Annotated in this window: 184 protein-coding genes, 1 tRNA gene and 1 pseudogene (1 of these 186 only partly in view); 81 read left to right on the top strand and 105 right to left on the bottom strand. The window is 48.3% G+C overall.

Annotation, left to right across the window (positions count from 1 at the left end; all coding sequences use genetic code 11):
* Positions 1–698: 698 nt before the first annotated feature.
* The 8 genes from K0H60_RS09630 to K0H60_RS09595 all read right to left on the bottom strand — a co-directional run bounded on the left by K0H60_RS09630 (position 699) and on the right by K0H60_RS09595 (position 11,179).
* On the bottom strand, positions 699–1,286 hold the full coding sequence (locus K0H60_RS09630) for a cytochrome c3 family protein (RefSeq protein WP_011626281.1): 588 nt from the start codon (positions 1,284–1,286) through the stop codon (positions 699–701).
* An 8-nt stretch (positions 1,287–1,294) separates the two neighbouring features.
* Entirely contained in the window at positions 1,295–1,780 is a 486-nt protein-coding gene (locus tag K0H60_RS09625; RefSeq protein ID WP_011716901.1) for a nitrate reductase cytochrome c-type subunit, read from the bottom strand.
* 10 nt (positions 1,781–1,790) lie between these two features.
* Positions 1,791–4,280: a nitrate reductase catalytic subunit NapA gene (gene napA, locus K0H60_RS09620; RefSeq protein ID WP_220058142.1), complete on the bottom strand. Its 2,490-nt coding sequence runs from the start codon at positions 4,278–4,280 to the stop codon at positions 1,791–1,793.
* 2 nt (positions 4,281–4,282) lie between these two features.
* Positions 4,283–4,540 (bottom strand): chaperone NapD, encoded by a 258-nt coding sequence (locus K0H60_RS09615; protein WP_089067898.1) that lies wholly within the window; start codon positions 4,538–4,540, stop codon positions 4,283–4,285.
* A 44-nt stretch (positions 4,541–4,584) separates the two neighbouring features.
* Complete coding sequence (locus K0H60_RS09610) at positions 4,585–4,743, bottom strand: periplasmic nitrate reductase, NapE protein (RefSeq protein ID WP_011716898.1); 159 nt, start codon at positions 4,741–4,743, stop codon at positions 4,585–4,587.
* Positions 4,744–5,470: 727 nt separating this feature from the next.
* Positions 5,471–9,352, bottom strand: coding sequence for an ATP-dependent RNA helicase HrpA (gene hrpA / locus K0H60_RS09605; RefSeq protein WP_220057995.1), 3,882 nt, complete (start codon positions 9,350–9,352; stop codon positions 5,471–5,473).
* Positions 9,353–9,480: 128 nt separating this feature from the next.
* Entirely contained in the window at positions 9,481–9,897 is a 417-nt protein-coding gene (locus K0H60_RS09600; RefSeq protein ID WP_220057994.1) for a CBS domain-containing protein, read from the bottom strand.
* Positions 9,898–10,147: 250 nt separating this feature from the next.
* Entirely contained in the window at positions 10,148–11,179 is a 1,032-nt protein-coding gene (locus tag K0H60_RS09595; protein WP_220057993.1) for an isoaspartyl peptidase/L-asparaginase family protein, read from the bottom strand.
* Between the two features lie 120 nt (positions 11,180–11,299).
* Between K0H60_RS09595 and K0H60_RS09590 the strand changes: the two genes are divergently transcribed.
* The gene (locus K0H60_RS09590; RefSeq protein ID WP_220057992.1) at positions 11,300–13,156 is read left to right on the top strand and encodes an autotransporter assembly complex protein TamA; all 1,857 of its coding nucleotides are present in this window, start codon (positions 11,300–11,302) and stop codon (positions 13,154–13,156) included.
* Positions 13,153–17,472 carry a translocation/assembly module TamB domain-containing protein gene (locus tag K0H60_RS09585; RefSeq protein ID WP_220057991.1) on the top strand — a complete coding sequence of 1,440 codons (4,320 nt, stop codon included), beginning with the start codon at positions 13,153–13,155 and terminating at the stop codon, positions 17,470–17,472. The genes K0H60_RS09590 and K0H60_RS09585 overlap by 4 nt, the downstream gene beginning before the upstream one ends.
* 101 nt (positions 17,473–17,573) lie before the next feature.
* Here K0H60_RS09585 and rplY read toward each other — a convergent pair whose 3' ends face one another.
* Entirely contained in the window at positions 17,574–17,861 is a 288-nt protein-coding gene (rplY, locus tag K0H60_RS09580) for a 50S ribosomal protein L25 (RefSeq protein ID WP_011622605.1), read from the bottom strand.
* A 312-nt stretch (positions 17,862–18,173) separates the two neighbouring features.
* Between rplY and K0H60_RS09575 the strand changes: the two genes are divergently transcribed.
* Positions 18,174–18,608, top strand: a complete 435-nt coding sequence (locus K0H60_RS09575; protein WP_220057990.1) for a hypothetical protein — start codon at positions 18,174–18,176, stop codon at positions 18,606–18,608.
* On the opposite strand, the gene mepK is transcribed toward K0H60_RS09575, so the two are convergent.
* The 10 genes from mepK to K0H60_RS09525 all read right to left on the bottom strand — a co-directional run bounded on the left by mepK (position 18,559) and on the right by K0H60_RS09525 (position 30,690).
* On the bottom strand, positions 18,559–19,107 hold the full coding sequence (gene mepK / locus K0H60_RS09570; RefSeq protein ID WP_011622603.1) for a peptidoglycan L,D-endopeptidase MepK: 549 nt from the start codon (positions 19,105–19,107) through the stop codon (positions 18,559–18,561). The genes K0H60_RS09575 and mepK overlap by 50 nt on opposite strands.
* A 123-nt stretch (positions 19,108–19,230) precedes the next feature.
* Positions 19,231–20,931 (bottom strand): L,D-transpeptidase family protein, encoded by a 1,701-nt coding sequence (locus K0H60_RS09565; RefSeq protein WP_220058141.1) that lies wholly within the window; start codon positions 20,929–20,931, stop codon positions 19,231–19,233.
* A 200-nt stretch (positions 20,932–21,131) separates the two neighbouring features.
* Positions 21,132–23,315 (bottom strand): glucans biosynthesis glucosyltransferase MdoH, encoded by a 2,184-nt coding sequence (gene mdoH, locus K0H60_RS09560; protein ID WP_220057989.1) that lies wholly within the window; start codon positions 23,313–23,315, stop codon positions 21,132–21,134.
* A 23-nt stretch (positions 23,316–23,338) separates the two neighbouring features.
* The gene (locus tag K0H60_RS09555; protein WP_220055417.1) at positions 23,339–24,976 is read right to left on the bottom strand and encodes a glucan biosynthesis protein G; all 1,638 of its coding nucleotides are present in this window, start codon (positions 24,974–24,976) and stop codon (positions 23,339–23,341) included.
* A 407-nt stretch (positions 24,977–25,383) separates the two neighbouring features.
* On the bottom strand, positions 25,384–26,778 hold the full coding sequence (locus K0H60_RS09550; protein WP_220057988.1) for an ATP-binding protein: 1,395 nt from the start codon (positions 26,776–26,778) through the stop codon (positions 25,384–25,386).
* Between the two features lie 115 nt (positions 26,779–26,893).
* Entirely contained in the window at positions 26,894–27,553 is a 660-nt protein-coding gene (locus K0H60_RS09545) for a response regulator transcription factor (protein ID WP_011716887.1), read from the bottom strand.
* A 10-nt stretch (positions 27,554–27,563) separates the two neighbouring features.
* Positions 27,564–28,466 (bottom strand): FAD:protein FMN transferase, encoded by a 903-nt coding sequence (locus K0H60_RS09540; protein ID WP_220057987.1) that lies wholly within the window; start codon positions 28,464–28,466, stop codon positions 27,564–27,566.
* Between the two features lie 97 nt (positions 28,467–28,563).
* On the bottom strand, positions 28,564–29,904 hold the full coding sequence (locus K0H60_RS09535) for a DUF3570 domain-containing protein (RefSeq protein ID WP_220057986.1): 1,341 nt from the start codon (positions 29,902–29,904) through the stop codon (positions 28,564–28,566).
* Between the two features lie 93 nt (positions 29,905–29,997).
* Complete coding sequence (locus tag K0H60_RS09530) at positions 29,998–30,219, bottom strand: DUF4266 domain-containing protein (RefSeq protein ID WP_220057985.1); 222 nt, start codon at positions 30,217–30,219, stop codon at positions 29,998–30,000.
* 3 nt (positions 30,220–30,222) lie between these two features.
* Positions 30,223–30,690, bottom strand: coding sequence for a TlpA disulfide reductase family protein (locus tag K0H60_RS09525; RefSeq protein WP_220057984.1), 468 nt, complete (start codon positions 30,688–30,690; stop codon positions 30,223–30,225).
* Between the two features lie 349 nt (positions 30,691–31,039).
* On the opposite strand from K0H60_RS09525, the gene hyaA reads away from it, so the two are divergent.
* From hyaA to hypF, 6 genes are all read left to right on the top strand, one after another.
* Complete coding sequence (gene hyaA, locus K0H60_RS09520) at positions 31,040–32,176, top strand: nickel-dependent hydrogenase small subunit (RefSeq protein ID WP_088211232.1); 1,137 nt, start codon at positions 31,040–31,042, stop codon at positions 32,174–32,176.
* Positions 32,177–32,179: 3 nt separating this feature from the next.
* On the top strand, positions 32,180–33,883 hold the full coding sequence (hyaB, locus tag K0H60_RS09515) for a nickel-dependent hydrogenase large subunit (protein WP_220057983.1): 1,704 nt from the start codon (positions 32,180–32,182) through the stop codon (positions 33,881–33,883).
* A gap of 21 nt (positions 33,884–33,904) precedes the next feature.
* A complete protein-coding gene (gene cybH, locus K0H60_RS09510; protein ID WP_088211234.1) occupies positions 33,905–34,579 on the top strand; it encodes a Ni/Fe-hydrogenase, b-type cytochrome subunit in 675 nt (224 codons plus the stop codon).
* Positions 34,580–34,586: 7 nt separating this feature from the next.
* Positions 34,587–35,165 carry a HyaD/HybD family hydrogenase maturation endopeptidase gene (locus K0H60_RS09505; RefSeq protein ID WP_011622590.1) on the top strand — a complete coding sequence of 193 codons (579 nt, stop codon included), beginning with the start codon at positions 34,587–34,589 and terminating at the stop codon, positions 35,163–35,165.
* A complete protein-coding gene (locus tag K0H60_RS09500) occupies positions 35,146–36,990 on the top strand; it encodes a NiFe hydrogenase (RefSeq protein ID WP_220057982.1) in 1,845 nt (614 codons plus the stop codon). The genes K0H60_RS09505 and K0H60_RS09500 overlap by 20 nt, the downstream gene beginning before the upstream one ends.
* Positions 36,991–37,061: 71 nt before the next feature.
* Complete coding sequence (gene hypF, locus K0H60_RS09495; protein ID WP_220057981.1) at positions 37,062–39,608, top strand: carbamoyltransferase HypF; 2,547 nt, start codon at positions 37,062–37,064, stop codon at positions 39,606–39,608.
* Here hypF and K0H60_RS09490 read toward each other — a convergent pair.
* Positions 39,586–40,464: a LysR family transcriptional regulator gene (locus K0H60_RS09490; RefSeq protein ID WP_220057980.1), complete on the bottom strand. Its 879-nt coding sequence runs from the start codon at positions 40,462–40,464 to the stop codon at positions 39,586–39,588. The two genes, hypF and K0H60_RS09490, sit on opposite strands and share 23 nt — an antisense overlap.
* A gap of 161 nt (positions 40,465–40,625) precedes the next feature.
* On the opposite strand from K0H60_RS09490, the gene fdhD reads away from it, so the two are divergent.
* The 7 genes from fdhD to hypA all read left to right on the top strand — a co-directional run bounded on the left by fdhD (position 40,626) and on the right by hypA (position 47,587).
* Positions 40,626–41,486, top strand: coding sequence for a formate dehydrogenase accessory sulfurtransferase FdhD (fdhD, locus tag K0H60_RS09485; RefSeq protein ID WP_220057979.1), 861 nt, complete (start codon positions 40,626–40,628; stop codon positions 41,484–41,486).
* On the top strand, positions 41,470–43,791 hold the full coding sequence (locus K0H60_RS09480) for an FdhF/YdeP family oxidoreductase (RefSeq protein WP_220057978.1): 2,322 nt from the start codon (positions 41,470–41,472) through the stop codon (positions 43,789–43,791). The genes fdhD and K0H60_RS09480 overlap by 17 nt, the downstream gene beginning before the upstream one ends.
* Positions 43,792–44,002: 211 nt before the next feature.
* Positions 44,003–44,776, top strand: a complete 774-nt coding sequence (gene hypB / locus K0H60_RS09475; RefSeq protein WP_220057977.1) for a hydrogenase nickel incorporation protein HypB — start codon at positions 44,003–44,005, stop codon at positions 44,774–44,776.
* Positions 44,776–45,021: a HypC/HybG/HupF family hydrogenase formation chaperone gene (locus K0H60_RS09470; protein WP_011716875.1), complete on the top strand. Its 246-nt coding sequence runs from the start codon at positions 44,776–44,778 to the stop codon at positions 45,019–45,021. The genes hypB and K0H60_RS09470 overlap by 1 nt, the downstream gene beginning before the upstream one ends.
* Positions 45,022–45,079: 58 nt before the next feature.
* Positions 45,080–46,219 carry a hydrogenase formation protein HypD gene (hypD, locus tag K0H60_RS09465; protein ID WP_220057976.1) on the top strand — a complete coding sequence of 380 codons (1,140 nt, stop codon included), beginning with the start codon at positions 45,080–45,082 and terminating at the stop codon, positions 46,217–46,219.
* Positions 46,212–47,231 (top strand): hydrogenase expression/formation protein HypE, encoded by a 1,020-nt coding sequence (gene hypE, locus K0H60_RS09460; protein ID WP_220057975.1) that lies wholly within the window; start codon positions 46,212–46,214, stop codon positions 47,229–47,231. Before hypD ends, hypE begins: the two co-directional genes overlap by 8 nt.
* Entirely contained in the window at positions 47,231–47,587 is a 357-nt protein-coding gene (gene hypA / locus K0H60_RS09455) for a hydrogenase maturation nickel metallochaperone HypA (RefSeq protein ID WP_220057974.1), read from the top strand. Before hypE ends, hypA begins: the two co-directional genes overlap by 1 nt.
* Before the next feature lie 131 nt (positions 47,588–47,718).
* Here hypA and lpxM read toward each other — a convergent pair whose 3' ends face one another.
* From lpxM to pheS, 4 genes are all read right to left on the bottom strand, one after another.
* Positions 47,719–48,657 carry a lauroyl-Kdo(2)-lipid IV(A) myristoyltransferase gene (gene lpxM / locus K0H60_RS09450; RefSeq protein WP_220057973.1) on the bottom strand — a complete coding sequence of 313 codons (939 nt, stop codon included), beginning with the start codon at positions 48,655–48,657 and terminating at the stop codon, positions 47,719–47,721.
* A gap of 96 nt (positions 48,658–48,753) precedes the next feature.
* Complete coding sequence (gene ihfA / locus K0H60_RS09445; RefSeq protein ID WP_011716870.1) at positions 48,754–49,050, bottom strand: integration host factor subunit alpha; 297 nt, start codon at positions 49,048–49,050, stop codon at positions 48,754–48,756.
* A gap of 3 nt (positions 49,051–49,053) precedes the next feature.
* On the bottom strand, positions 49,054–51,441 hold the full coding sequence (gene pheT / locus K0H60_RS09440) for a phenylalanine--tRNA ligase subunit beta (protein ID WP_220057972.1): 2,388 nt from the start codon (positions 51,439–51,441) through the stop codon (positions 49,054–49,056).
* Positions 51,442–51,455: 14 nt separating this feature from the next.
* Positions 51,456–52,439 (bottom strand): phenylalanine--tRNA ligase subunit alpha, encoded by a 984-nt coding sequence (gene pheS, locus K0H60_RS09435; protein WP_041413005.1) that lies wholly within the window; start codon positions 52,437–52,439, stop codon positions 51,456–51,458.
* A 470-nt stretch (positions 52,440–52,909) separates the two neighbouring features.
* On the opposite strand from pheS, the gene K0H60_RS09430 reads away from it, so the two are divergent.
* Together K0H60_RS09430 and K0H60_RS09425 are read left to right on the top strand one after the other, a co-directional pair.
* Positions 52,910–54,427 (top strand): methyl-accepting chemotaxis protein, encoded by a 1,518-nt coding sequence (locus tag K0H60_RS09430; protein WP_220057971.1) that lies wholly within the window; start codon positions 52,910–52,912, stop codon positions 54,425–54,427.
* Positions 54,428–54,916: 489 nt separating this feature from the next.
* Entirely contained in the window at positions 54,917–56,878 is a 1,962-nt protein-coding gene (locus K0H60_RS09425; RefSeq protein WP_220057970.1) for a TonB-dependent receptor domain-containing protein, read from the top strand.
* A gap of 61 nt (positions 56,879–56,939) precedes the next feature.
* On the opposite strand, the gene K0H60_RS09420 is transcribed toward K0H60_RS09425, so the two are convergent.
* Positions 56,940–57,458 carry a rod shape-determining protein gene (locus tag K0H60_RS09420; RefSeq protein WP_220057969.1) on the bottom strand — a complete coding sequence of 173 codons (519 nt, stop codon included), beginning with the start codon at positions 57,456–57,458 and terminating at the stop codon, positions 56,940–56,942.
* Positions 57,459–57,515: 57 nt separating this feature from the next.
* A complete protein-coding gene (gene yoaA, locus K0H60_RS09415; RefSeq protein ID WP_220058140.1) occupies positions 57,516–59,438 on the bottom strand; it encodes a DNA repair helicase YoaA in 1,923 nt (640 codons plus the stop codon).
* 358 nt (positions 59,439–59,796) lie between these two features.
* Here yoaA and K0H60_RS09410 point away from each other — a divergent pair, with 358 nt between their 5' ends.
* The 16 genes from K0H60_RS09410 (at position 59,797) to K0H60_RS09335 (ending at position 76,256) form a co-directional block, all read left to right on the top strand.
* Positions 59,797–60,138, top strand: coding sequence for a hypothetical protein (locus K0H60_RS09410; RefSeq protein WP_220057968.1), 342 nt, complete (start codon positions 59,797–59,799; stop codon positions 60,136–60,138).
* Between the two features lie 88 nt (positions 60,139–60,226).
* On the top strand, positions 60,227–60,679 hold the full coding sequence (locus K0H60_RS09405) for an acyltransferase (protein ID WP_220057967.1): 453 nt from the start codon (positions 60,227–60,229) through the stop codon (positions 60,677–60,679).
* 81 nt (positions 60,680–60,760) lie between these two features.
* Positions 60,761–61,087, top strand: coding sequence for a DUF7716 domain-containing protein (locus K0H60_RS09400; protein ID WP_220057966.1), 327 nt, complete (start codon positions 60,761–60,763; stop codon positions 61,085–61,087).
* A gap of 64 nt (positions 61,088–61,151) precedes the next feature.
* Positions 61,152–61,979 carry a hypothetical protein gene (locus tag K0H60_RS09395; RefSeq protein WP_220057965.1) on the top strand — a complete coding sequence of 276 codons (828 nt, stop codon included), beginning with the start codon at positions 61,152–61,154 and terminating at the stop codon, positions 61,977–61,979.
* A gap of 614 nt (positions 61,980–62,593) precedes the next feature.
* Positions 62,594–63,493 (top strand): ATP phosphoribosyltransferase, encoded by a 900-nt coding sequence (gene hisG, locus K0H60_RS09390; protein ID WP_220055393.1) that lies wholly within the window; start codon positions 62,594–62,596, stop codon positions 63,491–63,493.
* A 3-nt stretch (positions 63,494–63,496) separates the two neighbouring features.
* A complete protein-coding gene (gene hisD / locus K0H60_RS09385) occupies positions 63,497–64,798 on the top strand; it encodes a histidinol dehydrogenase (RefSeq protein ID WP_220057964.1) in 1,302 nt (433 codons plus the stop codon).
* A gap of 66 nt (positions 64,799–64,864) precedes the next feature.
* Positions 64,865–66,070, top strand: coding sequence for a histidinol-phosphate transaminase (hisC, locus tag K0H60_RS09380; protein ID WP_220057963.1), 1,206 nt, complete (start codon positions 64,865–64,867; stop codon positions 66,068–66,070).
* A gap of 82 nt (positions 66,071–66,152) precedes the next feature.
* A complete protein-coding gene (gene hisB / locus K0H60_RS09375; protein ID WP_086903653.1) occupies positions 66,153–67,244 on the top strand; it encodes a bifunctional histidinol-phosphatase/imidazoleglycerol-phosphate dehydratase HisB in 1,092 nt (363 codons plus the stop codon).
* 147 nt (positions 67,245–67,391) lie between these two features.
* On the top strand, positions 67,392–68,057 hold the full coding sequence (hisH, locus tag K0H60_RS09370) for an imidazole glycerol phosphate synthase subunit HisH (protein WP_220057962.1): 666 nt from the start codon (positions 67,392–67,394) through the stop codon (positions 68,055–68,057).
* 103 nt (positions 68,058–68,160) lie between these two features.
* Complete coding sequence (gene hisA / locus K0H60_RS09365) at positions 68,161–68,898, top strand: 1-(5-phosphoribosyl)-5-[(5-phosphoribosylamino)methylideneamino]imidazole-4-carboxamide isomerase (RefSeq protein ID WP_220057961.1); 738 nt, start codon at positions 68,161–68,163, stop codon at positions 68,896–68,898.
* On the top strand, positions 68,880–69,653 hold the full coding sequence (hisF, locus tag K0H60_RS09360) for an imidazole glycerol phosphate synthase subunit HisF (RefSeq protein WP_011622565.1): 774 nt from the start codon (positions 68,880–68,882) through the stop codon (positions 69,651–69,653). Before hisA ends, hisF begins: the two co-directional genes overlap by 19 nt.
* Before the next feature lie 44 nt (positions 69,654–69,697).
* On the top strand, positions 69,698–70,357 hold the full coding sequence (hisIE, locus tag K0H60_RS09355; protein WP_023267317.1) for a bifunctional phosphoribosyl-AMP cyclohydrolase/phosphoribosyl-ATP diphosphatase HisIE: 660 nt from the start codon (positions 69,698–69,700) through the stop codon (positions 70,355–70,357).
* 664 nt (positions 70,358–71,021) lie between these two features.
* Positions 71,022–72,209: an aromatic amino acid transport family protein gene (locus K0H60_RS09350; protein WP_220057960.1), complete on the top strand. Its 1,188-nt coding sequence runs from the start codon at positions 71,022–71,024 to the stop codon at positions 72,207–72,209.
* Positions 72,210–72,466: 257 nt separating this feature from the next.
* Positions 72,467–75,667 carry an intermembrane phospholipid transport YdbH family protein gene (locus tag K0H60_RS09345; protein ID WP_220057959.1) on the top strand — a complete coding sequence of 1,067 codons (3,201 nt, stop codon included), beginning with the start codon at positions 72,467–72,469 and terminating at the stop codon, positions 75,665–75,667.
* A 13-nt stretch (positions 75,668–75,680) separates the two neighbouring features.
* Positions 75,681–75,881, top strand: coding sequence for a YnbE family lipoprotein (locus K0H60_RS09340; protein WP_220057958.1), 201 nt, complete (start codon positions 75,681–75,683; stop codon positions 75,879–75,881).
* 24 nt (positions 75,882–75,905) lie between these two features.
* A complete protein-coding gene (locus K0H60_RS09335) occupies positions 75,906–76,256 on the top strand; it encodes a YdbL family probable chaperone protein (RefSeq protein ID WP_220057957.1) in 351 nt (116 codons plus the stop codon).
* Positions 76,257–76,389: 133 nt separating this feature from the next.
* On the opposite strand, the gene K0H60_RS09330 is transcribed toward K0H60_RS09335, so the two are convergent.
* The 5 genes from K0H60_RS09330 to K0H60_RS09310 all read right to left on the bottom strand — a co-directional run bounded on the left by K0H60_RS09330 (position 76,390) and on the right by K0H60_RS09310 (position 80,969).
* Positions 76,390–76,731, bottom strand: a complete 342-nt coding sequence (locus K0H60_RS09330) for a hypothetical protein (protein ID WP_220057956.1) — start codon at positions 76,729–76,731, stop codon at positions 76,390–76,392.
* Positions 76,732–76,785: 54 nt separating this feature from the next.
* Entirely contained in the window at positions 76,786–77,571 is a 786-nt protein-coding gene (locus K0H60_RS09325; protein ID WP_220057955.1) for a S1 family peptidase, read from the bottom strand.
* Positions 77,572–77,683: 112 nt separating this feature from the next.
* A complete protein-coding gene (locus tag K0H60_RS09320) occupies positions 77,684–78,526 on the bottom strand; it encodes a trypsin-like serine protease (protein WP_220057954.1) in 843 nt (280 codons plus the stop codon).
* A gap of 345 nt (positions 78,527–78,871) precedes the next feature.
* Positions 78,872–79,711 (bottom strand): S-formylglutathione hydrolase, encoded by an 840-nt coding sequence (gene fghA, locus K0H60_RS09315; protein WP_220057953.1) that lies wholly within the window; start codon positions 79,709–79,711, stop codon positions 78,872–78,874.
* A gap of 118 nt (positions 79,712–79,829) precedes the next feature.
* A complete protein-coding gene (locus K0H60_RS09310; protein ID WP_011622557.1) occupies positions 79,830–80,969 on the bottom strand; it encodes an S-(hydroxymethyl)glutathione dehydrogenase/class III alcohol dehydrogenase in 1,140 nt (379 codons plus the stop codon).
* A 197-nt stretch (positions 80,970–81,166) separates the two neighbouring features.
* On the opposite strand from K0H60_RS09310, the gene K0H60_RS09305 reads away from it, so the two are divergent.
* Positions 81,167–82,048, top strand: coding sequence for a LysR substrate-binding domain-containing protein (locus K0H60_RS09305; RefSeq protein ID WP_220057952.1), 882 nt, complete (start codon positions 81,167–81,169; stop codon positions 82,046–82,048).
* An 86-nt stretch (positions 82,049–82,134) separates the two neighbouring features.
* Here the strand turns inward: K0H60_RS09305 and K0H60_RS09300 are convergent, their stop codons facing one another.
* The gene (locus tag K0H60_RS09300; RefSeq protein ID WP_220057951.1) at positions 82,135–83,424 is read right to left on the bottom strand and encodes an NAD(P)/FAD-dependent oxidoreductase; all 1,290 of its coding nucleotides are present in this window, start codon (positions 83,422–83,424) and stop codon (positions 82,135–82,137) included.
* Between the two features lie 281 nt (positions 83,425–83,705).
* Between K0H60_RS09300 and K0H60_RS09295 the strand changes: the two genes are divergently transcribed.
* The 4 genes and pseudogenes from K0H60_RS09295 to K0H60_RS09285 all read left to right on the top strand — a co-directional run bounded on the left by K0H60_RS09295 (position 83,706) and on the right by K0H60_RS09285 (position 86,512).
* Positions 83,706–84,350 (top strand): DUF938 domain-containing protein, encoded by a 645-nt coding sequence (locus tag K0H60_RS09295; protein WP_220057950.1) that lies wholly within the window; start codon positions 83,706–83,708, stop codon positions 84,348–84,350.
* A gap of 138 nt (positions 84,351–84,488) precedes the next feature.
* Positions 84,489–84,875, top strand: a pseudogene (locus K0H60_RS20540) (LexA family protein); the annotation flags it as partial.
* Entirely contained in the window at positions 84,852–85,268 is a 417-nt protein-coding gene (locus K0H60_RS20535; RefSeq protein WP_258405822.1) for a LexA family protein, read from the top strand. The pseudogene K0H60_RS20540 and the gene K0H60_RS20535, both read left to right, overlap by 24 nt.
* On the top strand, positions 85,256–86,512 hold the full coding sequence (locus tag K0H60_RS09285) for a Y-family DNA polymerase (protein ID WP_220057948.1): 1,257 nt from the start codon (positions 85,256–85,258) through the stop codon (positions 86,510–86,512). Before K0H60_RS20535 ends, K0H60_RS09285 begins: the two co-directional genes overlap by 13 nt.
* An 86-nt stretch (positions 86,513–86,598) precedes the next feature.
* Here the strand turns inward: K0H60_RS09285 and K0H60_RS09280 are convergent.
* The 3 genes from K0H60_RS09280 to K0H60_RS09270 form a co-directional block, all read right to left on the bottom strand.
* Positions 86,599–86,686 (bottom strand) — tRNA-Ser (locus tag K0H60_RS09280).
* Positions 86,687–86,889: 203 nt separating this feature from the next.
* Complete coding sequence (locus K0H60_RS09275; protein WP_220057947.1) at positions 86,890–88,884, bottom strand: methyl-accepting chemotaxis protein; 1,995 nt, start codon at positions 88,882–88,884, stop codon at positions 86,890–86,892.
* Between the two features lie 257 nt (positions 88,885–89,141).
* Entirely contained in the window at positions 89,142–89,774 is a 633-nt protein-coding gene (locus K0H60_RS09270; RefSeq protein ID WP_011622460.1) for a YchE family NAAT transporter, read from the bottom strand.
* Positions 89,775–90,091: 317 nt separating this feature from the next.
* Here K0H60_RS09270 and adhE point away from each other — a divergent pair, with 317 nt between their 5' ends.
* Positions 90,092–92,692 carry a bifunctional acetaldehyde-CoA/alcohol dehydrogenase gene (gene adhE, locus K0H60_RS09265; protein ID WP_220057946.1) on the top strand — a complete coding sequence of 867 codons (2,601 nt, stop codon included), beginning with the start codon at positions 90,092–90,094 and terminating at the stop codon, positions 92,690–92,692.
* 535 nt (positions 92,693–93,227) lie between these two features.
* Here adhE and K0H60_RS09260 read toward each other — a convergent pair.
* The 13 genes from K0H60_RS09260 to K0H60_RS09200 form a co-directional block, all read right to left on the bottom strand.
* The gene (locus K0H60_RS09260) at positions 93,228–93,761 is read right to left on the bottom strand and encodes a cell division protein ZapC (RefSeq protein WP_011716798.1); all 534 of its coding nucleotides are present in this window, start codon (positions 93,759–93,761) and stop codon (positions 93,228–93,230) included.
* A gap of 200 nt (positions 93,762–93,961) precedes the next feature.
* Positions 93,962–94,981 (bottom strand): quinone-dependent dihydroorotate dehydrogenase, encoded by a 1,020-nt coding sequence (pyrD, locus tag K0H60_RS09255; protein WP_220057945.1) that lies wholly within the window; start codon positions 94,979–94,981, stop codon positions 93,962–93,964.
* 62 nt (positions 94,982–95,043) lie between these two features.
* Positions 95,044–99,888, bottom strand: coding sequence for an NAD-glutamate dehydrogenase (locus K0H60_RS09250; protein ID WP_220057944.1), 4,845 nt, complete (start codon positions 99,886–99,888; stop codon positions 95,044–95,046).
* A gap of 265 nt (positions 99,889–100,153) precedes the next feature.
* Positions 100,154–102,469 (bottom strand): efflux RND transporter permease subunit, encoded by a 2,316-nt coding sequence (locus K0H60_RS09245; protein ID WP_220057943.1) that lies wholly within the window; start codon positions 102,467–102,469, stop codon positions 100,154–100,156.
* 31 nt (positions 102,470–102,500) lie between these two features.
* The gene (locus tag K0H60_RS09240; protein ID WP_220057942.1) at positions 102,501–103,511 is read right to left on the bottom strand and encodes a YCF48-related protein; all 1,011 of its coding nucleotides are present in this window, start codon (positions 103,509–103,511) and stop codon (positions 102,501–102,503) included.
* A 55-nt stretch (positions 103,512–103,566) separates the two neighbouring features.
* Complete coding sequence (locus tag K0H60_RS09235; RefSeq protein ID WP_220057941.1) at positions 103,567–104,931, bottom strand: DUF1329 domain-containing protein; 1,365 nt, start codon at positions 104,929–104,931, stop codon at positions 103,567–103,569.
* A gap of 12 nt (positions 104,932–104,943) precedes the next feature.
* Entirely contained in the window at positions 104,944–106,986 is a 2,043-nt protein-coding gene (locus tag K0H60_RS09230; protein ID WP_220057940.1) for a DUF1302 domain-containing protein, read from the bottom strand.
* Between the two features lie 335 nt (positions 106,987–107,321).
* Positions 107,322–107,540, bottom strand: coding sequence for a DUF2835 domain-containing protein (locus tag K0H60_RS09225; RefSeq protein WP_011716791.1), 219 nt, complete (start codon positions 107,538–107,540; stop codon positions 107,322–107,324).
* A gap of 515 nt (positions 107,541–108,055) precedes the next feature.
* A complete protein-coding gene (gene pepN, locus K0H60_RS09220) occupies positions 108,056–110,605 on the bottom strand; it encodes an aminopeptidase N (protein WP_220057939.1) in 2,550 nt (849 codons plus the stop codon).
* A gap of 85 nt (positions 110,606–110,690) precedes the next feature.
* Positions 110,691–112,742, bottom strand: a complete 2,052-nt coding sequence (gene prc, locus K0H60_RS09215; protein WP_220057938.1) for a carboxy terminal-processing peptidase — start codon at positions 112,740–112,742, stop codon at positions 110,691–110,693.
* 28 nt (positions 112,743–112,770) lie between these two features.
* Positions 112,771–113,412: an RNA chaperone ProQ gene (gene proQ / locus K0H60_RS09210; RefSeq protein ID WP_086017251.1), complete on the bottom strand. Its 642-nt coding sequence runs from the start codon at positions 113,410–113,412 to the stop codon at positions 112,771–112,773.
* A gap of 278 nt (positions 113,413–113,690) precedes the next feature.
* Complete coding sequence (locus tag K0H60_RS09205; RefSeq protein ID WP_220057937.1) at positions 113,691–114,149, bottom strand: GAF domain-containing protein; 459 nt, start codon at positions 114,147–114,149, stop codon at positions 113,691–113,693.
* Positions 114,150–114,164: 15 nt separating this feature from the next.
* Positions 114,165–114,464, bottom strand: coding sequence for a YebG family protein (locus tag K0H60_RS09200; RefSeq protein ID WP_088211616.1), 300 nt, complete (start codon positions 114,462–114,464; stop codon positions 114,165–114,167).
* Between the two features lie 206 nt (positions 114,465–114,670).
* Between K0H60_RS09200 and K0H60_RS09195 the strand changes: the two genes are divergently transcribed.
* From K0H60_RS09195 to K0H60_RS09185, 3 genes are read left to right on the top strand one after another with little or no spacing between them, the layout of a single operon-like run.
* A complete protein-coding gene (locus tag K0H60_RS09195; protein ID WP_011716786.1) occupies positions 114,671–115,306 on the top strand; it encodes a paraquat-inducible protein A in 636 nt (211 codons plus the stop codon).
* Position 115,307: 1 nt separating this feature from the next.
* The gene (locus tag K0H60_RS09190) at positions 115,308–115,925 is read left to right on the top strand and encodes a paraquat-inducible protein A (protein WP_220057936.1); all 618 of its coding nucleotides are present in this window, start codon (positions 115,308–115,310) and stop codon (positions 115,923–115,925) included.
* Positions 115,912–118,548, top strand: a complete 2,637-nt coding sequence (locus tag K0H60_RS09185) for a PqiB family protein (RefSeq protein WP_220057935.1) — start codon at positions 115,912–115,914, stop codon at positions 118,546–118,548. Before K0H60_RS09190 ends, K0H60_RS09185 begins: the two co-directional genes overlap by 14 nt.
* 150 nt (positions 118,549–118,698) lie before the next feature.
* On the opposite strand, the gene K0H60_RS09180 is transcribed toward K0H60_RS09185, so the two are convergent.
* Positions 118,699–119,925, bottom strand: coding sequence for a nucleoside recognition domain-containing protein (locus tag K0H60_RS09180; RefSeq protein WP_220057934.1), 1,227 nt, complete (start codon positions 119,923–119,925; stop codon positions 118,699–118,701).
* A gap of 146 nt (positions 119,926–120,071) precedes the next feature.
* Here K0H60_RS09180 and rsmF point away from each other — a divergent pair, with 146 nt between their 5' ends.
* Positions 120,072–121,520: a 16S rRNA (cytosine(1407)-C(5))-methyltransferase RsmF gene (gene rsmF, locus K0H60_RS09175; protein WP_220058139.1), complete on the top strand. Its 1,449-nt coding sequence runs from the start codon at positions 120,072–120,074 to the stop codon at positions 121,518–121,520.
* 324 nt (positions 121,521–121,844) lie between these two features.
* Here the strand turns inward: rsmF and K0H60_RS09170 are convergent, their stop codons facing one another.
* The 9 genes from K0H60_RS09170 to apbC form a co-directional block, all read right to left on the bottom strand.
* Positions 121,845–122,633: a TatD family hydrolase gene (locus tag K0H60_RS09170; RefSeq protein WP_220057933.1), complete on the bottom strand. Its 789-nt coding sequence runs from the start codon at positions 122,631–122,633 to the stop codon at positions 121,845–121,847.
* Between the two features lie 364 nt (positions 122,634–122,997).
* A complete protein-coding gene (locus tag K0H60_RS09165) occupies positions 122,998–123,324 on the bottom strand; it encodes a PilZ domain-containing protein (protein WP_011622439.1) in 327 nt (108 codons plus the stop codon).
* A 6-nt stretch (positions 123,325–123,330) separates the two neighbouring features.
* On the bottom strand, positions 123,331–124,287 hold the full coding sequence (gene holB / locus K0H60_RS09160) for a DNA polymerase III subunit delta' (protein ID WP_220057932.1): 957 nt from the start codon (positions 124,285–124,287) through the stop codon (positions 123,331–123,333).
* Complete coding sequence (tmk, locus tag K0H60_RS09155; protein ID WP_220057931.1) at positions 124,281–124,910, bottom strand: dTMP kinase; 630 nt, start codon at positions 124,908–124,910, stop codon at positions 124,281–124,283. The genes holB and tmk overlap by 7 nt, the downstream gene beginning before the upstream one ends.
* A complete protein-coding gene (mltG, locus tag K0H60_RS09150) occupies positions 124,907–125,917 on the bottom strand; it encodes an endolytic transglycosylase MltG (RefSeq protein WP_220057930.1) in 1,011 nt (336 codons plus the stop codon). The genes tmk and mltG overlap by 4 nt, the downstream gene beginning before the upstream one ends.
* The gene (pabC, locus tag K0H60_RS09145; RefSeq protein ID WP_220057929.1) at positions 125,914–126,723 is read right to left on the bottom strand and encodes an aminodeoxychorismate lyase; all 810 of its coding nucleotides are present in this window, start codon (positions 126,721–126,723) and stop codon (positions 125,914–125,916) included. The genes mltG and pabC overlap by 4 nt, the downstream gene beginning before the upstream one ends.
* Before the next feature lie 5 nt (positions 126,724–126,728).
* A complete protein-coding gene (dcd, locus tag K0H60_RS09140) occupies positions 126,729–127,310 on the bottom strand; it encodes a dCTP deaminase (RefSeq protein ID WP_011622434.1) in 582 nt (193 codons plus the stop codon).
* A gap of 29 nt (positions 127,311–127,339) precedes the next feature.
* Complete coding sequence (gene udk, locus K0H60_RS09135) at positions 127,340–127,978, bottom strand: uridine kinase (RefSeq protein ID WP_011072566.1); 639 nt, start codon at positions 127,976–127,978, stop codon at positions 127,340–127,342.
* Positions 127,979–127,989: 11 nt separating this feature from the next.
* Positions 127,990–129,105, bottom strand: coding sequence for an iron-sulfur cluster carrier protein ApbC (gene apbC / locus K0H60_RS09130; RefSeq protein ID WP_037419322.1), 1,116 nt, complete (start codon positions 129,103–129,105; stop codon positions 127,990–127,992).
* Between the two features lie 160 nt (positions 129,106–129,265).
* Between apbC and metG the strand changes: the two genes are divergently transcribed.
* A complete protein-coding gene (gene metG / locus K0H60_RS09125; protein ID WP_220057928.1) occupies positions 129,266–131,296 on the top strand; it encodes a methionine--tRNA ligase in 2,031 nt (676 codons plus the stop codon).
* A 291-nt stretch (positions 131,297–131,587) separates the two neighbouring features.
* Positions 131,588–132,544: an AEC family transporter gene (locus tag K0H60_RS09120; RefSeq protein ID WP_220057927.1), complete on the top strand. Its 957-nt coding sequence runs from the start codon at positions 131,588–131,590 to the stop codon at positions 132,542–132,544.
* A 75-nt stretch (positions 132,545–132,619) separates the two neighbouring features.
* On the opposite strand, the gene K0H60_RS09115 is transcribed toward K0H60_RS09120, so the two are convergent.
* Complete coding sequence (locus K0H60_RS09115) at positions 132,620–133,372, bottom strand: Nif3-like dinuclear metal center hexameric protein (RefSeq protein WP_220057926.1); 753 nt, start codon at positions 133,370–133,372, stop codon at positions 132,620–132,622.
* A gap of 60 nt (positions 133,373–133,432) precedes the next feature.
* Entirely contained in the window at positions 133,433–133,903 is a 471-nt protein-coding gene (locus tag K0H60_RS09110) for an outer membrane lipoprotein (protein WP_220057925.1), read from the bottom strand.
* Positions 133,904–133,957: 54 nt separating this feature from the next.
* Between K0H60_RS09110 and aat the strand changes: the two genes are divergently transcribed.
* From aat to infA, 3 genes are all read left to right on the top strand, one after another.
* Positions 133,958–134,668, top strand: coding sequence for a leucyl/phenylalanyl-tRNA--protein transferase (gene aat, locus K0H60_RS09105; RefSeq protein ID WP_220057924.1), 711 nt, complete (start codon positions 133,958–133,960; stop codon positions 134,666–134,668).
* On the top strand, positions 134,658–135,374 hold the full coding sequence (locus K0H60_RS09100; protein ID WP_220057923.1) for an arginyltransferase: 717 nt from the start codon (positions 134,658–134,660) through the stop codon (positions 135,372–135,374). Before aat ends, K0H60_RS09100 begins: the two co-directional genes overlap by 11 nt.
* 82 nt (positions 135,375–135,456) lie before the next feature.
* A complete protein-coding gene (gene infA, locus K0H60_RS09095; RefSeq protein WP_006081934.1) occupies positions 135,457–135,675 on the top strand; it encodes a translation initiation factor IF-1 in 219 nt (72 codons plus the stop codon).
* Positions 135,676–135,779: 104 nt separating this feature from the next.
* On the opposite strand, the gene clpA is transcribed toward infA, so the two are convergent.
* Positions 135,780–138,047 (bottom strand): ATP-dependent Clp protease ATP-binding subunit ClpA, encoded by a 2,268-nt coding sequence (clpA, locus tag K0H60_RS09090; protein ID WP_220057922.1) that lies wholly within the window; start codon positions 138,045–138,047, stop codon positions 135,780–135,782.
* A gap of 42 nt (positions 138,048–138,089) precedes the next feature.
* A complete protein-coding gene (gene clpS / locus K0H60_RS09085; protein WP_011622425.1) occupies positions 138,090–138,398 on the bottom strand; it encodes an ATP-dependent Clp protease adapter ClpS in 309 nt (102 codons plus the stop codon).
* A 193-nt stretch (positions 138,399–138,591) separates the two neighbouring features.
* Between clpS and cspD the strand changes: the two genes are divergently transcribed.
* Positions 138,592–138,798 (top strand): cold shock domain-containing protein CspD, encoded by a 207-nt coding sequence (gene cspD / locus K0H60_RS09080; RefSeq protein WP_011072576.1) that lies wholly within the window; start codon positions 138,592–138,594, stop codon positions 138,796–138,798.
* Positions 138,799–138,945: 147 nt separating this feature from the next.
* On the opposite strand, the gene K0H60_RS09075 is transcribed toward cspD, so the two are convergent.
* On the bottom strand, positions 138,946–141,171 hold the full coding sequence (locus K0H60_RS09075) for an NADP-dependent isocitrate dehydrogenase (RefSeq protein ID WP_220057921.1): 2,226 nt from the start codon (positions 141,169–141,171) through the stop codon (positions 138,946–138,948).
* 52 nt (positions 141,172–141,223) lie between these two features.
* On the opposite strand from K0H60_RS09075, the gene K0H60_RS20530 reads away from it, so the two are divergent.
* The 7 genes from K0H60_RS20530 (at position 141,224) to K0H60_RS09045 (ending at position 147,522) form a co-directional block, all read left to right on the top strand.
* Entirely contained in the window at positions 141,224–141,346 is a 123-nt protein-coding gene (locus K0H60_RS20530) for a hypothetical protein (protein ID WP_258405807.1), read from the top strand.
* 175 nt (positions 141,347–141,521) lie between these two features.
* On the top strand, positions 141,522–142,334 hold the full coding sequence (locus K0H60_RS09070; protein WP_220057920.1) for an rRNA large subunit pseudouridine synthase E: 813 nt from the start codon (positions 141,522–141,524) through the stop codon (positions 142,332–142,334).
* A gap of 69 nt (positions 142,335–142,403) precedes the next feature.
* Positions 142,404–142,895 (top strand): NUDIX hydrolase, encoded by a 492-nt coding sequence (locus tag K0H60_RS09065; protein ID WP_258405806.1) that lies wholly within the window; start codon positions 142,404–142,406, stop codon positions 142,893–142,895.
* Between the two features lie 221 nt (positions 142,896–143,116).
* Complete coding sequence (gene mnmA, locus K0H60_RS09060; RefSeq protein WP_220057918.1) at positions 143,117–144,235, top strand: tRNA 2-thiouridine(34) synthase MnmA; 1,119 nt, start codon at positions 143,117–143,119, stop codon at positions 144,233–144,235.
* 3 nt (positions 144,236–144,238) lie between these two features.
* Complete coding sequence (gene hflD, locus K0H60_RS09055; RefSeq protein ID WP_011716765.1) at positions 144,239–144,856, top strand: high frequency lysogenization protein HflD; 618 nt, start codon at positions 144,239–144,241, stop codon at positions 144,854–144,856.
* 29 nt (positions 144,857–144,885) lie between these two features.
* Positions 144,886–146,256 carry an adenylosuccinate lyase gene (gene purB, locus K0H60_RS09050; RefSeq protein ID WP_011716764.1) on the top strand — a complete coding sequence of 457 codons (1,371 nt, stop codon included), beginning with the start codon at positions 144,886–144,888 and terminating at the stop codon, positions 146,254–146,256.
* A gap of 126 nt (positions 146,257–146,382) precedes the next feature.
* Positions 146,383–147,522 carry a ribosomal protein uL16 3-hydroxylase gene (locus K0H60_RS09045; RefSeq protein ID WP_220057917.1) on the top strand — a complete coding sequence of 380 codons (1,140 nt, stop codon included), beginning with the start codon at positions 146,383–146,385 and terminating at the stop codon, positions 147,520–147,522.
* A 97-nt stretch (positions 147,523–147,619) separates the two neighbouring features.
* Here the strand turns inward: K0H60_RS09045 and K0H60_RS09040 are convergent, their stop codons facing one another.
* A complete protein-coding gene (locus K0H60_RS09040; RefSeq protein WP_011716762.1) occupies positions 147,620–148,078 on the bottom strand; it encodes a DUF4826 family protein in 459 nt (152 codons plus the stop codon).
* Between the two features lie 279 nt (positions 148,079–148,357).
* Here K0H60_RS09040 and K0H60_RS09035 point away from each other — a divergent pair, with 279 nt between their 5' ends.
* Together K0H60_RS09035 and K0H60_RS09030 are read left to right on the top strand one after the other, a co-directional pair.
* The gene (locus K0H60_RS09035) at positions 148,358–149,392 is read left to right on the top strand and encodes a Glu/Leu/Phe/Val dehydrogenase dimerization domain-containing protein (protein ID WP_011716761.1); all 1,035 of its coding nucleotides are present in this window, start codon (positions 148,358–148,360) and stop codon (positions 149,390–149,392) included.
* Between the two features lie 193 nt (positions 149,393–149,585).
* Positions 149,586–149,933, top strand: a complete 348-nt coding sequence (locus K0H60_RS09030) for a hypothetical protein (protein ID WP_011716760.1) — start codon at positions 149,586–149,588, stop codon at positions 149,931–149,933.
* 77 nt (positions 149,934–150,010) lie between these two features.
* On the opposite strand, the gene K0H60_RS09025 is transcribed toward K0H60_RS09030, so the two are convergent.
* From K0H60_RS09025 to ppsA, 5 genes are all read right to left on the bottom strand, one after another.
* The gene (locus K0H60_RS09025; protein ID WP_220057916.1) at positions 150,011–153,796 is read right to left on the bottom strand and encodes a S8 family serine peptidase; all 3,786 of its coding nucleotides are present in this window, start codon (positions 153,794–153,796) and stop codon (positions 150,011–150,013) included.
* Positions 153,797–154,085: 289 nt separating this feature from the next.
* Positions 154,086–154,517 carry a MarR family winged helix-turn-helix transcriptional regulator gene (locus K0H60_RS09020; protein ID WP_220057915.1) on the bottom strand — a complete coding sequence of 144 codons (432 nt, stop codon included), beginning with the start codon at positions 154,515–154,517 and terminating at the stop codon, positions 154,086–154,088.
* 138 nt (positions 154,518–154,655) lie between these two features.
* On the bottom strand, positions 154,656–155,147 hold the full coding sequence (locus K0H60_RS09015; protein ID WP_220057914.1) for a DUF1285 domain-containing protein: 492 nt from the start codon (positions 155,145–155,147) through the stop codon (positions 154,656–154,658).
* An 87-nt stretch (positions 155,148–155,234) separates the two neighbouring features.
* A complete protein-coding gene (ydiJ, locus tag K0H60_RS09010) occupies positions 155,235–158,276 on the bottom strand; it encodes a D-2-hydroxyglutarate dehydrogenase YdiJ (RefSeq protein ID WP_220057913.1) in 3,042 nt (1,013 codons plus the stop codon).
* Between the two features lie 99 nt (positions 158,277–158,375).
* Entirely contained in the window at positions 158,376–160,745 is a 2,370-nt protein-coding gene (gene ppsA / locus K0H60_RS09005) for a phosphoenolpyruvate synthase (protein WP_011716755.1), read from the bottom strand.
* Between the two features lie 124 nt (positions 160,746–160,869).
* On the opposite strand from ppsA, the gene ppsR reads away from it, so the two are divergent.
* From ppsR to K0H60_RS08985, 4 genes are all read left to right on the top strand, one after another.
* Positions 160,870–161,682, top strand: a complete 813-nt coding sequence (ppsR, locus tag K0H60_RS09000; RefSeq protein WP_011622371.1) for a posphoenolpyruvate synthetase regulatory kinase/phosphorylase PpsR — start codon at positions 160,870–160,872, stop codon at positions 161,680–161,682.
* 462 nt (positions 161,683–162,144) lie between these two features.
* On the top strand, positions 162,145–163,209 hold the full coding sequence (locus K0H60_RS08995; RefSeq protein ID WP_220057912.1) for a 3-deoxy-7-phosphoheptulonate synthase: 1,065 nt from the start codon (positions 162,145–162,147) through the stop codon (positions 163,207–163,209).
* Between the two features lie 151 nt (positions 163,210–163,360).
* Positions 163,361–163,792 carry an acyl-CoA thioesterase gene (locus K0H60_RS08990; protein WP_011622369.1) on the top strand — a complete coding sequence of 144 codons (432 nt, stop codon included), beginning with the start codon at positions 163,361–163,363 and terminating at the stop codon, positions 163,790–163,792.
* Positions 163,793–164,013: 221 nt separating this feature from the next.
* On the top strand, positions 164,014–164,676 hold the full coding sequence (locus K0H60_RS08985) for a response regulator transcription factor (protein ID WP_011716753.1): 663 nt from the start codon (positions 164,014–164,016) through the stop codon (positions 164,674–164,676).
* Positions 164,677–164,756: 80 nt separating this feature from the next.
* On the opposite strand, the gene cysB is transcribed toward K0H60_RS08985, so the two are convergent.
* Positions 164,757–165,731 (bottom strand): HTH-type transcriptional regulator CysB, encoded by a 975-nt coding sequence (gene cysB, locus K0H60_RS08980; protein ID WP_011622367.1) that lies wholly within the window; start codon positions 165,729–165,731, stop codon positions 164,757–164,759.
* A gap of 227 nt (positions 165,732–165,958) precedes the next feature.
* Here cysB and zomB point away from each other — a divergent pair, with 227 nt between their 5' ends.
* Positions 165,959–166,738, top strand: coding sequence for a flagellar motor control protein ZomB (gene zomB / locus K0H60_RS08975; protein ID WP_088211589.1), 780 nt, complete (start codon positions 165,959–165,961; stop codon positions 166,736–166,738).
* A 222-nt stretch (positions 166,739–166,960) separates the two neighbouring features.
* Here zomB and topA read toward each other — a convergent pair whose 3' ends face one another.
* Positions 166,961–169,597: a type I DNA topoisomerase gene (topA, locus tag K0H60_RS08970; RefSeq protein WP_220057911.1), complete on the bottom strand. Its 2,637-nt coding sequence runs from the start codon at positions 169,595–169,597 to the stop codon at positions 166,961–166,963.
* A 331-nt stretch (positions 169,598–169,928) separates the two neighbouring features.
* Here topA and astB point away from each other — a divergent pair, with 331 nt between their 5' ends.
* Positions 169,929–171,263, top strand: coding sequence for an N-succinylarginine dihydrolase (gene astB, locus K0H60_RS08965; RefSeq protein ID WP_220057910.1), 1,335 nt, complete (start codon positions 169,929–169,931; stop codon positions 171,261–171,263).
* Positions 171,264–171,333: 70 nt separating this feature from the next.
* Here astB and K0H60_RS08960 read toward each other — a convergent pair whose 3' ends face one another.
* Positions 171,334–173,865, bottom strand: coding sequence for an Ig-like domain-containing protein (locus tag K0H60_RS08960; protein ID WP_220057909.1), 2,532 nt, complete (start codon positions 173,863–173,865; stop codon positions 171,334–171,336).
* A gap of 220 nt (positions 173,866–174,085) precedes the next feature.
* On the opposite strand from K0H60_RS08960, the gene K0H60_RS08955 reads away from it, so the two are divergent.
* The 4 genes from K0H60_RS08955 (at position 174,086) to K0H60_RS08940 (ending at position 178,085) form a co-directional block, all read left to right on the top strand.
* On the top strand, positions 174,086–175,399 hold the full coding sequence (locus tag K0H60_RS08955) for a dicarboxylate/amino acid:cation symporter (protein WP_220057908.1): 1,314 nt from the start codon (positions 174,086–174,088) through the stop codon (positions 175,397–175,399).
* A gap of 150 nt (positions 175,400–175,549) precedes the next feature.
* Positions 175,550–175,897: a hypothetical protein gene (locus K0H60_RS08950; RefSeq protein ID WP_220057907.1), complete on the top strand. Its 348-nt coding sequence runs from the start codon at positions 175,550–175,552 to the stop codon at positions 175,895–175,897.
* A gap of 173 nt (positions 175,898–176,070) precedes the next feature.
* Positions 176,071–176,745, top strand: a complete 675-nt coding sequence (locus tag K0H60_RS08945; protein ID WP_041412604.1) for a response regulator — start codon at positions 176,071–176,073, stop codon at positions 176,743–176,745.
* Positions 176,736–178,085, top strand: coding sequence for an ATP-binding protein (locus K0H60_RS08940; RefSeq protein WP_220057906.1), 1,350 nt, complete (start codon positions 176,736–176,738; stop codon positions 178,083–178,085). The genes K0H60_RS08945 and K0H60_RS08940 overlap by 10 nt, the downstream gene beginning before the upstream one ends.
* Before the next feature lie 15 nt (positions 178,086–178,100).
* Here the strand turns inward: K0H60_RS08940 and K0H60_RS08935 are convergent, their stop codons facing one another.
* On the bottom strand, positions 178,101–178,796 hold the full coding sequence (locus tag K0H60_RS08935; protein WP_220057905.1) for a 2OG-Fe(II) oxygenase: 696 nt from the start codon (positions 178,794–178,796) through the stop codon (positions 178,101–178,103).
* Between the two features lie 116 nt (positions 178,797–178,912).
* Between K0H60_RS08935 and K0H60_RS08930 the strand changes: the two genes are divergently transcribed.
* Positions 178,913–180,175 (top strand): cyclic di-GMP phosphodiesterase, encoded by a 1,263-nt coding sequence (locus K0H60_RS08930; protein ID WP_220055288.1) that lies wholly within the window; start codon positions 178,913–178,915, stop codon positions 180,173–180,175.
* Positions 180,176–180,255: 80 nt separating this feature from the next.
* Here K0H60_RS08930 and corA read toward each other — a convergent pair whose 3' ends face one another.
* From corA to cobB, 4 genes are all read right to left on the bottom strand, one after another.
* Positions 180,256–181,203, bottom strand: coding sequence for a magnesium/cobalt transporter CorA (gene corA / locus K0H60_RS08925; RefSeq protein ID WP_011716742.1), 948 nt, complete (start codon positions 181,201–181,203; stop codon positions 180,256–180,258).
* Between the two features lie 126 nt (positions 181,204–181,329).
* The gene (locus K0H60_RS08920) at positions 181,330–181,692 is read right to left on the bottom strand and encodes a hypothetical protein (protein WP_220057904.1); all 363 of its coding nucleotides are present in this window, start codon (positions 181,690–181,692) and stop codon (positions 181,330–181,332) included.
* 244 nt (positions 181,693–181,936) lie between these two features.
* A complete protein-coding gene (locus tag K0H60_RS08915; RefSeq protein WP_088211364.1) occupies positions 181,937–182,386 on the bottom strand; it encodes an ATP-binding protein in 450 nt (149 codons plus the stop codon).
* A 33-nt stretch (positions 182,387–182,419) separates the two neighbouring features.
* Positions 182,420–183,163 carry a Sir2 family NAD+-dependent deacetylase gene (gene cobB, locus K0H60_RS08910; protein ID WP_088211365.1) on the bottom strand — a complete coding sequence of 248 codons (744 nt, stop codon included), beginning with the start codon at positions 183,161–183,163 and terminating at the stop codon, positions 182,420–182,422.
* 256 nt (positions 183,164–183,419) lie between these two features.
* On the opposite strand from cobB, the gene fur reads away from it, so the two are divergent.
* Positions 183,420–183,851 (top strand): ferric iron uptake transcriptional regulator, encoded by a 432-nt coding sequence (gene fur, locus K0H60_RS08905; RefSeq protein WP_011716738.1) that lies wholly within the window; start codon positions 183,420–183,422, stop codon positions 183,849–183,851.
* A gap of 92 nt (positions 183,852–183,943) precedes the next feature.
* Here the strand turns inward: fur and K0H60_RS08900 are convergent, their stop codons facing one another.
* The 10 genes from K0H60_RS08900 to sdhC all read right to left on the bottom strand — a co-directional run bounded on the left by K0H60_RS08900 (position 183,944) and on the right by sdhC (position 194,936).
* The gene (locus K0H60_RS08900; RefSeq protein WP_041412603.1) at positions 183,944–184,441 is read right to left on the bottom strand and encodes a GNAT family N-acetyltransferase; all 498 of its coding nucleotides are present in this window, start codon (positions 184,439–184,441) and stop codon (positions 183,944–183,946) included.
* Positions 184,442–184,490: 49 nt separating this feature from the next.
* The gene (gene rnk, locus K0H60_RS08895; RefSeq protein ID WP_086904046.1) at positions 184,491–184,898 is read right to left on the bottom strand and encodes a nucleoside diphosphate kinase regulator; all 408 of its coding nucleotides are present in this window, start codon (positions 184,896–184,898) and stop codon (positions 184,491–184,493) included.
* A 379-nt stretch (positions 184,899–185,277) separates the two neighbouring features.
* Positions 185,278–186,150, bottom strand: a complete 873-nt coding sequence (gene sucD, locus K0H60_RS08890) for a succinate--CoA ligase subunit alpha (protein WP_011622417.1) — start codon at positions 186,148–186,150, stop codon at positions 185,278–185,280.
* Positions 186,150–187,316 (bottom strand): ADP-forming succinate--CoA ligase subunit beta, encoded by a 1,167-nt coding sequence (sucC, locus tag K0H60_RS08885; protein ID WP_011622416.1) that lies wholly within the window; start codon positions 187,314–187,316, stop codon positions 186,150–186,152. The genes sucD and sucC overlap by 1 nt, the downstream gene beginning before the upstream one ends.
* 118 nt (positions 187,317–187,434) lie before the next feature.
* On the bottom strand, positions 187,435–188,631 hold the full coding sequence (gene odhB / locus K0H60_RS08880; protein ID WP_011622415.1) for a 2-oxoglutarate dehydrogenase complex dihydrolipoyllysine-residue succinyltransferase: 1,197 nt from the start codon (positions 188,629–188,631) through the stop codon (positions 187,435–187,437).
* Between the two features lie 48 nt (positions 188,632–188,679).
* Complete coding sequence (sucA, locus tag K0H60_RS08875) at positions 188,680–191,499, bottom strand: 2-oxoglutarate dehydrogenase E1 component (RefSeq protein ID WP_220057903.1); 2,820 nt, start codon at positions 191,497–191,499, stop codon at positions 188,680–188,682.
* Positions 191,500–191,713: 214 nt separating this feature from the next.
* The gene (locus tag K0H60_RS08870; protein WP_011622413.1) at positions 191,714–192,421 is read right to left on the bottom strand and encodes a succinate dehydrogenase iron-sulfur subunit; all 708 of its coding nucleotides are present in this window, start codon (positions 192,419–192,421) and stop codon (positions 191,714–191,716) included.
* A gap of 11 nt (positions 192,422–192,432) precedes the next feature.
* Positions 192,433–194,199 (bottom strand): succinate dehydrogenase flavoprotein subunit, encoded by a 1,767-nt coding sequence (gene sdhA, locus K0H60_RS08865; protein ID WP_011622412.1) that lies wholly within the window; start codon positions 194,197–194,199, stop codon positions 192,433–192,435.
* Positions 194,200–194,547 carry a succinate dehydrogenase, hydrophobic membrane anchor protein gene (gene sdhD, locus K0H60_RS08860; protein WP_011622411.1) on the bottom strand — a complete coding sequence of 116 codons (348 nt, stop codon included), beginning with the start codon at positions 194,545–194,547 and terminating at the stop codon, positions 194,200–194,202.
* Positions 194,541–194,936: a succinate dehydrogenase cytochrome b556 subunit gene (sdhC, locus tag K0H60_RS08855; RefSeq protein ID WP_220057902.1), complete on the bottom strand. Its 396-nt coding sequence runs from the start codon at positions 194,934–194,936 to the stop codon at positions 194,541–194,543. The genes sdhD and sdhC overlap by 7 nt, the downstream gene beginning before the upstream one ends.
* Before the next feature lie 416 nt (positions 194,937–195,352).
* On the opposite strand from sdhC, the gene K0H60_RS08850 reads away from it, so the two are divergent.
* From K0H60_RS08850 to K0H60_RS08835, 4 genes are all read left to right on the top strand, one after another.
* Positions 195,353–196,639 carry a citrate synthase gene (locus K0H60_RS08850; protein ID WP_011716732.1) on the top strand — a complete coding sequence of 429 codons (1,287 nt, stop codon included), beginning with the start codon at positions 195,353–195,355 and terminating at the stop codon, positions 196,637–196,639.
* Between the two features lie 286 nt (positions 196,640–196,925).
* Positions 196,926–197,990 carry an efflux RND transporter periplasmic adaptor subunit gene (locus K0H60_RS08845; RefSeq protein WP_011716731.1) on the top strand — a complete coding sequence of 355 codons (1,065 nt, stop codon included), beginning with the start codon at positions 196,926–196,928 and terminating at the stop codon, positions 197,988–197,990.
* A gap of 12 nt (positions 197,991–198,002) precedes the next feature.
* On the top strand, positions 198,003–201,266 hold the full coding sequence (locus tag K0H60_RS08840; protein ID WP_220057901.1) for an efflux RND transporter permease subunit: 3,264 nt from the start codon (positions 198,003–198,005) through the stop codon (positions 201,264–201,266).
* The gene (locus tag K0H60_RS08835; RefSeq protein WP_220057900.1) at positions 201,263–204,319 is read left to right on the top strand and encodes an efflux RND transporter permease subunit; all 3,057 of its coding nucleotides are present in this window, start codon (positions 201,263–201,265) and stop codon (positions 204,317–204,319) included. The genes K0H60_RS08840 and K0H60_RS08835 overlap by 4 nt, the downstream gene beginning before the upstream one ends.
* Before the next feature lie 185 nt (positions 204,320–204,504).
* Here K0H60_RS08835 and yqfB read toward each other — a convergent pair whose 3' ends face one another.
* Positions 204,505–204,837 carry a N(4)-acetylcytidine aminohydrolase gene (gene yqfB / locus K0H60_RS08830; protein ID WP_220057899.1) on the bottom strand — a complete coding sequence of 111 codons (333 nt, stop codon included), beginning with the start codon at positions 204,835–204,837 and terminating at the stop codon, positions 204,505–204,507.
* Between the two features lie 267 nt (positions 204,838–205,104).
* On the opposite strand from yqfB, the gene K0H60_RS08825 reads away from it, so the two are divergent.
* Positions 205,105–205,323, top strand: a complete 219-nt coding sequence (locus K0H60_RS08825; protein WP_220057898.1) for a DUF2986 domain-containing protein — start codon at positions 205,105–205,107, stop codon at positions 205,321–205,323.
* A 158-nt stretch (positions 205,324–205,481) separates the two neighbouring features.
* On the opposite strand, the gene K0H60_RS08820 is transcribed toward K0H60_RS08825, so the two are convergent.
* Together K0H60_RS08820 and K0H60_RS08815 are read right to left on the bottom strand one after the other, a co-directional pair.
* Positions 205,482–207,044, bottom strand: a complete 1,563-nt coding sequence (locus tag K0H60_RS08820; RefSeq protein ID WP_220057897.1) for an MATE family efflux transporter — start codon at positions 207,042–207,044, stop codon at positions 205,482–205,484.
* 312 nt (positions 207,045–207,356) lie between these two features.
* The gene (locus K0H60_RS08815; RefSeq protein WP_220057896.1) at positions 207,357–208,265 is read right to left on the bottom strand and encodes an AraC family transcriptional regulator; all 909 of its coding nucleotides are present in this window, start codon (positions 208,263–208,265) and stop codon (positions 207,357–207,359) included.
* Positions 208,266–208,475: 210 nt separating this feature from the next.
* Here K0H60_RS08815 and K0H60_RS08810 point away from each other — a divergent pair, with 210 nt between their 5' ends.
* Both K0H60_RS08810 and K0H60_RS08805 read left to right on the top strand, forming a co-directional pair.
* Positions 208,476–209,003: a (R)-mandelonitrile lyase gene (locus K0H60_RS08810; protein WP_220057895.1), complete on the top strand. Its 528-nt coding sequence runs from the start codon at positions 208,476–208,478 to the stop codon at positions 209,001–209,003.
* 96 nt (positions 209,004–209,099) lie between these two features.
* Positions 209,100–209,474, top strand: a complete 375-nt coding sequence (locus K0H60_RS08805; RefSeq protein WP_220057894.1) for a cyclophilin-like fold protein — start codon at positions 209,100–209,102, stop codon at positions 209,472–209,474.
* Positions 209,475–209,562: 88 nt separating this feature from the next.
* Here the strand turns inward: K0H60_RS08805 and K0H60_RS08800 are convergent, their stop codons facing one another.
* The 4 genes from K0H60_RS08800 to K0H60_RS08785 all read right to left on the bottom strand — a co-directional run bounded on the left by K0H60_RS08800 (position 209,563) and on the right by K0H60_RS08785 (position 213,909).
* The gene (locus tag K0H60_RS08800) at positions 209,563–210,000 is read right to left on the bottom strand and encodes a (R)-mandelonitrile lyase (RefSeq protein ID WP_220057893.1); all 438 of its coding nucleotides are present in this window, start codon (positions 209,998–210,000) and stop codon (positions 209,563–209,565) included.
* Between the two features lie 105 nt (positions 210,001–210,105).
* A complete protein-coding gene (locus K0H60_RS08795) occupies positions 210,106–211,152 on the bottom strand; it encodes an NAD(P)-dependent alcohol dehydrogenase (protein WP_220057892.1) in 1,047 nt (348 codons plus the stop codon).
* 94 nt (positions 211,153–211,246) lie between these two features.
* A complete protein-coding gene (locus K0H60_RS08790) occupies positions 211,247–212,317 on the bottom strand; it encodes an alpha/beta hydrolase (protein WP_220057891.1) in 1,071 nt (356 codons plus the stop codon).
* Positions 212,318–212,658: 341 nt separating this feature from the next.
* Entirely contained in the window at positions 212,659–213,909 is a 1,251-nt protein-coding gene (locus tag K0H60_RS08785) for an MFS transporter (protein WP_220058138.1), read from the bottom strand.
* Positions 213,910–214,165: 256 nt separating this feature from the next.
* Here K0H60_RS08785 and K0H60_RS08780 point away from each other — a divergent pair, with 256 nt between their 5' ends.
* Positions 214,166–215,047: a LysR family transcriptional regulator gene (locus K0H60_RS08780; protein WP_220057890.1), complete on the top strand. Its 882-nt coding sequence runs from the start codon at positions 214,166–214,168 to the stop codon at positions 215,045–215,047.
* A gap of 85 nt (positions 215,048–215,132) precedes the next feature.
* Here the strand turns inward: K0H60_RS08780 and K0H60_RS08775 are convergent, their stop codons facing one another.
* From K0H60_RS08775 to K0H60_RS08760, 4 genes are all read right to left on the bottom strand, one after another.
* Positions 215,133–219,035 carry a S8 family serine peptidase gene (locus K0H60_RS08775; RefSeq protein ID WP_220057889.1) on the bottom strand — a complete coding sequence of 1,301 codons (3,903 nt, stop codon included), beginning with the start codon at positions 219,033–219,035 and terminating at the stop codon, positions 215,133–215,135.
* Positions 219,036–219,696: 661 nt separating this feature from the next.
* Positions 219,697–220,101 carry a YbaY family lipoprotein gene (locus K0H60_RS08770; RefSeq protein WP_220057888.1) on the bottom strand — a complete coding sequence of 135 codons (405 nt, stop codon included), beginning with the start codon at positions 220,099–220,101 and terminating at the stop codon, positions 219,697–219,699.
* A 1-nt stretch (position 220,102) separates the two neighbouring features.
* Entirely contained in the window at positions 220,103–220,969 is an 867-nt protein-coding gene (gene tesB / locus K0H60_RS08765; RefSeq protein WP_220057887.1) for an acyl-CoA thioesterase II, read from the bottom strand.
* A 114-nt stretch (positions 220,970–221,083) separates the two neighbouring features.
* Positions 221,084–222,037, bottom strand: a complete 954-nt coding sequence (locus tag K0H60_RS08760; RefSeq protein WP_220057886.1) for an SDR family NAD(P)-dependent oxidoreductase — start codon at positions 222,035–222,037, stop codon at positions 221,084–221,086.
* A gap of 324 nt (positions 222,038–222,361) precedes the next feature.
* Between K0H60_RS08760 and K0H60_RS08755 the strand changes: the two genes are divergently transcribed.
* On the top strand, positions 222,362–223,237 hold the full coding sequence (locus K0H60_RS08755; protein WP_220057885.1) for a 1,4-dihydroxy-2-naphthoate polyprenyltransferase: 876 nt from the start codon (positions 222,362–222,364) through the stop codon (positions 223,235–223,237).
* Positions 223,238–223,390: 153 nt separating this feature from the next.
* On the opposite strand, the gene K0H60_RS08750 is transcribed toward K0H60_RS08755, so the two are convergent.
* Positions 223,391–224,200 carry a DODA-type extradiol aromatic ring-opening family dioxygenase gene (locus K0H60_RS08750; protein ID WP_220057884.1) on the bottom strand — a complete coding sequence of 270 codons (810 nt, stop codon included), beginning with the start codon at positions 224,198–224,200 and terminating at the stop codon, positions 223,391–223,393.
* A 70-nt stretch (positions 224,201–224,270) separates the two neighbouring features.
* The gene (locus tag K0H60_RS08745) at positions 224,271–224,750 is read right to left on the bottom strand and encodes a DoxX family protein (RefSeq protein WP_220057883.1); all 480 of its coding nucleotides are present in this window, start codon (positions 224,748–224,750) and stop codon (positions 224,271–224,273) included.
* 199 nt (positions 224,751–224,949) lie between these two features.
* On the opposite strand from K0H60_RS08745, the gene K0H60_RS08740 reads away from it, so the two are divergent.
* Entirely contained in the window at positions 224,950–225,849 is a 900-nt protein-coding gene (locus K0H60_RS08740; protein ID WP_220057882.1) for a LysR family transcriptional regulator, read from the top strand.
* 69 nt (positions 225,850–225,918) lie between these two features.
* On the opposite strand, the gene K0H60_RS08735 is transcribed toward K0H60_RS08740, so the two are convergent.
* From K0H60_RS08735 to gnd, 5 genes are all read right to left on the bottom strand, one after another.
* Positions 225,919–226,254 carry a hypothetical protein gene (locus tag K0H60_RS08735; protein WP_258405805.1) on the bottom strand — a complete coding sequence of 112 codons (336 nt, stop codon included), beginning with the start codon at positions 226,252–226,254 and terminating at the stop codon, positions 225,919–225,921.
* A 271-nt stretch (positions 226,255–226,525) separates the two neighbouring features.
* The gene (locus K0H60_RS08730) at positions 226,526–227,140 is read right to left on the bottom strand and encodes a hypothetical protein (protein WP_258405804.1); all 615 of its coding nucleotides are present in this window, start codon (positions 227,138–227,140) and stop codon (positions 226,526–226,528) included.
* A gap of 350 nt (positions 227,141–227,490) precedes the next feature.
* A complete protein-coding gene (locus tag K0H60_RS08725; RefSeq protein ID WP_011716708.1) occupies positions 227,491–227,955 on the bottom strand; it encodes a serine protease external chaperone in 465 nt (154 codons plus the stop codon).
* 10 nt (positions 227,956–227,965) lie between these two features.
* Entirely contained in the window at positions 227,966–230,083 is a 2,118-nt protein-coding gene (locus K0H60_RS08720) for a S8 family serine peptidase (protein ID WP_011716707.1), read from the bottom strand.
* A 537-nt stretch (positions 230,084–230,620) separates the two neighbouring features.
* On the bottom strand, positions 230,621–230,686 hold the 3' portion of the coding sequence (gene gnd / locus K0H60_RS08715) for an NADP-dependent phosphogluconate dehydrogenase (protein WP_220057880.1). Its footprint extends 1,461 nt past the window's final position; only the last 66 of its 1,527 coding nucleotides appear in the window; its start codon lies off the right edge, out of view — the gene reads right to left on this strand; its stop codon occupies positions 230,621–230,623.

Here is a 230,686-nt window from a genome sequence, read left to right as displayed (position 1 = left end):
CGCATGCGCGTTTTTCAAACCTATTAACTAAAAGTCAGCCACTATAGTCATTTGATTTTATAGCGTTTTATTTATTGCAAATGGAGTTAATGCACACTGATTTTGTCTAAAAATCATACCGAAACACCTAAATTTAAATATGACTGTATACCCGTACATTGTTAGCCGATTTATGGTAGAACCAAACATAGGTAACTAGATGAGAATTTGTATGGCAACTGGAGTGGGAATTTTCGATTGAGCTAACGAACCGAAATCAGGAATGGGGCAATTTCTTTTTAGCTGAGCTAACAGCTAGAGGGATAGCTAGGATTGGCATTGTTGCAACAGTGACCGTTGGCGGCATAGCAGCTCTTTTACATCTGCCCCATAGGGATATGGGAAATGCCACTATGATGTTGGGAACATCATTGGCCATGTGAACGCGACATTCGTACATCCATATACAGCAGATGCCGTCATCGAGCCTATAGGGATGCTTCTTATGAAATAAATAGGCGGCGAGTCACTGGGGAAACAATGACAATTCATCTTGCACACCTGACGACAAACTTATCTAGTTTTAGGGCTGAAACGAGCCAGAAAAGGCGATAGCGAACAAAATCCCACCTTATGCGGCATACGCTTTATCTACGCCATAAAAAGGCCAAGTGTGGAGAGCACTTGGCCTTTGGCTGGAGATGGAATGTGAGTCGAGTTTAGAAGCCTTCAACCCCTGCCATATCGGGAAGATGATGGGCAATCCCCTTATGGCAATCGATACAGGTTTTCTCACCACTGGCCAAGGATGTCGAGTGCATCTGGGCGGCGCGTGGCGACTGTCTGGTAAAGTCCATGTAGGTAAAGTTATGGCAGTTACGGCACTCAAGCGAGTCGTTTGCCTTTAACCGCTCCCATTCATGTTCGGCCAGCTCGCGACGTTTGTTCTCAAACTTTTCGCGGGTATTGATGGTACCAAACACTTTACCCCACACTTCTTTCGATGCCTGCATCTTACGAGCAATCTTATCGGTCCAGTTGTGCGGTACGTGGCAGTCAGGACAAGTCGCACGCACACCACTGCGGTTCGTGAAATGGATAGTCGACTGTAACTCTTGATAGACGTTATTTTCCATTTCATGGCAACCGATACAGAAGGCTTCTTTGTTGGTGGCTTCAAGCGCGGTGTTAAAGCCCCCCCAGAAGATCACCCCCGCCACAAAGCCACCTAAGGTTAAAAACCCTAAACTGTAGTGCACACTCGGACGATTGAGAACTTGCCAGATCTTTTTGAGTTTATCTAACATGCTGACTCCTAGTGTGTTTTCTGCTCAGTGTTCGCTTTAATCAGATGATCCATATCCACAAAGTCGTTCTCGACCAGTAATTTGGCATCCAGTTGCGGCACATGGCACTGAGTGCAGAAGTAACGTCTTGGCGAAAGCTCGGCTAAGAAGTTGTTATCCCTATCCATATAGTGAGTCACGCTGACCATAGGCGCTTGGGAGTCCCCCGTGCGGTGTCTGGCATGGCATGACATACACTTGTTGACCTTAAGATCGAGCTGATAGCCGTCGATCTTGTGCGGGATAACTGGTGGCTGCATCGGGTAGTTACGCATCTCTTTGATATCTTTGTTCAGCACCGCCTGCATGGCGGGCGGAGTTGGCTCAACGTTGATTGGCGCCTGACGCAAAGTATCGATTCTGTCCTCAGGAATACTCGCCGCAGTCACGCTGGTCATCATCAGGGTGGAGAAGGCAAGCACACTGAATGCTGAGACTAATTTGAATGTTTTCATCCTGTACTCCTTATACCTTGACGATTTTCACGGCGCATTTCTTAAAGTCGGTTTGTTTTGACAGTGGATCTGTCGCATCCAAGGTGACTTTGTTAATGAGCTGACTGGCATCGAACCAAGGTACGAACACGAGTCCCACAGGCGGTTTGTTGCGGCCACGGGTTTCGACACGGGTTTTAATTTCACCGCGGCGAGACACCACGCGCACTTCGTCACCACGGCGTAAGCCGCGTTTTTTCGCATCTTCTGGGTGCATAAAACACACTGCATCGGGGAAGGCACGATAAAGCTCTGGCACGCGTTGAGTCATCGAACCTGAATGCCAATGTTCGAGCACCCGTCCGGTGGATAACCACATATCGTATTCAGTGTCTGGCGATTCTGCGGGCGGCTCGAAGGGCAAGGCGTAAATCACTGCGCGGCCATCGGGTTTACCGTAAAACTCAAAGCCTGAGCCAGGTTTGACGTAAGGATCGCTGCCCTCACGGAAACGCCATTTGGTTTCTTTACCATCGACCACCGGCCAGCGAATACCATGGGCTTCGTGGTAGGCATCGAAAGGTGCTAAATCGTGACCATGGCCACGGCCAAAGGTGGCGTATTCTTCAAACAGGCCTTTTTGGACATAGAAGCCAAAATATTTCGCTTCGTTGTTTAAATACTTAGGATCGGTATCGGCCAGCGGGAACTTATCGACATTGCCGTTTTTGTACAGCACTTCAAATAAGGTTTTGCCCTTAAATTGTGGATTCGCCGCTAAGACTTCCTTCGACCAGACTTCGTCGGTCGTAAAGCGCTTAGAGAACTCCATCAACTGCCACAGATCCGAGTGGGATTCGCCCGGCGCCTGCACCATTTGATGCCAGAATTGAGTACGACGCTCGGCATTACCATAGGCGCCCTCTTTCTCAACCCACATGGCGGTTGGCAAAATTAAGTCCGCAGCCTGGGTCGTGACTGTGGGATAGGCATCGGATACCACAATAAAGTTGGCAGGATTACGATAGCCAGGTAAGCCTTCCTCGTTGATGTTCGGCCCCGCCTGCATATTGTTGTTCACTTGCACCCAATAGCAGTTCAAGTCGCCATCTTTTAAGCGGCGGTTTTGCTCTACGGCGTGATAACCGGGTTTTGGCGGAATAATGCCACTGGGGATCTTCCAAATTTCTTCGGCGTGTTTTCTATGCTCTGGGTTTGTTACCACCATGTCGGCAGGTAAACGGTGGGAGAAGGTTCCCACTTCGCGAGCCGTACCACAGGCAGAAGGCTGACCGGTTAACGAGAACGGGCTGTTACCGGGCGTTGAAATCTTACCTGTCAGTAAGTGAATGTTATAAATCAGGTTGTTACACCATACACCACGGGTATGTTGGTTAAAGCCCATGGTCCAGAAAGAGGTGACTTTCGTCTCGGGATCAGCATAGAGTTTGGCCAATTCGATGAGTTTAGCCTCAGGCACACCCGACATCTTGCTGACCTTCTCCACCGTATATTCGGCGACAAAGGCCTTAAAGGTATCGAAATCAATCGGAGTTGAATCCCCTGCCGTTTTCACGTTCTTGGCTTTCTGCTCCAGCGGATGGGTTGGACGTAAACCGTAGCCGATATCCGTAGTACCTTGGCGGAAGTTCACGTGCTTCTTCACAAAGTCCCAGTTCACTTTATCGTTTTGAATGATGTAGTTGGCGATAAAGTTCAGGATGGCTAAGTCGGTTTGCGGCGTAAATACTATAGGTAAATCTGCCAAGTCGAAGGAGCGATGTTCAAACGTCGATAAAACTGCGACCTTCACATGGGATGCGCTTAAACGGCGATCGGTGACCCGAGTCCATAAAATCGGGTGCATTTCAGCCATGTTGGAACCCCAAAGCACAAAGGCATCGGCCGCTTCCATATCATCGTAACAGCCCATAGGCTCATCGATACCGAAGGTACGCATAAAGCCGACAACGGCAGACGCCATACAGTGGCGCGCATTCGGGTCGATGTTGTTAGAGCCAAAGCCTGCCTTCATCAGCTTAACCGCGGCATAGCCTTCCCAAACGGTCCACTGGCCCGAGCCAAACATCCCAACCGCGGTCGGGCCTTTGGCTTTTAAGGTTTCTTTCCATTTCTGCGCCATGATATCGAAGGCGCTATCCCAACTAATGGGAGTGAATTCACCGTGCTTATCGTACTTGCCATCGGTCATTCTGAGCATTGGCGTGGTTAAACGATCGCTGCCGTACATAATTTTCGACAGGAAGTAACCTTTAATACAGTTAAGGCCGCGGTTTACTTCGCTGTTTGCATCGCCGTGGGTGGCAACCACTTTGCCCTCGCGGGTCGCGACAATCACGGAGCAACCCGTACCACAGAAGCGGCATGGGGCTTTGTTCCACTCTAATTTGGTTTGTTCTGAGCTGGTGATTAAGTTGCTCGCCGATGCCGGCAGCGCTAAGCCCGCTGCGCCCGCTGCTGCAATCACCGCATTGGCTTTGATAAAGTCACGTCTATTCATGTTCATTCTTCACCCTCTTCGAGCTCTTCACTCTGGTGGTAAACCATAGTGGCGGACAAGACGCCAGGAATGGCATTAATCTGTTCGATACCGTCCATCAAGGCACGTTGGGAGTCACCTTCAAGTACGACGACGAGTTTCACTTCGTTATTAACAGAGAGTTCGGCATTTTCAATCGCCATAATGTGTTGCCTAACATCCGCCATTTTGTGTGGCATGACTTGCACCACTAGACTCGTGATATGAAGCTCTTTGCTCATCCGACACTCCGCTTATTCATGCTGTTGTTATTATTCTTTAGGCCTCAACCTGCACCCGGCGGGCCGGTGAAGATTTGGCTAAACCATATGGCAAATCCCAATCCACTCACCAACAACACGGATAAGAGGGGGGCGAGAAATACGGTTAAAAAGATAAAAATTTTCAGTTCTAAGGATTTTTCTGCTGCGCTGTTAGCACTCATGCGTCCTCCAAGAGGTTCGTTCCTGTGATGGATTGCTCTGACCAATGCAGGATTTATAGGTATCTCAATTACATCTTTGATCCACGAAATGATCATAGCGTTAAGGTGTTAACAAACTGTATACCTCCAAATCGGTAAACCCTTTGATGCTTGATCCAGATCATCAATTTGGCGATAGATTTAGTTAGATCATGGTTTTTAAGCGTTTTTTTAGATTGTAAATCGATTGATTGGTTATATTTTTTTATTAACCAATTGCTAAAGCATGGAAAAGAGAGAGGCGCTAAGCAAGGAAACCGCACAAAATTTAAACAAAATATTCCTTAAGGAGTATTGGGAGATGGTAAAGGAAGGAACAAATTACCAATTATCCACGGCAAAATCGGTTTAACATCTGCGTCAAGGCGTTAACTCACTCAAGATACTGCTAAATCCTCTAGCGTATTGGCTAACTGACCCATCAATTTTTAGGTCTTTTAAAAGTCGTTTCGGCTAATTTATTCGCCACCAGCTTTGTCCTTTGGGGTTAGCGACCTGCGATAGCCTGTAGCGATAGCCCATAGTAAAAATCTACGCAGTAAGTACAAGTTTGTCGCGGCTAATGGTAGTTAGGTGAAAGTGGGCAATAAAAAAGCCGAACCCTAAGGTTCGGCTTTTAATGCTAAAGATGACGCGTTGCGCTCAACTCACTGAATCTACAGATTCAATCAGTAATGTATCAACATCATTAACTCAGCAAGATATGGTTTAAAATACGCTTTTCCGAGATGGGATAAGCCGTTCCCAGCGCCTGTGCAAAGCAAGACACGCGGTATTCTTCAATCATCCAACGGGCTTCAATCAGTGCCGCAGGCACGGGTTGCGAGCGTGGCACCTTAGCAAGCTGCGCCGCTAAGGCCTCCTGCACTTTAGTGATACTCTGCATATGCAAACGGTCACGGGTCGGATCCACGGGCAACTTGTCGATACGGGTTTCAATCGCCTTTAAGTAACGCGCCACATCCGCTAGGCGATTCCAACCACAGGCTTCGACGAATCCCTTGAACACTAATTGGTCTAATTGACTTTGAATATCACTCATCGCAAAAGCGATATCTAAGCTAATTTTGCCCTTGGTCCGCTTTTTAATGCCTTGGTAGAGCGTCAAAATTTGCTCCACTTTTAGGGCGATTTGCTCGGCGGTAGGGTTCAGCTCTTGGCGCACCCAATCCTTGGCCTGCTCGAACTGAGCAGCATCGCGCACATCCAGCGCCTTTTCATCGAGCAATTGCTGCACGGCTGCGGTAATGATGTCATCAATCAGAATTTGCACTTGACCAAATGGATTGAAATACATCGCCAGTTTTGCCTTGTTAGGCAGTGCCTGTTGCAGGTGTTTTACCGGCGATGGAATATTGAGTAACAACAAGCGACGTAGACCCTGACGGTGCGCCGCCTGCGCCTCAAATTCATCATCAAATAATTTGATAGCAACTGAGTCTTTATTGTCAATTAGTGCAGGGAAAGCCCGAACTTGATAGTTGCCCTTACGCTGCTCAAATTGTTTCGGTAAGTCGCCAAAGGACCACTCGGTGAGCGCTTCCTTTTCAATCCCCTTATCCGCCACTTGACGAATCGCCTTAGCGACCACGCCCTGTAACTCGGCCTTTAGGGTATCGAGTACCCGCCCCTGAGCCACTAACTTGCCCTTGTCGTCCTCAATCTTAAAGTTCATCTGCAAATGCGCGGGCATCTGCGTGACATCAAAATCTTCAGGATTAACGCGCGTACCACTCATACGCAAAAGCTGTTTGCACATGGCATCGAGTAAACTGGCGCTAAAGGGCTGCATCGCCTGCACGCAGGCGCGGGCATAATCGGGCGCAGGCACAAAGTTACGTCTCAGCCCCTTAGGTAAAGACTTAATCAGGGCGACGCATTTCTCCTCACGCATCCCCGCCACCAGCCAATCGAAATCCGTATCATCGATTTGATTGAGTAGCGCCACTGGAATATGCACAGAAACGCCATCATCACTCGCCGCGGGGTCGAAGTGATAACTCAGTTGCAGGCGGATATTACCCTTATGCCAAGTGTCAGGGAAATCGAGCGCCGAGATATGATCGGCACTGCGCTGCATAAGCAGTGACTTATTAAAATCGAGTAAATCGGGCTGAGTACGGCGCGCTTCCTTCCACCAGCTAAAGAACTTAGGCGCGTTATAGATGCCTTCGGGAATGCGCGGCTCGTAAAAGTCCATTAACACTTGTTCATCGACCAAAATATCGCGGCGACGGGACTTGTGCTCGAGTGCTTCGACATCCTCTAATAGCTTTTGGTTAGCGATAAAGAAGGCTTCTTTGGTCTGTAATTGCCCTTCGGCAAGCGCGCTACGGATAAAGATTTCCCGCGCTTCAACAGGATTTATCGGCCCGTATTGCACGCGGCGGCGATGCACCACGGTCAAACCGTAAAGCACTTGGTTTTCAAAGGCAATCACACTGCCCTGTTTGGCCTCAAAATGCGGCTCTAAGTGATTCTTTTTAATCAGATGCGCCGCTAACGGCTCGAGCCACTCAGGCTCAATTTTGGCGCAGCAGCGGGCAAACAGCTTAGAGGTTTCGGTGAGCTCCGCCGCCATGATCCATTTCGGGCCTTTTTTCGCCAGCGGTGAACCTGGGAACACAAAAAACTTACGATTGCGCGCACCTAAGTACTCGTTGTTATTGTCCTTAAAACCGATATGACTCAGCAGACCCGATAACAACGCACGGTGCAGCGCATCGTAGTTGGCTGGAGTGTCATTTAAGCGCCACTTTAAATCGTGAACCGCTTGTTTTAGCTGAGTATATAAATCCTGCCATTCACGCACACGCAGGTAGGCTAAGTACTCGTCGCGGCATTTTTTACGGAACTGGCTGGCGGATAATTCCTTTTGCTGCTCTTTTAAGTGCTGCCATAGATTCACCCAGCTGACAAAATCAGAATGGGGATCGGCAAAACGGCGATGAGCCTCATCGGACGCCTGCTTTCTATCCATGGGGCGCTCACGGGGGTCTTGAATCGACAGACCCGCCGCAATCACTAGCACTTCCTGCAAACAGCCCTGCTGATGACTCTCCACCACCATACGAGCCAGACGCGGATCCACCGGGATCTGCGATAACTGACGCCCAAGCGGCGTTAACACAATATTGCCCTTCTGCTGCTTAACGGCTTGTAATTCCTCAAGCAGTAAGAAGCCATCGCGAATATGGCGCGGATCGGGCGGCTCAATAAAGGGGAACGCTGCAATATCGCCAAGACCGATGGCGAGCATCTGTAAAATCACCGAGGCTAAGTTTGTGCGCAGGATTTCGGGATCGGTAAATGCGGGACGACTGTTAAAATCCGCCTCATCGTATAAACGAATACAAATACCCGGGCCAACACGGCCGCAGCGGCCTTGACGCTGATTGGCACTGGCCTGTGAAATGGGCTCTATGGGCAAGCGCTGCACCTTAGTGCGATAACTGTAACGGCTGATCCGCGCTGTCCCTGGGTCAATCACATAACGAATACCAGGGACTGTCAGCGAGGTTTCCGCCACGTTCGTGGCAAGCACGATGCGACGCCCAGTATGGTTGCTAAACACCTTGGACTGCTCGCCGTAGGAGAGGCGCGCATATAACGGCAAAATCTCGGTATCGCGGTAATTGCGACGATTTAACTGCTCGGCGGTATCGCGAATTTCCCGCTCGCCGTTCATAAAGATCAGAATATCGCCCAAGCCTTCGGCGACTAACTCATCGACGGCGGCAAAAATCCCTTCGATTTGGTCGAGATCCGCTTCGGTATCTTGCACTAGCGGGCGATAACGGGTTTCCACTGGATACGTCCGGCCAGAGACTTCGATAATAGGTGCATTATTGAAATGCTTACAAAAACGCTCAACATCGATGGTTGCCGAGGTGATGATGATCTTAAGATCGGGGCGTTTTTTCAGAATTTGCTTGAGGTAACCCAAGATAAAGTCGATGTTGAGGCTGCGCTCGTGCGCCTCGTCGATGATGATAGTATCGTATTGCTCTAAATAGCGATCCGAGGTGAGCTCCGCCAGTAAAATCCCGTCGGTCATCAGCTTGATATAGGATTCGCTCTTTAAGGCATCGGCAAAACGCACCTTAAAGCCCACCACTTCGCCGAGCGGACTTTGCAACTCTTCGGCAACACGTGTCGCCACGCTGCGCGCCGCTAAACGCCGTGGCTGGGTATGACCAATAAAGCCGCGGCTACCAAGGCCCAGTTCTAAACAGATTTTTGGGAGCTGAGTGGTTTTACCCGAACCGGTTTCACCCGCGATGATCACCACTTGGTTTTCACTTATGGCTTTAGCGATCTCTTCGCGCATGCCGCTCACGGGCAAATTATCTGGGTATTGGATTTTCGGGCGCGCCTTAAGACGCTGCTCGACCTTTTCGAACGCTGCTTGCGCCTGCTCGGCAAGTTTGGCTAACTCTTGGGTTTTCTTATCAGAATCGGCTTCTTTATTGAGCTTAAATAAACGGCGGCGGATCCGCGAGGCATCACTTTGAAAGCACTGCTTGAGAAAGTCGCTCGATAGCGGATGTTTGTCAGAGTTCAAAACCAAATTCCATTGCTAGCATCGAAAACAGCGATCCTAGCAAGGAACGGGACGTATTGGTACGACTAATTTGGCCTCAAAAGGATGAAAAACAGGCAAATTAATCACCTTTTGAAGGGCTTAGCGCTTAGAGCTTAGGCGGGTGCTAAGTAACATTGCTGCATATACACATTCATGGCACGCAGCACATTCGTGCGGTTAATGGTACCAACGACTTTGCCCTGCTCGACCACGGGATAAATCTTAGGTTTAGAGCCAAGCATTTGCTCTGCTAATTGCAAAATGCTGTCATCGGGACCGACATACAAGACTTCGGTGCGCATACAATCTTTTACCACTGAGGTCATATCACAGTGATAACTGCTTTTAAGCATCACGGCTAAACAATCTTGCTGGGATAAAAATCCCACTAAATCGCCGTTATCATCCACGACAGCGGCACCCATCTTGTTGTTGTCTAACAGTTTTTCAACCGCAGTGGCCAGCGACATATTGGTGCGTAGCAACACGGGCTGACGATCCATATGGTCGCGTATTTTTATTGAATCCATAGCAATCTCCCCAATCTATCCTTTACCAACTCAACACACCTACGCTTTGAGTCTAGTCAAAATCTCGCAACAGGTAAGCGATTAATACCGATTGGAGTTATCTATTTGCCTATCAGAATGGATATTGGGTGAACAATAAGTGCGATTTAGTGGGCCTAAATTGGATCTTAAAACACCCTTTGTGAGGGTAACGCGTTGAGGATATGAGCCTTAGCGCTCGCTTCACGTGCGCTAAGGCAATTGATATGGATTATTGGTCCTGCCAAATCATCACTTGGGCAGGCTCGCCATTACTACGGGTAGCGCGGTACATGCCTTCGGTGTTAAATGGCGTGGCAATATTGCCTCTGTGGTCGACCGCAATCACACCACCAGAGCCGCCAGCGGTGATAAGGCGTTGATTAATCACTTCATCTGCCGCTTGAATAATGGATTTTTGCTGGTATTTCACCTTGGCGCAGATATCGCCCGCCACTTGGTAGCGAATAAAGAACTCACCGTGGCCAGTAGCCGACACGGCGCAAACGCCGTTTTCGGCATAGGTGCCCGCCCCAATCACGGGCGAGTCCCCAATGCGACCAAAACGCTTGGCCGTCATGCCGCCAGTCGAAGTCCCCGCCGCTAAGTTGCCGTTTTTATCTAAGGCGACAGCGCCGACGGTGCCAAATTTATAATCGAGATCTTTCATCTCAATACCTGCAATTTGATCTGATTTTTCAGCCGCCTGCAGTTTTTGTCTGGCATCGAGCAATTGCTGATAACGGGCATCGCTATCGAAATGGCTGTTAGGTTCCAGTTTAAAACCTTGGGTTAAGGCAAACTCCTCGGCGCCTGCGCCCGAGAGCATCACATGCTCAGACTTATTCATCACGGCTAAGGCCAAATCGATGGGATTAGCGATATGGCGCACGCCCGCTACGGCGCCCGCATTCATGGTTTTACCATCCATAATGGAGGCATCTAACTCGTGGCCGCCATCATAGGTGTAAACCGAACCGACACCAGCGTTAAACAGCGGGCTATTTTCTAATACATTGATGGCAGTTTGCACCGCAACTAAGCTATCGCCGCCCTGCTCGAGCACTTTTGAGCCTTTATCGACGGCTTCTTTAAGCTTGTCTTTATAGGCCTGACGCAGCTCTGGCGTGAGGTTGGCCTTAGAAATGGTGCCCGCGCCACCGTGGATCGCAATGGCAAAAGGTTTTTCATTCGCATGGGTATTTTGTGACATAAAAAGTGCACTCGAGAGAATTAAACTAAAGGTGGCTAATTTTATTTTCATTATTTACATCCCCTTAAACAGTAGCGTCCTTTGTAACCATTTCAATGACTAATTTCAATCATCTCCTTGCCTGTTACCTCCATTCTGGCGACAATGAAACCACATCACAGGGATATTAAAGTGCAGCGATTCTTGCAAATAACGTCATTACCTTTTCGTCTTCATTTGCTTGTTGGTCTGAGTTTAGTCACATCAGGGACTATGGCCGCCGATAACTTTTTAACGCTTTCTGTCAACGGGGTCGACGAAGCCCTAAAGCGTAACATTCTCGCCCACTTAGGTGCGATGCCAGACTCCGAAGTGCAGCGGCGCGCCTTCTTATTTAACGTGGAAGACAATGTCTCCACCGCCCTCGAGTCCATGGGTTATTACCATGGTGAAGTGGAAGAACAGTTACTCGAAAAGGACAAAGGCCCGTGGGAACTCAAGCTCACGGTCAAAGCGGGCGAACCGGTAAAGATCCAATGGGTCGACATTAATTTTTCCGGCGGGATGCTCGACGACCGCGCCTTCGATAAGTGGCTGGCGGAGGTCAATATCAAACCTGGGGATACACTCAACCATGGGGTGTATTCCGATGTGAAATCCCAACTGGTGACGCTTGCCTTGGCTAGAGGTTATTTCGATGGCGAATTCACCGAGTCACAGATCAAAATCAACCGCGATTTAAACACGGCGCAAATTAGCCTGCATTTTAACTCCGGCGTGCGTTACCACTTTGGTCAAGTGAGTTTTGAAGGCCATAGTTTAGAGCCGGACATTCTCTCTAAGCTTATTCCTTTTAAGGAAGATGCGGCCTATTCGACCCGCCGTGTCAGTGCACTTAACCGCCAATTGTTGGATACGGGTTATTTTGCCAATATCAAGGTCATCCCACAGATCGATCAGGCCAAGGACAATCAGCTTCCCGTAAAAGTAGAACTCACGGATAAAGCCAGTCATTCTATCGAGTTAGGTCTTGGTGGTGACATAGGTCAAAGCGCGGATAAAACCTTCGATCCCAGGGTACGGGTTACTTGGCGTACGCCACAGATCAATAAATACGGTCATTCCCAAGAAACCAGTTTGGAATGGTCGCCTGACAGGCCCAAGTTTTTAACCACTTATACTATTCCGCTGACTCATCCCTTAGACGATCAACTCAAAATTCGTTTAGGCCTGCTGCGGGACAAATACGGGGTCACCCAGATTTACGAGCCCGAGAACCGTGATTTTCGTAACACGGGCCAATTGGAGTCGACCAAGTATTTGCTCGGGCTACTTAGGCAACAACGCTTAGATAATCAATGGCTCATGAGTTATTCCCTCGATGCGATCCGCGAGGAATATACTCAATCTGATATCGATTACAGCCCCAGTTTTTATCTGGCGGGAATTAACTTTTCTAAAACCACCCGTGGCGATAACTCACTCGATCCTAAGTCCGGCTTTAGGCAAATATACAGCCTAGATTATGCCGATCCTTATCTGGGATCAGAAACCCGCCTTGCTCGTTTACAGGCCAAGTTTAAGTGGATTGATACCTTTTTTGATAACCACAGAATCGTGGCGCGCATGGATCTCGCCGCCAACCTAGCCAATGAAAATGAGCTGGCCTTTATTCCACCGTCACTGCGCTACTTTGCCGGTGGCGACCAAACCATCCGGGGTTATGGCTATCAAGAACTTGGGCCCTATCTCGATTACCTCGATGCAGATGGCAAAGTTAATCGTGAGGTTATCGGTGGTCGCTATCTCATGGTAGGCAGTTTGGAATATCAATATTACGTTACCCCGACTTGGCGTGTTGCCACCTTTGTGGATGCGGGTAACGCCTTTGATAACAATCAGTTTGAGCCTGTGGTCTCTGTGGGTGGCGGTATCCATTGGATCTCCCCCATTGGCCCAATTAAGTTAGATCTAGGGGTTGGTTTGAAAGAGACAGACACCATTGACCGTTCATGGCGCATTCACTTAACCATGGGGACAGAGCTATGAGTCAGCCCCCAATTCATGAACCTAATGCAACGGCTCAACAAGAGAATCAAACGTCTGAGCAATCCTCTTTGGCGCAAAACCCAACATGCGTGCAGCCCAAATCACTTAAGCTGCGCATTTGGCAAATATTTAAACTCTGCACGCGGATTATTGTTTACGTTCCCTTAAGTCTTTTGGTGTTAACGGCATTACTGCTAGGGACTGAAATTGGCTCTCGGGTAAGTGTGGGTTTAGCGGATAAGTTTGTGCCCGATCTGGCGCTCACCTACACCTCAGGCTCCTTAAATAAAGACCTCACTTTAGCCCACGCCAGTTGGTCGATGGATGGGATTAAGGTCGAACTCAAGGATTTACACTTAGCATGGCAACCCACATGTCTGCTGCAAAAACAGCTGTGCGTGAATGCTTTAACGGCGAGCCAAATCGATGTCAATATCGATACCGAGGCCTTAAGCTCAGGTTCCACTGAAGTCGACGTCGCCCCCGAAAATGATGAGCCGAGTGAACTGGTTTTGCCCTTTGGCATCAAACTCGACAGCGCCGAACTGAATAACATCAATATTGCGGTCGATAAGATGCGCTTTTCGGCAAATCATATTCAGACCGCCGCCACTTGGTTTGCCGAAGGACTGACGGTCGAACAGCTTAGCAGTGAAGGCTTAGCCGTGTTAATTCCTACCGACGACAGCCCTGCGCCAGACACACCAGCCACAGCTCCTCAAGGCGCAGGCACTCAAGCTACAGGAACTCAAGTCACTGACACTCAAATCACAGGCACACAAGTTACTAACACTAAGGCAGCCGAGACAACTGCTGCGGCAGCGACTACGCCTCCTCAGCCTGAGACAGAAAAATCAGCAACCGCAGTGGCGACTGCAAGTGCTAAAGCTTCAGCGGACAAGCCCAGTGTCGATAAGGACTCGGAAAAAACTTCCACAAATCCTCAAGCGGATAAACAAACGGATGAAAACGCCGATAAGCAAGCATCTACCGAGCAATGGGCACTTGCCCATTTACCACAGGTTTTTATGCCTTTCCCGGTGGATGTTAAGCACCTCAGTTTAGACAACAGCCGTTTACAGATTGGTCCGCGCGAAGATCTATTTAGCCATATTGAGCTTCAAGGTCAATTTGCCAAGTATCAGTTAACCCTAGAAAAACTGTTGCTTGCCCATAGTTATGGCGAAGTGTCTGTGGTGGGCCAACTCACTCTCGAACAGGACTATCCGCTCGCGCTTGAGGTTCAGGCCAATGTCACTCAGGTTGCCGAGTTGCCAGAACTGACCCATCAACAATTAAGCCTAACCCTTAGCCAAAGCGTCGGACAGCTGGGGATCCATGCCCTTGCCAAAGGGGATGTGGATTTTAGTCTCAATGGACAATTGACCCTCAAAGATCCCACGCTGCCCTACAAGGTCAAACTGGAAAAAGTGCGCGCACAGTGGCCGCTGCAACATGCCGAGTATCTCGTCAGCGACCTCAATCTCGACAGCCAAGGCTCCCTCTCCCAACAAGCAGCGACGCTCAATGGAAATGTCATCACACCTTTCCATAAAGTGTTAGCCATCAGCAGTGAGCTTCATCATCAGGATGCAAAGCTCGATATTAAGCAGTTTAATGCGAAGGGCGAACTAGGTTCGGTCGATGTGACTGGTGAGCTAGATTACGCTAAGGCGATCACTTGGAAAGCCAAGGTATTACTCGATAACCTGAAATTACAGGAAATCACTCTGCCTGAAACTGCACAGACTTCAGGATCAACACCTACAAAGGACGCTAAAGCGCCGAGCACAAATACCGATAAGCCGGCGCCTGCCACAGTAAATGCTCCCGCTCCTGCAACAACAACCGCAGCTGCAACTACAAATGCAAAAGCAACTACAAGTGCAAGTCCAAGTGCAACGAGCAGCTTGCCAAACAGTTTAATCTCGGGCCAATTGCAGACCACCGGGCGCCTGTTAGATAAACTGTGGCAAGTGGCTCTAACGGACACCCAACTGTCAGGCACAATGCAGGGTTATCCGTTTGATATCACAGCCGATGTCAGCATCAACGATAAACTGTATATCAGCGCTAAAGGCGTAAATGCCAAGGTACTGGGATCCACCTTAACCTTAGCGGGCGAAACCAACAAATCCTGGAACCTCGAGGGCAAGCTGCAAGTCCCCGATTTCGGTTTATGGTTGCCCCAAGCCAGTGGCCAATTACAGGCCGATATCAATGTCACAGGGGATGAAAAACATCCACAGGTAGAGTTAACCGCGCAACTGGTCGATCTTGTGCATCAAAATATTAAGCTCAGGGAGTCAACACTCAAGGCTTACTATAAGCCTTTGGATGCCCATGAGTTTGCCCTATCACTCAAGTCCAAGGCGCTACAACTCGGCTCACAGAGTTTAGATACAGTGACTTTAGGCAGTAAGGGCGATATTCAAAACCAAAAACTCACCCTCAGCGCCACAGGGGATCTTGGACTCGAGCTTGGCGTCACTAGCCAATACGATATGAAAAAATCCCAACTGCAGGCGCAGGTGAATAAAATCAACTTGGCAACCCCCGTCGGACGCTGGGAGATTGATAAGGATATTCTTGTCGCCTGGGATCAAAATAAGTCCAAAGGCAATATCAGCCCCTTCTGTCTGGTCAACCCCAACAGTAAGGTTTGCCTCGATAATCAAGTGACGATTGGCAAAACTGGCGAGGCTCAGCTCAGCTATGCAGGTAATTTAGGTAAACTATTAGTGCCTGTATTACCAAACAATATGCAGTGGGACGGCGGTTCTTCACTCTTGGCAAACTTTGCCTGGGCGGCGGGACGTAAACCCACGGCCAATGTCGACTTTAATTTTACGCCCGGTAGCATCAAGCTTAAACGGGCCAAAAACCGTGAAGTCACCATTAATTATCAACAGCTTGATTTTAAAGCTAACTTAGATGCTAAACGACTCCTCTCATCGATTAGCTTTGAATCGGAAGATGTCGCCAGTTGGCAGAGTGAGGTCACGGTCAACGTTACGCCAGACAGAACCTTGTCGGGTTATGCCAATATCAAGCAAATTAACCTGCAACCCTTGGGTGAGTTTTTCCCGCAGCTCAATACCCTCGAAGGCTTGCTGACCAGCAGATTAAACTTTGCCGGCACTTTAGATGCCCCAGAGGTTTCGGGCAATGTGTCCCTAACTCAAGGCGCCCTCGCATTGACGGCCAACCCGACGCTTATTAATAAAATCGATATGTCGATGGACTTGGGTGGCCAACAGGCATCCCTCAAAGGCCGCTGGATGATGGGCAATGGTTTGGGGCGTGTTACGGGTGATATGCGCTGGCCTCAGGGCCAATTCAGTGGCGAGCTTGCGATTAAGGGCGACAAATTAGCCGTGATCCAACCGCCACTTGCGCTGCTTGATGTTTCGCCCGATCTCACCATCGCCTTTAGCAGTCAACAACTCGAAGTCAAAGGGGTTGTCGATGTGCCTTCAGGTAATATCAAAATCGTCCAGCTCGCCGAGGGCGGTGTTGCCCTGTCGGAAGATGTGGTCTTCGATGATTCGATTGCCGCGGCGCAACCGAAAGCCAGTCCCTATGCCATAGTGGCGGATCTAAACATTAATGTCGGTAACGACTTAAAAGTAGATGGCATGGGGCTTAAAGGTAAGCTACAAGGAACCTTAAAACTGCAGCAACAGGCGTTTCGCCCACCACTGCTGTTTGGCGATATTAAAGTCAAACAAGGCAGCTATAAGTTTATGGGACAAACCTTGAAAATCCGTACCGGTGAAGTGCAGTTTGTCGGACCAACATCCGTGCCTAACTTAAATATTGAAGCGATTCGTGAAATTAAGAGTGAAGATCTGGTCGCGGGCGTCCGTGTAACAGGTACGCCTGCCCGCCCGGTGGTGACCCTGTTCTCTAACCCTGCTAAGGAGCAAGCGGAGATCCTGTCTTACATTATCAAAGGCAGCGGCTTTAACAGCAGCAATAACGAGCAGAATAATTCGCTGATGATGGGGGCTGCACTGGGCTTAGGTTCACAAGTCGGCGGCGGTGGCGCCATCAATAACATTGGCAGTACCGCCACAGGGATTATTGAAGAGTTTGGTTTCTCGAACGTACAACTGGACACCAACGATGAGGGCCGCGTGGCGATCAGTGGCTTTATCGGTGATAACCTGATGGTGAAATATGGCGTCGGGGTATTTAACCCAGGGTACGAGATGACGGTCAGATACTACCTGTTATCACAACTCTATCTGGAAACGGTATCGGGCACCTTAGGCCAATCCCTCGATATCTATTACAACTTCAATATCAAGTGATACTCCCCCGCGTAGCCATGTTGCGCGGGGATACTTTTGTACGTTAAAAAACAGCCACAAAAAAAGCGCCCTATAGGCGCTTTTTTGCTTCAATCACGCGATTAAGCGTAAACGAAGTCAACGTGCTCGATCATTGGCTTGAACGCGTGACGTTGCATAGCTTGTGCACGAACACCTACTTCTTTGCCATCTAAAACGATAGTCACAACAGAAGTGTAGAAGTCTTCGTTAGTTTGAATGTTGATGATGTCTTTGTGATCAAAAACAATAGAAACTGGCTCTTTGCCTGCGCCGTAGATAACAGCAGGAACTTTACCTGCATGACGTAGGCGGCGGCTCGAACCTTTCCCTATTTCAGTGCGGGTTTGTGCTTGGATAGTGTAAGACATGTGTTTCTCACTTAAATTTAGAGTAAAAACCGTCACCATTTTCGACCAATGGTGACTCATATAAAGCGCGCGCATACTAACACAGTTACTCGGCAGGTACAAGAACAGCCCCACTCTTAAACCTGAATGATACCGAGCGGCTATCGTTATAAATCACAAAGAGTATTTATTGAATTGGAAAACTTGTTTGTAGCCTGTTACATAGCCGAAGCGGCTTTGATCTGAATCAAAAAACACGCGATCTTGATCACACTTAAGCCCGTCTATGCCTGCTAAGCTCGGGCAAATTTTGTCACTTCAGTCTTGTCAAACATGCGTCACGAGCTGTATTTATTGCAACAAGAAAATCGTCTTTCATGCCAATTAGCCCGTGAACTCGTCTCACTTATCGAAACGGTACCCTATCAGCAGACCACAATCGAATTGAAACTGTTAGAGCTGCTCGCCTGCACTCAACAAAAAAATCGCAGTTTGCTGATGTTGATGCAGCTTTGTGAATCATCCGCCGTTGAAGGCCAACGACTCAGGCAATTTAAGTTTTCACAGTGCCTCAATCAGCATGTGAATGACTGGCAACAACACAGGGAAATGAACAAGCTTGGGCAACTCTTTTTGCCGCTGTTAAAACATTATTTGCAGGATATTCAAGCACTCGAGCTGCAGTTTTATCAGCAGCTCTCAGTACAAAACGATAAGACTACCAGTGGCGGACTGGGCCACAGTCAACATGCACAAAGCCCGACTTAGGATAATAGCCCACCCCTCCCAATTTAAGCGATAACGCCGCATCACGAAGGGTTTTTAGGTTCACGCCCGGGATAGCGATGTCCATTGCCATGCCTTGCATATGATAACTTTTCTTTGCCACCCCACTGCTCTTACCCGCCAACATGGCGTTGGTCTTGGGCGAACGATAGCCTGAAATCACATGGATTTCGTTCTCGGTATTGAGGGTGCTCTTAAGGGTGTAAAGCAGATCGAATAAGCGTTTATCCATGGGCGCCGCCACATTTTGGCGATGGTCCCGCAGCAAATGACTGAAATCATTCAACACTTCGCTCTGATAATGGCCGTCAATCCAATAACTGCCATTGTTATGCTCGCCCGTGTGGCGATTATAGAGGCTGAGATCGCGAACCCCTTTGGTTGACCGACTTGCAAACGCTTTAGAAGGAATTAAAGAACACAATGCCACACCACTGAGGCCTAACAACAACTGCCTACGGGCAGGACAAAGTAACGTCACATCATCACCTTTTGTTCGTTTTTTGGACACTAAAACCGCAAATTATACTGAATCGCCATCCAGATCAAGCCTTGACTGGCTCGCAAGATTTCAGATTTCAAAATCTCTTAAAAGTTCAGGTCGTTATAGAATGTAAAAAATTGCTGCAGGTACCGCTAGGGTAAACTCAGCCTCTAGCTGATAAATATCATTGCGATATTGAATTTGCCCAGCATCATCAAGCCATGCTGTCCAATAAACCGTGTAAACCGGCATGGTATCTGACAACGCAAACCATTGGGATTGAGTGCTATTAGGCGCTAATTTGTCCCAAAGGCGCGTATCTTTAACTAAGTGAGTCTGAAACCAGCGGGCCAGCTCCTCGACCTTTTCAACCCGAATGCAACCCGATGATAAGGCCCTATCGGTCTTTTTAAAGAGACTTGGCTCAGAAGTTCCGTGCAAATACACGCTAAAACTGTTGTCGAAATGAAATTTATACCGACCTAAGGCGTTTTTTGCCCCGGGGCGCTGCACTAAGCGATAGGGAAAATGGCTGGACGCCAACTCTTGCCACTCCTGCGGCGAATGTTCGACTCGCGCGCCGTCATAGTCGTAGACATCAAACCCGCGATCCTGCAGGTAATGACCATCTTGGCGTATATGGGGCAAGATATCGCGCCGGACAATAGTGCGCGGCACTCGCCACTGTGGATTGAGCACCACACTGGAGATATGACTACTTAACAACGGTGTTGGCCGCGATGCTTTGCCTACTATTACTTTAGAATTAAGAGTTACCTTACCCGCTTCGACGAATTGCAGCTCAAATGCCGGGATGTTTATCATCAGATAGCTTGCAGGTAAGGTGCGCGTAAAAATCTGCTGCCTAAGAGTATTTTTGGCCAACAGCTTTGCCCGAGCATAGGGAGATTGATTAAGCCAATACAGGGTTTGCTTACCTATCACCCCATCCGCCTGTAAGCCATGCTGGGTTTGAAAGGCTTTGATTGCGCTAACCAGCGCATCATCATAACGCAGGGGATTGTTAACAGTTGCAACCTGCTTTGACTGTGCGACTGACCCAGCAGGAGTTGTTGCATCTGGCAAAATTCTATCTGACTCAATGTTTGGCTCAATGTCTGACTTAATGACTGGCTCAGATCCTCGTTCAGATACTTGCATCGATACTTTATCGGCTACTGGCTCGGAAACTGTGCTAGGCATAGCCGGCAGAAAACCTAATAGGAAAAGACGCCGCGCAATCGGCGCGATGAGTGGACTCTCTTGTCCTGGACTTAGCTTATCTTCGAGGTTGAGTGTATCCCACGTAGAGGCCTCCGCTAACGCCATTAATTGCTTCAGCTTGAGGACCACTGCGCGAAAATACGCATCCTTTGGCAGCAGTGCTGCCGATGAGCATGGTGTGATGCATTCAGCTTGGGCATCGAGATACTGCCAATAGTTATCCAGTTGTAGCTGCATTTGCTGAAGCTTCACCTGCTCCTCATTATCCAGCGCCCTATGCCGCCACTGGATCAACTGTTGATAATTGGCGCTAAAAACCGGGCTCACATCGGCAAGACTCAAGAGTAAAGTTTGCCCTAGGATTTGATCAACTGCAGTGTCAGATTCGGCTACTTCAATGGAAGTCGCATCAGCTAGCAGCTCAACAACTTGTGGTTTCACACCGGAAAGTGCAGTGACTGGTGGTTCGACAGCATGGGATTGCATGAGCACAAGCGAAAGTCCCATCAGCAATGCGCTAAGTGGCCAGCGCTTAACTGAACTCAAGCTGCGGTTTCGTTTGTTAGGATTTGGCGTTAATCGACTCACAGGCATCATAAACATCCCCTGTAATAGCAGATACTGAGCTGATATACCGCGAATGCTGACATCAACACTCAATTCACCAGTAACCTGTATTCACTATAGCTGAAGCCGTTAACGAAATGCAGGCAGCAAAGGGATAAAACAAAATGCCACTGATAGGCATCAGTGGCATTTCATCGAGTTAGCTAAATAACGCTAAGTTGAAGTTCGCACTAGCAGAAAGAGACCAAGTCTTCCGGCACAAACTGCTCGGGCAGTTTTTGTAAACTTCGCAGCATCAGCGGATTGGCCAACACCAGCGCCATTTCCTGACGGTTAAATAACGCCAAGGCACTCTGTTGGCACTGCGCCTCATGCACTTTTACGTGCACAATGGCTTCAACCGGTTCAATGGGTGTACCCGCCGCACGCAGTGGCTGCTTATCAACCATGGCTAAATGCAGCTCCATTAACGCTGGATCTTTTAACACTTGCGCTAATGTCCAAGGCTGCTCGATATGCGCTTGATAAGCGGCACGCGCTTCTTGAGCACGAATACAGATAGGAGCAGGATTACGCTCCTCCGGCGTGGCCAAAATGCCAATGCGTTTGAAGAACTCACCAATCTTGATTGAACCCGTCCACGCCGAAATCGGCACGGCTAACCACAGACCAATCAAGGCGGGGCTCATCCACGCGAGCAATGTTAAGGAGTCCAAAATCGCCGCATAACCTAACATCACGCCCGCCAACATATGCCAGCGGTGGCGATAGATCAGGGTTAACCAAGGCATGCTGCCATCGTCACGGCGCTGTGGAGACCAACCACTGTCACGTCCCATCAGAATCGACATCACCGCGCCGCAGTGGATAAACATCATAATAGGTGCGATCAGTGCAGAGAGGATCACCTCGAATATCACACTGAAAATCGCCTTGATGCGACCACCGACACTGCGAGCGAAGTTGCCATCTTTTAGCAGCAATAGCACGCCGAAAATCTTAGGTCCAAACAACACGCCCATGGTGATATAGAACAATCTCAATGCCCTGTCCGAGTCCATGATTGGCCATGTCGGGAACAAGGAGAATTGGTCAGTAAAATACTCTGGACGAATAAAGTGTGCCTGCAAGGCGAGCATCAAACCGGTTAAAATCAATAGCAACCAGAATGGCGATGACAGATACGCCATAATGCCCGTCATTAAGTGCAAACGGCTAACCCAGTGCAAGCCTTTGGTCGGCAAGATACGGGAATGCTGTAAGTTACCTTGACACCAACGGCGATCGCGCACGGCTAAATCGACAATCGATGGCGGACACTCTTCATAAGAGCCGGGTAAATCGTAGGCAATCACCACACTCCAGCCCGCACGGCGGATCAGCGCCGCTTCGACAAAGTCATGGCTTAGGATATGGCCACCAAATGGCGGTTTACCCTTAAGGTTTGGCAGACCCGCCGCGCCCATAAAGGCTTCGGTACGAATAATGGCGTTATGGCCCCAGAAGTTACCTTCTTTTTGTACCCACCAACCTAGCCCAGTACCAATCACAGGACCATAAATACGCGCCGCAAACTGCTGCAGACGCGCCATTAAAGTGGTGCCATTGATGAGCGAAGGAATGGTTTGGATAAGTCCGGCGTCAGGATCGGCCTGCATACGTTGTGCTAAGCCAGTGATGGTCGATGACTCCATCAAGCTGTCGGCGTCGAGCACCAGTAAGTGATCGTAACGAGAGCCCCAACGGCGGCAGAAATCCGCCACGTTACCCGCTTTGCGCGCCACGTTCTTACGACGACGGCGGTAATACACGCGAGAATGTTTGTGGGTTTCTTGGCGCAGCACTAAAAACGCCTGTTCTTCTAACAGGGCGATTTCAGGATCTGTGGTATCACTTAAGATGAACCAATCGAACGCATGACCATGACCCGTTTGCGACAAGGCTTCTGCCATCACAGATACCGCAGAAAACACTCGGTCAGGCGACTCGTTATAGGTGGGCATCAAAATCGCGGTGCGGGTATGTAGCTCAGTCTGCTCAAGCTCATTTGGCTTGGGCTTTTTCAGCAACATGAAAAAGCCTGCAATACCACTACAAAACGCTAAGGCAATCCAGCAGAAGTTAATCGCAAACAGTACCAACATCAGATATTCGAGGGGAGTGATCCCGCCGATACTGAACACAGCGCCCATTTCGTAGATTGCAAACGCAGACAGTGCAAGTGCGCCGCCTACGACAAAAAATCGACGGGATACCTTCGAGCGCACGCCGTTAGCCACTGTGCTACGGCGTGGGAAGCCTTCAGGCATTTTGCTTAAGCTTTGGGGTTCCATCGCGCCAGGCCTTTCATTAGGCATGGCGCTACCACCCACGAGCACTTCAGTCTCAAGAACCGAATTCTCGGATACAGTCATATTATGTTGCTCCGTCATGGACCTTAAAGCGTCCAGCGATAGAGCCAGGTTTCAACCTGACGCGGTGTTGAGAACTTGAGTTCGGCACGTAATTCGATAAGTTCCTTATCTTCTGGCTCCAACTCAAACGCGAGGCGATAACCATTGTTAGCCGCGTTACGCGCAATAACCACATTTGAAATCACCCCACCGGAAGACTCAACCTTCGCGAGCGGTAATTCATCGGGCATGGCACCGTTAAGATGATAATCCACGACAAACAAACGTCTTGGGGTCGCTTTTGCGATGTCGGCACGACCACTGGCTGTACGACTCACCACGACAGAATTGGTTTTCGCCGCTGGTTCCTCGCCCCAACTCATACGGTAAGCAAAATGATACTCGCTGCCCGCAGGAATAGGCTGACGCGGCTTCCAGAAGCTCACGATGTTATCATGAATTTCTGATTCTGTTGGAATTTCTGTCAGAACGACCGCACCTTGTCCCCAGTTCCCCACGGGTTCAATCCACAAACTTGGGCGACGCTCGTAGTGGGCTTCGAGATCTTGATAAGAAGCGTAATTGCGTTCACGTTGGATTAAACCAAAGCCCTGTGGTGAGTTGTCGGCAAACGCGCTCACCTGTAATTGACGAGGGTTAGCCAGAGGGCGCCATAGGTGCTCACCACGGCCGTTGAACATTAACAAACCGTCTGAATCGTGGACTTCGGGCCTAAAGTCGTCGGTATCGTGGCGGCCATTAAGTGAATGTAAAAACATGCTAGTGCTAGGCGCAAGTCCCACTTTGCTAAGTTCGACGCGAGGGAATAAGGTCGCTTCGACGTCGATTTGAGTGTTGTCACCAGGACGCACAGAGAAGCGATACGCGCCCGCAACACTTGGGCTATCCAGCAGTGCATGCACCACGATCAGGTTGCTGTCGTAGGAAGGACGTTCAACCCAAAATGCACGGAAAATAGGGAACTCTTCCCCTTCTGGATCGGCGGTTTTTAATGCCAAACCACGGGCAGATAAGCCATAGGAGTTACCTTTACCTAAGGCACGGAAATAACTCGCGCCTTGGAACACCATCAGCTCGTCATACACACCGTTGGTGTTTAACTGGTTATGAATGCGAAAGCCTGAGTAACCAATGTCATCATTTGGCAATGCTTGGCTGATAACTTCACCAGCAGTGAAATACTTAGGCTCGTAGGCTAAGTGAGTCGATTGGTTAGCTTCAACGATGGCAATTTCGATCAAATCTTGGAAATAGAAGCCACGGTGAAACATTTGCATTTGAAATGGTAAACCTTGATCGCGCCAAATGGACGAAATCGGGTTAAAGCGAATGTCGCGGTATTCATCGTAGGTTAACTTGGCGAGGCCTGCTGGCAGCGGATCCTTTAGCGCCACATAGGGCTTAGAAGCCAGCTTACGCGCCAGTTTCATTACAGAATCGCCATCAAAGGTGCCCGTTTTTGTAAATCTCACTTGATTTTTGTTCGCCGGCTGAGCCGTCGCCTTAGGTGGACTCACCACAGGTGTGGCGGGTTTGTTTTCAGCAGGCTTTGTCTCTTCAGCAAATGCCGTGCTCGACAGCGCAAATGCTGCGCTAAGCGCCAGTGAGCAAATGAGTGAAGAAGAAGGTTTAAACGATTGGCAACGCAACAAGCTAACCATAGGATAGGTAACCTAAAAATAAACTAAGAAATCAACGTTTTTTGTCTGCACAGTGAAATTTTTTTACCGCGGTTTGATGGTAAAAAAACACAGGCTGTTACATATCGCGAAAGATATCAGAAGGAGTAAAAAACTCATAAATAAAGATGCAGTTAACTCCTTTTGCACGATACTATTTAGCAATATACTTATACCAATAAAGAATATCAAATTCGAATTAACATACGGATTTGATCTTTAAAAGTAACGTATGTGAGTAAAGTGCTATCTAGTTCGCATTATAGAAACAAAATCAGCCTCTTTTGCAAACTGACTGCTGACAATAATCTTAGGTGATGCCTGCCAATACGCGAGCCTGTTGCAACAAAATTTATTGCATCAGGCGCGTATCAACAAAGCAAACGATACTATTGAGGTAATAATAGGGTAACCACTAAACCGCCATTTTCGCGGGGCGTTATCGTCAATTGCCCTTGGTGCAAATCAATAATGTGGTGGCAGATGGAAAGCCCTAATCCCGCACCTATCCCCTCATTTTCATTGACGCGGTAAAAGCGTTCCGTCGCGCTGGCAATTTGCTCATGGGTCATGCCCTGCCCACGGTCGGCGATGTTGATCTCTACATAAGCGTCAGTTAGTGCTGCACTAATGCAAATTTGCGTTTCAGCAGGACTATATTTACAGGCATTTTCGATGATATTTTTCAGCACGATCAACAGGTAAAAGCGATCGCAGTTGAGCGTTAATGCTGCGTCTACTTCGATATTCCATTCATAGTCGGTGATCAGTGGCATTAACTGGTTCAGCGCATCCTCTACCATTGGCAACAGCGGATAAGACTGCACATTCAATTCGGCAATCGAATCGACCCGTGCAAGCAGCAAGAGCTGCTCCACTGTGTGACTCATATGCTTCACACCCGCATCGATGGCGGCGAGGTGGATGCGCTCCGCATCCCCCTCTCCCACTAAGCCTTCTAAACCCTGTTGATGTAATTTAATCACGGATAAGGGGGTTTTTAACTCATGGGCCGCATCGGCACTAAAGCGGCGTTCCCGTGCAATAAAGTGTGCAATGCTGCTGATATATTGGTTTAGCGCGCGGCGCACGGGCACGAGTTCCTTGGGGAGTGACATAGTGAGCGGCGTAAGATCGTTAGGCGAGCGCGCCATTAACTCGCGCTCGAAGGACTTCAACGGACGGAACAAGATGTAAAACAGCAAGCTGACGATAAGCAAGGTTAATGGCACCACGATCAACGGCACTATCACGGCATTGTGCATAATTTGTGAGACCAACTCTTGGCGCACTTCATCCTGCTGGGCGGTGATAATCCAGACTTTGTGTTTGACCGAAAAAAAGCTAAACACATGCCAGAGTTCCCCTTCGAACACTTTTTTGCTGTAGCCTTGGACAAACTTAGTGATGGGTTTGCGGCCAATATTGTCTGAAAAGACCAGTGCTTGCCCCGCCTCACTCCAGATCTGGAAGGCAAGTTTATGCTCATAGGCGAGTTTTAACGCATCGGCTTTTTCGGCAAATGTGCTCACTTGACTGTCGGGCACATGGAGAACTTGCGGCAACTCTTGCGGCGCTTTGAAATCTTCCTCGTCGTGATAGAACAGTTCAAGCATTTTCGCGCTTTGCAGCATCTGCGCATCGAATAACTCTTCGATTTGATGCTTAGAGTCTCGGGTGCTGAACCAGCTTGAAATGCCCACGGAAACTGAAATCCCCGAGAGCATCAACAAGGTTAATAACAAACGTAATGAGTACACATCCAGCACCTTGAGTCGATTCACCCTGTGGTCCCCGTCGTTTATGGTGAGAGTAGACATGCCTAAAAGGCAGTTACTAAATACCGATAAACGCCGGGTTTGTCACTTAAATCCTTGCACGAGTGTCAATTTTAATGGGTTAATTGACTTCGGTTAGGGTGTAGCCAATGCCGCGTACCGTCTTAATCAAGTCATTGGCTAACTTTTTACGCAAATGGTGGATATGGACCTCAATCGAGTTGCTACCAACCTCATCCCAGCCGTAGGTTAACTGCTCTAGCTGATTACGGGTCAATACACGGCCAGCGGACTGCGCCAGTTCCAGCAATAGCTGAAACTCCCGGCGTGACAGAGGCACATTTTGATCGCGAAAACTCACTTCGCGGGTGTTGAGGTCGATACTTAACGCGCCGATATTCAAACTGTTATTATCTAAGCCATATTGCCGACGGACAATCGCCCGAATGCGCGCGGCTAACTCGCGCACATCGAAGGGTTTACCTAAATAATCATCGGCGCCGATATCGAGGCACTCGAGTTTGGTATCAAAATCCGTGTTAGCCGTGAGCACAATCGTTGGGATTGAAACGCCTTCGGCGCGCCACGCTTTGAGTAGCTCCTTACCATTACCGTCGGGTAAGCCTAAATCGAGCACTATGGCGCTAAAGGTCTCATTCTTAATGCCCACCAATGCTTGCTGATAGCTACTGAGGTGATCGACCTGCATCCCCATTTTTGCAAGGCTCAAGCAGATCCCTTGGGCTAGTAACTCGTTGTCTTCCACTAACATGATACGCATTGATAATGCCCTATCGAAAAATACTAAACTGAACCGATTGCTCGGCTAAAAAGTCTTCGGCCTGCTCACCCTGTAACATGGCCATGGTGGCCAACATGCCCGCAGTGACACAGTTTGGTCCAAGCACTGTCACTGAACGTGGCGCTCCGTTTACTGGATAGCCTGTGCGAGGGTCGACGATATGCCCATAGCGCCTCCCCTCGACCTCAATAAAACGCCGAGTATCACCACTGGTAGCTAAGGCGCCTTGGGTGATGGCAAGCACTTTCGCGGCATGGTCAAGCTGATGTGGATCTTCAATCCCCACCTGCCAAGGCACGGCATTGGCCACTGGACAGGCGATATCTCCGCCAAAATTAACCAATACCGAAATTCCCGCATAGGACTCGGCAAGCTCATAGGCGACCCTATCGACCGCATATTCTTTGGCGATACCGCCAACATCGAGCTGCATGCCTTGGGGCATCAGCAACTCTTGGGAATTAAACTCAATACATGCAAAGCCGACTAAGGCTCGCGCAGCTTCTATATCCGCTTTGACGGGCATCTTGGCGTCCTGCGTAAAACGCCACACTTGCATTAACGGGCAGGCCGAAATATCAAATAGCCCGCCACTTAACTCAAAGCATTGTTTCGCAAAAGCCAACAGTTGCCAGGTTTCTTCATCGATTGACTGACGTTTGCCATCGGCATGATTCAAACGCCATAGATAATTGCCTTCAATAAAACGGCTGTACTTTTGCTCGATTCTTCGCGCCTCACGGGCCGCCATATCGAGCATATCGTAGGCGATGTCTTCATCATGGCTGGCAATCAATAGCTCACAGGGGCTCGCCATGGCCCTAAACTCGCCCAAAAATCCCCAATCACGGCGCACGAGTCGATAAGGCGCATTAGGGGAAACTGCTGGCATCTTCGTATCCTTATTCTGTACTTCGCGTAACGCTCAATATGGGCAACACGTCCCATATTGATGCGCTTTGTTTACGGCTCAGTAGCAGAGTATACCTTTAAAATGAATAACTAAACTGCGCCGTTATCGCCTTTTGGGTTGGGAATAAGTCGTAGTTTTGCAGCTCGCCCGGGATCGTTGTGCCATTGTTTTTCGGATCCTGTTGGTAATATTCCAAGCGATATGTCATCTCATGGCCGCCAGACAGACGGTGGCCAAACTTAACCCCTATCGTATAAGCACTCATATCACCAATGCGGTAATCCGCACTGGCAAACTCGGGTAGCTGGGTATCGGCAAGCAGGAACGGCTGATAGAAATTCACCGCTGACTGTTGGTAATAACGTAAGTGCAATTGTCCGTAGAAACTGCCACTAAAGTAATAGCGATAGTGGGTCTCTAAGGTATGCGAAGTTAAATCCCAATCGTCAGTGCTATAGCGGTAGGAAAAGTCCACAACACCTGAATCGAGTGCGCCTTTGGTCATCACATAGAAACTGTGTTTCAGGCGCGAATCGGGGCGATTCTCGTAGACTATGTCCTCAGTAGTGCCATTGTTGTCCACCACACTCAACACTTTGTAGGGATCGGTTAAATAGCCGCTGACACTGGATAAACCATAGTTCGCCTGCAATAACCAACGCTGGTTCAATATTTGGGTAATACCTAACATCAAATCGACGGTTTGTTTATCGTCACTGCTCGTTTGGCGAGTCGCATCGAATGCCGCGCGATAGGCTTCATCCGTGGTAAAGTTATCCCGAATCGCCATAGAGGATAAGGCCACGGGTCTGCCACCCACGGGATCAACCACATCGAAGCTGTAAGAAGTCCCTAAAAACAGCGTGGTGTTGTCCTTGTTAAAGCCACGCTCAAGCCCTGCATTCACGCCCATCGACATATAGTCGAATTCCTTAGAGCCATAGACGCCGCCGTTGACTTTCCAATCGGAAGCCTGTGACCAGTTAGCACTGCCCTGTACTCGGGTATCGTGGAAGGTATCATCGAGCGGTGTCTCACCCGCCGCCACTTTATACTGGCCATTACCGGAAGGACGGGTAAAGGTTTGGCTGTCGCTTTGGGCAACCGCGCCTGAAGCCGAAGCGCCGGTTAAACTGTCGACCACCAGTTTTAAATCCAACACACTGTCGTCGCCAAAGTTTTTTTGCGCAGTCCCAATGGCTTCGATTGCCTGCACCCTGTCTTGCTCACCGTAATACATAAGCGCGGCATCGACTTTCCAATCATCGGCATTTTTTGCAAGCTCAGTGGCGTGACCATTAGCGACAAACAAGCCACAACTGGCTAAGGCCAAGGCGCTGGCAATGTGCTTGGTCTGCGGTTTAGCTTGGATAACTTGTGGGGCTATTGAGTCTAACTTATTGTTATTATTTGTCATGGCTGACAACACCTTTATGTCACTGAAGCTTATTTAGACTAAAAACCGAATAAAAATGAAAATCTATGGCACAACCTGTTCAAGCAATACTGGCTAGTTACAGCCACAACCGCCGCCCGCAAACGCACGGCCGCCGCTGCTGCCTTCCTTACTAAAATAGATATGATCGTCTAATGCTTGGTCTAACTTTTCACTATCGAGCGCCATATCGGCGCGGGCGAATTGCCCCTTTTCCCACGGCTGCACCCCTAAGCTTGAGCAACCAGTTAACCCCACTATCATCAACGAAACGGCAATCAAGGTGATTTTACGCATACACTACTCCTTCAATAGACTGATGAGCTCTTGCTCATAATCGGCGGCATTGTCTTGGTAAAAGCCCACATGGCTTTTAACTAACACGCCTTGGCGATTGAACATAAAGCTGCTGGGCATCCCCAATAAATCAAAGCTTCGTGCCACATCTCCCTCGGGGTTAAAACGCACATTAAAGGTTGCAGGAACCTGCTTTAAAAATTCATCGGCAAGCGCCTTATCGGTGTCGAGGTTAATCGCGACCACGGCTAAACCTTGGTCGCGATACTTTTGTGCCATCGCATTCATCCAAGGAAATGACTTACGGCATGGCCCGCACCAAGAGGCCCAAAAATCCACATAGACCACTTTGCCCTTAAACTCGGTTAAGGAAACCGCTTGGTTTTGCGGATCGAAAACTTGGTGATCGAGCGACGGAGCTGCATAGGCTCCCACACTGAATAATCCGAGTAACAACAAGAGTTTTTTCATACGTCTTCCACCCATCACAATTGCGTTTGAATCTATTAACTGAATCTTAAGGTTTTCTTAAACTGTAGAAGAATAAATTAAGTCTGCTATTCCACTTATTCCTACGACATCAATTGATTACAAAGTGAACTCTAGCGGCAAAAATGTTAAAAATGCGACATTTTGTCCCATTAGCAAATTCGAAATTAGATCTGCGTCATGTTAATTAAATGTCAAAATCAGTTTCATCACATCTCTTGAAAATTCTTGATATGCATCAAGAATTATCAATCGCCTAGGGCCTAAACTGGCTATGTCAATTATGTAAACCCTTACCAATTTACATTTAAATAACAAAAAAGGTTGACCCATGGACACACATGCAGCCCTCTATGAACAGGGAAAGGCGCGCTTAGATGCGTTGCGCCAACTCGCTCCCCGTCAACAGCTCTCTCTTGTCGAAAAAATGCAACAACATGGCATCACCCGCCGTGATTTCATGAAATGGAGCGCCATGGTGACAGGCATGCTTGCCCTGCCGTTGCCATTTAGTAATTTAGTCGCCGAAGCCGCCGAGCTGGCCGACCGTGTACCCTTAATCTGGTTACATATGGCCGAGTGTACTGGCTGCTCCGAGTCCCTAGTCCGCGCCGATACGCCGAACTTAGATTCGCTGATCTTCGATCATATCTCGTTGGAATATCACGAAACCTTAATGGCCGCCGCGGGTTGGCAAGCAGAGGAAAACCTCGAGCATGCCCTCGAAACCTACAAAGGCCGTTATCTACTGGCCGTTGAAGGTGCGGTTCCAACCGCCAATAACGGCAGCTTCTTAACCGTGGGCTGTAAAGGTCATACGGGCTTAGAAATCATCAAGCATGCCGCCGATGGCGCTGCCGCGATTATTTCTGTCGGTACCTGCGCCTCCTTCGGTGGTGTGCAAGCCGCCTACCCCAATCCCACAGGAGCCAAGGGTGTACACGAAGTAGTGAGCAAGCCGGTGATCAACTTAGGCGGCTGTCCACCGAGTGAGAAAAACATCGTCGGCACCCTGATGTATTTCATCATGTTCGGCAAATTGCCAGCGCTGGATATGTTCAATCGTCCAAAATGGGCCTACGGCGCACGGGTACACGATAACTGTGAACGTCGCGGCCGCTTCGATGCCGGTGAATTCGTTGAAGAGTTTGGCGATCACGGCGCAAAAGAAGGCTACTGCCTCTACAAAGTGGGTTGTAAAGGACCTTATACCTATAACAACTGCCCCACCGAGCGCTTTAACCATCACACCAGCTGGCCAGTGTTAGCGGGCCACGGTTGTATGGGCTGCTCAGAACCTAACTTCTGGGATGATATGGCCGATTTTGAAAAACCCCTTGGTCGTCAACTCCTCCATGGATTGGATGCGACCGCAGACACCGTCGGTGCGGTGATTTTAGGCGCGACTGTCGTCGGCATTGGAGCCCACGCCGTTGCCAGTATTTTTGCCAAGCCGCTGGAGGAATAACCCATGAGCAAGCGCGTTGTTATCGACCCTATCACCCGTATCGAGGGTCACTTACGTATTGAAGTCGAAGTTGATGAGAATAATGTCATCAACAAGGCATGGTCATCCTCTACCCTGTGGCGCGGTATTGAAGTCATCCTCAAGGGCCGCACGCCAATGGACGTGGGTCTTATCGTGCAGCGGATCTGCGGTGTTTGTACCTATTCCCACTATCGCTGTGGTACTGAAGCGGTGGAAAATGCCTTAGGCATTCAAATCCCGTTAAACGCTAAATACCTACGTTCCTTAATGCAAACCTCGCTCTATATGCATGACCATATAGTGCATTTTTATCATCTACACGGTTTAGACTGGGTCGATGTGGTCTCGGCCTTAAGTGCCGATCCCGCTAAAGCTGCTCAGGTCGCCCTGAAATATACCGATAAGCCGATTGCCGCGGGCGAAGGTGAATTAAGAGCGGTGCAAGAGCGGGTGAAAGGCTTTGTCGAAACTGGTAAACTCGGCCCCTTCGCTAACGCTTACTGGGGCAATGGCACCTATAAATTTACCCCAGAGCAAAACCTGATTGCCCTGTCGCACTACCTCAAAGCCCTTGAAGTACAAAGGGTTGCCGCCGAAATGCTGGCGATTTTTGGCGGTAAACAGCCGCATCCACAATCATTGGTTGTCGGCGGTGTCACCTCAGTTCGCGATATGTTAAGCCCTGCGCGTCTGCAGGAGTGGAAACAAAAACACGCGATAGTGACCGACTTTATTTTGCGTGCCTATCAAGCGGATATCGTCATGGCGGCGGAAGCCTTTGGTGGTGAAGCCAGCGTACTTGGCGGCGTGAACGTTAAAAACTTCATGGCGACCAATGACTTTGTGCTTGCCAATGGCGAATATCTGTTCGACCAAGGCGTGATCATGAAGGGCGACTTAGCGGGTGTGAGCGATATTAACCCAGAGCTTATCGCCGAAGACGTCAGCCATGCCTGGTATAGCGCCGATGCGCCGCAGCATCCCTACGATGGCACAACTATCCCCAACTACACCGGCTTTGTTGAGCGCGATACGGTTTATGGCAAACTGCCCACCTTAGATGGCGATGGCAAATACTCTTGGGTAAAATCGCCCCGCTATCAAGGCGAACCGGTCGAAGTAGGTCCATTGTCCTGCCTGCTGGTGAGCTATGCCCGTGGCAACAAAGTAGTCGTCGATGCCGTCAATGCGCTGCTGGCTCGCACGGGTCTGCCGGTTGAAGCCCTGTTCACCACCTTAGGCCGCACCGCTGCACGTATGCTGCAAACGGTTATCGTGGCGCAGGAAGGCCTCAGAACCTTCGATGCCCTGCTCACTAATATTCAATCCGATGAAACCACCTATGTGAAGCCACACATTGATCCGAGTAAGGAATATGTGGGTCACGCCATGATTGAAGCGCCACGCGGCATGTTAAGCCACTGGATCCGCATCAAAAACGGCGTCATTGAGAACTATCAAGCCGTCGTGCCCACCACCTGGAACGCAGGTCCTGTGGACGCGAATGGCAAGATTGGTCCCTATGAAGCCTCACTGATTGGCTTAAAACTGGAAGATCCCACTAAACCCCTTGAGGTGATACGTATTATTCACTCATTCGACCCTTGTATGGCGTGTTCTGTACACGTGATGGATTTCAAAGGTCAAGCATTGAGCGAGTTCCGTGTCAGCCCCAATGGTCAATAACAACGAGGGAGGGAACGCAACATGAACCATTCTGAAACCCGCATTCGGACACTGGTTTTTAGTCCCGCGATACGGATTTTCCACTGGCTACGGGCACTGACCATTTTAGTGCTGGTGATCACCGGATTCTATATTGCTTGGCCGTTTCTTGTAGCGCCCGACAGCACGGATGTATTGGTACAAGGCTGGATCCGCTTTGCCCATTTGATCTGCGGTTTTGTGTTGACCGCAGTCACCTTGGCCCGCTTCTACCTGTATTTTTTCAGTCGAAGCGATATCGAGCGGCGCTCATTCCGTGATGTGATGAGCGTTAAGAGCTGGATCACCCAACTGAAATCCTACATTTGGATGGGACACTTGCATAAAGCCGGTGTTTATGGACCGCTGCAATTTGTGACCTACGTAGCAATCTCCTTCGTGGCACTTGTGATATGTATTACTGGACTCGTGCTGTATGCCAACGTCTACCATGAAGGTTTAGGTGGCATGCTTTGGAGCAGCGCAGCTTGGATCACGGCGCAAATGGGTGGACTGGCTCAGGTGAGAATTTGGCACCACTACCTCACTTGGGCATTCGTTATCTTTGTAGTTATCCACGTCTATATGGCGGTTTGGTCAGGGATACGCTTCAAACATAACTCTGTCGACTCAATTGTCTCTGGTTACGACTACCCGAAACCAGACTCACACCACTAGGAGTCCAATGAAGATATTGCTACTGGGTATTGGCAATGTCCTGTACGCCGATGAAGGCATCGGCGTACATTTTGTCAATTACATCGCTGAGAATTATCAGTTCACACACGAGTCCCACCAGCTGGAGATGCTCGATGGCGGCACCTTGGCCCAGGGACTCATTCCGATTATTTGCCAATACGATTATTTGATCGTTGTCGATACCGTCAATGCCAACGGCGTCGAGGCTGGCGAAGTGTATTTCTTCGATTTTGATAAGGCCCCTCAGGAAATCGACTGGCAAGGCAGCGCCCATGAAGTCGAAATGCTACAAACCCTCAATATGATGGAAATGGTGGGCGACAGACCTAAAACCTTTGTGCTGGGCGTCACTCCAACCGTGTTAGAGCCTATGACACTGGGGCTGACCACTAAGGTTGCCGCCGCCGTCCCTCTGATGGAACAAACCCTGTTAACCCACTTAGCCTCCCTCGGGTTCACCGCGACACGCATTGCCGAGCATAGTATCGATTCGCTGATCCCCAATTCTTACAAACGTGGCGTCACTACTGGTGAAAATATAGAAGATGAAACACATCAGATTTGAGTTTACCTGCTCACGGCAGGTGCCTTTGTATGCGCATTTATGTAATCAATACCTAAATTACGATGCGCTCAATATCAGCATCGGCTGCGACAGCCAAAATGATTTTGGCCCTCAAACCTATTTTATTGAGGCGCAGGGCGAGCAAATACAGCTTGAGCAGCTCGCCGATGCTATCGCCGCCGACTTTTTAATTTCCGTTTGGCTCGTCGATTCAGGCATTAAAGTGATCGATGAGCCACAAGGCCAGCGGACATTATTGGAGGTTGTGCCTACAGAAGCGACGCAAGCGGATAAATCCGTCGCAGCCTTTTGCCAACAGTGTTACCCCCGCTTTGGTGATAATCAGGCGGCGCAATTTGGTCAGCTCGATTTAACTTGCCCCTGCTGCCACGGTGAGATGCGCTTAACCAGCGAGCAAAAGGCGTTAACACTTTCCGATCTTAAGGCCATGGCCGCGCAACTTATCAGCCAAGGAACGCTTGATTTAACCAGCGAAAGCGTGCAATTAAGCTTAGCGCCTTTTACCAATCCAACATCGGCAAGACCGCAGCTACTTATTTGTAATCCCAATACCCTCAACGCGCATTTTTGCCTGAAAGATCATCAAGTCATCGCCCTATCCAGTATCGAAAAACCGCTGATTTGCGCAAGACCCACCCAAGCGCACGAAAAACTGTCAGCGCCGCTATACGATATCTGCTTTGGTTATAGCCGTGTGGTACTGGTACTTGCCGAAGTATTAAGGCAAAAAGGCATCGACTGGGTTTATCTGCAAGGGCAGCACCATAGACCACAACTGGCATGGGTTGAAGGTGCCTGGGCACAGCTTTCTAGCCCAAGCAGTGCACAACTCCAAACGGTAAAACACTTCCATGCGCCAGAGCCCTTACGGGAAGAGATTCGTTTTTCAGGTTTTAAAGCGAAGTGGCAAGCCAATAAGAAAACCCGTTCACACCAAGGTTTACTCAGCGTCCAAGCGCTAACTTCTACAGACAATACAGCCGAATATCAGGGCGATGAGGAAGATCATACTATTGCAGATACGGCGCTGTTTGCGACCTTACTCAATGGCAAGTTCACCACCCACAAGCAGGCCAAAAATGCGGCGGTAATTTACTTAAGCCACGCGCATCCTAGCCAAATCGTCACCTGTGATAATAAGGGCGAAACCTCGCTATTTTTCGCCCTGCCCGAACTGCCCGATAATGGTTATGAGATTTTCCATTGCCTCGACAGCAGTCCACAAAAAGCCGTCGCGCAAAAGTTTAAGAGCCAGTTCCCTGATGATTACTTAAAGCTGCTGAGCCTAAAACTGCATGGCAGACGCGATAATCTTCAGAGTCTCTGGGCGATTGCCGCAGTGTTGATTGGATTAAATCCGCAGGAAGAAACTCAGTCGCCAGCCTATTTGAGCGATGCCCTGCTCGCCGCCGCCATGCGTTACCATGGTGCCAATGCGCCGCGCATCGACTATCCCCTCACCAAGGGCGAAGCGCACCGCAGCCTGAATTGGTGTAAAACCCTCGGCACTTTGCTAAGTTTTCGCGTCGCGGGGCACAGCGATCCGAGTCAGCTGGCTTTTGCAATGCAAGACTCCCTCGCCGACTACCTCGCCAATTGGCTGGAACACATTGATTTAAATATCGGTGTACACAACATTGCCTTAGCGGGCAATGAGTTAGCCAACGAAACCCTCTGCAAGCGTATTAGCTTGCGACTCGGGAAAAATTTCCCGCTATTGCTTAATCGCAGCCTCGATCTAGAGGGCGACAACTTAGCCGTAGGCGCGCTCTATGTGAAGCAGCGGCAGTTAAATAGCCTTTAACAACACCCGCTCACCGCTAGCCTTAAATTCAGATAGCGCTAACGCATGGAGGATAAAATGTTTTATCTTCCATGCAGATGCTGCCAGATAAGCGAAGAAGACCGAGATTGAAAAAAGCCACCTCACCCGCCAATCAAACCGAGCGACTCGAGCGCCGCCAACTGCATATCACGGGCATAGTGCAAGGCGTGGGCTTTCGCCCCTTTGTTTACCGCTGGGCGAGTGAGCTTAAGTTAACCGGCACTGTGCTGAATAATGCCAAGGGCGTGATGATTGAGCTGCAAGGCTCCGCCGCACAGTTGGATTGCTTTGTGCGCGAGTTAACCACCAATCCGCCGCCACTGGCACGTATCGATCAGATTAGCCAAAGTCCGTTAGCGGTAAAGCTTGAAGAAGCCAGCTTCGATATTATCGAAAGTGATAACCAAAGTGATAGCCAAAGTAATGGCTCTGGTGAGCATAACTTAGCCGCGCTGGTTGCCGTATCGGCCGACAAGAGTACCTGTCAGGATTGCCTCGGCGATATGCATAATCCGCAGGACCGCCACTATGGCTATGCCTTTACCAATTGCACCAACTGCGGCCCAAGATACACTATTATCAATGCCTTGCCCTACGATCGCCATCATACGGCCATGGCGGATTTCGCCATGTGTCCCGACTGCGCCAAAGCCTATCAAGATCCGCTAAATCGCAGATACCACGCCCAGCCTGTGAGTTGCCCTAAGTGTGGCCCTCAATTGAGTTTAAAATCGCCTCAGGGCGAGTTACTCGCACCTCACTCCTTGTCTGTTTCGCAAGATAACAGCCTTGCGGTATTGTCGGCTGCGGCCGAAAAGCTTGCCCAAGGGCAAATTCTGGCGATTAAAGGCCTTGGCGGCTTCCATTTAGTCTGTGATGCAAGAAACACTCAGGCAGTCAGTCAATTAAGGCAACGTAAACAACGCAAGGCTAAGCCGTTGGCGGTGATGATGCCGAGCATCGAAATGGCAAAACGCTATGTAACGGGCACACAGGCGGAGTGGCAAACCTTAAGCTCGCAGGAGCGTCCCATTGTACTGATGCAAGCACAGCATAAGCACGATCTAAGCCCTGAGATTGCGCCTAACATCCCCAAACTCGGGATCTTTTTGCCCTACACTCCCCTGCATCATTTGCTACTCGGGCTATTTAATGCTCCCTTAGTTGCGACCAGTGCGAATCTGTCTGGCGAGCCGATTATCACCCATTGCGATGAGCTCATCAGCCATTTAGGTCATGTGGTGGATGCCATCGTCGATCACAATCGGCCCATCCTCAATGGCTGTGATGACAGCGTGGTGCAACTTATCCAACCGCCAAATGGCTGTGTGCCACAGGTGCAAGTGCTGCGTTTAGCGCGGGGATATGCGCCCTTAAGTTTTCCGTTACCCAAGCCACTGAGTCGCACCATACTTGCCGTGGGCGCCCAACAAAAAAATGCCATTGCCTTAGGTTTCGGCTCAAATGTGTTTTTAAGCCCACATATTGGCGATCTTTTTAGTATGAGCGCCGAGCAGTACTTCGAGCGCACTTTGGCGACCTTTGCCCGCCTGTATCATTTCAGCCCCGAGCTGATTGTCCACGATAAGCACCCAGACTACGCGCCATCGCGCTGGGCTGAGGCGCAGCAACAGCAAAGCCTTGATACGCTGCGTGGAGACTCTCGTTCAATCCAAACCTTCAGTGTGCAGCATCACCACGCCCATGTATTAAGCGTAATGGCCATCAATCAATATCAGGATGCAGTGTTAGGTTTTAGTTTCGATGGTACAGGGCTTGGGAACGATGGCAGCCTCTGGGGCGGCGAAGTCTTACTCACCACCCTTAACGGTGCCGAGCGGCTTGCCCATTTCGAGGCCATTCCCTTGCTTGGTGGAGAACTGGCAATTAAGCAGCCTGTACGATTGCTGCTAGCTTTGCTATTTGAACAAATGAGTTTAGCGGCGGTACAAGCCTTAGATTTGCCCATCCTAAAAAGCCTGACGCCACTAACCTTAAGCAATCTGCATCGGATCTGGCAAAACGGCCATGGGATTAACAGCTCCTCGGTGGGGCGCTTATTCGATGCCCTCGCCTGCGCCCTAGGCTTTATCGACACAACCCAATTTGAAGGCCAAGCGGGCATGTTAATTGAAGCGGCGGCAAGACGGGCCGACGCCAAACAACTGCCGACGCTAATGCTCGACTTGTCCTTGGACACGACGAATCAATCCAGTGACAGCTCGGCACACGAACCCCATATCTGGCGCAGCAGCCAACTCTTTAAGCAGATAATCACGCTGATTACCGAAGCGCCGCTCACTAGCGTTCGGCAAGAGCAGATCGCCCGCGCCTTTTTGCATAGTGTGGGGGATGCCATTTGTGGTTATGCCGCGCGCTATCCAGCCCTGCCCGTGGTGCTGTGCGGCGGAGTGTTTCAAAATCAATATTTGCTCGAATATTGCCTCAATAAACTGCACCAACAAGGCAATACCGTGCTGCCCAACAAACATATTCCCGTCAACGATGGGGGGATTGCCCTCGGGCAGCTTTGGTATGGTATTCATCAAGACGTGAGCAATAACCAGTCATGCTTTAAGACTCAAGCTGACGCATAAAGGCTTTCATTGCGGGTGTTATGCTGTGCTTACGGGTCATAAAGACCGTTTGCCCTGAACTGACACCGTCCAAAAGCTGATACGGGATCCCAAAGAGTTGCGCCACCGATTCGGCAATACCGCGGCTAACGATAGCACAGCCTAAACCATGCTTTACCGCGCCGATTAGGTGGAATAATGAGTCGGTTTCCAGCACCAGATTAAAATCGATCCCCGCCTGCGCCATCGCATTATCTATGTATTTTCTAAACTGCATATTTTGACTCAGCAGCACTAAGGGACGCGTGCCAATGTCATATAAAGACAAGCACTTGCTTGCACTGCCATCAACCGAATCACAGGACAACAGCGCCATTTGATTGGCCCGCTGCGGGTAAAACACAAAGCTGCGTCGATTAACCTCGGTGAGCTGTTCATCAAATCCAAGGCCGATATCGGTTTTATGCAGGCTCAGGCTTTCAATCAATTGCCCATTGGTCATCACAGATAACTTGATGCTGATATTGGGATAAGCCTGATTAAACAGCTTAATCAACGGCATGATGTCGATGCTCGATTGCGGCACTATGCCAATCCGTAACGAACCCGTGAGCTGGCCGCGAAACAGACTCAACTCCTGCTTTAACGCCGCCTGTTCCTGCAACATTCTCTCGGCGTATTGCAGCATGATCTGCCCCGCATCCGTGAGCGCCACAAACTGGCTACCCCGTACCACCAGCTCAGTGCCAAGGCTTTTTTCAAGGGAGCAGATCCCCGCAGAGAGCGTCGGTTGCGTCACATGGCAGGCGTTTGCCGCTTTGGCAAAATGCTGTAATTGCGCGAGTTGTTGGAAGTAATGCAGGTGGCGAATATTCATAGTGCTTTCGATATAGTGTTTTAGACAAATCTGAAAAATCAAACCCTATTGGTATCCATAGTTTAATAGAAATCCTCTATCAATCTATAAAATAGTTTGATTGGCCTAGCGCGTAAGTCCTCTCTAGAATGTGACCAACATCCAATTTAAGGTTGAAATGCGTGCTAACTCACCCACTCGATTCGGCGAATGATCCAAGGCTCTGCCCTGAATCTCAATACAGCCCAAACACGGCACAACATGCTAGTGCCCGCTACTCGCATCTGGTTGAAGAGGTCGCTGCCGCCATCAACCTCAATGGCATCAGCTATGCGGTGATGATGATCACGCCCGATCACTTTGAGGACTTTGTGATTGGCTTCTTATTCGCCGAAGGCATTATCAGCCAAGATGAAGATGTGCATGAAATTGATATCACTCCGGTCCAAGACGGCGTAATGCTCGATGTCATCTTAGCTAATCGCTGTTTAATCGCCCTTAAACAACGTAAAAGACGGCTCGTCGGCGCAACTGGCTGCGGGATCTGTGGTGTGGAAGCCCTAGGTCATGCCTTGCCAGATTTACCGCCATTACCCGCCTGCGCTCCCTTGGTGCTTGAGCATGTCGACCGCCTCAAACAACAAATACATAAACATCAACTGAAGGCGCAGCGCAGCGGCGCTATCCATGCCGCTTTTGCCTTGGATGAGGCTGGCAATATCCTTGAGTGCCGTGAAGATATCGGTAGGCACAATGCGTTAGATAAGCTGATTGGCGCGTTGCTGCGGCAAAAGCGCAACGCCAAGGCGCTGCTGATGACCAGTCGATGCAGCAGCGAGTTAATCCAAAAGGCGGTGCGTTATGGTGCCAATCATTTGATTAGTCTCGCATCACCCAGCCAGCTCGCGGTGAAACTTGCGCTGAAATATCAGCTTAACCTTGTCCATATTCCTAAGTTTGATCCGCCAATCCACTACTCCATATTTGATGAAAGCCTTGCATGCCAATGCAATAGCGGAGAATTTTATGCCTGTTCATATTGAAAAACCGACCAAAGCCGGCGGCTTCCCCTCACTGCAATCGACCTTAAAGCATGTGCTGCGCAGCCAAAAGACCCAGCAAAATATCAAAAACCTACTCAGGGTAAACCAAACCGATGGCTTTGACTGCCCGGGTTGTGCCTGGGGCGATAACAAGGCAGGCGCCTTTCAGTTTTGCGAAAATGGCGCCAAGGCCGTAGCGTGGGAGTCGACGGGCAAGATTGTCGATCGCGACTTTTTCGCCCAGTATTCGGTGCGCCAGCTAGCTAAGCAGACCGACTATTGGCTCGAATATCAGGGCCGCTTAGCCGAACCTATACGCTATAACGCCGCAACCGATCACTATGAGCCCATCAGCTGGGATGGGGCCTTTCAGCTGATTGCAGATACGCTTAATGGCCTTAGCGATCCCAATCAAGTGGAGTTTTACACCTCAGGCCGCGCCAGTAACGAGGCCTCCTATCTCTATCAACTGTTTGGCCGACTGTACGGCACCAATAACTTTCCCGATTGTTCGAATATGTGCCACGAGGCCAGCGGCGTAGCACTCAACCAAGCCATTGGTGTCGGTAAAGGTACTGTCGTATTAAGCGATTTCGATGCGGCCGAGGCGATTTTTGTCTTCGGGCAAAACCCCGGCACCAACCATCCACGGATGATGAATGCCCTACGTAAAGCGGCCAAACTGGGTTGTAAAATTGTCACCTTCAATAACTTAAAGGAAGTGGCGCTGGAGCGATTCGCCAGCCCGCAAAGCCCAACGGAGTTATTAACCCCCGCAGCCACAACCATTAGCCATCAATACCTCACGCCACTGCTGGGCGGCGATATGGCGGCCATTCGCGGCATGGCAAAGCATATTCTTGAGTCGAACTCAAAGTGTATCGACCGGGAGTTTATCGCCACCCATACCGCGTTTTTCGCAGATTATGAGCAGAGTGTCCGTCACACCGACTGGCAACAGATTGAAGCCCAATCGGGCTTATCCAAGGCAGATATTATTCAAGCCGCCACAGTATTTAGCCAAAGTAAGACGGTGATCAGTTGCTGGGCCATGGGCATTACTCAGCATAAACATTCAGTCGATACCATCCGCGAAATCATTAACTTGCATCTGCTCTGCGGCCAAATAGGTAAAGCTGGCGCAGGACTTTGCCCGGTGCGCGGTCACAGCAATGTGCAGGGTAACCGCACAATGGGAATTAACGAAAAACCCAAAGCCGAGTTTATTGACCGTTTAGAGCAGTATTTGGGCTGCCAGTTACCCCGCGCCGCGGGTCATAACGTGGTTGAAGCCTTGAAGGCCTTAGATAGTGAGCAAAGCAAAGTGCTAATTTGCCTCGGCGGCAACCTAGCTGCCGCGGCGCCCGACAGCGCCTTTACCTATAACGCCATGGGAAAAACGCAGTTAAATGTGCAAATCAGCACTAAGCTCAATCGCAGTCATTTACAGGTCGGCAAAGATGCGTTGATCTTACCTTGCCTTGGGCGCACTGAACTCGATAAGCAAAAATACGGCATTCAAAAAATCACCGTCGAAGATACCTTTAGCATGGTGCACGCCTCGACCGGGATGAACGATGCGGTATCGCCACTATGCCTGTCGGAAATCGATATTGTGGCGCGCATGGCGCACGCTACCTTGGCGGTGAAACCACCATCAATGAGTACACCTAATACCAAATCAATTGACTGGTTAGCCCTAAGGAATGATTACAACCTGATCCGCGATTTGATTGAGCAAACCATTGCAGGTTTTGAAGATTACAATCAAAAAATTAACGTCCCAGCGGGATTCCATTTAACCAATAATGCAGCGCAGCTCGACTGGCATACTCAAAGCCACAAGGCAGAATTTAGCGCCTGCGCTTTACCCGACTCCATCCTCGCCGACTGTTCGAGTCAGGCCCTGACCAGTACACTGCCAGTGTTGCTGCTGCAGAGTCTGCGCTCACACGATCAATATAACACCACCATCTATGGCATGGATGACAGATACCGCGGCATTAAGGGCAAGCGAAATGTACTATTCATGAACAGTGATGATGCCAAGGCGCAGGGCTTTAGCGACGGCCAGTTAGTCGATATCCAATCGCTCACTAACGATGGTAAATTGCGTAAAGTGTATGACTTTATGGTGATTTATTACGAGATCCCTAAGGGCAATATCGCCGCCTATTACCCCGAGACCAATCCCTTAGTCGCCATCGACAGTGTGGGCGTGGGCTCCTACACCCCAACCTCAAAATCGGTTCCCGTGATCTTAACCCCCGCGAGCAGCAATAAAATCAGCATCGCCCAACTGTAAGTCACTCAAGCGCTTTCATCCCATAGGCCAAAGAAATGTTCTTTGGCCTTTGTTTATCCAAATAAACCTGACGAACATCAAAGAATCCGCAGCCGATTTGTATCACACTTAACATTAGCGTAATCAAATTAACCCTATTCGATAGCATCAGCATATTGTCAGGCAAATGCGCCCAAAGAGGCGCTCGGCCTAGGACAAGGAGAAATATAAGATGTGTAAAGACTGCGGCTGCTCCTTACCCCGCCATTCCCATTCACATGAACACGGCCACGGCCATCTGCATCACCATCAGGAATTGCACACCAATCCTCAGCTTAACGATAAAAAAACCTTGTCGGTGATCCACAAAATTCTCGATAAAAACGATGTCGAAGCGGCCCATAACCGTGCACATTTTGAGGCGCACAATATCACTGCCTTCAATTTAATGAGTAGCCCAGGCAGTGGCAAAACCACCTTGCTTGAGCACTTAAAAGAATACACCGCCCTCAACTACGCCGTAATTGAAGGGGATTTAGAGACCTCCCGCGATGCCGACCGCTTAATCGCCAAAGGCATTCAGGCCCATCAAATTCAAACCGGCAGCGCCTGCCACCTCGACGCATTCATGGTACACGGCGCTTTACATCACTTGCCACTCGAAGGCTTAGATATTTGCTTTGTCGAAAACGTGGGAAACCTCGTCTGTCCCGCCAGTTACGATGTCGGCACCCATAAAAATATCGTGCTGCTCTCGGTTCCAGAAGGCGATGATAAGATTGAGAAATATCCCGTTATGTTCCGCCGCGCCGATCTGGTGCTCATCACAAAATGTGACCTCTTGCCCTACTTCGATTTCAGTGTCGATGAGGCGAAAGCCCAACTTAAAAAGCTCAACCCTGACACACAGATTCTGGAAGTCTCGATTAAGGATGGCGATGCTATGCGTGCCGTCGTTGCATGGCTGAACGACAACCTTCACCACGCTGCGGGAGAGTCACAATAATGTGCCTATCTATTCCTTCCCAAGTGGTGGCCGTGGATAACGAGCGTCAATCGGTCACCGTCGACACCTTAGGTGTCAGGCGCGATGTGAGCAGCCATTTAATGACTGAGCCTTTAGCCATTGGTGACTATGTGCTTATCCATATCGGTTTTGTGATGAATAAAATTGATCGCAACGATGCGCTGCAAAGTCTTGAATTATATAAAGAGATAGTCTCAAAACTTGAAAATGAGACCACGCATTGAGTAATCACCGCAGTAAAAGTGATAACAAATAACAGCCAAAACTGCGCAAGGACTGAAGATGCTTGACCTAAAACAGCTTTATCAAGGCTTTCGCGACCCCGATACCATAGCCTCGTTTGCAGAGGATATAGCTAAATGCGCCCGCACGCTCAAAGAGCCTATCAATATCATGGAGGTCTGTGGCGGCCATACCCACACCATCATGAAATACGGCTTACTGGATTTACTGCCGGAAAATATTGAATTTATCCACGGTCCCGGCTGCCCAGTGTGCGTGATGCCCAAGGAGCGTATTGACCAAGCCGCAGTGCTCGCCCAGCAAGAGAATGTGATTTTAGTGACACTCGGGGATATGATCCGCGTGCCCGGTTCCCAAGGCTCATTAGCCAGTTTCAGAGCCAAGGGCTGTGATATTCGCCCTATTTATGACCCCTTAGATACGCTCAAAATCGCCCGCGACAATCCCGATAAAACCGTGGTGTTTTTCGCCATTGGCTTTGAAACCTCGACCCCTATGACCGCCGTGCTGATACAGTTGGCCGAGCAGGAAAAGCTGGCGAATTTGTTGTTTCATATCAACCACGTCTTAGTGCCACCCGCGATTGATGCCGTCATGCAAGACCCTAAAGCTAGGGTAAACGCCTTCATTGGCCCTGCGCACGTAAGCGTGATCAGTGGTGCCAAAATCTATCGCCCCGCGGTCGAGCAATACGGTACGCCTGTGGTGGTTTCAGGGTTCGAACCCGTTGATGTGATGGAGTCCATCCTGCGCATCGTGCGGCAAAAGGTGGCGGGAACGGCGCTGTTAGATATTCAATACAGCCGCGCCGTGTCCGAGGAAGGCAATCTTGCCGCTCAGGCCAAGGTTAATCAATTTTTCCAGACTCGGCCGCAATTTCGTTGGCGCGGGCTTGGACCCATTCCCAACTCGGCGCTTGAGTTAAGACCCGAATACGCCCATAGGGACGCCGAGAAGTACTTTAAGGACAGATTACCTGTCAAAGAAATTGACGATCATAAGGCTTGCCAATGCGGCGATATTCTTCGCGGGCTCGCCAAACCTAAAGACTGTAAAGTCTTTGGCCGCGGCTGCAATCCCGAAACCCCTCTCGGTAGCTGTATGGTTAGCTCCGAAGGCGCGTGTAATGCGTATTACCGCTATCAAGGCATAGATAGCAAGGAGCCACACCATGGCTGATTTCCAACCCAAAGATAAAGTGATTCAACTCAGCCACGGTGGTGGCGGCAAAGAGATGAATAAACTTATTCGTGAACTGTTTTTTACCGAGTTCGATAACCCCATCCTGCGCAGCGAAGAAGACGCGGCAAAGCTTGATTTGCAAGGTGCGACCGCCTTTACCACAGATTCCTTTACGGTATCACCGCTGTTTTTTGCTGGCGGAGATATTGGCAAGTTGGCGATCGCCGGTACTGTGAATGATCTTGCCATGATGGGCGCCGAGCCACAGTATTTAAGTTGCAGTGTAATCATCGAAGAAGGCTTTTCGCTCAATCAGTTAACCACTATTGTACGCAGCATGGCGAAGGAGCTTAAACAGAGCGGCGCCAGAATCGTCTGTGGCGATACCAAGGTCGTGCCTAAGGGCTGCGCCGATGGCTTGTTTATCAATACCTCCGGCGTTGGACGGATTTTACGTCCGAATATCTCGGCGGCGAATGTCGCGCCGGGGGATGCAATTATTGTTTCCCGCGATGTGGGCTGCCATGGCGCCGCGATTCTGATGGCACGCGAGGGCTTAACTCTTGAATCGGCTTTGCAAAGCGATTGTGCCACCCTTTGGCCCGTGGTTGAGCAGCTTATTGCGGCGAATATTCCCATTCATGCGATGCGTGATGCAACTCGTGGTGGGCTGTCTGCCGTGTTAAACGAGTGGGCGGCCGCCGCCAATGTCGGGATTACCGTCAACGAAGCCAGTATTCCGGTTTGCGATGAAGTCAAAGGCTTATGCGAGCTTTATGGCTTTGAGGCCATGGATTTAGCCAATGAAGGCACCTTTATCTTGGCAGTCCCTAACGATATCGCCCTTGGCGCCTTGGAAATCATGCAGCGCTTTGGTCATTGCGAGCAGGCGGCCATCATCGGCACCGTCAGCGACGAATTGCCGGGAAAAGTGATCTTAAGAACGCCATGGAATACCAAACGTTACTTAGACTTGCCCCAGGGTGAACTGCTGCCAAGGATTTGTTAATGCACGAATATTCCATCGTCAGCGCCTTGATTGAGCAATGCGAGCAACACGCTAGGGCCAATCGAGCCAATAAAATCACCCGCGTCGATATCAAACTCGGTGTGATGAGCGGTGTCGAACCCGCCTTGCTCGAGACCGCCTTTGAGACCTTTAAACTCGATGGGCTCTGCCGTGATGCAGAATTGCGGATGACACTGCAACCCTTATTGATTGCATGTTTGGATTGCCACCAAGAGTCAGAGCTTGCTGAGCGCTCTATCGTCTGCCCTGCCTGTCATAGCTACCATACGCGGGTATTAGATGGTGAAGATATGCTGCTGATGCAACTTGAAATGGAGCAAGAGGACGAGCGCTGAGTTGCTATAGGCCTCTGACTCAAGCATTCACACTTGATAAAAAATGGGCTTTAAGTATTCCACTTAAAGCCCATTTTATTGGTCTGCTAGCAGCGATTCATCACTCTCGATAAGTCGCTATAGATAAATCACTATTGATAAATCGAGGCCTGCCCTTCTGGGCGGGTCTTAAGCAATCTTAAGAACCACATATACTGCTCAGGGTAAGCGAGGATCACTTGCTCAACCGCTTTGTTCAGTGCCAACGCTTCGTTTTCTTTACCGACCATGTCTTCGGCGGCAATGGCGGGCATCACAGTTAAATCAAACTGGCGTGAAGCTTGGTTATAACCAATTTTTACCGGCAGCACTTGGGCATTTCCCGCCTGAGCTAATCGGCCAACCACGGGTAATGTCGCTTTAACTGTGCCTAAAAACGGGGTAAACACACTTTGATCTGGGCCTAAATCCTCATCGGGCAGGTAGAAAAAGCTATTGTTCTGCTTCAATTCGGCCAACAAGGCGCGGATCCCCGCCTCTCGCATATAAACATGGCCACCGCAGCTACTACGTACCCGATTATTAAACCAGTTAAATAGCGCGTTTTTGTGGGCCTTAGCCATGGTCACCATGGGCAAGTCGAGGTTTAACCTCAGTCCCGCATAATCGATGGGCCACACATGGGGCATGATAAATATTACAGGCTGCCCTTCTGCCTGCGCCGCTTGAACATGCTCAAAGCCCATAAGATTCACACGGCGGCGTAAATGCGCCTTAGAGCGTACTAACAGCTCTCCTTGCGATAACAGCACTAAGACGAAGTTCTGCACGTTCTCATCGATTAAAGTTTCAATTTCGGCGGCGGATTTTTCAGGGAAACACGCCTTTAAGTTCGCTCTAGCAATGCCTATCGGCTTTTTCGCAATAGGCGCCACCAGTTTGGCCAAGGTTCTGGCGATAGGATCACGCAGCCAGGCAGGCATGCTCCCAAAAATGACTAATAGGCCGATCGCCAACCAAGTGACCCAATATTTAGGGTGCAATAAGGCCAGTTGAAAACGTCGGTCAAAATGTTTGGGCTGTCTTGACAAAGAAATCACCTCAGACAGTAAAAGACTGAATTCGCATAGGAAGAAAATAGGAAAGCCACTCGCGATGGAGTGGCTTTCCTATCAAACTTTAAGAAATTACTTGCCCGCGTTAGCTGCTTCTACGCGAGTTTTCAGTTTCTGGCCGGGACGGAAGGTCACGACACGGCGAGCGGAAATCGGGATATCCTCGCCTGTTTTTGGGTTCCTTCCCGGTCTTTGATTCTTATCCCTAAGGTCAAAGTTGCCAAAGCCAGATAACTTGACCTGCTCACCACTTTCAAGTGCGCCTCGAATTTCTTCAAAGAACGACTCAACCATCTCTTTAGCGACACGCTTGTTAATGCCTAGTGTTTCAAAAAGATGTTCTGCCATTTCGGCTTTGGTAAGTGCCATACTTTAATCCCTCAACGATGCGTTGAACTCGGTCTTCAGGGCAGAAACAACTGATTCTACTGTCTCAGCGATCTCTTTTTCCTCAAGTGTACGAGTAGTGTCTTGTAATGTAAGTGCTATCGCCAAGCTCTTCTTGCCGGGCTCAACACCTTTACCTAAGTATACATCGAACAAGTTTATGCCAACCAACTGATTTTCGCCAACTTTTCTTATCAATTTCATTACATCGCCTGCAGATACACTTTCATCTACGACTACTGCGATGTCACGACGATTAGCCGGGAACTTAGATACAGCTTGGGCTAGCGGCAAACTGGTATGCAATAAAGCATCCAATTCCAACTCAAAAACGATGGTTTTACCATTGAGTCCAAAAGGCTTCTCCAAACTAGGATGGATAGCACCTATATGACCGATCACTCGATCATTTCTCAATATTTCAGCACATTGCCCTGGATGAAGAGCAGAATGCGTCGCTACTCTAAAGCTAAATTCTGATGCGGAAACTGTCAAGCCGATAATTGCTTCTAAATCGCCTTTAAGGTCGAAAAAATCAACAGTTTTCGATTCCATAGCCCAATGTTCGTCATTTTGGAGGCCAGTTATGACGCAACCGAGCATAGCTTGCTGTCTTACACCTGATTCTGCATTAATATCAGGAACAAAGCGCAGGCCAGTTTCAAAAAGTCTCACACGACCCTGTTGACGACTTTGGTTGTAGCCAACCGCAGTCAATAATCCTGTGAACATCGACAAACGCATGGCCGACATTTCGCTAGAAATTGGGTTCGGCAACACCATGGCTTGCTCGCCTGGGTGAACCAGATTTTGCAGCTTAGGATCGACGAAACTGTAAGTCACGGCTTCTTGGAAACCACGGGCAACTAACAGCGAACGTACGCGCTTGAGGCTTAAATCAGTTTCTTTATGGTCTGACATCCGCAGTGACGCCACAGGCGCAACGTTTGGAATGTTGTTGTAACCGTAGATACGGGCCACTTCTTCGATTAAGTCTTCTTCAATCGCCATATCGAAGCGATAAGTGGCGGTAGTCACCTGCCAGCTACCCTCGCCTGCTACCACGCCGAAACCTAAACGTTCAAGGATTTCAACCACGTCGCTATCGGGAACATGGTGACCTAGAATTTTATCTAACTTGCTGCGACGCAATAGGATTTGCGCAGGCTTTGGTAAGTCAGCGTCAGATTTGGCTTCAACCACAGGGCCCGCTTCACCGCCGCAAATATCCAGCACTAAGCGAGTCGCACGGTCCATAACCTTGTGCTGCATCTCAGGGTCAACACCACGTTCAAAACGGTGTGATGAATCAGTATGCAGACCTAAACGGCGTGATTTACCCATAATCGCTAACGGTGCGAAGAAGGCACATTCCAGCAGAATGTCTTGCGTGGTGTCACTCACACCTGAATATTCGCCACCAAATACGCCAGCAAGCGCTAATGGGCAGGCATCGTCGGCAATCACTAGGGTGTCGCTTGGAATGGTCACTTCGCTGCCATCGAGCAGAGTGATTTTCTCTTCGCCATTCCCCAAACGCACTTGGATGTCGCCAGTCAGCTTGGCAAGGTCGAAGGCGTGCATAGGTTGGCCGAATTCAACTAACACGAAGTTAGTGATATCGACGATAGGATCGATAGAACGAATACCGCTGCGGCGCAGTTTTTCCTGCATCCATAATGGCGTAGCCGCTTTCACGTTCACATTCTTCACCACACGGCCTAAGTAGCGTGGGCACGCTGCGCTTTCCTTCACATTGATAGCCACTTTGGCATCAATGGTTGGCGTAACGGCTTGCCATTGTGGCTCAGTCACAGCCGCACGGTTTAACACGCCCACTTCACGGGCCAGACCCACCATGCCTAAACAGTCGGCACGGTTAGCGGTTAAATCCACTTCAATCACAGCATCATCAAGCTGGAGATACTCACGTAAATCCGTGCCTAATGGCGCATCTAATGGCAGTTCGATAATGCCATCGCTGTCGATATCGATGCCCAGCTCGCTGTATGAACACAGCATGCCTTCTGATGGCATACCACGCAGCTTGGCTTTTTTGATTTTGAAATCGCCTGGCAATACAGCGCCAACCATGGCAACGGCAACGCGCAGGCCTTGGCGGCAGTTAGGTGCGCCACAGACGATATCGATAAGTTCACCACTGCCGACACTGACTTTAGTCACGCGCAGTTTGTCTGCATCTGGGTGCTGGCCACATTCGACCACTTCACCAATCACTACGCCGTTGAACTCGGCAGCCACGGCATCAACGCCATCGACTTCGAGGCCAGCCATAGTGATCTGGTGGGATAATGCTTCACGGCTAACGGCAGGATTGACCCACTCACGAAGCCAAGATTCGCTAAATTTCATGCTATACAGCTCCGTTATTTAAATTGCTTCAGGAAACGCAGGTCGTTTTCGAAAAACGCACGTAGATCGTTTACGCCGTAACGCAGCATAGTTAAACGCTCAACGCCCATACCAAAAGCAAAACCAGAGTATTTTTCTGGATCGATGCCCACGCTGCGTAGCACGTTCGGGTGCACCATACCGCAGCCTAACACTTCTAACCATTTGCCGTTTTTACCCATCACGTCTACTTCGGCTGAAGGTTCAGTGAATGGGAAATAAGAAGGACGGAAACGCACCTGTAAATCTTCCTCGAAGAAGTTACGCAGGAAGTCATGCAACACGCCTTTTAATTCGGCGAAGTTTACGTTTTCATCCACCAGCAAACCTTCCACTTGGTGGAACATTGGCGTGTGAGTTTGGTCGTAGTCGTTACGATACACACGACCCGGTGAAATAATCCGCAATGGCGGCTTTTCAGTTTCCATAGTACGGATCTGCACGCCCGAAGTTTGGGTACGCAGCATCAGCTTAGGATTAAAGTAAAACGTATCGTGGTCGGCACGCGCTGGGTGGTGCTCAGAGATATTCAAGGCGTCGAAGTTATGGAAGTCATCTTCGATTTCAGGCCCTTGTTTTACCGTAAACCCTAATTCCCCAAAAAAGGTTTCGATACGTTCAATGGTGCGCGTTACTGGGTGTAAGCCACCGATGTCGATAGTGCGGCCTGGTAGCGTCACATCAATCTTTTCGGCGATTAACTTGGCTTCCAATTCGGCACTTTTCAGGCCGTCGATGCGCTCAGTTAATTTCTGTTGAATGGCCTGCTTCGCATCATTGACCGCCTGACCAAAAGCGGGTTTTTCTTCAGGACTTAAGCTGCCCATCATTTTCATCATGTCGGTGATCTTACCCTTCTTACCCAGGTAATCGACACGGATATCATCCAGTGCTTTTAGATCACTGGCCTGGTCAATAATGACTAAGGCTTGTTCTACGATCTCAGTTAACTGCTGCATTTTCTCTTCCACTGCATAGTCGCGCTTGATAAACAAGTGCTATGGGCGCCAAACTTTCAGGCTATTTGGGTGCTCAGGTTATCGGGCGTTAATGCCAGACGCTTTGCTAGCTATAACGAAATAAAAGGAGAGAAATTTTACGCGAGCGAGCGGCATATTACTAGGGTTTATTCGGGGTTTTTATCATGCAAATTCATGTGTTACCCCAACAAATGCCGCGAGTTGGAGAGCAACAAATCACGATTGCTGATTTTTACAGCAAACGGTTCCTCATCTGCTACCACTAGCTACATATGTAGCTAAACTGTAAACTTATGTTTGTACCTTGCCAAAATTGCAGCAAATAAACTCAAAAAGACTGCAATTGGACAACAATAATACAAGCAACTGCTTACAAGACAGAAAATCATAAAGTCTATGGCAAACCGACCGATATCCATTTGGTCACAGCCCAATTTATCGAGGCGCTAATGAAAGAAGTAAAATTTCGCTGGATAGATCAATATCTTATCCACATGACCTTAAAAACCAAATTTGCAATTCTCGCCCTAGTTCCCATGTTTATGATTGTGGGATTAGCGGTATTTTTAAATACTCAGTTTAGGGATACCCTGCTCGAAAGCCATTTGAACGGCATTCAGGACTCGTCACAGAAAATCAATCAACTCGCGGCGCAGATCTATAACAAACTGCCCGAACAAGAACAGCAAAATCTCCCCAATCTTTTAAGCCAAGGCTTGCAGAATGTTCGGATTGTCACGGTTTCAGAGGCCGACAGCCGCGCGCAAACCCTTGCACGCAGTGGTGGCGGTATCGATACCAGCAGTTCACCTAATCGGGCGATAAGCTCGGTTAACGCTCAAAACCTCGTCACTATCATTCCCGTCGACGATCGCGCGATTGATGCCTTACTGGCCGATGACAACATCTTAGTTTATGGCGTGATGGCAGTGCTGTTATTCGTGCTCTTCCTGTTTAGCTACTACATCTCCACCTTTGTGGGCGGTGCACTCTATACCACAGTGATGGCGCTCAAACGCGCCGCCTCGGGGGATTTGACTGGCCGATTAAACTTCTTCGAAGTGAAAGATGAATTCAGCATTTTAGCGATTAGTATCGACACCTTGGTCGAGCGTCAACATACCCTAGTGAAGCAAATTGCAGAATCCACCAGCAAAATCCGCGAAGTGGTTTCATCATTTAGAAGCACGGCGCAGCAAGGACAAGCCCTTGCGGTCAATCAACGTCAGCACCTCGATTCCTTAGCCACAGCGATGGAAGAAATGACCGCTGCGGTTAAAGAAGTGGCGCGCAACGCCGAGCAATCCTCCGCCGAAACCCAAGAGGCGAATCAGCAGGTCAATGCGGGCTCTAAGGATATTGAAACCACAGTGAGCGCGATTGATGTGCTATCGGATGAAATTTCTGCCGCCTCGGATGCGGTCAATATCCTCAACGAAAACGCCAGTAAAATCGATGAAGTCGTGTCGACCATTAATGCCATTTCGCAGCAGACTAACCTACTCGCCCTCAATGCTGCGATTGAAGCTGCGCGTGCGGGAGAACAAGGCCGTGGCTTTGCGGTGGTGGCCGATGAGGTGAGAACCCTTGCTGGTCGTACTCAGGCGGCAACGGTTGAAATCAAGTCGATGATCGAGTCATTGCAACTGGGTAGCCGCAACCTGACGCAAGTGATGTCCCGAACCGTGAGCCAAGCGAGTGAAGGAAAGCAACATGTGCTGCAAACGGGTAAGGATCTCGAGTCGATTGCCCACCACAGCAGCCGCGTGTTCGAAATGAGCGTGCTGATCGCAACGTCTGCCGAAGAACAATCGGCCGTGGCTAACGAAATCGCCACCAATCTGATGGAAATTCGCAATCAATCCCACGATGTCGAGCAATCGGCGAACCAATCAGTGTCGGGTTGTGATGAATTACAAGCCACCGCTGGCCAACTCGATCAGTTAATGGTTGGACTTAAGGTCTAATACTGAAAATTGAGTGTCGAGTAATAGTCGAGTAATAGATGAAGGGATAACGCTTATCCCTTCATCTATATGCTCCTATAGGCCTCTTCTGCATTCATAGTCTTCCCTCAGCATTGCTGCTTATTGTCTTATTCAGTGCACCAGCTAACCTGTTAACACTTTAAGCTGCCAAGTTTTAACTGAGCTTCAGCTAGCGAGGTTCATTTCAAACTGTGGCTACTTAGACGCACACTGAACATGGACATAAATCGCTAACACCAACAACCAGCATTTATCAAACATGCTTGTAAAGCAGAACCACAGTTTACAACTACTCATCGCGATTAAAGTTCGCTCAAAGCAAACACTTATTTTCACGAAAAAAAGAACAGTATCCCTTTGTTGTAAATATAAAATTTACACTGACTTTACACTTAACTGTGGGATAGCGACTTGTTGACACATTTAAGAATAATTATCATTCGCCAAAATTTTACAAGGAAGAATGATATGCCTGCACAACCCGATTTTACCCCTCGTCTGACACGATTTTCCCGCAAAGCCCTCCCTTTAGCCATCAGCCTCGGCCTCAGTGCTATATCGGCAACGGCACTCGCCGACAATAGCGCCACAGGCGAGATGGAACGCATGGTGATCACTGCGACGCAAACCAAACACTCAGAGCTATCGGCGCCAGCATCAGTATCAGTGATTAATCGCACTGAGCTTGAAGCCTTAGTGATTGATGACCTCGCCAGTGCAGTGCGTTATTTACAGGGAGTGAATATCAGTGAAGGTACGCCCTATGGTCGCAATGAAATTAGCCTTAGGGGTCTGGATTCTGACTACACCTTAATCTTGATCAATGGCCGCCGCGTCAATTCTCGCGAGGCGCTCACCTCCAACTATGGCAATGACTTCGACCTGTCATCTATCCCCATGTCTGCTATCGAGCGTATCGAGTTAGTTCGCGGCCCCATGTCATCCCTCTATGGCTCCGAAGCCTTAGGTGGCGTCGTCAATGTTATCCTGCGCCAACCGACCGAAACTTGGCAAACCAGTGTCGGCGTGCAATACGACACGCCAACCAGTGGTAAAGGCGGTGATAGCACTAAATACAACTTCTACACTAGCGGCGCACTCGTTAAGGACAAACTGCTGGCGAACTTGATTGTCGATAGCAATAAACGTGATGCCTGGCGTTCAGACTTAAAGCCAACTATCGATGCCCTCGAAGACAGGGATGAGATCAGCGCCTTAGCTAATCTGCAATGGTTAATCGACAAGCAGCAGGATCTACAATTCGATATCAGTTACGCCAACGACGAGCGTGAGTCAGACTGGAATAACTACGGCACGATTCTGACCAACAACCAACAGGCGGAGCGCATTAGCTCAGGATTGACCCATAACGGCCGTTGGGATTGGGGTGATACTCGCCTGCGCTACTATTATGAAAATGTCGAAGTAACCGATGATTCAGCACTGATCGCGCAAATTGGCCATATCACTCAAACCAACCACAATCTCGACGGCCAAACCACAGTGTTACTCGGCGAACATATGCTGACGGGCGGCGCCGAATACCGTTGGACCAAACTTGAGAACAGCCGCAATATTTTAGGCGATGGCACCTTAGACGACAGTCAGTCGGCACTATATCTGCAGGATGAGTTCAGTTTAGGCGAACTGAGTCTCACCCTCGGTGGCCGTGTCGATCACCACGATGTGTATGGCACTGAGTTTAGTCCTCGCCTCTATCTGGTTTATCCGCTCAGCTCCGAATGGGTGATCAAAGGTGGCGGTGGTAAAGCCTTTAAAGCACCGAATATGTCGCAATCCCAAGCCGATTATATTATCCCAGCCTGTCGTGGTGCCTGCTCTGTGGCGGGCAATCCGGATCTGCAACCCGAAACCTCGGTGAACTATGAGCTATCGACCCAATACCAAACCACAGATTTTGGCGGCTCCATCACCTATTTCCATAATGATGTAGAAAACAAAATCATCACCGAGACTTGGGACAGAACCCCGGGCGCCGTACTCACCTATCAAAACGTTAACGAAGCTAAGATCACCGGTTGGGAATTACAGGCATGGTACGACTTAACCGACAGTTTAAGTATCAGTGGTAACTACAGTAAAACCGATGCCAAGGATAAACAAAATGGCGCGCCTTTTACTTTAACGCCTGAAGATAGCTACAACCTGAAACTGCAATGGCAGGCGTTAGAGGGATTATCCACCTTTATTGCTTATCACTACACGGGTGAACAATATCTGAGAACCAATGTTAAATCAGATGGTTATGGTTCACTTGATTTAGGTGTGAATTATCAAATTAACCCTATGTTTAGGGTAAAACTAGGGGTGACTAACTTGACGGATGCCGAGCGCGATCAAATTGCCACCGATTTGGATTACATTCAAAAGAGCCGCAGCGTGTATGCTGGGGTAACGGCAAGCTTCTAATCCTGAGATCATGGCCTGCCGCGGCAGGCCATGCTTCTCCTCGAATATCAGTAAAACAAGTTTAGATTAATTTTTTATAGGCTCTCTGTGTTTCAACGCGGCGCTTGATCTCATCAAACGTATCGAGGTCAGTATTGAGTCTAGGGCCAAGGTAAATTACCACTTCTCTTGCGCCAGCGCCCATGGCAAGTTCACGCAGTACTCTATCCTCAATATCGGTAAGGCCGCCTTCAGTCTTTTCTAACTGGTGTACAATCACCCGAGGCGTTGCCCGAAATCCAGATGTATGAAGTTGCGAAATGCCATATTGGAGCAGCTTTTCGGCGAGTTCAAAGCTTGCGACAAACATCCTAGGATGGGAAAAAGGATTAACTAGCCGAACGCCCTCGCCCTGCAAACCCATCGCCTCGCGACCAATGGCCTTGATCCGCGTCTGAGTCGGCTCATCGACGAGGGCAAGCACAGGCTCATATTCAATACAGGTCTTATCACCAAAAGACTTTATCGTAATCTTAGCTTCCGTTAACTCAATCAATACATCTTTAGAAACTAAGCCTTTTAACCAAGTAAACACGTTCATTCTCCCTATAAAAAAACCTACACAAATGAAGCGTTTTAGCTCCAACTAATTATTGTATTAAGGGATTTTCCTTAAAAATTGCAGGGCTTGGTCTAAATCTCGGGTGCGGGACATCGGCGGCAGGGAATTTAAAAACGCCTGTCCGTAGGCGCGATTCACAATTCGATTATCACAGAGAATGAGTACGCCGCAGTCCTTTTCGTCACGGATCAAACGTCCAACCCCTTGTTTGAGCGCAATAATCGCTTGAGGTAATGACACTTGAGTAAAAGGATCGCCACCCTGACGGCTGATATTGTCGGCGCGGGCACGGTAAAGCGGCTCATCGGGCGAGACAAAGGGCAGCTTATCGATAATTACGCAGCTTAGTAATTTGCCACGAACGTCCACCCCTTCCCAAAAACTGCTCGTCCCCAGTAATACCGCATTCCCCAATTGGCGAAACTTGGTCAGCAGACTCTGCTTACCCGCCTGCCCTTGTACCAACAGCGGATATTGAGTGCGAGTGCGTAATGCAAGCGCGGTTTGCTCGAGCATTTTATGGCTGGTAAACAGAATAAAGGTTCGCCCCTGCGCCGCCTCAATCGCTTTGACACACACATCGACTAACTGCTTAAGTGCTTGCTGCTGATTCGTCACATTCCCCAGTTGTCTCGGCACACAAAATAAAGCCTGACTCGGATAATCGAAGGGACTGTCTAAAATATGCGCCTTGGCATCACTGATCCCAAGCTCCTGCGCAAAATGGTCTAGGCTGCGGTTCACTTGCAAGGTAGCCGAAGTAAAAATCCAGCTAGTATTGGCCACAAATAGCTGCTGGCACTCGCGGGCAATATTGATAGGTGACATACGTAGCATGACAAAACGGCTACCAAACTCAACGCTGTAGGCCGCCTGCGGGTTATCGCAATTAAAAAATTGATTCAGTTTATGGTTTAGCTCAGTCAGCTTTACCGCAATATCATCCAATAATTCACTGCGCCCCACGTGCACAAGTAACAGCTTTTGCAGTGCGGTTAATTCAGCCAATAAATCCCAAGAAGCTAAGGCGATGGATTTATTACCAAGCTGCAGCCGCCAATCCGACTCGCCGCTCGAAAATAATACATTATGCCAATCACTTAACTTGGCCAAACAGCGCTGACAGAATTGAGCAATCTGGCCCGTATCGCTGAGCTCAGTTTGATAAATCTGCAATAACTTTTGCAGATAATCATCGATGGTGCGACTCGACGATTGCTGCCCAAAGTAACTGACGCAGATGTCTGGCAACAAATGCGCCTCATCGAAGATCACAACATCGGGATCGGGCAACAGCTCGGCAAAGCCCGTATCCTTTAACACGCTGTCGGCAAAGAATAGGTGATGATTCACCACAATGATTTTGGCGTCCATGGCTCGGCTGCGGGCCTTGCGGGTAAAACAGGCATCATAAAATTCGCAGCGCTGCCCAAGACAGGTTTCTTTCGTGCTGACCACTAAGGGAAGCGCGGGAGAGTTTTCGGCAACAGAAGTTAAGCCACCGATATCACCATCCTTACTCATACCCGCCCATTGGTTGATTTTCAGTAAATCATCCAATAATCGCGCCTCAATATGGCTGGCCTCCTGCATCTGCCTATCGAGCCGATGCTGGCATAAATAATTATTGCGACCTTTTAATAGTGCGAGCTTGGGCGCAATCCCAAGCATAGAGGTCAACGCGGGTAAATCCTTTAGAAACAATTGCTCCTGCAGGTTTTTACTGCCCGTGCTCACGATCACTTGCTTGCCACTTAAGATGGCAGGAATTAAATATGCGAAGGTTTTACCGACCCCTGTGCCCGCTTCGATCAGTGCATTGCCCTTACTCGCAATCGCTTCACTGATGATTTGCGCCATTTCAACCTGACTATGACGCGCACTAAAGCCTTGAATATGTTTAGCGAGCACCCCATCGCAGTCAAAAGCGCGCAGCACTTCACTCGCCAATCGGCTCATCGGACGTTGAGCGTCGCTCGACTGCTGATTGGATTGCTGAAGTTTGGCTTGCCGCATAGCTGGGCGTCGGGTGTGATTCAAGGGCGAGCGAGGTCCTTTAATAGGGTTAACATATACAGTTCAGAGACGGCTAAATCAGGGTAAATTAGTCAGCAAGCGTTAAAGAGCCTGATTCCGTCGCCGCAGTGTAATTAAGCCCGCCTAATAATACCAATAGTTTCAGTCCTGCGCCGAATTCAACGCGAACATAGTTATATGGGAGAATATTGCGAAATTTGGCGGCCAGTCGACAATACGCTTTAATAGATTGGCGCTCATCAGCCACGGATGAACGTTTATAACGCGACAGGATGATTCGATGAAATACCTTTCAGGCTTTTTACTATTGTTGGCTTTTAGCCACGCTTCATGGGCAGGTTGTGATGAAGTGACCTCGCAATGCCTCGTTATTGATGGGCAGGAAGAGCGTTCTGAATCCTGTGAGATCGCGATTTGCGCCAATATTAGCGAATACATAGTTGATGTCTCGCTAGAAAATGGCGGTACCATTTTTATGAGGCAGGATAATCAATCGCAGCTTATTCGTGTTAATGGCAAGCAAGGAATCTTTATTAGGCCATCCCCCGAGAAAATCGATCAAACCTGTTATGCTATGGCAGATAAAAGCCTAACTTACTGCTTGCCAGATGCAGTGCTGTAATGAATATTGACAACCGTACACTTTAGACGGCAAAACAGACTGCAGACCACTCTCTATGAGTGGTAAGCGTGGAGCATAGAGGTTAACCATGCAAACGACATTATCTTTGTCACAATATGTGAAAAAGCGAAATGGTGTTCCGCTCGGTGCCAATCACTCGATGAGGAATATGCTATCCCGCGCCCTTGGCGCTAAGTCATTCCCCATTTTTTGGCATTATTGGAATCCGATTTGGGGTTATTATTTATCACGCAATATTATGCGTCCTCTCAGTCAGTTTCTGCCCATGTGGCTTGCCGTCTTGCTCACCTTTTTAGTCAGTGGTGCGCTGCATGATCTCGCCGTTGCTCTGGTTAAATGGCAAGCCATGTTCTTTTTTACACCTTGGTTTGGCATCATGGGAGTTATCGTAATTGCCTCAAGTAAATATGGTCTGTCCTACGGTGCATTGCCTTGGATTATGCGGGCCTTGATTAATTTACTGTTTATTTTCTCATCATTTTCGTTAACCGAATTAATGCTGAGTCTGTTGAGGCCTTAAGCCTAATTCTGTCGGTTTAATTAACTCGCCTTAATTAACTCGTGTTGATGATATAATGATGCTCGCACAAAAGGATATATCATGCGATTAACATTAACCTTGGAAACCCTATTATCCCAACTCGGTTCTTTGTCGTGGCACTTGGATGTGTATAAAACCTTAGAGCAACCATTGAACCCCACAATGACAATGTTAATCATTGACGATGAACTTGAAGAGGAGCGCGACCAACAGGATGAGCCTCTCTACCCGCAAATCCAAGGTTATCAATACTTTTTAAGCATTGCGGATTTACAAAGTATCAAGGCTAATTTAGTGCAACAGCTGCCTAATGCCACTTTGCATGACATAATTCATGCCGTCAGTTATTACTATCAAAACGATGCTTATATGAATTTAGAGAGCTAACTGCTTTAATTAATTTTATAAGATAAATTAAACCCAATTATTAAAAGATAATAAAGAATCAGATATGGATAAAAAAGCAAAAAGGATTTTATTCTCCACCTATTGGAAGAATGGTTGGATTGACGCAAAAAATAGAAGTCTCTCCGAGTCCGACTTTAGCTACGCCAAATCAAAAGGATTGATGTTTGATCCTTTAACGATCTCCCACGATGAATGCATCATTGCCATCACAGCGCTAGTAAAAGGCATTTCGCAAACACAAGTAACAAAAGGATTTTTAAGCAGTCTAACCTCTAGGCGATTGGATTGGCGCTCATCCCTTGCATCCTATGCTATCGCCCAAAAAATTCCATCACACCAATATGCGCCTGTCATTTCAGGCACTTCTTATACGGATGGTGAACCAACTGCACACTCCTATACCTGTAGCATTTGCCGAGACAGTCAATATGGCATCCGAGGAAGCGAATCCTATAACGAGATGGATATTAACGTATTCAATTTCGAGCGTATAAAATGGGGCGGCGTGCGCCATGGGGATATTTTGTATACCTATTTTGATTTAAGCCAATTTATTAATGCCGATATTCCAGAGCCGACGTCAGATGATATTGCCTGTTTTAGGGAGATATTAACGATTATCGAAACGTCAGACCCGAGCGATTATCCTAGCGCACTAGAGAAAAGATTAGCGAGTGTAATTAAATCGAGTAAAGCGGAGCGACAAATATTAATCGAGATATTAGCCAGTCTGGGAGTCTTAAAACCTCATTGTTTCGATAGACAACGCAAAGGCAAAAATGACTGGGTATTTGCCGAATATTGGCGTGGTGAAGACAAATATTGCCAACAGACAGTTGATCGACTGTTTGGAGAATATTTAACACGCTAAAAAGGATGTCACGCGCTAATCCAGCATTAGCGCTGTACCTGATACTTAGCCTCAATCGCCAGCCGAATTTGTCTAAACGCAGCGTCGGCTTTGCGCCTATCCCCTAGGAAACCTCAAGTATTCGCCCCTCCTTGCGATAAGCAGATTATCGTCCTGCGACCACCAAGATGAAACATTTTCACAAAACGCATAAATATTCTTATTTAGTTAAAATTAGCTGTTGCAAACGGCACAGAAAGCGGTTAGCTTAAAAAAACGTTCGATGGATAAGTATCCACCAACACCGAATTCAACAGAATACAGAGTATAGAGAGTCATATGAGCCCATTACTGAACGCTATCCACCATCATCACCACCATATGCGGTAGCCTTCGGACGCTCACTGCCGGAGGACTGTATCCTTCTGGCGGACTGATTCAAAGATGATCACTAACCCCTGGAAGGAATTCCGGGGGTTTTTGCTTTTAGGCTTTTTAACTTACAACTTAACTCATGTTTAGTATGTAATTTCAATATGTTAGCTAGACAAACACCGGCAAAACATAGAAACCAGTTAAACCATGCGACAAAAGAATATCATTTTGAATTTGTTAACTTTGAGCGAGACAAGACTATGACTGAATCAAACCGTTTACGCATCGCCATCCAAAAATCTGGCCGTTTATCCACCGACTCTCAGCAATTGCTCAAGAGCTGCGGCGTTAAGTTTTCCATTAATGAACAACGTCTTATCGCACACGCAGACAACATGCCCATCGATTTACTCAGAGTGCGTGACGATGATATTCCAGGACTGGTGATGGATGGCGTGGTCGATTTAGGCATTATTGGTGAGAACGTGCTTGAAGAAGAGCAGATTGAGCGTCAAACCTTAAATAAACCCGCCGAGTTTGTGAAGTTACGCCAACTGGATTTTGGGGCCTGCCGCCTGTCATTAGCCGTACCAAGCGAATTTAGCTATGCCGATGCCTCATCCTTGGAAGGCTTGAGAATTGCCACCTCCTACCCCAACCTACTGCGCCGTTTTATGCAACAAAAAGGCATAAGTTATCGCGACTGTATGTTGAAAGGCTCGGTTGAAGTCGCGCCGCGTGCAGGGCTTGCCGATGGCATTTGTGACTTAGTCTCCACCGGTGCCACCCTTGAGGCCAACGGTTTATACGAGACCGAAGTCATCTACCGCTCCATGGCCTGTGTTATCCAATCGACCCAAACCCAAACGCCGAGCAAACAAGCGCTAATTGACAGAATTTTATCCCGCGTAAACGGCGTGATCCGCGCCCGTGAAAGTAAATATATTTTGCTGCACGCGCCTACAGAAACCTTAGATCAAATTGTCGCCCTGCTGCCCGGCGCCGAAAACCCAACGGTGCTGCCATTAAACGACGATACTAATCGAGTGGCCATCCACGCCGTCAGTACCGAAGATTTATTTTGGGACACCATGGAAGAGCTCACCGCGCTCGGCGCCAGCTCTATCCTCGTAATGCCAATTGAAAAAATGATGGGGTGATCTATGGATATTTTGACTTGGGCAGCCTTATCCGCCGATGCACAAAAAGCCGCGCTCCAACGCTCACCTTTAATTGGTGACAGCGGCTTAGAACAAAGTGTTCGGGCGATTGTCGATGCCGTTGCTAGCCGTGGCGATGCGGCGCTGAAAGAGTTTAATCAAAAGTTTGATGGCTTTAATAGCGCCAATATCGACAGTCTGCGCTTAAGTGAAAGCGAGATTAGCGCCGCCAGCGCACGAGTCTCGGCAGAACTAAAAGCCGCCATTGCCCAAGCGATGGCCAATATTGATGTGTTCCACAGCGCGCAGCAATTTCGCCCCATAGAGATTGAAACCCAAGCGGGTGTTCGCTGCGAGCTTCGTAGCGAACCGATTGAAAAAGTCGGTTTATATATTCCCGGCGGCAGCGCGCCCCTTATTTCGACCGTGATGATGTTGGCCCTGCCCGCTAAAATTGCCGGTTGCGAAAAACGCGTACTGGTGAGTCCACCGCCGATTAACGATGCGATTGTGTATGCAGCAAACGCCTGTGGGATCACCGAAATTTACCAAGTGGGCGGCGCGCAGGCCATTGCCGCATTGGCCTTTGGCACTGAATCAATTCCCAGCGTCGATAAGATTTTTGGTCCTGGTAATCGTTATGTCACCGAGGCCAAACGCTTAGTCTCCCAAGATGGACGCTGTACTGTGTCTATCGATATGCCAGCGGGACCATCCGAGGTGTTGGTGATTGCCGATAGTGATGCCAATGCGCAGTTTATTGCCGCGGATTTACTCTCCCAAGCGGAGCATGGCCCTGATTCTCAGGTCATTTTAGTCACGGATTCTGAGCCATTAGCACAAGCTGTCAATCAAGCGCTCGCGTCTCAACTGGCCGCCCTGCCGCGCCAAGAGATTGCCGCGACCGCACTAAAAGGCAGCCGCACCATTTTGGTAAAAGATATGCAAGAAGCGGCGCTCGTGTCGAATCGCTATGGACCCGAACACTTAATTATTCAAACCCGTTTCCCACGGGACGTGCTAAATCATATTCGCGCCGCAGGCTCAGTGTTTTTAGGCGCCTATACACCTGAATCGGTTGGGGATTATGCCAGTGGGACTAACCATGTATTGCCAACTTACGGTTATAGCCGCGCGGTATCAAGCCTCTCCTTGGCAGACTTTAGCCGCCGCTTTACGGTGCAAGAGCTCAGTGCCAAGGGCCTGCTCGGACTCGGGCAAGCGGTGATGACCCTTGCCAGCAATGAGTTACTCGATGCCCATAAAAATGCGGTCGCGATACGCTTAGCCAGTCTTAAGGACTGATAGAAATAAGTAACGCAATCAACAGTACGCTTAATTAACGCCATAGCAAGACTTAGGATGAATAGGATGAGCCAAGTGCCAACTAGCCAAGCACCAACGAGCCCAGCAAAAACGAGCAATGTGCCTGTGACAAACATTCCGAGCGCCAATTGCGCCAGCAATACTCTCGATAACAATATTCTTGATAACATAAGCATCGAGCCAACAACCCTTGCCGCACGTCTTGCTCGGCCCGAACTGCTCGAGTTAACGCCTTACCAAAGTGCTCGCAGGCTGGGTGGTCGAGGGGACATTTGGATCAACGCTAACGAATCGCCCTTCAATAATGTGGCGGTTGCCGAACTCGATTTATCTAAGTTAAATCGTTACCCCGAGTGCCAACCGCCCGCGTTAATCAATGCCTACAGCCAATATAGCGGTGTAGCAGAGAGCAAGATTGTCGCCAGTCGCGGCGCCGATGAGGCCATCGAACTGCTTATTCGTGCCTTTTGTATCCCAGGCATCGACGCTATTGCGACCTTTGGGCCCACTTACGGCATGTACGCCATTAGCGCGCAAACCTTTAATGTGGGCGTTAAGGCATTAAGCTTAACGGCTGAGTACGGTCTCCCAAGCGACTTTGCGACGGCCGCACGCGGCGCTAAGTTAGTGTTTATCTGTAATCCCAATAACCCAACCGGTACTGTGATTGACAAGGCGCGCATAGAACAAGCCATCCAAGCCCTGCCCGATGCCATTGTTGTTGTCGATGAGGCTTATATCGAGTTTTGCCCAGAATATAGCGTCGCCGATTTACTCGAGTCTTACCCAAACCTTGTGGTGCTGCGCACCCTTTCAAAGGCCTTTGCCTTAGCGGGCGCCCGCTGCGGCTTTTTGCTCGCCAATGAAGGAATTATCGAAATCATCATGCGGGTCATTGCGCCCTATCCAGTGCCACTGCCCGTGAGTGAAGTGGCCGTGCAAGCGCTGTCAGCTGCAGGGATTGCGCGGATGAAAACCCAAGTCAAAGCGCTCAATGCTCAGGGCGAGCGACTCGCGGCGGCGCTGAATTTGTACTGCGAGCAATGGGGCGGCGCCGTGCTAACACCCAATGGTAACTATGTGCTCGCCGAATTTGACGACGTGGCCAAAGTGGCAAAGCTACTTATCGACAACGGCATTGTCGCGCGGGCCTATAAGGACCCAAGGCTGGCTAAAGCCATTCGTTTTAGCTTCAGCTCTCAGGCTGACACCGACCGCTTAGTGTCGCTATTTGAATCGCAAAAGCTGTGAGCATTTAGCGCAAGTCTTGTCGCAGCATTGGCCTAATAAACTGATTTTATAAAGATAACAAACTGAATTGAAAGGTAGCAGCATGAACCCAGTATTTACTCCTAATGTCGCCCAGAAAATACTCTTTATCGACCGCGATGGCACCTTGATTGAAGAGCCCATAACCGACAAACAGGTCGATAGCCTCGCCAAACTGGTATTCGAGCCCCAAGTGATCCCCGCCTTACTGCGCCTGCAAAAAGCCGGGTTTAGATTGGTGATGGTTAGCAATCAAGATGGACTCGGTACCCCTTCCTTTCCGCAGGAAGATTTCGATGCGCCGCACAATATGATGATGCAAATCCTCTCCAGCCAAGGGGTTAAGTTTGAAGATGTACTCATCTGCCCGCACTTTAACGATGAAAATTGCAGCTGCCGTAAACCAAAATTAGGGCTGGTGAAAGACTTTTTGACCCAAGGCACCATCGATTTTACCCAGTCCGCCGTGATTGGTGACAGACACACAGATGTAGAACTGGGCAATGCCATGGGGATAAAAAGCTTTCAATATCAGCGTGGCAGCCTAGGCTGGGACGCCATTGCCGATGCCTTACTCAACAAGGGCCGCACCGCAACTGTGGTACGCACCACCAAGGAAACCGATATTCGCGTGACTGTCGATCTCGACAATGCCAGCAAAGGCGCCATCAACACCGGCATTGGTTTCTTCGACCATATGCTGGATCAAATCGCCACCCACGGGAATTTCAAAATGGAGGTGAATGTCGATGGTGATCTTGAAATAGACGATCACCACAGCGTTGAAGACACTGCATTAGCAATCGGGGATGCACTGCGCCAAGCGCTGGGCGATAAACGCGGTATTGCCCGTTTTGGTTTTAGTTTGCCAATGGATGAGGCCAAGGGCGAATGCTTACTGGATCTCTCCGGCAGGCCTTTTATTAAATTCGCCGCCCAATTTGAACGGGAAAAAGTCGGTGAAATGGCCACCGAAATGGTGCCGCACTTTTTCCGCTCCTTTGCCGATGGCCTACGCTGCACCCTGCATGTGGCCGCCGAAGGAGACAACGATCACCACAAGGTCGAAGCACTATTTAAAGTACTTGGCCGCGCGCTACGTCAGGCTGTCAAAGTTGAAGGCGATGTGTTGCCATCGAGTAAAGGTGTGCTCTAACACCGTGCTAAACCTGAGTTAGGTGCTTAATGACCTGATGCAGATTGATTAGCGAATAATACAAAGCCTGATGATTTTAACGAGGGGCAGTTTAGGAAATGCGGCGACAAGCCACTTCCCCCACTGACCCATCAATAGGAAAACCCAATGTCAGCAAACATAGATGAATTTGATGTTGTCATCATAGACACAGGTTGCGCCAACTTAAGCTCGGTCCGTTTCGCCTTTGAGCGCCTCGGCGCTAAGGTGTTAGTCACCGATGACAAAGCCAGCATTAAAGCCGCTAAACGTGTGGTACTGCCAGGTGTCGGTAGCGCTGGCGCCGCAATGGCATCATTAACTGAAAAAGCCTTAGTCGAATTAATCCAAGGGTTAACTCAACCCGTGCTGGGCGTCTGTTTAGGGATGCAAATGCTTACTCTGCTCTCTAAAGAACGCGGCGGCCAAACGCTGGATTGCCACGCTTTAGACTGTAAGTGCCTAGGCATTATTCCAACCGAGATTGACGAGCTAGACCGTCAAACACTTAAGGCCGAAGGTTTACCTCTGCCGCACATGGGCTGGAACCAACTGACCTTTAGCAATCCGTCTCAGGTTCACCCGCTGTTTGCCGGTGTTCCGGCTGGCAGTTACGTGTATTTTGTGCACAGCTACCGCGCGCCATTAAGCGACTACACCTTGGCACAATGCCGTTATGGTGAGGACTTTAGCGCCGCTATCGGTAAAGACAACTTTATGGGCGTGCAATTTCACCCTGAGAAGAGCGCCGCCGTGGGTGCACAAATCCTAGGTAACTTTTTAAAAATGCAGTAAATGCAATCGCTTATTGTGTTTGGGAAGAACCAGCATTTTTCAGCCATAACATTCAGCAATAAAGCGCGGCAGCAATGCACCAAAAAGAATTTAAGGACAACAGATGATCATTCCAGCAATTGATTTAATTGATGGCCAGGTAGTTAGGCTCTACCAAGGGGATTATGGGCAGCAGACCACCTTCGATTTAAGTCCGCTGGCCCAGTTGCAATCCTACCAAGACCAAGGAGCAAACTGGCTGCATATAGTAGATTTAACTGGCGCCAAAGATCCCGCTAAACGCCAAACGGCTTTGATTGCTAAGCTGACAGCAGGGCTAAGCGCCAATATTCAAGTGGGCGGCGGGATCCGCACTGAAGAGCAAGTCGCCGAGTTATTATCCCTTGGGGTTAAACGCGTGGTGATAGGCTCGCTCGCCGTCAAAGAGCCAGAGCTAGTCAAAGGCTGGTTTAACAAGTTTGGCAGCGAGGCAATTTGCCTAGCACTGGATGTCAATATCAATCAGAACGGCGAGAAAATCGTCGCGGTTTCTGGCTGGCAAAGCGGTGGCGGTAAGAGTCTAGAATCTATCGTCGAAGACTTTAGCCAAGTGGGGCTTAAACATGCACTGGTGACAGACATCAGCCGCGATGGCACCCTCACAGGCGCCAATACCGAACTCTATCGTGAGCTATCCAGCCGCTATCCCGATATTGCTTGGCAAGCCTCGGGCGGCATTGCCACCCTTGAGGATGTTGCCGCCGTCAGAGACAGCGGCGCCGCGGGCATCATTATCGGTAAAGCTTTACTTATCAATCAGTTTAATGTGGCGGAGGCAATCCAATGCTGGCCAAACGAATAGTCCCCTGTTTAGATGTGAAAGATGGCTGCGTGGTCAAGGGCGTACAGTTTCGCAACCATGAAATTGTTGGCGACATAGTGCCACTCGCGGCGCGTTACGCCGCAGAGGGCGCCGACGAACTGGTGTTTTACGATATCACCGCCAGTGCCCATGACCGTGTGGTCGATAAGTCTTGGGTGAGCCGAGTGGCAGAGCAAATCGATATCCCCTTCTGCGTCGCTGGCGGCATTAAAACCATCGGCCAAGCCCGCGAGTTACTGGCCTTTGGCGCGGATAAGATTTCGGTCAACTCACCCGCTCTCAGCGATCCGAGTTTAATCTCGCGCCTGCAGGATGAATTTGGCCGTCAATGCATAGTGATCGGCATAGACTCTTTTTATGATGCGGCGAGCGACAGTTATAAAGTAAAGCAATTTACCGGCGACGAAGCCGCCACCAAAGAAACCGCTTGGTACACCCAAGACTGGGTCGAAGAGGTACAAAAACGCGGCTGCGGCGAAATCGTGCTCAATGTGATGAACCAAGATGGTGTCCGCGGTGGCTATGATATCAAACAGTTAAGCCTAGTACGCCAGTTGTGCGACGTGCCCTTAATCGCCTCGGGCGGCGCTGGCACTATGGCGCATTTTCGCGATGTGTTTATCGAGGCTAAGGTGGATGCTGCGCTGGCGGCCAGCGTATTCCATAAGGCCATTATCAATATCGGCGAGTTAAAACAGTATTTAGCGGCCGAAGGCATCGCCATTCGCCAGTAACTCAACATCAGTAGCGATTGATACAAATAATAAGGTATGCAGATATGACAACTGGAACCACTTCAAGCTGTTGCCAAGGCCCAGCAAGTGCAGAACTGGTCAATAGCCTCGACTGGGAAAAACAACAGGGGCTTATCCCTGCGGTTATCCAAAATCACTTATCGGGCAAGGTGTTAATGCTCGGATTTATGGATAAAGCCGCGCTGCAGCACACGCTAGCGACCGGTGATGTGACGTTTTTTAGCCGCTCTAAGCAACGTTTATGGACCAAGGGCGAAACCTCGGGCCATACCCTAAAATTGGTTGCCATCGATAAAGACTGTGATAACGACAGCTTGCTGGTGCAGGTGTTACCCAATGGCCCAACCTGCCATAAAGGCACCGAAAGCTGCTGGCTCGATGGCAATGCTCACCCCTTTTTAAACAATCTGGCCGAGCTTATCGCCTCGCGTAAGGGACAAAACCCTGAGTCGAGCTACACCGCTTCCCTTTTTGCCCGTGGCACTAAGCGCATCGCCCAAAAAGTAGGTGAAGAAGGATTAGAAACCGCCTTGGCTGCAGCGACCCACGATAAAGAGGAGCTGATTAACGAGGCATCGGATCTGGTGTATCACTTGTTAGTCTTGCTTGAAGATCAATCACTGAGCTTAAGTGATATTAACGCCAACTTGCTTGCCCGCCATCAAAAAGCGCAGCAAAAGTAGTCCGCTTTCAAACCTCGAAGCACCACTCTGCCGCATTCCTTTTGGTCTGCGGCAGAGTACTCTTGATTTTGCATTCAGTTACGGCCTATTCACTTGCCGTAACCAACAAAAGTTCAGCCTCCATAATCCACCTTGCTACTCTTAACCTCTGCTAAAAACGGCACGACGTCACACAAATTGTACACTTGGCCCCTGACAAAAAATCAGCAAAATACTGCTGTAATGGTTGACAAGTACACCTTAACTACCTATCGTAGTCTGCGTCCTCGAACCCGCACGAGGCATTAACGCAACTTATTAACATTTAAGACAAATTTAAAAACAGGCGAATTGCCTTCGTTATGTGATGTGACCAAGCCATTAGATGTGTTCAAGTCACTCGATGTTATTAAGTGCCGAATTAACCCCAAGCAAAGGCGAGTTTTATGCGTATTACCACAGCTTATTATCCCTATCTGTAGCCGCAATGGCATAGATAGGCACACCCGCCTGACCTTCCATTGTGGCCATATCCCCAACGATCCGCAGATTGCGCCACGATCACAATACAGGTACATCACGTACCCTTTAATTCCCAGTATCACGCGCCACTCTGCACAGCTCCTCAATAAAGCACTCAACTGAGACAGTTAAGCCATTAATAAAGACGTTTGAGCGTAAAGTTATGACACAAAATAAATTTTTCGGTAGTTTGCTACTGATTGCAGGCACCACCATCGGCGCGGGCATGCTCGCACTCCCTATCGCCTCGGCAGGACTCGGTTTTGGTGTGTCGAGCCTGATCATGTTGCTCCTCTGGGCGCTGATGGCCTACACCGCCCTGCTTATGGTTGAAATCCATCAATTTGCCCCGAGCGATGCAAGCCTGAACCAATTAGCGCGCACGCTTTTGGGCGCTAAGGGCCAAGTGATTGCCAGTGTTGCCCTCATGTTTTTACTCTACGCCCTGTGCGCCGCCTATATCGCGGGTGGCGGCGAGCAAGTCAATCAAAAGCTCAATGCTTGGTTAGGATTAAATCTGCCGCCACAGGCCGGCGCCATCTTATTTACCCTGTTAGTCGGCACCATAGTCGGCTTAGGCACCCATTGTGTCGATTTGATCAATCGCGTGCTCTTTAGTTTGAAAATCATCGCGTTAATCCTAATGCTGGCCCTATTACTGCCACAGGTCGAAGGCACACATTTACTCGAGTTGCCACTAGAGCAAGGGCTTATCGTGTCGGCCATTCCAGTTATTTTTACCTCCTTTGGTTTTCATGGCTCGATTCCATCCGTGGTGCGCTACTTAGGCGTTGAGGTAAAAAGCCTGCGTAAAATCATGCTGCTCGGCTCGGCGTTACCGCTACTGATTTACCTGCTGTGGCAACTGGGCAGTCAAGGCGTACTCAGTCAAAGCCAACTGATGACGAATCAGAGTCTTTCAGGCTTTATCAATCAGTTAGCCAGTGTACTGCACAGCCAATACTTAAGTTCTGCCATCAGTGTGTTTGCCGATCTGGCGCTGGCAACCTCCTTTTTAGGGGTGAGCCTAGGCCTGTTTGACTTTATAGCGGCGAACTTAAGGCAGCAGGATAATGCCGCGGGTCGCAGTGTTACCGCCGCCATTACCTTCGTGCCACCTCTGGGTTTTGCCCTCTTCTACCCGCAGGGATTTATTACCGCCCTCGGCTATGCGGCGATCGCCCTCGTGATCCTCGCGATTTTTTTACCCGTGGCCATGGTGTGGGTACAAAGACAAACGCGCGATAAGGCCAACCAGCCTCAAGGTTACCGCGTCGCAGGGGGGAAGCTCGGTTTACTGTTAGCTATGCTCTGCGGAGTGGCCGTGATTGGCGCTCAGCTTTTGGGATAAGCTGCGCGGATAAACAATCGCGATAAAGCTATTTTACTTTAAGCCGTATAAGTGCATGTAAAATCAAGATGAATAATGACAGGCACTCAGTCTTGCTTCGCGCAAGATTGCCAAGTTCTTTATTAGTCAGCCAGCGGCTTGAGTGTTAAACTGCCGCTAATCCCGCTTGCCGCTGAGCATCGGCAGCCCCAAATCGCCTCACGCTCCCATGGGGAACTGTAATCAGGCGCTGATGATAAGGATGACAGTAAAACCCAATGGTTAACACGCCGACATCGCCAAATAAGGAGACTGCCGAGCACGCGCATCAGGCGATGCCTCAAGAAGTGACTGCGGCCGCAGCGCCATATTCGGCGGCGCCTCGCCGCGGTTCAACACTCAAAAAGCGCCTAAAACAAAGCCTGATTGCCACCACAGTGGCCGGCCTGTTAGCTGGCGCGGCGCTAACCATTTGGATTGTCAACAGCCAAACCGAAGCCCTGATCCTGCGCGTCGCAAATTATGCATTAAGCGGCATGGACGGTGAGCTTAGCGATATTCGTTTAGGCCCCATGGGTTTAGAACATTGGCAAATTCGCTCTGCGAGTCTACGCGTACATGACTCGCATTTAGTAATAAATGATCTTGATATTCAGCTTGAACTCAACTGGCCCAAGAGCCTTGATGAACTGAAGCAACTTGTCCAAGTTGAGAGTTTGACTCAAAAAATCAAGCGTATTAGCACGGGCGAGATAGACGTTGAACTCGGCGCATCGCTGCTAGAGCGAAGCCCCACCATTGCCGATGAACAAACACCGGCGCTGGCGTTAAATATCAAATCCTTACCCTTAATTGATATAGGTAAAACCACACTCAGATTAGCGCCGCAGGCTGAGCTTCCCGCCTATCAGCTGATGATGGATAAACTCAGCCTGAATCATCAAGGTGAATTAACCACAGCCTTTAGCAGCTCCGAGGGTGAGCCGTTAGCCGAGCTTGCCGCCACGCTTGGCAACGAACAATGGCGCCTCAAGAGCGAACTGAATATCGCACCGCTACTGGAAAACTTGCATCAAATTGGCCTGCGCCAAACCCAAGGGAGCATCCTCAGCCAACTAACTCTGTGGGATCAACAGTGGCAGCAACTTGGGATAGGATTAAGTGGGCAACTGAGTTCTGAGAGTGCAATGACACTCGCCACAGGCGAAATCACAAGCCGCCACCGCATTCAGCAGCCCAACATCAGCTTAATCCATTTTGCCGACTTAACACTCGCGCCCCAGCCGGCTTTGGGGTTTGAGCTTAGCGGATCACTTGCCTCACTCAATCTCACCCTTGAGCCCTTTAGCCTTGCGCTTACGCCGAATGCGGCACAGCACACGCAGCTATTAGCGGCACTTAATCAGTCTCTGCAATTGAGCGATGAAAACTCTCAATCGCTCCTTACCCTACTCTCGGGGCTGAAAAGCAACGAGGCGCCCGTGGGCCTTGCTTTTTCGATGACAGCGCCGCTGCACTATGCGCTGACATCTCAAGCGAACACCCATAAACCAATAGCGCTGCCCGCAATAGAGTTAACCACCCTAGGCAGTAAGCTTGAGACGCGCATTCACTTGCAAGAGACCCAGTTAACGCCCACGCCAGATGCTTGGAATGTCGCGAGCCGCTGGCAACTCGCGCTTAAGCAAACTTCCCCACTGACGCTGCGGGAGCTTTGGCATGCTGCGCCGCAGGATCTCAGTTGGGGCGCGGGAATGTTGCAAACGGCGGGTCATGTCAGTGTTGCTCAGTCGGCTCAAGGGCTCAACTGGCAAGTGAGCACAGCGCCAGTGACGAGTGATTCAAGTGACTCAAGCAACACTCTGCAATTTGCGCTGGAAGATGTGCAGCTACAACAAACAGCGCAAGCCGCCGAGCACCAAACGAAACAGACGCAGTTAAGCCTTAGCAGTATTCAGCTCAACGCCAAGGCCCCCATGGCCGCCAGTGCAACCCCGTTAGCGACTCAGGATACAACTGGCGCGCAATCGACCGAGATTACCTTCAAGCTGCCGCCGCTCTCGCTCGCCCTGTCGCAACTGCGCGTAAGCCAAGCGGTAGAGAATCTTGCGGGCACCGCCCCGAGCGCAATACAGAGCAGTCGCAACGATATTAGCCTCAAGGCGTTTTCCCTTGAGACATCAAAGCCAATGACGCTCGATTACTCCTCGCAGCAATCCATTGAAAATACTATCCAATCGAGTCAGTTGACTAACCAAGTTAACTGGCAAGCGCAGCAACTCTTGATTGAAAAGCAGCTCAACGCCAGAGGCCGCACACGTAAACAAACTGTCCTTAAACTGGATAATTTAACGCTCGCGCAGACGTTAAACTGGCAAAACCAGCGTCTTCACGGCCATGAACAGTGGCAAGTCGGCACGGTTGAGCTGCAAAGCGAGCATCAATTACAGTTCGCCACGTCTCACAACCCCCTGCTGTTAACGGGTCAGTGGGTTGTCGATACCAGCATGACAGAGGCGTTATCTTTGCTGAATCAAACCCAGCCCTTGCCCGCTGAGTTAAATGTGACCGGTCACAACCAATTACAGGCACAATTTAAGCTGACACATGAGCCAGAACAGACCCAATTTGCGATGCAAATTACCCAGTCGATGACAGAGCTGGAAGGTTTTTATCAAGACACGACCTTTGAAGGCGGGAAATTACAGGCCCAATGCGAGTTCACCTGGGGGCAATCCTATAAGTCGCCACAAGCGCCAGGCTATTTCAGCAGTTTAAGCCGACTGAACTGCCCGCAAACCATGATGACTTTTAACTTGTTCGATCCCGGCTTCCCCTTGACCGACATCGAAGTAGAGGCCGATATTGTCCTCGCCAAGGATGCGGAGAAGCTTCCCGACAATTGGCTGCAACAACTCACGGGCTTAAGTGATACCGATGTCTCAATGACTGCTAAGGGCAAAGTATTGAGCGGTCAGTTTTTACTGCCTGATTTTAATTTAAAATTGCAGGACAAATCCCACGCCTATCTATTATTGCAGGGCATGAGCCTTGAGGAAGTGCTGCGTATTCAGCCACAAATTGGTATCTATGCCGATGGTATTTTCGATGGTGTTCTACCCGTAGATTTGGTCGATGGCAAAGTCTCGATCAGCGGTGGCCAGCTGGCGGCCCGTGCGCCCGGCGGCCTCATCGCCATTTCGGGTAATCCTGCGGTCGATCAAATGCGCCAATCGCAGCCTTATCTCGATTTTGTATTTTCGGCACTAGAACATTTAGAATACAGCCAGTTATCCAGTAGTTTCGATATGGATCAAACCGGCGATGCCAACTTATTAGTGGAAGTCAAAGGCCGCAGCCGAGGGATTGAACGTCCTATCCACTTGAATTACTCTCATGAAGAGAACATGCTGCAATTATTCAGGAGTCTTCAGATTGGTAACGATCTGCAGGACAGAATCGAAAAATCCGTGAAGTAACAAGGAAACCTCAGTGAAGATCATTCAATTACAGCAAGTGAGTATAGGTACATTGCTGCTACTGGCGGCATTGCAAGGCTGTGCGCCAACGGTAAAGATTGAGCCGCCTGATAAACCGATTGTGATTAATCTCAATGTGAAAATTGAACACGAGATAAAAATCAAAGTGGATAAGGAGCTAGATCAGCTTCTATCAGATGATAAGTTGTTCTAATCACAAAGAATTGAGGAATATACAATGAAATCAATGCAACTCAAAACCCTGCTACAAAAGCCCACATTACTGCTGTTGCTCGGCCTGAGTTTATTCAGCTTAAATGCCTTTGCCATGTCATTGCAGGAAGCCAAATCCCAAGGTTACTTAGGTGAGCAGCTCAATGGCTATTTGGGTCTAGTGCAAAATAATAGCGAGGCCAAGGCCGTGATGGACGATGTGAACAACAAACGCCGCGCCCATTACGAAACCATCGCTAAAAAGAACAATATTTCCGCCGCCGATGTGGCCAAACTTGCCGGTGAAAAAGCCATCGCCGCCACAGATAAAGGCAACTATGTGCAAAATGCCCAAGGAAAATGGGTTAAAAAATAGAGAGTTAGTACAGACAAAAACGCCTGCAATTGCAGGCGTTTTTGTCTCAAGCATAACTTGCAGATTGACTCTCTCAATGCGATTGCACTTGGAAAGTCCCAAGAGATGAAGTTAAATTTGTGCGCGATTTTTACTACCGAGTGATATACAGCTCTTCAACCACGAATTGCCAGCCTTGTTTCTGCATACACTGGACGAGTAAAACACTGCGAAGCGCATGGCTAGGTAACATTTCAGCAGATGAGCTCAACTGTTCCAAACACAAATTCAGCGCCTGAACTTGCTCAACTTGTCGCTCAGCCGTCATCTGATTGGCTCCTTCATTGCCAATTGGCGCCCATGATTTGAAGTAACCAAGATGGGGCGCTATTACTTCAAGTCCCGTCAACTCTTGGCTTGTTTGTTCATAAGTCCCCCTCGTATGGCAACCAAACAACATGGCGAGTGAGCAACACAAAATCGGCAGTTTACCCATAGTTTCCTAAAGCAGATAAGTTGAGGTTAGGCACACATTGCTCGTGGTTATCAATTAGCTATCAGAGCAGCCAGCGAGCCTAATATTTGATGCTTTAAATAACGTTTGCTCAATCCAATCTCGAAAGTATGAAATACGTGAGTAATGTTCAATCACGCCATACTTGCCCTCTTCCCAATTGGTTGACTCGGCATTTTGCCATGAGCTGACACCGATAAGGCAAACTGAATCGGCCGAGGCGAGATATGCGGGGCCACCCGAATCTCCAGGACCACTTATCCCCTCCAATGGCAAGGCATTTGCGTCGCGGTCAAAGACAAATTGCAGCCATTGATCCTGCACCCCGACCACGGCATTGTGTGCCGCACGTAATTGTTTATCGGCCCCCGCGACACCCTCCAGCCCATTACCATAATCGCCGCGTCCGACGAAGGTGGCGATTTTGCCCGTTTCGGTAGAGGCATGATTCAATTTAGCGAGTGTTGCATCTTCAATGGATGAAGCCAATTGAACCAATGCTATGTCATTGGGAAAATGCCTTTCTTTCCAAAGTGGATGTTTTATCACCTCTTTAATCGAGTAGAAATCCGTTTTAAATTGCACTTTATTGCCAGTCTTTAGCTCATTCGCCACATGCGCCGCCGTCACAATCCATTGCTTATCGATAAGGCTGCCAGTGCCAAGCACAATTTCATCGCCTTTATAAAGTCCTAAAAAGGTGACCGTCGAATTATCGCTTTGCGCCGCCGCTTGATATTTCGCATCTTCCACATCATGCCTAATAATCATGGCATTGGCGGTACTCGCAATTGCCAGTAACAGAACGAACATCCATTTCATATTGAACTCCCTATCGTTGTATGTTGTCTTTCGCCACTATTCAGTTAACCGCGCACTTAGCCGTGACATAAGTTGGTATGAAGTAGAATTAGCCGAGGTTAAATCTATCGCATTAAAGAGATGGTTTTAATCTTATCTCAGTACAGACTTCAGCTAACATTGGCGCCGTCAGGCCTGCAGGCAGTTTATCCAGTTTTGGCAGGGCGAATTGCTGCTGCAGTTTGGCGTCGCCACTGGTGATATCCTCAATCCAAGCGCTAAAGAAAGACACTCTGGAATACACTTCCACCACACCATACTTGCCGATTTCGCCGCCATCCACTCTGGAGCTGATCCCAAGTAAGTAATGTATGCCCTCAAGCGTGAGATAGGCTGGACCACCGCTATCTCCGCCGCCAGAAACCCCTTCCAAGGGTAGCGCGTCATCCTCTGAATCGAATGTAAATGTTAATAATGGCCCTTGGGCAAATTCGACGCTATTTTGCGCTTTGCGCAGCATTCCTGCATTGGCGCCATTATCCACGGTTTGCCCCGTTAAACCATTTCCGGTGCCACCCGCCCCGATAAACCAGATGTTTTTGCTTAATTCATCGGATTGTTTGTAGAGTCGAGCAGGCGTCACGCCTTTTACGGGGTCGACTAATTTGATTAACGCAATGTCGTGGCTAATGCCTGGCTGATACCCCTTATGCACAAATACACTGTCGACCTTATGGTAAGTATTCAGTATCCGAATATCACTCCCGGGGGTGATGCAAAAAGTGGCGTGAGCCGCGGTCACAATCCAATCTGGCTTGATTAAGCTCCCATGGGCGCCATCGATATAAAAAGTGGCTAAGGGTGGAAAATCGCTCGCGTCGGCAAGGTACTTTTGCGCATCCACATCGTGGCGCACCACTATGGCCGAGGCAGATAGGCTAAAACAGAGGAGTAAAATCGTTAGAGTGATACGCATTATGTCCCTATGCCATTTAGATTGGGCGAGCGGATTAACTCAAATAAAATGCCCACACTAAGACGGTAACTACCGAGTGATTAAGGCAATGCTATTGCACCCAGCCATTCCTATTAAACCCGATATTCCTATTGGCGAGAACTTAACAGCTTTTTCTTATTTGAGATATAGCCGCTGCATTCAAATCATTCAGGCGCAATGGAACAACATGACATGTTGAATGACATCGCAATTTGTCCGTAGAAAATAAAAAGCGCGGTGAACTTGAGTTCACCGCGCTTTTTAATATTTAACCCTAGGCTTTAACTCTGAGGTTTAATGCTTGGGGGTTAACGCTAGGCAGCCTTATTTAAAATACAAGCTATGGAATTTAAGGTGCTCTTCGATAAAGCTCGCAATAAAATAATAGCTATGGTCGTACCCCGCCTGCATACGCAAATCTAAGGGGTAACCTTTTGCTTTGGCGATATCACTGAGCGTTTGCGGCATCAGTTGCGCCTCTAAAAAGCTGTCGGCGTCACCTTGGTCGACTAATACGGGCACTTCGTTAATCGCCAGTTTGAGTAACTCACAGGCATCGTATTGGCGCCAGTGCTCGCGATTCTCGCCCAAATACTCGGTAAAAGCTTTAATCCCCCAAGGCGCGTTGCTTGGATTACTGATAGGACTAAAGGCCGAGATTGAACTGTATCTGTGGGGATTGGTTAACCCTATGACTAACGCGCCGTGCCCGCCCATCGAATGGCCAGAAATAGCGCGTTGATCTGTTACGGGGAAATTGGCTTCGATCAACGCTGGCAGTTCATGCACTATATAGTCGTACATTTTATAGTGACGATTCCAAGGCGCTCTGGTCGCGTTCAAATAAAACCCCGCGCCGAGACCTAAGTCATAGGCTTTATCCGGAGCATCGGCGACATCATCACCACGTGGGCTGGTATCGGGGGCAACGATGGCCATCCCCAATTGAGCCGCAATACGCTGCGCGCCCGCCTTCTGCATAAAGTTTTCGTCGGTACAGGTGAGGCCCGATAGCCAATACAACACAGGCACAGGTTTGTTGGCCGCCTCGGGAGGCAGATAAATCGCAAAGCGCATCTCGCAATTCAGCGCCTGAGATTGATGGCGATACTGTTTGTGCCAACCACCAAAACTCTTGTTACAGCTGATATTTTCTATGGTCATTTCAATCCCTTTCCTGTTCACATTTAGCGTTTAGCTTGCCGTTCAAGGCAGCTTAAAACGCATAAGCAGCAGATAAGCCGTTTGCGGTTATCTGCTGCTGTGATATCAAAGAGCGTGATTATTTATCGAAATGGATCACGCTGCGAATGCTCTTGCCTTCATGCATCAAGTCGAAGGCTTCGTTGACTTGCTCAAGTCCCATAGTGTGGGTGATAAAGTCATCGAGCTTAAACTCACCCGCTAGGTATTGTTCAACGATTTTAGGTAATTGCGAGCGTCCTTTCACGCCACCGAAGGCAGAACCGCGCCATACGCGGCCCGTCACCAGTTGGAATGGACGGGTAGAAATCTCCTGCCCTGCGCCCGCAACCCCAATGATCACAGACTCACCCCAGCCCTTGTGGCAACACTCGAGCGCGCTGCGCATCACATTGACATTACCGATACATTCGAAGGAGTAATCCACGCCGCCATCGGTCATTTCGACAATCACCTCTTGAATAGGTTTGTCGAAATGTTTCGGGTTAATACAATCGGTTGCCCCTAATTTACGGGCAAGTTCGAATTTGGATTCATTGATATCGATGGCAATGATCCGACTGGCTTTAGCCATTGTTGCGCCAATAATGGCCGAAAGACCGATACCACCAAGGCCGAAAATCGCCACGGTCGCGCCCTCTTCCACCTTAGCGGTGTTCATTACGGCGCCCATACCTGTCGTCACACCACAACCCAGCAGACAGATCTCTTCTAATGGCGCGGTTTTATTGACTTTAGCCAATGAAATCTCAGGTAATACAGTGTATTCAGAGAAAGTAGAACAACCCATGTAATGGAAAATTGGCTGGCCATCTTTATAGAAACGCGTGGTGCCGTCTGGCATTAAACCTTTGCCTTGGGTCGCACGGATCTTCTGGCACAGGTTTGTTTTACCCGATAAACAGAATTTACATTCGCCGCATTCTGGCGTGTAAAGTGGGATCACATGGTCGCCCACCTGCACGCTGGTCACGCCTTCGCCCACTTGCTCAACAATACCACCGCCTTCATGGCCGAGGATCGCTGGGAACACGCCTTCTGGATCGTCACCGCTTAAGGTAAACGCATCGGTATGGCATACCCCAGTCGCCACGATGCGAACTAACACTTCGCCGGCTTTAGGTAACATCACATCGACTTCTTCAATCTTGAGCGGCTGTCCAGGCCCCCAGGCCACGGCGGCCTTTGACTTGATAAACTGTGGTTTTTCGTTCGACATGCTTGCCTTTCCTTCTCTTAATCAATGGGCTTATCGACTTACGGCTTATCCTAGCCCGACTCGCTTGTAAGCATAGATTGGGGCGGACGGATAAGCTTAAAAAAATAGTGTGCAGTAATGCAGTCACTAGATTGTATTTATTTCCTGAGGATTGATAATCTAGCATTTTGGCAATTCATTTTTACTAAGGAGTAATAATGTACCTTTGGGATGGCATATCAGAATTTGTGGCAGTAGCCGAAGCCGAGAACTTTACCTTGGCGGCGCAGCGCCTCAATGTGTCCACCGCCCACGTGAGTCGGCAGATCGGCGCGCTGGAAAATCGCCTCGGCACTAAGCTGTTTTACCGTACGACTCGCAAGGTATCGCTCACCGAAGAAGGCACGATTTATTATCGCCATTGCCGCCAATTACAGACTGGACTCGAGGAGGCCGAACGGGCCATTACCGATCTAAAAGGCTCGCCCCAAGGACTGGTGAAACTCACCGCGCCCGTGGCCTACGGCGAAAAATTTATCATGCCATTACTCAATGATTTTATGGTGCAGTATCCCAGTGTGGAATTTAATGTCGACCTCACCAACCGAACCTTAGACTTGATTGAAGGCGGCTATGATTTGGCCATTCGCCTTGGCAAACTCGCCGACTCCAGCCTGATGGCTAAACCCTTGAGTAGCCGCACCCATTATGTGGCCGCCTCACCCAGTTACGTTGAAAAATACGGTGAGCCCCATACGCTTTCGGAGTTAAATCAACATAATTGCCTGATCGGGAATCACAATTACTGGCGCTTTATCGAAAATGGCCGCGAGCGCAATATCAAGGTACGCGGCAACCTTATCTGCAACAGCGGTTATGCCCTGCGCGATGCAGCGTTAAAGGGCATAGGGATAGTGCAACTCCCTGATTATTATATTGAGGAGGACATTCATGCAGGTAGACTCATCTCCTTCCTCGACGCCCACCGCGAAGCCAAGGAAGGGATTTGGGCGCTCTATCCACAGAATCGTCACCTGAGCGCCAAAGTGCGGGTATTCGTGGATTATCTGGCGGAAAAACTGGCGACGGTGAATGAATAGCGACTAATCCATTGCAGCGACCCCGAGTCACAAATCACCATTTGAGCACTAATAATGTCGCTAGAGTTTGATGGATTACAAGCTATTTAGCGCCAGTTTTCCCTCAGGGTGTAATACAGCATCCCTAACGCAAGGGCCTGATTACCAAACCATTCATTCAATGGGATCCGGATATGACGCATCGCGGCGAAGAGATCGAACTCGCGCATTTGCCCATCGATCGCCTGCCCCATAATCTCGGCCATAATATGGGATGTCGCGACGCCATGGCCCGAATATCCCTGACAATAGAAGATATTCGGGGCAATTTTGCCCAATTGGGGAATACGGTTAATCACGATCCCCGCCATGCCTGCCCAGGCAAATTCAATGTCGACGCCTTTTAATTGAGGGAAAGTGCGTTCAATCGCCGGACGCAGCTCGGCGGCAACGTTTTTAGGATCGCGGCCGCTGTAATTGGTACCACCGCCAAACATCAACCGGTTATCGGCGGTTAAGCGGTAATAATCCAGCACAAAGCGGCAATCATACACGGCTAAATCCTGCGGATTCAGTTGCTTAGCCAGCTCTGACGGCAATTGAGCCGTCGCGCAATTGCCAAGTGAGGCGGGAAATAACATGCCTCGCAGCTGAGGTCGGCCCAATTTATGATAGGCATTACCGGCGATAAGCACACTGTTTGCCTTCACCCTACCCTTTGGCGTGGCTACAGTTGCCAGCTCTCCTTGCTGAATATCCAGCACCTGTGAATATTCAAAAATTTTAGCGCCCAAGGAGGCCGCAGCTCGCGCTTCACCAAGACATAAATTCACCGAATGCAGATGCATATTACGCCGATTAACCAACCCGCCGTGATACAAGGGCGAAGCTAAGTAGGCGGGCATCTCCTGCGCAGACACTAAGGTCATAAACTCACCCATGCCACGGCGATTGGCTTCATCGAACATTTGCTGTAACTCGCCCAGATGTGCGGGGCGATACGCCGTCTGGATATGGCCAAATTTTAAATCACAATCAATGCCATACTTCGCCACTCTGTTTTTGATAATATCGTGGCCGCGCCAGCGCAGATCCCACACATAATCCTCGGCCTCCTGACCAAGCTGATGCCGCAATTGCTTGGTCATGGCGGCATCGCCGGATAAACTCCCCGTCACTTGGCCACCATTGCGGCCTGTGGCGCCCCAGGCAATTTTATTGGCCTCAAGTAGCGCCACTTGGTAACCCTTTTCGGCCAATTCTACCGCCGTCGCTACACCGGTAAATCCGCCACCGATAATGGCCACATCGACCCGAATATCGCCTTCAAGTTCTGGATAATCAGACTCTTGCTTAATGGTGGCATTGTAATAAGAGGCGCAGCGTTTGGCAGACATAGGGCTCCTTTGAACAGATTTGAGTTATTTTTGTTTTATATTTTTTACATTTGTTCAGAATTTTTGAGTATATCGAAGCCAATATCTGGGTCAACATAAGATTGTAGGACCGGCATGAAACTCAAGCAGTGCACCCATCCAGAATCGTGCTTATCAATAGAATTCGCCGCCGCATTGGCTTAAGCTACAGACCATCATCACCGCGATGGCAGGCTGACACCCCGCTTTTTGTAAGACAAACACTTTGCCTGCCCCTCGCAAGGAAAAATTTAGGACATACCATGTTTCAGGACTCTCAAACGCCGCCAAGCTTGCTGTCCTTTTCTCAAGCCTGTGAAAATAACAAAGCGCCTATACTCGCCGTGCTAAAAACCGCCTTTGCCAACGCCAAACAGGTGCTTGAAATTGGCAGTGGCACCGGACAACACGCGGTCTACTTTGCTGAAAATCTGCCTCAGCTTTTTTGGCAAACCAGCGACCAAACTGATTACCTTGAAGGCATTAGCGCAAGATGCCGCCAACAAGGGCATCAAAAAGGCATCAACAACCTCGGCTTGCCCTTAGCACTCGATGTCACCCAACCTTGGCCCATCGATAACCCCCGTATCGACGCCGTATTCAGCGCCAATACCCTGCATATTATGAGTCAAGCTATGGTTGAAGCGTTTTTTACTGGCTTGGGCCAATATTTGCCACAACTCAAAACCCTCTGTATTTACGGCCCTTTTAACTACCAAGGCCAGTTTACCAGCGACAGCAATCGTCAATTCGATCAGTATTTAAAACAAAGAGATAGTGAGAGTGGGATTCGGGACATTGAATGGATTATTCAGCTCGCCCAAGCGCAAGCCTTCACACTGATTGCTGATACCGCCATGCCCGCCAATAATCGGCTGCTGCATTTTTCAAAACACGCCACTGACTGATACTAAGTAAAACACTAACTTAATTAGGTGGTTAATCTGTGCTGACTGACTAGCAAGCCAATTTAACACTCAGTCCCATTTGCGAATAGAACAATGCTCGCTATAATTACTGTATTTATATACAGTAATTATATTGCTATGCGTGTTTACCCTATTATTCCTTGGCCCGCTCACGCGGGAATTAGCGGCTTTGAAAGCCCAGCAGCAGAATATACTCAGCTTGGATTGTGTCTTGATGATTTACTCGTATTGCACCCCAGTGCAACACGGCTTTGCATCGCTCAAGGCGATTCGATGAAAGGTGTCGGCATATTCGATGGCGATCTGCTGGTCATCGATCGCCATGTTAAACCTCACACAGGGTGTGTGATTTATGGCCAACTCAATGGCGAGTTCATCTGCAAAATCTATGATGAAAAACAGAGAATGCTGCTCTCTTCCCATGAAAACTGCCAAGCCATAGTGATACACGATTACGATGATTTTTGCGTTGAAGGGGTCGTGATCCGAACCTTGAGGCAGCATTTCTATCTCAATGATTTTATTAATATTGCTTCAGACTATTCTGAGCTTAGGACAAACCTGGATGATCTATTGGTATTACACCCTTGCGCAACCTGGTTTGGTGTCGCCCAAGGGAACTCCATGCAAGATGAAGGGATATATGATGGAGATGTATTAATTATTGACCGACAAGTTAACGCATTACAGGGAGCCGTTATCGTTGCCCAGCTCAATGGCGAGTTTATCTGCAAAATTTTTGATAAAAAACGCAGGATGTTACTGTCTGCTAATCCGCAATACCATGCCGTGCCGATACGAGATTGCGACACTTTTAGTGTTGAAGGAATTGTTATTCGCTCGATTAGAATGCATTTTAAATCTTCATTACAGGGCTTATGGTCATGTACGCCTTAGTCGATGCTAACTCGTTTTATTGCTCCGCAGAGCAAGTGTTCCGCCCCGATTGGCGCGGCAAACCGATTATCGTACTAAGCAATAACGATGGCTGTATCGTGGCAGCCAACCGTCAGGCGAGAGAACTCGGCATCCCCAAATTTGCGCCGTATTTTCATGTCAAAGAACAATGCGCCAAACTAGGGGTAATAGTGTGTTCTAGCAACTACGAGCTCTATGCCGATTTGTCGGCAAAAATGATGGAAATCATCGGCCGCTTCGCTCCCGACCAACATATTTACTCCATTGATGAATCATTTTTATCCTTCAAGCACTGCCACACCAGCATCCCCTGCTTAAAAACACACGGCCTTCGCATCCGCCAAACCGTTTGGAAAGAAGCTCGCATACCCGTTTGCGTTGGCATAGGTGCAACACTCACACTGGCTAAAATCGCTAATCATGCCGCTAAAAAATTACCCGGCTATCATGGTGTTTGTCTGATAGATAATGAACCTCAACGAATTGAAATTCTTAAACAACTCTTAGTCAGTGATGTATGGGGAATTGGGCGCCGCCTCAGCAAAAAATTGGTGAGTATGGGCATTCACACCGCTTACGATCTGGCACAAATGCCAACAGGCCTTGCTCGCAAGCAATTCAGCATAGAGATAGAGCGAACCGTCCGAGAGCTTAATGGCACAGCCTGTAAACAATGGGATCACACACGGGCAGATAAACAACAGATATTTTCCACTCGCTCCGTGGGTGAGCGCATCATGGATTTTGAGGCGTTACTACAAGCATTGAGCAAACACGTTGGGATTGCAGCGGCAAAAGCCAGAGCGCAGGGTTCATGCTGCAAATCGATGCTGATTTTTGCCAATAACTCCCCTTACGATGAACAACCCGTTGGTTTTAAATCCCTTATCCATTTCACCACAGCAACCAATTGTACCATTGAGATGACGCAAGCAGCGTCTTTAGCAGCACCAAGATTATTTCGACCAGGAGTTAAGTACTACAAAATAGGAATAGGCCTGATAAATCTCGAACAAAATAGGTATCAACAACTCGATTTGTTCAATTTATCTAAAACTAAACCCACACTAATGAACGCATTTGATGGAATAAATGCCCGTTATGGGCGAGATACCTTATTTTTAGCCGCACAAGGCATAGAACAGAAATGGGCAATGCGCCGCACATTACTCACACCACAATACACCACACTGTGGGGTGGCATACCTAGAGTAAAATGCTAGTCATCAAGGCAAAAATTGCATTTTCCCAAATTCGTCCCAAAGCAAAAACGGGAATCAGTAAGTTACTGATTCCCGTTCTTTAAATTTGGCGGTGAGAGAGGGAGTCGAACCCTCGATACGTTTCCGTATACACACTTTCCAGGCGTGCTCCTTCGGCCACTCGGACATCTCACCAGATTGTTGTGATTCGTTTTACGTGTTAATCAGCCACGATGTTACAACTTCATAAGCTTTACTCGTAAGCTTTCGTCGTTAACGGAGCGGTACTGTACGCAAAAGCCTGTGGGTGGTCAAGTAAAAAAGAGAGGATTTCAGGCGGTTGCGCAATTGCTAAACAAACCGCCTGATAAAGTGGGATTTATGTCCGGCTTTCACCATTAATTGACGTGGAACTTGTTCACTTCCTTAGACATTAAAGCCGCATCGTAGGTCAGTGCTTTGGTCAATTCCCGTAATTCATCCGAAATCCTCTGGGTATTGAGGTAAATTTCACTGATCTTTAATGCATTGCGATTCACATCCTCTGACACGGCGGACTGCTCATGGGTTGCCGTGGCAATTTGCTCGTTCATGCGGTCGATAATATCCACCTGCTCGACGATGCGTTTAAGCTCAATCCCCGCCTGCTCGGCTTCGTGCACGCTGTTATTGGCCTGCATCAGCCCGCGCTCCATCGCTTTAACGGCGATGCTGGCACCAGATTTGAGTCTATCCGTCATGTTCTTAATATCCGAGGTCGAGGTTTGTGAGCGCTGCGCGAGGCTTCGCACCTCATCGGCCACTACAGCAAAGCCTCGTCCCATTTCGCCAGCCCTTGCCGCTTCAATTGCCGCATTAAGCGCGAGTAGATTCGTTTGTTCGGCGATGCCGCTGATCACATCGAGCACCACCACAATACCGTGGATTTCACGGTCGAGTTCATTAATGGCTTTAGAGGCGCCATCAATATCATTGGCTAAAGCCTTAATGGCGGCACTGGTGCGGCCCACTTCGATATTACCCGCTTTCGCTTCATGGTTCGCCGCGGTGGAAGCTTCCGAGGCATTAACGGCGTTACTGGCGATTTCTGCCACGGTTGCGCTCATCTCTGTCATTGCCGAGGCCACTTGCTCAGCCTCACTGTGCCCTGCCATCACATCTTGCTCCATTGCGTGGGTGCACACATCCATTTGCTCTACCGCTTGCTGTAACTTGCTAGCGCTAGCACGCACTTGCAGGATAACACTCTCGAAATCATTCATCATATCGTTGAATGCAATGGCTAATTCCCCAAATTCATCCGAGCTGTTTTGGGTTAAGCGCACACTAAGATCATAATGTTTTCTTGCCTTGGTCACCGTCGAATACACATGATGCACACTGTCGTGTAGATAACGGATCACCGACAAACTCAGCAATAACACTAAGACTAGCACCACAGTTAAGGTCACCAGCACGAAGAACATATGCTCGTTGGCAGTAAAGAGTCGGTCTGTGGTGGTTTTTAACAGATCAGCAGAAACTTGTTGCTCAAAGTCACGCAAACGATCGATACGCGCCGTGGATTTAGCAAACCAATCCTCTGGGTTTTGTTGTTGAATTTTCTGATTATCTTGATCGGTTGCTATTTGTCTTAATACCTCAACCTCTTTAACTTCGTTACCATTCTGCAGCTGGCGAATACCATCCACTAAATTGGGCGTGGCCAGCGCCAAGAAGCGCTCAAGATACGTATTTTGCTCAGAGACTAAGGTAATAAACTTGGCATAAACCTTAGGCTTAAAGCCTGCTTGGCCGAAGGTTGAACTCAGTACAGCACGCTCAATCCCCGCCCTCTCCTTCATCTGTAGATAGGCACTGAATGCTGCAGCCTTAATGGCAATTTCTTGGTTAGCCCCCGCCTTTGCCGTTTCATCGACGATGGCTAATAGCTGTTTGTTTAAGTCGGTGTAATAGGCCACTTCATCGGCCACACTAATGGATAAGCTATCTACCTGCGAGCGTATGCTAGAAAGGCGGCCAAGTTGGGTGTTTATCTCCCGCAACTTAGGCGCAAACACTTCAGGTAACGCATTGTTTGAAATGAAATCCTGGAATTGCCTCAACTGAGTGTCGGTCAACTGTCTTTGACCAGGGATTTTACCTGCAAAGGCTTTACCCGCAGAACCAATAAAGCCAGCGCTCATGCCGCGCTCTTTTTGTAACTCATGCACCAAATTACTGTTGGTGACGGCGAGTTCACTCAATTGCACAATCAGCTTGAGTTCTTGACGATATTCATATTTTTCAATGAGAAACAACGCACCATACAGAAAACACGCAAATAACGGTGGCAATACAACCATAAGTAATTTTTGCTTTAAGCTGAGGTTGCCAATCCATTGCCATTTCATAGCGATATCCTTATTAGATGGGGTTAAAAAGTAAGACAAATAAGGTATAGCATAGGATTAACACGATAACGACCATTTTGCGCTAATTTAGCAACTGCTAAATACCTAAAAAACAGATGCTTGCACTCATTAGCGTGGTAGAAGACCTACTCTAGTCGGAGAATAAGACTTAAGGGAAACCAAAAGAACTAGGTCGATAATTGTGCCAATGCCACAGTTAAAACAAGGGAGGACTTGGTGTCCTCCCATCTTCATTTTTAGCTAAAAAGTTGTGGGAACAGCCCTTTAATACCAGCGGCAATCACCTCAATCCCAATCGACAGCATTAATAGCCCCATCAAACGGGTAATAACGTTAATCCCTGTTTTACCAAGAATTTTGTAGATGATTGATGCCATTCTGAACAGGGCGAAACTCACCAAGCCAAAAATGATCACTGTGATAAACATCGCCACAAAATTGGAGAAGGAATTATGCTCTGCGGCAAACACGATGACCGAGCTAATCGCACCAGGGCCTGCCATTAACGGCAAGGCTAACGGCACCACCGCCACTGACTCCATCGCCGAAGATTCGCGGTCTTCCTCTTGGTTGCGTTTTACTTCACCCAATTTACCCTGCAGCATCGACATCGCAATAATCGCGATCAAGGTGCCGCCAGCGATCCTAAAGGCCGAGAGTGAAATGCTAAACATATTCAAAATATGTTGCCCCGCCACTATGGTCACCAGCAGGATCACCACCACCGCAAAGTTAGCCACTTTACCCGTATGGTTGCGCTCGGCTTCGGTTTGATGACTGGTTAAGCTCACAAACACTGGCAACAAACCAATGGGGTTGATAATGGCAACCAGGCCAAGAAAAAATTTAACGTAAAGTGTTAACTCCAAGTTGCAGTCCTTATTGAGCGTGTCACGCCAATTTCATCAAACTAACCGTAAGGGCAAGTATAGTAGCTTAACCACAGATGACTGAAAAATGAGATTTTTGAGGTTAAATCACAAGTTTGAGTAATAGCTGCTTTAGATACTCGACTCATTTTAGGTCAAAGAGGCTAAAACAGATCATTGTTACTGTATTTTTATTACATAAAAGCGCCAAACTGATTGAATGATCACACTTTCACTTAGGCTTTAGGTGTAATTTTTCACCATAAAGAAGATTTAGCGAATCGCGCATTCCCTAAATCTTTTTAGGAGTCTTAATCATGACAGTAACCAATGCTCAAGAACTGGATCTCATGGTCGAGCGCGTCGCCAAAGCGCAAGCCGAATATGCCAGTTTTAGCCAAGTCCAGGTCGATGCGATTTTCCGCGCCGCCGCACTGGCCGCCGCCGATGCGCGTATATCGCTCGCGAAAATGGCCGCCGCCGAAACCCGAATGGGGGTGATTGAGGACAAAGTGATTAAAAACCACTTTGCCTCCGAGTACATTTATAACAAGTACAAAGATGAAAAGACCTGCGGGATTTTATCTGAGGACCCCACCTTCGGCACTATCACAATCGCCGAGCCCGTGGGTATTATCTGTGGGATTGTCCCCACCACCAATCCCACCTCCACCGCCATCTTCAAAGCGTTGATCAGCCTTAAAACCCGCAATGCGATTATTTTCTCCCCTCACCCAAGGGCGAAAGTCTCGACCACCACAGCGGCCAAACTGGTGCTAGATGCCGCCATTGCCGCCGGTGCGCCCAAGGACATTATCGGTTGGATTGATGAGCCCAGTGTGGCACTTTCCAATCAATTGATGACCCACCCTAAAGTGAACCTTATCCTCGCAACTGGTGGCCCAGGAATGGTGAAAGCCGCCTACTCCTCCGGCAAACCCGCGATTGGCGTGGGCGCGGGTAACACGCCGATTGTGATTGATGAAACCGCCGATATAAAACGTGCGGTCAGCTCGATTTTGATGTCTAAAACCTTCGATAACGGTGTTGTCTGTGCCTCAGAGCAAGCGGTGATTGTAGTCGATAGTATCTACGAACAAGTTAAAGAGCGCTTTGCCACCCACGGTGGTTATCTCTTAAATGCGGCGCAAACTGCTGCAATGCAACAAGTCATCCTTAAAAATGGCGGTTTAAATGCCGATATCGTCGGCCAAAGTGCCGCGACCATAGCGCAAATGGCGGGCATTGATGTCCCACACACCACCAAGGTATTAATTGGTGAGGTCACCGATATCACTGAGGCAGAGGCCTTTGCCCACGAAAAACTCTCTCCTTTACTTGGCATGTACCGCGCCGCCGATTTCAATGACGCCGTCGATAAAGCCGAAGCCTTAGTTGCCTTAGGCGGCATTGGCCACACATCCGGCTTATATACCGACCAAGACACCCAAACCGAGCGGGTGAAAACCTTTGGTTTTAGAATGAAAACCGCGCGAATTCTAATCAACACTCCTGCATCACAAGGCGGAATTGGCGATCTGTACAACTTTAAACTCGCTCCTTCGCTCACCTTAGGTTGCGGCTCTTGGGGCGGAAACTCGATTTCTGAAAACGTCGGTCCAAGCCATTTAATCAATAAGAAAACCGTCGCTAAGAGGGCTGAAAACATGCTGTGGCACAAGCTTCCTTCATCTATTTACTTCCGCCGCGGCAGTTTACCCATCGCCCTTGAAGAATTGAGCGATAAAAAACGCGCCCTCGTAGTGACCGACAGATTCCTGTTTAACCAAGGTTATTGCGACGAAACCTTAAAGATTTTAAAAGCCCAGGGCCTTGAAACCGAAGTCTTTTACGAGGTGGAAGCCGATCCCACACTGGCCACAGTGCGCCAAGGTGCCAAAGTCGCCAATAGCTTTAAACCCGATGTGATTATCGCCTTAGGCGGTGGCTCGCCCATGGATGCAGCCAAGATTATTTGGGTGATGTACGAGCATCCCGATGTCGACTTTGCCGATTTAGCCCTGCGTTTCATGGATATCCGTAAACGTATCTATAAATTCCCTAAAATGGGCGTCAAAGCCACTATGGTGGCGATCCCCACCACATCCGGCACAGGCTCTGAGGTCACACCTTTTGCCGTGGTGACCGATGAACAAACAGGTAAAAAGTACCCCATCGCCGACTATCAACTCACCCCAAACATGGCGATTGTTGACCCGAATCTGGTGATGGATATGCCGAAATCCTTAACCGCTTTCGGCGGAATCGATGCGATCACCCACGCGCTCGAAGCCTATGTCAGCGTAATGGCGAATGAGTACAGTGATGGTCAAGCTCTGCAAGCTCTTGACCTACTGTGCAAATATTTACCCGATGCTTATCAGCTTGGCGCCGCATCCCCTATTGCACGTGAAAAAGTGCACAATGGCGCCACGATTGCTGGTATCGCCTTTGCCAACGCCTTCCTTGGGATCTGTCACTCTATGGCCCATAAACTGGGCGCCGAGTTCCACTTAGCCCATGGACTGGCCAATGCGCTACTCATTAGTAACGTGATCCGCTTTAATGCGACCGACTTACCCACTAAGCAAGCCGCATTCAGCCAATACGACAGACCCAAAGCCCTCTGTCGCTACGCGGCCATTGCCGATTATTTAGCCTTAGGTGGAAGTTCAGATGCGGAAAAAGTCGAGAAATTGCTGGAAAAAATCGAGCAACTCAAGAAGACGCTGGGCATTCCAGCATCTATCCAAGAAGCGGGAGTTAACGAAGCCGACTTCCTCGCCAAACTAGACGAGCTCGCCGAGGATGCCTTCGATGACCAATGTACTGGCGCCAACCCTCGCTACCCCTTGATTAGTGAGCTAAAACAGCTACTGCTCGACAGCTACTATGGCCGCCCCTTCACCGAGCAATAGCACATTAAAATAGTACATAAAAATAGTGCATTAAGTAGTAAGTAAATTGACTGGGCTTTGTTTCCTTAGCGATATAGGCAAACAAAGCCCATTATTCACTAAAGTATCGACAAAGAAATTTGAAGATATATTCAACTGGTCGACTTATCTTAAGGTTTACCAATCTAATGAATCGCCTGTTCCTAAACTTATTGTCTATCCTAGTTTATTAACACCATTTCTAAGATAAATGAAGAGTAATTCGAGAGCGCTCATATCTATATTTACCCACATACCTTGCGTTCAAACATCGGGATGATGAGTATCACTAAAGCCTATAATTTGGATTAATAAGGAGATATAACACTGTCAATATTCTAAATTGACTTTCAGTCAATCATGTAGGTTTAATGGGATAAGTGCGACCTGCTAATCAATAGCATCTCAATAACGTCAGATTCGCGGAAAAAGTGCGGAAATAATAGAGAATAACACCTGATTATGTTGGCAATAGCTCGAAATAAAAATGACGGCCAAGGCTTGGCTAGACCGTCATTTATGCTGCGACAACATGACGCTGTACCCTTAATGGGTGTAAGCGATTATGCATCACCTTAATGGTTTCAAATTGCGTCATGGTTTTCGCGCCGGATAACACACATTCTGGCGATAATAACATCACCAACGCGGATTGAAGGGTGTTTTCTATGACTAAGACTAATGCCCGTTGTTTTTGGCATTTAAGCTCAAAGACTTTGCCTACATCGCTAAATACGCACACATCGCTGCAATCAAAAAACCATGATTTTGGCATTTGCGGTGTCAGCATAAAATGCGCGGCTGTCGCATTTAGGGCGATTTGCACTATGGCGGCATCGGTAAGGGATAAGGTTTTCGGCAACTTGTCGAGCAAGCTCATATAGAATTTGGCGTGCGCAATATTAAATTCCATGCTTGATAAGGCATCAGGAATTAATGATTTTGCTTTATAAGCCGTCAGAAATTCTATCTCGGCACCTAACGAAACGCCTAATACACCATACGAATCGTTATATTTCCAGTGCCAATCCTTTTGTGGCAATAATAACATAACGTTTACCTACTATTTGAACACTCGCACATCATAGTAGATATTTTATTCAATATCAAAATAAAAATAATAAAATACAGATTAGTTAACAATTACTTAGTGGATCCGTTTTGAGATCTTAACTGCGATCTAATGATCGTTTTAGATCGCAGTTATTATTAAAAGATCTTATTTTAGATCCTATCATGATCTAAAGATCATTATTTTAAGCGGTAAGCTTCTACAATTTCTTTAATTAACTTTGGACCCTGGTAAATAAAACCTGAGTAAATCTGCACCATAGTCGCGCCTGCATCAAATTTTGCTAACGCATCTTCAGCACAGTTAATACCACCAACACCAATGATCGGGATCTGGCCATTTAAATAAGTGGCTAATTGTTTGATCACTTTAGTTGAAAGCTCAGTCAATGGCTTACCACTTAACCCACCACTTTCATTGGCATTCGCAAGGCCACTGACACCGTCACGGGTTAACGTTGTGTTAGTCGCAATCGCGCCATCAAACTTGTTTTTAATCAAGGATTTAGCTATATTTTCGATTTCTTCCGTGGTTAAATCGGGCGCAATTTTAAGGGCAATTGGCACATATTTTTTATGTTTCTCGGCCAACTCAAGTTGCTTGGTTTTTAATGCGCTTAATAATTCATCTAATAGATCGCCATATTGCAGCGATCGTAATCCGGGTGTATTCGGTGATGAAATATTCACCGCAATATAGGCCGCATAGGGATAAACTTTATCCATGCAGATCAAATAATCGTCTTTGCCCTGCTCTACTGGAGTGTCTTTATTTTTACCAATATTGACCCCAACCATGATATCGGTTTTCTTTGCGATCAAATTTTTGACCAGATTATCGACACCTTTGTTATTAAAACCCATGCGATTAATGATCGCCTTTGCGGGTTTTAATCTAAATAAACGGGGTAAATCATTACCGGGTTGTGGTCTTGGGGTCACAGTGCCCACTTCCACATGACCAAATCCCATCGCATGAAAGGCATCGATCGATTCGCCATCTTTATCCATACCCGCGGCAAGACCGACAGGGTTTGGAAAAGTCAGTCCCATAAAGCTGACGGGCGCTGGCGCAATATTCTGGGCATAAAACGCATTCAGTGGGCTATTACCTGTCATTTTCAGGCTGCCAATGGCTAAATTATGCGCTCGCTCAGGATCCATCTGAAACATGACTTTCTGTGCGATTTTATAAAACATGTATTTTCCTCGACCTAAAAAAAGCCCCGGCGATCGCCAGGGCTTCTGATTGTTATAAAAGTTTACTTATGGCCTTCGCAATGAAGGATCAGAAGGTTCAGTTCACGCAGGGCGACAGAGAACTTAGCAAACTCATGGCTTTGCGACGTTTTGAAGTCAGCGAGCATATGGAACCATCTTTCTAGTAGGGCTTGATTGGTATCAATCCACTGAGAAATAACGCTCTGGGCGTCACAGGTTGCACTGCATGTTCTTAAGACCACTGACGTCAACGCACGTTGTTGCCAATCCAACTCTTCCCTAAAGGCGGCACGAGCCAGTGCTTGCCAATGGTTCGCCACGGGTTGTGCACTGATCTGCTCTAGGAACCAGTGCAGCTCAACGCGGGCACCGAGTTTGAAATATGTCTCGGCAACGAGCTCAACTGTTTTCTCTTCGGCTTGGGCAATTTGCGCAATATCCAGCGCCGAGAACAGTGTGCTCATGTTAGCCACGACGGTTGCCACTTCATGAGGCACATTCTCTTTGATAAGAGCGTTGATCTCAGCTTGGATACCCGCCGCTTCTTCTTCTACCAAGTAAGAATGAACATTCGCTTTGATTTGTTCAAATACAGGTTTGAAGAATGCTACAGTTTGCTCGATGCTCCAAGTACGGTTGCGGTGACGCAGGAACCAGCGGCATGCACGGCGCATGTTGCGACGTAATTGATGCAGCATTTCGCCCTGAACCACAGCAGGAACAATACCGTTTAAGTCAGTGATCGCTTTAGTTAATTCAGCTAAACCAAACACTTCGCGAGCCATAGTGTAACAAATTGCCGCGTCGGCAACTGAGGCACCAGTCTCATCTTGCATACGTTGAACAAAGTTCAGACCCATGTCGTTGACCAATTCGTTGGCCAGTGACGTGGCAATGATTTCACCGCGCAGTGGGTGCGTCACCATTCTGTGGCTGTACAGTTCCTGAAGTTGTTTCGGGAAGTAAGCAATCAACAGTTGGCTCAGCAACGTGTCTTCGGTGATTTCTTGAGTCAGTAACTGCTCTTTCAGTACCATCTTAGCGTACGCCACCAGAACCGATAGCTCTGGGCGCGTTAATGCGCGGCCATTGGCTAAACGTTCTGCCAGCTCTTCTTCCGACGGTAAGAATTCTAAGGCGCGGTCTAACTTGCCTTCTTTTTCCAGATACTGGATAAAGCGAATTTGCTCTTTTAACTGCTCAGCACCACGGACTTGGGTTACCGAAATCGTACGGGTTTGATCTTTACAATCCTGCAGAACGATTTGGCCAACTTCTTCGGTCATCTCTTCCAGTAAACGGTTACGTTGCTTGAGTGTCAGTTCACCCTCAGCCACTAACGCGTTTAATAGAATTTTGATGTTAACTTCGTTGTCAGAACAGTCCACACCACCCACGTTATCCACGAAGTCAGTGTTGATACGACCGCCGTTAGCCGCGTATTCGATACGACCTAACTGAGTACAACCTAAGTTACCACCCTCGCCCACGATCTTGGCACGCAGTTCGCGGCCATTGACACGCAGTGCATCGTTCGCGCGGTCACCCACTTCTGCATGGGTTTCACGTGCTGACTTAACATAAGTACCGATACCACCGTTCCAAATCAGATCCACTGGCATTTTCAGCAGTTCTTTCATCAGTTCAGTCGGGGTCATCGAGGTCTTTTCCGTTTCCAGCATTTGCTTCATTTCAGCAGACAATGGAATTGACTTAGATGAACGCAGGAAGATACCGCCGCCCTTAGAAATCAGCTTGCTGTTATAGTCTTCCCAGGTTGAACGTGGCAGCGCGAATAAGCGGGCACGTTCTTCATAGCTGGCAGCGGTGTCTGGATTCGGGTCGACAAAGATATGCATGTGGTTGAACGCAGCCACAAGTTTTGTGTGCTTAGACAACAACATACCGTTACCGAATACGTCACCCGCCATGTCACCAATACCTAAACAGGTAAAGTCTGTGGTTTGACAATCGATACCCACTTCGCGGAAGTGACGTTTAACCGATTCCCAACCACCTCTGGCCGTGATACCCATTTTCTTATGGTCGTAACCGTTACTACCGCCCGACGCGAACGCATCGCCTAACCAGAAGTTGTATTCCTGCGAAATGGCGTTAGCGATATCCGAGAAGGTGGCAGTACCTTTGTCTGCCGCGACCACTAAATATGGGTCATCTTCATCGTGACGGACCACATCCACCGGATGAACGATTTCGCCGTTAACGATGTTATCAGTGATATCGAGCAGCGCACGGATAAAGATGCGGTAACATTCTTGACCTTCGGTGAAGAAGGCTTCGCGGCCACCTTCGGTAGGCAGTTGTTTACAAACGAAACCACCTTTCGCGCCCACAGGTACGATTACCGTGTTCTTCACTTGTTGTGCTTTTACTAAGCCAAGCACTTCGGTACGGAAGTCTTCACGACGATCAGACCAACGTAAACCACCACGAGCCACTTTACCGTAGCGTAAATGCACGCCCTCAACCCGTGGCGAATAAACGAAAATTTCGAATTTCGGCAGCGGACGCGGCATTTCAGGAATTAACGAAGGCATGAATTTAAACGAGATATAACTCTTAGATTCGCCTTTGGCATCCAGTTGGTAGAAGTTGGTACGCAGCGTGGCGTTAATCAGATCGAGGTAACGACGGATAATACGGTCATCATCTAGGCTCGATACTTCGTCTAAACGTAGGTTGATCTGCTCCATAAACTTGCCCAGAGTACGGGTCTTCAGTTTTGGATTGAACTTACGGATAAACATTTTCACCAACAAATCAGCGATTTGTGGGTAACGGCCGAAGGTTTCTTCGATATAAGCTTGGCTGAAGGTCGCATCGATTTGACGCATGTACTTAGCGTAAGCACGCAGTACTGACACTTCACGACCAGTTAAACCTGACGCCAGAATGATGCGGTTAAAACCGTCATCTTCTAATTTCTTTTGCCACACTTGAGAGAGTGCAGTTTGGAATCTGTCTTGGCTATCGGCGATATTGTCAGTATTAGTGACTTTAACCGTCATTAAGAAGTCTAAGATCCAGAAGGTAGAACCGTCTGAAGTGGTCACTTCGTATGGGCGCTCGTTGATCACGCGCAGACCAAAGTTTTCCAGCATCGGCAGTACGTCAGAAAGATGGATTGGCTCATCTTTATGGAACAGTTTTAAACGCACTTTGTTGTCGTTCAACGCCGCTTCCTGCGGTTGATAGAACAACATGCCTAACTTGTGTTCGTCATCCAGCGCTTCAAGCTGTTGCATATCTACAACGGCAGAGCTTGGTAATACGTCTTCTTTATAGCTTTGTTCGAAGGCGTTAGCGTAACGCTTCATCAGATGAGTACCGGCTTCTTCACCTAAGGCAGTGTTTAGCGCGGTATTTAACTTATCTTCCCACGAGCGTGCCGCTTCAATTAAATTGTTTTCAATGGCAGCCACATCTACATCCATATTATTGTTATCAACTTTGACAATGTAGTGAGTACGGGCCAGGGTTGACTCGGAGAAATACGTCGTAAACTCTACATCTTCTTTGCTGTTGAAATGCTGAGCCAGAATACGTTGGGTATCTTGGCGAAGTTTAGTGTTGTAACGGTCTTTTGAAACGTACACTAAACAGGATAAGAAACGACCGAAACCATCTTTGCGAACAAAGAGTTTCAGTTTGTCCCTGTCTTGCATCTCGAGCACACCGTGCGCCGTGTGTGCTAAATCATCCACATTGGCTTGGATTAGCTCATCGCGCGGCAGGTTTTCGAGAATGTTCAGCAGGGCTTTATAGTCGTGAGAACGTGGCGTTAAACCTGAACGGTCTAATACGCGCTGAACTTTTTCGTTCAGCAGTGGGATCTCACGTGGGCTGCGGTTATACACGTTTGAGGCGTACAAACCGATGAATCTGTCTTCACCGACCACATTGCCTTTCTTGTCGAAGCGTTTGATACCGATATAGTCCACATAGGCAGGACGGTGCACGCGGCTCTTGGCGCTGCTCTTGGTCAGGATCAGTAAACTGTGGTCTAAGGCTTCTTTACGGGCACTGTCAGAGAAGCTTGATAATAACAAACCTTGCTCTGGCTGAGTTTTATGGTGCTTATTCATTAAGCCTAAACTAGAGGCCATATTCGGCACTAGCTCGACGTCGCCTTCAACGCGTTTTAAATCGTATTGACGGTAACCCAGTAAGGTAAAGTGATGATTATTAAGATAAGTTAAGAAGTTAATTGCTTCTTCTAACTCTTGCTTCTCACCGGGGAATGGACGCTTAGGTAACTCTTTAATGGTCTCACTCAGCTTAGCTGACATCGCGCTCCAGTCGTTGACTGATGCAGCCACATCACCCAGCACAGATTGGATTTCGCGCTCAAGGGCTTTGATATCCACACTGCTGCTTTGACGGTCGATTTCAATCAGGAAAACGGCAACGTGTTCAGTGCTGTCAGGGCTTTGATTCAGGTACGTGACTTTGGTTACATCCTGGGCTGAACGCTCAATCGCCAGCGGAGTGTGTAACATCATGTGAGCCGTAATACCCATACGATTCAATGCCATACCAACTGAATCTACCAAGAATGGCATGTCAGGTTGGATAACTTCAATGATCGAATGAGTTGATTGCCAGCCGTGTTTTGACTGACTTGGATTGAATACTCTGAGGTGAGTCTCCCCTTTCGGGGTTTTGTTTAGTGCATTCCATAAACTGAGAACCGCACCATACAGGTCGCTGTCGTTACGCGCATTGAGATCGTCTTTCGACATGTGGGCATAAAGGCAGTTCGCGAACTGTTCAACTTGCTTGGCTTGTGAATTAGGGACTTTAGCGTGAATTAAACTGACTACATTTTCAAGTAGTACTGAAGGCATTGCATCTTTCAAGGCCATGTTGCTGTTTCCTTAAGCGTCTATGGCAGCGCTTTTTTTCATTATTTGGATGCTTCGGCTTAACGATCTCAGAAAATTAGTGTGATCCAGATCGTCGCGCGAAGTTTATTACTAAATCCTCTGTATTTCGAGGAAAATTTTAGTGGTACATCCTCTGTAAATCCAGCCAGAGCGTAAAGATGCGATAACAGGTGAGCAAAAAATCAAAAAAACAGCGTTTATATTCAAAGACAATGGGGAGTCAAAAACTCCCCATTGTTTGTATCTACTTAGCCTGCCGCCAGAATACCGCTGCCAGTGCTGGCAGGATAATTATGGCGCCCAACATATTTACCACAAACATGAAGGTGAGCAGGATCCCCATGTCCATTTGGAACTTAAGCGCCGAGAAAAACCAAGTACTCACCCCAATCGCCAACGTCAGGCCAGTGAAAATCACCGCACTGCCCCGCTCGACTAACGCTTCATAGTAGGCTTGCTGTACTGGCATCCCATTCGATAACTTAGATGACATGGTCGACAGGATATAAATACCGTAGTCAACACCGATCCCCACACCCAGCGCAATTACGGGTAAGGTACTGACTGCTAAGCCAATATTAAGCTGAGTCATCAGTGCCTGCGCCAGTGTGGAGACCACATAGAGCGGAATAATCACCGCGACTGTCGCTTTTAATGACTTAAAGCTGATAAGACAAAGCACAAATACCGCGCCATACACATAAATCATCATAGGCAATTGGGCTTCCGCCACCGCTTCGTTGGTCGCCGCCATTACTCCGACAGGGCCAGATGCTAGCTTAAATTGCAGTTTATCATTGTCCATTTTGGCCGCGACCGCTTTCACCTTAGCGACAACCGTTTCAATGGTTTCCGCCTTGTGATCCTGCATAAATAGATACACAGGCATCACAGAGCAATCGCCATTTAACAAGCCCGATGTCGTTGGGATCTGGCCAATTGCTTGCACTAAACTCGCAGTGGTGCGCGGTAAGACTTCCCATCTTGGGTTGCCTTCGTTAAAGCCAGCATTCACTTTTTTCGCCACCGAGGCCAAGCTCACTGTCGATTCAATACCAGGGGTATTACGCACTAACCATTCAAACTCATCAATTTGCGTCAGCATATCGTGGTAAGTACAGGCCTCAGGGCTCGCTTCCACAATCACAGTCATAACATCGGTGGTAATAGAGAAGTGATCTGTAATAAAGAAAGTGTCCAAGTTGTAGCGTGAATCTTGGTGTAAAGCTGGCGCCCCGCCCTGCAAATCGCCAATTTTCATCTGATTAGCCTGTTGCAGACCCGCAAAATACAAGGCAATGGTTGCCACAATTACCACTACCGCGTATTTCGGCGTGGCAAATTTGGCAAGGTAGCGCCAAATTGCCTCGGCTCGCACTTCATCCGAAGTCGGCGCGCCCTGTGGTGCAACCTTAAGTTCAGTGAAAGAAATCACTAAAGGCAGAAGGATAAGGTTAGTGAAAATAATCACACCCACCCCGAGTGAGGCCGAAATGGCCAGCTCACGGATAATACCGATATCAATGGATAACAGTGTGATAAAACCGACCGTATCAGAAAGTAGTGCTACCCCGCCCGGCACCAATAAGCTACGAAACGCAGAAGCCGAGGCTGCCTTGGTGGTTTGTCCGTCCATCACGCGACGTCTGACCGCGTTGATCATCTGCACCCCGTGACTCACCCCGATAGCAAAGACGAGGAATGGCACCAGAATTGACATGGGGTCTAGGCCAAAACCGATGACCGTCAGTAAACCCAGCTGCCAGATCACCGCCGTTAAACTACAAACTAATGGCAATAGGGTCAGAATAAGTGACTTTGAAAACAGATAGACCATCACCGCCGTGATCAAAATGGCAATCACGAAGAACAGCAATACGCCTTTGGCGCCATCGGCCACATCACCCGCCATCTTCGCAAAACCGATAATATGGATTTTCACCTTATCGGTTTCATACTTACCGCGAAGTTCCTTCTCTAGCTGAGCGGCAAAAGCGATGGTATCTAAGGGCTTACCCGTTTGTGGATCAAAGTCCATCAACTGGGCCGACACCATAGCGGCACTATAATCATTGGCAATCAAGCGTCCGACAATGCCCGCTTTTTCAATGTTATCGCGCACCGTATTCAAGCCCGCTTCGGTGGTCGTAAAATCGGCGGGGATCACAGGGCCGCCCGCGAAACCATCTTCCACGACCTCGGTAAAACGGGTCGAAGGTGAAAATAAGGATTTCACCTGTGAGCGGTCAACACCGGGAATAAAAAACAGCTGATCGTGAACGTTTTTAAGGGTGTCGAAAAAGTTCGGGTTAAAAATATTGCCGCTGGTGTCTTCAACCGCCACCATAATGCTATTCGCGCCACCAAAATCTTTTTGATGTTTGAGGTAGGTTTGCATATAGCTATGATTAAGCGGAATATTTTTAATGAATGCTGCATCCATTTTTAATTGACTAGCTTGGTATCCCAAAAAAACCGTCAGCAAAATAAAAATGCTCACCACCCAAGCACGGTTGCGGAATAAAAATGACTCAAATCCGTTGACCAGTTTTTCTAACATCTTATCGGCCCTGTTATTGTTGTTTTATCATTTATGGCTTTAGAGTGAGTAGCCCTTGGCTACCCGATAACCACACATTCCCTTGGTTATCTTTGGCAATCGAAACTAAGTTTTCCCCCTGGCGACGCGTGACAATACTCGCACTATCATCCTGATTTAGCTGAATAACAACGCCAGCATTCCCCACAAGGTACAGGCTAGAGTCTGAGCTCACCAAAGCGCCATTGATGGATGACTGCACGGGCATTTCAATCTCGTCCCATTGGCCAAGGCTCAAATCTGCCTTAAATACGTGTCCCCTCAATCCCATCACGTAGACCGCATCCTGCAATTGAATGGCATTGAACATCGAGCCGTCGTAATCAAACCCAGTACGGGTAAAGGTTTGGCCCTTATCGGCCGACACCGCCACAAGCCCAAGCTCTCCGACTAATAGCAAACGACCATCATTAAGAACGATCATCCGGTTAAAATGCGGCAGTAACGAGGCGCGCTCAGTCAAATAAGCGGTTTGGTCGCTATTTTTTAACTCAGCCAAATAGGACACGTCTTCTTCGGCGAGCAACTCTTCGTGGAATTCTTCTGCCCAAGTATTGCCGCCATCATGGGTTCGATAAAACAGTCCGTACGCCCCAATCGCCATGCCGTCCTGCTCATTGAGAAACAGCACATCGAGGAAAGGTTTTTCAATTTCGCTCGACTGCATTTGTAACGACCATGTCTGGCCGCCATCTTGGGTGTGTAAAATAGTGGCATCGTGCCCGACTGCCCAACCGAGTTTTTCATTTAAAAAGAACACTTTTGTCAGCTGCGCCGAGGTCGGTGTCGGCACCTGTTGCCAAGTATCATTGAGCACGAGCACATGGCCACGCTCACCAACGGCGACTAAACGCTGTCCCGCATGGGCAATATCTAACACTAAAGAAGATGCCGCTAAGGGCTGAATTTGCGGGAAAGCCTCAGACACCGTAGAAAATGAAGGGGAAGAAAATAAACAACCAACACTGATTGCAGCGGCGCATTGAAGGATGCGAAACGACATACAAACTTCCTTAAACTAATGAGGGGCGCTTAGCGCCCCTTTATACCGTGGCTGATTAACGGATACCTTCGCGACGCAGCGCGTCTGGGGTGAAGTTTGCTTCACTCAACTTGGCATCGAAGTTATACATCCCACTCTGGTTGTCTAAGCCCATGGCCAAATAACGACGGGACTGTAGGTCGTGGAACACTTCTAAGGTATCCCACTGGGTTGGGACTTCGTAGTAGTTCAAGCCGTGGGCAACCGCCACACGGTAGAGTTCATCACGGTTGTCATACAGATCGGCAATCGAGACTTGCCATGAGTCTTCGTCAAGATACATCACACGGGTTTTGTAGATGTGGCGCATACCGTCTTTTAAGGTCGCCTTCACTTCCCATACGCGGTGTTTTTCCCAACGAACAAACTCAGGATTGATATGACCGGGTTTTAAAATCTGGTCATATTTCAGCTTGTCTGAGTGCAATTTGTAGTCGTTGTATGGAATATAGATTTCCTTCTTGCCCACAAGCTCCCAGTTATAACGCACAGGTGAGCCGTTAAACATGTCGAAATCGTCTGTGGTGCGCAAACCATCGGATACGGTACCCGGAGTATCAAAGGCAACGTTGGGTGCTTTACGAACGCGGCGCTGACCCGTGTTATAGGTCCATGCTTGGCGTGGCAGCGCCTCTTGGTCCATGGTTTCTTTCACTAACAGTGCCGTACCTGCTAAGCGAGCTGGCTGAGTCACCACTTGTTTAAAGTAGAACAGCGTGTTGCTGGCCTTTAACTGGTCAAGGGTGATTTCGGGGCGAGAATATTCAAAACGAATCTCCTCAGCGGTTTCCACTAAGGTGTAGCTGCCATCGGCCGTCGGTGCCGCTTGGCTACGTGAAGTTTCAACATCCACACCACGGAAGCGCAGAATATGGTTCCAAATCGCTTCTAAGCCATTGGCAGGGATTGGGAATGGAATACCAATCGATGCGCCCGAGATACCATTACCCTGTGCAACTAATTCAGCGCGAGTGGCGTTGGCTTTGGTCGCATCATAAACAAATTGTGGCACTGATGCGCTGCGGCGCGTTTTGTACACATTCATCTTGTAAGTATCAGGGTAAAGCTCAAACAGTTTCATTTGACCCGGGGTCAAGAAATCCTTGTATTGGGCTTTGTTCGCATTGGTAATAGTGAATTCAATTTTATCCTCAGGGAAAGGATCGGGGTGATGCATCCCCTTAGAGTATCCAGCAACTGGCTTAGTAATACCGCCATCCCAAGCGGGAATAGAGCCATCGGCATTGCCGGCTTTTTCTGCGCCTAATGGCGTTAATTCGTTACCCAATTTAGCGGCGTCGGCTTCAGATACCTTTGCCATCGCTACAGGTGCTACAAGGGCCATCATCACGGCGCTTGCCAATATCGACAGTTTCTTCATTGTTATAGTCCTTTAGATCGAATACTTGATATTGAAAGAAATATAATCACGATCTGACATCGCGTTGGTTGTTCCTACACCGCCAAAGAAGTTGTTGTAGGATAAGTCTGCGCCCCAACGGTTTTGGTATTCAAAATTCAGACCCAAGGCCACTGACTTACGTCCTTCGGTAAAGAGGAACATAGGATCAGGCGTAATACCGTCGACATCGTGTGAGAAAATCAACCGAGGAGACATGTTCACGCCCGCAAACAAGTTGTTAAAGTCCGCTTTGGCCACCAGACGGTATCCCCACGCGAAATCCGTTGGGAATGGGTTGGTTTCTGGACCATTGTGTAAGGCTTGGATAATGCCAGGCATATCGGGGTTACCGCCAGAACGCGCGGTACCTGGGCCATTGAGACGCAGTTCATCAAAACCTGGCATATCATGGATCCATACCCCGCCGACTTCCGCCAACATCGTCAGGTTATCCAATCCCAAGGTAGGGCCGAATAAATGCGTGAAAGTGACTTGCGCTTGAGTGGTATCGAGGCGAATAAAACCGTCAACGGTTTCGCCAGGTTGTACGCCATCAATCTGTGAAATGCCGTCGAAATCGGGGCGAATACCCGCGTTGGCTAACTGTTGTGGCATACCCGCAAACAGCAGTTCTACGTCATCGATTTGCAGCGGTTCGTCTTGGCGATGAGCGATTTCAGCGCCGACTGAGGTATCACCCAGTGAGGTGTTAAAGCTAAAGCCATAGAGTTTAATGTCTTCAGGATAAACAATTTGCGCCTTAGAGAAGCTCTTTAAGCTGAGCAACAGTTCACGGTTAATATCACTCGCGTTTTGGCCGAGTACCGCAAGGTCAGACAACAATGCGCCAGTGCTAAAGTCGGCGGCGGTACCGCTGATCAGTGGACGACGACTGTGGTAGTTCATAAAGTAGAAACCAAACTCGGTATCGCCTAACTCAGGGGCGTAATAACCTAGCTTGATACCATATTGGCCACCGTTGCTTGGCGCTTGCTCATCTTGAACTAACGTCACTTTAGTGGGATAAGCCAGTGCCATCGCCACCAATTGCTGTGTAGGAATCGTTTGACCACTGGCGATCATGCCAGCGAGTTTCTGATATTCCTGCGTCAAGAAGTCTAAATTGATGTCTGGGTTAGCGTTAAAGCCTAATTGCGCGTTCTGGTTATAACCACCGTAACCGGCGAAATCGTTAGTCGCAAAAATCGAACCAGGGGTTGGGATCCATACAGGTTCCCAGTCATATTGATAGAAACCTTCTACCGATAAGTTTTCGGTGATCCCCAATGAGGCCCACACCATACCCTGAGGACGGAAGGCTTCTTTAAGTTCCGCGCCAGGCGCGTTCAGGATGTTCAAATCGACGGGGTTGATTTCACCAATACCGTGGGCGATCAGCGTACTTTCACCCCAAGAAACCACTTGGTTACCGACACGGATAGAAAGCGGGTTAGCACCATCGTTTAAATCAAAATTCGCATATACGAAGGCATCCAGCAGACGGATGTCCTTACATTGCACTTCGGAAGCTTTGCTGTCGCGGCAAGGATCGTATTCTTTCCCGGTTAATGGGTCATTGTAGTCGTAATTACCATCGTTTAGCTTGCGATCGTAGAAGTACATGCCACGAACGAACAGACCATAGTTCTCATACTTAAGGGATAACTCGTGCAATCCTTTAACGATTTCAGATGTAGTATCACCTTGAGAATAAAGTAAATTACTTAAATCGTTGTTGCTAGAGTAAGAACCAGGTTGTGCCCAAATCTCAGCAGAAGTGTACTTGGTATTGCCAAATGCGGAGTAATTTGACCAATCAAACTGCGGCTGGTTTACCTTACCAATTTGTCCGTCCCAATCGCGCTCCCCGACACGCCAACTGGCACCCGCAGTCCAAGTCGAGTCAAAAGTCCCTTTTATCTCCCCCCAATCGAACGCAACCGCATTAACATTCGACACCATCAATAAACTCAATGCCGACGCCACCCCCAAAGCAAGCGCCGACTTGTTAAAACTTTTTTTAACAATTTTCATTTTAGCTCTCCGTACCCTGCTGGATTCTTTGTTCTTGGAATTACAACCAACATCTTGTTAGCTCACAGGTAACATCATTGTTACAGCAATTAATCCCCATGAGCAAGGCACAGTTAGAGAAAATTTTCTAAAGAATTAAGCACGTAGACACATTTATGTCATCTACTACGGCAATGGGATTTAAATTAGAAAAGCAGCAGATTAAAAAGCGTGGGAAAAAGCAGGTAAAAAACTTTATATTTCATTAACATAATTACAAAGAAAATATCATATTTACGCGATTGTAATTAGTCGACCGTTTAAAGTAATTGCTCTAAATAAAAATCAACAATTTATTAGGCTAACTGCTCCAGCGACACAAATTGCCCTTTATCATCAAGCACCAGTTTGAACTGTCCATGGATACCGTTATCGGTTAAAAAACGCCTAAAATGTCGGCCATTAATCCAGAGGATCCGCCCCTGACGTTCACGCACTTCAACCTTATCGGCAAGGCCTTGGTAGTAAGGCAAAAACTCTCGATAGCTTAGGTTTAGCTTAAAATACAATTCCATATTGATACTCAAAATAATCTGCGCCTGCTGAACCAAGCAGGCTTTATGGCGAAAATGCGTGACATCATTAGACTCGTCAAAAAGTAAATAAACTATAAGGACTTACAGTAACTCACAATCTAACCGCTACAGCGCTGCGTAACAGCAAAATCTTAGACTCCCCAGTATAAAGCGGCTTTCCTTAGGTTTAACTTAACGAGCAAAAGAGTATGACTAAGGTATGCCACTGACTGTGCATCTATCCAAAAGAGCGCAATTTCCACAGGGGTTTAAAAAGGAGTACAGAGTGCTCATTTCAAGGAACAAACACCTAGGACAGACATTTATAAAGCTCTACTTCTAAGGCATTTTTCCTAGAGCTCAACATTGAGAGCCTCTATGTGTTTAGCATCTAAATCAAAGACTCTCAGTTTAAGACGCACGACATCAAGCTACAAAATATCCAGCAGTTTGCAACCTGGCGCGGCAAGCCGCTTGAAAAATAAGGGCAGCAAAGCGCTGCCCTCGCCCAACTCTTATTGCGCTAAGGCTTTAGATACTTTCTCAAATAAGTCCTTTGAAAGCTCTGGTAATGCCAGTAATCGCGTTAAACAAGCCTTGATCTTGGCCTGACGCGCCGCATCAAACTTACTGAATTGAATGAGTGGCGTCACCATACGCGCTGCAACCTGCGGGTTGAGTTTATTTAAGCTGATAAGGCATTCAGTTAAAAATTCGTAACCTTTGCCATCGGCGCGGTGGAACTGATAAATATTCCCGGCCGCGAAACTGCCAATCAGTGAACGCACGCGGTTAGGATTGCTCATGCTAAAGCTCGCGTGCTGCTGTAATTGACGCAAGCTATCAATCACCCCTTCCACATCATGGGTCGCCTGCAGCATAAACCATTTGTCCATCACCAGCGGCGTATCGCGCCAGCGGGCTTCAAACATTGCCATCAAATGTGCGCGGCAAGGTAACGAGCCGACATTCGCCGCACTTAATGCGCCGAGTGAGTCAGTCATATTGGCTGCCTTATCAAACTGCTCAACCACAAAGCTTTCGGCCTCGCTACTGACTCGGCTCAACCAGTTAAGACATTGGTTTTTCAGCGCTCGCGCTTTTGTGCAATCACGGTTTACCAATAAGCGATACAGCGCCGTTAATTCATCTTCACAATAGGCGGCAAGCTCTGTGAGCACAAATTCGCGGGCTAGGGCTAAGGCATCTAAATCGACCGTGTCGGTTTGCTCAATCAAAGCTGAGGCCGATGGTATGGCTAACATTTCCGCCATCAGCGCCTGATCTAACAACTCATCGAGTAAGGCACCTTTGAAACTGTCTTTCACGCGCTCATCTAAGGTCATGGTGTGATGTTGCTGTAAATGCGCCACATTTTGCCAAATCGCTTGGCTCACGAGCGTAACCGACGCCTCCCAACGTGCCACTTCACTCGAGGCAAAGCGCATCAAATGCACCAGTTGATCGATTTCAAAGAGATAATGTAATTTAACCGGTGCAGAGAAATCCTGTAGTAAGGATGCCACGGGTTTATGGCGCATACCTTCAAATGTAAAGACTTGCTCTGCTTGAGTAAAATCAAGCACTTGATTTACCAGCGACTGCCCTTTCTCATCTAACAGCTCTAAGCTAAAGGGAATATGCAAAGGTGAAGCACAGCCCGCTAAGGTTTGCTTGAGGGTTAACTGGTAAGTCCCAGTCTCGGCATCAAAACTGTCACTTGCGGTGACAATTGGCGTGCCTGCTTGGCTATACCAGAGACGGAATTGCGTTAAATCTATACCACTGGCATCTTCCATCGCCGCGACAAAATCATCGCAAGTCACGGCTTGGCCATCGTGGCGTTTGAAGTATAACTTCATCCCCGCTTGGAAATGGACTTCACCCAACAGGGTGTGCATCATGCGAATAACTTCGGCGCCCTTGTTATACACAGTAACAGTATAAAAATTATTCATCTCAATCACAGACTCGGGGCGGATCGGATGCGCCATTGGGCCTGAGTCTTCAGCAAACTGCTGGTTTTTGATGACTTTAATCGCGTGAATTCGGTTCACGGCACGCGAACCTAGATCCGAACTAAATTCCTGATCGCGAAACACGGTTAAGCCTTCCTTGAGGCTTAATTGGAACCAGTCACGGCAAGTCACGCGGTTCCCCGTCCAGTTGTGGAAATACTCATGGCCGACCACAGATTCAATGCCGTGGTAATCCTCGTCGGTTGCGGTCAAGGTATCGGCCAACACATACTTGGTATTAAAGATGTTTAAGCCTTTGTTTTCCATCGCCCCCATATTGAAAAAGTCGACGGCGACTATCATGTAGATATCTAAGTCGTACTCGAGGTCAAAACGGGACTCATCCCAAGCCATGGACTTTTTCAGGGACGCCATAGCATGGTGCGCTTTGTGTAAATTACCTTTATCGACAAACACCTGCAGTACCACTTTGCGATGACTACGGGTGATAAACTCATCCTGCAGCAGATCGAAATCGCCAGCGACTAAGGCAAACAGATAGGCGGGTTTTGGGAAGGGATCTTGCCAGCGCACATAATGGCGCCCCCCATCGAGCTCGCCTTTTTCAATCAAGTTGCCATTACTGAGCAGGAACGGAAACGCCAGCTTATTGGCCTCGATTCGCACTGTGTATTTGGCTAATACATCGGGGCGGTCGAGAAAGTAAGTGATACGTCTAAAGCCCTCGGCTTCGCACTGAGTACAGTAGGCGCCGTCGGACATATAGAGCCCTTCGAGGCTTGAGTTAGCCTCGGGATCGAGTTGGGTGATGATGGTCAACTCAAATTCATTCAGGCTTGTCTCGATGGACAACTGCCCTTCACTTGCGTGATACGTCGCCGCTTGTCCATCAATGGTCACACTCACCAAGGTCAAACTTTCACCATCGAGCACTAAGGGATTGGTGTGGGAAGAAGTGCGTTTAACTTTGCTAACGGCTTTAACCAGAGTGTTTTTACCATCGAGATTAAAATCTAAATCAATGGTTTCGATCGTGAACTGGGGAGCTTGATAATCTTTAAGGTATTTTGCTTGAGCTTGTGTCATGTCGTTCCCTTTAACACTTTGTTCTAAATAAGAAAAACGCGCCATAAGCGCGTTTTAAGATAAGGTAAACAGGCGCGATAACCGCCTATTTAGTGCCAGCGTTAGCCAGCTTTTTTGCATCCGCCATATCTAAGGTGATATAGGCCGTTTCGTCTAAGAAGGCATCCGGTGCTTCAACATCGTCTTTATCTTTAATGTCTTCCATCGATTTAACCGTGGCTAAACCATGGGCAACACGACGCTCGTTGGTTCTATCGAGGACTTTCTTCTCATCGGCTTCACGTGAGGCAATACGCTCACTCTCAACTAAGGAGACAGTTTTCTCTTTATGATGCTTTTTAAAGTCGGCAATATCTTGATTGATATAGTTAAACTCAACATCGTTCTGAATACGGGCAAGGTGTTTTTTCTCTAAACTGGCCACTAATTCTGGAGTGATGTCGTTGAGAGTACCGTATTGCGCCATCGGCACTTTGTCCCAAGGGAGAGCATTCTTCTCTTCCGCTTCACCGTATTCACCCGGCTCTAACGCACTTGGGTAAGCAATGTTAGGGGTTACACCCTTGAGCTGAGTACTGCCACCGTTGATACGGTAGAACTTTTGGATCGTGTACTGTACGTGACCAATCGGCTTCTCGTACATATCGTAGATACGACCTAGGCTCTTATGCTGCTGCACAGTGCCTTTACCAAAGCTTGACTCACCGACAATCAGCGCACGGTCGTAATCTTGCAAGGCAGCGGCAAAAATCTCAGAGGCTGATGCACTGTAACGGTCAACCATAATGGTTAACGGGCCTGCGTAGGTCGTCTTGCCATCGTTATCACGGTGGGCAGACACTCGACCATCGGCATCACGCACTTGCACAACAGGGCCCATATCGATAAAGAGTCCCGTCAGTAACACGGCTTCGGTTAACGCACCGCCGCCATTACCACGTAAGTCGATAACGACGCCTTCAACCTTGGCTTCATTTAACTTCACCAATTCTTTTTCGACGTCCTGGGATAAATTCATATAGAAACCAGGAATTTGAATTACGCCCACTTTGCGGTTGGCGTATTCACCGTCTTTTGGCTCGATGATCTTTGAGGTCGCGGCACGGTCTTCTAAACGAATTTTATCGCGCACTAAGGTCAGATTAAACGGCTTAGCGTTAGAACCGCCCTTCTTAGGTAAAATCTGTAATACAACTTTACTGCCCTTAGGACCTTTAATCAGATCGACGACATCGTCTAATCGCCAGCCGATCACATCAACAATCTCACCGCCTTCTTGGCCGACACCGACAATCTTATCTTCCGGTGACAGCTTTTCACTGCTGGCCGCAGGACCGCCTGCAATCAAACTCTTGATGACAGTGTAATCGTCTTCGAGCTGTAACTGTGCACCAATCCCTTCGAGGCTTAAGTTCATTTCCATTTGGAAACGCTCAGCATTACGGGGCGATAAATAGCTAGTGTGTGGCTCGATGCTGCGAGAAAACGCATTCATCACCGCTTGGAACACATCTTCGCTATTGGTCTGGGTCAGACGCTTGATGGCGTTGTTATAACGCTTTTGCAGAATATCAACGATTTCAGGCCATTTCTTGCCTGTGAGTTTCAGATTCAACGCATCGTATTTAACACGTTGGCGCCACAGCTCGTTGATCTCGGCTTGATCTTTTGGCCAAGCCGCATCTTCTCTGTCGTACTCGTAGGCATCACCTGGCACGGTGAAATCCATCTCTTTATCGAGCAGAGAAAGCGCGTACACAAAGCCTTCGTAGCGACGCTTTTGCACCAAATCAAACATCTTGTAGGCAGGGTCAAGATCGCCCGAACTCAACATATCATCGAATTGATTGGTATAAGGCTTAAAACTGTCAACATCGGCTTGCGTCAGCACATTACGACGGTAATCGAGTTGCTGCAGGTAACGGTCGAAGATCTGCGCCGAAAACGCATCGTCTAAGGCGAATCTGTGATAGTGGGAACGAGTGTATAAATCCGTCACTCGCTTACTCGCCACTTTATGCTGCGCTTCCTGCTTGAGAGTGGGTAACTCGCTGATTTGAATCGTGGGTGGTACAGCCCAAGCCGAGAATCCGACAAAAACAGTGGCAATGGATGTAGCCAAAGTGAGTTTTCGCATCAACAAGTTACTCCGTTTGATTAAATGATTACAGCAGGATATGTTCCGCTTTCACTTTTACCGTTAAGCCGCTATCCAGCTGAACATGAATGTCCTCTTTGTTAATGTCGGTGATCACGCCGGCTACTGGCGTCATACCTAACTTAACATTGACACGTTGCTTCTTGGTTAGATCGGTCAATTGCGCTTGCACTAAGTTAACCGCAGGCTCAGCCTTAGGGGCTGCTTTTGCTGGGCGCTCAGTCTTACGTGCAGGTACAGCCACTTTCTTAGGGGCTTTCTTCGCAGGCGCTTTGCCAGCAGGTGCCGCTTTAGGTGCTTGAGCAGCACGCTTAGCTTTGGCTTTATCTTGGCTTTCTTTCAACATAGCTTGAGCATGATCGATATGCTCTTGCTCTAACTCACCGCATGGTTGACCGTCGAGGTCTACACGCTGTGCACCGGCTTTTACCGATTTCAGGTAGCGCCAGCTGCTGGTGTAGCGTCTTAAGGCAACTCGCAGTTGAGTTTTACTGACTTTAGAATCATCAGCCAACCTTTCAGCCAAATCTTGAAACAATCCGATTTTTAATGGCTTAGTTTCACCTTCAGCAATAAAGCACAAAGGAAATGTTTCATACAAATACGCCAAAATTGCGTTGGTGTCGGTCAACTTATCTGTTGATTCCATCATTACTTCCACAGTTAAAAAGGGACATCGAATCCGAGGTGATAAAAATCAGCTTCTTACGAGTCGTTTATCTTGGTTAAGCCCACATATGAGCCAAAGTACAAATTAGCATTCTCGCCGAGTTAACTAAAGTTAAAAAATATAAGTTAACAATTTTTCACGGCTGAACCTATCAGGCTTATTTCAGCTGTGCTCAAAATAAGCCTTATCAGTGCATGCGCTATTATAAGGCGCACGCCACCGATTGCGACTATGAATTATGCGTTATTGTACGCAAATTAAGCAAATAGGCAGTTTTCGAAGCTTTTTACCAATAATTCCAAGCCCTTTTGGTCTTCTTCATCGAAGCGGTCAAAAATAGGGCTATCGATATCCAGCACGGCCACAACCTTACCATCGGCGCGGACTGGGATAACAATTTCAGAATTACTGGCCGAATCGCAGGCAATGTGACCATCGAATTGATGCACATCGGCGACACGCTGCGTCTGATTGGTTTGCGCGGCGGTACCGCACACGCCCTTACCCATAGGAATACGGGTACAGGCCACTTTACCTTGGAAAGGACCCAACACCAGTTGGTCGCCACGCATCACGTAAAACCCCACCCAGTTCAGTTCGGTCAGATTATCGTTTAGCAAGGCAGAAAAGTTAGCCATAGCAGCCACTAAATCATCCTCGCCCTCGAGTAAGGCCAGCGCTTGACGATTCAGTGACTCATAAAATTGCGGTTTCATAGACTTCCTAAAAAATTATTCGGCAGCGTCGTCCTTCTTAGGCGCTTTTTTCGCTGCATTTTGTTTTGATGGCGTACTATTAACTTGAACTACGCCTTTAAGCAAGTTTGTCAGCTCATCTTTATTGTTAGCAAAATAGAATGCGAGCTGTTCGCTCACGGTTTCATCAATTCCGAGCTGCGCTTTTTGAATAAATGGAATGAGGTTGTCGGCGATGTCGAGCATCTTATCGTAGGCATCAGCCTCCTTTTTCGATATGAATGTCATCTTCTCCACCCCTTCTCTTACCACGACAAACTGTGTAATAACTGCCATGACTGCCCTCGCACTGTTTTTATATACAGTAATCAGGATGACATAAAGTGAACTAGTGATGCAAGTGTTCTGATTATTCTGATATTATGAGACCGCTTTTCGTTGTCGAGATGGGTCAAGCTGTTTGATGTCTCATTGGATAATCTGCTCGTTTACAGATTATTTGCGCAATCTCAATGGCTTTGGGGCTAATTTAATATTTTTATATGCATGAAAATACAGCAGAAAACTCTGTAATCCTCTGTCGTTCCTGCGACTTGGCCATTCGAAAGCGCGCCCTACCTACGGGTGTTAGGGCGTTATGTCCGCGCTGCAGCACTGCACTTTATGACACACCATACTGCTCGGTAAACGGCATGCTGGCGCTGTGCATTACCGCGCTGGTGTTCTATTTCCCCGCCAATTTTTTCCCGGTGCTCGAAATCCACTTTTTGGGCAGTATTCGCACCACTACAGTGTTTCAAGGCGCCTTTGCGGTGTTCGACCAAGGTTATTGGGTCGTTGGGCTAGCCGTGCTCGCCGCCGCCGTGATTGGTCCGGGTTTGTTGATTCTATCGATCCTCAGCCAGATTTTGATCGTCAAATGGGGACTTGGCAGTCCATTTTGGCGTCGCAGCCTCAAACAGTTATTAAAACTGCAAGGACTGTTATCCCAGCTGACTATGCTGGAGATTTATGTGATTAGCTTTCTGGTTTCGTCATTTCAATTGTCTGATTTTTCGGATATTTACTTCGGAATGGGCACCTTTTGTTTCACTATGCTTTTTTTAGTCACTCTGTTCCTGCAGCGGGAATACGATATCGAGCATATGTGGAGTCTACTGATGCAGGGGCGCCGCTAAGATGAAGCAGCAGGGGAAAGATTTAGGCCTGTGTCTGTGCCGAGTGTGCCGGCAGCTCAATAGCAGTGAAAGCACTCATTGCAGCCGCTGTGAAGCCGAGTTACAGGTGCGCGATTACAGCAGCTTACAAAAAAGTTGGGCGCTGCTGATCACCGCCGCCATTTTGTTGGTTCCCGCTAACCTATACCCTATTACTATGCTCACCAATCAGGGGCAAGTGCGCCACGATACGATTTTCTCTGGCATTATCCATTTAGTGCATTCGGATATGTTGCCCATCGCCATTATCGTGTTTATTGCCAGTATTTTAGTGCCTTGGGTGAAGATTATCGGTTTAGCCACTTACCTGTGCGCCATTAGCTTTAATCTGCCGATTTCAAAAAAGAAACTCATGGTGGGATTTCATATTATCGAATGGATTGGCCGCTGGTCGATGCTCGATTTGTTTGTGATTTCCCTAACCGTTGCCCTCGTCAATATGGGGCAACTACTCGATGCAAAGCCTGCACCCGCGGCCACGGCGTTTGCATTGGTGATTTTACTGACGCAACTTGCCGCAAAAGTTTTAGACACTCGTTTACTCTGGGATCGATTGGAACCTCAAGATGACACAAATTGAATCGCCAAAAGTTGTGAAGAAAAAACTCTTTTCGCCGATTTGGCTGCTCCCAATTGTGGCGCTCGCACTCGGCGCATGGCTGGGCATTAAGAGCATCAAAGAATCGGGCATTGAAATTCAGATCCACTTCCCCAGTGCCACGGGGATCGACGTGGGTAAAACCCTAGTAAAATACCAAGGTCTTACCGTCGGTAAGGTGAAAGACATTGGTATCGATGAGGATCTTAAGGGCGTAAACGTCAAAGTTATGATGGACTATCGCGCTAAGCCCTTCTTAAATAAAGAGACCCTTTTCTGGTTAGTCACTCCAAAAGCCAGCATCACAGGTGTTGAAGGCCTAGATGCGCTGTTTTCGGGCAACTATATCGCGATTCAGCCAGGTAAAGGCAATGCCGCCACTTTCTTCGAGGCTGAGCGTCAACCACCACCGATGCAAATCGGTACTGAAGGGGTGATGATTGAACTGACGGCCGATAAACTCGGCTCATTGGACGTAGGCTCGCCGGTGTTCTTTCGTCAGATCCCCGTCGGCAGTGTGGTTAGCTATCGTTTAGACGGCAACGCCAGAGTCATTATCAGCGCCTTTATCCAGGAGCAATATGCGCGTTTAGTGAAGAAAAACTCTCACTTTTGGAACGTATCCGGCGTGAAAGTAGACGCCAGTTTAGCGGGCATTAAAGTCAACACAGAGAGCCTTGCTTCGATTCTGGCGGGCGGCGTGAGTTTCAGCTCCGATGATAAAGCGCCTGCGGCACAAAATGGCGACAGTTTTGCCCTCTATGATTCCGAAACCAGCGCCCTTGGCGGAATTGAAGTCAGCCTGACCATGAACGATGGCAACGCGATTGATAAAGGCACTCGCATTGTGTATCGCGGCATCACCATTGGCACTCTGCAAAGCAAACAACTCACCGCAACAGGCGTGACTGCGGTGGCAAAGTTTGAGCCTGAATACGTCAACCTGTTAACCAGTGACGGGCTGTTTTGGCTTGAAGGCGCGGATATTTCGCTCTCTGGGATCAAAAACCCCGAACGCTTACTCACGGGCAGCGTGATTAACTTTTTACCCGGCACCAATGCCAATACCGCGCTGCCAAGCAGTTTTGCCCTGCAAGAATCGGCGCCCGATCTACTGAAGGCCAAGAAACGTCAGCTCACTATCACCTCGACTGAAAACATGGGTCTCACTGCTGGCGCTGAAGTGCGTTACAAGCAGCTGCCTATCGGTCAGGTGCTGGCGGTGAAATTAACTAAAGATCTGTCGGCCGTTGAATATCAACTCGAGCTGCAACCTGAGTTTGCCAGCTTAGTTCGCAGTGATAGCTATTTTATCCCCGAGTCGGCGCTGAGCATCGATGCCTCCCTCGATGGAGTGTCGGTGAAAACCCGCGATATGGCGACCCTCACCAAAGGGGCTGTAAGTCTTATCCCAGGAACGAGCGACACACCACTTGCGGCCAATACTCGCCTGTCACTCTTTAGCTCGATAGATGAAGCAAAACAGTTTTTTGCTCGGCAGCAACGTCTGTACTTTACCCTCACCAGCGTAGATGGCGCCGATGTCAGCCAAGGCTCACCGATTTACTATAAAAAAATGCAAATCGGTAGCGTGGAATCAGTCAACTGGCAGAGTAAAACCGAAGACTTTGCGATTAAGATCGCTATCGATAAGCAGTTCCAACCCTTAGTGCAAAAACCTAAAGTGTTTTGGCGCAACAGTGCTGTGGATGTCAGTGCCAGTCTTGCGGGTATTGATGTCGCCGTCGCGCCACTACTGGGCGCATTAAAAGGCAGCATCAGCTTAGGTTTGTTGGACAGCTCAACGACTGAACCTAATGCGGCACTTAAACTATACGAAAGCAAACAGCTCGCCTTAGCCCAGGCTCAAGCCATCAAACTCACCTTACCCGCCTCGGCGAAATTGGCCGCCAAAGCCGCCATTCGTTACCAAGGCCATCAGGTGGGTGAGGTGACGCAAGTTAAGCTCAATACCGACTTAACTACCCTCACGGCAACGGCTTATCTCTATGGCGACTATGCCGAGCACTTCAGCCGCAGTGATACTGAATACCATATGGTTGATGCGCAAATCTCCCTAGCGGGGATCAAAGCGCCAGAAACCTTAATTACTGGACCTTATATTGGCGTGTTACCGGGTAAGAGCAACCAAAAAGCCACCCACTTCCAAGCCAAATTGGTTGAGAGCAGCTATGCCAACGTGGCCGAAGATGCGCTTAAGTTTACCTTAGAGAATAGCAACCTTGGCTCGATGAAAGTCGGCACGCCTATCTTCTTCCGTGGTATTAAAGTCGGCCAAATCGATGGTTATAGTCTGTCGTCTCAAGGTAACAGTGTGCTAATGCAAGCGCATATTGAGCCGCAGTACAGTCACTTAGTGAATCAGAGCAGTCAGTTCTGGGACGCTTCAGGCATTAAAGTCGATGTGGGGATTTTCTCTGGTGCGCAAATTGAAGCTGGCTCGCTCGAAACCCTATTGGCGGGCGGCATTAATGTCGCTACCAAGGAAACGACACAAACAGGTAATCGCTTAAGCCAAGGTGCAGTAATTAAGTTGCAACACAAGGCCCAGAGCGAATGGCAGGAATGGGCTCCGGCCCAATAAAATCAAGCCTTATCTGTAGTTTGGCAAACTTGATTGAATTCGATATCACTTAAAAATCAGGCGCATTAGATAAACTCTAATGCGCCTGATTTTTATCCGCTAAAGCAACGGTCTACTTTTGCTGTCAATCAGCTCTTCTCAATTGCATCCTTATCCATAAAACCAATAACAAACTGCAATCGCAGCGCAGATCCCCGCAAAGTCAGCCGTTAAGCCACAGGCGAGTGCATGGCGCCCGTGACGGATCCCAACGGAGCCAAAGTAAACTGCCAGCACATAAAAAGTCGTTTCAGTGCTCCCTTGGAAAATCGCTGCCAAGCGCCCCGCAAAGGAGTCCACACCGTGGTGCGCCATAGTTTCGAGCATCATGGCCCGCGCGCCCGAGCCGCTAAAAGGCTTCATTAATGCGGTTGGCATTGCATCGACAAAGCGAGTATCAAACCCGAAAAGACTCACGCCACTGACAATCAGTTGCAGCAGGTAATCCAACGCGCCCGATGCCCTGAGTAAGCCAATCGCCAGCAGCATGGCTAACAGATACGGAATAAGTTGAATCGATTGGTTAAATCCCGCCTTGGCGCCTTCGATAAACTCATCATAAATCGCCACTTTTCGCACGCCAGCCACCAGCACAAAACTAAAAACTAACAGTAGCAATACCCCGTTGCCCAAGGCGGTCGACACTGTGCCAATCGCGTCTGCCGTTAAGGTCATCAAATAAAAGCCACTGGCAACTAATGCCGACAGCAGTACTGCGCCATATCCGAGCACCACGGCATTGAGCAGTGAAAGCCGCTGCACAACGGCGACGATCAGAAGCCCCGCTAAGGTTGAGGCAGATGTGGCGAGGAGTATCGGTAAAAAAATGTCCGCAGGTGCGGCGGCGCCCTGCTGAGCACGGTACAAAAACACTGTGACAGGGACTAAGGTCACCGAGGAGGTATTGAGCACTAAAAATAGAATTTGTGCATTGGTCGCAACGGTTTTGACCGGATTAAGACTCTGCAAATCCTGCATTGCCTTAAGCCCCAATGGCGTTGCAGCATTATCTAGCCCAAACACGTTGGCCGTTAAGTTCATCGTCATACTGCCAAATGCGGGGTGCCCCTTGGGCACTTCGGGCATTAAGTTGCGCAGCAGCGGCTCAAACACAAAGGCAATCGCCCCGACAACCCCTGCCTTTTCACCAATTCGCATTAATCCCATCCACAGGGACAAAACGCCCACTAAGCCTAAGGCGATTTCAGCGGCGAGTTTAGCGCTGTCAAACAGGGCCTCTACCGCGTTGGCAAGTACGTCGATATGCCCATTAAATAGCTGTACCGCCATCGCCAGCAGTGACGTGAGGAAAAACACTAACCACACCCGATTTAGCACTCAGCCGCTTCCTTATTCTTATTCATGCTTTGTCTTTATGTTGCTTTAATGACAGGTTTTTGATGGCAAAAGCCAAGGGAGAAAATCCCAGCCCAGTAAGGGATTATGATATACTTACCGCAGTTGATACACAGCCTAATCCCGTTATGGTTCAATTAAATCAAAATTTTATCAATACTATTGCCCAAGAACTGCCCTCCCATCTCTCAATGGATGACTTTATCGCGGCCTGTTCGAGGCCGCTACGCCGCTCGATTCGCGTCAACACCTTAAAGATCAGCACTGAAGACTTTAAGCGCTTAATGCAACCCAAGGGATGGATCTTTGAGCCCATTCCATGGTGTGAGGATGGCTTCTGGATAAGCTACGATGAAGAAGAGCAGCTCGGCAACGCCTTAGAGCATATTCAGGGATTGTTCTATATCCAAGAAGCCAGCTCCATGTTGCCCCCCACAGCGCTATTTACCCCAAATGCGAATTGGCAATGTGTATTAGATTTAGCCTCGGCACCTGGCTCTAAGACCACTCAAATCGCGGCATTAATGAATAATCAAGGCTTATTAGTCGCCAATGAATATTCCGCCAGCCGCGTCAAAGTGCTCCATGCCAATGTGCTGCGTATGGGCGCCAGTCACTGTGCCCTGACCCACTTTGATGGACGGGTATTTGGCGAGTATCTGTATGAAAGTTTTGATGCGGTATTGATTGATGCTCCCTGCGGTGGTGAAGGCACGGTCCGTAAAGATGCGGACGCGTTAAAATCTTGGTCCCTCGATGAAGTGATCGAAATTAGCGAAACCCAAAAAGCGTTAATCGAATCCGCCTTTTTGGCGTTAAAGCCGGGCGGCAGTTTGGTGTATTCCACTTGCACCCTTAATCGGCACGAAAACCAAGGCGTGTGCGAATATTTACAGCAAACCTATGGCGATGCGGCGCAATTTGAGTCCTTAAGCCAATTGTTTGATGGTGCCGAAAAAGCCACTACGCCAGAGGGCTTTTTGCACGTTTGGCCGCAAATTTACGACAGTGAAGGCTTTTTTGTCGCTAAGTTGACTAAAACCCGCTCCGTGCCCCGCCTGCTACCTGAGCCTAAATTGCAAAAGAATTTCCCCTTTACGGAGGCGAGTGCCAAACAAGCCAAAGCCATTCAAGCCTATTTTGCCGATGATCTGGGTATCGAACTGCCCGATGATCTCATTATGGTGCGCGACGATGAGTTTTGGCTCTTCCCCCATGAATTTAGAGACTTTATTGGCAAAATGCGCTTTCAGCGGATTGGGGTGAAGCTTGCCGACCACAGTAAGCATGGCTTTAAAGTCCGCCATGAGGCGATTATTGCGCTTGCGGGTAAAGCGCTTAAAGCTGGGGCAAAAAACGGCGCTAAAGTCGTAGAAGTGCACGATGAGCAGGCGAAAGAGTATTTGATGGGACGAGATATTCCCCTTGATACGGCGGGCAAAGCTCAGGGCGAAGTGATTGTCTGTTATGGCGGCGCGCCTTTAGGCATGGCTAAACATTTAGGCAATAAATTAAAAAACAGCCTGCCCAGAGACTTAGTAAAAGATAAAGTCCTATTGCTACCACCACAGGCATAACGGTTATAAATCGGCGATTTTTTAGCGAGAAATAACCTAAAAAACGGGGCGGAGAAAATGTCACTCACACTAAACTCAACTACACTGAGTCTATTGTAAAGCGCACTGCATGGCGCTTTCATCTGTAGCGCACGGCTCTTCAACGAGCCATTCCCCTAGGCCCAAACAGCTGGAATCGTTTTGGGCCTTTTTTTATGGGCTGACGCCTAATGAGTAAAGCTTTTGGGTTTTAGCTTTATGGAACGAGCTTTACTGACTGCCACTTTACCCACAACGCGTAAGTAAAGGCTTAACCTTTGCGGACTCAAGCAAGAGTTACACCTCTTATCGGCCGATTAAACGAGCCGCATCCTTAAACAAGTTAAAGAAGTTCTCACTGGTGTACTCGGCAAGCTCCTCGTAACGCTCTCCGCGCAGCTCTGCCACAAACTCAGCCACATCACGCACATAGGCGGGTTGATTCTCCTGTCCACGGTGTGGAATAGGCGCAAGATAAGGCGAATCGGTTTCCACCAATAAACGCTCTTTCGGCACTTTGCGGATCACGGTTCTTAACTCTCCGGCATTTTTAAAGGTCACAATGCCTGAAACGGAAATATAAAAACCTAAGTCAATCGCCGCCTTGGCCATTTCCCAGTTTTCCGTAAAGCAATGCAACACACCACCAACTTTGTCCGCCTGCCCCGCTTTGAGCATATTGATGGTGTCTTCACGGGCATCACGGGTATGCACAATCAGCGGCTTATTGACTTCAAGGGCTAAGGCAATTTGTTGCTCAAAACACTGTTGTTGCAGGGCTTTGGTCTCATCGGCATAAAAATAATCTAAGCCAGTTTCACCAATGGCCACCACTTTCGGATCCATCGCAAAGCGGCGAATTTGCTCAACATCTAGGCCATCTTTCACATCCAGCGGATGCACGCCCGAAGACAAAAACACTTGCTCGAAAGCGGCAACCTTGTCACGCATCGACTCGAATCCCTGCTGGCGCACATTGACACAGAGCATATAGTCGACACCGCGCGCCTTAGCGTTGGCTAAGATGAGTTCTAAGGTTTGTTGATCGGGCGCCGCTTTCAGGCGATCGAGATGGCAATGTGAATCGATAAGCACAGCAATTTCCACACAGAGAAACAAAAAAGGAGCACAAGGATACTCAGCGATGGGATCGAGGTCAAATTCTGCTAAGGCTACACTCAGCACTAAATAACCTGAGCTCGGGATAAGTAGAGCCGCTGAATAGGCATCTTTTCGGGCCTTCTTGCGTTGCTCTGTCTAACCATAGCTCGCTATGGCATACGACAGAGCGCCTTGATATGCGCAAAAATCTGCGCATTCTGTCAGAAATATTATCAACTTAAAAAACACAATTGGTTACAGCATTGATTTAGGGTGTTAAATTTAGATTTTTTCGACACTCGTTACCCCGAGTTCAGGTTCAATACTCGATGTAAACCCTAGCTGACCACGATAACAGTTACATAGTGCAGGTTAAGTCGCCGGAAGCGAGCTCACGGGATAACAATTTTTCGATATGGTGTTTATGGCTATCGGGATCAGAAACGATTTTAATCCCGATCCCCACGGGACGGCCGCCCGATGCGCCCAGCGGATTAATCCACACAACCACGCCACGAAACTCGTTTGAGGTGGTCGCGCCGGGTAAACGATAGGCAATGGTTAACGTCTCACCGAGATAATGGGTTTCCCCGGTGGCGACAAACAGCCCTGCCGGTTTAATAAACGGCATATAGGCGCGGTAAAGCTGATGTAAGGTATCAAAATTGACGACAAGATCGACCATGGCATGTTACTTATTTGTTATTTCTCTATATTCTAAGACATAACTTTGACACAAGCCTAAATAATTGACACTCGGCATTGCACTTAAGCTATGACACATTCCCATGATTTTCGCCGCCAAGTTCCCTATTTGCGCTTGCACAAACGCATCTTGGTCGCCGTACTTCAGTAAAATTTGTCTCAGGAGTAAGTATAAAACCTTAAGAGCATCAATGATTTGTTGTTCACTTATCGTTAACAAACTAGCACACAGATGGCCTGACGACAAACTTTGCGCCCAATCTTTGCGAAAACCTAACAAAGTTTGATAGCGACTCGGTTGTGTCCCATCTGTCTGCAAACTTTCGGCCAACTTTAATGGGCCTCCGACCACACTCAAACACCAAGTCACATCCTCTTGGATCTGACTGTGCTGAATTAACCAGTTTTTGATCAACATCTTAGACGGCGCCACAAAGGGAAGCCGCTGGCAACGGCTGCTAATCGTTGCCATTAAACGCGCGGGCGTATCGGAATGTAATAGCAGTAAGGTGTCTTTGCCCGGCTCTTCAAGTGTCTTGAGTAACGCATTGGCTGAGGCTGAGTTTAAGCGCTCGCTGTGGTGAATGATGGCGACGCGCCGACCACTCTGCTGGGCGGTTGCACTCAGGCGGGTACACAGCTCACGGATTTGGTCGACTTTAATTTGATGGCCATCGGCCTCAATTTGATAAAAATCGGGGTGATTACCCGCATCAAATAGCTGGCAGGACTTACAAAAACCACATCCACCCGCAGGAGTGGGTTGCGAACACATGGCGGCACGCGCCATAAACACACTCAAAAGTTCACCGCCATAGGCGGAATCGATACCCACTAGTTGCGCGTGGGGGACTTTTTGGGTTTGTAACTGGGTTAAAAACGCCTGCCTTGGCGCATCGAGCCAAGGCAGGGTTAATACATCAAAGCCGCTTTGCGTTACCATGCCATCGCCTGTAACACGGCCAGAATATCTTTATGCACTTCGGCCATGGTTTGGCTGGCATCGATAACGACAATCAGCTCATCTTCGCTGGCAAGCTTGAGGTAAGTTGCGCGCGCCCGTTCAAAAAAGTCGATGGCTTGTTGCTCAATTCTATCAAGCTCGCCCCGTTTTGCTGCGCGCTGCAGCCCAAGCTTTGGATCAAGGTCAAGATAGAGGGTTAAATCGGGTTTAAAGCCTTTAAGTGTCGCGTTACTCACGGCTTCGACTAAAGGCATTAAGCCGCGTCCACCGCCTTGGTAAGCCAAAGATGACAAATTATGCCTATCCCCTAACACCCACTTGCCTTCTGCCAGCGCGGGTTTGATCACATTGGCGACGAGCTGGGCTCTGGCGGCGTAGATCAATAAACATTCGGACTCATCACACAGAGGATCGCTTGGGTCAGCAATTTTCACTAAGTCACGAATGCGCTCGGCCAGCGGCGTACCGCCTGGCTCGCGGGTGCACACGGGTGCAAGACCAGTATGTTTTTCAATAAAATCGCGAATAAGGGCAATCGCACTCGATTTGCCTGCGCCTTCCAGTCCTTCAACAACAATGAATTTGGCGGATGCTTGGGTCATTTTTTCTTTCTCTGATAAATATCGACGGCGCGGTTATGCTCTTCCAAGGTGGTCGAAAACACATGGGTGCCATCGTTGCGCGACACAAAATACAAATAACTGACCTTGGCAGGTTTAGACACCGCCTGCAATGACGCCTTACTTGGCGCAGCAATCGGCGTTGGCGGTAAACCGAAAATCCGATAGGTGTTAAAGGGGGTCTCTTCGACGAGATCTTTACGGGTGATATTGCCTTTAAACCTGTCACCCATGCCGTAAATCACCGTTGGATCGGTTTGCAGCTTCATCCCCAGATTGAGTCGATTGATAAACACACCAGCGATTTGATCGCGCTCGAAGGCTTGGCCTGTTTCTTTCTCAACAATCGATGCCAAGATCAGCATCTGATAGGGCGATTTGAGTGGTAAACCGGGCACACGCTCCGCCCATGCTTTGGCCAGCTCCTGCTCCATCATCTTATAACTTTGGGTGAGCAGCGTCTTAGCATCGCTATCGGCGGTGTAATGGTAAGTATCGGGGAAGAATTTACCCTCAGGCAGCGCCGAATCGTCGCCCTGCTCCATCAATACCGCACTAAAGACTTCGGGGGACAACTGTAAGTGCGGCGCACTCGCAAGCTGTTGTTCCCACTCGGCAATGGTTTTGCCTTCGACTAAGGTCAGGCTGAAGGTTTTCACCTTACCATTCGCTAAATCGTTGAGTAAGTCGGCAATCGTCTGCGAAGGTGACATCTCGTAGAGACCGGTACGGATCTTCGCCAGCTCTGGGCGCAATTTCAGTAACCATTTGAGTTTCCATTTGTCTTGGATAACACCATCGGTTTCTAACTGCTGCGCTAATTGGTGCACACTGGTGCCACGGGCAATGGTTAATTCTTTGGCTTCGGTTAAGACTAAGGGGGTTTGGCTGTAATCAATAATCGTTCGATAGCCCCAATAACCAACCAAACAAGCTAAGGTCAGCAAGGTCAACAAAGTAGAACTTGCGATCAGAATGATTTTCTTCATAGTGAGAGTGAAAGTGTTTGTCTAAGATCTGCTGTCAAAGGAGAAGGAGTAAAAGTGTGCGAGTCAATCGCCAGCACATCTACTACACCTAAGACGCTGTTAGTGATAAATGCCGAGTCAAACTCCACTAAACGCTCGGCGCCAAACGGCAAACAATCGATATTCATCTGCAGTGCAAGTAAGGCTAACATAACTTGCTCGCGCATCACACCCGCGACGCCGCAGTGCGCCAACGATGGGGTAATCACTTGATTGCCTTTGACAAAAAAGATATTCGCCATCGAAGACTCAATCACCTGCCCAGTACAATCCAGCACCAACCAATCATCAAAACCCTGTGGTAAGGGCTGGGATTTGATCAACACTTGCTCGAGGCGATTAAGATGCTTTATGCCCGCCAACAAGGGTTGATGGCCTAATTGGACCGCTGACGTCGCAAGGCGAATACCCTGTTGCTGCCACAAGGCATATTGGGGTGGAATAGGATGAACTGAGACCACTTCAGTGACTTGAACCTGCTCCGGTGGCGCATAACCACGGCCACCCACGCCCCGCGTGAGCATCAATTTAATACAATGCTGTGGGTATTGCTTGGCGAGAGTATCGAGTTGTTGGCTTAGGGCTTGACTCATTTGCCAGTCGAACCCTAGCCGCGCAGCGCCAGCCGTAAGACGGGCTTGGTGCTGCTCAAAAAACAAAATGCCATGTGCGTCAGTTCGCATAGTGGCAAACAGGCCATCACCATAGGCAAGCCCTCTGTCCATGGGAGCAATGCTTGCCTGTGATACCCCATTAACCCAAATCAAGGGTATTAGTCCTGACTGATACGGCTGGCGACCGCATCTTGCTGGTCTTTATATTTCGCGTTTTTACGCTTGTTATAAGGACGCGCCACTGGGCCGCTTAAACGTTCAAAGTTTAATGCGCCAATGGTCATCCGTGGACGCAGCGCTAAAGGCAACTTACCACTGTTATAAAACTCAAGCACGATTTTACCCTGCCAACCCGGATCAATCCGGTGCGCAGTCACGTGCACCATCAGGCCTAAACGCGCCAGTGAAGAGCGGCCATCAAGCCAACCGACGATATCGGCAGGCAGCGTCACGCTCTCATAGGTTACGGCGAGCGCCAATTCACCGGGATGCAGGAAGAAGGCTTCGCCGTCAGGGATTTCGATAATTTCGCTCATCACCCGATCAAGCGCCGCCTGCACTTCCGTACTCGGACCACTCAGGTCGATAAAAGGCGCGGTATGATCTTTAAAGACGCGAAATTGCCCCCCTAATCGCACATCGACACTCACACCAGAAATCGCATCGTTGCTTGGGCGAGGTTCAATCACAATCGAGCCGTTATCAAGGGCCTGTTCAATTTCGATATCGGTTAAGCGCATCTTGCCTTTTACTCCCTGAGTTTTAGTCGTTATTTTGCCAGTAGATGTTGAATACGAGTCTTCAAAATATCGGTCGCGATACGGTTTTTACCGCCGCGAGGCACGATAATATCAGCGTATTGTTTTGAAGGTTCAATAAATTGCAGGAACATAGGACGCACTGTCTTCTTGTACTGTGAAATCACCGATTCCATCGTACGGCCACGCTCGGCCACGTCGCGGGTTAAACGGCGCAGGAAGCAAATGTCCAGCGGCGTATCCATAAACACGCTCGCATCCATCAATTCACGCAATTTAGGGTCTGTTAACAGCAGGATGCCTTCTAAAATGATCACTTTTTTCGGTGTCATTTTCACGGTTTCGGCCATACGCGTATGTTCGGTATAGCTATAGCAAGGAATATCAACAGCTTCGCCAGACTTTAGCAACTGCAAGTGCGTGCATAGCAGCTGATGGTCTAACGCCTTGGGATGGTCGTAGTTGGTTAACACACGTTCATCCATGGATAAATGACTCTGATCGCGGTAGTACGCGTCTTCGTTAATTACCCCAATCTGATCTGTGCCTAAATCGCGGCGAAGTTCGTCAAAAATCGTCTTGGCAATTAAACTCTTGCCCGATGCTGACGCGCCAGCAATTGCAATAATGACACACTGCTGAGAATTCATACCCTTAAACCTTACTCGTCATCTGATACGCTAATAGAAACTGTTTTTTGACTCTGTTTGAGAGCCAATTCGGCGCCCACTTTACGGGCAATTTCCCGATAAAGTGCCGCCACTTCACTGTCAGGCTCGGCTACAACCGTCGGCGCCCCCACATCCATGGCTTCACGGATATTGATGTGCAGCGGTAAAGCGCCTAGCAGTGGAACTTGATAACGCTCGGCCATTTTACTGCCACCGTGCGTACCAAATGGGTGTTCTTTATGGCCACACTCGGGACATAAATGGAAACTCATATTCTCAACAATCCCAAGGACCGGAATATTCACCTTTTGGAACATGGTGATGCCTTTCTTGGCATCGGCCAGTGCGATGTCCTGCGGGGTAGTCACAATCACAGCGCCACTCACAGGCACTTTTTGTGACAGGGTTAATTGAATGTCACCAGTACCCGGCGGCATGTCGACCACCAGATAATCCAATTCAGGCCACTGGGTTTCATTGAGCAGCTGCGCAAGCGCGCCCGCCGCCATAGGACCACGCCATACTGCGGCCTCATCACCACTTAACATAAAACCAATCGATTGGGCGGCAATGCCATGGGCGCTGGCGGCGCTCATGTGTTTACCATCGAGGGAAACGGGTCTGAAGTTGGGGATCCCGAGCATTAATGGGACGGAAGGACCATAAATATCGGCATCTAAAATACCGACTTGGGCACCTTCTGCAGCCAGTGCTAAGGCAAGGTTAACCGCTGTGGTCGATTTACCCACACCGCCTTTGCCTGATGCGACGGCAATCACTTGCTTCACATTGGCAATCGGTGCAATAGAGGCAATCGCCGAATACACTTTTGGTTGGAAATCGATTTCGCACTCAACTTCGTCGATGGCATCCAGCACCGCGAGTTTGTTGGTGAGAGCCATAACAGTATCACGGTATTGGGTCATACAGGGGTATGGATAGACTAAGCCAAGCTGCAAACGCTTACCTTCAATCGCCAATTTATTCACGCATCCTGCGCTCACTAACCCCTTCGCTAAATACGGGTCGATATATGCATCGAGAATGGCCAGAACGGGCCCGAGAAGATCGTCACTTAAACGATAATCAGTTTGAGTTGAAGACAAAAGAATTACCCCCACCAATAAATTTGCCCAAGTGTACCAGATAATGACAAAAACATTAGCGCAGATTTAACCCAATCGACTCAGGTTTTGATGAAAATCATCCTGTAATCGGTTAGTATCTCTACCATTATTTTTGGCCCACCACGATATTTGAGACAAGATGGCAACTTCACAACGTAAAATTCTCGTGACCAGCGCACTTCCCTACGCGAACGGACCGATTCATTTAGGTCACATGCTGGAATACATCCAGACGGATATCTGGTCGCGTTATCAAAAGCTTCGTGGACATGAGTGCCACTATATTTGTGCCGATGACGCCCACGGCACCCCGATTATGCTCAAGGCGCAGCAATTAGGCATGGCGCCTGAAGAAATGATCGCTCAAGTCAACAAAGAGCATCAGCAGGATTTCGCCGATTTTAATATCGCCTTCGATAATTATCACAGCACCCACAGTGAAGAAAACCGCGTGTTGGCGAGCGATATTTACTTAAAACTGCGCGCGAATGGCTATATCAAGAGCAAGAGCATTTCGCAATTATTTGACCCTGAAAAGTCGATGTTCCTTCCAGACCGCTTCGTCAAAGGCACCTGCCCTAAGTGTAAATCACCGGATCAATACGGCGACAACTGTGATGCTTGCGGCGCGACTTACAGCCCAACTGAGCTGATTAACCCTAAGTCAGCCGTCTCTGGCGCGACGCCTGTGATGAAGGACACTGAGCACTTCTTCTTCGACTTACCCGCCTTCGAAGACATGCTCAAAGAGTGGACTCGCTCGGGTGCACTTCAAACCGAAATGGCCAACAAACTCGACGAATGGTTCGAACAGGGTCTGCAGCAATGGGATATCACCCGCGATGCGCCTTACTTTGGCTTTGAGATCCCAGATGCACCGGGCAAATACTTCTACGTATGGTTAGATGCGCCTATCGGCTACATGGGCTCATTCAAAAACCTCTGTGACAAACGTCCAGAGCTAAGCTTTGACGAATTTTGGGCGAAGGATTCTAAGGCCGAAGTTTACCATTTTATCGGTAAAGATATCGTTTACTTCCACAGCCTGTTCTGGCCGGCCATGCTCCATGGCTCGGGTTATCGCCAACCTAACAGCGTCTACGCCCACGGTTATGTCACAGTGAACGGCGCTAAGATGTCTAAATCTAAGGGCACCTTTATTAAGGCGCGCACCTATTTAGACCACTTAGACCCTGAATACTTACGCTACTACTACGCCGCCAAATTGAGCAGCCGTATCGACGATCTCGACCTGAATTTAGAAGACTTCGTTCAGCGCGTAAACTCAGACTTAGTGGGTAAGTTGGTGAATCTCGCGTCTCGTACCGCGGGCTTTATCACTAAGCGTTTCGATGGCAAGTTGGCCAAGATTGCCGACACTAAGCTCACGGATGCGTTTTTAGCTAAGCAAGAACAAATTGCCGAGTTCTATGAAACCCGCGAATACGGTAAAGCGATGCGCGAAATCATGGCATTGGCCGATATCGCCAACGGTTTTGTCGCCGATGCAGCGCCTTGGCAGTTAGTGAAACAAGACGATCAACAGGAAGCGGCGCACCAAGTGTGCTCGAACGCCCTGAACCTGTTTCGCATTCTGGTCACTTACTTAAAACCTGTGTTACCACGTTTAGCGTTGGATGTTGAAGCCTTCTTCCAACAGACCTTAACTTGGGATGCGCTAAACCAAGATATGGCGGGACACGAAATTGCACCGTTCAAAGCCATGATGCAACGTGTTGAATTAGACAAGGTTAACGCTATGGTGGCCGACTCTAAAGAAAACCTGCAAGCCACGAGCGAGCCAGAAGCACCTAAAGGCCCATTGGCGACTGATCCAATTAGCGACACCATCAACTTTGAAGATTTCGCTAAAATCGATCTGCGTATTGCGCGTATCGTCAAAGCCGAGCATGTGGCCGAAGCCGACAAACTGTTAAAACTGCAATTGGATATCGGCGGCGAAACCCGTCAGGTATTTGCAGGCATTAAATCGGCCTACTCGCCTGAGGATCTCGAGGGTAAGCTGACTGTGATGGTCGCCAACCTTGCGCCACGTAAGATGCGTTTTGGCATGTCAGAAGGCATGGTACTGGCTGCAGGTCCTGGTGGCAGCGATTTGTGGATTTTAGAACCCCACGAAGGCGCACAACCTGGCATGCGTGTGAAGTAAGCTAGGCTAAACACGAGTCAAGCTACTGCAAAATCGATATAAGGCCGCATTTAATGCGGCCTTATTTGTTGGTAAAAACATCCCGTTACGCTTTTCTGGAAGTGTAAGTTGATGTGCTCTCGACAAGCGACTCACTGTGCGACACTATCGCGCCTGTGGCTAAGCGTTAATCGCGAGGCGGCAATCACAAGTAGTCATGGTTGAGTTGTAATTGCTGTTGTAATCACTTTTGTAATCGTTAAGCCGCACGGTTTCAGCGGCAACGCACTATGGAATTTTCGAGGAGAAGTTATGGGCAATATCATTGAGCAGTTGTTGTTTTCTGCTTCAATAACCGGTCCCATCTGTTTAATGTTAGCCTTAGGCGTGATGCTTAAACGCACCCAAGTGATTGATGAGCACTTTATTGATGTCGCCTCTAAGCTGGTTTTTAATGTCACTCTGCCCGCGCTGTTGTTTCTCAGCATCATCAGCTCGCATCACGATCTTGCCGCCAGTGCGCCGTTAATCGGTTATGGCTTATTAGCCAACTTACTGTTTTTTATTCTCTCGACCTACGCGACGAAACGATTTTTCCCCGAGCCGAAGGATCAAGGCGTCATCATTCAAGGGGGATTTAGAGCCAATACCGCCATTATCGGCTTAGCCTATGTCTCTAATGCCTACGGCGAATCGGGCGTTGCCTTAGCGGCCGTTTATGTGGCGTCCATGACGCTGCTCTACAATATTCAAGCCGTAATTTGCTTAAGCCCGCGGGGAGAAGAATCGAGCCGCCGCGCCTTTGCGGTGGTCATTAAAACCATCACTAAAAACCCGCTGATCATTGCCATTCTGCTCGGCATGCTGTTTTATCTGCTGGCGATCCCCGTACCGAAAATGGTCCTCGATGCCGGACAATACTTTGCCAATATGACGCTGCCCTTAGCACTGCTGTGCACCGGTGGCTCGCTGGATATTGGCTCGCTTAGACATGAAAAGTATTCCACTTGGTTCTCGACCGCCTTAAAACTGGTCTTTGCGCCACTATTTATCACCCTAGGAGCCTTGATACTTGGCTATCGCGGTGTGGAACTGGCCTTAGTGTTTTTGATGAGCGCCGCGCCCACGGCGGCCGCAAGTTATGTGATGGCGCGGGCCATGGGGGGAAATGCCACCTTAGCCGCCAATATTATCGCCCTCACCACAGTTTGCTCACTGCTCACCTGCACCTTAGGCATTTTTATCCTGTCGACCCTTGGACTTATATAAACTGAGGGGTAATTTACATAAGACAAAGGCGAGCATGGCTCGCCTTTCATTTACTGAATATCGTAAAGTCACCCATTAGACTGGGTTAGCGATATCCACAAAATGGTGCACTAAATTAAACTCGCGGGCGAGATGACGCCCAAGCGACTCAATACCAAAACGCTCGGTCGCATGGTGACCCGCAGCATAATAGTGAATACCCTGCTCCACCGCACTGTGGAATGTTCGCTCGGACACTTCGCCACTGATAAACGCATCGACCCCAAGGCTTGCGGCAATATCGATATAATCCTGAGCACCGCCTGTACACCAAGCTAAGTGCTGGATTTCATCCGAACTTTCACCAATATGCAGTGGCGTTCTACCGAGCACCTCACCTAAGGTCGCGGCAAATTCACTGGCACTGACAGGTAAATCCAGTTTGCCACGCCATACGAGCCCCTGCGCCACATCTTCAACCGCTTCGGCATCGAGGATCCCAAGTTTGCGGCCGAGTGTAGCATTGTTACCCAGCATAGGATGAGCATCTAAGGGCAAGTGATAGCCGAACAAGTTGATATCATGGGCGAGTAAGGCTTTGATCCGGCGCTGCTTCATGCCGGTGATCACCTCAGGTTCACTCTTCCAGAAAAAGCCATGGTGAACCAAAATCGCATCGGCTTTGAGGCGGATCGCTTCATCAATTAACGCTTGGCATGCCGTCACACCTGTCACTATGGTGCGGATCTCTGCTTTCCCTTCAACCTGTAACCCATTCGGGGCGTAATCTTTAAAGGCCGATACGCGCAAAAAATCGGCTAAATATTGGGTTAATTCTGTCCGTGTCATTCTATCACCGTTTACACTTTTTTATTGATTATAGGCAGTTACGCTTAAGTTTGTACTTTATCACATGGCTAAATCAACGCGAACCCCACCTTGCAGGTACACCACACGTACCCTATCTCCCACATTGAACACCATGCCGGGATCATAATCTTGGATCACCATGACTTGCGTGCCATCTTCCTGAGTGATCATCAGCTCCACTAGCTTAAGTGATTGCACCGTAGTGCCACTGCCATAGCGATTACCAACACCAGCACCAATCAACGCCCCCAAGACTGTCGCGATATCTTGGCCTGAGCCGCCACCAAATTGATGCCCAATCACCCCACCCGCTAAGGCGCCACCAAAGGTTTTCCAACCTTGGTTTCTGTCTTCAATCAATTGAGTTTCGGTGATATTTCGTACCGAGTTGATATCGCCATAGAGGACTTTTTCGACCGGCACTGCCTGATTACGATCGTAGCCTGCTTGCACGGGAGAAATCACTAAAGCACAAATAAACATAAAGCTCGCTAGTGTAGGTTTCCACATATCCGAATTTCCGCTAACTTAATATAAGGGTCTATTACTGAATCATACGCAATTGTGAACTCACTGTCTTTTCTGAATCACGAATTTGAAGCTTTTCCTTCGCCCGAACTCGCCCTAACCGATCCAAACGGTTTATTGGCGATAGGCGGTGACCTTCGCCCTGAACGTTTATTGACCGCCTATTATCATGGTATTTTTCCTTGGTTTAACGCCGACGATCCCATTTTGTGGTGGTCACCGGATCCCCGCGCCATTTTTATTCCTGGCCAAGTGAATATCAGCACCAGTTTACGAAAATATTTAAAAAAACAGCCTTGGCGTTTCACCATCAACCATGCCTTTACCGATGTAATGGCGGGTTGTGCTCAACCTCGGCGTAAACAAGCCGGCACTTGGATAACCCATGAAATTCAAATGGCTTATCGCGAGTTACACCATAATGGCCATGCCCATTCCGTCGAGGTCTGGCACGGCGAGCGTTTAATTGGCGGCCTTTATGGCATTGCCATCGGCCAAGTCTTTTGCGGAGAATCCATGTTCCATCGCGAAACTAACGCATCCAAGGCGGCCATGGCGGTGTTGCAACAGCATCTAATCAAAATGAATTTTAAACTGATTGACGCTCAGGTGATGAATCCCCACCTTGAGAGCTTAGGTGCCAAATCGGTGAAGCGCGTTGATTTTATTCAACTCTTAACTCAGTTTAGGGATAAGCCAGTCAACCCTGCGGCTTGGATACCAAGTGAGGTCACACTTGAACTCTAACGCAAGTAACACGCCCATCGCTATTGGGATCAGCCAAATCTTTCCCTGCAGTTATCTGGATGGACAGCAAGAACAACTGTTGGTGATCCAAGAGGAAACACTCGACCCAATTTTATTTGATCGCCTATTAGCCATAGGGTTTCGCCGCAGTGGCAGCGCCATCTATAAACCGCGCTGTCCTCGTTGCAGTGCCTGCCAGCCGATTCGTCTGCCGATTAATGAGTTTATGCCTTCTAAACGGCAAAAACGCACCTTAGCCCATAACCGCGATTTAACTTGGCGTCTTACCTCTGAACATACCGAGGCCCAATATGCCCTGTATGAAAAATACATCCGTGAACGCCACTTCGATGGTCCCATGTTCCCCCCGAGTAAATCGCAGTATGAGCAGTTCTTATTTTGCCATTGGCTACCGCCAACCTTTATCGAAGTCTATGATGGTAATCGACTTTTAGCGGTTGCCGTGACAGATACACTCCCCAACAGTTTGTCGGCCATTTACAGTTATTTTGACCCCGACGAAGAACGCCGCTCCCTTGGCTCACTGCTGATTTTACTCCAGTGCCGCTTAGCAAAATTACAGGATAAAGAATTTCTGTATCTCGGGTATCAAATTGATGCCAATCGAAAAATGTCCTACAAGCGCTTATACCGCCCTTATCAGATTTTAACCCCCCAAGGCTGGGAGTATTCCCAAGTTTGCTAGGCACTTCCCCTTTACAGCAAGGTGAATTTGCGGCATGATACGCCCGTTTTTTATATTCGAAGGCTAATGGGATAACTAATTAATGGCGAAAGAAGACAACATTGAAATGCAAGGCACTATCCTTGAAACCTTGCCAAACACAATGTTCCGCGTAGAGCTTGAAAATGGTCATGTGGTGATAGCCCACATTTCTGGCAAAATGCGCAAAAACTACATCCGCATCCTGACTGGTGACAAAGTTACCGTTCAGTTGACTCCTTATGATCTGACCAAAGGTCGTATTGTCTTCCGCGCACGCTAATAGTACCCCTTAGTTGAAAAACCCGGCGAGGCCGGGTTTTTTTGTTGGCGAAAGATCAGAAAAATGGCTGCAATTGCAGCCATTTTTATTGGTTTTCAAAGCATTTACGCTTTGCTGGTACTCTTCTCATGCCGTTCGGTGTGGATAACGATTTCCCCTTCCTTCGCATCAACATGGGCAATACCGCCATGCTCAAGCTCACCGAAGAGGATTTCATCCGCTAACGGACGTTTGATAAGCTCTGTCACCACACGGGCCATTGGCCGCGCGCCCATGCTCTTATCATAGCCTTTCTCGGCGAGTAAGGTTCTAGCTTCATCGCTGACTTCAAGCACCACATGCTTCGCATCCAATTGCGCCTGCAATTCCACCAAGAATTTATCCACCACTTTGGCAATGATAGTCATGTCTAAATGGTTGAACCAAATGATGGAATCTAAGCGATTACGGAACTCTGGCGAAAAGACCCGGTTGATTTCCGACAGGGCATCTTGGGTATGATCCTGCTGAGTAAAGCCAATGGACTTACGGATCGTTTCCTGAACCCCTGCGTTTGTCGTCATCACTAAGGTGACATGCCTAAAATCCGCCTTGCGGCCGTTGTTATCGGTCAAGGTGCCGTGATCCATGACTTGCAGCAACAGGTTATAAACATCGGGGTGAGCCTTCTCAATTTCATCGAGCAGCACCACGCAATGGGGATTCTTAATCACAGCATCTGTAAGTAAGCCACCTTGGTCGTAGCCCACATAACCTGGAGGCGCACCAATTAAGCGAGAAACCGTATGGCTTTCCATGTACTCAGACATATCAAAGCGCACCAACTTCATGCCAAGGCAACTGGCTAACTGATTGGTAACTTCTGTCTTACCGACCCCAGTTGGTCCCGCAAATAAGAAGCTGCCCACAGGCTTTTTATCGGTACCTAACCCACTGCGTGATAAGCGAATCGCCGAACTTAAGGACTCAATCGCCTTATCTTGACCAAAGACCACCATCTTGAGATTGCGATCAAGATTACGCAGTAAGTCTTTGTCGGTAGCAGAGACAGATTTTTCTGGGATCCGAGCAATCTTAGCCACTATGGTTTCAATCTCGGCCTGACCTATGGTTTTCTTACGTTTGCTCTGTGGCAACATGGCCATGCGCGCACCCGCCTCATCGATCACATCGATGGCTTTATCGGGTAAATGCCGGTCATTGATGTGTTTTGCCGACAGCTCAGCCGCGCTGTTAATCGCCGCTTGGGTATAACGCACCCCGTGGTACTCTTCGTACTTGGCCTTGAGCCCCATCAGAATTTTCGTGGTTTCGGCCACTGAAGGCTCATTGATATCAACCTTTTGGAAACGACGCGCCAATGCGCGGTCCTTCTCAAAAATACTTTGATATTCTTGGAAGGTGGTCGAGCCCATGCAACGCAAGTTACCGCTCGATAATAACGGCTTAAGCAGGTTCGACGCATCCATCACCCCACCCGATGCGGCACCCGCACCAATGATGGTGTGAATTTCATCGATAAATAAAATAGCGTGCTTATCGGCGCTAAGCTCCTTAAGCAGACTCTTGAAACGTTTTTCGAAATCGCCACGGTATTTAGTGCCAGCAAGCAAGGAGCCTAAGTCAAGGGAATAAACCGTCGCCTGCGACATCACCTCTGGCACTTGATTATTAACGATTCGATAGGCTAAGCCTTCAGCAATCGCAGTTTTACCCACGCCCGCTTCACCCACTAACAGCGGATTATTTTTACGGCGACGGCATAGGGTTTGAATTGCCCGCTCTATTTCTTGATCGCGGCCGATGAGTGGATCGATAATCCCTTGTTTTGCAAGCTGGTTTAGATTGCTCGCAAACTGCGACAACATGCTGCGCTCTTCACCCGCTTCGGCTTGATCTTCGATGCGTTCGTGATCTTGATGGGCGTCGCTGTCCTCATTTTTTGAAAAACCATGGGAAATATAGTTCACCACATCTAAACGGCTGATGTCGCTGCGACGCAGCAGATACACGGCTTGGGATTCTTGCTCACTGAAAATGGCCACCAGCACATTGGCACCAGTGACTTCATTGCGGCCCGAAGACTGCACATGGAAAACGGCGCGTTGCAGCACCCGCTGAAACCCAAGCGTTGGCTGGGTCTCTTTATCATCATCCATATCTGCAATGATTGGGGTGGTTTGTTGGATAAAGCTTGCTACTTCATCTCTGAGTTTATCTAAATTCGCTCCACAGGCGATTAGCGCTTCTTGAGCCGCAGGGTTGTCGATCAGAGCCAATAACAGATGTTCAACTGTCATATACTCGTGACGTGCCTCTCTGGCTTGCTGAAACGCCAGATTTAAGGTGACTTCCAGATCTTTGTTCAGCATAAGCACCCCCAAAATTAACAACTGACAACAGAGTAAGCGCGGTTAAGCCTTCTCTAACGAACACAGTAACGGATGTTGGTTTTGTCTTGCAAATTGATTTACTTGTATCACCTTAGTTTCTGCAATGCCGTAGGGGAAAATCCCGCAGATACCCTTTCCCTGGTGATGAATAGTCAACATGATATCTGTGGCTTCCTGCTCATTCTTGCGAAAGAAGATTTGCAGCACTTCGATCACAAAATCCATTGGAGTGTAATCGTCATTATTGAGGATCACCTTATACATCGAAGGTGGCATTAACTCAGATTCCACACGCTCTTCAACGTGTTCTATGTTTCCTGTCTTACCCATTTTTTAATACTAGCCTCTCGTGTTGGCCTCTTCCAATTGCTATCTTCAAATTAATTAATTGTTACCTCTTTGTTAATTTTAGCTTGACTTCCGCTTTTACTCCTTACATTCTGTAGCTCAGACGGTGAAACAATCCCGTCTATACAGGTTTTACTATCTTACTGGTAAGTAGACAACAGAAGGAAGTGGAAGTATGGCAAGCGGAACTGTTAAATGGTTCAACAACGCCAAAGGATTCGGGTTTATTTGCCCTGATCAAGGTGGCGAGGACGTTTTTGCACACTATTCTACCATTGAAATGGAAGGCTATAGAACTCTAAAAGCAGGCCAACCAGTTCAATTTGAAGTAGAACAGGGTCCAAAAGGAATGCACGCTTCAGCCATTTCACCAACAAAATAACGTTTGGTGAGGCCAATGATCTAAAAGGCAGGGATTATATCCCTGCCTTTTTATTGGGCGATTAATAGCTTTCTTGAAGATTGAATGTGATAAAAAGGCCTGCAATGCAGGCCTTTTCAGTATTAATGCTAAGTTAACGATAAATCGTTAAGCAATTAATAGCTTGTTCAGTGTCTCGCTTGGGCGCATGGCTTTTTCAGCTTTTGTGGCGTCTAAACGATAGTAACCGCCTAAATCCACTGGCGCACCTTGCGCATTGTTTAGCTCAGCAACAATCACTTGCTCATTTGCGCTTAACGCGTGCGCTAATGGAATAAAGTGAGCTTGTAACTGCTCGTCTTTGGTTTGAGCGGCTAACGCTTGTGCCCAGTACATCGCCAGATAGAAATGGCTACCACGGTTATCCAGCTCACCAACGCGTCTTGATGGCGACTTGTTGCTATCTAAGAACTGACCGATGGCTTGATCTAAGGTATCCGCCAGTACTTGTGCCTTAGGATTACCCACAGTTTGGCTTAAATGCTCTAAAGAAGCCGCTAAAGCCAGGAATTCACCCAGAGAGTCCCAACGTAAGTGACCTTCTTTTTCAACCTGTTGTACGTGTTTAGGCGCACTACCGCCCGCGCCCGTTTCGAACAGGCCACCGCCATTCATTAATGGCACGATAGACAGCATCTTAGCACTGGTACCCAGTTCGAGGATTGGGAACAAGTCAGTCAGATAGTCACGCAGTACGTTACCAGTAACAGAAATAGTATCTTTACCTTCTTTAATGCGTACTAATGAGAAACGAGTCGCTTCTTCTGGTGACATGATGCTGATGTCTAAACCGTTAGTATCATGCTCAGGCAGATATTGCTTCACTTTAGCGATCAGCTGCGCATCGTGGGCACGATTCGCATCTAACCAGAATACTGCTGGAGTATTGCTTAAGCGTGCACGGCGTACAGCTAATTTCACCCAGTCGCGAATTGGCGCATCTTTAACTTGGCACATTCTCCAAATATCGCCCGCTTCGACGTTGTGGCTCATTAACACTTTGCCACTGGCATCAATCACGTTAACCACGCCATCCGCTGGGATTTCGAAGGTTTTATCGTGGCTACCGTATTCTTCGGCCTTTTGCGCCATCAGACCGACGTTTGGCACACTGCCCATAGTGCTAGGGTCGAAGGCACCGTGTTCTTTACAGAAAGCGATGGTTTCTTGATACACACCCGCGTAGCAACGGTCTGGGATCAACGCTTTAGTATCATGCAACTTGCCATCCGGGCCCCACATTTGGCCAGATGAACGAATGGCCGCAGGCATAGAAGCATCGATAATGATGTCGCTTGGTACGTGTAAGTTGGTGATGCCTTTGTCAGAATCCACCATCGCCAGCGCTGGGCGCTCAGCATAAACGGCGGCGATATCCGCTTCAATTTGTGCACGGACTTCGGCTGGTAAACTATCGATTTTGGCGTATACATCGCCAAAACCGTTGTTCACATCAACGCCTAATTCAGCAAATAATGACGCATGTTTATCAAACACAGGTTTGAAGAACACTTTTACTGCGTGACCGAACATGATGGGATCGGACACTTTCATCATGGTGGCTTTAAGGTGCAGTGATAACAACACGTTTTCGGCCTTGGCATTCGCGATTTCACGCTCGAAGAAGCTCACTAAGGCTTTTTTGCTCATCACTGACGCGTCGATGATCTCACCAGCTAGCAGTTTCAGGCCAGATTTCAATACCACGTCTTGACCGTCTTTTTGCGACAGTACGATGTTAACTGTGTCAGCGTTAGCCAGCGTCACAGACTGCTCGCTACCGTAGAAGTCACCTTCGCTCATATGAGCAACGTGTGATTGAGACTCTTTGGTCCACTTACCCATTGAGTGTGGGTTTTTCTTAGCGAAGTTTTTCACTGACAGCGGCGCGCGGCGATCAGAGTTACCTTCACGCAGTACTGGGTTTACCGCACTGCCTTTGATCTTGTCGTAGCGGGCTTTGATAGACTTTTCTTCGTCAGTCTTTGGCTCGTCAGGATAATTTGGAATGTCGTAGCCTTTCTGTTGCAGCTCTAAAATACAAGCTTTTAACTGCGGGATTGACGCACTGATGTTTGGCAGTTTGATGATGTTAGCTTCAGGTTGGTTAGCTAATTCACCCAGCTCAGCTAAGTGATCGCCAATCTTTTGCGCGTCAGTCAGTTTTTCAGGGAAATTAGCAATCACACGGCCCGATAAAGAAATATCACGGGTTTCAACCGCAACACCCGCCGCATCGGTAAAGGTTTTGATGATAGGTAACAGAGAAAGCGTTGCCAGAGCTGGTGCTTCATCGGTTTCGGTATAAATAATTGTTGGTGAGTTATCTTTCATGTTACATCCTACATTATTGTAAAATTTAATATTTTTATAATAATTTTATATCATGACGAACAAACATTGGCACGGCGGAATTCTCTATCGAGGCAATCGTGAACGCCTCTGCTACCTCAAAACCCGCGGCAACATCCTCTTTGCGTTCGCCAACGTGGGTAAATCGACTCATTAATACCTAACAAACATTTAGGCGTAGATCACATTTTCAGGCCGACATCATAGAGCATTCGCAGTAATATTCAAATTCCACTAACGGCGAATGCCAAGTACACTGTGTACAGATTATTGATACACGTCCTCAAACTTTTAAGTTCGGTCGTCAGCTTACAGCGACTATTAGCCACAGCATGAACAAAAACAGCACGCCAGCAACCGCATCCAGCCCACGCGCCAGCGGCAAACGCCCCGCTACAGGGCGCACCAATCCGGTGGATAACCGCAATAGCGCCAAGAAACCCCATACCTTCGCCAAGAATGCCAAGCCAAGTTTACAGCAAGGGGCTAATTCTGAGAGATACAGTGCCAAGCGAAACAGTGCTGAGCGCAGCGGCGCCAAGCCTCGCCCGCAGCAGCGCTCAACGGCTGCACGCACAAAACCCCAAGGCGAGCCGATGATCGTCTTATTTAATAAGCCGTTCGATGTGCTATGCCAATTTACCGATGAGCAAGGCCGCAAAACCTTAAAGGATTACATCCCTATTCCGGGAGTGTACGCCGCAGGACGATTGGATCGCGACAGTGAAGGCTTGTTACTCCTCACCAACGACGGTCAACTTCAGGCCAAACTCACTGAGCCGAAAAAGAAAACCTTTAAAACCTATTGGGTGCAAGTCGAGGGAGAACCCACGGAAGCAGATTTAGCAAAATTGCGCCAAGGGGTTGAATTAAAAGATGGTATGACACTCCCTGCGAAGGTCAGCATTATGGCGACGCCGAATGTTTGGCCGCGTAATCCGCCGATCCGTGAGCGAAAAAACATCCCTACCACTTGGCTGGAAATTCAAATCCATGAAGGACGCAATCGCCAAGTTCGGCGGATGACGGCCCATATTGGTTTTCCAACCTTAAGACTCATTCGTTATAAAATAGGCCAATGGAGTCTAGATGATTTAGCCACGGGTGAGCATAAATGCATCCAAGTGACTCAAAAGGCAGAATGATTTAACAACACTACGAATACAATAAACAGGATGTCACTGTATCCAGCCAACAATAATGAGGTGATTAGCGTGGCAGAAAAACTCAGATACAAACCCAATGTGACTGTGGCCTGTATTATCCACGCTCCTACCGAAGATAAGTATCTGTTGGTAGAAGAGTGGATTGATGGCGAGCAGCGCTATAACCAGCCCGCCGGACATTTAGAAGCGAATGAGAGTCTGATCCAAGCCTGTAAACGTGAAGTGCTCGAAGAAACTGGGCTTAATCTTGAGCCACAGGGTTTAGTGGGGATTTATCAGTTTAGTGCCAGTGACGCCCTCGCTTTTGTGCGCTTTACCTTTTTCGTACAAGTCGATGCACTGCTCCCCTCACAACCACAGGATGCGGATATTGATGCCGCCCATTGGCTGAGCTTTGAGCAAATCGAAGCCAAAACGCAACAGCTTCGTAGCCCATTGGTGCTCGATTGCCTTAAGGATTACCGCCATCAACAGCAACAGGGGCAAACCTATTCCCTCGAATTACTCAATAGTCAGCGTCTGACGGGATGTCAAAGATAGCCCCAAGCGACAAGGCGTGATAGAATACGCCCCCGCGTAAATTCGCGATTCAACACGGCATTTAAGCGCTGTTTTAGCAAACACTCGCTCGATGAATCGCCCGCTTGTCTGCCATCAAACACAGTCTAAGCGAAGACGCAGATTTTAACGTGAGCGTGACCCACCAAGGTGAGTCATCCTCACGGCTAACCAATACATATACTCAATGGTTTTTAGGATCTATGACATCAATCGAACCCACTCATACAGGAAAAAAAGTCATTGTCGGCATGTCCGGCGGTGTTGATTCATCTGTTTCAGCCTATTTGCTTATGCAGCAAGGCTATCAGGTTGAAGGCCTTTTCATGAAGAACTGGGAAGAAGATGACAACGACGAGTATTGCGCGGCCGCCGAAGATTTAAAGGATGCTCAAGCCGTATGCGACAAGCTTGGGATCAAACTGCACACGGTCAACTTTGCCGCCGAATATTGGGACAATGTGTTCGAGTATTTCCTCGCCGAATACAAGGCGGGTCGTACCCCTAACCCCGACATCATGTGCAACAAAGAAATCAAATTTAAAGCCTTTTTAGACTTTGCCGACGATATCCTCGATGCCGACTACATCGCCATGGGCCACTATGTGCGCCGCCGCGATAATGCCGATGGCACCACACAAATGCTGCGCGGAGTCGATAACAATAAGGATCAGAGCTACTTCCTGTATACCTTAAGCCATGAACAAGTGGCGCGGAGCCTGTTCCCCGTTGGTGAACTCGAAAAGCACGAAGTGCGTGAAATCGCTAAAAAAATGGGCTTAATTACCCATGATAAAAAGGACAGCACTGGCATTTGCTTTATCGGTGAGCGTAAATTCACTGAGTTCTTAGGCAATTACTTACCAGCGCAACCGGGCAATATCGAAACCGCCGAAGGCGAAATCATTGGCAAGCACCAAGGCTTAATGTACCACACCTTAGGCCAACGTAAAGGTCTAGGCATTGGTGGCATGAAAAACAGCAATGACGATCCTTGGTACGTGGTCGATAAAGATCTCAAACGTAATGTCTTGGTGGTTGGCCAAGGTGGGCATCACCCGCGTTTGATGTCCAACGGCATGCTCGTCAATCAATTGCATTGGGTCGACCGCAAAGGTCCCGCCGAAGGCAGCCAGATTGTGGTGAAAACCCGTTACCGCCAGCAGGATATCCCCTGCACCCTCACCTATCTTGATGATAATACCCTCAAGGTGGTGTTTGACGAGCCTGTTGCCGCCGTGACCCCTGGCCAATCAGCGGTATTCTACGATGGCGAAGTGTGCCTAGGTGGCGGAATTATCGATCAACTGATCCGAGGATAAGCCGTGAACGAGCAGCTCCATAATCGCACCATGGCCTTTGCAGGAATACTGCAGGCCATTGCGCAAGTTCAGCATTTAGCCCGTCATGGTGAGAGTGACACTGATGAGCTGGCGGCCAGTTTAAACACTATTTTAGTGACCGACCCTGAAAGCGCCGCCGATGTCTATCAAGACAAGGCTGCCCTGCACAAAGGTTATCAGTTGGTGTTAAATCAACTGGGCGACAGCAGTCAAAAAGATGTGGAAATCACCCGCTATCTGGTCGGCATTTTGGCGCTTGAACGTAAATTAACCCGTTCGAACAGCGGTTTAGCCATGCTTGCCGAACGCATCAATCAAGTGAATCGTCAGCTACATCATTTTGCGATCACCGATGAGCAAGTCATTGCTAATCTGGCCAGTATTTATAGCGACATTATCAGTAATCTTGGACCTAAGATTCAGATCTCAGGCAATCCGCTGTGTCTGCAACGTCCACTGGTACAACACAAAATTCGCGCCCTGCTGCTCGCAGCCATGCGCAGCGCCGTGTTATGGCGACAACTGGGCGGTAAACGTCGACACTTAGTCTTCGCCCGTAAAGCCATCATAGACACAGCCAAGAAAAGTCTTACCCTATAATAAAATAAGTTTTCATCAAGGAGCTTCACATGGATCTTTCCGCACTAACTGCTATCTCTCCGGTAGACGGCCGTTACGGTAGTAAAACAGCGTCATTGCGAGGGATTTTCAGCGAGTTCGGTCTTACTAAGTACCGTGTTCAAGTTGAAATCAACTGGTTAAAATTACTCGCCGATTGCCCAGAAATCACTGAAGTGCCGCCGCTGAGCGAATCTGCTATCGCGGTGTTAGATGCAATTAAAGACAATTTCAGCGAGCAAGATGCGCTACGCGTGAAAGCCATTGAAAGCACCACCAACCACGACGTAAAAGCGGTTGAATACTTCATCAAAGAAAAAATCGCAGATAACGCCGAACTCGCCGCTGTCGGTGAATTTGTTCACTTCGCCTGTACCTCTGAAGACATCAACAACCTGAGCCACGGCTTAATGTTGACCGAAGCCCGCGAGCAAGTGGTGCTGCCATACTGCAATGAACTGCTCAGCGCCATCAAAAAACTGGCCGTTGAATACCGCTCAGTGCCATTGATGTCACGCACTCATGGTCAACCAGCTTCGCCTTCGACGTTAGGTAAAGAAATGGCCAACGTTGCTGTGCGTTTAGAGCGTCAAATCAAGCAGATCGCAGCTGTTGAAGTCATGGGTAAAATTAACGGCGCCGTGGGTAACTACAACGCCCACTTATCTGCTTACCCAGAAGTGAACTGGCATGCACTGTCTGAGCGTTTTGTCACCAGCTTAGGCCTGCACTGGAACGCTTACACCACGCAAATCGAGCCACACGATTACATCGCCGAACTGTTTGATGCCATCGCGCGTTTCAACACTATCCTGATTGACTTCGACCGTGACGTTTGGGGTTATATTGCCCTTGGTCACTTCAAGCAACGTACCGTTGCCGGTGAAATTGGTTCATCAACCATGCCACACAAAGTCAACCCTATCGACTTTGAAAACTCAGAGGGTAACCTCGGGATTGCTAACGCACTGATGCAACACTTAGCGTCTAAGCTGCCAGTATCAAGATGGCAACGTGACCTGACCGACTCAACCGTACTGCGTAACTTAGGTGTGGGTATTGCCCACTCGCTGATTGCCTACCAAGCCACCTTAAAAGGCATCAGCAAGTTACAAGTGAACGAAGATCATTTACGTGCCGAACTCGACCAAAACTGGGAAGTCTTAGCCGAGCCAGTACAAACCGTTATGCGTCGCTATGGTATTGAAAAGCCATACGAGAAGTTAAAAGAACTGACTCGTGGTAAGCGTATCGATGCCCAGCAATTAGCGGTATTCATCGACGGTTTAGCCCTGCCTGAAGAAGTGAAAGCAGAGCTGAAGAAGATGACACCAGCCAACTACATTGGCCGTGCAGAAGCCTTCGTCGACGAGCTTAACTAATATTTTTAGCTCAGCGGAGTTTGCTCACAAAGTAGCGAGAGCAAAGATTCGCGAGCTGAAATTGTTTATCAGCCATAAATAAGGATTAAGGCGGTTACATTCGATGTAGTCGCCTTTTTTGATACTATGTATACACTCAATCTCGATATCGCCCAGTTCCTCAAGGAACACTGGCAACAAAAACCTGTGGTCATCAAGGGCGCTTTCCCTGACTTTGAAGATCCGATCAGCGCCGATGAGCTTGCAGGCCTTGCCTGTGAAGAAGAAATCACCTCGCGCATCGTGGTCACTCAAAAAGACAACTGGGAAGTGATCCAAGGCCCGTTCGAGGATTACGACAATTACGGTGAAACCCACTGGCAATTACTGGTGCAAGCCGTAAACCATTGGTACCCGGACTCTCAGCCATTAGTGGAAGCGTTTCGTTTTCTGCCCGACTGGCGATTCGATGATTTGATGGTGTCCTTCGCGACCCCAAATGGCGGTGTCGGTCCACACGTTGATAACTACGATGTGTTTATCATCCAAGGTGAAGGCGAGCGTCGCTGGACTGTTGGGGCTAATACGCCGCAGCAACGCCGTGGCGGCAACCCGAACTCGCCACTGGTGGAAGACTTCGAGCCCATCATCGACGTGGTATTAGAGAAAGGCGACGTGCTATATATTCCGCCTGGTTACCCACACTGCGGTGAAACCTTAACCTTAGCCTTAAGCTATTCAATTGGTTACCGCGCACCGAGCCAACAGGAGCTCGCCAGTGAAGTTGCCGATTACTTGCTCGACAATAACTTAGGTCAGCAGCGTTTCACCTCGGCGACTGAGCATGCAAATCCTGGCGTGATCAGTCAAGATCATCAGCTCGGGATCATGTCGCTGTTAAGCCAGCTCGCTCAAGATCCAACAAGCTACCAAGTGGTGCTAGGTAAACTGTTGAGTCAAAACCGTTTTGAACTGGATATCTGCGAGGGTGAAGAAGCCTATAACGCAGACGATCTCCAGGATGCGTTCGAGCAAGGCGCCGGCGTTAATCGCATCGGCGGCTTAAAAGTGCTGCGTTTAGAAAACGACACTCAATCTCGCTTATTCATCAATGGCGAAATTTATGAGCTGCCCAATACGCCAGAAGCCGTGTTAATCCAGTTAAGCGATCATGTCAGCTTTGATAGCGACAGCGCCATGGCACTGTGTAAGCATGCTGAAGTGCAAGAACTACTGCTTAAGCTAATCAATCAAGGCTTATATTATTTAAGTGACGATGAAGCTTAAGCCTTAGCGCACTATTGCGTGAGGTCGACAGATTAGCGTCACCCAAAACAATAAAGGCACTCAACTGAGTGCCTTTAGTTTTTACGCTAACACTAGATTAAGCATTAGTATTCCAAAGCTTTTCATCATTGTGCATACGATACAAGCTCTCAGCACGTGATACTAATAACTGCGCAAATTTTGCCTGCGTCGCATCACGTTGGACTGCGCCTGAGCGGATCAGGTTTTCGGCCTGCATCTGCCACATCATAGAGAAGTGACGAATCGCATCGCGCGCCGTTTTCGCGACTTTGACGTCGACAAAATCCGACGGTAAATCGCCAGACATCACCCAATAGGTTTTGGCCGAAGGACGCTTAGATTCCATTTTCCAAATCGCTAAATAAGGCGCCAGATAACGGCTTTCGTCGGCTAACACTTTACTTGGGATCACCCCTTTCTCGGCTAGAAAACGGTTCGCTTTTTGAAATTGAGTTCTGACCCACTCTTGGCGCAGTTTCTCCATTTCTTCTGGAGAGATTGTTGGTTGAGCCTGGTCGACAGCTTGTTCAGTCATACTTCCGTCCTATCTTATTGTTATTACGCGGCTCTCATTCTTGGGACAGCACGCGAATCGTTCTAATGTCTGAGATTATCCCAGTAAAAACTGGTTTCACACTAAAAACCTTACGTTTACGTAAAGTGGAAAGCTAGATTGCCACAAATAATCTATTTATTCGGTCATTATGCATGGTTGAGAGTATCGCTAAATGCTATGGTTCTGCAATAAATATAACGAGCTGTCGATGGGAAGTGATTCCATCGACGTTTTATTGTGTATAGCGGAGAACTTCACGTGGCTGTATTTAATCATGTATCCTTTGATGAACATGAACAGGTCGTATTCTGTCATGATAAAGAGAGTGGCTTAAAAGCCATCGTTGCCATCCATAACACCAACTTAGGTCCTGCTGTGGGTGGCTGCCGGATGTGGAACTACCAATCCGACGATGAAGCCCTGACAGACGTATTACGCCTCTCCCGCGGTATGACGTACAAAAACGCCCTCGCAGGTTTAACCATGGGTGGTGGTAAGTCAGTGATTATTGCCGATCCTAAGCGCCCTGATCGCGAAGCCCTCTTCCGTGCGTTTGGCCGTTTCATCAATAGCCTGGGTGGACGTTACTATTCTGCTGAAGACGTAGGTACCACAACAGCGGATATCATGATCGCTCATCAAGAAACCCCATACATGGCGGGTCTTGAAGGCAAGAGCGGCGATCCATCACCCTTTACTGCATTAGGCACCTATTTAGGGATCAAAGCTGCCGTTAAACACAAACTCGGTTTAGACAGCTTAAAAGGCCTTAAGATTGCCGTTCAAGGTGTGGGCCATGTGGGTTATTACCTGTGTAAACATCTGCATGAAGAAGGTGCTGAGCTTATCGTCACCGATATTCACCAAGCTTCACTCGATAAAGTGGCTACCGACTTTGGCGCCATCGTTGTTGCCCCACAGGATATCTATGCCCAAGACGTTGATGTCTATGCGCCATGTGCATTAGGTGCCACTTTAAACGATGTGACCCTGCCACAACTTAAAGCTAAGATTGTTGCCGGTTGCGCCAACAACCAATTAGCTGAAGTTCGCCATGGTGAGCAGTTAAAAGAAATGGGCATTCTGTATGCACCAGACTATGTGATTAACGCAGGCGGTATCATCAACGTGTCATTTGAAAAAGACTATGATGCGGCGAAATCAGAAGCTAAGGTCAGAGAAATCTACAACACATTGCTGAAGATTTTCACTAAAGCCGATGCTGAAAACCGCACTACTGCGGCGGTTGCAGACGAAATGGCCCGTGCCATTTATCAAGCAGCAAAAGCCTAATCATGCTATAGGCGGACAACGACTTGTTGTTCGCCTCAACCTCTTCCCTCGCTTCGTTTATCCAGCTAAAAATAAATTCCTCTTAATACCAATCAGATACCAAAACGCCACGTAAAATTCACTTTTCTGTAGTGGAAAAGCCTATGTGCCTCTGCTTGAATTAATCACTCGTCTGTCAATGAAGGGATTGCATATGGTCAGTTTTAAGTACGAGTTAAATCAGGACTCGGTTGAGCTACAGGCCAGTGATTGGTTTGGAATTGAACGTGTGTTCGTGAATGGGCAGATGGTGTCGCGCAAGTTTAACTTTGGCCCGAACAGCGTACATAAAGTGCAGCTCAATGATGGCCATCAATGCAGTTTCAAGCTGTTTATCGATCCCCAAACCGATGAGTTGACTTGCCGAATTTATAAACACAATCAACTTATTACCAGCTTAAAACAAGGTAAAAACAGCCTTATTCAAGGCCAACGCCTGCTGCAACAGGGGCTACTGCTGGGTTCCAGTTTAGTGCTGCTCGCCGTGCTCTTCCCTTTTTAAGCCGATGTTAAAAATTCAGTAATAAAAAACCGCTATTGCCTAAACAATAGCGGTGTTATCCAAACTACTGTGACGTATTACTTCAGCATATAAACCCGCATCATAGTCTGCTGCGCAGTGCTACTGCCATCGTTCATTTGTACACGTAAATGCACAAAATTACCCGCGGCAGCATCGTTAGGAATGGTCGCAGTCCACTGACCATCGACCATTTTGACTTCTGCCGTTTTCCATGCACTTTCAGCAAATTTACTCGCAACGGGGCAGTAAATCGATACAGAGACTGCTGCCAACGAACACTCTTGGCCATAACCGTACTCTAAGCTGACATCAGCCAAGTCAACTTGACCTATGCCATCCATCACACCCGCAAGCTTGATGGTAACCGCTTCACCCGCAGCTACAGTGTTATCAAGCGCGACTGGAATATCGATTTTAGGTACCAATACCGCCTGAACACCTTGCTTACTCGAATCCGTGCTGAAGTGGTAAATCCCCTGGTAGAAAGAGCCTAAGTTATCTTTAATCGGCGAGCTGCTACCGACACCTCGGGCGTAGGAGCGAATTTCGAGTTCTACTTGAGCATTCGAGTCAGGAAGCGTCAGCAGCCCACTGTCGAGATAAGTGTTCTGACCATTCACTTTCAACCCATAGAGAGACTGTGAATTGTAGCCACCTGTGCCATCATGCCCTGCCGCATCACCGAATCGCACAATACTTAAATCGATAGTATTCGTATCGCGATAGGCAATCGCGCCACCATTAGTGAGCAAACTACCCGCCTTGGGTCCTTTAAGCCAAGAGGTGCTCTCAACTGTACCCTCGGTCATCATACGTGGACCATCGAAGTAAGCGCCTTCAGCCGCCATCGCAGAGCCGGGCATAACGATGTTGGTCCACATATTTTTACTGGTTGCCGTGTAGTATTCGTCACGGACAATCGGTGTCATCACCATTTGGGTGCTGCCCGTGGAATAGAACTCGCCCGTACTATTGGTCATCCCCATCACATCCACAAACACAGGACGTTCATCATTTTGAGAATGATAGGCCGCGCTAATTTTCTGCATCTTGTGCTCTTGCAGCACCACTTGCCCACCATCGATACGCCCGTCGGTGATATGGTTAATGGAATAAGCATAGGGTGTACGCTCTGCGGCAATCCCTGACCAACTCACCAGATTGTTGCCCGCTTCGACCTGCGCCAATAGGGCTTCACCCTGCTCCGAACTGATCCCTACAGCAGGAATGCGCGGCGTGCCACCAATCGTTCCCTTGTAACGGCCCTTAAGACCCGGACGATAGAAAATCACCCCAATCGCGCCATTTTTCAGGGCATTGTTCACCATGGTGGAGGTCAAATAATAGGGATTACCTATGAGTGCAATGCGTCCCTTAAGATCGAACTGAGTCCAATCCGTGCTGTAACCGCCATCGCCCACAAATACCACTTCTGCACTGCCTTGGCCGTTGAAGGACATTGCTAAACCTTGCTTGTTATACTCCAGCACTTCCCCATTTTGCATCGTCAGCACAGCTTCGGGGGCAATCGCACGAGTCGTCACGAAGGAGCGGAATCTGTCATCGTGCCCCTGTGACCAAGTGTACATATCCTTCACATAGTCGGGTGCAAAGTCCATCGCCGCCAATTTTGCTAACTTGTTATCATCCAATGCGTAGGTAAATCCAAAGGAGAAACCTTGCGTCGCTAACGGCTTGCTGGCTTTAAACTGCAGTTTTTCAGCATTACGGGCATCAAACTCAAGGTGGGTATCTTGGCTTAACTTGCGATTAAGCACCGCCATTTGTGTCGCCGATTCCACTAAACCATTTGAAGTAAAATCATTGTCATAGGTCATGACATTAGCGACGATTGAATAGTTACCTTCAGGTACGTTCACACTCGCTTGGCCGTTGGTTAAGCTTACGGCTTGTCCCCAATCATCTTCCTCATTCATCAAATACACTTTTGATGGCGAGGTGGCAGGATGACCACGCATATCGGTCACACTTAAGCTCAAGTTTACCTGTGGTGGCTCAATCCAGAATGACACAGGTACAGTGACTCGTTCATCGGATTTACCCGTTGTTGTTCCTTCGATGCGCCCAGTGATAGTGCCATAGGCGCCACTACGCAGTGCCACACTCGAGTCTATCCACACAGGGATCTCAGCACTCCCCTTAGCAGGGACGGTAATACTGTTAAGACTTAATCCCGCCAATGTGGCTGGCATACGGGTTTTACCATCTTCACCTATCAAGCTCATTTTCAGCTTAAGATTGATGTCCTTGTCGGATAAGTTGCGCAAACTAACGGTTTTTTCTGTCACGCCAATATCCTGATCATAGGCAAAGGAGCCAAGCTCCATATTGGGCGGCGCGATAATGCTTTGAGCGATTGCGCGATTCACATCCATAGGCCCAGCGCCTTGTTCAAGCACGTGTGAATCATTCGGTAATACCGAAGAGGTCAACACTTCTTTCACTTGGCGCGGACTCAATTCGGGTCTGGCTTGCATCACTATCGCCGCGCCGCCTGACACATGGGGCGCCGACATGGAGGTACCCGACAGAGCGCGATAGGCCGTCGAGCCAAATCCCCCTGAAGCTGCCGACACAACATCCACTCCTTGGGAGGCGATATCGGGTTTTGCAGAATGACCATCAGGAGAGGGTCCACGGGATGAGAAAGATGCGGTGTGATTGTCGCGGTCAACGGCCCCCACAGTTAACGCACTCGGAGCACATCCTGGGATCCCCACAGTCTCGCGGGTAAAACTATTGCCCGCCGACACCACAAACAGGGCTTTGTCACTCAAGGCTTCGACCATATCGACAAGCGGCCCAGCACAGCTAGTACCACTGCCACCTAAAGACATGCTGACCACATCGGCGCCTTGAGCCACGGCCCACTGCATACCACTCAAGATCCCACTAGTAGAGCCTGAGCCCGCATTTGTCAGTACCTTGCCCACCAGCAACTTGGCTCCTGGCGCCATGCCCGCCCAGCGACCATTAGATTCGACACCAGTGCCTGCAATGGTGGCCGCAGTATGAGTGCCGTGGCCATTGAGATCGTCTATCCCATTACTGGAATAGGTAAAATCTTTACTGACAAGTACTTGCTCCGCTAAATCGTTATGATCAAGATCATAACCAGTATCAAGTACTGCAACAGTGACACCTTGACCATTGAAGTGCTTGGCTAAATTGCCATAGGCGCCGGTTAACGGCACGGTTGGGGTTAAGTTTGCCAAGGCATTCACGCCATTTGGCACCTCTTTATCGGCATGCACCACGGCATCTAACCATACAGATTTCACCGAAGCATCCGTGCTGAGGGTTTCCCATACCTTGGCCGCTTTAGACTTACTCACACCAAAGGCGGCGCTGTCGATAAGCTCGATTTCATCGGTTAATGTCGCCCCTTCAATCGGATTCGGTACCGCAGAGCCCGCCAGCGTGCCATCTTGGTATTCGATAATCACGGGCAGCTTATCGGTGGAAGCATCGTCATAGCCCGCTGCATGTAATTTAGTGATGTTAAAGAGCTCTAAATCGACGGCTTTGGATGTCACCAGAGGTTGGGCTTTAGGTGTAATAAGATATTGGCCATTCGCATTTTGAAAAATACTGGTGATCACCTCGGCCCCATTTTCACCGAGCAAACGGATCCCGCCGAGTGAACCATCAGCACGCACGACCGCTGTGACCACCTCACCCGTAATTAAGGTAAATTGTACCGCACCAGACTGTGCATCCACGAACGCGCTATCATCCGCCAGCGTGGCGTAACTGGTCGCGAGTCCCATTGCCATAAGACAGGTCGCAGCAATTCGGCTGCGCTTAAAGAGTTGTTTCATTTCATGTTCCCTGAAAAATCACCTTGTAATTGCTCAGTCGACAAACCAATTTGAGCAATGTTTTTGTGTTGGAATGCAAGCTTCCAGTGCAACAAGATGGCGTTTAGAGAAACATTTTTGCAACAATACTCGAGTAGCAATTTGTACTGCTGGTTTAAACAAGAATGAGTAATAGGCCGGAGTATTAGTAACAAACCAATACGCTGAGAAAACAAACATTGTGATAGCAGTTTAATCGCCGTTAGCTAATGCGTGGAGACGGTTAAACCGCGTTGTCTAAGGGCAGAACTTACAGCTCTGTGAGTGAAGGTAAACGATTTATCTTATTGAGTAAGCGCATAAACTGCTGGCGCTCCTCTTCGCTGAGATTGGACAGGTATTTCTCATTGACGCGCTCGGCCTCACGGATCAAATCCTGCTCCAGCGCCTTAGCCTCATCGGTGAGGAAAATCTGGAATGCTCGGCGGTTATCGAGCTCTTGGTGACGGGTGATCAATCCTTGAACCTGCAACTGATCGAGCAGACGGGTCATGGTATAGTTGGCCACATCGCAACGCTTAGACAGCTCGGTCTGAGTGATCCCCTCCTCCTGCCAAAGCGCAAACAACACCGGCCACAACTTTATGTCGAGCTGATAGCGTTTCAGCTGTATATCGAGCTCATTTTGCAGCTCAATATTCAAGTGGGAAACAAGATAGCCTAAGCTTTCATAGCGGTTCAAACAGCACCTCCGAAAACACCATTTAGACCCATCAACACAGACAACAAGCAAAAGGATATTCGCCGAAGTCAGTTTTAATACTACCACTTAACCTGTAATAAACTAGTCAGCTTGCCCAAGTAATTGCAATCAAAATCTTTATGCATCCGCCCCTTGGTCGTCGGATAAATTGAATTCATTCACAAAATTATAGTAACAGGCGCGGCTTAATTTTCCCCATAGCCCGCGCTCTAGGGGCAGATAAATCCCAAAGTCGGTAAGCTTTAGTCGTTTGAGATCGGCAATCTGATGTTCAGTCCCGATACTGCTTTTGAGCATCAAACTAGGTGCTATGTCATTCTTCACGTAATCGACAATCACCAATGGCGCATCTTCCACCTCAACTCGCACCTTCTCGACTGGCGTGATCAGAAAATGCTCGCCATCGATGCCATGTAAAATACTGGCAAATAACTTTGCAAACTTGGTCGGTAATGGGCTGTTTTGATATAACCAGTCACCGGAAAGCTGGATACGAAATAGCGCAACTTCACTACACAGCGCCGTTGGCGGTATGACGATGTCCTCCGGCGTTGGCTTGTTGATGAATTCCTGTAGCGTGTCGATAACATTGTCCGTGTGCTTTTCCATAGCGTCCCTCAATAAAAAAACCAGCCTGACGACTGGTTTAGTGTGGCATTGCCTTAGGGATTATCCAATCCCTAAGGCAAAATTGCGTTAAGCCTTAACAAGCTCCAATAAAGCCTCTAATGGATGTTTTGGCTTATACCCAGCGAAACGTTTCACTTGGCTGCGACATGAATAGCCCGAGACTAACACCTGCGACGCGTCTATCTTGCTTAAAGTGTCTTTCCACGACATATCAAACAAGGCCTTAGAACGCTCAAGATTCTCAGCCTCATGGCCGTAGGTGCCCGCCATGCCACAACAGCCCAAATTCACCGCCGTTAATTTAGCGCCAAAGTGAGTGAAGATTTTGCTCCACTCATTGGCGGTATTCGGCTTGGCCGTAGACTCAGTGCAATGGCTAAACCAAGTAAATTGTTTATCTTGCATGGCCTTAGTGGGAATATCCTGCAGTATGCTAAGGAGCCATTCGTTAGCCAGTTTCACCTCAAACGCGCCGCGATTCGCCCCTAAGATTTCTTTATACTCATCGCGATAACAGAGCACTAAGGCGGGATCGATACCCACCATAGGCATGCCCAACTTATGCACTTGGTTTAAGAAATCCGCGCTCGACTGCGCCGTTTTGGCAAATTTATCCAAGAAGCCCTTGATATGAGTGGGTTTACCATTGGGTTTAAAGGGTAATAAAACGGGCTTTAATCCTAATGTTTCAATCAGTTGGATAAAACGATACACCAAGCCTGCATCGTAAAAACTGTTAAACGGATCTTGCACCACTAACACAAACTTTGCCCGCTCATCGGCGGGGATAGCCTGTAATGCCGCCAGATCATAACCGCGACTCGCATGACCATCGAGTCGTTGTTTCAATGTCGGCACCGACAGCGCTGGCGCATCAACATAGCCGATAGCTTTTTTGATCACCCATTGGCTGAGCGGATTCTGCGAGGCAAAATTGGTCAACCTTGGCGCCGCCGCCATAAGAGGCAAACTGTCCTCGATGCCCGCCACCAGATAATCTTTAGCCGGGCGCAGATAACGTTGATAATAAATATTAAAGAATTGCGCCCTAAATTTAGGTACATCCACTTTCACTGGACATTGGCTCGAGCAAGCTTTACAGGCTAAACAACCCTTCAGTGATTCCATCACTTCGTGGGAATAATCATAATCGCGCTTCGCATTGATGGTATTTTGCATGCGCTGCAAAATGCCTAAGGGTTTGGCTCTGGCCAGCGCATTGACATCGACGCCTTCGGATTCAAGCAAACGCAGCCACTCACGCATTAAGCCCGCGCGACCTTTAGGCGACTGAACTCTGTCCCCCGTCACTTTAAATGACGGACACATAGGTGAGAAACTGCTGTAGTTAAAGCACAGGCCGTTACCGTTACAGTTCATCACATCGGGATAGGCATCGCGCACTTCGACCGGAATTTGCCGGTCAAACTTGCCGCGCTTGGTACTGTCCACATCAAAACACAGGCCACCCGCTTGCTTGGGCGCCACTAATTTACCTGGGTTGAGCCTATTATCAGGGTCAAATAGGCCTTTAATGTCTTGCAGCACACCATAAAGCTCGTCACCAAATACCGATGGACCATATTCGCCGCGCACGCCCTTACCGTGCTCGCCCCACATCAGGCCGCCATATTTGAGTGTCAGCGCCGCGACTTGATCAGAAATCACCCTCAGCAGCTTTTCATCTTCGACATCGCACATATCCAGCGCGGGCCGCACGTGCAAAACGCCCGCATCCACATGGCCAAACATGCCGTATTGCAAATTGTGACTATCGAGTAGCGCACGGAACTCCATAATATAATCGGCGAGCATTTCGGGCGGCACCGCTGTATCTTCGGCAAACGCAATGGGTTTGCGACGTCCCTTGGTGGCACCGAGTAGACCCACGGCTTTTTTACGCATGCCGTAGATTTTCTCAATGCTGGCCTTATCTTGAGTGACTTGATAACCGACCACACCACACTCACCACGGCTGATTTGTTCGATCAGCACGGCTTCGAGTGCCGCAAGCTTTTCGCTCACCTCAGCGGCATCACCTGCAAACTCGACCATATTGAGGCCATCGATCACTTTACCCGGCACTTCTTGAATAAGGTCTGATACCGAATGCCAAACAATGTCCTCACGGGCAAGGTTAAGCACTTTTGAGTCCACGGTTTCGACCACAGTGGCCCGCGCCGCCACTAAGGAAGGCGCATGGCGCAGTGCAGACTGGAAAGAATCATACTTAATGTTCACCATCGCCTGTTCACTCGGCAGTGGCGTAATGTTGAGTTTCGCCTCGGTGATCACCGCCAGCGTGCCTTCAGACCCCGTTAAAATGCGCGAGAGATCGAACTGGGTTAAGCCGTTGTTCCAGACATTCTTTAAGTCATATCCGGTTAAGAAACGATTGAGCTTAGGGAATTGTTGTTCGATCAGCGCACGCTTCTCGCGGCACACTTCGGCAATCGCAGAAATCAGTTTTTGCCCGAGCGGATTATCGCTCACGTTATCCGGGTTACATAACAGACCCGCGTCAAGGGGACGCGTGTCGAACACACTGCCATCAATCAATATGCTGCGTAGCGCTAGCACATGATCTGAGGTTTTACCGTAAACTAAGGATCCCGCGCCCGAGGCATCGGTATTAATCATGCCGCCGATAGTGGCACGGTTTGAGGTTGAGAGATCGGGGCTGAAGAAATAGCCGTGGGGACGCAGCGCATCGTTTAGGGCATCTTTGACGACACCCGCCTCGACGCGTACCCAACCCTGCTCAGGGTTCACTTCCAATACGCGATTCATGTAGCGCGACACATCTAGGATCAAGCCGTGGGTCAGCGATTGGCCATTGGTGCCCGTACCGCCGCCTCTGGCACTAAAAGTCACACCCACAAATTCTGCTTTTGCCGCCAGCGACAAAGCGATTTGAATATCTTTTTGATGCTTAGGATAAAGCACCGCCTGCGGCAAAAATTGGTATACGGAGTTATCCGTGGCCTGCACGAGGCGCGCGCTGTAGCGCTTATCGATATCACCGGCGTAGCCACTTTGCGCTAAGGCATCAAGATAGGCCAGATAGACAGGTTCTAACGTTTGTTGGTGTGATAACAGAGGTAACATGAGCGGCTTCAGTCAATTATTGTTATGCGGCCCATTATAAACAAAAAAAAGCCGCTAAAAAGCGGCTTTTTTAACACCTTTATAAAATTACAACCGAGATCAACCGTGTGCTTCGGCTAAATATAACCAAGTATCAATCACTGTATCAGGGTTTAACGATACAGTATCGATGCCTTGTTCAACTAACCAAGCTGCGAAATCGGCGTGATCTGAAGGTCCTTGACCACAGATACCGATGTAAGCGCCCTTCGCCTTAGCCGCTTTAATGGCCATAGACAGCAGGATCTTAACGGCTTCGTTACGCTCATCGAACAGGTGGCTGATGATGCCTGAGTCACGGTCAAGACCGAGTGATAGCTGAGTTAAGTCGTTTGAGCCGATAGAGAAACCATCGAAGTGCTCAAGGAATTGGTCCGCTAACAGCGCGTTTGACGGTACTTCACACATCATGATGACGCGTAGACCATCTTTACCACGCTCTAAGCCCTGCTCTTTCAGCAGTTCAATCACTTGCTCGGCTTCTTTCACGGTACGGACGAATGGGATCATCACTTCAACGTTTTTCAGACCCATCTCGTTACGCACACGCTTAATCGCTTCACATTCTAACGCGAAACAATCACGGAATGATTCAGAGATATAACGGCTTGCACCACGGAAGCCCAACATTGGGTTTTCTTCCTCTGGCTCGTAACGGTCACCACCCACTAAGTTCGCGTATTCGTTAGACTTGAAGTCTGACATACGCACGATCACTTTCTTCGGATAGAAAGCAGAACCGATTGAGGCGATACCTTCGACTAAGCGGGCAATGTAGAACTCAACTGGAGAGTCGTAACCTGCGATCATCTCGTTGATTTCTTCCTGCAGCGCAGCGTCTTGTTGGTTGAATTCAAGCAGCGCTTTCGGGTGAATACCGATCATGCGGTTGATGATGAACTCTAAACGCGCTAGACCCACACCTTCGTTTGGTAAACGAGCGAAGTCAAAGGCGCGATCTGGGTTACCCACGTTCATCATTATTTTCATCGGTAATGCAGGCAGAGCGTCAACGCGATTAGACACCACTTCGAACTCTTGCTTACCTTCGTAGATGTAACCAGTGTCACCTTCGGCGCAAGAAACAGTCACTAACTGACCATTCTTGATACGGTCGGTCACGTCACCACAACCTACTACCGCAGGTACGCCTAATTCACGGGCAATAATCGCCGCGTGACAGGTACGACCGCCACGGTTAGTCACGATGGCGCTAGCGCGCTTCATGATAGGTTCCCAATCTGGGTCAGTCATGTCGGTCACTAACACATCACCAGGTTGGATTTGATCCATATCCGCGATAGAGGTTAATACCTTAGCCACACCTGAACCGACTTTATGACCGATAGCACGACCTTCAGAGATCACCGCGCCACGGCTCTTTAAGTGGTAACGTTCAATTAATTGTACGTCTTCACGGCTACGAACCGTTTCTGGACGCGCTTGAACGATATAGAGTTTGCCATCGTTACCGTCTTTTGCCCACTCGATGTCCATTGGACGACCGTAGTGTTTTTCGATAACCATAGCTTGTTTAGCCAGTTCCATCACTTCGGCGTCGTTGATGGAGAATTGACGACGTTTTTCAGCCGCAACGTCTTCAATTTTCACTTGTTTGCCGTGAGAAGCGTCATCGGAATACACCATCTGGATGAGCTTGCTACCGATATTACGGCGAACAACGGCTTTATGGCCTTGAGTGAGGATAGGTTTGTGAACATAGAATTCGTCAGGGTTTACCGCACCTTGAACAACCATTTCACCCAGACCGAAAGATGAAGTGATAAACACTACATCGTTATTGCCTGATTCAGTGTCCATGGTGAACATCACACCTGATGCCGCTTTGTCTGAACGAACCATGCGTTGTACGCCGGCCGACAGGGCAACACCGTGGTGCTCATAACCTTGGTGAACACGGTATGAAATGGCACGGTCGTTAAAGAGTGACGCGAACACGTGCTTAATCGCCACGAGTACTGAGTCAAATCCTTTCACGTTTAAGAAGGTTTCTTGCTGACCAGCAAAAGAAGCATCTGGCATGTCTTCTGCGGTAGCAGAAGAACGCACCGCGAATGATGCATCGCTCGTTTCAGCGGCAAGTTTGTCGTAAGCTTCACGAATCGCTTGCTCTAGAGCTGGTTGGAACGGGGTATCGATAACCCATTGTCTGATCTGTGCACCTACTTGTGCCAGTGCATTGACATCATCTACATCCAATGTTGCTAGGATGTCATAAATCTTCTGGTTTACTCCACTTTGTTCAAGGAACTCATTGAACGCATAAGAAGTAGTCGCAAATCCGCCAGGTACTTGAACACCGGCATTAGCTAGATTGCTGATCATCTCGCCAAGAGAAGCATTTTTACCGCCAACCAAGTTGACGTCACCCATGCCTAATTCCTGATACCAGAGTACGTATTGCTGCACAGTTCTATCTCCGCAAGTTTATTTCAGTGGCCCCTTCACACGAGGGCAGCGGCATTTTACACTCCCGCCGAAGCAGCGTAAATCTATAATTTTATTTGTAATTTTATTACTACAAGAGGTCAGTATGGCACCAAAGGTATTTTACATCTCCGACGGGACAGCGATCACAGCTGAGGTTTTTGGGCATGCAGTACTCTCGCAATTTCCATTAGAATTTGAGTCACTTACAATTCCATTTGTTGAAACATTGGCAAAAGCCGAGAACGTTAAACGACAAATTAATGATTGTTTTATTACAACAGGTGAAAGGCCGTTAGTGTTCCATTCGATCGTAAAACCTGAAATTCGGGACATTATTTATTCGAGTGAAGGTCTCGATTACGATTTTTTAAATACCTTCGTTGCACCACTTGAACAACATTTAGGCGTTAGCGCCTCTCCGGTGTTACATCGCACCCACGGGAAAGCTAATCACGGCTACGAAGCCCGTATCGATGCCATCAATTTTGCGATGGACAATGACGATGGCCAAACCATGAAACACATGGATCAGGCCGATTTAATCCTACTTGGCGTGTCTCGCTGCGGTAAAACCCCATCTAGCCTCTATTTATCGATGCAATTTGGCATTAAAGCGGCCAACTATCCGTTCACTGAAGACGATATGGATAACCTGAAACTACCTGAAGCGTTAAAACGCAATAAGAAAAAGTTGTTCGGCTTAACCATTGATCCGGTGCGCTTACACGAGATTCGCCAAAGCCGCATGGAAAACAGCCGCTACTCGTCCTTAAAGCAGTGTCGTTTAGAGGTAAAAGAAGTCGAGATGATGTTTAAACGTGAACGTATTCCTTATATCGACACCACCAACCACTCGGTCGAAGAAATCGCCACTAAAATTTTGGACGTGACAGGCTTAGAACGTCATATGTTTTAGGGCGTGTTGACGTCTCAGGGTTATTTTTGCAGCAATTTGGCTGGCGTTTATGCAAGGCAGAGTCCGTGCTGTGTAGTTATTCTACATAAACGGACGATAACGCGGCAGAAACGCCAGCCAAATGCTGCCCGAAGGGTTCGTCTGGCAAGCCCTTGCTCTTACTTTCTGTCATAAGAGCCGCTCGTCATTTGGGTAGAATAACTACACATCATTCCTCGTTTCGCGAGCACATGCTTGCCAGAACGAACAAAATCTAATCTCGAAACGTCAACACGCCCTAATCATCGTGATTTCGAACGAGACAATCGAGTCCCTCGATTTAGGCTAAATAGGTCTAACTTAAATCAAATTCATTGCACAGTTGCCGACAATTAACACAATTGGCACTGTGCAATGCTGTTCGATTCGTTATAATCCGAGGCAATCTGGCGAAAAGCGCCGCACGCAAGCTCGGTATTTTGAATGACCATTAAAACAGACGAATTACGCACTTCCTTATTAGCTAAAGTCATCTCACCTGCACAACTGGCATCTGAGTACCCGTTAACCCAAGATGCAGCCGATTATCTCGTTCAGCAACGTCGTGAAGTCGAAGCCATTATTATGGGCGAAGATCAACGCCTATTAGTGATCATTGGCCCCTGCTCTATCCATGACACTCAAGCCGCCCTCGACTACGCTCGCCGTTTAGCCGTATTGCACCAAGAGTTGAAGGACGATCTCTGCATTTTAATGCGCGTGTATTTTGAAAAACCACGCACTATCGTCGGTTGGAAGGGGTTAATCTCCGATCCTGATTTAGACGGCAGCTTCGAGCCGAATAAAGGTTTACGTATTGCCCGTGAGTTATTGCAGCAAATCACGGAGCTCAAATTACCGATTGCCACCGAATTTTTAGATATGGTGAACGGTCAATACATTGCCGACCTAATCACCTGGGGCGCTATCGGCGCCCGCACCACCGAAAGCCAAGTCCACCGCGAAATGGCCTCGGCGCTTTCCTGCCCCGTAGGCTTTAAGAACGGTACCGATGGCAATATTAATATCGCCGTCGATGCGGTGCGCGCAGCAAAAGTGCCACATATCTTCTATTCACCGGATAAAGACGGTGCCATGTCTGTCTATCGCACCCATGGTAATCCTTACGGCCACATCATTTTACGTGGTGGTAAAAAGCCGAATTACTTTGAGCAAGACATTGAAGAAGCAAGATTAAAACTTGAGTCCGTCAATGTAACACCACGTATGGTGGTTGATTTTAGCCATGGCAATAGCGAAAAGAATCACCTGAAGCAGTTAGTCGTTGCCGACAATATCATGGCGCAAATGCGCGCGGGCAGCACGGCAATTGCTGGGGTGATGGCCGAAAGTTTCTTACAGGAAGGCAACCAGAAGGTGGTTGAGGGTCAGCCATTATGCTACGGCCAAAGCATCACAGATGCGTGCCTGCATTGGGATGACTCGGAAAAGTTACTGCGCGACCTGGCTAAAGCCTCTCGAGATAGACGTGAGTTGCTCGGTAAATAAGTCGATGACCCACAGTAAAAAGGCTTCCACTGGAAGCCTTTTTACTTTTCGTTTTACCTTAACACCTAACGATATAGGCGTTTTCTACCATTCAAATTGAAAACTCACTATAATTGCGCCTCTTTAAAAATGCATAACCTCAGGTTGCCGTATGCCAAACTCGCTCGACTCTAGCCGCCCCGCCTTTTCTGATGCCATCGAACAACGGATCAATCAATCCGAAGCGCGGGTGATCAAGGCGGTATTCCCGTCTATCACCAATCACCACAACACCTTATTCGGTGGCGAAGCGTTAGCCTGGATGGATGAAACCGCCTTTATTGCGGCGACTCGCTTTTGCCGTAAAACCTTAGTGACCGTCAGCTCCGATAGAATCGACTTTAAAAAACCAATCCCAGCCGGCACCTTAGCCGAACTCATCGCCCGCGTGATCCATGTGGGTAATACCTCGTTAAAGGTGGAAGTGAATATTTTCGTCGAAGACATGTATCAAGATCATCGCGAGCATGCGATCCGCGGCGTATTCACCTTTGTTGCGGTTGACGAACAACGCCACCCAACTCAGGTGTGGACCGCTGAATAAGATTTAGTCAGCCAAGATAACGCACTCTAGCCCTTAAACCCCTTGGTTTTGGGGCTCATTTTTATGTGAATATCCCGCCCACTTTTGATAGACAAAAGTATAACAACCAGAAACATATAAAAATTTTGTCAATCTTACTGCATAAAGCAATAGGATCCTCGATTACTTTTCTGTTACATTGGGTTTAATCTTCACGTGCCACGAACATAACCAACAAAGCCATGAAGCTAGAAAACTTAAATATAATTATTGCCGATGACCATCCATTGTTTCGAAATGCACTACGTCAAGCCCTCAGTAGCGCTTTTGAGCACACCCAATGGTATGAGGCCGACAGTGCAGATGCGTTGCAGTCAGTGTTAGATTCACAAACTGTGAATTACGATTTGGTTTTGCTGGATCTGCAAATGCCTGGCTCCCATGGCTATTCGACGCTTATCCACCTTCGCTCCCACTACCCTGAACTGCCAGTGGTAGTGATTTCGGCCCATGAGGATATCAATACTATTAGCCGTGCTATCCATTATGGCGGCAGTGGTTTTATTCCTAAATCAGCCTCGATGGAAACCTTAAAAGAAGCGCTCACCGCCGTATTATTTGGGGATATCTGGTTACCTGCTGGCGCCGAAATCATCCCGATTGAAGATGATGATACGGATAAGATGGCGAATAAACTCTCCGACCTGACACCACAGCAATATAAAGTGCTGCAGATGTTCGCTGAGGGCTTGCTCAATAAGCAAATCGCCTATGACTTAGGTGTGTCTGAAGCCACCATCAAAGCCCACGCCACCGCGATTTTTAGAAAGCTGGGTGTCCGTAATCGTACACAAGCCGTCATTGCCTTAGGTCAGCTTGAAATGGATAAAGTGGATTTGACCTAATTCGGCTATGACCGCAGTCAATTCCATATAAAAATGCCGCATTTATTGCGGCATTTTTTATTGTCTCTAACACTATTGAATCAACGCATTGGCAGATTTTTATCAGCAAACATTTCATCAATAAGTTGTTGATCGCGTAATGCCACGGCCTTTTCAACCACATCACGGGTTAAATGCGGCGCAAAGTGTTGAATAAAATCATACATATAACTTCGTAAGAAGCTGCCCTTTCTAAAACCGATCTTAGTCGTACTGTGGGCAAATAAATGGCCCGCATCAATGGCAACTAAGTCTTTATCGATATTAGGGTCTATCGCCATAGACGCAATCACCCCAACCCCTAAGCCTAAACGTACATAGGTTTTGAGCACATCGGCGCTGGTCGCACTAAAGACCACCCGCGGCTCGAGGTTGGCGCGGTTAAAGGCTTTTTCAATCTCCGATGCACGGTCAAAACCAAACACATAAGTGACTAATGGGAAACGGGCTAAATCTTCGATACTGATATGGGTGCGGGTCGCCAATGGATGATCTTTGGGGACCACAACCGAGCGGTTCCAATGGTAACAGGGCAACATGATTAGGTCGGAATACAAGTGCATCGCTTCGGTGGCAATCGCAAAGTCAGCATCACCGCGTGCCGCTTGTTCGCTGATCTGCGATGGCGTGCCTTGGTGCATATGTAGGTTGACTTTAGGATAGCGGTCGATGAATTGGCGAATAATATGGGGTAACGCATAACGCGCCTGCGTATCCGTGGTGGCGATATTCAACTCGCCTTGATCGGGCTTAGTATATTCTTCGGAAACTTTTTTAATGCTTTCGACTTTGCCTAAGATATCGTTGGCGATATTAATCACCTGCTGTCCGGCGGGTGTCACATGGGTCAAATGCTTACCACTGCGTCCAAAAATCTGGATACCCAACTCATCTTCCAACATGCGAACTTGCTTACTGATCCCAGGTTGTGAGGTATATAAATTTTCCGCTGTGGCCGATACGTTAAGGTTGTGTTTGACGACCTCAGCAATATACCTGAGCTGTTGCAGTTTCATCTTATGTCCTTGTCTCAAACAGGCTGAATTGGATTGGCGAAAATGGCGCAACTCAGTATCAGCTATAATCAATCGTTATAGTATATAGTAAAAATTAAAGCAAATAGGAATATAGAGCACAAGTCTTAAGTTTCATACGACAGAAATGATAACCTAGGCTAAGATATCTATGCTAGTTTATTGATTTATTGTAGCATTACCCTAATTAGATAAATAATGGAACAGCTATGACATTCACCTTGGTTCTGATCCTCATCGGTGCACTTTTACTGCTTGTTATCGGAATTAACGTTATACAACAACAAAAAGAACGTGCTGAGGCTGAACGTCGCATAGAATTTGCCCGTCAACGCGCAATTATTGATGAAACTGAAACCGTATTATCCAACACTGGGATGATACCTTGTAGTACACACATCATCTTAGTGCTCTACCGCCGTGTGCAAGAAGCGTTAGAAATCGCCACCACTTTAAGTACGAGTCAACAGCAATCGGATTTTCAACGTCGTCTTACCGATCTCAAGTCACAAATCGAGACATTGCAATCTAACACGCCACAGATGCCCCCCATCGAAAATTTTAGATTGCCGGATAATGACAAGCAGATCTTAGTATTAGTACAGACACTCAAAAAACTGAAAGCCATTTTACGTGCCGAGCATAATAAGGGTCGTGTCGATCCCAATGTGTTTGCCCAGGAAGAGAATCGTATCGATAGTTTACAACTGCGAATTAACGTCGATTCCATGCTGTCTCGTGCCCGTGCCGCGAGCTTTATGAAGCAATATGGCTCATCTAAGCAAATGGTTACCAAAGCTTTAGCAACCCTACACGCCATTAAAGCACAAACGCCGAATGACCCTTTTATTGCCCGCAAGGTCGATGAAGCCAAAATGCTGTTAGATGAGATTATGGGCGCACAAAAGCTTTCTGCCCCGAGTGCGCCTAGACCCAAAAATGAAGAAGATGATATCGATATGCTGTTTCAACCCAAGAAGAAATGGTGATATCGCTTTTCTAAATGAGGAACGTTTCCATAAAAAAGCCAAGTCTGTGACTTGGCTTTTTTATGCGTGATATTTTGATGCTCAATATCTCGGTTATCGATAAAGCACTGTCATTGCTGTCATCGGGTATTTAACTCTAGATAACAAAATGGGCTCACCTTAAGTGAGCCCATTTGCCTATACCGCGAAGAAAAGGAACTTAAATCCTATTGAGAATAGGCGTTACTTTTTGGCTTTCTTCGCCGTCGATTCAGTCACCCATTTACCATTCACATAATGGGCCGACCATCCGGTTGCTTTACCATCAACTTCGGTCGCCACATATTGCTCTTTGGTCTTACGGCTAAACTTAACCGCCGCTTTATTCCCCTCATCATCGGCGATAGGAGCATCGGCAAGATACTGATATTTTGGCCACAATAGCTCGCGATATTTCACTAACTCTTCAACCAGTGGCGCCCGGGTTTCCCGAGATTTAGGGAAAGTACTGGCTGCCAAGAAAATCCCCGCCGCACCGTCACGCAGCACAAAATGCGCATCAGACTTGCTGCATTTCAGCTCTGGCAGATAAATAGGATCTTCTTTTGGTGGCGCAGCTTCACCGTTTTTCAGTAACTTACGAGTATTCTTACATTCCTCGTTAGTACAGCCGAAATACTTACCAAAACGGCCGTTTTTCAGTTCCATATCATGGCCACAGCGGTCACATTCGATTAATGGCCCTTCGTAACCTTTGATCTTAAATTGGCCTTCTTCGACCTCGTAACCCTCACAGATGGGGTTATTACCGCAAACATGCAGCTTGCGCTTTTCGTCGATTAGGTAGCTGTCCATCGCCGTACCGCAAATGCCACAGCGATGCTTGGCGCGTAGCGCATCGGTTTCGGCATCTTCACTGTCGCTAATCGCTTCTATGCCTGGCGTTAGGTTCATGGTGGTTTTGCAGCGCTCTTTCGGTGGTAACTCGTAACCCGAACAACCCAAGAACACCCCAGTTGTGCCGGTACGGATCCCCATTGGGCGACCGCAAGTCGGACACTTAATATTGGTCATCACCATTTGATTGAGGCGCATACCGCCTTCTTCTGGTGCCAATTCCGCCTTCTCTAGTTGTTTAGTGAAGTCGGCATAGAAACCATCGAGCACTTTTTTCCAATCCAGCTCACCGCTGGCGACGTCGTCAAGGGTCTGTTCCATGCTGGCGGTAAAGTCGTAGCTCATAAGCTCAGCAAAACTACCGACTAAACGCTCACTGACAATTTCGCCCATTTTTTCAGCATAGAAACGGCGGTTTTCAACTTTGACATAACCCCGTTCTTGAATCGTTGAAATAATGGTGGCGTAGGTTGAAGGACGACCGATACCACGCTTCTCTAATTCTTTTACCAATGATGCTTCACTGTATCTGGCAGGCGGCTTGGTAAAGTGTTGCTTAGGCTCTAATTCGACCAGAGACAACAGATCACCTTCGTTCACCGAAGGCAAGGTATTGTCTTCTTCATTTTTCTTTTTCAATGCGGTTTGAACACGGGTCCAACCGTCAAAGCGCAGGATACGTCCCGTCGCTTTCAGTTCGTAGTCACCCGCCTTCACAGTGAGCTTTGTCGCATCGTATTGAGCAGGTGTCATCTGGCAGGAGACAAACTGACGCCAGATCAACTCATAAAGACGCTGTGCATCACGCTCCATATCGGTTAATGCTGCCGCTTCGACATTCACGTTTGATGGACGAATCGCTTCGTGCGCCTCTTGCGCGCCTTCCTTAGAGCCGTAGCGAATCGGTTCGGCAGGTAAATACTTGGCGCCGTACTCCTTGCCGATCATCTCACGCACGCTGTCTAACGCTTCTTGGCTTAAGTTTGTCGAATCGGTACGCATATAAGTGATGTGACCCGCTTCGTACAAGCGCTGTGCCATCATCATGGTTTTCTTCACTCCAAAGCCTAAGCGAGTACTGGCCGCTTGTTGCAGAGTCGAGGTAATAAAGGGAGCAGAAGGTTTACTTTGGGTCGCTTTATCTTCGCGAGCGATCACTTTAAAGCTGGCTGAAGATAAGGCTTGAACGGCGGCTAACGCTTGCTGCTCATTTGTTGGCTCAAAGGCTGAGTCTAAGTACTTAACCACTTCCATGCGCAGCGCTTCGCTCGCAGGCGTATTCAGCTGTGCATGCACATCCCAAAACTCTTCGGGTACAAAGGCTTTGATTTCGCTTTCACGCTCCACCACAAGACGCACTGCCACGGATTGTACTCGTCCTGCAGATAATCCACGGGCAACCTTCTTCCACAACAGTGGTGACACCATAAAGCCGACGACACGGTCTAAAAAGCGCCGTGCCTGTTGGGCATTGACCATATTGGTATCAAGAGCAGAAGGTTTACTAAAGGCTTCTTGAATCGCAGTTTTGGTGATCTCGTTAAAAACAACACGTTGATACCGTGAAGGATCGCCACCAATCACCTCTTGCAAATGCCAGGCGATGGCTTCCCCTTCACGGTCTAAGTCCGTTGCGAGATAGATTTGGTCAGCAGAATCGGCTAAGGCTTGCAGCTCTTTAACGACTTTCTCTTTACCCGGTAGGATTTGATATTTAGCCGCCCAGCCCTTTTCAGGGTTAACGCCCATACGCGACACCAGCGCCTGGTGGTCTTTCACCTTTTTATATCGCGCCTTTTCTTCTGGCGACATCTTCTTCACTTCGGCGGCGGATTTCACCTTTTCATTGCCGTCAGATGAAGAAGAGGTTGGTAGGTCACGGATATGCCCCACGCTCGATTTAACGATGAATTCTTTGCCAAGATATTTATTAATAGTCTTAGCTTTGGCCGGTGATTCGACAATAACTAGCGATTTACCCATAGTTTGATTTGCGCCAAAAAATCTCAAGAAGGTGGAAATTGGCTCCATATATAGAGGGTTGCATTGAGAGTTTCAAGCTAATCCCTCTTTTATATGTACCAGCGAGTCACTTTTTAATCAAAGTTGAAAAAATGTAAAAAAATAATATTGCGTAATTAAAAACTAATATTTCATTATTTGCCAGCAAGCAAGAAATAGTTATGCATTTATCGTGAAAAAGTCGCTTTGAGCACAAAACCGTGCGCTTGTGCCCACAAAAACCTTCAGTATACTGGGTCGCTTCAGGGACCATTTGAATAAATAATAACCTTCCCTATCACAAGGATAAGCAATGAAGCACTTTGAAGCGAATTTCGACGGACTCGTTGGGCCAACCCACAATTATGCCGGTTTGTCTTTTGGCAATGTGGCCTCACTCAACAACGCCGCTTTAGTCTCAAATCCTAAAGCCGCCGCTAAACAAGGTTTGCAAAAAGCCAAAGCACTCGCTGATTTAGGGATGATCCAAGGCATGTTAGCGCCACAAGAGCGCCCAGATCTTAATACACTGCGCCGAATTGGTTTTTCTGGCAGTGATGCCCAAGTATTACAACAAGCCGCTAAAACCGCGCCTGCGCTGCTTAATGCTTGTTGCAGTGCTTCGAGTATGTGGACGGCGAATGCCGCAACCGTGTCGCCCAGTGCCGACACCCGTGACGGTAAACTGCATTTTACCCCTGCCAACTTAGTCGATAAGTTGCATCGCAGTATCGAGCCCATCACAACGGGGCGCATCTTAACAGCAACTTTCAACGATCCCCACTATTTTCATCACCATAATCATTTACCTGAGCATAATAGCTTCGGTGATGAGGGGGCGGCGAATCATACTCGCCTGTGCCAAGAATATGGTCATGCTGGGGTCGAGCTGTTTGTTTACGGTCAAGAAGCCACCAATCCTAATGCGCCGAGACCACAAAAATATCCCGCCAGACAAACCCTCGAAGCGTCGATGGCGATAGCAAGATTGCACCAACTTGAGGAAGATAACTGCGTCTTTATTCAACAAAATCCCGATGTCATTGATCAAGGGGTATTCCACAATGACGTGATCGCCGTGGGTAACCAAAATGTGCTGTTTTACCATGAGCAGGCATTCTTAAATACACAGGCTAAGTTAGATGAAATAAGACGAAAACTCGATACCGAATTATTCTTTATCGAGGTTCCAACCGCCAAGGTGGCGATTAACGATGCGGTAAAGAGCTACCTCTTTAATACCCAAATCATCACTCTCCCCTCGGGCGAAATGGCCATCATTGCCCCAACGGACTGCCAAGAGAATCCGGCCATTTATGCGTATTTAAATGAGCTACTCACGTTAAATACGCCAATCAAGCAAGTGCTGTATTTCGATGTGAAACAAAGTATGCAAAACGGTGGCGGTCCCGCCTGCTTGCGTTTACGGGTTGCCATGAATGAACGAGAAGTGGCTGCTGTGAATCAACACACTTTACTTAACGATGCTTTATTCGCGCGTTTAAATACCTGGGTGGATAAGCACTATCGCGACCGTTTATCGACTCAAGATTTAGCTGATCCGCAATTAGTGATTGAATCACGCACCGCATTAGATGAGCTCACCCAAATCATGAAATTGGGAAGTGTGTATCCATTCCAACGCTAATGTGATTTGAGCGTAAAATTTGAAGGTAAAAAATAAGGTGCCATTGGCACCTTATTTTTTAAGTTGAAACCTACTTAACGACAATAGGAATGTTCAACACTTCAGAGGTTGTCCCCTCGAGTCCGACATCACTTAATCCCGGGGTCGTGACTGTCACAATCAAGTTACCAGAATCCGCTTGATCGCCACCTTTTAAGCTCACAACAAACTGTCTGCCACCGTTATAGTTGGTGCTTGGCCAAGTATAACTTGTTGAACTGGTTACTGTAGCACCTGAGGCTTTGAAGTTAACCACAGAACCTGCAGGCATTTGCTGGTTATTAATATCAGCAATAGTAAACATCACAGATGCAGTTCCTTTAATACCAATATCAATTTGGTTGTTACCAGCAACATTATCATTGATCACAACGTTTCCAAGCGTCGTTGCATAGGCTTCGCTACTGGACATAACCAGTACCAGCGAACGTCGTACAGAGATTGATGCCTGCGGACTACATTTCACGCCAGAAACTGAAGCATCACAAAGCACACCACTATACTCGCCATCTGCTAAGTTGAACTCACCTTGTCCTGTTGGATTGACTGGATCAATAAAGTCCGTAAAGGTCTCACGTGCACCAGAGGTATCAGTGGTACTTGCTGTCATGTATTTTGGGGTATAAATACCATCTTCGTTATGATCAACATATGCTTCACTTAAATCATAACAGTCACCGCTATTGTCACGACCGCAGTTAGTTGCACTACCCACGAATAAGTTAAATTCACTAGCAGTATCAAGAATGTTGTTGCTGTTCAGATCTGGGAAAGACTCTTCACCAATCGCAGTAGCGGTAATCGTCACGCGTCCGCCATAGGGTTGACCGTAATAGTTGCCATTATAGCTTCCTCCAGCAAGATTCACTTCTTGCTTTAAGAAAGCGGTAGGTTCACTGACTCGTATACCACTACTATCGAAGAAGGGTCCATTCCCATCAACTCCCACTGGACGAGGTTGCTGGCTGGTCCAAACAACAGAACAAACCCCATCTTTAGTTTGGCATGAACTTTCAATTGAACCACCCTCAGCGGTAAACACCACAGCGGTACCATCAGGTACAGGGTTGTTAAAAGCATCGGCTAAACGAGCAGTGACAGTCACTTTAGCACCATCATAGTTCCAACCTTCAACGTTTAATACTGAAGCAGAAAGTGAAAAACTGTCTTGGTCCGGCTTACCCGTTGACACCACTAATACATTGGATTGGCTGGAAATAGTCGAACCGTCTGTACCAAGCGTTGTAGCTGTCACTCGAACAGTTGTCGCCACAGTACCAGAGTTCACAACCGTTTGTACATAACCTTGATTGTTAGATGTCGCCGTTGCAGGCGTTAGACTCAATCCTGCAGAATCATTATTAAGTTTAAAATCTACAACCTTATTAGCTACTGGAATACCATTTGTATTTAACACTCGAAAACGTAATGTGGAAGATTCAACGGTTCCAGTACCTTTAATACCAATATTTTCAGGTGTCGCATCAACAAAAACAATACTTCCAACACTTGCAGGTAATACATTAATCTTACCTGTGGCTGATAAGTTTTTGCCTCCTACGTCGGCAGTAACAGTGATATTGTCATCACCTTCACAGCCTTTCGCAAGATAGGTACTGGTTGCCTGTCCACCAACAGCGGTGACTGGAGTGCTAAGTACTGCTTCTGGGGATGCCTTATTAGAACAAGTCGAGGCGAATTTAACATCGACTGGCTCAGTAAATGGATTACCGTCACTGTCTTGCAGCAGAATAGAAACGGTTGCAGTGCCACCAGCAGATAGGGTCGTAGCACTCACATCAGCTTTGCCTGACACAAAAGGTGAACCACTGCCCATTAGGACATTGGTCGCTCCCACAACAAACACTTGTTCACCAAATTCACCAGTGTTTAGTGATGCTTTGGCTGTACCTGCGCCAGGAGTACTCCCTGCGTACAAATTAACGCTCGCTTTACCATTCGCGTCTGTAATTGCTGTTTTTACAGGAAGATCGCCAATAGTAGTATCAAAAGTAACAATGGCCGCTTTGGATAATCCAGTGACAGTGGCAGTTAAAATACCTGGGGTCGTCGATGTAATACTATCAATCGCGTTACCAGCAGAGTCTGTCAGTTTTAGAGTCACTTGAGCTCCGCCACCAGCTTGACCGCCGTCACCCGCCATTACAAAACCTATTTTGCCGGATTCACCACTATCAATCTTTGCACTAACAGTGCCAGCACCTGCAATAGTGGCCGTATTTAAAATAATAGAGGCAACACCTTCACTATTTGTTAATGCAGTTGCCGCAGCAGGGAAAAAAGACCCCATGTTTGAATTACTCAAACTAAAAGTGACCAATTCACCCGCTAACGCTCCAACCTTCGAATCGACCACCTTAGCTGTAACAGTGGCAGGCGCATTCGCGGATATATTGGTATTTGAAATCCCCATAGTGACAGTAATAACACTGGGGGTTGGAGTGGTGCCAGTGCCATCGTCGGAGATATTACCTCCGCCGCCACATGCGACCAAGAAAAGTGAACATAATCCTGCGAGAAAAACCTTATACGCTGACTTCATTGTCAGGCTCCCTGTTACTCTGATGATAATACTAAGATTGACGCCTTTAACTTATAGGCTAACATTACACAATTTTCACCTAACTTTTCCAATACTCTCTTATTTTATTTCTCATATTTTGCAGTCAGTTTAACATCGGAACTCATTTAAACTTCTGCATTTTCTTGCTAGGCTTGTCGTCGCCAATATTAGAATGTATAAAAAACACACAGGAATCCCCATGGCAACCTTATTACAAAAGAAATTCGGCCTTACAAGCAAAATTCTGTTCGGTATGGCAACAGGTATTGCTTTAGGTCTCATACTCCGCAACGTCTTTCCAGAAAGCGATATCGTAAAAGACTATATTACTGAAGGTTTCTTACATGTTATCGGCACTATCTTTATCTCAAGTTTGAAAATGCTAGTGGTTCCACTGGTATTTATTTCATTAGTTTGTGGCACTTGCTCACTGAGTGAACCTTCAAAATTAGGTCGTTTAGGCGGCAAAACATTAGCCTTTTATTTATTCACAACAGCGATTGCTTTAATTCTCGCCATTGTCAGCGCGGTATTAGTTCATCCAGGTAATGCTTCGCTCGCTTCCGAAAAAATGGAGTACACAGCCAAAGAAGCGCCTAGTCTTTCGAGCGTCCTAATCAATATAGTGCCAACGAATCCGATGCAAGCCATGAGCGAAGGCAATATGCTGCAGATTATTATCTTTGCGGTGATTTTTGGCTTTGCGATTGCGCATATTGGCGAACGTGGGAAACGTGTTGCTGCGTTATTTGAAGATTTAAATGAAGTGATCATGCGGGTCGTTACGCTGATCATGCAGCTTGCGCCTTACGGGGTGTTTGCACTGATGGCAAAACTGGCTTTAACGCTAGGTTTGGGAACATTCGAAAGTGTGGTCAAGTATTTCTTTGTCGTGTTGGTGGTGTTACTCATCCACGCCTTTATCGTCTACCCGACCCTGCTTAAGTTATTCTCAGGCTTAAATCCGCTGATCTTTATTCGTAAGATGCGTGATGTGCAGTTGTTTGCCTTTTCAACCGCAAGCTCAAACGCCACCTTACCGATTACGATTGAGGCGTCTGAGCACAGACTCGGTGTTGATAATAAAATTGCCTCTTTCACCCTGCCATTAGGTGCCACCATTAACATGGATGGCACGGCGATTATGCAAGGTGTCGCTACTGTATTTATCGCCCAAGTCTTTGGTATTGAGTTAACCATTACCGATTATGCTGCCGTTGTTGTCACCGCGACCTTAGCGTCAATCGGTACTGCTGGGGTTCCGGGCGTAGGCTTGATCATGTTAGCTATGGTGCTTAACCAAGTTGGTCTGCCCGTTGAAGGTATTGCCCTCATTATCGGTGTTGACCGATTGCTGGATATGGTGCGCACCGCGGTTAACGTAACAGGCGATTGCGTCGCGACTGTGGTGATTGCCAAATCCGAAGGCGAATTTAACGAAACCGTATTCAACAATACCCAAGCCGGTAAAGTTGCCGGTAACTTCGATGAACAAGTGCATAAAGTAGAATAATCCTCACTTTCAATTGCATCTACTAAAAAGCCCAACTCAGTTGGGCTTTTTTATTTGTCTTATCCTGATTTTGTGAACAAGCAAATAGAATAGTTCTTTAAAACCCATTACATTAGTCCTCGTCAATATAGAAAGATAGAGTGGAAAACTATGTGGTGGAGAGTGAGCTGGATTATTGTCGCCTTTTGGCTGTTAAGCGCGCATTTTCTACGCTATGACCAGCTTATATTAACTGGCCTATTTGCATTCGCGCCTATGGGTTTACTCATCAAACACCCTGTCGTCATTCGACTACTGCAAGCGATATTATTCATCAGTGTGGTTATCGTTTGGGGCACAACCGCAATCGATGCGGTACAAATGCGTATCGCCCACGACGCGCCTTGGATAAGGCTGGCAATCATCATGGGTGGCGTGATGCTCTTTAGTCTTGGCGCGGTATGGAGTGCGAACGGAATTTGGCGCAACAGAGCACGTTATAGCAAGACGGCATTCTAGCGTTCAGAAACATCACTAAATTGCTTTAAAGACAATAAATTAGTACTTATTTTAGCCACTGCTTTAGCTTGGTCAGCCGAGGTTAAGTTGCCATTGGCTAAAATAAGACAATATTTGGCTCCCGCGTATATTTTGCGTACACTGAGCCCAGTCGACTTTAAGGCATGAGAATTATGAGAATTTTGGTTGTTGAAGATGATCTTATTTTATCCCACCATCTAAAAGTGCAGTTAAGCGATTTGGGCAACCAAGTCCAAGTCGCCCTCACCGCCAAGGAAGGATTCTTCCAAGCGACGAACTATCCCATCGATGTGGCTATCGTTGATTTAGGTTTACCCGATCAAGACGGCATTAGTCTTATACAACAATTACGTGAAGAAGGCGTTAAGGCGCCTATCTTAATCCTCACGGCCCGAGTTAACTGGCAAGATAAAGTCGAAGGCCTCAACGCGGGTGCCGACGACTATTTAGTGAAACCCTTCCAGAAAGAAGAGTTAGTCGCCAGACTCGACGCTTTAGTCAGACGCAGCGCAGGCTTTGTTAAACCCGTTATTACCAGTGGTGAGTTAAAGCTGGATCTTGCCGCCAAACAGGTCACCCTCGCGAATGAAGTCATGGAAGTCACCGCTTTCGAATACCTCATCTTGGAATATCTGATGCGCCATTGCCATGAAGTCGTCGCCAAACAGCGGCTACTGGATGTGATTTACGGCGACAAAGAAGGCGATCCTAACACCATTGAGGTCATGGTGAGCCGTCTACGTAAAAAACTTACCCGCGATGGTATCGACAACCCGATTGTGACCATCCGTGGCCAAGGTTATAAATTCAATCTGCCATGCAATTAAGACTCAAAATGAAGAAACGTCTGCTCACGCGGATGTTTCTCACCTCATTATCAATCATCACCTTAGTCGGATTTGGCCTCGCATGGATGGTCAATATTCTGCATGCGCAAAATAGCTACAACGAAGAAACTGCGCAGCTGATCGCCGAGATCCCCCAAGTCGCCGCCGAGTTGAGGGAACATGACTTAATCCCCGACACTAGCGCTTGGTTGGAGGAAAATAACAAGCAAGAACGCTATGTGATGGCGAGCTGCGATGAAAAATTTAAGCAAGTATGGACATCTTCCCTCGCCGTTGACCGAGGATTGTTTGATACTTGCGAGCGTTTCAACGAAATCCGCAACGACTCCCCGCCCTACTACCTGACCATGGCCGATGACAGAGGTTACTTCGTGTATTTACTCGCGGTCGAAATCGCGGGGGTGCACTACAACCTGCTGGTGATGAAAGATGCCGCCAAACTCGAGCAGGAATACAGCAAATTCAGTAAACGCACCTATATCCGTTTGGCCATGGTGCTCGCCCTCGCGCTGATCCTGCTTGTCAGTGCGGCTTATTGGGGGATGCGTCCGTTGGTACGGATGCAAAATGAATTGCAATCGATTAACCAAGGTAAGACGAAGTCGCTTTCAGAGGGTTACCCTGTTGAGCTTGAAGGGGTCACTCAAGCGCTTAACCAACTCTTACAACAATCAAGCGCGCAACAGCAACGCTATCAAAATGCGATGAACGATCTGGCCCACAGCCTAAAAACCCGTCTTGCCGCCGTGCACGCCATTACCGATGACACGAGTCTCAGTAAACAATCTGCCAATGAAAAAATCATGGAGCAGATCAGCCAAATGGATCAACTGGTTAAATATCAACTTAAACGTGCCATGTTGGGGCGCCAAGGCTTGAAACAAGAGCACACAACTATCGCCCCGCTCGTCGATCAACTCGCGCAAATGTTATTTAAGATTTACCGCGAAAAACAGGTGCAATTTAAGGCTAACATCCCCACAAACCTGCAGTTTCCGGGCAATAAGGGCGACTTGATGGAGCTATGTGGCAACCTGATGGAAAATGCCTTCCGTTTGTGTATCAGCCAAGTTCAGGTCAGCGCCCGTTATACGGATCAAGGTGATTTTGAATTAATCGTCGAAGATGACGGACCAGGGGTTGAAGAGAAGCTGCGCCAAAAAATCATTCAGCGGGGCGTGAGAGCCGACACCCAATCTCCAGGCCAAGGCATTGGCTTAGCCGTGTGTGATGAGATTGTCAGCAGTTATGGCGGCGAACTCAGCATTGAAGAAAGCCACTTAGAGGGCGCGCGCTTTCGCATTCACATCCCCGTCTAAATAAGTCCTAGGATTTTATGCATATACCGCGTATAACTGCTCGGCGCGGTTAAACATCACCCATGACGTGGCAATATATTTATCGTTACTGATAGGCATATTGCCGCGATGGGAATGGGTAAAGCCCGCGGGCGCAATCACCATAGTGCCTTTCTTTGGCGAAATCTTACGCTGCTGGTAATAAAACTCGGTTTCTCCGCCCTCTTCCACATCGTTCAAATAAAACATATACAGCACGACACGGTGCAGCGCCTCATTGTGGTTTAGCTGGGGAAATTGCTCCGAGTGCCAGTGGGGATATCCGCCTTTATTTTGCTGATATTTCTGCACATTGATGCTGCCACTGCGGTATAAATATTTAACTAAGGCTTCGGCTCTTGGCTTGCCGAGGCGCTCAAAATTATTCGGCGTTAAGGTTACAGCTTGACCTTGCTCGTCACTCACCGAAACCGCCACCGCGCCCATTAAGGCCATAGAATACTTAGTAAAATAATCCGTGGAGCCCTTTAGGGTATAAGATAACAGTTCATTCTTGATGGGTTGTAAATCGGCAAAATTATCTAAGGTGAGATCGCGGCTGATCTTCTTTTCGAGGTCGACACCATTACCCGTTTGACCATCGACCACACCGGCATGTTGTTCAAATGCAAGAATGAGACGATCACATAGGTCATCGGGTAACGCATTAGGGTATACTTCAATAAAGTCCATATATGCTCAGTGCTTCGGCTATTTTCTACCCTTACTATGCTGACACGTTAGTTAAGTAATTGTAAAGCTGCATCATTGATATAAAATAACCCCATTGGCTTCACGATAACAAGAATATGAAAAAAAGCTGTAAAGTTTCAGTCCATCAATTACAGGTCGGCAATTTTGTGCGTTTGCCCGTGGCTTGGAAAGATCACCCTTTTTTATTCAGTAGCTTTCACATCAAACAAGCTGCGCAGATTGAGCTCATTAAAAATCTGGGCATCGAATTCGTGATTGTCGATTTAGAGCGCAGTGAAACCACCCCCTTAAATCCAGATGCCGTTAATCCAATAAAATTGCCGCCGACGGCCGAGATCAATGTGTTAAAAAACGACATGGATCAATACAAGGCCGAGCAAATCGAAGTGCAAAAAAAGCTGCGCCGCGATATCCATAAAACCGAGCAAAACTTTACCCGCTCGGTGGCTATGATGCGCAGTCTTATTGCTAAGCTTCGCAATCGCCCACTCAATGCCGTGGATGATGCCAAGGATTTAGTCCATACCATTGTCGAGCAACTGTTAACCTCCGATAACCTAGTACTGCATTTAATGAGTGATGCTAAACAGGATGAGAGCATCTATTACCACTCATTAAACGTAGCCATTCTCTCTATGCTCATCGCCAAGGAGATGGAATGGGATCGCAGCGAAATCGAATTGGTCGGTTTAAGTGCGTTGTTTCACGATGTCGGCAAACTTAAAGTACCACCGCAAATTTTGAAAAAGACCACACCATGGTCGGCGCCAGAGCTGAATTTTATCAAGCAACATCCGCTGCTGGGGATTGAACTGCTTAAACTGGCCGATAACTTCCCAGAAGCCGCCTTGCCACCCATTACCAATCACCATGAGTTTCTCGATGGTACCGGTTATCCAAAAGGTTTAAAAGAAGCAGATCTGGATAAAATTTCCCAACTATTGGCCGTAGTGAACGAGTACGACTCGCTTTGTTATCCGAGTAATCAAGGTAAGGCGCGTATGCCCTATGCCGCCTTGGGCTATTTATATAAGCAGTACAAAACCAAATTAAATCAGGAATATATTGGCAAGATGATCAAAATGCTCGGCATTTATCCGCCAGGGAGTGTGGTGGAGTTGTCGAGCGGTCAATATGCCATGGTGATGTCGGTCAATCTGCAAAAACTACTTTGCCCGAAAATCCTTGTGTATGATGCACTGGTGCCCAAAGATCAGGCGCCGATTGTCGATCTTGAAGTCGAAGGGATAACGATAGTCCGCTGTCTGCCGCCCGCCGCACTGCCTGAAAAAGTACACGAGTACCTCAATCCTCGCGAGCGCGTGAGCTACTATTTTGGCGGCGATAGTCGTAAATAATCCATAAAGAGATTCATTTGCCCAATAAAAAGCCGGAGTGACTCCGGCTTTTTGTCTCTTTCGAAATCATTGAATGTCTATTACAGCCAATGCTTACGTTTAAAGAAGAAATACGTGCCCGCAGCACTGGCGAGCATCATCATGATTGCCATCGGATAACCATATTGCCAACCTAACTCAGGCATACCATGGAAGTTCATCCCGTAGCTACTGGCAATCAAAGTGGGCGGCAGAAACACCACAGCGGCAACCGAGAAGATTTTAATGATCTTATTCTGCTGTAAGCCACTGAAACCCATGGCAGCATCAAGCAGGAAGTTTAACTTATCGAAGATAAACTGACTGTGGGGCATTAACGACTCGATATCCGAGAGCATTTCCCGTAAGTCTTTCAAATGTTCATCGGACAATTGACCGCGGTAGTAGCGCTGCATATAACGCAGTGAGCGCTGGGTATCGAGCAAGCTCAATCGAATTTTACCGTTGGAGTCTTCCTGCAAGGTAATAAGCTTGAACACATCATCGAGTTCTTCGCTGTCGAACACTTGCTCACCGACATTTTCGAGCACGGTATACACATCCTCAATCAAGTCAGAGAGGTAATCCACTTTGAGGTTAAACAGCTCGAGGAACAATTCCTGCGGGGTTGAGACTTCGAGTCGCCCTAAACGTAAATAGTTACGCAACAAACGGATAAGGCCGACATCCTCCTCACGTATGGTCAACAGGAAATTCGTCCGCAAGTTGAAGGAAACGTTCACCCCACGTACGTCTTGTCCCACCCGCTGGGGGAATAACGAATTGATATGTAAGCCGTCGCTGTTTTGATAAAAACGCGCCGAGGCCTCAATCTCGTTGATATCCTCTTCGTCGGGCACTTCTTCAACGGAAAAACGACTTAACCATTCTCGCTCTGCATCATCAGGTTTATAGAGATCCAACCATATGGTCGACGCCGGAATACTGTCTTGTGTGTTAATCTCAGTGACCGTCAGTTGACGGTTTTCGTAGACATAGGCAGTAATCATGTGTCCTCCTGAAAAAAACTTAAGCTAAAAAGTCCACTTAAGTGCAGGCTAAAAAATTGTCGCTAGTTTAACGCATAACTTAGTAATGAAAAGGCGGGAGCGATAAATTCATAAAATAAATCTGTGTTAGTCTTCGAGAATTTCCAGCCGCTCCGCATTAGAAAAGCGAATATGTACGCCCTCAACCGTCACCATTTTGGCCTCAGAGATATCCCCTTTACGCGCCTTGTACACGCCGGATAACACCCCTGCAGGGGATACTATCATCACAGTCACGACTTTATGTTGATCGTACCAATACCACACACTGTAGCTTAAAAGACTCAGCCCCAGCAGTAAAAATGCGCCCCGCATGCCGTAACGGCGCCACAGACTCTGCATCGGCGGAAAATCCACCGAAGTGGCAGACGCCTGCTTAGGACGCTGGCTGGCCAGCAGTAAAATCGCCATAATGATAACGGCTAAGGTGAGCAGCAGTTTTGTTAACAAGGAACACTCCAGAGGGCGGGACTTAGCTGATTATAATCGACATTGAAATTCGAAACTGTCATTAAGATCAAGCTTATGCAACACAATATCACGACTGTATAACCGCATATTTCAATATCAGGCTAACAGCAGAAGATAACAACTTATCACTTATCACTTAACTGAGAAAATCGAGTCAATTGAAAGTCGAGTCAATACAAAGCGATGACACGCTATGCATCTACACAGCGGCAGATGAGGCGCCCTAGAATGCCTCAAACTGCGCGGCCATGCGTCGTATTTGATTTAGCGGCACACCATGACGATTACGCTCGGCACACAGTTGTTGATGCGCGCGGTCTAAAGGCTCGCCCACCAGAACGATACGCACTTGATAACCTAAGGCTTTCGCTGCCGCCTCATAGGCCATGTATTCCCAGCGGCAAAGATTCGTGTTGTCACAAATCACGATAGGCTGAGCGCTACTGAGCGCTTGAATAAACGCGGTTAAATTACGTTGATGGTATTCGGAGAGTTTTTTCGCATCGAATCGATACTCCTCTCCTTCGTAGAAAAAACTATCGGTCGAAAAAATGCCGCCTTGGCGAACGCGCAGCGCCTCTTCTAACGGTAGATTAGCAACAAACTGCTCGACCCAATGGGATTTACCGCTTCCCGGTAATCCTCGCATAATAATCGCCAGTTTTTGCGTCATACACTCGCTGCTCATTGTTTTAAATCGACCCGGTTAAATCAGATTAGACTCGGCTAAATCGGAGCCAATCACTTTACCTGCGAGTATGGTATCGACCAATTTAGGCACCAACTCCCCCGCTTTACCGGTTAAATGATATTGGAACTGGCTGTGTCTGTCGGGTGTGACTAAATTAACTTCCACCGTTTGCGCGCCATGATGATTGGCCGTATCGACAAACCCTGCCGCCGGATACACAGTACCCGAGGTGCCAATGGCGATAAACAAATCGCAGTTATCGAGCGCATCGTGAATTCTGTCCATCCCCAGCGGCATTTCGCCAAACCACACCACATGGGGGCGCAATCGTTGCGCCGGAATACAGCAAGTACAACAGTTATTGGGGCCGAAGGGTTCTCTCAATAAAAAAGTTTGGCGAGAGCGTGGACAGCGACCTTTGGATAATTCGCCATGCATGTGCAATAAGCGCCGTGAGCCAGCCCTTTCATGTAAGTCATCGATGTTTTGAGTCACGACCAATAATTGTCCGGCAAATTCCGCTTCTAGCTTAGCTAACGCCAGATGCGCCGCATTGGGCATCACGGCGCCACTGTGCAATTGCTCCCAACGACTGTTATAAAATCGTTCAACCAGTTGGGTATCGCGGGCATAACCTTCAGGAGTGGCCACGTCTTCAATATGATGTTCTTCCCATAGACCATCTTGATCGCGAAAGGTACGTAATCCCGATTCGGCAGAAATGCCCGCGCCAGTTAACACCACAATATGCTGGTACATACCGCTTCCTTTTATTGTAATTATTCTGTCCATTGTCCCGACATTTGCGCGTCGTGAACATTATTCCTTGGTATAACCTTACAAAAACTATGCTTGAATTGCCGCAATTTATTGCAATTTCGCGCTAAGTGACACAATTTATCTGCATATAGACCCATAAAGCTAGAACAAAGGTTTAAGTTTTTAATTTGACCCCCTATAATGGCATTCACTATCCACGGATGAACCTATTGGTTCTGCAATCAAGAGATTAGCAATGACAGATGGAAATCAAGCGCTCAAAAAAGCCGGTTTGAAAATCACCCTGCCACGAGTCAAGATCCTCGAACTGATGCAAGGACCTGAAAACCAACATATCAGTGCAGAAGACTTATACAAGAAACTGCTCGATTTAGGTGAAGAAATTGGTCTAGCAACAGTTTACCGTGTATTAAACCAGTTTGATGATGCCGGTATCGTATCTCGCCACCACTTCGAAAGTGGCAAGGCGGTATTCGAGTTATCGACTCAACACCACCACGATCACTTAGTGTGCCTTTCTTGCGGCAAAGTGATTGAGTTTTCAGACGAAGTGATTGAACGTCGCCAAGACGAGATCGCCAGCAAGTACAACATTAAACTGACCAACCACAGCTTATATTTGTACGGTCATTGCACTAACGATAAGTGCGATCATAACGACGAGTAAGCAGATTTAGCTCAATCTGGATATCAACCAGACAAGCCTAATAAAAAACCAGCCATCTAGGCTGGTTTTTTTATCGAAACGCTCAAGCACTGTTAGAGCACCTTCGCGTACACATTCACTTTATGCCCCATAAACTCGCTAGGTTCACGCCAATGCATGCCTATGCGTTTAGCAACGCCTTCAGAGCCAATGTTACCCTCTAGGATCAAGGCAATGATTTGCGTAATACCAAACTGCGGAAACACGCTGATTGCCGCTTGAGCAGCTTCGGTACCAATCCCCTTGCCCCAATACTCGGGAAAATAGCGATAGCCAATTTCGACTTCGTTATATTCAGGAATAAACTTTGGCCCGCAAAAGCCAATCACTTTATTATCGGCTTTATGCTCGACGGCCCAGCGACCAAATCCACGCTGCTGATAATCCTGCGAAATCACGTTATGGAACAGTTCACGTGCCTGCTCACGCTCAGTAAAAGGCACGGTTGGAATGTATTTCAACATCGCAGGGTTACTGTTCATCAAATAGAGGGCATCGATATCCTGCTCGGTAAATGGTCTGAGTATTAAACGCTCTGTTTGTATAATCATTTTGGCTTCCTTCATATTGCCCTCTACACACTAATATCCAGCGCTGCGATTAACGGTGGAAGTCACCGCTACGCTCTGGCTGATAAACGATTTCTTCGATACGCACTTTGACCATTGAGCCACCTGGGCCTGGCCATTCGATTTCATCCCCTTGGGATAAACCCAATAAGGCACTGCCCACGGGAGCGAGGATAGAAATGGTGCCCTCACCTGCCGCATCCTTGGGATAAACTAACCGTAAGCAGAAGGTATCCTGACTGGATGACACGCTAAATTTCACTTCAGAATTCATCGTCACCACATTACCGGGCATCTGCGCTGCGGGCACAATGTCGGCTCGGTCGAGTTCCGCCTCCAATGCCGCGCGCCCTGGGAAGGCGTTCGCCGGTAATGACTCCAATAGACGCTCGAGTCTTTCTAAATCGATTTCTGAAATAATGATCTTTGGTGTTTTCACAGTCTTTCCCTCGTGTAAATAGATGTCCCTTAGGGTTAAACATCTGTGCTGGCCTATCCTCCCCCAATGGGATAAACCGATATAAAAATACGCTCGCAGCTTAACGCCGCAATCGCGTGATAATTAAGTACAAGATTTATTGCTGAACAGCCGTGGTGCCATAAGCGCAGGGCTTAGGGTTGTGGCTCTACTAATGCATTCGCACGTCAATCAGGTGATGACGCTCGGTAGAGAGGCTCAATCTAACCCTTTGTAAATAAAAATGCTAGCCTGCGCGGTGTTAGCTTTGCCCACTCTCACACTTTAGTGCTCGACACTCGCTAACAGACGCGCAATAAAAAAGGCGCCTTAGGCGCCTTTTCGTGTGTTAACGGTTAGATTACCAACCCGTTTTAGCACGCAGCGCTTTGCCGATATCCGCTAACGAGCGGACAGTTGTCACGCCCGCTGCTTCTAATGCAGCAAATTTGTCAGCAGCAGTACCTTTACCGCCAGCAATGATCGCACCCGCGTGACCCATACGTTTACCAGCAGGAGCAGTTACACCCGCGATGTAAGACACAACTGGTTTAGTCACGTTAGCTTTGATATAAGCAGCCGCTTCTTCTTCAGCAGTACCACCGATTTCACCGATCATCACGATGGCTTCAGTCTGTGGATCGTTTTGGAACATTTCCAATACGTCGATGAAGTTAGTACCTGGGATTGGGTCACCACCGATACCTACGCAAGTAGATTGGCCGAAACCTTCGTCAGTAGTTTGCTTAACCGCTTCATAGGTCAGCGTACCTGAACGAGAAACGATACCCACTTTGCCTTTTAAGTGAATGTGGCCTGGCATAATACCAATCTTACATTCACCTGGGGTGATAACACCTGGGCAGTTAGGGCCGATCATGCGAACGCCAGTTTCTTCTAGCTTCACTTTCACTTCCAGCATATCCAGTGTTGGGATACCTTCAGTGATACAGACGATCAGCTCGATACCACCGTCGATTGCTTCAAGGATGGCATCTTTACAGAAAGGAGCAGGAACGTAGATAACAGAAGCGGTTGCACCAGTAGCAGCGACAGCGTCTTTCACAGTGTTGAACACTGGCAGACCTAAGTGCTCAGTACCGCCTTTACCTGGAGATACACCACCAACCATTTGCGTACCGTAATCGATAGCTTGTTGAGAGTGGAAAGTACCTTGACCACCGGTAAAGCCTTGGCAGATTACCTTGGTATCTTTGTTAATTAATACAGACATTATTTGCCCTCCGCAGCTTTAACTACTTGCTCAGCCGCATCAGTCAGACTGTTAGCTGCAATGATATCAAGACCTGATTTAGCTAATACTTCACGGCCTAATTCAGCGTTAGTACCTTCTAAACGCACTACAACTGGCACTTTAACGCCAACTTCTTTAACAGCGCCAATGATACCTTCTGCGATCATGTCACAACGTACGATACCACCGAAGATGTTAACCAGAACGGCTTTCACATTGCTGTCAGACAGAATGATCTTGAATGCTTCAGCAACACGTTCTTTAGTCGCGCCACCACCTACGTCGAGGAAGTTAGCTGGCTTGCCGCCATGCAGGTTAACGATGTCCATAGTACCCATCGCCAGACCAGCACCGTTCACCATACAACCTACGTTTCCGTCCAGCGCAACATAGTTCAGTTCGAACATTGCAGCGTGAGCTTCACGGGCGTCGTCTTGAGATGGATCGTGCATTGCTTTGATTTTTGGTTGACGGAACAGTGCGTTACCATCGATACCAATTTTACCGTCTAAGCAGTGCAGGTTACCTTCAGTGGTGATAACCAGTGGGTTGATTTCCAGCAGAGCGAAATCGTGGTCAACAAACATAGTCGCCAGACCCATGAAGATCTTGGTGAATTGCTTCATTTGAGTTGGGTTTAAGCCCAGTTTGAAGCCAAGATCACGTGCTTGGTATGGTTGAGGACCAGTCAGTGGATCGATGATCGCTTTGTGAATGAGTTCTGGCGTTTCTTCGGCCACTTTCTCAATCTCAACACCACCTTCAGTTGACGCCATGAACACTACGCGACGGGTAGCGCGGTCAACTACTGCACCTAAGTACAGTTCGTTAGCGATGTCGGTGCAGCTTTCTACTAAAATTTTAGCAACCGGCTGACCTTTCTCATCTGTTTGATAAGTCACCAGATTTTTGCCTAACCAGTGTTCGGCAAAGGCTCTGATTTCTTCTTTATCGCCAGTGACTTTAACGCCACCCGCTTTACCGCGGCCGCCTGCGTGTACTTGACACTTAACAACCCATAAATTTCCGCCAATACGGCCTGCCGCTTCTACAGCTTCTTGGGCTGTATCACATGCAAAACCTTCTGACACTGGTAAACCATATTCGGCAAATAGGGATTTTGCCTGATACTCATGCAAATTCATGATGATCTATCCGTATACTTCTAATCAAATCCAACTGGCCCCACGGGGCCAGTCACGAGGGTATGTCTGACGCTTGTCTTTAACTAACAGGCTAAACTTTATCGTTTAGCGCGTTAGATTATAGGTCAAGTAGCAGACGAGTTGGGTCTTCCAAGAAGTCTTTAATGGCGACTAAGAAGCCAACTGACTCACGGCCATCGACAATACGATGGTCATATGAGAGAGCTAGGTACATCATGGGCAGGATTTCAACCTGACCATTGACTGCCATTGGGCGGTCTTTAATGGCGTGCATGCCTAAAATCGCGCTTTGTGGCAGGTTTAAAATTGGAGTAGACATTAACGAGCCGAATACACCACCGTTAGTCACAGTGAAGTTACCGCCAGTCATATCAGCCACAGTCAGCTTGCCATCTCGGCCTTTGATCGCCAGATCGCGTACTGCTTTTTCGATATCAGCTAGGCTCATGGTATCGGTGTCACGCAGTACTGGGGTGACCAGACCACGAGGAGTCGATACTGCGATGCTGACGTCGAAGTAGTTGTGGTAAACGATATCGTCACCGTCGATTGACGCGTTCACTTCTGGGAAGCGTTTCAGTGCTTCAGTCACCGCTTTCACGTAGAAAGACATGAAACCTAAACGGATACCGTGGCGCTTTTCAAAGATATCTTGGTATTGCTTACGGATATCCATGATTGGCTTCATGTTCACTTCGTTGAACGTCGTGAGCATTGCAGTAGAGTTTTTCGCTTCTAATAAACGGTTAGCGATAGTCTTACGTAAACGTGTCATTGGAACACGTTTCTCGCTACGACCAGCAGCGAGTGGTTGTACCGCAGGAGCCGCTGGAGCTGCAGCCGCTTTAGGTGCAGACTTGATAAAGGCTTCGACGTCTTCTTTAGTGATACGGCCACCGACACCAGTGCCCTTCACTTTGCTCGCATCAACATTGTGCTCAGCCAGTAAACGACGTACTGATGGGCTTAATGCATCGTTAGACTCTTCAGTCGCAGCAGCGGCAACAGGTGCAGCAGCTTCGGCTTCGGCTTTAGTCACTTCTTGACCAGAAACCGCACCCGCGATGAACTTAGCAATCACTTGCTCGCCCAGAACGGTATCGCCTTCTTGGAACAGGAATTCACCGATGTGACCATCTTCTGGTGCAACCACTTCCAGTACGACTTTGTCAGTTTCAATATCAACCAGATTTTGATCACGAGAAACTTGCTCACCCACTTTTACGTGCCAAGTGGCGATAGTTGCATCGGCAACAGATTCTGGCAGTACGGGTACCTTGATTTCGATACTCATGAAAAACGATCCTTTTTTATAAAATGTCTATTACTACAGTCTTAGCTATTACAGCTTTAGGGCACTGTTCACTAAAGATTCTTGTTGGTGAGCATGCAGCTCAGGGTAACCACAGGCTGGTGCAGCAGATGCTTCACGGCCAGCATAGGTCAGTTTTGCACCCGCAGGGATAGCAGCCCAGAAGTGATGTTGGCTAGAGTACCAAGCCCCCTGGTTTTGCGGCTCTTCCTGACACCATACAAAATCAGTCACATGTTGGTAGTCAGCTAAGGCTGCAACCATTTCTTCATGTGGGAACGGATATAACTGTTCGACACGGATTATTGCGATGTTATTGATGTTTTCTTTACGGCGTTTTTCCAGTAGCTCGAAGTACACCTTACCGCTACAGAACACGACGCGATCGACTTTGCTCGCTTCTAACGTATCGATTTCACCGATCACGTTTTGGAAGGTGCCATTAGCCAATTCTTCCATGCTAGAAACCGCTAATGGGTGACGTAGCAATGACTTAGGTGACATCACCACCAGTGGACGGCGCATTGGGCGCACCACTTGGCGACGCAGCATATGGTAAACCTGTGCTGGCGTTGATGGCACACACACTTGCATGTTGTGGTTAGCACACAGCTGCAAGAAACGCTCTAAACGGGCGCTTGAGTGTTCTGGACCTTGACCTTCGTAACCGTGTGGTAACAGCATGGTCAGACCGCATAGACGGCCCCACTTCTGCTCACCTGACGACAGGAACTGGTCGATAACCACTTGAGCACAGTTAGCGAAGTCGCCGAATTGGGCTTCCCAAATCGCCAGACCACCAGGCTCTGCTGTGGTGTAGCCGTATTCGAAGGCCAGTACTGACGCTTCAGACAATACTGAGTCAGTGATGTCGATTGGACCTTGGTCTTCAGACAGGTTGCGCAGTGGCATATAGGTGGTTGCATCGTTTTGGTTGTGCAGAACCGCATGACGGTGGAAGAAAGTACCACGGCCAGAGTCTTGACCAGTAATGCGAACGCGCTTGTTGTCTTCAAGAATCGTGGCGTACGCTAAGGTTTCAGCAAAGCCCCAGTCGAGTAATTTCTCACCTTTTGCCATAGCAACGCGATCGCCGTAAATCTTAGCAACGCGTGAATGCAGTGGGTGGCTCTCTGGCACGTAGCTCAGCTTATCAGCGAGATTTTGCAGACGCTCAAGTGGTAGAGATGCTTGATACGCTTCGTCCCACTCACGGCCAATGTAAGGAGTCCAATCCACTGTGTGCAGTGTCATTGGGCGCCATTCTTTCACCACACAGTCACCTTGGTCTAAGGCGTCACGGTAGGTGTTGATCATGCTGGTCACTTCATCAGCGCCAATGCTGTTTTCGGCGATCAGTTTGTCAGCGTAGATCTTACGTGGCGTTGGGTGTTTCTTGATCTTGGCATACATCAATGGCTGAGTTGCACTTGGCTCGTCAGCTTCGTTGTGGCCATGACGGCGGTAACACACTAAGTCAATCACCACGTCACGTTTAAACTCGTTACGGTAATCAACAGCAAGCTGAGCAACAAAGGCAACGGCTTCTGGATCGTCAGAGTTCACGTGGAAAATCGGTGCCTGAACCATCTTAGCGATGTCAGTACAGTATTCAGTTGAACGCACATCGAAGTGGTTTGAAGTGGTAAAACCAACTTGGTTGTTTACCACGATGCGGATGCTGCCGCCCACTTTAAAGCCACGGGTTTGAGACATGTTGAATGTCTCTTGCACGATACCTTGACCCGCAATTGCAGAGTCACCGTGGATCGTGATTGGCATCACCTGTAAACCGTCTTTACAACCACGGCGGTCTTGACGAGCACGTACAGAGCCCATGACCACAGGGTTAACGATTTCAAGGTGAGATGGGTTAAAGGCCAGTGCTAAATGCACATTGCCACCCGGCGTTTCGAAATCTGAAGAGAAACCTTGGTGGTATTTTACGTCGCCTGAACCGTGGGTATCGGCGTGCTTACCGGCGAACTCGTCAAACAGTTCGGCTGGACGCTTACCTAACACGTTCACCAGTACGTTTAAACGACCACGGTGAGCCATACCAACGACGATTTCTTTCGTGCCCGCTTCACCTGCGCGGTAAATGATTTCGCGCATCATAGGGACTAACGCATCGCCGCCTTCTAACGAGAAGCGTTTTGCACCAGGGAATTTAGCGCCTAAATATTTTTCAATGCCTTCAGCAGCATTTAGGCCTTCGAGAATGCGGGTCTTAACGCTTTTATCGTAGTTGGCTTTACCTAAGGATGGTTCGAGACGTTGTTGGATCCAACGCTTCTCATCGGTATCGGTAATGTGCATGTATTCGGCGCCAATCGAACCACAGTAAGTGGCTTTTAGCGCTTTGACTAAGTCAGCCAGCTTCATGGTTTCGCCGCCGTGGGCGAACGAGCCAGTGTTGAACTCACGTTCCATGTCTTCTTTGGTCAGACCGTGGAATGCGGGATCTAAATCGGCAACAGGTTCACGTTTCCACAATTCTAACGGGTCGAGGTTAGCCCCTTGGTGACCACGGAAACGGTGGGCGTTGATCAGCTGTAGCACTTTAACTTGCTTAGCATCCAACTCAGGATCGGTCACACGAGCTGCGCTCTTATGACGTCCGTCCATCGCTAAACTGCGAAAATAATCACGTACTTTGGAGTGAGCCGCTTCAGGCGCGTCTTTAGAAGCACCGTTCACCGGAGGGAGATTATCAAATACCGCACGCCAATCGTCAGAGACTGACAGTGGGTCTTCTTGATAGGCTTCATACATCTCTTCTACGTAGGTCGAATTTGCACCACTTAAGTGAGATGATTCGAGCCAGGCTTTCATGATGCCTTGGTGCATTGCTATTCCTTTCAAACTTTATACACGTGCTTAGCCATAGTTTTTATATGCAATCTCAAGCAATTACCTTCGATGCATAAATTTTGCCGCCCCTAGATATCCAGATTTCACGGCGCGTTGTCTTCCATTACATACACAAAAGAGCCACCTTCTATACCCAGAAAGTGACTCTTCGAGAGCTATATTATTATTGATTTAAGCTCGGGTTCTCGCATTACACAGCTCGCTTAAGCAGCATTGACTTAATGTGACCAATCGCTTTAGTCGGATTAAGTCCTTTTGGACAGACGTCAACGCAGTTCATGATGCCGTGGCAACGGAACACGCTGTAGGCGTCGTCCAGCTCAGAAAGACGTTCTTCTGTCGCTGTATCGCGGCTGTCGATCAAGAAACGGTAAGCGTGTAGCAGACCGCTAGGACCGATAAACTTATCAGGATTCCACCAGAACGATGGGCAAGCCGTAGAACAACATGCACACATGATACATTCGTACAGACCATCTAAATGCGCACGCTGTTCTGGTGACTGTAAATGTTCACGGGCAGGCATTTTCTCATCGTTGATGAGGAACGGCTTGATCTTCTCGTACTGCTTGTAGAACTGAGTTAAATCAACCACTAAGTCACGTACGACTGGCATACCTGGCAGTGGACGAATTTCCAACTTCTTACCTTTGAAGGTAGAGATTGGCGTAATACAAGCCAGACCGTTTTTACCGTTCATGTTCACACCGTCACTACCGCAAACACCTTCACGGCATGAGCGACGGAACGCTAACGTTGGGTCCTGTTCTTTTAACTTGATCAGTGCATCAAGCACCATCATGTCAGAGCCTTCAGCCACTTCAAGGCTGTAATCCTGCATGTAAGGTTTTGTATCTACATCAGGATTGTAACGATAAACTGCAAATTCCAATTTCATCTTTGCAACTCCTAGTAGGTACGTTTCTTCGGCGGGAATGCTTCACGTAACTTAGGCGCCATATTCACAGCACGACGGTCCATAGTTTCAGTCACAGGGTCAAACAAGGTGTGACATAACCAGTTATCATCATCACGCTCTAAATAGTCTTCACGTGAGTGAGCGCCACGGCTCTCTGTACGGAAGTTAGCGGCATAAGCGGTGGCAATTGCCGTCGCCATCAGGTTGTCTAACTCTAAACATTCAATACGTTGAGTGTTGAATTCACGAGAGTTATCAGACAACTTGGCATTTTCTAAACGCTTACGGATAGCTTTTAACTGCTCTAAACCTTCTGCCATTGCATCGCCACGGCGGAATACAGAGAAGTTTAATTGCATGCAAAGTTGTAAATCTTTACGGATTTGCGCTGGATCTTCGCCAGACTTGTTGCTTTCCCAGCGGTTTAAGCGTGCTAAAGTCGCTTGAATTTCCGCATCGGTCGCATCTTTTGGATCCGCAGTCTCATCGAGTGCTTTACCTAAGTGTTGACCCGCAGCGCGGCCAAAGACCACTAAGTCGAGCAGAGAGTTACCGCCTAAGCGGTTAGCACCGTGTACAGACACACAGGCAATCTCACCTACTGCGAATAAACCAACCACATCTTGCTCGCTGCCGTCGTCATTCTTACGAATAACTTGACCGCTCACCTTCGTTGGCAGACCACCCATCATATAGTGACAGGTTGGCAGTACTGGGATTGGACCATCGGCCGGGTCGATATGCGCGAAGGTACGAGAAAGTTCACACACGCCTGGTAGACGGGCTTCTAAGGTCTCTTTACCTAAGTGATCGAGTTTCAGTAAGCAGTGTGGGCCTAATGGACCATCTAAACCACGGCCTTCACGGATTTCAGTCATCATAGAACGTGCTACCACGTCACGAGATGCTAAGTCCTTCGCGTTTGGTGCATAACGCTCCATGAAACGTTCACCGTCTTTGTTCAGCAGGTAACCGCCTTCACCACGACAACCTTCAGTCACAAGTACACCCGCGCCAGCGATACCAGTTGGGTGGAATTGCCACATTTCCATATCTTGCATCTGAACACCAGCACGCATCGCCATACCAACACCGTCACCGGTATTGATGTGTGCGTTTGTGGTTGAGGCGTAGATACGACCTGCACCGCCAGTGGCGAGTACAGTGGCTTTGGCTTTGAAGTAAACGATTTCACCGGTTTCGATTTCAATCGCAGTACAACCTACGATGGCACCGTCTTGGTTTTTCACTAAATCGAGGGCATACCACTCAGAAAACACTTGAGTTTTGTGTTTAACGTTCTGTTGGTATAAGCAGTGAAGCAGTGCGTGACCAGTACGGTCTGCCGCCGCAGCGGTACGCGCCGCTTGTTCACCACCGAAGTTTTTAGATTGACCACCGAAAGGACGTTGGTAAATCTTACCGTTATCGAAGCGAGAGAATGGTAAACCCATGTGCTCGAGTTCAATAATGGCTTCTGGACCGGTTTGACACATAAATTCGATAGCGTCTTGGTCACCGATAAAGTCGGAACCTTTTACGGTATCGTACATGTGTTGTTCCCAATGGTCTTCATGGGCGTTACCTAACGCAACGGTGATACCACCCTGCGCAGATACAGTATGAGAACGGGTTGGGAATACTTTAGATAAAAGCGCACAGCTCTTACCTTCTTTAGAAATCTGTAATGCTGCGCGCATACCGGCACCGCCGGCACCAATCACTACAGCATCAAACTCACGTACTGGAATACTCACTTAGACACCCCACACAATAACAATGCCGGCCGCCAGATAACAAAAGACGGTGACGACGAAGGTGAACTGTAAAACACCGCGTAACGAAGTGCACTTGACGTAATCCGTCAATACTTGCCATACACCAATCCAGGCGTGAACAAGCAGTGCAACCAGCGCAAGCAGGGTAAACACTTTCATTGGCAGAGCGCTAAACAGGCCGTGCCAAACGTCATAGGTGAGAGGGGAACTACATGCAATAAAGCCAACCATGAAAATGGTGTAACAGGCGAGGATTACTGCACTAGCGCGTAGTAGAATAAAGTCATGAACACCACTGCGTCCAAAACTTGCTGCATTGGTTACCATACCCATAACCCCGCTAAAATTGAAAAGGCTACCGTCAGTACAAATACAGCTTTCGCTGAGGCGGTGCCCGAAGCCAACTCTTCCCAACGACCGGTATCCATTACTAAGTGGCGTAGGCCACCGAATAAGTGATAGGCCAGTGCAGTCAAAATGCCCCACATGATGAACTTCACGATGAAGTTATCAAACAGAGATTGTACGCCTGCGAAACTTTCAGCGGAGGCTAAAGATGAATTTAGCAACCAAATAAGAATGCCAACAGCGAACAGCATGATGACACCGGATACACGGTGAAGAATTGACACAATCGCTGTTGCAGGAAAGCGAATGGTCTGCAGATCTAAATGGACAGGTCTTTGCTTTTTCACGTTCTGCTCACTCAGCTCCATTGAGCATTTTTTTTGTTATGTGAACCGCTTTTGTACAAACTTTAAACCGAGGGGTAAATCAAGGCAAAAGTAAACACAAAAGCAAAGTTTAAACAAACAGATAACTATTTGAACACTCACTTATTTAACATGTAAACAAAGGGTGTTTTAACATCATCGTTTGCAGCCCTTATTAGGCGGAGGCAAGTATACTCGCGCGAAATGTCAAATACAAACATCACAGAATGCAAATTTTGTTTTTTTAAGGATATTTTCACCTAAGTGCCAGCTGCACCAAGGAAAGTAAAGAGATTTATACCATGGTCTAACAAATTTAAACGCTTATTTAAATTGAAATGTGATCTAGAATGGCTGTAAAGTAATGGCGGTTTGACATGCCGCACTCACAGATAAGAACGAAGTAAGGAGAACGGGGTATGGCTGATTTAAAAGCCAAATTAGAATTACCAGGGAACGACTCGATAGAATTGCCAGTAAAGCAAGGATCCGCTGGTTTTGACGTAATCGATATCAGTAAACTTGGCAGCAAGGGTTACTTCACTTTTGATCCAGGTTTTCTCGCGACAGCCTCCTGTGAATCTGCAATTACCTATATCGATGGCGATCAAGGTATATTGTTACACCGCGGCTATCCAATCGAGCAACTCGCCGTTGACTCAGATTACTTAGACCTGTGTTACCTGCTGCTTTACGGTGAACTGCCGACGAAAGAGCAATATGCTGAATTTGTACACACAGTAAAAACCCACACTATGGTTCATGAGCAACTCGCCTTCTTCTTTAGAGGTTTCCGTCGTGATGCTCATCCTATGGCGATGTTATGTGGTGTTACTGGTGCATTGTCTGCATTTTATCAAGACTCACTCGATGTCAACGATCCTCGCCACCGCGAAATCGCCGCGTATCGCCTAGTCTCCAAAATGCCAACGATTGCCGCTATGTGCTACAAGTACTCTTCTGGCCAGCCATTCGTTTACCCACGCAATGACTTAAGCTACGCAGGCAACTTCTTAAGCATGATGTTTGCCGTGCCTTGTGAAGAGTACAAGGTAAATCCAATCGTTGAACGTGCTATGGATCGTATCTTCATTCTACATGCGGACCACGAACAAAACGCGTCAACGTCAACCGTACGTTTAGCCGGTTCTTCAGGCGCGAATCCATTCGCGTGTATCGCTGCGGGTATTGCTTCTCTATGGGGCCCTGCACACGGCGGCGCGAACGAAGCTTGTCTACAAATGTTAGAAGAAATCGGTTCAGTAGACCGTATTCCTGAATTCATCGCCCGTGCGAAAGACAAGAACGACCCATTCCGTCTAATGGGCTTCGGACACCGTGTTTACAAAAACTTTGACCCACGTGCCAAAGTGATGCGTGAAACCTGTCACGAAGTGTTAAAAGAGCTGAAAGTACAAGATCCATTATTAGATGTGGCCATGGAACTTGAGCGTATCGCGCTGGAAGATGAGTACTTCATTTCGAAGAAACTCTATCCAAACGTCGACTTCTACTCTGGCATCATCATGAAAGCCATTGGTATTCCAACTAGCATGTTCACTGTACTGTTCGCATTAGCACGTACTGTGGGTTGGATTGCTCACTGGAAAGAAATGTTGGATCAACCTGGTCACAAGATCAGCCGTCCACGTCAGCTATATACTGGCGAGACTTCGCGTGATTTCGTAAGCCAAGATAAACGCTAATCGGCATTTATCGATTAAAAGCGCCCACTGGGCGCTTTTTTATTGGGATTTTCATACCCGCCCTTCACTATTCTTATCACTCCCAGCAACACAATCGTGAATGACCTCGCTTCAGCTTATTTAGCATTTCTCATCACTTTTTAAACTTTTTAGCTACATTTAGTGAGTTTGCCTAATCTACAACCTAACAAATTTACGTTAATCTACTGAAATTAATGTATTTTTAACTTTGGCATGTTTTCTGCTTTCAGATGGCATCACAAAAATGACAACAGGTAATACTCTTATGGAAAAGTCAACAATTGCTAAGTTCGCCCTACCCGTGCTGTTAGTGTCAATGTTAGCAGCATGCGGCGAAGAGGAAGTGGCTAAAAAAGAAGAACAATATGCCATTCCCGTCGAAACCACTACCGTGATGCAGGGTAATGTGTCTTCGTTTTATAGCACAACCGCCACCCTTGAAGCCCCGCAAGAAGCTAACGTCGTGAGCCGCATCGCTGGCCTTATCGAAGCGATTAATGTCGAAGAAGGTGACCGGGTGCAAAAAGGCCAAATCCTCGCGGTTATCGATGCCAAACGTCAGCAATACGATCTCGACCGCTCCGAAGCCGAAGTGAAAATCATCGAGCAAGAGTTAAACCGCTTGAAGAAGATGACCAATAAAGAGTTTATCAGTGCCGACTCCATGGCAAAGCTCGAATATAACCTGCAAGCCGCCATTGCAAGACGGGATCTTGCTGAATTACAAGTCAAAGAAAGCCATGTGGTTTCGCCCATCGACGGTATTGTTGCTAAGCGTTATGTCAAAGCGGGCAACATGGCGCAGGAATTTGGTGACCTCTTCTATATCGTCAATCAAGACGAGCTGCACGGGATTGTCCATTTACCTGAGCAGCAATTAACCAGCCTACGTTTAGGCCAAGAAGCGCAAGTCTTTAGCAATCAACAGAGCAAAAATGCCATCCACGCGAAAGTATTGCGCATCAGCCCTGTGGTCGACCCACAGAGCGGCACCTTTAAAGTCACCTTGGCTGTGCCCAATCAAAATGCGCATTTAAAAGCCGGGATGTTCACACGGGTCGAATTGAAGTATGACACCCATGAGAATGTGATCACTGTGCCCTACAGTGCCCTGATAAACCAAGACAATAAGCAAGCCCTGTATGTGATTGACGGCAGCAATGCCAACCGCCGCGAAGTCGAAATCGGCTACCGCGAAGGTGACTCGGTAGAAGTCGTCTCCGGTATCAAACCCGGTGAGCAAGTCGTGACCCGTGGTCAGCAGAATTTGAAAGACCAATCCTTAGTTGAAGTCATTACCCCACTCGATTTGGCCTCAGCGAAGAACTGATAGGAGTCTTTCATGTCAATCATCAGCACCTCAGTTAAACGGCCAGTCACGGTATGGATGTTCATGCTGGCCATTATGTTATTCGGTATGGTGGGGTTTTCGCGCTTAGCAGTAAAACTCCTGCCCGATTTAAGCTACCCCACCTTGACCATTCGGACCATGTACGATGGTGCGGCGCCCGTTGAAGTAGAACAACTGGTCTCAAAACCCATTGAAGAAGCCGTCGGCGTGGTGAAAGGCTTACGTAAGATAAGCTCTATCTCCCGCTCTGGCATGTCCGATGTGGTGCTTGAGTTTGAATGGGGCACCACTATGGATATGGCGAGCCTCGATGTGCGTGAAAAACTCGACACTATCGCCCTACCACTGGATGTTAAAAAGCCATTATTGCTGCGCTTTAACCCCAATCTTGACCCTATCATGCGCTTAGCGCTGTCGGTGCCTAATGCGTCTGAGGCTGAACTCAAGCAGATGCGCACCTACGCCGAGGAAGAGCTTAAACGCCGTTTAGAAGCCCTCTCAGGTGTGGCCGCGGTGCGTTTATCCGGTGGTTTAGAGCAGGAAGTGCATATTCAGCTCAATCAGGAAAAGTTATCCCAGCTCAATTTGAATGCCGATGACATTAAGCGTCGCATCAACGAGGAAAACATCAACTTATCTGCGGGTAAAGTGATCCAAGGCGACCGCGAATATCTGGTGCGTACCCTTAACCAATTCAATTCATTGGAAGAATTGGGACAAGTGATCGTCTATCGCGACGCACAGACCTTAGTACGTCTATTTGAAGTCGCGACTATTACCGATGCCTTTAAAGAGCGCAGCGACATTACCCGTATCGGCAGCCAAGAGTCGATAGAACTGGCTATCTATAAGGAAGGCGATGCCAACACGGTCGCGGTGGCTAAAAAGCTGCGCGATGAGCTAGTCAAAATCAACCAAGATCCTAAGCAAAACAAACTGGAAGTGATTTACGATCAGTCCGAGTTTATTGAGAGTGCCGTTAGCGAAGTCACCTCGTCCGCGTTGATGGGCAGTATTTTGTCCATGCTGGTGATTTACCTGTTCCTGCGCAATATTATCCCGACACTGATTATCTCTATCTCCATCCCCTTCTCGGTGATTGCCACCTTTAACATGATGTACTTTGCCGATATCAGCTTAAACATCATGTCATTAGGCGGTATTGCGCTCGCCATTGGGCTCTTGGTTGACAACGCCATTGTGGTGCTGGAAAACATCGACCGCTGCCGCAGCGAAGGCATGAGCAAATTAGATGCGGCAGTGACTGGAACCAAAGAAGTGGCGGGCGCGATTTTCGCCTCCACCCTAACCACACTCGCGGTGTTTGTCCCCTTAGTTTTTGTCGATGGTATTGCCGGCGCATTGTTCTCGGATCAAGCCCTCACAGTGACCTTTGCCCTGCTCGCATCACTCCTAGTGGCATTAACTTCGATTCCGATGCTCGCCTCCCGCGAAGGCTTTACAGCACTGCCTGAACTCATCAAGAAAACCCCGAAGGAGAAACCCACTACTAAGCTCGGTAAGTTAAAACACTACAGCGCGACGGTATTTTCCTTCCCGATTGTTTTGCTTTTTAGCTACTTACCGAGTGCATTGCTGACATTAGCGTTAGTCATTGGCCGCTTCTTCTCTTGGCTGCTTGGGTTAGTGATGCGTCCGCTGAGCAGTGGTTTTAACTTTGTTTACCACGCTATCGAGTCGGTTTATCACAAACTGCTGGCGATGGCGCTGCGTAAACAAGTCGCCACCTTGTTGCTGACCATTGGGATCACAGGCGCCTGTATCAGCCTGCTCCCCCGTCTTGGCATGGAACTCATCCCTCCGATGAATCAAGGGGAGTTTTATGTGGAGATCCTGCTGCCTCCTGGCACTGCGGTCGGTGAAACCGATAAAGTGCTGCAACAACTCGCGATGTCGATTAAAGACAGGCCGGAAGTCAAACATGCCTATAGCCAAGCGGGCAGCGGCGGTCTCATGACCTCTGATACCGCCCGTGGCGGCGAAAACTGGGGGCGTTTACAGGTCGTTCTGAACGATCACATGGCTTACCACCAAGTAACACAAGTGCTGCGTGACACCGCGCGCCGCATCCCTGAGCTGGAAGCTAAAATCGAGCAACCTGAACTCTTCAGCTTTAAAACCCCATTGGAGATTGAGCTCACAGGTTACGATTTACACTTGCTCAAACGCAGTGCCGATAATCTGGTTAAGGCACTTTCCGCCTCCGATCGCTTTGCCGATGTGAATACTAGCCTGCGTGATGGTCAGCCAGAACTCAGCATTCGCTTCGACCATGCTCGCTTAGCCGCCTTAGGCATGGATGCCCCCACGGTCGCCAATCGCATCGCCCAGCGCGTCGGCGGCACGGTCGCCAGTCAATACACAGTACGTGACCGCAAGATTGATATTTTAGTGCGCAGCGAACTGAATGAGCGGGATCAAATCAGTGATATCGATGCCTTGATCATCAACCCGAACAGCCCACAACCGATTGCCCTGAGCGCTGTGGCCGAAGTGTCATTGCAATTAGGTCCATCGGCAATTAACCGCATCAGCCAACAACGCGTGGCCTTAGTATCGGCTAACCTTGCCTATGGCGACTTAAGTGACGCAGTAGCCGAAGCGCAGCAAATTTTGTCGGCACAAGTGTTGCCCGCCTCGGTTCAAGCACGCTTTGGTGGACAAAATGAGGAAATGGAGCATTCATTCCAATCACTGAAGATTGCATTAATCCTAGCGGTTTTTCTGGTGTACTTAGTGATGGCGAGTCAGTTCGAATCGCTGCTGCATCCGCTACTGATCTTATTTGCAGTGCCCATGGCGCTGGCTGGTAGCGTGCTGGGGCTCTATATCACCCAAACCCATTTGAGTGTGGTGGTGTTTATCGGCCTTATCATGCTCGCGGGGATTGTGGTCAACAACGCCATCGTACTCGTGGATAGGATTAATCAGCTGCGCACCGAAGGCGTGGACAAGCCTGAAGCCATTAAGGTTGCGGCCAAATCTCGTCTGCGCCCGATTATGATGACCACCTTAACCACCACCTTAGGTTTACTGCCGATGGCCTTAGGTTTAGGTGATGGCTCAGAAGTCCGCGCACCGATGGCGATTACCGTGATCTTTGGTTTGAGCCTCTCAACCCTATTGACCCTGATTGTGATTCCAGTGCTCTATGCCTTGTTTGACCGTAAAGAGTTTACGCATACGGCCACAGAGCAAGACAACACGGCAGAAACTGCGGAGGCTCGCCTATGAACCTCACCCGTTTAGCGATAAAACGCCCTGTCACCACCAGCATGTTTTTCTTTGCTATCTTGCTGTTTGGTTTGGCTTCTAGTCGCCTATTGCCACTCGAAATGTTCCCCGGCATCGATATTCCACAAATTGTGGTGCAAGTGCCTTACAAAGGCTCAACGCCGGCGGAAGTCGAGCGCGATATCACTAAGGTGCTCGAAGAGTCCCTCGCCACTATGGGCGGTATTGATGAGCTGGAATCCGAATCCTCCCAAGAGGGTTCGGAAATCGAAATCAATATGAAATGGGGTGAAAACGTCGCCACAAAAAGCTTAGAAGCGCGGGAAAAAATCGATGCGGTGCGGCACTTATTGCCCAAGGATGTTGAGCGGGTGTTTATCCGCCAATTCTCCACCGCCGATATGCCAGTATTAACCATACGGATTTCGAGCGACCGCGAGCTCTCTGGCGCATTCGACTTGCTTGATAAACAGCTTAAACGTCCGCTGGAGCGGGTCGAGGGGGTGTCTAAGGTTAATCTCTATGGGGTTGAGCAAAAGCAGATTGAGGTCAGGATCAATGCCAACCGCCTCGCCGCCAGTGGCTATTCGGCAACCGAGCTACAGACACGTCTTGGCCGCGAAAACTTTGTGCTGAGCGCTGGCACTTTGCGGGAAAGTAATCTGGTTTATCAGGTGTCTCCTAAGGGCGAGTTTCGCAATCTAGAGGACATTAAAGCCCTAGTGCTATTGCCTGGGCTGACCTTAGGTGACGTTGCCGATGTGCAATTTGCGCTGCCTGAACGGGTCGAAGGGCGTCATTTAGATAAGCATTACGCCGTCGGTCTGGATGTGTTTAAAGAATCCGGCGCCAACTTAGTAGAAGTGTCTGACCGAGTGTTAAAGGTGATTGAGCTTGCCAAGCAAGATCAACAATTCCAAGGTATTCGTTTGTTTATCATGGAAGATCAAGCCTCTGGCGTAAAATCTTCCCTCTCGGATCTGCTGCTGTCGGGATTAATCGGCGCCTTACTGTCTTTTATCGTGCTGTATTTATTCCTGAGAAACTTCAAGATGACCTTGATTGTGGTGTCATCTGTGCCGATTTCGATTGGTATGACGCTAGCCGCTATGTATCTACTAGGTTACAGCTTAAACATTTTGTCGATGATGGGGCTGTTATTGGCGGTCGGTATGCTTATCGATAATGCGGTGGTGGTGACTGAGAGTGTGCTGCAGGAGAAACAAGGCAAAGATACTAAAAGTGTTCAAGACAATGAAAATGCGGTCATGACAGGGGTCGATAAGGTCAGTCTTGCCGTGCTTGCGGGCACTATGACCACGGCTATCGTATTTTTACCCAACATCTTTGGGGTAAAAGTCGAGCTCACCATCTTCCTTGAGCATGTGGCGATTGCGATTTGTATTTCGCTGGCGGCCTCACTATTGGTGGCTAAAACATTAATTCCATTGATGTTAACTAAGTTCCACTTCGATATCACGCCAGAGAAAGCGCCGGGTAAGTTGCAAAACTTCTACAATCGTAGCCTCAACTGGGTACTGCTGCGTCCTTGGCATTCTGGGCTGATTTCGGTGGCGATTTTAGTATCCACCGCCCTGCCGCTGTCGATGGTCAAACAGGATCAGGAGGATAGCCAAAGTAAGGAGCGCATTTACGTCAACTACCAAGTGGAGGGTCGCCATAACCTCAATGTGACCGAGGCAATGGTGAGCCAAATGGAAGAGTATCTTTATAATAATAAAGAGGAATTCCATATAGATTCAGTGTATAGCTATTATGCACCCGACGATGCTTCTTCGGTGATTTTGCTGAAAAAAGACTTGCCCATGCCACTGGATGAATTAAAGAAGAAAATCCGCAGCGGTTTTCCTAAATTCTCCATCGCTAAGCCTCAATTTGGCTGGGGCAATGATAACTCGGGCGTACGCGTCACGCTCACAGGTCGTTCCACCTCAGAGCTTATCCATTTGAGTGAGCAAGTATTACCCTTACTCTCCAATATCAAAGGGTTAGTGGATGTGCGCTCCGAAGTGAACGGCGCGCAGCAGGAAGTGGTTATCCGCATAAATCGTCAGATGGCGGCACGACTGGATTTAAAACTCAACGAAGTGGCCTATAGCATCTCAATGGCTCTGCGCGGTTCACCGCTGCGCTCATTTAGACACGATCCTAATGGGGAACTGCGTATCGAAATGGCCTATGAGAAGGAATGGCAAAAATCCCTCGAGAAGCTAAAACAACTGCCGATCGTGCGTATCGACCAACGTCTGTATACCCTTGATAACCTTGCCAGTATCGAGATCCAACCTAGGTTCGATACCATCAAGCACTATAATCGCCAAACTTCGCTTTCTATCGGGGCGAACTTAGATAATCTCACCACAGAGGAAGCGCAAACTAAGATCAAACAGGTGATGGAAAATGTGCGCTTCCCGAATGGTTATAACTATTCGCTGCGCGGTGGATTTGAGCGTCAGGATGAAGATCAGAGCGTGATGGCTATCAATATGCTGCTTGCTATCGCCATGATTTACATCGTGATGGCGGCGCTGTTTGAATCCTTGCTATTACCGACGGCGATTATCACCTCGATTCTGTTCTCGATCACTGGCGTCTTTTGGGCATTGCTGCTCACGGGCACTCCAATGTCGGTCATGGCCATGATAGGGATCTTGATTCTAATGGGGATTGTGGTGAATAACGGCATCGTATTGGTCGACCAAATCAACCAGATGACACCGGAGCTCGATAAGTTGTCGGACACCATACGCGAAGTCTGTATTACCCGTCTGCGCCCGGTACTGATGACAGTGGGAACAACCGTACTTGGCCTAGTGCCACTGGCAATGGGTGATACCCAAATCGGCGGCGGTGGCCCACCCTACTCGCCAATGGCCATCTCGATTATTGGCGGTTTGTCATTCTCAACGGTGACGAGTCTGTATTTGGTGCCATTATGTTACCAACTGCTCTACAGGATGCGTTATCGCGCCGCGGTGCGCCTAGGTGAATCGAACCGCATCGCCCAAAAACTCCTACCTTGGACGGTTTAACTAGTTAATGTTTGCGATATAAGTTCGCATTCCATTTGAAAGATAATAGGCTGACTTGTATCAAAACAAGCCAGCCTATTTTTTATAAGCAGCACTTAGGCAATAGCGTTAACCAATGGGTAAATCAGTAGGCTAAATCAATGGGCTAAATCAATGGACTAAATCAACAGGCTTAGTCAATTGAGTTAATTAATAGGGTGCGCCCTTGTATTCACAACACAAAAGCGAATTTGAAATAACTGCTCAAGGCCGGGATAAATCTCGTGGATCACTCGGCGCAGCTCAGGCAGCGTCATATTCTCCTGGGCAGCATGTTGCTCTGTCAGCGCCGAAAACAATACAGGCACAACCTCAATCACCTTGATATCACAAAACCAACGGTCAGCTTCGAAGGTCGATACCGGCAAAATTTGCCCGGCAAACACATGGGACTCGGCTTCATCCCTTAAGGTAATGGTCTTAGCCCCTGATAAAATATCCTGCTCGAAACGCTCAAAGAAAGTGATCTTAGTTAACAAGAGACCTCCACCTATTGCTTTTTAAAGCATTAAAAATTGATGACTATCAATACGTTAAATGGGTAACTCGCACTAATTTTGACATAAATAAAGTGCATTACCCATAAAAACGCCATATTCTAGCACGGCCTCGACCTCGCTCTAGATACAGCTTCTACGGCGCTGTAACAGCAAAACATGGAGAGATTGGCAATATTCAGTTAGAATCCAGCTTTAATTGAGCCACTGGACTCAGCCTGCATAGGCAAAAACCGAATTAGAGATGTTATGAACAAGAAGCAAAAGATCGTTAAGAAGATGGCTAAGCGCGAAAAAGCCAAACAAAACAAAATCGAGAAGCCCAAGGTGGGTGCAAAGCCGCGTTATATTTCTAAAGCGGAGCGCGCGCGTATCGAAGCCGAAACGCCAGAAGCCGTGGCTTTAGAAGTAGCGCAAGAGATCGCAGGTGTCGACGCTTCTAGCGCGGAAGATAAGGCTGCGAGCTAAGTCCCACTTCTCAGTGACGTGACTCTCGGGATGCTCTCACTCGCATAAAACGCTTTCGATTGAATGCGAATATGCAAAACATAAAGGCCACTTTTCAGTGGCCTTTATGTTTTATCAATTTTTATCTCTTTAAATTACCAAGATGGTTATCTAAGGGTTTACGGCGTATTGGGTTTCGCTTTATCAAAATCCACCGCAGCGGTGACCGCCTCGCATTCCTGCTCTTCGGTCAATTGGCCCATTTGCACATGGGAGGATGAAAACGGACTCGTAGATGAGGGCAGATTTTGGCCAACACAATTGGCAATTTCTTCCTCGTCCCCCGCCAGTAGCTGCTGGCACTTATTCTGCGCCTCTTTGGTATCGCTCACGACAGACTGCGCTGCATTCTCACGACTTGCCAGAGCCACCTTATCGACTAAGCGGTAGGCCACCCACACGCCCATGATCCCAAACAGAATTGAGCCTAATACTTGGCCGATTAATACACCGTATACCCCGCCCCACTGCGCGCCAAAATACACAAATGGCACAGTGCCTAACGTCGCTTTACCAACATTGAACAGGGTGGAATATTTGGCTTTGCCCAGATTATTAAACGAAGCATTGGCCACAAATAAAATGCCAGAGAAGGTAAAAAACACCGCGATATAGCTACAGAAAAACTCGATAAGCGCCGCGCTATCGCCTTTCATATCGAACAGGCTCACCACCTGCGATTTAAGCAAGAACAGCAATAGCGACATCACCACCACATACAAGGTACAAAATTGAATCGCCTTGGTTAAACTCTCACGCACCCGGTCGAATCGGCCCGCCCCAAAGTTTTGCCCAACAATCGGCCCGATAGCGCCGGATAACGCAAAAATCATCCCAAAGGTGACCGGGATTAACCTGCCAAGCACTGCCCAACCGGCCACATAGGCATCGCCAAAATCGGCAATCGCGCGGGTCACAAAGGCGTTACCTATGGGCGTAGCGATATTCGTCAGCATGGCAGGCCCGGCAATGGCGAAAATCGGTTTGAGATCGGCAACAAAATAGCTGAAGTTAAACTTACCCAGCAGTTGATGTTTGACCACTACACCGCGCCCGGCAATGATAAAGACCGCAATACGGGCAAGCACCGACGCCAATGCCGCGCCTTCAATCCCCATGGCAAACAGAAAAATAAAAATCGGATCCAGTACCGCATTAACCCCGCCGCCCGCTAAGGTCGACATCATCGACAGCTTGGCATCCCCAACGGCACGCAGCGCACCGCCAAGGGCCATCGCAAGGCAAATAAAGGGTAAAGAAGGCACCAAAATGTACAAATAACTCTCGGCCAGTTCGGCGGTATGGCCGCTCGCCCCCACCAAGGTCACTAATTCGGGGATAAAGCAGGTCACCACCACACTCACGAAGAGGCTGATTAAGGTGGTCACCGCCGCACTATTGAGCAATAGGCGTTTAGCCAGTTCCACATCCTTTGCACCAATCGAGCGGGAAACTAACGCGCCGAGCGCAATCGAGAGGCCGATGCCAATAGATGTGGTAAAAAACGAAATACTGCCCGCATAGCCCACAGCAGCAGCCAACTCATGTTCACCAAGCAAACTTAAGAAGAAAATATCGAGCAAATCGACCACAAATAAGGCAGAAATCCCCACGGCAGCGGTCGAACTCATCACGAGGATATGACGAAGAATCGAACCTTCAACGAATTTGGCTTGGGTCATGGGGTTGTTTTACCTTGATCTATTGGATGGACTGACATCGAATCCAGTCTGCGGCTCTCGCCACTTTAGCAGTCTCTTGAGTAAGTAAGCCTACCATGAGGCAGCGCACATAATAAATCATTTAAACGATTTGGTTTGTTACGAATAACTTACACACTCAGGCCTTTGCTCTCACAATTGCCTGTTCGATACGACTGACTCCAAGCCATGTAACCAGTCGTGCTCTAGCCAAAGCACTCAACCCTACTCAAGCCCAATCACTTATCCCACATCCGTGACTCTAGGTTATCGTGTCTAGCTGACTTGCTTAGCTTAGGTCGATGATAACCAGTGGATATCGACATCTCGTTTGGGGGAATTGCCAAACAGGCGCGAGTATTCCCGGGAAAATTGCGATGGACTCTCATAACCGACACGATAAGCGGCTGCGGCAGCATCTATGCTCTCTCCTAACATCAATCGGCGAGCCTCCATCAAGCGTAATCGTTTTTGATATTGCAGCGGACTCATTGAGGTCAATTGGCGAAAATGATGGTGAAAGGTCGATTTACTCATTCGGGTCATATCAGCTAAATCATCAATGCTAAAATGTTGGGCAAAATTCATCTTCAACCACTCGATAGAATGCGCGATGCGTAAACCATGGCTGCCCGCCGACACGATTTGCCTTAAGCGCGCGCCCTGCTCACTGATAAGCACTCGCCAAAAAATCTCTCTTTTAATCAGAGGCGCAAGCACAGGAATCGACTCAGGCTCATCGAGTAAGGCGACTAACCGGCTGAAAGCATTCAACAAGCTTGGGGTGGAATGGCCTAAAATCATGCCTTGTTCGGTAACTGTATCCTTTTGCCTCGCCAAGGGTGTTTGCAACATTAAGTCACTCATCACCGCCAAATCGAGTTTTAGCACGACACCGAGGTAAGGTTTTTCAGCACTGGCCTCTAACACTTGCATGGTGGCGGGTAACTCTAAAGAGGTGATTAAAAATCGACTCGGATCGTAGATCAATACCTGCTCCCCTAGGGTCATGCTCTTCGTCCCTTGCACCACGAGCGCAATACTTGGCTCGACAATACAGACCGAATTGGAGGTGGGCGCATTCTGCCGATAAAACTCAAGCCCCTCGACCTCAGATGATGCCCATTCGACGCCAAGGGTTCTTTTGGCCACATTGTCGGCAAGCTCTTGGGAAAAACCATTCATCATTTGCATCTCGCTCATCAGTTTCACCAATTTTTATCAGTAACAGTCGGCACTCGGTCATCTGAATTTATCTTACTCGCTACCTAACTCATTAGTATACGAAATGCCTAACTCTTGGAGAATTAGGCAAGCATTACCGACGAATGAACTACCCTGTAAGCCTGCAAGCGGCAAGAATAAGGGATCCGAATAAGTGATTTTTTAGCCATTGAATAAAGGAGAAAATCGATGAAACCCATGCATTTTGGATTAGGCTCCCTGCTATTGTTAACGCTTGGCGTGCAGGCAACAGAGCCAGTGCCTGTATCAGTGCCTGTATCAGAGATAATGCCTAAAACAGCGAGTGCCTTTGAGCAAATTAGTATTGCCCGCAATGGCACTCAGCTCCCAGCGACGGGGCTCGAAGACTATTTTACCGGCCGAGTGCGCGTTGAGCCTTTGTTTCAGGCCAAGGGCGAAGGTCGCGCATCTGGCGCCTTAGTTACCTTTGAGCCGGGCAGTCGCACCCATTGGCATACTCATCCCGTGGGGCAAACCTTAATCGTCACCTCTGGAATGGGCTGGGTGCAGCAAGAAGGTCAAACACGCCTTGAAATTCATCCAGGGGATGTGGTGCAGATCCCTGCGAATGTCAAACATTGGCATGGCGCGACGAGCAGCACACCCATGACACATATCGCCATACAAGAAGCCAACGCGGGTAAGGTGGTCACATGGTTAGAGAGTGTCTCCCCTGCACAATATGACAAGCCCTGAATCAAGCTTGGCGACTCTTCGCCAAAGCAAGCTAAACCAAAGCAAGTTAAACCAAAGCAAGCTACAAACGCCATGACGCAATCTAAGGTGACTTCGATGAAGATTAGTGTGACCGCAAACGGCAAAGCATATCGATTTACCCTCCTCGATAATCCAACGGCAAAGGATTTCTACGCCCGCTTACCCCTAAAACTCACGCTTAAGGACTATGCCAATACCGAAAAAATCGCCATGCTCGAGCCAAAGCTCACCAAAGCACAGGCGCCAAAAGGCACCAGCGCTAAACGCGGCGATATCACCTATTACGCCCCTTGGGGTAACTTAGCCTTGTTCTATAGGGACTTTGGCTATGCCGATGGCTTAATTCCGCTCGGCACTCTTAGTAACGAGACGAGTAAAGAGATGAGTGATGAATTTGTCGAACTGCTTAGCGGCAAAGATCTCGAGGTGGTGTTCGATAAACAGCCCTAACCATAAAACGCAAAACATAAAAGCAAAAAAGGCGACATTGAGTTCGCCTTTTTTCTTTTAATTCCGAGCACTTTCGCCAGTGATTGAGTTACTCGCCGACACTGTCGCCATTTAAGTACACAGTATCAGTCACAGGTTCAAACCAATCGACCGCTTTCCCCTCAAGCGCCTCTTGAACGGCCACATGCTGCATGGAAGATGATGCCGTTGCACCATGCCAATGCCGCTTACCACAATTACACCAAATCAAATCTCCTGGGCGAATTGTAGTGCGCTCACCACCTTCACACTGGGTCCAGCCTTCGCCTTGGGTGACCAATAGCATTTGCCCAAGTGGATGGCTATGCCAATGGGTTCGCGCGCCTGCGGAAAAGTTCACTACGGCCATACCCACCCGCGCTGGTGGCGGCGCATTAAATAAGCTGCTGATCACCACCTCGCCGGTAAACCATTCACTCGGTCCTTTAATCGACTGCTGTGTTCCTGCGGGGATCAGTGTCATGGATGCGGTTTCTAAGGTATTCATCAAAAACTCCTTTGCTGACGTTGTCTTAAGCTGATTTAAAAGTGATGGCGGCATGGGGAATGGTCCGCAAACCGCCCTTTTAACAAATGAAATAACCTTCTTAGCCTAGAAGGAAGAGGCCTGCATATCGATCACAAACCGGTAATGCACGTCGGATTTCTCAAGCCGCTCGAAGGCTTTATTAATCTGCTCCATTGTGATCATCTCGACCTCTGGCAAAATGTTCATCCGGCCGCAGAAATCGAGCATCTCTTGGGTCTCGGCAATGCCACCAATGAGTGAGGCGGCAATACGGCGACGTCCCATCACCATAGGCACAGTATTCACCTCGGCAATCGGCCCCACTTGACCGACTAAGGTGAGCGTGCCATCCACCTTCAATAACGGCAGGTATGGGGTAATGTCATGCTTTGTTGGCACTGTATCGATGATAAGCTCGAAGCGATTAGCGGCTTGCTGCATGCGCTCAAGATCTGAAGAGATCAAAAAGTCACTCGCACCGAGTTCCAGCGCATCGCTGCGCTTACTTTCCGAACGGCTCAGTACAGTAACATGGGCGCCCATCGCGGCCGCAAGTTTGATCGCCATATGGCCTAGACCGCCCATACCAATGACCGCAACTTGACTGCCAGGCCCAACGTTCCAGGTTCTTAAGGGCGAATAGGTAGTGATCCCCGCACAGAGTAAGGGCGCGACTTTAGCAAGGTCGAGCGATGCTGGAATACTCAGCACAAACTCTTGGCGCACGACGATATGCTTGGCATAGCCACCCTTGGTAAGCTCTTGGGTGTGCCTATCGACACTGTTGTAGGTTTGGGTAAAACCCTGCTCACAAAACTGCTCTTCACCATGATGACAGTGAGTACATTCCTGACAACTGTCGACCATACAGCCCACAGCGACATGATCGCCCACTTTGTATTTGTTAACTTGGCTGCCCACTTGCACCACGCGGCCAACGATTTCATGGCCTGGCACTGTGGGATAAACCGTCCAGCCCCAATCGTTTTTCACTGTGTGTAAATCGCTATGGCAGACGCCGCTATAGAGAATTTCGATAGCGACATCGTTGTCGCGTAATTCACGGCACTCATAGTGATAAGGTTCTAGCGGGCTTTGTGCCGACGCTGCTGCATATCCAATGGTTTGCATATTTCATCCCCTGTGGATTGAGGCAGAAACGTAAAATGACACGCCTCTGCGAGAAATCATCAAGGCCAGCAAAAGCGCTGGCCCGTGAGCTAAATTACAAATACTGAGTGAAAAATTGCGTCAACTTATCGAAGGGGATTAGCTTCACTCTGTCATACAAGTCAACATGGCCAGCACCTTTTACCAGATAGAGTTCTTTAGGCTCTGCTGCGAGGCTGTAGGCTTCTTGGCTAAACTCCAGTGAATGCGCTTCATCGCCAGCAACAAATAACAATGGTCGCGGAGAAATAGACTCAATATCGTTAAATGGATAAAAATTCATAAACTTAGTGTTACTGCTCAGGGTCGGATGTGTCGTCAGCTCAGGCGATGATCCCGCTGGCGTATACTCTCCCCTTGGGGTGCGATAGAAGTCATAAAACTCCTTGGCAATGGGGTGAGAGTTTTCATCGATTTCATGGGGCGTACCGCCAGTGTATTGGGTTTGACCACCGCTAAACTCCACATAACGCTGCGCAGCCGCCTCGGCGATCATTTGTTTGCGCTGCGCTAAGGTCAACGACTTGCCATACAGATGACGGCTAAATCCGCCCATGTCATACATGCTGACGGTGGCAATGGCTTTCATGCGTGGGTCAATTTTCGCGGCGCTAATGGCAAAACTACCGCTACCACAGATCCCGAGCACGCCAATGCGCTCCCTATCGGCAAACTCGCTGGTGCCCAGAAAGTCTACCGCGGCGCTAAAGTCTTCGGCGTATATGTCTGGCAACACGGCATTGCGGGGCTTGCCCTCACTCTCACCCCAGAAGGATAAGTCGATGGCGAGGGTTACAAAGCCGCGTTCGGCCAGTTGCTGGGCATAGAGCACCGCACTTTGTTCTTTTACCGCGCCCATCGGGTGGCCCACGATAATGGCGGCGCGTTTTTCGCCCGCCTTCATACCCTTAGGCAAATACAGATTGCCCGTGACATTCATTTTGTATTGGTTTGGAAAAGTGACTTTTTGCATAGTCAGGGTTGCACTCCGATAAAAATTGTTAACACCATGGGATAAATCACCTTGATGGCCCGATGTTGCCGCTAAGGCCGGCATGCTTGTATTTATCAACAATGCCGAGATCAGCAATGCCGCCAAAGACAATGCACCGTTCGATGTTTTCATATTCAGTCCTTAATGGGGAACAGAGGCGTCACTTAGGCGATATACGTAAAATGCCATGGCAACTCATGCTGAAATTGTCGACAAAACGCCCAAGACATTGAAGCCATGAAACTCGTAGTTACTTGCCTAAAACTCCGAAAATGCGGAAATCATGTAGTGAGAGGTGAGGAAATCGAGGCCGGATAACGCAGCAATGTCGAGTTCGGCTATATGTATCGGTTTAACGCGAATAGCCGCAAGGGCAAATCTGGCGTACAAAAAGGCCAACAGGGAATCGTTGGCCTAAACGTTCAGTGGATATCGAACCTGTTGTGGGTTGCGGCGCTAACGGGCTTAGCAGACTATAACGCCACGCGGCTCATCTGGGTTTGGTGATAACGCAACCGAGCGATGGACAAGGCGATTAATGCAAGCAGTGTTAATGACCCCATCACGACCCCCTGCCACTCGGCTTTATGCCAAAACAGCATCAGGTAAGGCCCGCCCAGCGCTGCGCCTAAGTAATAGCAACACAGATACAACGACGTCGCCTTAGCGCGGTCGCGACTCGCGCGCATCGCCACAAAGGAATTGCAGCAACTGTGGGTTAAGAAGAAGCCACAGGCCGTCATCAAAAAGCCTAGGCTAATCGTGACTGGGGTATCGAACAGGGTCAATAAACTGCCCAGTAACATCAAGCACCAAGACCATTGATATAACTTGTGCTGACCAAATTTTGCCAGCCACTTGGCGGTAAAATAGGAGGCCACGGTACCACTGGAATAACACAGGAAAATCAACGTCGCTTGGAAACGGCTCCACTCGTAGGGCGCGGCCATCAAATGCAGTTGAATAAAACTAAATTGATTCACCATCATCATAAAAGTGATCCCACCGATGGCATAGGCTAAACGCATCTGCGGATCGGTAAGGTGATGGCTAAAGCCATAAAAATCCTGTAATAAACGTGCCCGTTTTGAGAGTGTTGGCGAGGTAGTTTGTCCACCCGAGACCGCCTGCGCATCGGCGCCAGAAGGCAATAAATAACTGGTTAAGGCAACGCCCGCAAGCGTGACTAAAAACAGCAACCACATAGACTCTTGCCAAGATAAAAACTGCGACATCACCCCGCCGAGTAACCGGCCGACAATCCCACCGATACTGTTGGCCATGATGTAAATGCCCGCGGCTTTGAGCATAGTGCTTGGCGAGAGTTGCTCCTTAAAATAGGCCATGGCAATGGCGGGCACCGCAGCTAACAGCACGCCCTGTAAAAAGCGCACGTAGACAAGTGCATTAAAATCCCCTGCCCAAATCAACAGCAGATTCGACAGCGCCAGTAGCCAGAGGCTCACCACAATCGGCGTATGGCGGCCAATTCTGTCGGACACGACCGCATAAATTAATAGCGAAAACGCCAGCGAAAAGCTGGTGACCGAGAGGATAAGCGTTGCCTGTGAGCCCGATACCGCAAAATGCTCTGCGATCAGCGGTAACATGCCCTGCATCAAATACAGATTGATATACACCACCACGGAAGCCACACACAGGGCCCACATTAGTCGGGTATCACGTTGTTTACTGTCGATAATAGTGTCTAACACGGCTTGCACTTTTGGCCTCGATAACGCATCACTCTCAGGATAGACAAAGATTAGCACTGGGCATAACATAACAATAATAGATAATTTATATTGAAATTATTGATTTTTGTTATAGCTAACAGTTGCGATACGTCTTGTTATCGGCCAAGCCATGCGAGATACGACTGTACTGGGTTATGGCGCCTTGTTAACCCTTAAAGCACTGTTTAATAGTGTATAAGAGCCATCGAGCATAAGTGCTATTGCCCCAAAAATAGAGATCATCATGGATATACGCCAACTTAAACATTTAGATGCGCTGGCCAATACCGGCAGTTTTACCGCGGCGGCCAAGAAGCTCAATATGGCGCAGCCTGCCCTGAGTCAAAGTATTAAACGGCTCGAGCAGTCGCTTGGGGTGATACTGATTAATCGCACCAGCAATAAGAATGACAAGCACCTCGCGCTCACCGCCGAAGGCTTAGTGTTGCACCAGCATGCCACGTTGATCCTAAAACAAATCAAGCAGGCGGAAGCGCAAATCCGAGCCATGGCGAATCTTACCTCGGGGGAAGTACGGATTGCAGTGCCGGGTATGCTGGGCTCCTTCTATCTGCCCTCACGGCTTATGGCGTTTCGCCATCAATATCCTGAGTTAAAGCTGTCACTGTTCGAAGGCGGTACTCGTGACGCGCTACGGATGTTACAGCAGGAAGAAGTGGATATTGCCATCATTACCGCCCAGGATCTGCAGAGTGACTTCGATAGCCAATTGTTGATCCGTGAGCAGATGGTGATCGCCATGGGCGCCGAGCACCCGCTCGCCGATCATCCTGCCGTCAGCCTCAACGACTTCTTTGACCATGAATTGGTGATGTTTAAAACTGGCTATTTCCACCGGGAATGGATCCTCTCCCAAGCCAAAGATCTGGGTAAAAAGCCCAATATCGCCTTTGAGACTAACCTGATTAACTTAATCAAACAGATTGTCTCCCAGGGATTTGGGATCACCAGCGTGCTCGAAATGGCCATCAGTCCAAAAGATGACATTCTTGCTAAACCTTTTGACCCGCCGGTGTTTTTAAATCTGCATATCGCGTGGAAAAAGCAGCGCCCCGTCAGCCAAGCCGACCGCGCTTTTGTGGAATTTTTAATGAAAAACCGCTAACAAAAAGCAATTAAAAGGGCCGATTGCTCGGCCCTTTTAATGCGTCACCTAATACTTAAGGTGAAATAGGTTAACTCATAACAAGTTAGCGCGGTTTACGGCGACCAAAGGCAAATGGCAGCAGTAATAAGCTTAACCAGCCAAGAGCACCACCGTCATCCTTCTTCGGCGGAGTATCAGTAATAGATACAGACACTAAGCTCGAATCGCTATTACCATGGTTATCGGATACCGTCAGTTGGAATGACACGGTTTGCGCCGCACCATTCACATTAGGTGCAACTAAGTTTAATTTGGCCGCAGCGGGGTCAAAATTAAAGCTGGTGCCACCTAACTGAGTCCACTTGTAGGTCAACGGATCATTGTTCGCATCCGATGATTTGCTCGCATCGATAAACAGCGGTTTACCTTCTTGTACTGAGGTTGACGCTTCCACCTTAGCCACTGGCGCCACTTCAGCCACATCAAACTGGTAACTTTGCGTCAGGGTTTCTGACGAGGCATTGTTGACCTTGTTTGTTAGGCTTAACTGATTATCGACACTCGCCTTACGTGGTACCAACTCAAAGCTGATGTCCTTCGCGTCAGCGCCCGATGGCATCTCGACCGCCCAAGTGATCTTATTACCATCCTGTTTACCGTCATGGCTGATGTTAGCCACTTCATGGCCTTCAGGCAGTAGAGCTTCTAAGTTATACACACGTGTTTCTTGGGTTCTGTTGGCTTCGATGCGGGTCTTCATCATCTTTGCCACGCCTGGTGTCAACTGACCACTCAGCGCATTGCCCAGAGGCGACAGCACATCATCACCCACACGTTCAAAGATAACGGGTAACTTGACTGGCGCAACCTTGTCATCACCCGTAGTGAGGGTCAACATGGCTAAACCATCGTCGCCCACTTTGAGCGCGTCCTTCCATGCCAGCTTGACGTCGAAGTCTTTAGTATCGCCAGAAAGGGTCGCCGTGAGGTTATCCCCTGCGGTTTCGTTGTTGTAGAAGGTCAATTGTTTCAAACCAAACACGTCATCGGCCGTCGCGGATGAAGCGCTGTAGTTTTGCACAAACACATAGTAAGTGCCTTTAACAGGATTGTTGAGTAGGACACTTTCCTCTGAACCGTCTTTCGCCGATGAAGCCACTCGCACAAGCTTGCTGCCATCGTTTTTATCGAGTAGCACGTACACATCAAGATCAGGTGATGTGGTGTAGCTAATCGATGCACGGAAATACAGTGCATTTTCATTCACGTCAAATTTAAACACTTTGACGCCATCGGCGAGATCATCAGTGTATGAGGCATTGTTCGAGTCTTGCTTCACGCTTGACTCAATGGTTTGGCTAAGCTTTAGGCCCGACACTTCGGCGCCGACGCTGGCAAAATCCACCGCCTTTAGGCCTTCAAGATTGATTTCATCCGCATTACGGGTCGCTTCAATGTTCACCAAATTGGGCAGATTACGCTTACCAATCTTAGCGGCAATCGGCATAGTCGCCGTTGGGAAACTTGCCGACTCGAGCACTAAGTTGCCAAAGCCCCAATCTGCGCCTACTTGCGTCACATCGGCGGTCACGGTAATGGTTTGGCTCGCACCTTTTTTCAGGGTAAAGCTTTCAGGCGATACCGTTACTGCTAACTTATCGGTCACCGCTTGGCCCTTCGCCGTCCAGCTACCATCTTGAGTTGCGGTTACGGTACGGGTCCAAGTACAAGTATTCACGCAGCGAGAATCGGCCATGCTAGGCACGTTTAACTTACGTGGGTCACCGTTCACGACTGGGTTAGCAATTTCATAGTTCAGGGCGCTTTCGTCCATCACTAAACCGGTTTTAGCCGCTAAATCGACACGAATACGGCCAGCGCCCACATCGAACGGATCGGCAACGGTTTTAGCATCGGCTTTTTTCATCGCCTGTGCGGTCGTTGCAGTTAGCATTAATGCGGAGCGGATATTGTCCGGCGTCCAATCCTTGTGCAATGACTTTAGCAGCGCACCAGCACCCGCAACATGGGGGCTTGCCATTGACGTGCCCGACATCAAGGTAAAGTCGGCTGGATTTGTGCCCGATTTATCATGGCCAAATTGTTGATCAGCATAAGCAGCGTAAATATCTGAGCCAGGAGCGGCCACCGAAGGCACAATCACATCATTGGTCGCATTTGGACCAATCAGTGAACTGGCAGATAACACATCGGCCTCACGGCTAATCGCTTGCGGTGTCGGGGTTAAGGTTAGCTCCACAGCAGGATTGGCGGCCATGGCCTCGAGTAAGGCTACGCCATCGGTGTTACCAATAAATACCGCAGGGACATTTAACTTCTCCAATGCCGACATGGTTAAACGCGCATTGCCTTCACCATCACGGTTGTACACTATGACCGCTTTAGCGCCCGCGGTTAATGCACCCGACACTTTAGTCGAGAAATCACATGAACCGCGTTTGATAACGGCAATTTTGTCTTTAAAGGCATCGGCAGGGAACACTTTACAGCCTTCCACATTGGTCGCATCAATCGCGCCTGCAAATACGGGTAGCCCTTTCACGACGTCGGTTTGCACAGGGCCAGAGCCTGGGGTGAATTCAAAGGTCTTACCGTTAAATTCCAGCTCGCGTACCACTTCACGATTGTGAGTCGAGTTAGCGACTGAGGTATACCAAGGCGCGTTTTTGGACGATGAATAAGGCACCTGCGCGATGTTTGCCCTAGTGTTGCCCGCCGCAACCGCAGCAAAAATACCCGCATTACGCGCCGCTAAGAAGCCCTGCTCGGTCGCGCTGTTCCATGGATTGCCACCGCCACTGATGGAGAAGTTAATCACGTCCACGCCATCTTTAATCGCATCATCAATCGCTTTTAAAATCGGCGCCGTTGCACAGCCACTGTATGTATCTTCTTGATCACCAGGCTCACAGACTTGATAGGCAATAATGTTTGCGTGGGGCGCCACGCCGGACATTTGCGCAAACGTTAAGCCAGTTTGGATCCCCGAACCTTCGAGTTTACCCACTTCCCCCTCAACATAAGGAACATTGAGTAATATGTTACCTGCCGCGGTGCTGGCCACGTGCGAGCCATGGCCGCCGTAGTCTTCGCCATTTTTAGCGGGCGGCGTCGCGCCGAAAACCTTTTCGTCGTCATAGATATCGGTGATTTCAGGGTAGCTGCGTACACCAATCAACTTGTCGTTACACATGCTGGCAAAATCGGTTTTACAGTCACCCACATAAATCCCTTGGCCTAAGGGGTTGGTGTGATCGTAACCGTCTTCACCCACATCGGCGAAAGAAGCGTGATCAGAGTTAATCCCTGAGTCGATAATCGCCACAATCACGCCTTCACCCATGGCCTTAGTGCCCGTCGCACTACCGTCCCACACCTTTGGGGAGCCGATCAGTGCCTGACTCACGTCGGTTTCGAGCTGTTCAATTTTCTCGCGTTCGATATAAACCACTTCAGGTAATTCGGCCAGTTTGATGGCTTGAGCCTGAGTCATACGCACGGCAACACCGTTGATGGCGTATTGGTAAGTGGTCAGCGGCTCAAGACGGGTACCAATGGCCGCGCTGGCGCTCGTTAAAAAGCGCTCTTGCTTGACCTTGAGGAAACTGACGTAATTTTTGACTTCAGGTGCGGCGGCATTAAGTTTGACATTACCTGTCTTACCAGAGCTTTTTGCCTGTGAGGTCGACTGTGCATGTTGTGGGCTGGTGGCCTTAAAGCCTGGAATATCCCCTTGATAATTCGCGACGGCGCTGTCCCGTAATCTCACGATATAGGTATATTCTCCCTCGGCTAAATCTGGCTCAGGAATAAATTTTACATCTTGGTTGTTAACCGCGGTTAATTGACCACGGGTCGAATCATTTGATAATTCGGCAGGAATATCTAACTGTAACGTTTCACCGGTTGGCGATAATACGGTTTGCGCATTTGCCGCAGCTGATAGCAATGCCATAGACACTGCTAGTGCAATTTTTGTTTTCATGTTCGCTTCCTTCGCTATATTAAAATTACTGCTGAAAGTTCCATTTTTAATATTTATTCAGTACAGCAATATCATAAAACGACTGTAACTGAGAGAACTTTACCGCAGCGTTTTAACACGTAATGATACATATTAAAACACCTCATTAACCGGATAATTACCCATAAAATCAATTAATAAGAATGTCGTTCTCAATAAATATTCATTGTTTAACGGTTAACGGAATGCGAGATGGTTTATGCTGCGAAAGGGAATGTTAGCAAGCGCTTAAAAACCAAATAAAAATTCATTATCACTCATTAATAAATCCTTTGCTTAATTGATAATTAACAGTATGCAAAACCGATAAATCAAGATGAAAACGGATTACATTTAAATGAAATAATTTCAAGCAGACATAATTTTTCACAATTAAGACTGTGATGAATTAGAGGATTGCATGGACAAATAACAGGCATATGATTTAACGAATGCCGTACTTATTTAGCGAACTTAATTGTCCATAAGAAATACGGAGTATGGTAATCCGATAAAAGTCAGACCACCCGATAGAAGAAAGAAAAGATAAAGGAGTAAAAAAACAAGCAATAAAAAAGGGGATTGACTCCCCTTTCGAAAAAACACATTCACCATCCTGCCAATAGGCTTTAAAGCATTCAGCCTAGGGCTCAGTGCGTACCGCTTTCATCAGTACTTCCGTGGTGTATTTATCATTATTAATCACAGGGAAGCGGTCATAGGTTTGGAAAATCACCTTGTCCTGATACTTGATCATGGCCACTACGCCGTAATTAATGCGTTTATCGATAGATTGCGCCGGTAATAAGAACTTAAACGGCACAGGCGCCCTAGCGATATTAAAGCTCTTTTGGGCAATGATGACGCCGGGCGTGTTCAAATCGATAATCGCAATGGTAATTTCACTGCCTTGGGGCAGAAGGATTTTTTCCAAATAGCCCGCAGCCCCATTCACCACCACCGGAGGATCGGGTTGTACCGTCACACAACCACTTAAGGCAAATATCACCAGTAAGAATGAAAGAAACAACTTTATTTTCACCAACATATTAACTTCCTTTTACCATACGGATCAGCCCCTCTTGGGTCGTCGATGCGACAAGCTCACCCTGCTGATTAAAAAATTGGCCTCGTACGTAACCCCGTCCACCGCTGGCGGTTGGACTGTCGATACTGTAGAGCAACCATTCTCCCATATTAATCGGGCGATGGAACCACATCGCATGATCGATTGTTGCCATGCGGATCCCCGGCGTTAAAAACGACACCCCATGGGGCTGAGCCGCCGTGACTAAAAAGTTAAAGTCAGAGGCGTAGGCCAGCAAATATTCGTGAATATGGGCATCCGTTGGCATTGGCCCATTCGCCCTTAGCCACACATAGCGATAGGGTTCGGTTTCTTTGGGCGCGAAGGGATGCAAGGGATTGACTAACCGCATCTCAATCGGCGCGTCTTCCATAAACTTTTCGAGAATGCGCGCGGGCACTTTATCCCTTAAGGTCATCGCCAGCTCGTTTTGATTCAATAAGCCTTCAGGGCCCGGCACCTCAGGCATTTGGGCCTGATGGTCAAAGCCCGCCTCGGGCTCTTGGAACGAGCAGGTCATATGAAAAATCGGCCGTCCTTTTTGTATTGCGCTCACGCGTCTGGCACTGAAACTGCCGCCGTCTCGCATATTTTCCACTTCATAGACTATGGGTAGCTTCTCATCCCCTGCGCGTAAAAAATAAGAGTGTAGCGAATGCACTTTACGCTCGGATGGCACAGTTTGCTTAGCGGCGCTCAGGGCCTGCCCCATCACTTGGCCACCAAACACATGCCCAAATCCTAAGTCTTGACTTTGACCACGAAACAGCCCGATTTCAATTTGCTCGAGGGATAATAATGATAAGAGATCGTCTAATACCTGACTCATGGGATCCTACTGAAAATTAGCAACTAATGCCCAAGGGTAACTCAGTTAGACTAGGGCTGACCAGTAGAGAGTCGATAGCTTATTGCATCTTGTGGCTTCTGCCCGCCCAAAGCACTACTCAATCTTAATATGATGCTCAAGGGCGCTCTGTTTTGACCAAGCCAGCACTTTATCTTCGCCGCAGGTATGCAGATTAATCGGAAAGGCATAATGCAACTCGGGCCAGTACTTGACCAGTTTATCGGGTGTGCACAGCCCCTCACTGAAATAGATGGACTGAAATTCGGCAAACATCCCATGACTCACACTGCCCGCCCCCGCGAGCAAATGCTGGCCATTCGGTGCGGCACTGCTGACTAAAAATGCCATGGTCGCCGTGACCGTATCAAAGGAAAACAGCGGTTGAATCGCTGGGGCTAAGTGTTTATGCGTCATAGCCGTGAGTGCCTGCGGGCACAGGCTATTGATATGGATGTTATATTGCTCGCCCTCTAAAGCAAGGCTATTAACCATACCGACGAGGGCCATCTTGGCGGCGCTAAACGGGACTTGATGTAAGTCGCCAAACAACGCCGACACCCCAGTGGTCATCAAAATTCGGCCATAGCCATGGGCCTTCATCAGCGGCCACAGGGCTTGGGTCAGATAAAAGCTACCATGCACATCCACATCAAACTGTCGCTGCCAGTCGGCTTGTTGGATATGCTCGAAGGAGCACGCGCCGTAAACCCCGGCGTTATTGACCAAAATATCCACGCGTTGCCAATCTTGCTGTAGGCGATTCACCATCGCCTTGACATCATCCTGCTGGCTAACATCCACTTCAAAATACAGGCATTCTCCCCCGAGCTTCAAAATGGCCTCATGGGTTTGCTGCAGTTCTACGTTAGTTACCTGAGTTAAGTTAGAAGAGCTAGTTGCCCTCAATGCCTCGCCTTGGGATGGACGTCCCTTAGGTTGGTCAACTAATACCAATTTGGCGCCACGCTCAGCCAACATAATGGCATAGGCTCTCCCTAGCCCGGAGCCTGCTCCCGTTACCAACGCCACTTGATTATCGAAACGCATCCTATCGTATCCTTATCATTGACATTAACGCTGAACGCCACACTTGACCATTCACCTCACAGCTCTGGTTATTACAAAAATAGGGGTGAAGTTCATCGGCTTAACCGATGTTTGGCAGTGGATCACAGGAGATATAAAAACACAGGCATAGTGGATTTTCTTTGAACTTGGCGACAAATCTTTCCCCTGAAAGCGAAACATCTGTGCGCCAATTCAAACTCTATTACATGCGTGTATTAGATAGTACTCACTTTAACGTAATTTCTTGTTATGCTATGACGCTGTTCACTACCCAATTCTTTTCTTAGATAACGACTGGACATCATGAATCCTTGGATTTTAGCCATCAGGCCCCGCACCTTACCCGCGGCAATCGGTCCCCTATTAATCGGTAATATTCTGGCACTGCACCTTGAGCGTTTTAGCTGGTTGATTGCCGCCACCTCGATGTTGTGTGCCATCCTATTGCAGATCGCCGTTAACCTCGCCAATGACTACTTTGACTTTAAAAACGGCATTGATACCGCCGAACGTATTGGTCCGGTTCGCGTAACCCAGAGTGGCATGATCCCCCCCCATAAAGTACGCAATGCCATGGTCCTCTGTTTAGTACTAGCATTAACCGTGGGCTCGTATTTGATTTGGCATGGCGGCTGGCCGATTGCTATTTTAGCGACGGCGGCCATTTTAGGCGCCCTCGGCTACAGCGGCGGCCCGTATCCTCTGGCATCACACGGGCTAGGTGAAGTCGCCGCCTTTGTGTTTTTTGGCTTAGTCGCCGTAGTCGGTAGCTATTATCTGCAGGCGGGTGATACCAATATGAATGCTTGGCTACTAGGCTGTGCGATTGGCTTATTTAACGCCGCCATTATGTTGGTCAACAACACCCGCGATATTCGTACCGACACCCAAGCGGGCAAACATACCCTCGCGGTGAGGATTGGCGAGGCGCAGGCCAAAGTCTTGTATCAAGCCTTAATTTACTTGCCCTTTGGTTTAGTGATCGCAGGATTCTTACTGGGCATTCTGCCGGGATTACCGGTACTGCTGGCGGGTTTATCCCTGCTTATTGCCCGTAAACTCAGTAGCGATTTCTATGCCGTATCGGGTGAAGCCCTCAATCCACTATTGGGACGCACGGCAAAACTCACCATGATTTTCAGTACTCTATTCAGTGTGGGACTAGTGTTTACCTCCTAAACGGGAATATCAACGTCTCGGAATTGCCCCAGAGTTGAGTTTAAAACCTGCCCATAAGGCGGCTAGTAAAATAGACAAGGCTTAAAATACAAAAAGGTTCGTCATGATGTGTTTAATACGCAACATGACGAACCTTTTGCTTTTAGGGGCAGATTAAGACCAGAGATAACCCGATATTGCCGTGTTAAATAACAGGCCACTAAATTGATGCGTGGCTTTTGGTGTCTGCAAATGCGCCGCCCCAAAACACACATGTAAAGGTATTAAGTGTTCTTCCCTTGGGTGGCTAAAACGCGCCTCCGGCGCCGATTGCCAATCGATTAATTGTGCCTTGGCGTGGCTATCGCCTGATGTCACGACATCGGTTAACCAAGTATCAAACCCTTGGCTGCGAGGCAACACCTTAGGATCGCCGGAGAAAAACGCGCGCATATTGTGAAACGACATGCCAGACCCCACAATCAACACTCCTTGCTCGCGCAATGCCGCAAGAGCCTCGCCGATCGCGATATGGGCACTCGGGTCGAGGTGCTGCACTAAGGACATTTGTACCACAGGAATATTCGCCTCTGGATACATCAGCTTAAGTGGCACAAAGGTGCCGTGATCGAAGGCACGCTGATTGTCGAGCCGCACCGCGATTCCACTCGCCTTGAGCAAACCGGCAATGGTTTCGGCAAGCTGTGGCTCACCAGGCGCAGGATAAGAAAGTGTATAGGCCTCAGGGGGAAAGCCATAGTAATCGAACAGCATGCCTGGATGGGGATGACTCGACAGTGTCACCTGCGCCTCTTCCCAGTGGGCCGTCACCAATACAATGGCCTTGGGTATTGGGATAGTATCTGAAACCTTGGATAAAAATGCTCTTAACTCCAGATGATTTGCATCATTGAGTAGCGGTAAAGGCCCGCCACCATGGGGAACAAATAACACTGGCATTAGAGCGGAATTCGCGTGCGTCATAATAAACTTCTCTTGATGAAACCGTTAGTTATCACTTGTAAATCATACCTTGCCAGTCTTGTGGCTAAGATTAGAAAGCCGCTTTCATGTCCACCAGCTGACGTTGAAAACGCACTAATCTATCAACGGTTTCATCGAGCTTGATGATTAAAAACAACAGCGCAGATAAAGACAGTGCGGGTAACGCGCTCATGGTGGTTTCGTAATTAAAGTGGTAGTAAATGGCCCCCATCATCACCGACAGTAATGCGGTCGCCGACAGGACTCGATATTCACGCCAGCCAATGCCAATGGCGCCCAGCACTTCAATCACACCGATAAAATAGCCAAAACCCGTGGGCAAATTCATTACGCTAAAGGGCACATGGAAAAACGGCACACTGAGTAACTTGCCCATGCCCGAGAATAAAAACACTATGCTCATCGCCAGCGTCACCACCACCGCCGCACGATTTAAGGTATTGGCACAGATAAAGAGTTTTTGAGGGTCAGTCTCGGCAACGGTTTTATCTGCATTGCCTTTGGCTAAACATAATTGATTTATCGACATAACTACCTCATTACTCATCTCTTTTAGACTCAGTTCAGCGTGACCCCTCGCTAAACGGCACCCTAAACGCAAAGTAGTGGACTCGCATTGAGCCCACTACTGTCATATGGCGGAATTATGCGCCCACAAAAAATAAATAAATATGGAATAATATCTAACATCTCCTAAAATAATTCTTTATTTGTTTAAGAGTCTTGCCATGACCTTAGAACAACTGCTGATGTTCAATACCGTCGCCCTCGCCGGCTCACTAAAGGCCGCCAGTGACAAACTTCATAAGACTCAGCCTGCGATCAGTCAGAGCATTAAACAGCTGGAATCCCAGTTAGATTTAGTTCTGTTCGACCGCCAAGGGTATCGCTTAACGCTCACTCAAGAGGGACGAAAGCTGCTGCAATACGCCCAGCGCGTACTGAATGAAGCGCAGGAGATGCGACAAGTCGCGAAGCATTTAGCTAAAGGTAACGAGGCCAGTATCACCTTAGCCTTCGAAGCATCCTTTAATCTAACCCGCATCTTGCCGATACTGGAGCGCACACAAAATGAATTCCCTCACACTCAAATCATTCTTAAACAAGAATATTTAACCGGCGCGCTCGAAGCCTTAAATCAAGGCAAAGCCGATATTGCGATTTCAGCGGGCGGCATTGAGCCGATACGCTCAAGCCATTTTGAGCTGGCTTACTTATTTTCAGGCAGTCTGTTGGATGTGGCCTCGCCGCGCTTACTGAGTCGCCACCCCACTCTAAGCCATGTGCGCGAATTGGTGAACGAGTACCAAATTGTGATCCAAGATACTGGCACTGGCACCGCCAATATCGAATTTGGGGTGCAAGCTGGGCAACGCCGTTGGTATGTTAATGATTTTTATACGAAGAGAATGCTCATTCAGAGCGGCATGGGCTGGGGAAAATTGCCACATTATTTGGTGGAACAAGCCCTCGCGGATGGAAGCCTATTACCACTGGAACTGCGCGAAAGGCAGAACCTTATCCAACTCGATTACTATGTGATGCGCCCACCCCACTCGCCATTAGGCCCAGTGGCGCAGGCACTGTGGGAAAACTTAGTCCAATTAGCCGCTAAGCAAAGCGTCTAAGCAAGCAATCTGGGTATCACACGCTCAAGATATGTCGACTGAATAAGCATTTATGGAGCAGTCAAAGAGCTAATGACTAAGCAGATTCAACCACTCTTGGGGACTGGCCAAAATAAATTGATACTCGCTGCCATCAATCAAGGTGATTTTTATCGCATCAGAAGTCACAGGTAAAATGCCTCCGCCCTTACCCCAACAGGATTCAACCTTGGCGATATCCTTTCTTTGCAGCTGATATGGCCCAAGTCCTAAGGTTTTATTGTAGGGGGAAAAACAAACCAGCTGCTCGGTGACACTTAGCTGGCCATCGGCTCGCGCCACACCATCTTGCACCGTCGCGATAGCAGACCTGATTAGGCTTTCTTGCATAGTTGGGCTTTGTTGCGCAGTCAGGCTTTCTCGCATAGCTTCACTCCATTGAATAGTGCTAACAGCTTTATTCCAACTTACCAAACACTGCGGCTATTTCAAGTTTAACGATATTCACGTGCACGATACGACTTACGACAGGCTGTTACGATAGCCCCTCAATTTAGGCACTAAAGCTGATGCATTCAGTATTCATTATGCTGATCCAGCAAGTGTCTATCGTTGGTTTATCCTGCAATCTGCGGCCACTGTGACCTAACTTGTCCGACAGACCGCTTAATCATTCTTATCCCGCGAATAAATTCACTCAGCGTTGATAATAAACAACTGACCAAAAATCAAACTGCTCGCCTTTGGCGGCGCACCAATCCGGAAACGGCTCAACCCCAACAAGAGTGGAATACTCCTCCCAGCAATTGATCATCGACTGGTAATAATCATGCCTGTTTTGCAGCCTTGATTTACTCTCTATCGTCTGTAACCGCGCGATTAATGCTTGTGCTGACGCTAGCGAGTCTTTTGCCCGCGATATATCCCCCAGCAATACAGATTCAGATAAATGGTGGGTCTGAAAATCGACACTGTTTAAATGGGACAACGCGACTTGAGTGAGGCAAATTTCATCGGTAGGCTCGAGCGCCAACGCCCTTTCATAGGAATCGATATCCCCAGCAATAAAACCTAACCATTTGTGGGGGATGGGATTATTGGGCTCATCTAATGCCCATTGGGTTAGCACGCCTTTAAGCAGCACGATAAGGGGATAAGCGAGTAACTGGTGTGTTTCACGGTGCCAAAAGCCTAAGGAGGATAGCTCCTCTGCGATGTGCCTTTGCTCGGCTAAGGATAAGCTCTTACAGTGTGATACGAATTTATTTACCGTCGCAATCGCTTGCTTCTTCAGTCCTTGCTCTTTTTGCAAGCAATATTGACCAAAAAGTTCATACCCCTTCCGGGCCGAATACTGGGCCCCTATCGTCTTTAATCCTTCAAAGTTGTCGCTATTCCAGTAGTTCATAGAGGTGTTTGAGTTAGGTGCTTGAGCTGCGTTGTCTTCAGCCGCTAGGTATTGGCTGCAGTCAGTAAAAATATAACCCTTAAGCGCAGATTGTAATCACCAAGCCCGCCTAGAACCAGATGATTTATCATTAAGTAGTTAACTATCCACGGTTTTTATCTCAACTTGCCCACTTTTATCACTTCTATTGAGCAGACCATCAGAATAATAAAGGGCCTTGCGGCCCTTTATTCGATGTTAACCTAACAAGATGATTATTGGATTTCTTGCTTGGCGAGTGCGCGGTCAAGTTTGGCGCGCTCAACCTCTGGCGAGGCTTTAATCGCTTGAATTAAACCGAGCAGATCTGTGCCCTCATCGGCAGCAAGCAACAATAAGTTATTGTTATTTTGCCAATCTACTTTTAGACCATGGGCCTTAGCAAAATCGGCAGCCGACACACCTGGTTTTAACTTAACCACTAATTTACCGGTCATTTCGGCAAAGGCCTTACCCGATTGGGTGACCACTTTTTGCCCTTTAACCAACTGCTTAGCCTGCTTGACCCCTGACTCAGTTTTTACAAAGTAAGGCGTATCCAACCCTAAAAACTCAGCACGACTAACCTGAACACCTTTAGACTCGGTTTGAGGTTCAGTAAATTCGACTTTGTCATGCGCCATCGCCTGCACCGACAGTGAAAGGGCCACAGCCACTAACGATAAATTTAACGCTTTCATTGATTACTCCTTAAGATGCAGACTTGGCAGCATGGCCATGGAAACGAATTGACCAACCTTTCAGCTTGCCATCGGCTTCGTTAGGGATAGAGATATAGCCTTGATCGTATTTAACAAATCGATAGCTACCGCTATTCACATCAATCAGCTTGATTGTCCATTCACCTTTTGATGATTCGCCATAGAAGGCATTCGATAACATAGGAGTTGCATCGTAGCCAGTGACCAGATCATCAGGGTCAGTTTTATCCATCACACCTTGGTAAACTAAACCGTTATAAGGTGTCATCAACACACTCTTAGTGCCCGAAGGTGAAATCAGCTCAACTGCTAAATCCGGTAGACGTAGATGGTCGGCAGTCAGCTCAATCTGTACGGCTTCAATCACTAAATCGTCTGCGACCACTTGGGTATCAGTCACACCATTGACGTCCGCATCAGGGATAGCCTTAGTGAGTTCAGGGCTTGCTTGCCACTCAGTGACCACATAGTCACCTAAATCTTCGGCATAGGATTTAGCCAGTTTAACGGCTTCGGTAAGATCCACACGACCAAAACCATAGAGGTTATGGAAAGAGAACCCAGCCGCGTTTTGCAACCAGCCAGGGATAGCCGTATACACTGGAGCGGCTTCACCCTCACCTATGGTCACCGTTTTAGGCGCAATATCCGCATCTACTTTGGTTGCTGTCTTGGCGAGGATATAGCGAACATCACGCCAAGAGAGATCTGGATTCGCACTCATGATCACCGCTACCGCGCCCGAGGTATTTGGCGCTGCAGAGGAGGTGCCGTTCATGGTCGATGTGTAGTCACAGTTAGGGTTTAATGGGTTCAACCCACCGTGGAATGGCGTGCTCGGTCTATCTTCAGCAATCGCAGAACCATTCTCACATCCCATACGGTCGGTAGTCACAATCGCTGGATCGTCATCACCATATTCACCACCCGGTGCAGTGACGAAAATGTTCGAACCCACAGATGAGTAGCTTGAAAGCTCGCCCTTAGCGTTAATGGCGCTGACCACTAAGTTATACACGTTAGCATTGTCAGAGGACATGTTGGAGTTATGGAAAGGTAAGCCATGGTTAGCAGGCTTTTCCGCCGTGGCAGTGAAATAATCCCCTGGCAACCAGAAGGTACGGTAACGGTAGTAGTTATAGCCGTTGCCCGCAGATTTAACGAAAATACTGCCTTTACCATCGAAACTTTGGGTTGCAATATCTTGATAAACTTCGGTTTCATCCTCATCAAAACCATGGGGGAATGGCACGCTGTAACCATAGCTTTGGTTAAAGACTCGCGCGCTATCACTATAGGCACTGGCACCATGTGATTTAGCAAAGTTTTCAAATGTTTGAACGTTCTCGACTTTACCCGTTGGGTCTTGATCTAAAAAGTTAAAGCCAATCAACTTAGCCTTAGGCGCAACACCACGACCGCCGATACCATTCCAGCCTTCGGCCGCAATAATCCCACCAACGGCAGTACCATGGCCCGATTCACCCGAGAAAGGCGTTGGGTCAACTGTACCGGTAATCAAATTATAAGAACCGCCATTGACCGTATTGTTCATCAAGTCTGGGTGTGCAATCTCTAAACCATCGTCTACCACAGCAACGGTAATGCCCTGTCCCATTGCATTATCTGAAATCGCACCGCTCACATTCATATCTTCACCGGCCACACCACGGTGAGCCGCAAAGGCATTCTGCCCGGTGTTTTTTAAATGCCATTGGTAGGTAAAGAGGGGATCGCCATGTTTAATATTGATTGTCAGATTGGCTTCAGCCTGTAATTGACCGTCGGACACTTTGAACCGAACCACTTCAGTCCCTTCGCTGGCATCGGATGCATAGGTAAATTCGCCAGTGTTTTTATTCACTAACGTAAAGGTGCCCAGTTTAAGATCGGCCGGGTCAACCAATGAATAGGTCAAACCACCTTCGGCATCGCTCGCTTCTAGTTTTCCAGTAAACAGCATCGACTGTGACACATCAACAGTCATATCCGCCGTGGTCGGGGCAGTATTCACTTTAGGCACAGGTGCCGGAGCCTTCTTATCATCGCTCCCACAGCCAGCCAATAAGGCCGCCGTGATGCTCAATGCAACAATGGACATACGCATAGTAGACATTCCTTCTTGTCATTACTTATTGCAACTTAATTTGGCGTGATAATTTTGATTAATCTTATTCCGCATTAAGTTCTGTTATTTTAGTTATTCCCTATGATTCCCGATAAAACACAAGCACCAAATAGGAAGCAAAGATTTAACACAGAAGAAATAATTGTGAAAACAAATATAAATAGAATGGTAGACCGATTAAATATTTGTGATTATTTTATCGACAACATCAAAAAGAAACCAAGATAAGTTAAAACGAAACACATCGGATTAAAACCAAAGAAAAACAATCTGTTATATAATATTAAACCATTTTAAATTTACAGTATGACAAACAGTTAAATGCACATACTTTTTTACATTTTTAAATATTCAAATCCTTTTATGATGTTACATTTATAAAAATAACCACACTATAGATGCGGTAAATAATATAAGCAAACACCCATAAATTAACATTTAAGTAACACGTGGTGTTTATCAAAATAAAGCCAAGCAATAAAAAAGCCCCTATTTAGGGGCCTTTTTACAATCTATTTAGAGCTTAATTAATACCCTGTTTGGGGCACTCCAATCTAAATGATATTTCTCGCCAGCGGGCTT

The sequence above is a fragment of the Shewanella mangrovisoli genome (genome assembly GCF_019457635.1).
In the GTDB taxonomy this organism is placed as follows: Bacteria; Pseudomonadota; Gammaproteobacteria; order Enterobacterales; family Shewanellaceae; genus Shewanella; species Shewanella mangrovisoli.
Note: the sequence above shows the minus strand (reverse complement) of the source record. Positions and strands in the feature narration are given on the sequence as shown.

Bases quoted from the DNA above. Each gene is read 5' to 3' on its own strand.
- K0H60_RS09630 (WP_011626281.1), bottom strand. From the start codon at position 1,286: ATGTTAGATAAACTCAAAAAGATCTGGCAAGTTCTCAATCGTCCGAGT.
- K0H60_RS09625 (WP_011716901.1), bottom strand. From the start codon at position 1,780: ATGAAAACATTCAAATTAGTCTCAGCATTCAGTGTGCTTGCCTTCTCC.
- napA (WP_220058142.1), bottom strand. From the start codon at position 4,280: ATGAATAGACGTGACTTTATCAAAGCCAATGCGGTGATTGCAGCAGCG.
- K0H60_RS09615 (WP_089067898.1), bottom strand. From the start codon at position 4,540: ATGAGCAAAGAGCTTCATATCACGAGTCTAGTGGTGCAAGTCATGCCA.
- K0H60_RS09610 (WP_011716898.1), bottom strand. From the start codon at position 4,743: ATGAGTGCTAACAGCGCAGCAGAAAAATCCTTAGAACTGAAAATTTTT.
- K0H60_RS09600 (WP_220057994.1), bottom strand. From the start codon at position 9,897: ATGGATTCAATAAAAATACGCGACCATATGGATCGTCAGCCCGTGTTG.
- K0H60_RS09595 (WP_220057993.1), bottom strand. From the start codon at position 11,179: ATGAAAATAAAATTAGCCACCTTTAGTTTAATTCTCTCGAGTGCACTT.
- K0H60_RS09585 (WP_220057991.1), top strand. From the start codon at position 13,153: ATGAGTCAGCCCCCAATTCATGAACCTAATGCAACGGCTCAACAAGAG.
- rplY (WP_011622605.1), bottom strand. From the start codon at position 17,861: ATGTCTTACACTATCCAAGCACAAACCCGCACTGAAATAGGGAAAGGT.
- K0H60_RS09575 (WP_220057990.1), top strand. From the start codon at position 18,174: ATGCGTCACGAGCTGTATTTATTGCAACAAGAAAATCGTCTTTCATGC.
- K0H60_RS09565 (WP_220058141.1), bottom strand. From the start codon at position 20,931: ATGATGCCTGTGAGTCGATTAACGCCAAATCCTAACAAACGAAACCGC.
- mdoH (WP_220057989.1), bottom strand. From the start codon at position 23,315: ATGACTGTATCCGAGAATTCGGTTCTTGAGACTGAAGTGCTCGTGGGT.
- K0H60_RS09555 (WP_220055417.1), bottom strand. From the start codon at position 24,976: ATGGTTAGCTTGTTGCGTTGCCAATCGTTTAAACCTTCTTCTTCACTC.
- K0H60_RS09545 (WP_011716887.1), bottom strand. From the start codon at position 27,553: ATGCGTATCATGTTAGTGGAAGACAACGAGTTACTAGCCCAAGGGATC.
- K0H60_RS09540 (WP_220057987.1), bottom strand. From the start codon at position 28,466: ATGCCAGCAGTTTCCCCTAATGCGCCTTATCGACTCGTGCGCCGTGAT.
- K0H60_RS09535 (WP_220057986.1), bottom strand. From the start codon at position 29,904: ATGACAAATAATAACAATAAGTTAGACTCAATAGCCCCACAAGTTATC.
- K0H60_RS09530 (WP_220057985.1), bottom strand. From the start codon at position 30,219: ATGCGTAAAATCACCTTGATTGCCGTTTCGTTGATGATAGTGGGGTTA.
- K0H60_RS09525 (WP_220057984.1), bottom strand. From the start codon at position 30,690: ATGAAAAAACTCTTGTTGTTACTCGGATTATTCAGTGTGGGAGCCTAT.
- hyaA (WP_088211232.1), top strand. From the start codon at position 31,040: ATGGACACACATGCAGCCCTCTATGAACAGGGAAAGGCGCGCTTAGAT.
- hyaB (WP_220057983.1), top strand. From the start codon at position 32,180: ATGAGCAAGCGCGTTGTTATCGACCCTATCACCCGTATCGAGGGTCAC.
- cybH (WP_088211234.1), top strand. From the start codon at position 33,905: ATGAACCATTCTGAAACCCGCATTCGGACACTGGTTTTTAGTCCCGCG.
- K0H60_RS09505 (WP_011622590.1), top strand. From the start codon at position 34,587: ATGAAGATATTGCTACTGGGTATTGGCAATGTCCTGTACGCCGATGAA.
- K0H60_RS09500 (WP_220057982.1), top strand. From the start codon at position 35,146: ATGAAACACATCAGATTTGAGTTTACCTGCTCACGGCAGGTGCCTTTG.
- hypF (WP_220057981.1), top strand. From the start codon at position 37,062: ATGCAGATGCTGCCAGATAAGCGAAGAAGACCGAGATTGAAAAAAGCC.
- K0H60_RS09490 (WP_220057980.1), bottom strand. From the start codon at position 40,464: ATGAATATTCGCCACCTGCATTACTTCCAACAACTCGCGCAATTACAG.
- K0H60_RS09480 (WP_220057978.1), top strand. From the start codon at position 41,470: ATGCCTGTTCATATTGAAAAACCGACCAAAGCCGGCGGCTTCCCCTCA.
- hypB (WP_220057977.1), top strand. From the start codon at position 44,003: ATGTGTAAAGACTGCGGCTGCTCCTTACCCCGCCATTCCCATTCACAT.
- K0H60_RS09470 (WP_011716875.1), top strand. From the start codon at position 44,776: ATGTGCCTATCTATTCCTTCCCAAGTGGTGGCCGTGGATAACGAGCGT.
- hypD (WP_220057976.1), top strand. From the start codon at position 45,080: ATGCTTGACCTAAAACAGCTTTATCAAGGCTTTCGCGACCCCGATACC.
- hypE (WP_220057975.1), top strand. From the start codon at position 46,212: ATGGCTGATTTCCAACCCAAAGATAAAGTGATTCAACTCAGCCACGGT.
- hypA (WP_220057974.1), top strand. From the start codon at position 47,231: ATGCACGAATATTCCATCGTCAGCGCCTTGATTGAGCAATGCGAGCAA.
- ihfA (WP_011716870.1), bottom strand. From the start codon at position 49,050: ATGGCACTTACCAAAGCCGAAATGGCAGAACATCTTTTTGAAACACTA.
- pheT (WP_220057972.1), bottom strand. From the start codon at position 51,441: ATGAAATTTAGCGAATCTTGGCTTCGTGAGTGGGTCAATCCTGCCGTT.
- pheS (WP_041413005.1), bottom strand. From the start codon at position 52,439: ATGCAGCAGTTAACTGAGATCGTAGAACAAGCCTTAGTCATTATTGAC.
- K0H60_RS09430 (WP_220057971.1), top strand. From the start codon at position 52,910: ATGAAAGAAGTAAAATTTCGCTGGATAGATCAATATCTTATCCACATG.
- K0H60_RS09425 (WP_220057970.1), top strand. From the start codon at position 54,917: ATGCCTGCACAACCCGATTTTACCCCTCGTCTGACACGATTTTCCCGC.
- K0H60_RS09420 (WP_220057969.1), bottom strand. From the start codon at position 57,458: ATGAACGTGTTTACTTGGTTAAAAGGCTTAGTTTCTAAAGATGTATTG.
- yoaA (WP_220058140.1), bottom strand. From the start codon at position 59,438: ATGAGCCGATTGGCGAGTGAAGTGCTGCGCGCTTTTGACTGCGATGGG.
- K0H60_RS09410 (WP_220057968.1), top strand. From the start codon at position 59,797: ATGAAATACCTTTCAGGCTTTTTACTATTGTTGGCTTTTAGCCACGCT.
- K0H60_RS09405 (WP_220057967.1), top strand. From the start codon at position 60,227: ATGCAAACGACATTATCTTTGTCACAATATGTGAAAAAGCGAAATGGT.
- K0H60_RS09400 (WP_220057966.1), top strand. From the start codon at position 60,761: ATGCGATTAACATTAACCTTGGAAACCCTATTATCCCAACTCGGTTCT.
- K0H60_RS09395 (WP_220057965.1), top strand. From the start codon at position 61,152: ATGGATAAAAAAGCAAAAAGGATTTTATTCTCCACCTATTGGAAGAAT.
- hisG (WP_220055393.1), top strand. From the start codon at position 62,594: ATGACTGAATCAAACCGTTTACGCATCGCCATCCAAAAATCTGGCCGT.
- hisD (WP_220057964.1), top strand. From the start codon at position 63,497: ATGGATATTTTGACTTGGGCAGCCTTATCCGCCGATGCACAAAAAGCC.
- hisC (WP_220057963.1), top strand. From the start codon at position 64,865: ATGAGCCAAGTGCCAACTAGCCAAGCACCAACGAGCCCAGCAAAAACG.
- hisB (WP_086903653.1), top strand. From the start codon at position 66,153: ATGAACCCAGTATTTACTCCTAATGTCGCCCAGAAAATACTCTTTATC.
- hisH (WP_220057962.1), top strand. From the start codon at position 67,392: ATGTCAGCAAACATAGATGAATTTGATGTTGTCATCATAGACACAGGT.
- hisA (WP_220057961.1), top strand. From the start codon at position 68,161: ATGATCATTCCAGCAATTGATTTAATTGATGGCCAGGTAGTTAGGCTC.
- hisF (WP_011622565.1), top strand. From the start codon at position 68,880: ATGCTGGCCAAACGAATAGTCCCCTGTTTAGATGTGAAAGATGGCTGC.
- hisIE (WP_023267317.1), top strand. From the start codon at position 69,698: ATGACAACTGGAACCACTTCAAGCTGTTGCCAAGGCCCAGCAAGTGCA.
- K0H60_RS09350 (WP_220057960.1), top strand. From the start codon at position 71,022: ATGACACAAAATAAATTTTTCGGTAGTTTGCTACTGATTGCAGGCACC.
- K0H60_RS09345 (WP_220057959.1), top strand. From the start codon at position 72,467: ATGGTTAACACGCCGACATCGCCAAATAAGGAGACTGCCGAGCACGCG.
- K0H60_RS09335 (WP_220057957.1), top strand. From the start codon at position 75,906: ATGAAATCAATGCAACTCAAAACCCTGCTACAAAAGCCCACATTACTG.
- K0H60_RS09330 (WP_220057956.1), bottom strand. From the start codon at position 76,731: ATGGGTAAACTGCCGATTTTGTGTTGCTCACTCGCCATGTTGTTTGGT.
- K0H60_RS09325 (WP_220057955.1), bottom strand. From the start codon at position 77,571: ATGAAATGGATGTTCGTTCTGTTACTGGCAATTGCGAGTACCGCCAAT.
- K0H60_RS09320 (WP_220057954.1), bottom strand. From the start codon at position 78,526: ATGCGTATCACTCTAACGATTTTACTCCTCTGTTTTAGCCTATCTGCC.
- fghA (WP_220057953.1), bottom strand. From the start codon at position 79,711: ATGACCATAGAAAATATCAGCTGTAACAAGAGTTTTGGTGGTTGGCAC.
- K0H60_RS09310 (WP_011622557.1), bottom strand. From the start codon at position 80,969: ATGTCGAACGAAAAACCACAGTTTATCAAGTCAAAGGCCGCCGTGGCC.
- K0H60_RS09305 (WP_220057952.1), top strand. From the start codon at position 81,167: ATGTACCTTTGGGATGGCATATCAGAATTTGTGGCAGTAGCCGAAGCC.
- K0H60_RS09300 (WP_220057951.1), bottom strand. From the start codon at position 83,424: ATGTCTGCCAAACGCTGCGCCTCTTATTACAATGCCACCATTAAGCAA.
- K0H60_RS09295 (WP_220057950.1), top strand. From the start codon at position 83,706: ATGTTTCAGGACTCTCAAACGCCGCCAAGCTTGCTGTCCTTTTCTCAA.
- K0H60_RS09285 (WP_220057948.1), top strand. From the start codon at position 85,256: ATGTACGCCTTAGTCGATGCTAACTCGTTTTATTGCTCCGCAGAGCAA.
- K0H60_RS09275 (WP_220057947.1), bottom strand. From the start codon at position 88,884: ATGAAATGGCAATGGATTGGCAACCTCAGCTTAAAGCAAAAATTACTT.
- adhE (WP_220057946.1), top strand. From the start codon at position 90,092: ATGACAGTAACCAATGCTCAAGAACTGGATCTCATGGTCGAGCGCGTC.
- K0H60_RS09260 (WP_011716798.1), bottom strand. From the start codon at position 93,761: ATGTTATTATTGCCACAAAAGGATTGGCACTGGAAATATAACGATTCG.
- pyrD (WP_220057945.1), bottom strand. From the start codon at position 94,981: ATGTTTTATAAAATCGCACAGAAAGTCATGTTTCAGATGGATCCTGAG.
- K0H60_RS09250 (WP_220057944.1), bottom strand. From the start codon at position 99,888: ATGGCCTTGAAAGATGCAATGCCTTCAGTACTACTTGAAAATGTAGTC.
- K0H60_RS09245 (WP_220057943.1), bottom strand. From the start codon at position 102,469: ATGTTAGAAAAACTGGTCAACGGATTTGAGTCATTTTTATTCCGCAAC.
- K0H60_RS09240 (WP_220057942.1), bottom strand. From the start codon at position 103,511: ATGTCGTTTCGCATCCTTCAATGCGCCGCTGCAATCAGTGTTGGTTGT.
- K0H60_RS09235 (WP_220057941.1), bottom strand. From the start codon at position 104,931: ATGAAGAAACTGTCGATATTGGCAAGCGCCGTGATGATGGCCCTTGTA.
- K0H60_RS09230 (WP_220057940.1), bottom strand. From the start codon at position 106,986: ATGAAAATTGTTAAAAAAAGTTTTAACAAGTCGGCGCTTGCTTTGGGG.
- K0H60_RS09225 (WP_011716791.1), bottom strand. From the start codon at position 107,540: ATGGAATTGTATTTTAAGCTAAACCTAAGCTATCGAGAGTTTTTGCCT.
- pepN (WP_220057939.1), bottom strand. From the start codon at position 110,605: ATGACACAAGCTCAAGCAAAATACCTTAAAGATTATCAAGCTCCCCAG.
- prc (WP_220057938.1), bottom strand. From the start codon at position 112,742: ATGCGAAAACTCACTTTGGCTACATCCATTGCCACTGTTTTTGTCGGA.
- proQ (WP_086017251.1), bottom strand. From the start codon at position 113,412: ATGGAATCAACAGATAAGTTGACCGACACCAACGCAATTTTGGCGTAT.
- K0H60_RS09205 (WP_220057937.1), bottom strand. From the start codon at position 114,149: ATGAAACCGCAATTTTATGAGTCACTGAATCGTCAAGCGCTGGCCTTA.
- K0H60_RS09200 (WP_088211616.1), bottom strand. From the start codon at position 114,464: ATGGCAGTTATTACACAGTTTGTCGTGGTAAGAGAAGGGGTGGAGAAG.
- K0H60_RS09195 (WP_011716786.1), top strand. From the start codon at position 114,671: ATGCATGAAAATACAGCAGAAAACTCTGTAATCCTCTGTCGTTCCTGC.
- K0H60_RS09190 (WP_220057936.1), top strand. From the start codon at position 115,308: ATGAAGCAGCAGGGGAAAGATTTAGGCCTGTGTCTGTGCCGAGTGTGC.
- K0H60_RS09185 (WP_220057935.1), top strand. From the start codon at position 115,912: ATGACACAAATTGAATCGCCAAAAGTTGTGAAGAAAAAACTCTTTTCG.
- rsmF (WP_220058139.1), top strand. From the start codon at position 120,072: ATGGTTCAATTAAATCAAAATTTTATCAATACTATTGCCCAAGAACTG.
- K0H60_RS09165 (WP_011622439.1), bottom strand. From the start codon at position 123,324: ATGGTCGATCTTGTCGTCAATTTTGATACCTTACATCAGCTTTACCGC.
- holB (WP_220057932.1), bottom strand. From the start codon at position 124,287: ATGGTAACGCAAAGCGGCTTTGATGTATTAACCCTGCCTTGGCTCGAT.
- tmk (WP_220057931.1), bottom strand. From the start codon at position 124,910: ATGACCCAAGCATCCGCCAAATTCATTGTTGTTGAAGGACTGGAAGGC.
- mltG (WP_220057930.1), bottom strand. From the start codon at position 125,917: ATGAAGAAAATCATTCTGATCGCAAGTTCTACTTTGTTGACCTTGCTG.
- dcd (WP_011622434.1), bottom strand. From the start codon at position 127,310: ATGCGCTTAACCGATATCGAAATTGAACAGGCCCTTGATAACGGCTCG.
- udk (WP_011072566.1), bottom strand. From the start codon at position 127,978: ATGAATTCTCAGCAGTGTGTCATTATTGCAATTGCTGGCGCGTCAGCA.
- metG (WP_220057928.1), top strand. From the start codon at position 129,266: ATGGCAACTTCACAACGTAAAATTCTCGTGACCAGCGCACTTCCCTAC.
- K0H60_RS09120 (WP_220057927.1), top strand. From the start codon at position 131,588: ATGGGCAATATCATTGAGCAGTTGTTGTTTTCTGCTTCAATAACCGGT.
- K0H60_RS09115 (WP_220057926.1), bottom strand. From the start codon at position 133,372: ATGACACGGACAGAATTAACCCAATATTTAGCCGATTTTTTGCGCGTA.
- K0H60_RS09110 (WP_220057925.1), bottom strand. From the start codon at position 133,903: ATGTGGAAACCTACACTAGCGAGCTTTATGTTTATTTGTGCTTTAGTG.
- infA (WP_006081934.1), top strand. From the start codon at position 135,457: ATGGCGAAAGAAGACAACATTGAAATGCAAGGCACTATCCTTGAAACC.
- clpA (WP_220057922.1), bottom strand. From the start codon at position 138,047: ATGCTGAACAAAGATCTGGAAGTCACCTTAAATCTGGCGTTTCAGCAA.
- clpS (WP_011622425.1), bottom strand. From the start codon at position 138,398: ATGGGTAAGACAGGAAACATAGAACACGTTGAAGAGCGTGTGGAATCT.
- cspD (WP_011072576.1), top strand. From the start codon at position 138,592: ATGGCAAGCGGAACTGTTAAATGGTTCAACAACGCCAAAGGATTCGGG.
- K0H60_RS09075 (WP_220057921.1), bottom strand. From the start codon at position 141,171: ATGAAAGATAACTCACCAACAATTATTTATACCGAAACCGATGAAGCA.
- K0H60_RS20530 (WP_258405807.1), top strand. From the start codon at position 141,224: ATGACGAACAAACATTGGCACGGCGGAATTCTCTATCGAGGCAATCGT.
- K0H60_RS09070 (WP_220057920.1), top strand. From the start codon at position 141,522: ATGAACAAAAACAGCACGCCAGCAACCGCATCCAGCCCACGCGCCAGC.
- mnmA (WP_220057918.1), top strand. From the start codon at position 143,117: ATGACATCAATCGAACCCACTCATACAGGAAAAAAAGTCATTGTCGGC.
- purB (WP_011716764.1), top strand. From the start codon at position 144,886: ATGGATCTTTCCGCACTAACTGCTATCTCTCCGGTAGACGGCCGTTAC.
- K0H60_RS09045 (WP_220057917.1), top strand. From the start codon at position 146,383: ATGTATACACTCAATCTCGATATCGCCCAGTTCCTCAAGGAACACTGG.
- K0H60_RS09040 (WP_011716762.1), bottom strand. From the start codon at position 148,078: ATGACTGAACAAGCTGTCGACCAGGCTCAACCAACAATCTCTCCAGAA.
- K0H60_RS09030 (WP_011716760.1), top strand. From the start codon at position 149,586: ATGGTCAGTTTTAAGTACGAGTTAAATCAGGACTCGGTTGAGCTACAG.
- K0H60_RS09025 (WP_220057916.1), bottom strand. From the start codon at position 153,796: ATGAAACAACTCTTTAAGCGCAGCCGAATTGCTGCGACCTGTCTTATG.
- K0H60_RS09015 (WP_220057914.1), bottom strand. From the start codon at position 155,147: ATGGAAAAGCACACGGACAATGTTATCGACACGCTACAGGAATTCATC.
- ydiJ (WP_220057913.1), bottom strand. From the start codon at position 158,276: ATGTTACCTCTGTTATCACACCAACAAACGTTAGAACCTGTCTATCTG.
- ppsR (WP_011622371.1), top strand. From the start codon at position 160,870: ATGGCACCAAAGGTATTTTACATCTCCGACGGGACAGCGATCACAGCT.
- K0H60_RS08995 (WP_220057912.1), top strand. From the start codon at position 162,145: ATGACCATTAAAACAGACGAATTACGCACTTCCTTATTAGCTAAAGTC.
- K0H60_RS08990 (WP_011622369.1), top strand. From the start codon at position 163,361: ATGCCAAACTCGCTCGACTCTAGCCGCCCCGCCTTTTCTGATGCCATC.
- K0H60_RS08985 (WP_011716753.1), top strand. From the start codon at position 164,014: ATGAAGCTAGAAAACTTAAATATAATTATTGCCGATGACCATCCATTG.
- cysB (WP_011622367.1), bottom strand. From the start codon at position 165,731: ATGAAACTGCAACAGCTCAGGTATATTGCTGAGGTCGTCAAACACAAC.
- zomB (WP_088211589.1), top strand. From the start codon at position 165,959: ATGACATTCACCTTGGTTCTGATCCTCATCGGTGCACTTTTACTGCTT.
- topA (WP_220057911.1), bottom strand. From the start codon at position 169,597: ATGGGTAAATCGCTAGTTATTGTCGAATCACCGGCCAAAGCTAAGACT.
- astB (WP_220057910.1), top strand. From the start codon at position 169,929: ATGAAGCACTTTGAAGCGAATTTCGACGGACTCGTTGGGCCAACCCAC.
- K0H60_RS08960 (WP_220057909.1), bottom strand. From the start codon at position 173,865: ATGAAGTCAGCGTATAAGGTTTTTCTCGCAGGATTATGTTCACTTTTC.
- K0H60_RS08955 (WP_220057908.1), top strand. From the start codon at position 174,086: ATGGCAACCTTATTACAAAAGAAATTCGGCCTTACAAGCAAAATTCTG.
- K0H60_RS08950 (WP_220057907.1), top strand. From the start codon at position 175,550: ATGTGGTGGAGAGTGAGCTGGATTATTGTCGCCTTTTGGCTGTTAAGC.
- K0H60_RS08945 (WP_041412604.1), top strand. From the start codon at position 176,071: ATGAGAATTTTGGTTGTTGAAGATGATCTTATTTTATCCCACCATCTA.
- K0H60_RS08940 (WP_220057906.1), top strand. From the start codon at position 176,736: ATGCAATTAAGACTCAAAATGAAGAAACGTCTGCTCACGCGGATGTTT.
- K0H60_RS08935 (WP_220057905.1), bottom strand. From the start codon at position 178,796: ATGGACTTTATTGAAGTATACCCTAATGCGTTACCCGATGACCTATGT.
- K0H60_RS08930 (WP_220055288.1), top strand. From the start codon at position 178,913: ATGAAAAAAAGCTGTAAAGTTTCAGTCCATCAATTACAGGTCGGCAAT.
- corA (WP_011716742.1), bottom strand. From the start codon at position 181,203: ATGATTACTGCCTATGTCTACGAAAACCGTCAACTGACGGTCACTGAG.
- K0H60_RS08915 (WP_088211364.1), bottom strand. From the start codon at position 182,386: ATGACGCAAAAACTGGCGATTATTATGCGAGGATTACCGGGAAGCGGT.
- cobB (WP_088211365.1), bottom strand. From the start codon at position 183,163: ATGTACCAGCATATTGTGGTGTTAACTGGCGCGGGCATTTCTGCCGAA.
- fur (WP_011716738.1), top strand. From the start codon at position 183,420: ATGACAGATGGAAATCAAGCGCTCAAAAAAGCCGGTTTGAAAATCACC.
- K0H60_RS08900 (WP_041412603.1), bottom strand. From the start codon at position 184,441: ATGATTATACAAACAGAGCGTTTAATACTCAGACCATTTACCGAGCAG.
- sucD (WP_011622417.1), bottom strand. From the start codon at position 186,150: ATGTCTGTATTAATTAACAAAGATACCAAGGTAATCTGCCAAGGCTTT.
- sucC (WP_011622416.1), bottom strand. From the start codon at position 187,316: ATGAATTTGCATGAGTATCAGGCAAAATCCCTATTTGCCGAATATGGT.
- odhB (WP_011622415.1), bottom strand. From the start codon at position 188,631: ATGAGTATCGAAATCAAGGTACCCGTACTGCCAGAATCTGTTGCCGAT.
- sucA (WP_220057903.1), bottom strand. From the start codon at position 191,499: ATGCACCAAGGCATCATGAAAGCCTGGCTCGAATCATCTCACTTAAGT.
- K0H60_RS08870 (WP_011622413.1), bottom strand. From the start codon at position 192,421: ATGAAATTGGAATTTGCAGTTTATCGTTACAATCCTGATGTAGATACA.
- sdhD (WP_011622411.1), bottom strand. From the start codon at position 194,547: ATGGTAACCAATGCAGCAAGTTTTGGACGCAGTGGTGTTCATGACTTT.
- sdhC (WP_220057902.1), bottom strand. From the start codon at position 194,936: ATGGAGCTGAGTGAGCAGAACGTGAAAAAGCAAAGACCTGTCCATTTA.
- K0H60_RS08850 (WP_011716732.1), top strand. From the start codon at position 195,353: ATGGCTGATTTAAAAGCCAAATTAGAATTACCAGGGAACGACTCGATA.
- K0H60_RS08845 (WP_011716731.1), top strand. From the start codon at position 196,926: ATGGAAAAGTCAACAATTGCTAAGTTCGCCCTACCCGTGCTGTTAGTG.
- K0H60_RS08840 (WP_220057901.1), top strand. From the start codon at position 198,003: ATGTCAATCATCAGCACCTCAGTTAAACGGCCAGTCACGGTATGGATG.
- K0H60_RS08835 (WP_220057900.1), top strand. From the start codon at position 201,263: ATGAACCTCACCCGTTTAGCGATAAAACGCCCTGTCACCACCAGCATG.
- K0H60_RS08825 (WP_220057898.1), top strand. From the start codon at position 205,105: ATGAACAAGAAGCAAAAGATCGTTAAGAAGATGGCTAAGCGCGAAAAA.
- K0H60_RS08820 (WP_220057897.1), bottom strand. From the start codon at position 207,044: ATGACCCAAGCCAAATTCGTTGAAGGTTCGATTCTTCGTCATATCCTC.
- K0H60_RS08815 (WP_220057896.1), bottom strand. From the start codon at position 208,265: ATGAGCGAGATGCAAATGATGAATGGTTTTTCCCAAGAGCTTGCCGAC.
- K0H60_RS08810 (WP_220057895.1), top strand. From the start codon at position 208,476: ATGAAACCCATGCATTTTGGATTAGGCTCCCTGCTATTGTTAACGCTT.
- K0H60_RS08805 (WP_220057894.1), top strand. From the start codon at position 209,100: ATGAAGATTAGTGTGACCGCAAACGGCAAAGCATATCGATTTACCCTC.
- K0H60_RS08800 (WP_220057893.1), bottom strand. From the start codon at position 210,000: ATGAATACCTTAGAAACCGCATCCATGACACTGATCCCCGCAGGAACA.
- K0H60_RS08795 (WP_220057892.1), bottom strand. From the start codon at position 211,152: ATGCAAACCATTGGATATGCAGCAGCGTCGGCACAAAGCCCGCTAGAA.
- K0H60_RS08790 (WP_220057891.1), bottom strand. From the start codon at position 212,317: ATGAAAACATCGAACGGTGCATTGTCTTTGGCGGCATTGCTGATCTCG.
- K0H60_RS08780 (WP_220057890.1), top strand. From the start codon at position 214,166: ATGGATATACGCCAACTTAAACATTTAGATGCGCTGGCCAATACCGGC.
- K0H60_RS08775 (WP_220057889.1), bottom strand. From the start codon at position 219,035: ATGAAAACAAAAATTGCACTAGCAGTGTCTATGGCATTGCTATCAGCT.
- K0H60_RS08770 (WP_220057888.1), bottom strand. From the start codon at position 220,101: ATGTTGGTGAAAATAAAGTTGTTTCTTTCATTCTTACTGGTGATATTT.
- tesB (WP_220057887.1), bottom strand. From the start codon at position 220,969: ATGAGTCAGGTATTAGACGATCTCTTATCATTATTATCCCTCGAGCAA.
- K0H60_RS08760 (WP_220057886.1), bottom strand. From the start codon at position 222,037: ATGCGTTTCGATAATCAAGTGGCGTTGGTAACGGGAGCAGGCTCCGGG.
- K0H60_RS08755 (WP_220057885.1), top strand. From the start codon at position 222,362: ATGAATCCTTGGATTTTAGCCATCAGGCCCCGCACCTTACCCGCGGCA.
- K0H60_RS08750 (WP_220057884.1), bottom strand. From the start codon at position 224,200: ATGACGCACGCGAATTCCGCTCTAATGCCAGTGTTATTTGTTCCCCAT.
- K0H60_RS08745 (WP_220057883.1), bottom strand. From the start codon at position 224,750: ATGTCGATAAATCAATTATGTTTAGCCAAAGGCAATGCAGATAAAACC.
- K0H60_RS08740 (WP_220057882.1), top strand. From the start codon at position 224,950: ATGACCTTAGAACAACTGCTGATGTTCAATACCGTCGCCCTCGCCGGC.
- K0H60_RS08735 (WP_258405805.1), bottom strand. From the start codon at position 226,254: ATGCGAGAAAGCCTGACTGCGCAACAAAGCCCAACTATGCAAGAAAGC.
- K0H60_RS08725 (WP_011716708.1), bottom strand. From the start codon at position 227,955: ATGAAAGCGTTAAATTTATCGTTAGTGGCTGTGGCCCTTTCACTGTCG.
- K0H60_RS08720 (WP_011716707.1), bottom strand. From the start codon at position 230,083: ATGCGTATGTCCATTGTTGCATTGAGCATCACGGCGGCCTTATTGGCT.